This is a genomic window from Nocardioides sp. Kera G14, assembly GCF_020715565.1.
Classification (GTDB): Bacteria; Actinomycetota; Actinomycetes; order Propionibacteriales; family Nocardioidaceae; genus Nocardioides.
The window spans coordinates 1,637,458-1,865,983 of the sequence record NZ_CP085839.1 but is presented as its reverse complement, the minus strand read 5'-3'; the positions used below and the strand labels follow the sequence as shown (position 1 = coordinate 1,865,983).

The 228,526-nt window shown below is 69.5% G+C and carries 218 protein-coding genes, 5 tRNA genes, 3 rRNA genes and 2 riboswitches (2 of these 228 running past the window's edge); of the genes, 180 read left to right on the top strand and 46 right to left on the bottom strand.

Annotated elements, in window-relative coordinates; genetic code table 11:
- Both LH076_RS09205 and LH076_RS09200 read right to left on the bottom strand, forming a co-directional pair.
- Window positions 1-408: the 5' portion of a CoA transferase subunit A gene (locus LH076_RS09205; RefSeq protein WP_227780394.1), read on the bottom strand. It extends 489 nt beyond the left edge of the window; 408 of the gene's 897 nt are visible here — the first part of the coding sequence; the start codon lies at window positions 406-408; its stop codon lies off the left edge, out of view.
- A complete protein-coding gene (locus LH076_RS09200) occupies window positions 405-1,166 on the bottom strand; it encodes an enoyl-CoA hydratase family protein (protein ID WP_227780393.1) in 762 nt (253 codons plus the stop codon). Before LH076_RS09200 ends, LH076_RS09205 begins: the two co-directional genes overlap by 4 nt.
- 60 nt (window positions 1,167-1,226) lie before the next feature.
- Here LH076_RS09200 and LH076_RS09195 point away from each other — a divergent pair, with 60 nt between their 5' ends.
- Both LH076_RS09195 and LH076_RS09190 read left to right on the top strand, forming a co-directional pair.
- Window positions 1,227-2,006 (top strand): SDR family oxidoreductase, encoded by a 780-nt coding sequence (locus LH076_RS09195; RefSeq protein ID WP_227780392.1) that lies wholly within the window; start codon window positions 1,227-1,229, stop codon window positions 2,004-2,006.
- Window positions 1,996-2,898 (top strand): SDR family oxidoreductase, encoded by a 903-nt coding sequence (locus LH076_RS09190; protein WP_227780391.1) that lies wholly within the window; start codon window positions 1,996-1,998, stop codon window positions 2,896-2,898. The genes LH076_RS09195 and LH076_RS09190 overlap by 11 nt, the downstream gene beginning before the upstream one ends.
- A 3-nt stretch (window positions 2,899-2,901) precedes the next feature.
- Here the strand turns inward: LH076_RS09190 and LH076_RS09185 are convergent, their stop codons facing one another.
- Genes LH076_RS09185 through LH076_RS09160 form a run of 6 tightly spaced genes read right to left on the bottom strand, consistent with a single transcriptional unit; the run spans window position 2,902 to window position 8,857 of the window.
- Window positions 2,902-4,350: an LVIVD repeat-containing protein gene (locus LH076_RS09185; RefSeq protein WP_227780390.1), complete on the bottom strand. Its 1,449-nt coding sequence runs from the start codon at window positions 4,348-4,350 to the stop codon at window positions 2,902-2,904.
- A 29-nt stretch (window positions 4,351-4,379) separates the two neighbouring features.
- Window positions 4,380-5,273, bottom strand: coding sequence for an SDR family NAD(P)-dependent oxidoreductase (locus LH076_RS09180; protein WP_227780389.1), 894 nt, complete (start codon window positions 5,271-5,273; stop codon window positions 4,380-4,382).
- Window positions 5,270-6,166: an alpha/beta fold hydrolase gene (locus LH076_RS09175; RefSeq protein WP_227780388.1), complete on the bottom strand. Its 897-nt coding sequence runs from the start codon at window positions 6,164-6,166 to the stop codon at window positions 5,270-5,272. The genes LH076_RS09180 and LH076_RS09175 overlap by 4 nt, the downstream gene beginning before the upstream one ends.
- 10 nt (window positions 6,167-6,176) lie before the next feature.
- The gene (locus tag LH076_RS09170) at window positions 6,177-6,914 is read right to left on the bottom strand and encodes an SDR family oxidoreductase (RefSeq protein WP_227780387.1); all 738 of its coding nucleotides are present in this window, start codon (window positions 6,912-6,914) and stop codon (window positions 6,177-6,179) included.
- Window positions 6,901-8,004, bottom strand: a complete 1,104-nt coding sequence (locus LH076_RS09165) for a diacylglycerol kinase (RefSeq protein ID WP_227780386.1) — start codon at window positions 8,002-8,004, stop codon at window positions 6,901-6,903. The genes LH076_RS09170 and LH076_RS09165 overlap by 14 nt, the downstream gene beginning before the upstream one ends.
- A gap of 16 nt (window positions 8,005-8,020) precedes the next feature.
- Entirely contained in the window at window positions 8,021-8,857 is an 837-nt protein-coding gene (locus LH076_RS09160) for an LLM class F420-dependent oxidoreductase (RefSeq protein ID WP_227780385.1), read from the bottom strand.
- A 35-nt stretch (window positions 8,858-8,892) separates the two neighbouring features.
- Here LH076_RS09160 and LH076_RS09155 point away from each other — a divergent pair, with 35 nt between their 5' ends.
- Window positions 8,893-10,515: a GMC family oxidoreductase gene (locus LH076_RS09155; protein ID WP_227780384.1), complete on the top strand. Its 1,623-nt coding sequence runs from the start codon at window positions 8,893-8,895 to the stop codon at window positions 10,513-10,515.
- Window positions 10,516-10,565: 50 nt separating this feature from the next.
- On the opposite strand, the gene LH076_RS09150 is transcribed toward LH076_RS09155, so the two are convergent.
- Both LH076_RS09150 and LH076_RS09145 read right to left on the bottom strand, forming a co-directional pair.
- Window positions 10,566-11,498, bottom strand: coding sequence for a DUF3068 domain-containing protein (locus LH076_RS09150; protein ID WP_227780383.1), 933 nt, complete (start codon window positions 11,496-11,498; stop codon window positions 10,566-10,568).
- Between the two features lie 92 nt (window positions 11,499-11,590).
- Entirely contained in the window at window positions 11,591-13,186 is a 1,596-nt protein-coding gene (locus tag LH076_RS09145; RefSeq protein ID WP_227780382.1) for an AMP-binding protein, read from the bottom strand.
- Between the two features lie 89 nt (window positions 13,187-13,275).
- Here LH076_RS09145 and LH076_RS09140 point away from each other — a divergent pair, with 89 nt between their 5' ends.
- The 20 genes from LH076_RS09140 (at window position 13,276) to LH076_RS09045 (ending at window position 33,001) form a co-directional block, all read left to right on the top strand.
- A complete protein-coding gene (locus LH076_RS09140) occupies window positions 13,276-14,067 on the top strand; it encodes an enoyl-CoA hydratase/isomerase family protein (protein ID WP_227780381.1) in 792 nt (263 codons plus the stop codon).
- A 24-nt stretch (window positions 14,068-14,091) separates the two neighbouring features.
- On the top strand, window positions 14,092-15,111 hold the full coding sequence (locus tag LH076_RS09135) for a Rieske 2Fe-2S domain-containing protein (RefSeq protein WP_227780380.1): 1,020 nt from the start codon (window positions 14,092-14,094) through the stop codon (window positions 15,109-15,111).
- Complete coding sequence (locus LH076_RS09130; RefSeq protein WP_227780379.1) at window positions 15,108-16,187, top strand: hypothetical protein; 1,080 nt, start codon at window positions 15,108-15,110, stop codon at window positions 16,185-16,187. Before LH076_RS09135 ends, LH076_RS09130 begins: the two co-directional genes overlap by 4 nt.
- 104 nt (window positions 16,188-16,291) lie before the next feature.
- A complete protein-coding gene (locus tag LH076_RS09125; protein WP_227780378.1) occupies window positions 16,292-17,779 on the top strand; it encodes an ABC transporter substrate-binding protein in 1,488 nt (495 codons plus the stop codon).
- 4 nt (window positions 17,780-17,783) lie between these two features.
- Window positions 17,784-19,709: an ABC transporter permease gene (locus tag LH076_RS09120; RefSeq protein WP_227780377.1), complete on the top strand. Its 1,926-nt coding sequence runs from the start codon at window positions 17,784-17,786 to the stop codon at window positions 19,707-19,709.
- Window positions 19,687-20,424, top strand: coding sequence for an ABC transporter ATP-binding protein (locus LH076_RS09115; protein ID WP_227780376.1), 738 nt, complete (start codon window positions 19,687-19,689; stop codon window positions 20,422-20,424). The genes LH076_RS09120 and LH076_RS09115 overlap by 23 nt, the downstream gene beginning before the upstream one ends.
- On the top strand, window positions 20,421-21,128 hold the full coding sequence (locus tag LH076_RS09110) for an ABC transporter ATP-binding protein (protein WP_227780375.1): 708 nt from the start codon (window positions 20,421-20,423) through the stop codon (window positions 21,126-21,128). Before LH076_RS09115 ends, LH076_RS09110 begins: the two co-directional genes overlap by 4 nt.
- On the top strand, window positions 21,125-22,753 hold the full coding sequence (locus LH076_RS09105) for a hypothetical protein (protein WP_227780374.1): 1,629 nt from the start codon (window positions 21,125-21,127) through the stop codon (window positions 22,751-22,753). Before LH076_RS09110 ends, LH076_RS09105 begins: the two co-directional genes overlap by 4 nt.
- Complete coding sequence (locus LH076_RS09100) at window positions 22,753-23,352, top strand: hypothetical protein (RefSeq protein ID WP_227780373.1); 600 nt, start codon at window positions 22,753-22,755, stop codon at window positions 23,350-23,352. Before LH076_RS09105 ends, LH076_RS09100 begins: the two co-directional genes overlap by 1 nt.
- 40 nt (window positions 23,353-23,392) lie before the next feature.
- The gene (locus tag LH076_RS09095) at window positions 23,393-23,983 is read left to right on the top strand and encodes a TetR/AcrR family transcriptional regulator (RefSeq protein ID WP_227780372.1); all 591 of its coding nucleotides are present in this window, start codon (window positions 23,393-23,395) and stop codon (window positions 23,981-23,983) included.
- The gene (locus LH076_RS09090; RefSeq protein ID WP_227780371.1) at window positions 23,980-25,227 is read left to right on the top strand and encodes a cytochrome P450; all 1,248 of its coding nucleotides are present in this window, start codon (window positions 23,980-23,982) and stop codon (window positions 25,225-25,227) included. The genes LH076_RS09095 and LH076_RS09090 overlap by 4 nt, the downstream gene beginning before the upstream one ends.
- On the top strand, window positions 25,227-26,012 hold the full coding sequence (locus tag LH076_RS09085) for an SDR family oxidoreductase (RefSeq protein WP_227780370.1): 786 nt from the start codon (window positions 25,227-25,229) through the stop codon (window positions 26,010-26,012). The genes LH076_RS09090 and LH076_RS09085 overlap by 1 nt, the downstream gene beginning before the upstream one ends.
- On the top strand, window positions 26,009-27,379 hold the full coding sequence (locus LH076_RS09080; RefSeq protein ID WP_227780369.1) for a cytochrome P450: 1,371 nt from the start codon (window positions 26,009-26,011) through the stop codon (window positions 27,377-27,379). The genes LH076_RS09085 and LH076_RS09080 overlap by 4 nt, the downstream gene beginning before the upstream one ends.
- The gene (locus LH076_RS09075; protein WP_227780368.1) at window positions 27,379-27,576 is read left to right on the top strand and encodes a ferredoxin; all 198 of its coding nucleotides are present in this window, start codon (window positions 27,379-27,381) and stop codon (window positions 27,574-27,576) included. The genes LH076_RS09080 and LH076_RS09075 overlap by 1 nt, the downstream gene beginning before the upstream one ends.
- A 5-nt stretch (window positions 27,577-27,581) precedes the next feature.
- Window positions 27,582-28,244 carry a hypothetical protein gene (locus LH076_RS09070; protein WP_227780367.1) on the top strand — a complete coding sequence of 221 codons (663 nt, stop codon included), beginning with the start codon at window positions 27,582-27,584 and terminating at the stop codon, window positions 28,242-28,244.
- Entirely contained in the window at window positions 28,241-29,725 is a 1,485-nt protein-coding gene (locus tag LH076_RS09065) for an aldehyde dehydrogenase (RefSeq protein WP_227780366.1), read from the top strand. The genes LH076_RS09070 and LH076_RS09065 overlap by 4 nt, the downstream gene beginning before the upstream one ends.
- 17 nt (window positions 29,726-29,742) lie before the next feature.
- A complete protein-coding gene (locus tag LH076_RS09060; RefSeq protein ID WP_227780365.1) occupies window positions 29,743-30,492 on the top strand; it encodes an SDR family oxidoreductase in 750 nt (249 codons plus the stop codon).
- A gap of 1 nt (window position 30,493) precedes the next feature.
- Entirely contained in the window at window positions 30,494-31,369 is an 876-nt protein-coding gene (locus LH076_RS09055; protein ID WP_227780364.1) for an NAD(P)-dependent oxidoreductase, read from the top strand.
- Window positions 31,362-31,769 carry a carboxymuconolactone decarboxylase family protein gene (locus LH076_RS09050; protein ID WP_227780363.1) on the top strand — a complete coding sequence of 136 codons (408 nt, stop codon included), beginning with the start codon at window positions 31,362-31,364 and terminating at the stop codon, window positions 31,767-31,769. The genes LH076_RS09055 and LH076_RS09050 overlap by 8 nt, the downstream gene beginning before the upstream one ends.
- On the top strand, window positions 31,766-33,001 hold the full coding sequence (locus LH076_RS09045) for a hypothetical protein (RefSeq protein ID WP_227780362.1): 1,236 nt from the start codon (window positions 31,766-31,768) through the stop codon (window positions 32,999-33,001). Before LH076_RS09050 ends, LH076_RS09045 begins: the two co-directional genes overlap by 4 nt.
- A 22-nt stretch (window positions 33,002-33,023) precedes the next feature.
- Here the strand turns inward: LH076_RS09045 and LH076_RS09040 are convergent, their stop codons facing one another.
- The 3 genes from LH076_RS09040 to LH076_RS09030 are packed head-to-tail and all read right to left on the bottom strand — an operon-like array spanning window position 33,024 to window position 37,434.
- Complete coding sequence (locus tag LH076_RS09040; RefSeq protein WP_227780361.1) at window positions 33,024-34,607, bottom strand: succinic semialdehyde dehydrogenase; 1,584 nt, start codon at window positions 34,605-34,607, stop codon at window positions 33,024-33,026.
- A gap of 11 nt (window positions 34,608-34,618) precedes the next feature.
- Window positions 34,619-36,271 carry a GMC family oxidoreductase gene (locus tag LH076_RS09035; RefSeq protein ID WP_227780360.1) on the bottom strand — a complete coding sequence of 551 codons (1,653 nt, stop codon included), beginning with the start codon at window positions 36,269-36,271 and terminating at the stop codon, window positions 34,619-34,621.
- Window positions 36,271-37,434, bottom strand: coding sequence for a steroid 3-ketoacyl-CoA thiolase (locus LH076_RS09030; protein WP_227780359.1), 1,164 nt, complete (start codon window positions 37,432-37,434; stop codon window positions 36,271-36,273). The genes LH076_RS09035 and LH076_RS09030 overlap by 1 nt, the downstream gene beginning before the upstream one ends.
- Before the next feature lie 86 nt (window positions 37,435-37,520).
- Here LH076_RS09030 and LH076_RS09025 point away from each other — a divergent pair, with 86 nt between their 5' ends.
- Window positions 37,521-38,759, top strand: coding sequence for a cytochrome P450 (locus tag LH076_RS09025; protein ID WP_227780358.1), 1,239 nt, complete (start codon window positions 37,521-37,523; stop codon window positions 38,757-38,759).
- Between the two features lie 72 nt (window positions 38,760-38,831).
- On the opposite strand, the gene LH076_RS09020 is transcribed toward LH076_RS09025, so the two are convergent.
- The 6 genes from LH076_RS09020 to LH076_RS08995 form a co-directional block, all read right to left on the bottom strand.
- Window positions 38,832-39,869, bottom strand: coding sequence for a hypothetical protein (locus LH076_RS09020; protein WP_227780357.1), 1,038 nt, complete (start codon window positions 39,867-39,869; stop codon window positions 38,832-38,834).
- Between the two features lie 125 nt (window positions 39,870-39,994).
- The gene (locus LH076_RS09015; RefSeq protein WP_227780356.1) at window positions 39,995-40,648 is read right to left on the bottom strand and encodes a hypothetical protein; all 654 of its coding nucleotides are present in this window, start codon (window positions 40,646-40,648) and stop codon (window positions 39,995-39,997) included.
- A 10-nt stretch (window positions 40,649-40,658) separates the two neighbouring features.
- On the bottom strand, window positions 40,659-41,480 hold the full coding sequence (locus LH076_RS09010; protein WP_227780355.1) for an enoyl-CoA hydratase: 822 nt from the start codon (window positions 41,478-41,480) through the stop codon (window positions 40,659-40,661).
- Window positions 41,480-42,640, bottom strand: coding sequence for a thiolase domain-containing protein (locus LH076_RS09005; RefSeq protein WP_227780354.1), 1,161 nt, complete (start codon window positions 42,638-42,640; stop codon window positions 41,480-41,482). Before LH076_RS09005 ends, LH076_RS09010 begins: the two co-directional genes overlap by 1 nt.
- On the bottom strand, window positions 42,640-43,698 hold the full coding sequence (locus LH076_RS09000) for a thiolase domain-containing protein (RefSeq protein WP_227780353.1): 1,059 nt from the start codon (window positions 43,696-43,698) through the stop codon (window positions 42,640-42,642). Before LH076_RS09000 ends, LH076_RS09005 begins: the two co-directional genes overlap by 1 nt.
- A 22-nt stretch (window positions 43,699-43,720) precedes the next feature.
- On the bottom strand, window positions 43,721-44,668 hold the full coding sequence (locus tag LH076_RS08995; RefSeq protein ID WP_227780352.1) for a Zn-ribbon domain-containing OB-fold protein: 948 nt from the start codon (window positions 44,666-44,668) through the stop codon (window positions 43,721-43,723).
- Window positions 44,669-44,726: 58 nt separating this feature from the next.
- Here LH076_RS08995 and LH076_RS08990 point away from each other — a divergent pair, with 58 nt between their 5' ends.
- From LH076_RS08990 to fadD8, 5 genes are read left to right on the top strand one after another with little or no spacing between them, the layout of a single operon-like run.
- Window positions 44,727-45,776 (top strand): LLM class F420-dependent oxidoreductase, encoded by a 1,050-nt coding sequence (locus LH076_RS08990; protein WP_227780351.1) that lies wholly within the window; start codon window positions 44,727-44,729, stop codon window positions 45,774-45,776.
- On the top strand, window positions 45,773-46,621 hold the full coding sequence (locus tag LH076_RS08985; protein ID WP_227780350.1) for an SDR family oxidoreductase: 849 nt from the start codon (window positions 45,773-45,775) through the stop codon (window positions 46,619-46,621). Before LH076_RS08990 ends, LH076_RS08985 begins: the two co-directional genes overlap by 4 nt.
- Window positions 46,618-47,862, top strand: a complete 1,245-nt coding sequence (locus tag LH076_RS08980) for an NADH:flavin oxidoreductase (protein WP_227780349.1) — start codon at window positions 46,618-46,620, stop codon at window positions 47,860-47,862. Before LH076_RS08985 ends, LH076_RS08980 begins: the two co-directional genes overlap by 4 nt.
- Window positions 47,862-48,593: a PaaI family thioesterase gene (locus tag LH076_RS08975; RefSeq protein ID WP_227780348.1), complete on the top strand. Its 732-nt coding sequence runs from the start codon at window positions 47,862-47,864 to the stop codon at window positions 48,591-48,593. Before LH076_RS08980 ends, LH076_RS08975 begins: the two co-directional genes overlap by 1 nt.
- Entirely contained in the window at window positions 48,590-50,146 is a 1,557-nt protein-coding gene (gene fadD8, locus LH076_RS08970; RefSeq protein ID WP_227780347.1) for a fatty-acid--CoA ligase FadD8, read from the top strand. Before LH076_RS08975 ends, fadD8 begins: the two co-directional genes overlap by 4 nt.
- Here the strand turns inward: fadD8 and LH076_RS08965 are convergent.
- Complete coding sequence (locus tag LH076_RS08965; protein ID WP_227780346.1) at window positions 50,143-50,910, bottom strand: crotonase/enoyl-CoA hydratase family protein; 768 nt, start codon at window positions 50,908-50,910, stop codon at window positions 50,143-50,145. The genes fadD8 and LH076_RS08965 overlap by 4 nt on opposite strands.
- Window positions 50,911-50,957: 47 nt before the next feature.
- Here LH076_RS08965 and LH076_RS08960 point away from each other — a divergent pair, with 47 nt between their 5' ends.
- Together LH076_RS08960 and LH076_RS08955 are read left to right on the top strand one after the other, a co-directional pair.
- Window positions 50,958-52,595 (top strand): acyl-CoA synthetase, encoded by a 1,638-nt coding sequence (locus tag LH076_RS08960; RefSeq protein WP_227780345.1) that lies wholly within the window; start codon window positions 50,958-50,960, stop codon window positions 52,593-52,595.
- Window positions 52,595-53,692 carry an NAD(P)H-dependent flavin oxidoreductase gene (locus LH076_RS08955; RefSeq protein WP_227780344.1) on the top strand — a complete coding sequence of 366 codons (1,098 nt, stop codon included), beginning with the start codon at window positions 52,595-52,597 and terminating at the stop codon, window positions 53,690-53,692. The genes LH076_RS08960 and LH076_RS08955 overlap by 1 nt, the downstream gene beginning before the upstream one ends.
- Window positions 53,693-53,935: 243 nt before the next feature.
- On the opposite strand, the gene LH076_RS08950 is transcribed toward LH076_RS08955, so the two are convergent.
- From LH076_RS08950 to LH076_RS08935, 4 genes are read right to left on the bottom strand one after another with little or no spacing between them, the layout of a single operon-like run.
- Window positions 53,936-54,910 (bottom strand): NAD-dependent epimerase/dehydratase family protein, encoded by a 975-nt coding sequence (locus LH076_RS08950; RefSeq protein ID WP_227780343.1) that lies wholly within the window; start codon window positions 54,908-54,910, stop codon window positions 53,936-53,938.
- Entirely contained in the window at window positions 54,907-55,998 is a 1,092-nt protein-coding gene (locus tag LH076_RS08945; protein ID WP_227780342.1) for an NAD(P)-dependent alcohol dehydrogenase, read from the bottom strand. The genes LH076_RS08950 and LH076_RS08945 overlap by 4 nt, the downstream gene beginning before the upstream one ends.
- The gene (locus tag LH076_RS08940) at window positions 55,995-57,116 is read right to left on the bottom strand and encodes an acyl-CoA dehydrogenase family protein (protein WP_227780341.1); all 1,122 of its coding nucleotides are present in this window, start codon (window positions 57,114-57,116) and stop codon (window positions 55,995-55,997) included. Before LH076_RS08940 ends, LH076_RS08945 begins: the two co-directional genes overlap by 4 nt.
- Before the next feature lie 14 nt (window positions 57,117-57,130).
- Window positions 57,131-58,315 carry an acyl-CoA dehydrogenase family protein gene (locus tag LH076_RS08935; RefSeq protein ID WP_227780340.1) on the bottom strand — a complete coding sequence of 395 codons (1,185 nt, stop codon included), beginning with the start codon at window positions 58,313-58,315 and terminating at the stop codon, window positions 57,131-57,133.
- 16 nt (window positions 58,316-58,331) lie between these two features.
- Here LH076_RS08935 and LH076_RS08930 point away from each other — a divergent pair, with 16 nt between their 5' ends.
- The 4 genes from LH076_RS08930 to LH076_RS08915 are packed head-to-tail and all read left to right on the top strand — an operon-like array spanning window position 58,332 to window position 61,599.
- Window positions 58,332-59,477 carry a Rieske 2Fe-2S domain-containing protein gene (locus LH076_RS08930; protein ID WP_227780339.1) on the top strand — a complete coding sequence of 382 codons (1,146 nt, stop codon included), beginning with the start codon at window positions 58,332-58,334 and terminating at the stop codon, window positions 59,475-59,477.
- A complete protein-coding gene (locus LH076_RS08925; RefSeq protein WP_227780338.1) occupies window positions 59,477-59,776 on the top strand; it encodes a hypothetical protein in 300 nt (99 codons plus the stop codon). Before LH076_RS08930 ends, LH076_RS08925 begins: the two co-directional genes overlap by 1 nt.
- Window positions 59,776-60,840, top strand: coding sequence for a ferredoxin--NADP reductase (locus tag LH076_RS08920; RefSeq protein WP_227780337.1), 1,065 nt, complete (start codon window positions 59,776-59,778; stop codon window positions 60,838-60,840). The genes LH076_RS08925 and LH076_RS08920 overlap by 1 nt, the downstream gene beginning before the upstream one ends.
- A 3-nt stretch (window positions 60,841-60,843) precedes the next feature.
- Window positions 60,844-61,599 (top strand): class I SAM-dependent methyltransferase, encoded by a 756-nt coding sequence (locus tag LH076_RS08915; protein WP_227780336.1) that lies wholly within the window; start codon window positions 60,844-60,846, stop codon window positions 61,597-61,599.
- Here LH076_RS08915 and LH076_RS08910 read toward each other — a convergent pair whose 3' ends face one another.
- Window positions 61,600-62,028, bottom strand: a complete 429-nt coding sequence (locus LH076_RS08910; RefSeq protein WP_227780335.1) for a nuclear transport factor 2 family protein — start codon at window positions 62,026-62,028, stop codon at window positions 61,600-61,602.
- Between the two features lie 16 nt (window positions 62,029-62,044).
- Window positions 62,045-62,530 (bottom strand): nitroreductase family deazaflavin-dependent oxidoreductase, encoded by a 486-nt coding sequence (locus LH076_RS08905; RefSeq protein WP_227780334.1) that lies wholly within the window; start codon window positions 62,528-62,530, stop codon window positions 62,045-62,047.
- A 46-nt stretch (window positions 62,531-62,576) separates the two neighbouring features.
- Between LH076_RS08905 and LH076_RS08900 the strand changes: the two genes are divergently transcribed.
- Genes LH076_RS08900 through LH076_RS08885 form a run of 4 tightly spaced genes read left to right on the top strand, consistent with a single transcriptional unit; the run spans window position 62,577 to window position 66,523 of the window.
- Window positions 62,577-63,452: a TIGR03619 family F420-dependent LLM class oxidoreductase gene (locus LH076_RS08900; protein ID WP_227780333.1), complete on the top strand. Its 876-nt coding sequence runs from the start codon at window positions 62,577-62,579 to the stop codon at window positions 63,450-63,452.
- Entirely contained in the window at window positions 63,452-64,609 is a 1,158-nt protein-coding gene (locus LH076_RS08895; RefSeq protein ID WP_227780332.1) for a hypothetical protein, read from the top strand. Before LH076_RS08900 ends, LH076_RS08895 begins: the two co-directional genes overlap by 1 nt.
- Window positions 64,606-65,391 carry an SDR family oxidoreductase gene (locus tag LH076_RS08890; RefSeq protein ID WP_227780331.1) on the top strand — a complete coding sequence of 262 codons (786 nt, stop codon included), beginning with the start codon at window positions 64,606-64,608 and terminating at the stop codon, window positions 65,389-65,391. The genes LH076_RS08895 and LH076_RS08890 overlap by 4 nt, the downstream gene beginning before the upstream one ends.
- Window positions 65,381-66,523, top strand: coding sequence for a sulfotransferase family protein (locus tag LH076_RS08885; protein WP_227780330.1), 1,143 nt, complete (start codon window positions 65,381-65,383; stop codon window positions 66,521-66,523). The genes LH076_RS08890 and LH076_RS08885 overlap by 11 nt, the downstream gene beginning before the upstream one ends.
- Here LH076_RS08885 and LH076_RS08880 read toward each other — a convergent pair.
- Window positions 66,511-68,166: an FAD-dependent oxidoreductase gene (locus LH076_RS08880; protein WP_227780329.1), complete on the bottom strand. Its 1,656-nt coding sequence runs from the start codon at window positions 68,164-68,166 to the stop codon at window positions 66,511-66,513. The two genes, LH076_RS08885 and LH076_RS08880, sit on opposite strands and share 13 nt — an antisense overlap.
- 58 nt (window positions 68,167-68,224) lie before the next feature.
- On the opposite strand from LH076_RS08880, the gene LH076_RS08875 reads away from it, so the two are divergent.
- Window positions 68,225-69,088, top strand: coding sequence for an acyl-CoA thioesterase domain-containing protein (locus LH076_RS08875; protein WP_227780328.1), 864 nt, complete (start codon window positions 68,225-68,227; stop codon window positions 69,086-69,088).
- On the opposite strand, the gene LH076_RS08870 is transcribed toward LH076_RS08875, so the two are convergent.
- From LH076_RS08870 to LH076_RS08860, 3 genes are all read right to left on the bottom strand, one after another.
- Window positions 69,070-70,536, bottom strand: a complete 1,467-nt coding sequence (locus tag LH076_RS08870) for an ABC transporter ATP-binding protein (RefSeq protein WP_227780327.1) — start codon at window positions 70,534-70,536, stop codon at window positions 69,070-69,072. The genes LH076_RS08875 and LH076_RS08870 overlap by 19 nt on opposite strands.
- Window positions 70,533-73,262: a hypothetical protein gene (locus LH076_RS08865; RefSeq protein WP_227780326.1), complete on the bottom strand. Its 2,730-nt coding sequence runs from the start codon at window positions 73,260-73,262 to the stop codon at window positions 70,533-70,535. The genes LH076_RS08870 and LH076_RS08865 overlap by 4 nt, the downstream gene beginning before the upstream one ends.
- Before the next feature lie 47 nt (window positions 73,263-73,309).
- Window positions 73,310-73,381 (bottom strand) — tRNA-Val (locus LH076_RS08860).
- A 151-nt stretch (window positions 73,382-73,532) separates the two neighbouring features.
- Between LH076_RS08860 and LH076_RS08855 the strand changes: the two genes are divergently transcribed.
- From LH076_RS08855 to LH076_RS08750, 22 genes are all read left to right on the top strand, one after another.
- Window positions 73,533-73,982, top strand: a complete 450-nt coding sequence (locus tag LH076_RS08855) for an SsgA family sporulation/cell division regulator (RefSeq protein WP_227780325.1) — start codon at window positions 73,533-73,535, stop codon at window positions 73,980-73,982.
- 82 nt (window positions 73,983-74,064) lie between these two features.
- A tRNA-Gly gene (locus tag LH076_RS08850) sits at window positions 74,065-74,137 on the top strand.
- A 20-nt stretch (window positions 74,138-74,157) separates the two neighbouring features.
- Window positions 74,158-74,228: transfer RNA gene (locus LH076_RS08845), tRNA-Cys, on the top strand.
- Window positions 74,229-74,263: 35 nt separating this feature from the next.
- A tRNA-Val gene (locus LH076_RS08840) sits at window positions 74,264-74,338 on the top strand.
- Between the two features lie 144 nt (window positions 74,339-74,482).
- Window positions 74,483-76,426, top strand: a complete 1,944-nt coding sequence (thrS, locus tag LH076_RS08835) for a threonine--tRNA ligase (RefSeq protein ID WP_227780324.1) — start codon at window positions 74,483-74,485, stop codon at window positions 76,424-76,426.
- 115 nt (window positions 76,427-76,541) lie between these two features.
- Entirely contained in the window at window positions 76,542-77,531 is a 990-nt protein-coding gene (locus tag LH076_RS08830; protein ID WP_227780323.1) for an AurF N-oxygenase family protein, read from the top strand.
- 57 nt (window positions 77,532-77,588) lie between these two features.
- A complete protein-coding gene (locus LH076_RS08825) occupies window positions 77,589-79,352 on the top strand; it encodes an FAD-dependent oxidoreductase (RefSeq protein ID WP_227780322.1) in 1,764 nt (587 codons plus the stop codon).
- Window positions 79,353-79,367: 15 nt separating this feature from the next.
- Window positions 79,368-80,093, top strand: a complete 726-nt coding sequence (locus LH076_RS08820; protein WP_227780321.1) for a TetR/AcrR family transcriptional regulator — start codon at window positions 79,368-79,370, stop codon at window positions 80,091-80,093.
- Window positions 80,090-80,644 (top strand): HIT family protein, encoded by a 555-nt coding sequence (locus tag LH076_RS08815; protein ID WP_227780320.1) that lies wholly within the window; start codon window positions 80,090-80,092, stop codon window positions 80,642-80,644. The genes LH076_RS08820 and LH076_RS08815 overlap by 4 nt, the downstream gene beginning before the upstream one ends.
- Complete coding sequence (locus LH076_RS08810) at window positions 80,637-81,401, top strand: inositol monophosphatase family protein (protein WP_227780319.1); 765 nt, start codon at window positions 80,637-80,639, stop codon at window positions 81,399-81,401. Before LH076_RS08815 ends, LH076_RS08810 begins: the two co-directional genes overlap by 8 nt.
- A 12-nt stretch (window positions 81,402-81,413) precedes the next feature.
- Window positions 81,414-82,055 carry a phosphatidylinositol phosphate synthase gene (gene pgsA, locus LH076_RS08805; RefSeq protein ID WP_227780318.1) on the top strand — a complete coding sequence of 214 codons (642 nt, stop codon included), beginning with the start codon at window positions 81,414-81,416 and terminating at the stop codon, window positions 82,053-82,055.
- A gap of 54 nt (window positions 82,056-82,109) precedes the next feature.
- On the top strand, window positions 82,110-83,012 hold the full coding sequence (gene pdxS / locus LH076_RS08800) for a pyridoxal 5'-phosphate synthase lyase subunit PdxS (RefSeq protein ID WP_227780317.1): 903 nt from the start codon (window positions 82,110-82,112) through the stop codon (window positions 83,010-83,012).
- The gene (gene pdxT, locus LH076_RS08795; RefSeq protein WP_227780316.1) at window positions 83,009-83,602 is read left to right on the top strand and encodes a pyridoxal 5'-phosphate synthase glutaminase subunit PdxT; all 594 of its coding nucleotides are present in this window, start codon (window positions 83,009-83,011) and stop codon (window positions 83,600-83,602) included. Before pdxS ends, pdxT begins: the two co-directional genes overlap by 4 nt.
- A 38-nt stretch (window positions 83,603-83,640) precedes the next feature.
- Window positions 83,641-84,405: a YebC/PmpR family DNA-binding transcriptional regulator gene (locus LH076_RS08790; protein ID WP_227780315.1), complete on the top strand. Its 765-nt coding sequence runs from the start codon at window positions 83,641-83,643 to the stop codon at window positions 84,403-84,405.
- Between the two features lie 44 nt (window positions 84,406-84,449).
- Complete coding sequence (gene ruvC, locus LH076_RS08785; protein WP_227780314.1) at window positions 84,450-84,965, top strand: crossover junction endodeoxyribonuclease RuvC; 516 nt, start codon at window positions 84,450-84,452, stop codon at window positions 84,963-84,965.
- Window positions 84,966-84,970: 5 nt separating this feature from the next.
- Window positions 84,971-85,579, top strand: coding sequence for a Holliday junction branch migration protein RuvA (ruvA, locus tag LH076_RS08780; protein ID WP_227780313.1), 609 nt, complete (start codon window positions 84,971-84,973; stop codon window positions 85,577-85,579).
- 4 nt (window positions 85,580-85,583) lie between these two features.
- Window positions 85,584-86,651 (top strand): Holliday junction branch migration DNA helicase RuvB, encoded by a 1,068-nt coding sequence (ruvB, locus tag LH076_RS08775; RefSeq protein ID WP_227780312.1) that lies wholly within the window; start codon window positions 85,584-85,586, stop codon window positions 86,649-86,651.
- A gap of 106 nt (window positions 86,652-86,757) precedes the next feature.
- Window positions 86,758-87,096: a preprotein translocase subunit YajC gene (yajC, locus tag LH076_RS08770; protein WP_227780311.1), complete on the top strand. Its 339-nt coding sequence runs from the start codon at window positions 86,758-86,760 to the stop codon at window positions 87,094-87,096.
- Window positions 87,097-87,101: 5 nt separating this feature from the next.
- Window positions 87,102-88,811: a protein translocase subunit SecD gene (secD, locus tag LH076_RS08765; protein WP_227780310.1), complete on the top strand. Its 1,710-nt coding sequence runs from the start codon at window positions 87,102-87,104 to the stop codon at window positions 88,809-88,811.
- Complete coding sequence (secF, locus tag LH076_RS08760; RefSeq protein ID WP_227780309.1) at window positions 88,811-90,013, top strand: protein translocase subunit SecF; 1,203 nt, start codon at window positions 88,811-88,813, stop codon at window positions 90,011-90,013. The genes secD and secF overlap by 1 nt, the downstream gene beginning before the upstream one ends.
- Before the next feature lie 5 nt (window positions 90,014-90,018).
- Window positions 90,019-90,558, top strand: a complete 540-nt coding sequence (locus LH076_RS08755) for an adenine phosphoribosyltransferase (RefSeq protein WP_321573693.1) — start codon at window positions 90,019-90,021, stop codon at window positions 90,556-90,558.
- A gap of 34 nt (window positions 90,559-90,592) precedes the next feature.
- Window positions 90,593-92,944 (top strand): RelA/SpoT family protein, encoded by a 2,352-nt coding sequence (locus tag LH076_RS08750; protein WP_415753124.1) that lies wholly within the window; start codon window positions 90,593-90,595, stop codon window positions 92,942-92,944.
- A gap of 61 nt (window positions 92,945-93,005) precedes the next feature.
- On the opposite strand, the gene LH076_RS08745 is transcribed toward LH076_RS08750, so the two are convergent.
- Both LH076_RS08745 and LH076_RS08740 read right to left on the bottom strand, forming a co-directional pair.
- On the bottom strand, window positions 93,006-93,920 hold the full coding sequence (locus LH076_RS08745; RefSeq protein ID WP_227780308.1) for a type IV toxin-antitoxin system AbiEi family antitoxin domain-containing protein: 915 nt from the start codon (window positions 93,918-93,920) through the stop codon (window positions 93,006-93,008).
- 215 nt (window positions 93,921-94,135) lie between these two features.
- Window positions 94,136-95,371, bottom strand: coding sequence for a DUF349 domain-containing protein (locus tag LH076_RS08740; protein ID WP_321573692.1), 1,236 nt, complete (start codon window positions 95,369-95,371; stop codon window positions 94,136-94,138).
- 52 nt (window positions 95,372-95,423) lie between these two features.
- Here LH076_RS08740 and LH076_RS08735 point away from each other — a divergent pair, with 52 nt between their 5' ends.
- The 28 genes from LH076_RS08735 to LH076_RS08600 all read left to right on the top strand — a co-directional run bounded on the left by LH076_RS08735 (window position 95,424) and on the right by LH076_RS08600 (window position 123,892).
- Window positions 95,424-96,098: an MBL fold metallo-hydrolase gene (locus tag LH076_RS08735; RefSeq protein WP_227780306.1), complete on the top strand. Its 675-nt coding sequence runs from the start codon at window positions 95,424-95,426 to the stop codon at window positions 96,096-96,098.
- Window positions 96,099-96,103: 5 nt separating this feature from the next.
- On the top strand, window positions 96,104-97,462 hold the full coding sequence (gene hisS, locus LH076_RS08730; RefSeq protein WP_227780305.1) for a histidine--tRNA ligase: 1,359 nt from the start codon (window positions 96,104-96,106) through the stop codon (window positions 97,460-97,462).
- Window positions 97,459-99,237, top strand: a complete 1,779-nt coding sequence (aspS, locus tag LH076_RS08725; RefSeq protein WP_227783611.1) for an aspartate--tRNA ligase — start codon at window positions 97,459-97,461, stop codon at window positions 99,235-99,237. The genes hisS and aspS overlap by 4 nt, the downstream gene beginning before the upstream one ends.
- Before the next feature lie 77 nt (window positions 99,238-99,314).
- Window positions 99,315-100,286, top strand: a complete 972-nt coding sequence (locus LH076_RS08720) for an ABC transporter permease (protein ID WP_227780304.1) — start codon at window positions 99,315-99,317, stop codon at window positions 100,284-100,286.
- A 74-nt stretch (window positions 100,287-100,360) separates the two neighbouring features.
- Entirely contained in the window at window positions 100,361-102,115 is a 1,755-nt protein-coding gene (locus LH076_RS08715; protein WP_227780303.1) for an ABC transporter substrate-binding protein, read from the top strand.
- A 99-nt stretch (window positions 102,116-102,214) separates the two neighbouring features.
- Entirely contained in the window at window positions 102,215-103,261 is a 1,047-nt protein-coding gene (locus LH076_RS08710; protein WP_227780302.1) for an ABC transporter permease, read from the top strand.
- A gap of 20 nt (window positions 103,262-103,281) precedes the next feature.
- Window positions 103,282-104,304 carry an ABC transporter ATP-binding protein gene (locus LH076_RS08705; RefSeq protein WP_227780301.1) on the top strand — a complete coding sequence of 341 codons (1,023 nt, stop codon included), beginning with the start codon at window positions 103,282-103,284 and terminating at the stop codon, window positions 104,302-104,304.
- Window positions 104,301-105,458, top strand: a complete 1,158-nt coding sequence (locus LH076_RS08700) for an ABC transporter ATP-binding protein (RefSeq protein ID WP_227780300.1) — start codon at window positions 104,301-104,303, stop codon at window positions 105,456-105,458. Before LH076_RS08705 ends, LH076_RS08700 begins: the two co-directional genes overlap by 4 nt.
- A gap of 22 nt (window positions 105,459-105,480) precedes the next feature.
- Window positions 105,481-106,830, top strand: coding sequence for a replication-associated recombination protein A (locus tag LH076_RS08695; protein ID WP_415753123.1), 1,350 nt, complete (start codon window positions 105,481-105,483; stop codon window positions 106,828-106,830).
- Window positions 106,831-106,852: 22 nt separating this feature from the next.
- On the top strand, window positions 106,853-107,221 hold the full coding sequence (locus LH076_RS08690) for a hypothetical protein (RefSeq protein WP_227780299.1): 369 nt from the start codon (window positions 106,853-106,855) through the stop codon (window positions 107,219-107,221).
- A gap of 32 nt (window positions 107,222-107,253) precedes the next feature.
- On the top strand, window positions 107,254-109,944 hold the full coding sequence (alaS, locus tag LH076_RS08685; RefSeq protein WP_227783609.1) for an alanine--tRNA ligase: 2,691 nt from the start codon (window positions 107,254-107,256) through the stop codon (window positions 109,942-109,944).
- Between the two features lie 9 nt (window positions 109,945-109,953).
- Window positions 109,954-110,430 (top strand): Holliday junction resolvase RuvX, encoded by a 477-nt coding sequence (gene ruvX / locus LH076_RS08680; RefSeq protein ID WP_227780298.1) that lies wholly within the window; start codon window positions 109,954-109,956, stop codon window positions 110,428-110,430.
- Window positions 110,427-111,656, top strand: coding sequence for an endolytic transglycosylase MltG (gene mltG / locus LH076_RS08675; protein WP_227780297.1), 1,230 nt, complete (start codon window positions 110,427-110,429; stop codon window positions 111,654-111,656). Before ruvX ends, mltG begins: the two co-directional genes overlap by 4 nt.
- A gap of 1 nt (window position 111,657) precedes the next feature.
- The gene (locus tag LH076_RS08670; RefSeq protein ID WP_227780296.1) at window positions 111,658-112,470 is read left to right on the top strand and encodes a shikimate dehydrogenase; all 813 of its coding nucleotides are present in this window, start codon (window positions 111,658-111,660) and stop codon (window positions 112,468-112,470) included.
- A 9-nt stretch (window positions 112,471-112,479) separates the two neighbouring features.
- Window positions 112,480-113,208 (top strand): A24 family peptidase, encoded by a 729-nt coding sequence (locus tag LH076_RS08665; protein WP_227780295.1) that lies wholly within the window; start codon window positions 112,480-112,482, stop codon window positions 113,206-113,208.
- A 5-nt stretch (window positions 113,209-113,213) separates the two neighbouring features.
- Window positions 113,214-114,392, top strand: a complete 1,179-nt coding sequence (gene aroC, locus LH076_RS08660; protein WP_227780294.1) for a chorismate synthase — start codon at window positions 113,214-113,216, stop codon at window positions 114,390-114,392.
- The gene (locus LH076_RS08655) at window positions 114,389-114,901 is read left to right on the top strand and encodes a shikimate kinase (protein ID WP_227780293.1); all 513 of its coding nucleotides are present in this window, start codon (window positions 114,389-114,391) and stop codon (window positions 114,899-114,901) included. The genes aroC and LH076_RS08655 overlap by 4 nt, the downstream gene beginning before the upstream one ends.
- On the top strand, window positions 114,898-116,001 hold the full coding sequence (gene aroB, locus LH076_RS08650) for a 3-dehydroquinate synthase (protein WP_227780292.1): 1,104 nt from the start codon (window positions 114,898-114,900) through the stop codon (window positions 115,999-116,001). Before LH076_RS08655 ends, aroB begins: the two co-directional genes overlap by 4 nt.
- Window positions 115,998-116,450 carry a type II 3-dehydroquinate dehydratase gene (locus tag LH076_RS08645; protein WP_227780291.1) on the top strand — a complete coding sequence of 151 codons (453 nt, stop codon included), beginning with the start codon at window positions 115,998-116,000 and terminating at the stop codon, window positions 116,448-116,450. Before aroB ends, LH076_RS08645 begins: the two co-directional genes overlap by 4 nt.
- Before the next feature lie 11 nt (window positions 116,451-116,461).
- Entirely contained in the window at window positions 116,462-117,028 is a 567-nt protein-coding gene (efp, locus tag LH076_RS08640) for an elongation factor P (protein WP_227780290.1), read from the top strand.
- Window positions 117,029-117,033: 5 nt separating this feature from the next.
- Window positions 117,034-117,462 (top strand): transcription antitermination factor NusB, encoded by a 429-nt coding sequence (gene nusB, locus LH076_RS08635; RefSeq protein WP_227780289.1) that lies wholly within the window; start codon window positions 117,034-117,036, stop codon window positions 117,460-117,462.
- 27 nt (window positions 117,463-117,489) lie between these two features.
- A complete protein-coding gene (locus LH076_RS08630) occupies window positions 117,490-118,857 on the top strand; it encodes a dihydrolipoyl dehydrogenase family protein (protein WP_227780288.1) in 1,368 nt (455 codons plus the stop codon).
- Between the two features lie 74 nt (window positions 118,858-118,931).
- Window positions 118,932-119,102 (top strand): CsbD family protein, encoded by a 171-nt coding sequence (locus tag LH076_RS08625; protein WP_227780287.1) that lies wholly within the window; start codon window positions 118,932-118,934, stop codon window positions 119,100-119,102.
- Window positions 119,103-119,168: 66 nt separating this feature from the next.
- On the top strand, window positions 119,169-119,708 hold the full coding sequence (gene pyrR / locus LH076_RS08620) for a bifunctional pyr operon transcriptional regulator/uracil phosphoribosyltransferase PyrR (RefSeq protein WP_227780286.1): 540 nt from the start codon (window positions 119,169-119,171) through the stop codon (window positions 119,706-119,708).
- On the top strand, window positions 119,705-120,637 hold the full coding sequence (locus tag LH076_RS08615; RefSeq protein WP_227780285.1) for an aspartate carbamoyltransferase catalytic subunit: 933 nt from the start codon (window positions 119,705-119,707) through the stop codon (window positions 120,635-120,637). The genes pyrR and LH076_RS08615 overlap by 4 nt, the downstream gene beginning before the upstream one ends.
- Window positions 120,634-121,896 (top strand): dihydroorotase, encoded by a 1,263-nt coding sequence (locus LH076_RS08610; RefSeq protein WP_227780284.1) that lies wholly within the window; start codon window positions 120,634-120,636, stop codon window positions 121,894-121,896. Before LH076_RS08615 ends, LH076_RS08610 begins: the two co-directional genes overlap by 4 nt.
- Window positions 121,886-122,890, top strand: a complete 1,005-nt coding sequence (locus LH076_RS08605; protein WP_227780283.1) for a GNAT family N-acetyltransferase — start codon at window positions 121,886-121,888, stop codon at window positions 122,888-122,890. Before LH076_RS08610 ends, LH076_RS08605 begins: the two co-directional genes overlap by 11 nt.
- A gap of 225 nt (window positions 122,891-123,115) precedes the next feature.
- Complete coding sequence (locus tag LH076_RS08600) at window positions 123,116-123,892, top strand: class I SAM-dependent methyltransferase (protein WP_227780282.1); 777 nt, start codon at window positions 123,116-123,118, stop codon at window positions 123,890-123,892.
- 2 nt (window positions 123,893-123,894) lie between these two features.
- Here the strand turns inward: LH076_RS08600 and LH076_RS08595 are convergent, their stop codons facing one another.
- Both LH076_RS08595 and LH076_RS08590 read right to left on the bottom strand, forming a co-directional pair.
- Window positions 123,895-124,278, bottom strand: a complete 384-nt coding sequence (locus tag LH076_RS08595; RefSeq protein WP_227780281.1) for a DUF1304 domain-containing protein — start codon at window positions 124,276-124,278, stop codon at window positions 123,895-123,897.
- 4 nt (window positions 124,279-124,282) lie between these two features.
- Entirely contained in the window at window positions 124,283-124,822 is a 540-nt protein-coding gene (locus LH076_RS08590; RefSeq protein ID WP_227780280.1) for a DUF1697 domain-containing protein, read from the bottom strand.
- A gap of 45 nt (window positions 124,823-124,867) precedes the next feature.
- On the opposite strand from LH076_RS08590, the gene carA reads away from it, so the two are divergent.
- The 17 genes from carA to LH076_RS08505 are packed head-to-tail and all read left to right on the top strand — an operon-like array spanning window position 124,868 to window position 143,238.
- Complete coding sequence (carA, locus tag LH076_RS08585; protein ID WP_415753122.1) at window positions 124,868-126,028, top strand: glutamine-hydrolyzing carbamoyl-phosphate synthase small subunit; 1,161 nt, start codon at window positions 124,868-124,870, stop codon at window positions 126,026-126,028.
- 1 nt (window position 126,029) lies between these two features.
- Window positions 126,030-129,344, top strand: a complete 3,315-nt coding sequence (carB, locus tag LH076_RS08580; protein WP_227780279.1) for a carbamoyl-phosphate synthase large subunit — start codon at window positions 126,030-126,032, stop codon at window positions 129,342-129,344.
- On the top strand, window positions 129,344-130,384 hold the full coding sequence (locus LH076_RS08575) for a quinone-dependent dihydroorotate dehydrogenase (protein WP_227780278.1): 1,041 nt from the start codon (window positions 129,344-129,346) through the stop codon (window positions 130,382-130,384). The genes carB and LH076_RS08575 overlap by 1 nt, the downstream gene beginning before the upstream one ends.
- Window positions 130,384-131,199 carry an orotidine-5'-phosphate decarboxylase gene (gene pyrF / locus LH076_RS08570; RefSeq protein ID WP_227780277.1) on the top strand — a complete coding sequence of 272 codons (816 nt, stop codon included), beginning with the start codon at window positions 130,384-130,386 and terminating at the stop codon, window positions 131,197-131,199. Before LH076_RS08575 ends, pyrF begins: the two co-directional genes overlap by 1 nt.
- Window positions 131,196-131,588 carry a hypothetical protein gene (locus LH076_RS08565; protein WP_227783554.1) on the top strand — a complete coding sequence of 131 codons (393 nt, stop codon included), beginning with the start codon at window positions 131,196-131,198 and terminating at the stop codon, window positions 131,586-131,588. Before pyrF ends, LH076_RS08565 begins: the two co-directional genes overlap by 4 nt.
- 9 nt (window positions 131,589-131,597) lie before the next feature.
- Window positions 131,598-131,930 (top strand): integration host factor, actinobacterial type, encoded by a 333-nt coding sequence (gene mihF, locus LH076_RS08560; RefSeq protein WP_227783553.1) that lies wholly within the window; start codon window positions 131,598-131,600, stop codon window positions 131,928-131,930.
- Window positions 131,931-131,932: 2 nt separating this feature from the next.
- The gene (gene gmk / locus LH076_RS08555) at window positions 131,933-132,526 is read left to right on the top strand and encodes a guanylate kinase (protein WP_227783552.1); all 594 of its coding nucleotides are present in this window, start codon (window positions 131,933-131,935) and stop codon (window positions 132,524-132,526) included.
- 5 nt (window positions 132,527-132,531) lie between these two features.
- Entirely contained in the window at window positions 132,532-132,864 is a 333-nt protein-coding gene (gene rpoZ, locus LH076_RS08550; protein ID WP_321573739.1) for a DNA-directed RNA polymerase subunit omega, read from the top strand.
- Between the two features lie 55 nt (window positions 132,865-132,919).
- A complete protein-coding gene (coaBC, locus tag LH076_RS08545) occupies window positions 132,920-134,146 on the top strand; it encodes a bifunctional phosphopantothenoylcysteine decarboxylase/phosphopantothenate--cysteine ligase CoaBC (RefSeq protein ID WP_227783551.1) in 1,227 nt (408 codons plus the stop codon).
- 4 nt (window positions 134,147-134,150) lie between these two features.
- Window positions 134,151-135,350, top strand: coding sequence for a methionine adenosyltransferase (gene metK / locus LH076_RS08540; RefSeq protein ID WP_227783550.1), 1,200 nt, complete (start codon window positions 134,151-134,153; stop codon window positions 135,348-135,350).
- Between the two features lies 1 nt (window position 135,351).
- Window positions 135,352-137,400, top strand: coding sequence for a primosomal protein N' (locus tag LH076_RS08535; RefSeq protein ID WP_227783549.1), 2,049 nt, complete (start codon window positions 135,352-135,354; stop codon window positions 137,398-137,400).
- A gap of 10 nt (window positions 137,401-137,410) precedes the next feature.
- On the top strand, window positions 137,411-137,956 hold the full coding sequence (gene def / locus LH076_RS08530) for a peptide deformylase (protein WP_227783548.1): 546 nt from the start codon (window positions 137,411-137,413) through the stop codon (window positions 137,954-137,956).
- A gap of 4 nt (window positions 137,957-137,960) precedes the next feature.
- Window positions 137,961-138,896, top strand: coding sequence for a methionyl-tRNA formyltransferase (fmt, locus tag LH076_RS08525; RefSeq protein ID WP_227783547.1), 936 nt, complete (start codon window positions 137,961-137,963; stop codon window positions 138,894-138,896).
- Window positions 138,883-140,274 (top strand): RsmB/NOP family class I SAM-dependent RNA methyltransferase, encoded by a 1,392-nt coding sequence (locus tag LH076_RS08520; RefSeq protein WP_227783546.1) that lies wholly within the window; start codon window positions 138,883-138,885, stop codon window positions 140,272-140,274. The genes fmt and LH076_RS08520 overlap by 14 nt, the downstream gene beginning before the upstream one ends.
- Entirely contained in the window at window positions 140,271-141,050 is a 780-nt protein-coding gene (locus LH076_RS08515; RefSeq protein ID WP_227783545.1) for an LLM class F420-dependent oxidoreductase, read from the top strand. The genes LH076_RS08520 and LH076_RS08515 overlap by 4 nt, the downstream gene beginning before the upstream one ends.
- Before the next feature lie 9 nt (window positions 141,051-141,059).
- Window positions 141,060-141,641, top strand: coding sequence for an FMN-binding negative transcriptional regulator (locus LH076_RS08510; protein WP_227783544.1), 582 nt, complete (start codon window positions 141,060-141,062; stop codon window positions 141,639-141,641).
- A gap of 10 nt (window positions 141,642-141,651) precedes the next feature.
- Window positions 141,652-143,238 carry a RecQ family ATP-dependent DNA helicase gene (locus LH076_RS08505; protein ID WP_227783543.1) on the top strand — a complete coding sequence of 529 codons (1,587 nt, stop codon included), beginning with the start codon at window positions 141,652-141,654 and terminating at the stop codon, window positions 143,236-143,238.
- Window position 143,239: 1 nt separating this feature from the next.
- Here LH076_RS08505 and LH076_RS08500 read toward each other — a convergent pair whose 3' ends face one another.
- Window positions 143,240-144,502, bottom strand: a complete 1,263-nt coding sequence (locus tag LH076_RS08500) for an HNH endonuclease signature motif containing protein (RefSeq protein WP_227783542.1) — start codon at window positions 144,500-144,502, stop codon at window positions 143,240-143,242.
- Between the two features lie 152 nt (window positions 144,503-144,654).
- Between LH076_RS08500 and rpe the strand changes: the two genes are divergently transcribed.
- The 9 genes from rpe (at window position 144,655) to LH076_RS08455 (ending at window position 151,705) form a co-directional block, all read left to right on the top strand.
- Window positions 144,655-145,326 carry a ribulose-phosphate 3-epimerase gene (gene rpe / locus LH076_RS08495; RefSeq protein WP_227783541.1) on the top strand — a complete coding sequence of 224 codons (672 nt, stop codon included), beginning with the start codon at window positions 144,655-144,657 and terminating at the stop codon, window positions 145,324-145,326.
- 15 nt (window positions 145,327-145,341) lie between these two features.
- Window positions 145,342-145,499: riboswitch (FMN riboswitch) on the top strand.
- Between the two features lie 67 nt (window positions 145,500-145,566).
- Window positions 145,567-146,607, top strand: a complete 1,041-nt coding sequence (ribD, locus tag LH076_RS08490) for a bifunctional diaminohydroxyphosphoribosylaminopyrimidine deaminase/5-amino-6-(5-phosphoribosylamino)uracil reductase RibD (protein WP_227783540.1) — start codon at window positions 145,567-145,569, stop codon at window positions 146,605-146,607.
- Window positions 146,607-147,200, top strand: coding sequence for a riboflavin synthase (locus tag LH076_RS08485; protein ID WP_227783539.1), 594 nt, complete (start codon window positions 146,607-146,609; stop codon window positions 147,198-147,200). The genes ribD and LH076_RS08485 overlap by 1 nt, the downstream gene beginning before the upstream one ends.
- Window positions 147,197-148,438, top strand: a complete 1,242-nt coding sequence (locus LH076_RS08480) for a bifunctional 3,4-dihydroxy-2-butanone-4-phosphate synthase/GTP cyclohydrolase II (RefSeq protein WP_227783538.1) — start codon at window positions 147,197-147,199, stop codon at window positions 148,436-148,438. The genes LH076_RS08485 and LH076_RS08480 overlap by 4 nt, the downstream gene beginning before the upstream one ends.
- Before the next feature lies 1 nt (window position 148,439).
- Window positions 148,440-148,922, top strand: coding sequence for a 6,7-dimethyl-8-ribityllumazine synthase (gene ribH, locus LH076_RS08475; RefSeq protein ID WP_227783537.1), 483 nt, complete (start codon window positions 148,440-148,442; stop codon window positions 148,920-148,922).
- 11 nt (window positions 148,923-148,933) lie between these two features.
- Window positions 148,934-149,197: a phosphoribosyl-ATP diphosphatase gene (locus LH076_RS08470; protein ID WP_227783536.1), complete on the top strand. Its 264-nt coding sequence runs from the start codon at window positions 148,934-148,936 to the stop codon at window positions 149,195-149,197.
- 10 nt (window positions 149,198-149,207) lie between these two features.
- Window positions 149,208-150,062, top strand: coding sequence for an ATP phosphoribosyltransferase (hisG, locus tag LH076_RS08465; protein ID WP_227783535.1), 855 nt, complete (start codon window positions 149,208-149,210; stop codon window positions 150,060-150,062).
- Complete coding sequence (locus LH076_RS08460) at window positions 150,046-150,522, top strand: PH domain-containing protein (protein WP_227783534.1); 477 nt, start codon at window positions 150,046-150,048, stop codon at window positions 150,520-150,522. Before hisG ends, LH076_RS08460 begins: the two co-directional genes overlap by 17 nt.
- A gap of 10 nt (window positions 150,523-150,532) precedes the next feature.
- Window positions 150,533-151,705 carry a glycoside hydrolase family 6 protein gene (locus tag LH076_RS08455; RefSeq protein WP_227783533.1) on the top strand — a complete coding sequence of 391 codons (1,173 nt, stop codon included), beginning with the start codon at window positions 150,533-150,535 and terminating at the stop codon, window positions 151,703-151,705.
- On the opposite strand, the gene LH076_RS08450 is transcribed toward LH076_RS08455, so the two are convergent.
- Both LH076_RS08450 and LH076_RS08445 read right to left on the bottom strand, forming a co-directional pair.
- Window positions 151,689-152,195, bottom strand: coding sequence for a 4-amino-4-deoxy-L-arabinose transferase (locus tag LH076_RS08450; protein ID WP_227783532.1), 507 nt, complete (start codon window positions 152,193-152,195; stop codon window positions 151,689-151,691). The two genes, LH076_RS08455 and LH076_RS08450, sit on opposite strands and share 17 nt — an antisense overlap.
- On the bottom strand, window positions 152,179-153,408 hold the full coding sequence (locus tag LH076_RS08445; RefSeq protein ID WP_227783531.1) for an amino acid deaminase/aldolase: 1,230 nt from the start codon (window positions 153,406-153,408) through the stop codon (window positions 152,179-152,181). The genes LH076_RS08450 and LH076_RS08445 overlap by 17 nt, the downstream gene beginning before the upstream one ends.
- A gap of 39 nt (window positions 153,409-153,447) precedes the next feature.
- Between LH076_RS08445 and LH076_RS08440 the strand changes: the two genes are divergently transcribed.
- From LH076_RS08440 to LH076_RS08400, 9 genes are all read left to right on the top strand, one after another.
- Complete coding sequence (locus tag LH076_RS08440) at window positions 153,448-153,951, top strand: SseB family protein (RefSeq protein ID WP_227783530.1); 504 nt, start codon at window positions 153,448-153,450, stop codon at window positions 153,949-153,951.
- A 195-nt stretch (window positions 153,952-154,146) separates the two neighbouring features.
- Complete coding sequence (gene infC, locus LH076_RS08435) at window positions 154,147-154,833, top strand: translation initiation factor IF-3 (RefSeq protein WP_227783606.1); 687 nt, start codon at window positions 154,147-154,149, stop codon at window positions 154,831-154,833.
- 43 nt (window positions 154,834-154,876) lie between these two features.
- Window positions 154,877-155,071, top strand: a complete 195-nt coding sequence (rpmI, locus tag LH076_RS08430) for a 50S ribosomal protein L35 (RefSeq protein WP_227783529.1) — start codon at window positions 154,877-154,879, stop codon at window positions 155,069-155,071.
- A gap of 47 nt (window positions 155,072-155,118) precedes the next feature.
- Complete coding sequence (rplT, locus tag LH076_RS08425) at window positions 155,119-155,502, top strand: 50S ribosomal protein L20 (RefSeq protein WP_227783528.1); 384 nt, start codon at window positions 155,119-155,121, stop codon at window positions 155,500-155,502.
- A 2-nt stretch (window positions 155,503-155,504) separates the two neighbouring features.
- Window positions 155,505-156,296 (top strand): TrmH family RNA methyltransferase, encoded by a 792-nt coding sequence (locus LH076_RS08420; RefSeq protein ID WP_227783527.1) that lies wholly within the window; start codon window positions 155,505-155,507, stop codon window positions 156,294-156,296.
- A gap of 9 nt (window positions 156,297-156,305) precedes the next feature.
- The gene (locus LH076_RS08415; protein ID WP_227783526.1) at window positions 156,306-156,986 is read left to right on the top strand and encodes a sensor histidine kinase; all 681 of its coding nucleotides are present in this window, start codon (window positions 156,306-156,308) and stop codon (window positions 156,984-156,986) included.
- A gap of 10 nt (window positions 156,987-156,996) precedes the next feature.
- Window positions 156,997-158,103 carry a phenylalanine--tRNA ligase subunit alpha gene (gene pheS, locus LH076_RS08410; RefSeq protein WP_227783525.1) on the top strand — a complete coding sequence of 369 codons (1,107 nt, stop codon included), beginning with the start codon at window positions 156,997-156,999 and terminating at the stop codon, window positions 158,101-158,103.
- Window positions 158,104-160,596, top strand: coding sequence for a phenylalanine--tRNA ligase subunit beta (gene pheT / locus LH076_RS08405; RefSeq protein WP_227783524.1), 2,493 nt, complete (start codon window positions 158,104-158,106; stop codon window positions 160,594-160,596).
- A gap of 9 nt (window positions 160,597-160,605) precedes the next feature.
- Window positions 160,606-163,542 (top strand): ATP-binding protein, encoded by a 2,937-nt coding sequence (locus LH076_RS08400; protein WP_227783523.1) that lies wholly within the window; start codon window positions 160,606-160,608, stop codon window positions 163,540-163,542.
- 19 nt (window positions 163,543-163,561) lie between these two features.
- Here the strand turns inward: LH076_RS08400 and LH076_RS08395 are convergent, their stop codons facing one another.
- Together LH076_RS08395 and LH076_RS08390 are read right to left on the bottom strand one after the other, a co-directional pair.
- A complete protein-coding gene (locus LH076_RS08395) occupies window positions 163,562-164,383 on the bottom strand; it encodes an ABC transporter permease (RefSeq protein ID WP_227783522.1) in 822 nt (273 codons plus the stop codon).
- Window positions 164,380-165,348, bottom strand: coding sequence for an ATP-binding cassette domain-containing protein (locus LH076_RS08390; protein ID WP_227783521.1), 969 nt, complete (start codon window positions 165,346-165,348; stop codon window positions 164,380-164,382). Before LH076_RS08390 ends, LH076_RS08395 begins: the two co-directional genes overlap by 4 nt.
- Window positions 165,349-165,440: 92 nt before the next feature.
- Between LH076_RS08390 and argC the strand changes: the two genes are divergently transcribed.
- From argC to LH076_RS08325, 13 genes are all read left to right on the top strand, one after another.
- Window positions 165,441-166,487, top strand: coding sequence for an N-acetyl-gamma-glutamyl-phosphate reductase (gene argC, locus LH076_RS08385; RefSeq protein ID WP_227783520.1), 1,047 nt, complete (start codon window positions 165,441-165,443; stop codon window positions 166,485-166,487).
- Complete coding sequence (gene argJ / locus LH076_RS08380; RefSeq protein ID WP_227783519.1) at window positions 166,487-167,644, top strand: bifunctional glutamate N-acetyltransferase/amino-acid acetyltransferase ArgJ; 1,158 nt, start codon at window positions 166,487-166,489, stop codon at window positions 167,642-167,644. Before argC ends, argJ begins: the two co-directional genes overlap by 1 nt.
- Entirely contained in the window at window positions 167,641-168,546 is a 906-nt protein-coding gene (gene argB, locus LH076_RS08375; protein WP_227783518.1) for an acetylglutamate kinase, read from the top strand. The genes argJ and argB overlap by 4 nt, the downstream gene beginning before the upstream one ends.
- A complete protein-coding gene (locus LH076_RS08370) occupies window positions 168,543-169,742 on the top strand; it encodes an acetylornithine transaminase (RefSeq protein ID WP_227783517.1) in 1,200 nt (399 codons plus the stop codon). Before argB ends, LH076_RS08370 begins: the two co-directional genes overlap by 4 nt.
- Entirely contained in the window at window positions 169,739-170,674 is a 936-nt protein-coding gene (gene argF / locus LH076_RS08365) for an ornithine carbamoyltransferase (RefSeq protein WP_227783516.1), read from the top strand. The genes LH076_RS08370 and argF overlap by 4 nt, the downstream gene beginning before the upstream one ends.
- A gap of 7 nt (window positions 170,675-170,681) precedes the next feature.
- Window positions 170,682-171,203, top strand: coding sequence for an arginine repressor (locus LH076_RS08360; protein WP_227783515.1), 522 nt, complete (start codon window positions 170,682-170,684; stop codon window positions 171,201-171,203).
- Window positions 171,200-172,630, top strand: coding sequence for an argininosuccinate synthase (argG, locus tag LH076_RS08355; RefSeq protein ID WP_227783514.1), 1,431 nt, complete (start codon window positions 171,200-171,202; stop codon window positions 172,628-172,630). Before LH076_RS08360 ends, argG begins: the two co-directional genes overlap by 4 nt.
- A complete protein-coding gene (gene argH / locus LH076_RS08350) occupies window positions 172,630-174,063 on the top strand; it encodes an argininosuccinate lyase (RefSeq protein ID WP_227783513.1) in 1,434 nt (477 codons plus the stop codon). The genes argG and argH overlap by 1 nt, the downstream gene beginning before the upstream one ends.
- Window positions 174,064-174,070: 7 nt before the next feature.
- Window positions 174,071-174,661, top strand: a complete 591-nt coding sequence (locus tag LH076_RS08345; protein ID WP_227783512.1) for a DNA-3-methyladenine glycosylase — start codon at window positions 174,071-174,073, stop codon at window positions 174,659-174,661.
- A gap of 404 nt (window positions 174,662-175,065) precedes the next feature.
- Window positions 175,066-176,586, top strand: a 16S ribosomal RNA gene (locus tag LH076_RS08340).
- Window positions 176,587-177,040: 454 nt separating this feature from the next.
- A 23S ribosomal RNA gene (locus LH076_RS08335) occupies window positions 177,041-180,148 on the top strand.
- A gap of 150 nt (window positions 180,149-180,298) precedes the next feature.
- Window positions 180,299-180,415, top strand: a 5S ribosomal RNA gene (gene rrf / locus LH076_RS08330).
- The 16S, 23S and 5S rRNA genes sit together here, the layout of an rRNA operon.
- 194 nt (window positions 180,416-180,609) lie before the next feature.
- Window positions 180,610-180,972, top strand: coding sequence for a single-stranded DNA-binding protein (locus LH076_RS08325; RefSeq protein WP_227783511.1), 363 nt, complete (start codon window positions 180,610-180,612; stop codon window positions 180,970-180,972).
- Here the strand turns inward: LH076_RS08325 and LH076_RS08320 are convergent.
- On the bottom strand, window positions 180,947-182,065 hold the full coding sequence (locus tag LH076_RS08320; protein ID WP_227783510.1) for a DUF1015 family protein: 1,119 nt from the start codon (window positions 182,063-182,065) through the stop codon (window positions 180,947-180,949). The two genes, LH076_RS08325 and LH076_RS08320, sit on opposite strands and share 26 nt — an antisense overlap.
- Before the next feature lie 23 nt (window positions 182,066-182,088).
- Between LH076_RS08320 and LH076_RS08315 the strand changes: the two genes are divergently transcribed.
- The 37 genes from LH076_RS08315 to gcvP all read left to right on the top strand — a co-directional run bounded on the left by LH076_RS08315 (window position 182,089) and on the right by gcvP (window position 216,942).
- A complete protein-coding gene (locus LH076_RS08315; RefSeq protein WP_227783509.1) occupies window positions 182,089-183,093 on the top strand; it encodes an HAD-IIA family hydrolase in 1,005 nt (334 codons plus the stop codon).
- 9 nt (window positions 183,094-183,102) lie between these two features.
- Complete coding sequence (locus LH076_RS08310) at window positions 183,103-183,306, top strand: hypothetical protein (protein WP_227783508.1); 204 nt, start codon at window positions 183,103-183,105, stop codon at window positions 183,304-183,306.
- Window positions 183,307-183,308: 2 nt separating this feature from the next.
- Window positions 183,309-184,169, top strand: coding sequence for a TlyA family RNA methyltransferase (locus tag LH076_RS08305; protein ID WP_227783507.1), 861 nt, complete (start codon window positions 183,309-183,311; stop codon window positions 184,167-184,169).
- Window positions 184,166-185,083 (top strand): NAD kinase, encoded by a 918-nt coding sequence (locus tag LH076_RS08300; protein ID WP_227783506.1) that lies wholly within the window; start codon window positions 184,166-184,168, stop codon window positions 185,081-185,083. Before LH076_RS08305 ends, LH076_RS08300 begins: the two co-directional genes overlap by 4 nt.
- The gene (gene recN, locus LH076_RS08295; RefSeq protein WP_227783505.1) at window positions 185,076-186,815 is read left to right on the top strand and encodes a DNA repair protein RecN; all 1,740 of its coding nucleotides are present in this window, start codon (window positions 185,076-185,078) and stop codon (window positions 186,813-186,815) included. Before LH076_RS08300 ends, recN begins: the two co-directional genes overlap by 8 nt.
- Before the next feature lie 38 nt (window positions 186,816-186,853).
- A complete protein-coding gene (steA, locus tag LH076_RS08290) occupies window positions 186,854-187,993 on the top strand; it encodes a putative cytokinetic ring protein SteA (RefSeq protein ID WP_227783504.1) in 1,140 nt (379 codons plus the stop codon).
- Complete coding sequence (locus LH076_RS08285) at window positions 187,993-188,844, top strand: copper transporter (RefSeq protein ID WP_227783503.1); 852 nt, start codon at window positions 187,993-187,995, stop codon at window positions 188,842-188,844. The genes steA and LH076_RS08285 overlap by 1 nt, the downstream gene beginning before the upstream one ends.
- Window positions 188,845-188,855: 11 nt before the next feature.
- Entirely contained in the window at window positions 188,856-190,568 is a 1,713-nt protein-coding gene (locus LH076_RS08280) for a CTP synthase (protein ID WP_227783502.1), read from the top strand.
- On the top strand, window positions 190,568-191,146 hold the full coding sequence (locus tag LH076_RS08275; RefSeq protein ID WP_227783501.1) for an NUDIX domain-containing protein: 579 nt from the start codon (window positions 190,568-190,570) through the stop codon (window positions 191,144-191,146). Before LH076_RS08280 ends, LH076_RS08275 begins: the two co-directional genes overlap by 1 nt.
- Before the next feature lie 7 nt (window positions 191,147-191,153).
- Window positions 191,154-192,080: a site-specific tyrosine recombinase XerD gene (xerD, locus tag LH076_RS08270; RefSeq protein ID WP_227783500.1), complete on the top strand. Its 927-nt coding sequence runs from the start codon at window positions 191,154-191,156 to the stop codon at window positions 192,078-192,080.
- Window positions 192,080-194,680, top strand: a complete 2,601-nt coding sequence (locus LH076_RS08265) for a DEAD/DEAH box helicase (protein ID WP_227783499.1) — start codon at window positions 192,080-192,082, stop codon at window positions 194,678-194,680. Before xerD ends, LH076_RS08265 begins: the two co-directional genes overlap by 1 nt.
- A gap of 72 nt (window positions 194,681-194,752) precedes the next feature.
- Entirely contained in the window at window positions 194,753-195,601 is an 849-nt protein-coding gene (locus LH076_RS08260; protein WP_415753288.1) for a ParA family protein, read from the top strand.
- On the top strand, window positions 195,583-195,897 hold the full coding sequence (locus LH076_RS08255; protein ID WP_227783498.1) for a hypothetical protein: 315 nt from the start codon (window positions 195,583-195,585) through the stop codon (window positions 195,895-195,897). The genes LH076_RS08260 and LH076_RS08255 overlap by 19 nt, the downstream gene beginning before the upstream one ends.
- Window positions 195,894-196,793 carry a segregation and condensation protein A gene (locus LH076_RS08250; protein ID WP_227783497.1) on the top strand — a complete coding sequence of 300 codons (900 nt, stop codon included), beginning with the start codon at window positions 195,894-195,896 and terminating at the stop codon, window positions 196,791-196,793. The genes LH076_RS08255 and LH076_RS08250 overlap by 4 nt, the downstream gene beginning before the upstream one ends.
- Window positions 196,786-197,409, top strand: a complete 624-nt coding sequence (gene scpB, locus LH076_RS08245) for an SMC-Scp complex subunit ScpB (protein WP_227783496.1) — start codon at window positions 196,786-196,788, stop codon at window positions 197,407-197,409. Before LH076_RS08250 ends, scpB begins: the two co-directional genes overlap by 8 nt.
- The gene (locus tag LH076_RS08240) at window positions 197,402-198,151 is read left to right on the top strand and encodes a pseudouridine synthase (protein ID WP_227783495.1); all 750 of its coding nucleotides are present in this window, start codon (window positions 197,402-197,404) and stop codon (window positions 198,149-198,151) included. The genes scpB and LH076_RS08240 overlap by 8 nt, the downstream gene beginning before the upstream one ends.
- A gap of 25 nt (window positions 198,152-198,176) precedes the next feature.
- A complete protein-coding gene (aroH, locus tag LH076_RS08235; protein WP_227783494.1) occupies window positions 198,177-198,545 on the top strand; it encodes a chorismate mutase in 369 nt (122 codons plus the stop codon).
- Window positions 198,542-199,603 carry a prephenate dehydrogenase gene (locus LH076_RS08230; protein ID WP_227783493.1) on the top strand — a complete coding sequence of 354 codons (1,062 nt, stop codon included), beginning with the start codon at window positions 198,542-198,544 and terminating at the stop codon, window positions 199,601-199,603. Before aroH ends, LH076_RS08230 begins: the two co-directional genes overlap by 4 nt.
- A 20-nt stretch (window positions 199,604-199,623) precedes the next feature.
- Window positions 199,624-200,313: a (d)CMP kinase gene (gene cmk / locus LH076_RS08225; protein ID WP_227783492.1), complete on the top strand. Its 690-nt coding sequence runs from the start codon at window positions 199,624-199,626 to the stop codon at window positions 200,311-200,313.
- Window positions 200,310-200,999, top strand: coding sequence for a lysophospholipid acyltransferase family protein (locus tag LH076_RS08220; RefSeq protein ID WP_227783491.1), 690 nt, complete (start codon window positions 200,310-200,312; stop codon window positions 200,997-200,999). Before cmk ends, LH076_RS08220 begins: the two co-directional genes overlap by 4 nt.
- The gene (der, locus tag LH076_RS08215; protein ID WP_227783490.1) at window positions 200,999-202,390 is read left to right on the top strand and encodes a ribosome biogenesis GTPase Der; all 1,392 of its coding nucleotides are present in this window, start codon (window positions 200,999-201,001) and stop codon (window positions 202,388-202,390) included. Before LH076_RS08220 ends, der begins: the two co-directional genes overlap by 1 nt.
- Window positions 202,391-202,458: 68 nt before the next feature.
- Window positions 202,459-202,532 (top strand) — tRNA-Pro (locus LH076_RS08210).
- 48 nt (window positions 202,533-202,580) lie between these two features.
- On the top strand, window positions 202,581-203,345 hold the full coding sequence (locus tag LH076_RS08205) for a group I intron-associated PD-(D/E)XK endonuclease (RefSeq protein ID WP_227783489.1): 765 nt from the start codon (window positions 202,581-202,583) through the stop codon (window positions 203,343-203,345).
- Between the two features lie 86 nt (window positions 203,346-203,431).
- Window positions 203,432-204,898 (top strand): tyrosine-protein phosphatase, encoded by a 1,467-nt coding sequence (locus LH076_RS08200; protein WP_227783488.1) that lies wholly within the window; start codon window positions 203,432-203,434, stop codon window positions 204,896-204,898.
- A 97-nt stretch (window positions 204,899-204,995) separates the two neighbouring features.
- Complete coding sequence (locus LH076_RS08195) at window positions 204,996-206,147, top strand: phospholipase D-like domain-containing protein (protein ID WP_227783487.1); 1,152 nt, start codon at window positions 204,996-204,998, stop codon at window positions 206,145-206,147.
- A gap of 48 nt (window positions 206,148-206,195) precedes the next feature.
- Window positions 206,196-207,530, top strand: a complete 1,335-nt coding sequence (locus LH076_RS08190; protein ID WP_227783486.1) for a hemolysin family protein — start codon at window positions 206,196-206,198, stop codon at window positions 207,528-207,530.
- Window positions 207,527-208,579: a hemolysin family protein gene (locus tag LH076_RS08185; protein ID WP_227783485.1), complete on the top strand. Its 1,053-nt coding sequence runs from the start codon at window positions 207,527-207,529 to the stop codon at window positions 208,577-208,579. The genes LH076_RS08190 and LH076_RS08185 overlap by 4 nt, the downstream gene beginning before the upstream one ends.
- On the top strand, window positions 208,576-208,971 hold the full coding sequence (locus tag LH076_RS08180) for a CDP-alcohol phosphatidyltransferase family protein (protein WP_227783484.1): 396 nt from the start codon (window positions 208,576-208,578) through the stop codon (window positions 208,969-208,971). Before LH076_RS08185 ends, LH076_RS08180 begins: the two co-directional genes overlap by 4 nt.
- Entirely contained in the window at window positions 208,968-209,840 is an 873-nt protein-coding gene (locus LH076_RS08175) for a DUF881 domain-containing protein (protein WP_227783483.1), read from the top strand. Before LH076_RS08180 ends, LH076_RS08175 begins: the two co-directional genes overlap by 4 nt.
- Window positions 209,837-210,169 (top strand): small basic family protein, encoded by a 333-nt coding sequence (locus LH076_RS08170; RefSeq protein ID WP_227783482.1) that lies wholly within the window; start codon window positions 209,837-209,839, stop codon window positions 210,167-210,169. Before LH076_RS08175 ends, LH076_RS08170 begins: the two co-directional genes overlap by 4 nt.
- 31 nt (window positions 210,170-210,200) lie before the next feature.
- Window positions 210,201-210,902, top strand: coding sequence for a DUF881 domain-containing protein (locus LH076_RS08165; protein ID WP_227783481.1), 702 nt, complete (start codon window positions 210,201-210,203; stop codon window positions 210,900-210,902).
- A gap of 10 nt (window positions 210,903-210,912) precedes the next feature.
- Window positions 210,913-211,302 carry a glycine cleavage system protein GcvH gene (gene gcvH, locus LH076_RS08160; RefSeq protein WP_227783480.1) on the top strand — a complete coding sequence of 130 codons (390 nt, stop codon included), beginning with the start codon at window positions 210,913-210,915 and terminating at the stop codon, window positions 211,300-211,302.
- A 62-nt stretch (window positions 211,303-211,364) separates the two neighbouring features.
- On the top strand, window positions 211,365-211,850 hold the full coding sequence (locus LH076_RS08155; protein WP_227783479.1) for an FHA domain-containing protein: 486 nt from the start codon (window positions 211,365-211,367) through the stop codon (window positions 211,848-211,850).
- Entirely contained in the window at window positions 211,850-212,566 is a 717-nt protein-coding gene (locus LH076_RS08150) for a MerR family transcriptional regulator (protein WP_227783478.1), read from the top strand. The genes LH076_RS08155 and LH076_RS08150 overlap by 1 nt, the downstream gene beginning before the upstream one ends.
- 42 nt (window positions 212,567-212,608) lie before the next feature.
- On the top strand, window positions 212,609-213,067 hold the full coding sequence (locus LH076_RS08145; protein ID WP_415753334.1) for a bifunctional nuclease family protein: 459 nt from the start codon (window positions 212,609-212,611) through the stop codon (window positions 213,065-213,067).
- Window positions 213,068-213,257: 190 nt separating this feature from the next.
- Window positions 213,258-213,863 (top strand): MerR family transcriptional regulator, encoded by a 606-nt coding sequence (locus tag LH076_RS08140; RefSeq protein WP_321573738.1) that lies wholly within the window; start codon window positions 213,258-213,260, stop codon window positions 213,861-213,863.
- Window positions 213,864-213,890: 27 nt separating this feature from the next.
- A riboswitch (glycine riboswitch) is annotated at window positions 213,891-213,982 on the top strand.
- Window positions 213,983-214,059: 77 nt separating this feature from the next.
- Complete coding sequence (gene gcvP, locus LH076_RS08135) at window positions 214,060-216,942, top strand: aminomethyl-transferring glycine dehydrogenase (RefSeq protein WP_227783476.1); 2,883 nt, start codon at window positions 214,060-214,062, stop codon at window positions 216,940-216,942.
- Window positions 216,943-217,048: 106 nt separating this feature from the next.
- On the opposite strand, the gene rmuC is transcribed toward gcvP, so the two are convergent.
- Both rmuC and pepN read right to left on the bottom strand, forming a co-directional pair.
- Window positions 217,049-218,530 carry a DNA recombination protein RmuC gene (gene rmuC / locus LH076_RS08130; RefSeq protein WP_227783475.1) on the bottom strand — a complete coding sequence of 494 codons (1,482 nt, stop codon included), beginning with the start codon at window positions 218,528-218,530 and terminating at the stop codon, window positions 217,049-217,051.
- Between the two features lie 81 nt (window positions 218,531-218,611).
- On the bottom strand, window positions 218,612-221,059 hold the full coding sequence (gene pepN, locus LH076_RS08125) for an aminopeptidase N (protein WP_227783474.1): 2,448 nt from the start codon (window positions 221,057-221,059) through the stop codon (window positions 218,612-218,614).
- Window positions 221,060-221,082: 23 nt separating this feature from the next.
- Here pepN and LH076_RS08120 point away from each other — a divergent pair, with 23 nt between their 5' ends.
- A complete protein-coding gene (locus LH076_RS08120) occupies window positions 221,083-221,499 on the top strand; it encodes an OsmC family protein (protein WP_227783473.1) in 417 nt (138 codons plus the stop codon).
- Here the strand turns inward: LH076_RS08120 and LH076_RS08115 are convergent.
- The gene (locus LH076_RS08115) at window positions 221,482-222,168 is read right to left on the bottom strand and encodes a peptidylprolyl isomerase (RefSeq protein ID WP_227783472.1); all 687 of its coding nucleotides are present in this window, start codon (window positions 222,166-222,168) and stop codon (window positions 221,482-221,484) included. The two genes, LH076_RS08120 and LH076_RS08115, sit on opposite strands and share 18 nt — an antisense overlap.
- An 18-nt stretch (window positions 222,169-222,186) precedes the next feature.
- Here LH076_RS08115 and LH076_RS08110 point away from each other — a divergent pair, with 18 nt between their 5' ends.
- From LH076_RS08110 to LH076_RS08095, 4 genes are read left to right on the top strand one after another with little or no spacing between them, the layout of a single operon-like run.
- The gene (locus tag LH076_RS08110; RefSeq protein ID WP_227783471.1) at window positions 222,187-223,065 is read left to right on the top strand and encodes an LLM class F420-dependent oxidoreductase; all 879 of its coding nucleotides are present in this window, start codon (window positions 222,187-222,189) and stop codon (window positions 223,063-223,065) included.
- A 44-nt stretch (window positions 223,066-223,109) separates the two neighbouring features.
- Window positions 223,110-223,775: a sortase domain-bontaining protein gene (locus LH076_RS08105; RefSeq protein WP_227783470.1), complete on the top strand. Its 666-nt coding sequence runs from the start codon at window positions 223,110-223,112 to the stop codon at window positions 223,773-223,775.
- Window positions 223,772-224,347, top strand: a complete 576-nt coding sequence (locus LH076_RS08100; protein ID WP_227783469.1) for a DNA-3-methyladenine glycosylase I — start codon at window positions 223,772-223,774, stop codon at window positions 224,345-224,347. The genes LH076_RS08105 and LH076_RS08100 overlap by 4 nt, the downstream gene beginning before the upstream one ends.
- A gap of 52 nt (window positions 224,348-224,399) precedes the next feature.
- The gene (locus tag LH076_RS08095) at window positions 224,400-226,436 is read left to right on the top strand and encodes a putative bifunctional diguanylate cyclase/phosphodiesterase (protein WP_227783468.1); all 2,037 of its coding nucleotides are present in this window, start codon (window positions 224,400-224,402) and stop codon (window positions 226,434-226,436) included.
- Between the two features lie 24 nt (window positions 226,437-226,460).
- On the opposite strand, the gene LH076_RS08090 is transcribed toward LH076_RS08095, so the two are convergent.
- The 3 genes in view from LH076_RS08090 to LH076_RS08080 are tightly spaced (each overlapping or abutting the next) and all read right to left on the bottom strand, a layout consistent with a single transcriptional unit that may run on beyond the window.
- Window positions 226,461-226,835 carry an ATP-binding protein gene (locus tag LH076_RS08090; RefSeq protein ID WP_227783467.1) on the bottom strand — a complete coding sequence of 125 codons (375 nt, stop codon included), beginning with the start codon at window positions 226,833-226,835 and terminating at the stop codon, window positions 226,461-226,463.
- Complete coding sequence (locus LH076_RS08085; protein WP_227783466.1) at window positions 226,832-227,173, bottom strand: STAS domain-containing protein; 342 nt, start codon at window positions 227,171-227,173, stop codon at window positions 226,832-226,834. Before LH076_RS08085 ends, LH076_RS08090 begins: the two co-directional genes overlap by 4 nt.
- Window positions 227,149-228,526, bottom strand: partial view of a PP2C family protein-serine/threonine phosphatase gene (locus LH076_RS08080; RefSeq protein ID WP_227783465.1) — the 3' portion only. The gene runs 170 nt beyond the window's last position; 1,378 of the gene's 1,548 nt are visible here — the last part of the coding sequence; its start codon lies off the right edge, out of view — the gene reads right to left on this strand; it ends in the stop codon at window positions 227,149-227,151. The genes LH076_RS08085 and LH076_RS08080 overlap by 25 nt, the downstream gene beginning before the upstream one ends.

Sequence of the window (228,526 nt, the reverse complement as noted above, 5' to 3'; positions counted from 1 at the left end):
GTTGACCAGCACGTCGGACCCGAGGCCCGCACGCATCGGGAGGAACGGCACCCGCTCGGCTGCGGCCCGCAGGCCGGTGTAGAACATGCCCTCGTCGAGCTCGACGACCTCGGGGATCGCCTTGTTCTGCCGGGCCCGCTGGAAGTTGGGCTCCAGGGGTATGGAGTCGAGCGAGACGAAGGCATAGACGAGGCGGCGGATCTTCTCCGCACGCGCGAGCAGGCCGACGTCGGCGCCGCCCCAGCTCACGATGGTCAGGTCCTTGAGGTTGCTGCGGTAGAGCGCGCGCACCAGGGCCATCGGCTTGCGCCGCGGTCCCCAGCCCCCGATCCCGATCGTCATGCCGTCCTCGAGGGAGTCGATGATCGCCTCGATGGTGGTCGTCTTGTCGCGGGGCTTCGTGCTCAACCCTTCACCGCCTTGTTCGTCCCGGCGAACCCGTCGCGCAGCTCGTCCGAGACGCCCGCGAGGTTGAGCTCGAAGGTGAAGCCCTGCTCGAACCGGTAGGACTTGTTGACGTCGATCGGGTCGATGCCGTTGAGGGCTGCCTTGGCGGCACGGATGACGCGGGGATCCTTCTCGGCGACCTCGCCCGCCAGCTCGAGGGCAGCGTCGTCCAGCTCGGCGCGCGGCACTACCCGGTAGACCGAGCCGTGAGTGACGAGGTCGGCCGCGGGGATGGTGCGCGCGGTGAAGTAGAGGGTGCGCATCAGGTGCTGCGGCACGAGTCGCGCCATGTGCGTCGCCGCGCCGAGCGCCCCCTGCTTCACCTCGGGCACCCCGAAGTAGGCGTCGTCGGAGGCGATCACGATGTCGGCGTTTCCGACCAGGCCGACCCCACCGCCCACGCAGAATCCGTTGACGGCGGCGATCACCGGCACCTCGCACTCATAGACCGCCTTGAAGGCCGCGAAGCAGCCCTTGTTGGCGCCGAGCAGGGCGTCGAAGCCGTCGGTGTGCTGCATCTCCTTGATGTCGACGCCGGCGTTGAAGCCCTTGCCGACGGCACGAAGGACGACGACCCGAGTCGTGGCCTCGCGGCCGGCCGCGGTGACCGCGTCAGCCAGGTCGAACCACCCCTGGACGGTCAGTGCGTTGACGGGGGGAGCGTCGACCGTGACGACGGTGATGCCGTCGTCGCGCTGCTCCGTGCTGATCGCGGACATGCACTCTCCAAAACTAGAACGTGTTTCAAATCTAGTGGTTTCTCGGCTAGCGTGTCCACCATGCCGCTGGACCTCGACCTCACTGGAAAGGTCGCCCTCGTGACCGGTGGCGCCCGCGGAATTGGTCTAGGCATCAGCGAGGTACTGGTAGCGGCTGGGGCCTTGGTTGTGACATGCTCCCGCACCGAATCGGAACCTGTTGCAGGCAGCGGAGGTCATCGCGTGTGCGATGTGCGCGACGCCGACGCCGTGACAGGGTTGGTGGACGGGATCGTCGAGGAGTTCGGGCGCCTCGACATCCTCGTCAACAACGCCGGCGGCGCCCCGCCCGCCCCGGCGGCCACGGCCAGCCCACGGCTGCACGCCAAGGTCGTCGAGCTCAACCTGCTCGCACCGCTGTTGATCAGCCAGGCCGCCAACCGGGTGATGCAGGGCCAGGAGTACGGCGGCGCCATCGTCAACATCTCCAGCGTCAGCGCCCTTCGGCCGAGTCCGGGCACCGCCGCCTACGGTGCCGCGAAGGCCGGCCTCGACTCTCTCACCCGAAGCCTCGCGGTGGAGTGGGCGCCGCGGGTGCGGGTCAATGCGATCAACGTCGGCATGGTGGCTCCGGCCGACGACGAGGACTCCGGCCACTACGGCGGCCCCGAGGGCCTGGCGCGCATCGCCGGCACCGTGCCGCTCGGCCGGCTCGCAACACCGGCGGATGTCGGCGGGACGGTCGCCTTCCTGGCCAGTCCGCTGTCGGCGTACGTCACCGGCTCGACCATCGAACTCCATGGCGGCGGTGAGGCTCCCGCCTTCCTCGCCGCTGCAGAAGGGACACCCCATGACCAGTGACTCCAGGCTCCTCGAGGGGCGCGTCGCGATCGTGACCGGCGCCGGTCGCGGCATCGGCCGAGCCCACGCGCTCGAGCTGGCGCGCCACGGCGCGAAGGTGATCGTCAACGACTACGGCGTGAGCAACAACGGCGAGGTCGAGGACGCCGGACAGTCACCAGCAGACGAGGTCGTCGCCGAGATCCGCGCCGCCGGGGGAGAGGCCGAGACCAACGGCGCCGACGTCGCCGACTGGGCACAGGCCGAGGCCATGGTGGCGCAGGCCATCGAGACGTACGGCGGCCTCGACATCCTCGTCAACAACGCAGGCTTCGTGCGGGACCGGATGCTGGTCAACACCGCCGAGGAGGAGTGGGACGCGGTGATCCGCGTGCACCTCAAGGGCCACTTCGCGCCGCTGCGGCACGCCGCGAGCTACTGGCGTGATGAGTCCAAGGCGGGCCGGCAACGCGCCGCGCGGGTCATCAACACGAGCTCGGGTGCGGGGTTGCAGGGCTCGATCGGCCAGACCACCTACTCCTCCGCCAAGGCCGGGATCGCCGGGATGACGCTCGTCGCGGCGGCCGAGCTCGGCCGCTACGGCGTCACGGTCAACGCGATCGCCCCCGTCGCCCGCACCCGCATGACGGAGGGCGCCTTCGACACGAGCGCGATGGCCCTCCCGGAGGACAACAGTCCGATCGTCGCGTGGCTCGCCAGCGAGGCGGCAGCGACCGTGACGGGCCGTGTGATCGAGATCGACGGGAGCCGGATCACCGTCGAGAACGGCTGGACCCACGGCGAGAGCCAGGACCTCGGCCGCCGCTGGACCGCCGACGAGGTCGGCCCGGCCCTCACCGACCTGCTCGCCAAGGCGTCAGCGCCCGAGCCGGTCTACGGCAGTCAGGGCTGACGGTCAGTCCAGCAGATCCGCTGCGCCATTGGTGAGACGGAGGGCGAAGAAACCCTCCTCGGCGTCCGAGTACCAGACTTCGCCGCGCTGGAGGTCCCAGGCGGGCTGCGAGAGCGCCTCACCACCGTCGGTCCCCGGCATGTTGAAGTACGCCGCCTCCCGCGGATGCGCCAGGTCGCTGATGTCGAAGAGGCGCAGCCCGGAGGCGATCATCGAGCAGCCGACGACGCGCGGGTTGTCCCGGGTCGGCACGCCGCAGTAGTGCGCGGCATAGGCCTTGAGGACCTCGTTGCCGCCGGGATCGGCGAGCACGTCCGACGTCCGCTTCGCCGGGTCGTGCACCTCCAGCCGCAGGCGCGAGACGAGGAACGGTGCGCGCGGGTCGGTGACGTCGATGATCCGTGCGGCGCCCACCTGGTTGCCGAAGAAGTCGACCTTCCAGTTGTCGCCGAACCAGTCGGTGAACTCGTCGTTCTCGAGCACGTACTGGCGGCCGTCCCGGGTGAAGGGCTCGGCGACCTGGGGGATCGAGGCTTCGGGCCACGTGAGCTCGCCCAAGGTCCTCACACTGGGCTTCGGCCTCCGATCCTGGACCTCGGAGACGTCGAGGATGCGCAGGCCAGGGCGGTCGAGCGTGCTCTTGGCGTCCGGCGTGCCCATGTTGGCGACGTAGAGCGTGCGGCCGTCGTCGGAGAGCCGGAGCCCGTGGTAGACGACGCCGGTCTGGGTGAAGATGTTCTTCGGCCGTGCCGGGTCGGTCAGGTCGATCGCCGTGAGGGTGAATCCGGCGGCTCCGGCGGACCAGAAGGTCCGGCCATCGGGAGCAAAGCCACTCTCGTGACCGGTGAGGTTGGCGACCGAGGTCGACCTCAGGACCGGGTGCCGGCAGTCCTTGCTGACGTCGTAGACGTCCATCATCCCGGGTGCGGTGGCGAGGCTGCCGAGGGTGGCGACCAGCAGCCCGCGAGCCTGGTTGACCAGGAGCGACTCATGGGGTTGGAGCATCGCCGGCGTCAGCAGGGTGGCCGTGCGCACGGGCTTCGAGGAGTTGGACATGTCGAGGACGGCGACACCGGGATGGACGCCCTTCGTGAGGTTCGGGAGCGTGAGGCCGAGCATGGTGGCGGTGTCGTAGTACGCGCAGACGTGACCTGCCGGGTCGACGTACCGCTGGACCTTGAAGCCGCCCGAGGTGCCGGTGTGTCCCACCACGGCCACGTTGCACCAGTAACCTTGGGCGGCCCGCCCTGACGTGTCGTCCGCCTTCGGGACCTGCCCCTGGAGTCCGGTCTCCGGACTCGAGCCCGGCCCGCACGTCGCCCGAGGTACGCCGGCGAGCGAGTCGGCCGCATGGCTGGTGCTCCTCGACGTCACCGCGGCCGCGCCGACCAGGGCTGCGGCCAGGGCGAAGACGGCGATCAGTCGGACCGGATGACGGCGAGCGGGGGTCATGTCGGACCAACTGACGAGTGTGACTCAGGTCACGCCCGTGCGGAGTCGGTCTTCGGCGAGATGAGTCCGGCGAGGTCGTCGAGCGACCACGGCGGCTCGGTGGCGTGGTCGCGCCAGGTCAGGAACGTCTCGGTCGGCCGCTCCCAGCGGCCGACGTAGCCTCCCGACCCGGAGAAGACCTCGCCCGTGATCGGGGCCGAGAGGTCGCTGGCCAGGAAGGCGTAGAGGCTGGCGACATACTCCGGTGGCGCAGGAGCGAGGGCACCCTCGCGCATCAGGTCGTCGAGGAGGCCGCGACGGTTGAGCTCGCCGATCGTCTGCTCGTAGTCCTCGCCGGTGGAGAGCCGTGTGCGCGCACCCGGCGTCACGGCGTTGACGCGGATCCCGTGCTCGCGGAGCTCGGCGGCCAAGGCGTAGGTGAGGCTGTTGACGCCACCTTTGCCGGCGGCGTACCCGGTGCCACCGAAGGCGCCGGTGAAGGCGTGGGAGCTGGTGGTCACGATCGTGCCGCGGCGCCGCTCGACCATGCCCGGCACGACGGCTCGGCAGGCGATGAAGGTGGAGTCGAGGTGGGCCTCGATCAGGTCGCGCCACTCGTCCGGCGTGATCGAGAGGATCGAGGAGCCGGGCGGTTCGGCCGTGCCGGCGCAGGTGACCAGGAGGTCCGGCTCGCCTGCGGACTCGACCATCGCCGCGAGGACGTCGGCGTCGGAGGCCGAGCCGGCGATCCCCGAGACCTGCTGCTCGGAAGTGGCGATGGCACGCAGGGCGGCGACGGCCTCGTCCAGTGCCTCGGGGTCGCGGCCGTTCACCACCACCACACCCGTGCCCTCGGCCACGAGGCGATGGGCGACGGCGAGACCGATGCCGCGGCTGGCTCCGGTGACGAGCGCCCTCCTACCGGTCAGCGGTCCGGCGCTCATCGGCCGACCGCCGCGTCCGGCCGGCCGAGCTCGGCGAGCATCTCGGTGAGGACGACCTCGGGGCGGTCGAGGTGCGGGAAGTGGCCGGCGCCCTCGACCAGCACGGCGCGCGAGGGCGGTGCCAGCTGCGGAGCGACCACCTCGAAGAAGCGCGGGTCGAGCGCGGTGTCGTGGTCACCCTGCAGGAAGAGCACAGGGTGCACAGGCTCCGCTGACAGCGCGGACATACGGGAGCCGAGTGCCGTGCGGTAGTAGGAGATCACCGCCCGGGCGTGGGTGACGTCGGGCACCGCCTCAGCGAGGTGGGCCAGGTCCTCGGTGGCGTCGTAGCCGGGTGCCCAGGAGGCCCACAGCCGGCGGGCGAGCCAGTCGAAGCGACGCTCGGCGAGGCCGCGGAGCTGGTTGAAGGCGATGTACCAGGAGTGCGCCGGTTGCCGGATGACCGCGGCGGTCCAGGGCCGGAGCGTCCCGCGTCGTGGGTTGAGGTGGGCCAGGGGAGGGATGGCGACGAGCACGTAGCGGCTGAACGGTGACTCCGCGCGACCGGCCAGCAGGCTCGCCGCGATCGCGCCCCAGTCATGGCCGACCAGGACGGACCGCTCGTCGGCGCCGAGCCGGTCGGCCAGCTCCACGAGGTCCTCGGCGACCGCATAGATCGAGAGGTCGCCGTCGGCCGGCAGCGTCGACGGCGCATAGCCCCGCAGCGCCGGTGCGACCACCCGCCAGCCCGCGGCCGCGAGACCTGGCGCCACGCGGCGCCAGGTCCACGCCGTGTCGGGGAACCCGTGGGCGGCCAGCAGCAGCGGGCCGCCCGGCGGGCCCCACTCGAGCAGGCCGAGGCCGAGCCCCGTGAGCTCGATCGAGGAGGCTCGCGGCTCCGCGAGCTGGTCCACGAGCCGCAGCTCAGATCTTGGTCGGGATGGCGGTCACGGTGCCGCCGTCCATGACGAACTCCGCGCCGGTGACGAAGGAGGACTCGTTGCTGGTCAGGAAGACCACGAAGGAGGCGACCTCGTCAGGCTGGCCGGGGCGGCCGAGCGGGATCGGGATCAGGTCCTCGGGCATGGCGTCCGTGGCAGGCGTGCTGATCCGTCCGGGGTGCAGTGAGTTGACCCGGACGCCTTGGGGCGCGAGCTCCATGGCTGCGGACTTCGTCAGTCCGCGGAGTCCCCACTTGGAGGCGACGTACCCGTGCGCCCAGGGGGTGCCGCGCAGGCCCTCGATCGACGAGGTGTTGATGATCGACCCGCCCCCGGCGGCGATGATCGCGTCGGCCGAGGCCTTCATGCCGAGGAAGGCGCCGGTGAGATTGACCTCGAGCATCTGGTTCCACTGCTCGCGCTTGTAGCGCTGCAGCTGGCCGCCGTTGAAGATCCCGGCGTTGTTGAAGAGCGTGGTGAGCGTCCCGAACTCGTCGAGCGTGTGGGCGACCGCGGCCGCCCAGTCCTCCTCGGAGGTCACGTCGAGGTGCACGTAACGCGCCGCATCGCCGAGCTCGTCGGCGAGTGCCTTGCCCTCGTCGTCGAGGAGGTCGCCGATGACCACCTTGGCGCCCTCGGCGACGAGCATCCGGGCGCTGGCGCCGCCGATGTTGCGGGCGCCGCCGCTGATGAGGACGACCTTGTCGTCAACGCGTCCCATGGGTTTCCTTTCCGAAGGTCGTTGCGAAGGCGCCACGACCGGTGTTGAAGGGCAGATCGAAGAAGGTGCGCAGGCCGGGCTCGGCCGCCACCACGTCGGGGATCGCGTTGACGAGGCGGCCGGCCGCGGTCGCGATGGCGACGTAGTTGTGGTCGCCGATCTCGCTCGTGGGGCAGACGTCGACGCGGTACGACGGCTCGCCGGTGATCTCCACGCGGTAGGAGCCGCCGTCCTGCGCGGGCTGTGGCCAGTCGGGACGCAGGTCCGGGCGCAGCCGGGTGGTGTGGTCGATGACGAGCTTCTCCTCGCCGTCCACCACCCCGATGATCTTGAACCGCAGCGCGGCCACGCCGCCGGCAGGGATGTGACCGGCGGTGATGTCGAAGGCCTCGGGTGCGGGCTCCTGCTCGACGGACTCGCGGATCTCGTCGAGCTCGATGCCGAACCCGGTCGCCAGCTGGCGCAGCGTCACACCCCAGGCAGCGGTGAGCATCCCGGGCTTGAAGAGCATCGGCAGATCGCCGACCTCGCGCCCGAAGCCCATCACGTCGAACATCACCGGCGCGCCGTCGTACGTCGCGTAGTCCGCGATCTCCGAGCAGACCACCCGGTCGATCCGCTGGCACGTGCTCGCGATGGCGAACGGGAGCAGGTCGTTGGCCCAGCCGGGATCGACGCCGGTCGCGAAGACGCTGACGCCGCCCTTCCGGGCGGCCTCGTCGATGGGATCGATCATGGAGTCGGGCAGCGTGCCCCACGGCCAGATCAGCGTGACCGGTGACGTCGCGGCGACGTTGATGCCCGCCTCGGCGAGCTTCTGCACGTCGGCGAGCGCCTCGAAGAACCGGGTCTCGCCGATCGCGCAGTACGTCGCGACGTCCGGGCCGAGCGCGATGCCGGCGTCCAGCGAGTCGATCGCCCTGATCCCGGTGGTCGTGCCCGTGCCGGCGAGCTCACCGGCGTCCCGGCCGACCTTCTCCGGAGTCGAGACGACGACGCCCACGACCTCGAAGCGCGGGTCGGTGAGCAGGTGGCGCAGGACGATGGTGCCGACGTTGCCGGTGGCGACGTGGAGGACCTTGAGCGGCATGACGCGGCCCGTCAGCTCAGGCCAGGCCGAGGCGGCCGGCGAGCTTGTCGAGGTAGGGGAGCACCACATCCGGCTCGGCGTCGGGGACACCCCAGATCAGCTCGTCGGCGACCGACCACTCGGCCAGATCCTCCGGCGTCGGACGCTTGGCGACGAGGATCCGGACCTCGGGCTTGCCGTCGCGGCCGGCGGCCTCCCACTCGACCTGGAGCTGCTTGATCTTCTCGCCGACGCCGGACGAGCGCGGTGTGCTCATCCAGCCGTCGGCGTGGCGGGCGATCCAGCGGGCCGTCTGGGGGCCGAGCTCAGCGCCGACCACCACCGGGATCGATCCCGTCGGCTTGGGGTAGGCCCAGCTCGGTCCGAAGGAGACGAACTCGCCGTCGTACGACGCCTCCTCCTCGGTCCAGATCGACCGCATCGCCTCGAGGTACTCCTTGAGCACGGTGCGACGGCGATCCGCCGGCACGTGGTGGTCGGCGAGCTCATCGGTGTTCCAGCCGAAGCCGACACCCAGCGAGACGCGGCCGCCCGACAGGAAGTCCAGCGAGGCGATCGTCTTGGCCAGGGTGATCGGGTCCGACTCGACGGGCAGCGCCACCGCGGTGGAGAGCCCGATCCGGGAGGTCACCGCCGCGCAGCCGCCCAGCACGACCCACGGGTCGAGGGTCCGCAGATAGCGGTCGTCGGGCAGCTCCTCGCCACCCGTCGGATGCAGCGCCTCGCGCTTGACCGGGATGTGGGTGTGCTCGGGCACGTAGAAGGTGTCGAAGCCCCGCTCCTCCGCAGCCTTGGCGAGTTCGGCAGGGCGGATGCCGCGGTCGGAGGTGAAGAGGACGATCCCGTTTCGCATAGACAGGAGACTAGAACACGTTCTAGATTTCGGGAATGGTCTCCGCTGATTACGTCATCGTCGGTGCCGGTAGCGCAGGGTGTGTGATCGCCCGCCGCCTGGCCGAGTCGGGTGCAAGTGTCATCCTCATCGAGGCCGGGGGTCCCGACACCAAACTCGGCATCCGCAACCTCCTCGAACTTCCAGGCGCCGTCGCGGTCATGCTCGCGACGCCGCAGCTGAAGAAGTACGTCGACTGGGGCTTCAAGTCCGTCCCCCAGACCGCCGCCCTCGACCGCGTCATCCCGATGACGCGCGGCAAGGTGCTCGGCGGCTCCAGCTCGATCAACGGCATGCTCTGGGTCCGTGGCAACCAGCAGAACTTCGACGACTGGGCCGCCGACGGTGCCACGGGGTGGGCGTGGGACGACGTCCGCGACTCCTTCAAGGCCATCGAGGACTGGGAGGACGGCGAGTCCGACCTCCGCGGTGCCGGCGGCCCGATCAAGGTACGCCGACAGGTCAACCTGACCGGCGCCGCGCAGTCGTTCCTCGAGCACGCCCCCGGCCGGCTCGGCGTCGACCTGATCGACGACTACAACGGCAAGGAGCAGGAGGGCGTCTCGATCATGCAGCTCAGTGCTGCCGACGGGATGCGCTACTCCACGGCCAAGGCCTACCTCCGTGACGACAAGGCGAAGACCTACGAGAACCTCGTGATCCTCACCGAGGCGACGGCACTTCGCGTCGTCCTCGACGGTGAGCGCGCCACCGGTGTCGAGGTCCGGGACAAGAAGGGGGAGAAGCAGGTCATCTCCGCAAGCCGCGAGGTGATCGTCTCCGCCGGTGTCTTCGGCTCCGCCCAGCTCCTGATGCTCAGTGGGATCGGCCCGTCCGACCACCTCAGCGAGGTGGGCGTCCACACCCGTGCGGACCTGCCGGTCGGTGACAACCTGCACGACCACCTCTTCGTGCCGGTCTCCTTCCGGATGGATTCGGCCGAGCGACGGCCCACTCCGCTCTACTTCCTCAAGGGCCTCGCGCAGGCGCGGCTCAACCGGAGCGGCTGGGCCGCAGGCTCCCAGTTCGAGGCCTTCGCGTTCGTGAAGTCCCAGTTCGCGCAGTCGATCCCGGACCTGCAGATGCACGTCCTCTACTGGGTCTACCCGTTCCCGAACCAGGACGGTGACAAGCCGGTCCGTCCGGCGACCACCAAGCCGGGCCTGTGCATCCTGCCGACGCTGATCTATCCCGAGAGCCGTGGCACGGTCCGGCTGCGCAGCTCGGACCCGGCCGACAAGCCACTGATCGACCCGGCCTACCTCACCGTGGGCCGCGATGCCGAGGTGCTCCTCGACGGCATCGCCAAGATGCGCGAGGTCATGGCCGGGCTGGGTGACAGCCAGGGCGAGATCACCCCCGGCCCGGAGTACAGCAGCCCGCAGGCGATCCGGGAGGTCCTGCCCAACATCGTGCACAGCGTCTACCACGCCGTCGGGACCTGCCGGATGGGCCAGGACTCCGACCCGCGCGCCGTCGTCACACCGGACCTCAGGGTCAAGGGCATCGACGCCCTGCGTGTCGCCGACGCGTCGGTGATGCCGACCATCACCGGCGGCAACACCAACGCGCCGTCGATCATGATCGGCCACCGCGCGGCCGACTTCCTACTGGCCTGAGCAGGGCATGACTGAGCCCCGGGCGCATGCGCCCGGGGCTCAGTCATGCATTACGCGTGTGCGCCGCGGAGCGGCATCTGCGGCACCGATGCCTCCCGGTCGACCGGCCGCTGGCGCCGCGCTGAGCGCACCGCCAGCACGAGCCCGCCGGCCAGGAGCAACGCGCCGAGCGCGTAGAGGACGAACGGGGCGACGTCGAGCATCAGCACGAGCAGGCGTCGGTTGTCCTTCGCCTCGCTGACGCTGGTCGCGATCTGCTTGTCGGTGAACGCGGCCTTCACCGCCAGGGCCACCGTGCCGTCCGACAGCGTCGTGCTGGTGTCGGCGACCTGGTTGACGACCGCGCCGGTGAGCGGCTCGACGTAGATCTGCATCGTGTTGCGGTAGGTGCCCTGCACCCCGTCGGAGATCTCGGCCACCGTGTCGGGGATGGAGAGCTCGTAGACGTAGGTGGTCAGGCCGTCCAGCTTCTCGGTGCGCTGGTAGGCCGCGGGCACTGCCTTCTGCAGGGTCGAGTCCCAGTAGGGGTAGGTCGTCTTCTTGGAGTTGAACGGGAACTTGTTGACCAGCCCCGTCGCGCTCTTGACCCCGGCCGGAAGGGAATGCGTGTCGGAGACCGCAAGACCGGAGGTCCGCGAGGCGAGGTACGTGTCGGACGAGGCGTTGACGAGCTTGTACGTCGGGTCGTCGGCCTGCACACAGTCGGGCGCACCCGGGGCGGCGATCACGACGCACTTCCAGGTGCCCCAGGCCACGTTGGAGTCGTCGGAGAGCCCGGCGACGGCCGTGGTCTGGTTGAAGATGTTGACCTTCTGGCTTCCGGAGAAGAGCAGCCCGGATTCCGCGGTCCCCGTCATGTGGATCTTGGAGTCGACGTCGAGCGGCGTCTTGAGGACCTGGCCCGGAAGCCAGGCCTGGACGAGCACGCCGGCGGTGACGAGGAACCCGCCGACGATGAGGCAGACGAACTTGATGATGCGCACATTCCCTCCCAAGGATGTGTCCATGTGACTCACGTCACGTCGAAACCATGCGCCCGCGCGGGGGCAATTGCAACCGGTTTGAGGAAATCGGTCTACGGCGTGTCGAGGAGCCCGGTGGCCAGCGCGCGGCTGGCCGGGTAGTCGACCTTCGACACCGGCGTGCGGGGCACGCGGTCGACGAAGATGATTTCCTTGGGCACCTTGTAGTTCGCGATCAGCGCGCGGCAGTGCGCACGCACGTCGTCGGCGGTCAGGTCGTGACCCTCGCGTGCCTGGACGAGGGCGACCACCTGCTGCCCCCACCGCGGGTGCGGTACGCCGACGGCGACGGCGTCGAAGATGTCGTCGTGCCGCAGCAGGGCGGCCTCGACCTCCTCGGGGTGCACCTTCTCCCCGCCGGTGTTGATGCAGACCGAGCCGCGGCCGAGCAGCGAGATCGAGCCGTCGGCCTCCAGGCGCGCAGCATCGCCGGGGATGGTCCAGCGCTTGCCGTCGTACTCCTTGAAGGTCGCTGCCGTCTTCTCGGGGTCCTTGTAGTAGCCGAGGGGGAGCGGGCCCGTGCGCGCGAGCAGGCCCTCCTCGCCGACCTCGGCGAGGGTGCCGTCGGCGCGCAGGACGGCGGCATCGGGGTCGGGATCGAAGCGGGGCGCTCCGGCACCGGCGTCCTGGCCGTCGTCGATCCGCTTGGCCGTCGCACCGGACTCCGAGGCGCCGACCGTGTCGAGGATGAAGCGACCGGGGAGGACCTTCCGCAACTGTGCCCGCACCCCGTCGGAGAGCGGCGCGGACCCGTTGGACATCGCGACGAGCTTCGAGAGGTCCCACCGGTCGGGCTCGGCCTCGAGGGCGTCGGCGACCGGCCGGCCCATCGCGTCACCGAGGAAGGTGAGGGAGACGACCCCGGCCGCCTGGACGAGGTCGAGCAGGGTCTCGGCGGAGAAGGACGGCTCGGTGTAGAGGGCGACGGTGTGACCGCCGAGGTGGCCGTTGCCGAGGATCCACTGCGAGCCGCCGTGCATCATCGGGCCGCAGGCCAGGATGGTCATCGGCGTCTCGAGGGCGATCGCCTCCTCGGCGAGCTTCTCGACCGACTCGATCGGCGCCTTGAAGCGCACCTCGTTCATCGCCGCCGGAATGATGTCCTCGTTGCGCCATACGACGCCCTTGGGACGACCGGTCGTGCCGCCGGTGAAGAGCACGTAATGGTCGTCGCCGGTGCGTCCGGCCGCGCGGCCCCCGAGCTCACGATCGGTGGAGGCTGCCGCCATGGCCGCCTCGTACTCCTCGCCCATGACGAGCACATGCCGCAGGCCCGGCACGACGAGCCCCTTGACGGCCTCGACGTGCTCGGGCGCGACGATCGTCGCCACGATGTCGGCGTTGTCGTAGAGGTAGGTCAGCTCGTCGTGGAGGTACTTGAAGTTGATGTTGATCGGCACCGCGCGCGCCTTGAAGCAGCCGTAGTAGGCCTCGACCCACTCGATCCGGTTGCGGGAGTGGACGGCCACGTGCTCACCGGGCTGGATGCCCTCCGAGACCAGGTGGTTGGCGAAGCGCGTCGCGCGCTCGTCGAGCTCGGCGAAGGTGTAGGGGCGGGCCATGGTGAACACGGCGGTGCGGTCGGGTACGGCGTCGGCCATCGCTTCGAGCACGTCGGCGAGGTTCAAGGGGCGGGTGTCCTGGGTCACACTGCGAGGGTCTCAACCGACTGGACACCTGTCCAGAGTTTGTGCTGAAAATCTTGTAACACGTTCTAGTTCCGTGGTTGAGTGCGCGTGTGAGTGACCTGCTGCTGATCAAGGACCGCGACCGGGTCCGCACGATCACGCTCAATCGTCCCGAGGCCCTCAACGCCTTCAACGAGGCGCTCTACGACGCGTTGACGGAGGCGCTGTTCGAGGCCGATCAGGCCCCGGATGTCGCGGTCGTCCTCCTCACCGGCGCCGGGCGGGCCTTCAGTGCCGGCACCGACCTGATGGAGATGGGGGAGCGGATCTCCAATCCGGACTTCGTCCCCGGAGTGCATGGCTTCGTCGGCCTGATCGATGCCCTCGAGGCGTTCGGCAAGCCGCTGGTGCTGGCGATCAACGGGCTCGGCCTCGGCATCGGGCTCACGATCGTCGGCTTCGCGGACCTCGTCTTCATGTCGACCGAGGCGCGCCTCAAGGCGCCCTTCACCTCCCTCGGCGTGGCTCCCGAAGCCGCCTCGAGTGAACTGCTTCCGCGACTCGTCGGGCGGCAGAACGCGGCGTGGATCCTGCTCTCCGCCGAGTGGATCGGTGCCGTCGAGGCGAAGGAGATGGGCCTGGTCTGGCGACTCTGTGCGCCGGAGGAGCTGGTCTCCGAGGCGTGGCGACACGCGGCGGTCCTCGCCGCTCGGCCGATCTCGAGCCTGCGTGAGGTGAAGGCCGACATCGTGGCGCCGCTGCGCGAGGCGGTCGCCGCGGCCCGGGAACGGGAGAACGACGGCTTCGTCCGGCTCATGGGCGGCCCGGCCAACATGGAGGCGCTCACCGCCTTCGCCGAGGGCCGTCCCGCCGACTTCACCGCACTTCCACCCGGTTGGTGACCCCGCTGTCATGAGGAGAGTCCGATGGTCAAGCCCACACTGAACATGCGCCCTACGGGGTGGTTCCAGGTCGCCTGGTCCGAGGAGGTCCCGGTCGGCGGCGTCCATCGGATGACCTACTTCGGTCATGACCTCATCGCCTGGCGCGGCGTCTCCGGACGGGTCACGATCATGGAGGCCTACTGCGAGCACCTCGGCGCCCACCTCGGCTACGGCGGGACCGTGGTCGAGCGCGACGGTGAGGACGCGATCCAGTGCCCGTTCCACGGCTGGCAGTGGAATGCGGCGGGGCGCAACGTCTGCATCCCGTACGAGGACCGGCCCAACATCGGCAAGAAGATCCGCACCTACCCGGTGCGTGAGGTGAACGAGTCGATCTACCTGTGGCACGACGCGTCGGGGGAGCATCGCGAGCCCTACTTCGACGTGCCGGAGATCTTCACCGCTTGGGACGACGGCCGGTCGGCGGACGACTACCACCGCAGCTATCCCGGCAACGTCCTCTTCGATCCCGCGCAGGAGCTCCATCCCCAGTACGTCCTGGAGAACGGCGTCGACTTCGCCCACTTCAAGTACGTGCACCAGGTCCCGATCATCCCGCAGTTCACCCGTCAGGACTTCGACCAGCCCCTCTCCTACGTCGACTTCACCGTCGCCTTCGAGGGCGAGCCGGGCAGCATCGAGGAGATCGACTCCGGCGTCGAGGCGATCAACGTCGGCCTCGGGTTCGCGATCACCAAGAGTCACGGCATGGTCGACAACCGCACGATGCTCGCCGTCACGCCGGTCGACGACGCGACCTGTGACGTCCGCTTCTCGGTCTGGATCGGCAACGACCCGTCCGGCGGCGGCGAGGCGGACGTCGAGGCGGCCGCCAAGGCCGCCCGGTTCGTGATCGAGCAGGTCGAGGCCGACCTCGTGATCTGGTCCCACCAGAAGTACGCCGACCCGGCGGCCCTGTCGCGCGGCGAGTACCCCGGCTTCACCGCACTCCGCGCGTGGGCCCAGCAGTTCTACCCCAGCAACGAGCAGGAGAAGTCATGAGCCAGTCGATCCGCGTCTTCCAGGTCGCGACCGGCAACGTCGGCAGCGAGATGATCAAGAGGATCGGCCGGCACCGCGACCTCGAGCTGATCGGCGTCCACGTCTACACCCCCGACAAGGTGGGACGCGACGTCGGCGAGCTCGCCGGCCTCGACCCCGTCGGGATCCGCGCCACCGGCACGGTGGAGGAGATCATCGAGGCGAAGCCCGACGTCGTGACCTTCCACGGCGTCTTCCCCGACGAGGACCTCTACATCCGGGTGCTCGAGGCCGGGATCAACATCGTCACCACGGCCGACTGGATCACCGGCCATCACCGCAACGCCAACCATCCGTCCGAGACGGGCCGGCCCTGGACCGAGATCCTCGACGAGGCGGCCAAGCGCGGCGGCGTCACCTTCTACGGAACGGGGATGAACCCGGGCCTCAACCAGATCCTCGGTGTCGTCAGCTCCGCCGACGTCGCTGAGATCGAGCACATCACGACCATCGAGTCGGTGGACGTCTCCTGCCACCACTCCTCGGCGACCTGGCGCGAGGTCGGCTACGGCCGTCCTGTCGACGACCCGGAGTTGCCCTCGATGCTGCGCAAGTACACCGAGGTCTTCGCCGACTCCGTCTGGATGATGGCCGACGCCTTCGACCTCGAGCTCGACGACGTCCGGTTCGAGTACGAGCTCGGCGCCTGCACGAAGGACGTCGACCTCGGCTGGTACCAGCTGCCCGAGGGCTCCCTCGGGGGCAGCTACGTGAAGTACGTCGGCACCGTCGACGGCGTGCCGCGCATCGAGACGCACATCGAGTGGCAGATGACGCCACACACCAGCCCGAGCTGGGACATCAAGGGCTGCTACATCACGCAGATCATCGGCGACCCGCAGATCTACAACAAGCACATGATCTTCCCTGCGCCCGGCGTCGACCTCTCCCGTGCCGAGGACTTCGCGTCGATCGGCATGACGGTCACCGGCCTTCCGGCGCTCAACTCCATCCGCGCGGTGGTCGCGGCGGCGCCCGGCGTCCTCACCAGTGCGGACCTGCCGCTCCGCGGTTTCGCCGGGCGCTTCAAGAAGTAGAACAAGTTGCACTTTCGGCGTAACCCTCCCGCCGTTCCGCGGTTATGTGATGTAGGTCATAAGGACTGTCCGGTCTTGAAGGGATACGCCACGAGATGCGACCGATGCTCCGCTACCTCCGGGTCGCTCTGCTGCTACTGATCCTGTTCGTCCCGGCCGCCTGCGGCGGCTCCCAGATGAGTCCCCAGGCCGTGCGCGCGGCGAACGACGCGGTCGCCGGTGGCACGGCCGGCGGAGCCGCCGTCGCCGACGCTGCGGGCGGCACGACCACGGACGGAACCGCGGCGGGCGGCGTCACGGATCCCACGGCCGGGTCCGGCGCCGCCGCGGCCTCCGGTGGCGGAGCCGCAGCTCCCGCCGCCTCCGGAGGAGGAGCGGCAGCGGCAGCCGGGGGGACCGGCGGCGCCAAGGCAGGCGCAGCGGCACCGGGGAAGGCCGGCGGGGCGGCCGCAGGCGCCGTGGGGTCATGCGCCGGGTTCGCGAACGGCCCCGGGATCACGAGCTCGACGATCACGCTCGGCAACGCCTCCGACATCAGCGGCCCGGTGCCGGGCCTCTTCACCGCCGCGCAGCAGGCGGTGAAGGCGTACATCGCCTACTTCAACTCGACCTCGAGCATCTGCGGCCGCAAGCTCGCGCTGGAGGCCCAGGACACCCGCACCGACGGTGGCGGCGACCAGCAGGCCTACCAGACCCTGTGCTCGAAGTCCTTCGCCGCGATCGGCTCGATGTCGGCCTTCGACTCCGGCGGTGCCGCCACAGCCCAGAGCTGCGGCCTTCCGGACCTGCGCGCGGGCTCGACGACCAACGAGCGTGCGGCCTGCACCACCTGCTACGCCTCGATGGGCAGCAACGCGGCGTACTTCGAGAACGCCCCGATGACCCACTTCATCAAGACGAACAAGGCGGCCACCCAGGCTGCGGCGATGGTCTACCTCGACGCTGGCGGTGCCGCGCAGAACGCCCAGACCGTCGTGAAGGTCGGGACCAAGCTCGGCATGAAGTGGGTCTACAACGCCGGCATCGGCGTCACGGAGTTCAACTACGGCCCCTACGTGCAGGCGATGAAGAGCAAGGGCGTGAAGTACGTCTGGTTCTTCGGTGCCTACCAGAACACGGTGCGGCTGCAGCAGGCCATGCAGCAGGCGGACTTCAAGCCGGAGATCTTCATCCAGGACCCCACGATCTATGACCCGTCCTACGTCTCGCAGGCCGGCGCGGCCGGTGAGGGCACCTACGTCTACATGAACTTCGTGCCGTTCTCCCAGGCGTCCTCGAACCCGGAGATGAGCACGTACCTGAAGTGGTTGCAGCAGGTGGCGCCGGGGGCGAATCCCACCTTCTACGGCGTGATGGCGTGGTCGGCGGCGGCGCTCTTCGTCAAGCAGGCGCAGGCGCTCGGCGGCAAGCTCACCCGGGCGAGCTTCCTCAACTCCCTCAAGAGCGTCACCAACTGGACGGCCGGAGGGATGACCGCCCCGCAGAACGTCGGCGGCAAGATGAACGGCTCCTGTTGGCGCTTCATCCAGCTCAAGGGCGGCAAGTGGAATTCGCTGGGCGGCTATGAGTGCGACGGCGTGACGAAGGGCTGACGTGATGGGCGCCTTCCTCTCCTACACCGTCATCGGCCTCTTCACGGGGGCGGCCTACGCCATCGCGGCGAGCGGGCTGGTGCTCACCTACAACACGACCCGGGTCTTCAACGTCGCCCACGGCGCGTTCGGGATGGTCTTCGCCTTCGTCTACTGGGACTTCAGCCAGCGACAGGGCCTTCCCGGCTGGCTCGCGCTTGCCCTGGTCCTGCTCGTCGTCGCACCGATCGCGGGCATCGTGGTCGAGCGCTTCGTCGCCCGCGGCCTCGGCTCCGCCCCGGTCGGGGTCTCACTCGTGGTCACGGTCGGACTGCTGGTCGGCCTGATCGGCCTGGCCACCCAGGTCTGGAAGCCGGCGGCCCGCAACGTCCCCCAGTTCTTCGACGGTCACCTGATCCATCTCGGCAGCGTCCTGATCACCTGGCACGAGGTGATCACCATCGTCCTCTCCGGCGTGGTCGCAGGCGGGCTCTACCTGTTGCTGAACCGCACCCGGATCGGCACCGCCATGCGGGCCAGCGTCGACAACCCCGACCTCCTGCGGCTGTACGGCGGTCGACCGCAGGTCGTGGCGGCCCTCGCGTGGGCCGTCGGGATGTCCCTCGCCGCCCTCGCCGGCATCATGCTCACCCCGGTGATCGGCCTGCAGTACTACGACCTCACCCTCCTGGTCATCAGCGCCTATGCGGCCGCCATGCTCGGCCGGCTGCGCAGCCTCCCGCTCACCTACGCCGGCGCCATGGCGCTCGGGCTCCTGCAGTCCTACGCGGTGGGCTACCTGCCCGGCACCGGCGACCTGAGCGGGCTGCGGGCCGTGATGCCGACCCTCTTCCTCTTCGCCGTGATCCTCCTGGTGCCCCAGGCCTCGCTGCGGATCGGCCAGGTCCGCGGGCTCCTCGCCGCCCCGGTTCCCAGTGCTCGGAAGAGCCTCGCCTGGGCCGCAGGCACGATCGGGTTCTCGCTCCTCCTCGTCGCCTTCCTCTCCGACGTCAGCCTCCTACGGTGGGGCACGGCGGCGGCGTACGCCATCGTGATGCTCTCGATGGTCCTGCTGACCGGGTACGGCGGCCACGTCTCCCTCGCCCAGCTGTCGTTCGCCGGGGTCGGTGCCCTCACCTACGCCAAGATCGATCAGCCGAACCTGCTCGGAGTGCTCATCGCGGCGCTGGTCGCCGCCCTGGCCGGTGGCCTGGTCGCGCTGCCGACCCTCCGGCTGACCGGCCTCTACCTCGCCCTCAGCACGCTCGCGTTTGCGCAGTTGATGGACAAGCTCATCTTCGCGGCCTCGTGGGCCTTCAAGCCGGGCGGCACGCTGGCGGCCGAGCGACTCTCCGTCTTCGGCATCCGGTTCTCCGACCTCGGGGCGTACGTCGGCGTGATGATGCTCGCGTTCGTACTCGTCGGCCTCGGGGTCCTCGCGCTGCGCCGCGGGCCGCTGGGCCGGGTCCTGATCGCCAGCCGCGACAGCCAGGCCGCGTGCGGCACCCTCGGGCTCGACCTGCGTTGGTTCCGCGTCGGACTCTTCGCCGCGTCGGCCGGGATCGCAGGGCTGGGCGGCGCGCTCTTCGCCGGACTGCGGGGCACCATCGGGGCGGGCGACTTCCAGTTCTTCAACAGCCTGCTGCTCCTCCTGGCCGCCGTCGTCTTCGGTGCCACGTCGGTGACCGGAGCGCTCCTGGGCGGGCTCTTCCTGATGTACCTGCCGGTCGCCCAGTCCGACCACCCGGCGATCGCCGGGCTCTGCTTCGTCGTGCTCGGCTTCGGCGCCGTGGCACTCGGCCGCGACCCGAACGGCCTGGCCAACCGGCTCTTCGGCCTCCGACCGGTCATCTCGAACCGGCTCGTGCCGTTCTTCAACAGGCAGTTCCCCCAGTTGAGTGCGCACTTCCCGACGAAGGAGGAGCGCGATGTCGCTGTTGTCGGTCGATGACGTCACGGTGCAGTTCGGCGGCGTGACGGCCGTGAACCACGCGAACTTCGCGGTGGACGCGGGCACCGTGACCGGCCTGATCGGCCCCAACGGTGCCGGCAAGACCACCTGCTTCAACGTCATCACGGGCCTGCAGACGCCCACGTCCGGGCGGGTGTTCCTCGACGGCCACGACGTCACGCGCGCCGCCGTCAGTCGTCGCGCACGACGGGGGATCGGCCGGACGTTCCAGCGGCTCGAGGCCTTCGGCTCGCTCACCGTGCGGGAGAACGTCCGGGCGGCGCTCGACATCCACCACGGCATGCTCGGCTGGCGGCGCTCCACCGACACCGCCGCCGACCGGCTCCTCGAGCGGGTCGGCATCGCCGCGCACGCCGACCAGCGTGCCGACGCGATCCCGACCGGCACGGCCCGCCTCCTGGAGCTGGCCCGGGCCCTCGCGTGTGACCCGCGCCTCCTGCTCCTCGACGAGCCGTCCTCGGGTCTCGACGAGCAGGAGACGAAGGAGTTCGGGCACCTGCTGCTCGAGCTCGCGGACGAGGGGCGCACCGTCCTCATGGTCGAGCACGACATGGATCTCGTGATGTCGGTCTGCAGCACGCTGCACGTCCTCGACTTCGGCTCGATCATCGCCTCCGGTCCGCCGGCCGAGATCCGCACCGACCCCAAGGTCCAGCAGGCCTACCTCGGTTATGTCGAAGGAGCTGCGTCATGAGCGTGCCCATCCTGGAGGCCGTCGGAGTCCGCGCGGCCTACGGCCGGATCGAAGTGCTCCGCGGTGTCGACCTCCGCGTTCCCAAGGGCGCCGTCGTGGCGCTACTCGGCCCGAACGGCGCCGGCAAGTCCACGCTCCTCAAGGTGATCAGCGGGCAGATGCGCCAGACGGCCGGTGACATCCACATGGCCGGGGTGAGCGTCCGCGACGCCCAGCCGGAGGAGCTCGCGCGCGCCGGCCTCACCACGGTGCCCGAGGGCCGCAGTGTCTTCCCGAACCTCACCGTCGAGGAGAACCTCCGGCTCATGTCGTACGCCGGCGTCCCGGCCGCCCAGGTCCTCGACACCGCCTTCACCTACTTCCCACGGCTCCATGAGCGGCGGCTCCAGATGGCCGGCACCATGTCGGGCGGCGAGCAGCAGATGCTCGCCCTCGCCCGGGCGCTGACGTCGGACCCGGCGCTGCTCCTGCTCGACGAGCTCTCCATGGGGCTCGCCCCGCTGATCGTCGAGGAGCTCTACGAGACGGTCGGCAGGATCGCCCGCTCCGGCGTCTCGGTCCTGGTCGTCGAGCAGTTCGCCCGGACGGCGCTGCGCATCTCCGACCACGCCGCTGTCATGGTCGGCGGCCGCGTCGTCGCCTCCGGAGGGCCCGAGGAGATCCAGTCGATCATGACCGAGGTCATGCTGGGAGGTGCCGCATGAGGATCACCACGCCGATCCGCCGGACGGCTGCCGCGCTCGCCTGCGCCGGCCTGGTCTGGCCGGCCGCGGCCCTGCCCGCGTTCGCGGACGACACCGCCCCGGCGCCGTCGTACGGCGGCTTCGCCGCCTCTGCGACGTCGACGCCGTTCCGGATCGAGGTCTACGAGCCCGCGATCCCGATCCCGGCCTCGCCGCAGGCCGAGCTCAACTTCTCCTACACCCACGTCGAGGGGGCCTCCGGCCCGACGTCCTCGGCCCGGGCCTCGTCGCTCTGGCCCGGTGCGGCCGTCGGTGAGGGCCTGACCACGATCATCAGCCAGGCGGGCCTGCCTCCACAGCTGGCGCCGGCCAACGGCTATCCGGCCCAGGTCAACGCCGCCTTCCCCGGTGACGCCAGCTCGAGCTCCCAAGAGTTCTTCCCCGGCATGGTCGGCCGGGTCAGCGCGAGCGAGACGGGAGCGGTGGCGCGGGCCGGCTACTCGCCCTCGGGCACGGTGGCAGGCGACGAGACCGGCAGCACGCCGTCTGCGAGCGCCAGCCCGAGCACCTCGGCCGGCACCTCCAACCCGCTCGGTTCACTCGGTGACGGCCTCGCTGCGCTGGGCAACGCCCTGAGCGGCAAGACGAACGGTCCTGCGCCGACCGATTCGAGCAACCCGCTCGGCGCCCTCAGCATCCTCGTCGACGTGGGCGGCATGAGCGGCAGTTCGCGGGCGACGTACGCCGCCGACAGCGTCACGGCGACCGCCGTCGGCCAGATCGGCCAGGTGACCCTGCTCGGCGGGCTGGTGAAGCTGGAGGGCCTGACCGTGTCGTCGACGACCGTCGGCAAGGTGGGGGCGGCCACCACGACGCCCACGTCCACCTATGGCCGGATGACGATCCTCGGGACACCGTTCGAGTTCACCTCCGACGGCATCGTGGCCGCCGGTTCCACGACTGCCATCCCGGGCCTCTCCGACAACCCGTTGTCGGCGCTCAAGCAGCTCGGCATCAGCCTCGAGCTGCCCAAGCCCACGAGGAGCGTGGACGGGTCGACGGCCTCCTCGTCCGCGGCCGGGCCGACGCTCACGCTCGACAGCGAGCCGGTGGTGAGCCTGCTCTCCTTGAACAAGCTTCCGCTCGCCGACCTGGTCAACCAGCTGCCCGATTCGGCCGGGCAGGCCAAGGGCCTCCTGCTGGCGGCGCTCGAGGCGCATCCCAAGCTCGTGGTGAAGCTCGGCGAGGTCTCGTCCAAGGTGCAGATCGCGGCGCCGTTCACCGCCGACGGCGCCGGGGCGTCGACGGCCGCACCGGCAGCCCCTGCGCCGGTGGCCGCAGGAGCCGCGGCCGCCGGGCCCGCCTCCGCGAGCGGTCCCGTCGACACGGGTGTGGCCGCGGTGCCGGACAGCTCCGCCGTGGATGGTGCTGCGCCTGTCGGCGCCACCACGCTCACGCCCGTCAGTGCGGCGCCCGGGCTTCCCGCCCTGGGCAGTGTGCCCGGAGCGTTGCTGCTGGGCGGACTCGCCCTGGCGGCCGGCGCGGCCTGGTGGTTGCGCAAGGGGTTCGGTGCCGTCTTCGGCGGTGCCGGTGCGTGTAGTCACGGGCTCAGATCGGGCCTGCCGGACCTCCGAAAGGTGTCGTGATGACGACGGATCAGACAAGGTCGCTGCTCGCGGTGCCGAGCCATGCAGGGCCGGCGCAGCCGCCGCCGACGTATGCCCTCCCGCGGGCCGGGAGTGGGAGCGGCGTCGCCCCGCTCCGGGGCAACAACGCGCAGCTCCTCCACCAGGCGCTGTTCGTCGGGGGCGCGTTGTTGCTGCCGCTGGGCCTCATCGTCATCGGCCTGGGGTGGTACGGGATCGCCCACACGCCGTACGAGTACGACCAGCTCTCCTATCTGGTGTCGGGTGGCATCCTGGGCCTCGGCCTCACCCTGTGTGGCGGGTTCCTGTACTTCGGTGCCTGGATGGCCCGCGTGGCAGCGGACCAGAAGGAGGCCTCGAAGCGACTGGCCGACACCCTCCTCGTGCTCGCCGACGCCGTGGCACGGACGAGCGCGGCGCCTGCGGCGACTCCGGCGGCCCAGGTCGATCCGGGCTCGGTCCTCGTCGTCGCCGGTGCCGGCACGACGCTCCACCGTGCCGACTGTGACCTGCTGGCGGGTCGTGACGACCTGAGCCCTGCCGGCCCGAACCGCGGCGGGCTCGCGCCCTGCCGACTCTGCCTGCCCAACGGTGAATGAGGGTCTGGACACGCACCTCTGGCTGGTCTAAGTTGGACATATGTCCAGTCAGGTGTCTGAGATCCCGCGGCAGGGCCTGAACGCCCGCCAGGCCGAGACCGTCGACCGACTGCTCACGGCGGGCCTGGCCGAGCTCCGCGTGACGGGCCACGAGGCCCTCACGATCCGGAACGTCGCCCAGCGGGCGGGGGTCTCGCCGGCCACGGCGTACACCTACCTCGCCTCGAAGAACCACCTCTTCGCCGAGCTCTTCTCGCGCAAGCTCGCCGCCCGGCCGTCCACGGCCGCCGCTGCCGACGCCACCGTGACGGCCCGGGTCCAGCACGCCGTGCGCGAGCTCACCGAGCAGATCACCGACGAGCCGGCCCTGGCTGCAGCGGTGACGCCGGCGCTGTTGAGCACCGACCCCGACGTGGACCGGCTGCGACTCAAGATCGGTGCCGAGCTGCTCGGCCGGATCCGGGCGGCGCTGGCCACCGACGACCACGAGCCCGACCCGGCGGTGCTCGAGACCCTGCTGCTCGCCTTCTCGGGCGGACTGCTCCAGGCGGGCATGGGGCTGATGACCTACGACGAGATGGCCTCGCGGCTGGAAGCGTCGATCGCCGTGATCCTCAGGGGGAACTCATGACCGCAACCGTGCCGCACGCAGGCGACCTGGTCTTCGACCCGTACGACTACGACTTCCACGAGGACCCGTACCCGACGTACGCCCGCCTGCGTGCAGAGGCGCCGCTCTACCACTCCGAGGCCGATGGCTTCTGGGCGCTGAGCAGGCACGCCGACATCCTCGCCGCGCTCAAGGACGACGTCCGCTTCTCCAACCGGATGGGTGTCTCCCTCGACGCGAGCGCGTGGAACGAGCATGCCCACACCGTGATGAGCTTCCTCGCCCTGGACGGCGACGCCCAGACCCGGCTGCGCCGGCTGGTGTCGGCGGGCTTCACGCCGCGGCGCGTGCTCGCCCTCACGCCCCAGATCCAGGAGCTCACCGACCACTACCTCGACCTGATGCTCGCCCGCGCGAGCAAGGGGGAGGAGGTCGACTGGATCGCCGAGTTCGCCGGCAAGCTCCCGATGGACGTCATCTCCGAGATGATGGGCGTCCCGTCCGCCGATCGCGACGAGGTGCGCCGCCTGGCCGACCTCGTGGTGCACCGGGAGGACGGTGTTCGTGACGTGCCCGCGACCGGGGTAGAGGCCGCGTTCGAGCTGATCGCCTACTACCAGGCGATGGTCCACCAGAGGCGCGAGCAGCCCAGCGAGGACCTCACCTCCGCGTTGATCGAGGCCGAGGTGGCCGGGGACCACCTCACCGACGAGGAGATCATCGGCTTCCTCTTCCTCATGGTCGTCGCCGGCAACGAGACGACCACGAAGCTGCTCGGCAACGCGCTCTTCCACCTGTCCGCCCACCCGGACCAGCTGGCGCGCGTCTTCGCCGATCCGGAGCAGGCCGAGGAGGCGGTGCGCCCGTGGATCGAGGAGACCCTGCGGCACGACACCTCGAGCCAGATGCTCGCCCGGTACGTCGCCGAGGACGTCGAACTCCACGGCCAGACCGTCCCCGCCGGATCCAAGCTGCTGCTCCTGCTGGGGTCGGCGAATCGGGACGAGTCCCTCTTCACCGAGCCGACGACCTTCGACCTCTCCCGCGACGAGGAGGAGCTCTCGCAGATCCTCAGCTTCGGCAACGGCCGCCACTTCTGCCTCGGCGCCAACCTGGCGCGGCTGGAGGCGCGGATCGTCCTCGCCGAGCTCGTCCGGCGGGTGGCCTCCTTCGAGGTCGACGCCGAGCGCGCCGTCCGCGTGCACTCCACCAGCGTGCGGGGCTTCGCCGCCCTGCCGACCACGTTCACCGTCAGGGAGGCGTGATGGCCAGGCTCACCCACCCCGACCGCCGTCCCGCTGTCGTCACCGGAGCCTCGTCGGGCATCGGCACCGAGACCGCCCGCGCCCTCGCCGCTGCGGGCCTGCCCGTCGCCCTCGGAGCACGACGGATCGACGCCTGCGCCGAGGTCGCCGCCGAGATCCGGGCCGCCGGGGGAGAGGCGTTCGCCCACCCGCTCGACGTCACCTCCGACGATTCCGTCGCGGAGTTCGCGGACAAGGTGGCGGCCGAGCTCGGTGAGGTGGAGGTCGTCGTGAGCAACGCCGGCGTCGTGGCGCCCGGCACCCTGGTCGAGATCACCTCCGAGCGCTTCGGCGGCGAGCTCGACGTCAACCTCGTCGGCGCCCACCGCGTCGTCCGCGCCTTCGCCCCGGGCATGGTCGCCCGCCAGCGTGGCGACCTCGTCTTCGTCTCCTCCGACGTCGCCGTGCGGCCCCGGCCCTTCATGGCGGCGTACTCGGCCAGCAAGTGGGGCCTGGAGGGCCTGGTCGGTGCGCTGCAGATGGAGCTCGAGGGCACCGGCGTGCGGGCCTCCGTCATCCGCCCGGGGCCGACCTGGAGCGGGATGGGCTCGGACTGGGACGCCGACGAGGGCAGCTTCGTCCTCAACCAGTGGATCCGGTTCGGACTCGCCCGACACCCGCACTTCCTCAAGGCCTCGGCCCACGCCGAGGCCATCACCACCATCGTCACGGCGCCCCGCGGCGTCCATCTCAGTCTCATCGACGTCAACCCCGAAGCACCCATCCAGAGCACGGAGGAAGCATGAGCCTCGCCGACATCCCTGAGGTCAGCCTGGTCGTCGACGACCAGGCCGAGGACCTCGAGCCGCTGCTCAAGGGCACCGGCCACCTGCCCGAGATGCGGATCGACCCGATCGGCCTCTTCACCCGCGTCCGCGAGGAGTGCGGCGACCTCGGCCGGTTCCGGATCGCCGACAAGGACGTCGTCCTCGTCTCCGGCGCGGAGGCCAACGAGGAGTTCTTCCGGGCCCCCGACGACGTACTCGACCAGGCGGCGGCCTATCCGTTCATGACGCCGGTCTTCGGCAAGGGCGTGGTCTTCGACGCCTCGCCGCACGAGCGGCAGCAGATGCTCAAGTCCCAGGCCCTGCGCGGCGACATGATGCGCGGTCACGCCCAGACCATCGAGGCCGAGATCCGGCGCCTCGTCGCCGGCTGGGGTGACGAGGGCGAGATCGACCTGCTCGACTTCTTCGCCGAGCTCACCATCTACACGACCTCGAGCTGCCTGATCGGCAAGGGCTTCCGTGAGGAGCTCGACGTCTCCTTCGCCCAGATCTTCCACCGTCTCGAGCACGGCACCGACGCGATCGCCTACGTCGACCCGTACGCCGACATCGAGTCCTTCCGGATGCGCGACGAGGCCCGCGAGGAGCTCGTCGCGAAGGTGAAGGCGATCATCGACCGGCGCATCGCCAAGGGCGAGATCCCCAAGGAGGAGCGCGACCTGCTCGACGTGCTGATCGCGGTCGGCTACGAGCCCGACATGGTCACCGGCATCTTCATCTCGCTGATGTTCGCCGGTCACCACACGTCGTCGGGCACGGCCAGCTGGGCGATGATCGAGCTGCTCCGCAACCCGGACGTCATGTCCGACGTCGTCGCGGAGCTCGACGAGCTCTACAAGGACGGGTCGGAGGTCTCCTTCCAGGCCCTCCGCGAGATCCCCGTCCTCGAGTCGGCCCTGAAGGAGACGCTGCGGCTGCACCCGCCGCTGATCATCCTGATGCGGCTCGTCCAGGAGGAGTTCCAGATCCTCGGGCGCGACATCCCGCCGGGCACCGTCATCGCCGCCTCGCCGCGGGTCTCGAACCGGATCGAGGAGGACTTCCCGAAGGCGGACGAGTTCCACCCCGAGCGCTACATCGACCCGCGCCAGGAGGACCTGCAGAACCGCTGGACGTGGATCCCCTTCGGCGCCGGCCGGCACCGCTGCGTCGGCAATGCCTTCGCCCTCATGCAGATGAAGGCGATCTTCTCGGTGATCCTGCGCGACTTCGAGTTCGAGGCGGCCCAGCCGCTCGACTCCTACGACGACGACTTCACCAAGATGGTGATCCAGCTCAAGCAGCCCTGCCGCGCGAAGTACCGGCGGCGGGTGAAGGAGGCCTGATGAAGGTCATCGCCGACCTCGACCTCTGCCAGGGCCACCAGCTCTGCCAGGGCGAGGCCCCCGACGTCTTCGACTTCGACGACGACGCCGACAAGGTCGTCCTCCTCGAGGACCACCCGGACGAATCCCGTCGCGCCGACGTGACGCGCGCCGTGAAGTACTGCCCCGCATTCGCACTCTCAGTCGAGGAGGACTGACCCGCATGAGCGAGAGCACCACCCTGACCAGGGCCGAGATCGAAGAGTTCTGGGAGACCTGGCTCGACATCAACCGCCAGGTCGAGATCACCGGCGACTGGCGGCCGATGGCCGAGTGGTACGCCGAGGACGCGACGTACGGCTGGATGTACTCGCCCGACGAGCACTTCATGGCCGTCGGCCGCGACCAGATCCGCGACTGGGCCATCGGCATCGAGATGGACGGCCTCGACGGCTGGCACTACGACTACGTCTGCTCCGTCATCGACGAGCAGAAGGCGATGGTCATCGGCTTCTGGAAGCAGCGCTCCGGGATCATCAATGAGGAGACCGGTCAGGAGTACGAGATCGTCGGCCTCGGCGGCTCGTGGTTCGGCGTCAAGCGCGTCACCTCCGGTGCCGACGAGGGCACGATCAAGATCGACTGGCAGCGCGACTGGTTCGACATGCCTTCCACCGCCAAGACCTTCATGGACATCCTCAGCGCCGGCAAGGCGCCCGACACCCTGCTCAAGCGGATGTCCGTCACCGGTCACGAGGTGCCCGGCCACTACCACCTCGCCGACCTGCCCAGCACGGTCTGGCCCCCGCCCGTCGAGCGCGGCGACTACATCACCCAGGCCGCGCCGTCGGTTGAGGCTGTCGAAACCCAAGGAGCCAGCGCATGAGCGCCCGCCAGCCCTCGAACCCGCCCGCCCAGCAGTACGTCGACGGCAAGCTCGGCCCTGCCAGCGACGGGGCGACGTACCCGATCCTCAATCCCGCCACGGGACAGGTGATCGGCCAGGCGCCCGACTCCACCGCCGCCGACGTCGACGCGGCCATCGCCGCAGCCCGTCGCGCCTTCGACGAGACCGACTGGTCGACCGACGTCGAGCTCCGCATCCGGGTGCTGCGCCAGCTCCACCAGGCGCTCGTCGACCACGCGCCGGAGCTGCGCGACCTCACCACGGCGGAGGTCGGCGCGCCGGCGTTCCTCGTGGCCGGCCCGCAGTTCGACACCCCCGTCGAGACGCTCAAGTGGACGATCGACATGGCCGAGGGCTACCAGTGGGAGACCGACCTCGGCCTCGGCGTCACGATGGGCATCACGTCCCGTCGCACCGTCCGCCGCGAGGCCGTCGGGGTCGTCGCGGCGATCACGCCGTGGAACTTCCCCAACCAGATCAACCTCGCCAAGGTCGGTCCCGCGCTCGCCGCCGGCAACACGGTCGTGCTCAAGCCGGCTCCCGACACCCCGTGGCTGGCCGCGGAGCTGGGCCGCCTGGTGGCCGAGCACACCGACATGCCGGCCGGCGTCTTCAACGTCGTCACCCCGCAGAACAACGAGGTCGCCGCGCAGCTGACCAGCGACCCGCGGGTCGACCTGGTCTCGTTCACCGGCTCCACCAACACCGGGCGGGCCATCATGGCCGCCGCCGCGCCCACGCTGAAGAAGGTCTTCCTCGAGCTCGGCGGCAAGTCCGCCTCGATCGTGCTCGACGACGCCGACGTCGCGTCCGCTGCCGCCACGACGGCGTTCGCGGTCGCAGTGCACGCCGGCCAGGGCTGCGCCCTCACCACTCGCCTCGTCGTACCTCGGGACAGGTACGACGAGGCCGTGACCTCCGCCGCCTCGACCTTCGAGGCCCTGGGTGCGAAGGACCCTGCCGACCCCGGCACGATCTGCGGACCGGTGATCTCCCTCCGGCAGCGTGACCGGGTGAAGTCCTACCTCGACCTCGCGATCGAGGAGGGCGGCACCTTCGCCACCGGTGGCGACCTCGCCACCCAGGAGGGTGAGCTGGCCGACGGCTACTGGATCCAGCCGACCGTCGTGGCGGGCCTGGACAACACCGCGCGGGTGGCGCAGGAAGAGATCTTCGGCCCCGTGCTGGTCGTCATCGCCCATGACGGCGACGACGACGCCGTGCGGATCGCCAACGAGTCGCCGTACGGCCTCTCCGGCGCCGTCGAGTCCGGCTCGCTGGAGCGGGCCAAGGCCGTCGCGAACCGGATCCGGACCGGCACCATCGGCGTCAACGGCGGCCAGTGGTTCGCTGCCGACGCACCCTTCGGCGGTTACAAGCAGTCGGGGCTGGGACGCGAGATGGGCGTCGCCGGCTTCGAGGAGTACCTCGAGACCAAGCTCGTCGCAGAGCCGGCGTGAGAAGAGAGAGCACAGACATGGGACGTCTTCAGGACAAGGTCATCGTCGTCACCGGCGCCGCGCAGGGCATCGGTGAGGCCTACGCCAAGGGCTTCGCCGCCCAGGGCGCCAAGGTGGTCGTCGCCGACCTCAACACCGAGAAGGGCGAGTTGGTCGCCAAGCAGATCGAGGCCGACGGCGGGAGCGCACTCTTCGTCTCCGTCGACGTCTCGAGTGCCGAGTCCGCGGCCGCGCTCGTCGAGCAGGTGGTGGCGACGTACGGCGGCATCGACGGCCTCGTCAACAACGCGGCCATCTACGGCGCGATGCAGTTCGACCTGCTCATCACCGTCGACTGGGACTACTACAAGAAGTTCATGTCCGTGAACTTCGACGGCGCGCTCGTCATGACCCGCGCCGTCTACCCCGAGATCGCCAAGCGGGGCGGCGGCTCGATCGTCAACCAGTCCTCGACCGCGGCCTACCTCTACTCCGGCTTCTACGGCCTGGCCAAGAGCGGGATCAACGGCCTCACGCAGCAGCTCGCCCACGAGCTCGGTGGCCAGCGGATCCGGGTCAACGCCATCGCTCCTGGTCCCACCGACACCGAGGCGACCCGCACCCAGGCGGGCGACGCCTCGAAGGAGCTGGTCAAGAACCTCGCGATCAAGCGGATGGGCAAGCCCGAGGACATGGTCGGTGCTGCCACCTTCCTGCTCTCCGACGAGTCGTCGTGGGTGACCGGCCAGATCGTGGCGGTCGACGGCGGCCAGACCTTCAGGCCCTGACATGGCAGGGACGACACGGGTCGGCTTCGTCGGGCTCGGCAACATCGGCAAGCCGATGGCGCTGCGGCTGGCGCAGGCCGACGGCATCGACCTGCGCGTCTTCGACGTGGCGGAACAGCCGCTCACGGAGCTGGAGGCGGCCGGCGCCACCATCGCAGCGAACGTCGCCGAGCTCGGCAACTGGGCCGACGTCATCTGCGTGATGGTGCGCGACGACGCCCAGGTCCGCTCGGTGCTCGGCGAGGTCCTCGCCGAGCTCAAGCCGCGCGAGGACATGGTGCCGGTCTCCTTCGTGGTGCACTCGACGGTCTCGCCGTCGACGCCGGCCGAGCTGCAGGCGGAGGTGACGAAGGTCTGCGGGTTCGCCATCGAGGTCGTCGACGCCCCGGTCTCCGGTGGTCCGATGGGCGCGGCCGACGGCTCGCTCGCGATCATGGTCGGCGCCTCCGACGGCGCCTTCAAGGCGGTCGAGCCCGTGCTGTCGCGGATGGGCACGAAGGTCATCCACGCCGGCGAGCCCGGCAAGGGCACGGAGTTCAAGCTCGCCCGCAACTTGCTCCACTTCGTCTCCTTCACGGCCGCCACCGAGGCCGCGCGACTTGCCGAGGCCGCCGGCCTCGACCTCCGCTCACTCGGCGACGTGGTGCGTCACACCGACGCCATCACGGGCGGCCCCGGCGCGATCCTCCATCGTGAGACCACCGCACCGATCGCCGCCGACGACTTCTGGCACGGCGTCTTCAGCCACGTCGTCGCGTTGGGGGAGAAGGACCTCACCTTCGCGGTCGCGCTGGCGGACCAGCTGGGGGTCGACGTACCTCTGGCTCGGCTGGCACTGGACCGGCTCGCGCCGGGACTGGGGCTGCCGCGTGAGTGACAAGTTCGAAGACCTGCCGGAGCTGCGCGCCCAAGGGCTGCGCACGATGGAGAAGGTCTACGGCTTCGAGATGAGCGACGGTGAGGGCGACTTCTTCCGCTACACCGCCGATCACCTCTTCGGCGACATCTGGAACCGACCCGGCCTCTCCGACCGTGACCGACGGCTGCTGCTGATCGGCCTCCTCACCGCCAAGGGGTACGCCGACGTGCTCGGCATCCAGGTCCCCGCGGCCCATGCCAACGGGGAGCTCTCCGATGCCGAGTTGCGGGAGGTCGTCGTCTTCCTGACCCACTACGCGGGCTGGCCGGACGGTGCCAAGCTCAACAGCGTCGTCGAGGAGACCATCGGCAAGGCGGCCCGCGCGGCCAAGAAGGCAGCCCAGGAGGCCGCACAGTGAGCAACTACGCCACCCTGACCCGCGAGCAGCTCGCCGCGCTCGTGCCGGAGCTGCTGCTCGTGGGACAGATGATCGACCGCTCCGGCATGGCCTGGTGCATCAGCGAGTTCGGCCGCGAGGAGATGCTCCAGATCGCGATCGAGGAGTGGGCCGCTGCCAGCCCGATCTACACCCGCCGGATGCAGGCCGCGCTCGCCTACGAGCCCGCCGAGCCCGGCAAGGGCGACATCGTCACCATCTTCAAGGGACTCCAGCTCGACATCGGTGCGCCGCCGCAGTTCCTCGACTTCCGCTTCACCGTCGACGACCCCTGGCACGGCGGCTTCAGCCTGCCGTTCTGCGGCGCGCTGGCTGACGTCGAGGGCATGGGCGACGCCTACGTCAAGGGCATGTGCCACACGATCGAGGACCCCACCTTCGACGCGACCGCGGTCGCGACGAACCCCAAGGCGCAGGTCCGCCCGGTCCACCGCCCGCCCCGTGTGCCGGCAGGACGTGTTCCGGTCTGCTCCTGGACGGTGATCATCGACGAGAGCTACCCCGACGCGGTCGGTATCCCCGCGCTCGCCGTCAACGAGCGCTCCCGGGCCGCGACGCTCGAGCTCGAGCCGATCGACGCGACCGACGAGGGTGTCTCCGACTACCGCGGTCCGCTGCTCGCCGATCTCGACTTCGCCGCGTTCTCCCACTCGGCGCTCGTCCGGATCGCCGACGAGGTCTGCCTCCAGATGGCGCTGCTCGACCGTGCCTTCGTCCTCGCCCTGAAGGCCCGCGCGGACACCGAGCAGTTGCTCCGGCTCCGGCGCAAGCAGCTCACCGGTTTCGCGGGCATCGCGGCGATGCGTGTCGCCAGGGCGCTCGATCTCCCGGCCACCCCGGAGGGTGCGCTCGAACTGCTCCGGCTGCACCCGATGCTCAACCCGGCGGCGTACGTCCGCACGAGGGGCGAGGCAGGCACCCTCGCCGTCTCACCCGGTCCGGCTCACGAGGACGCCGCCTGGGTCAGCCTGATCGGCCCCGACTGGGCCGTCCCGCTCGCCGCAGCGGTGCGTGAGCTCGACCCGCACTTCGACGTCACCGTCACCGGTGCCGACGACGAGTGGGTCGCCCGGGTCGTCGTACGCGACGAGGAGACCAAGGAGACGGACGAGGTGGCGGTCACCAAGATCAGTCTCGGCGCGGGCTTCGCCTTCGAGAAGCGCCGGTCGCTCCCACTGTTGGTCAACGGCTGACAGCGGGAGCGCCCCGGCGCGCTCAGCGCAGACGGAGCCGGCGCATCCAGCGCAGCGAGCTCTGCATCTGCTTGGCGTACTGCTCGTACGTCTGCTTGCCCTGAGGGCCCATGACCTGCTTCTTGAGTACGGCGACGTTCTGCGTCTCGGTGTACTTCAGCAGCCCCTGGTCGCCGTGACGTGCGCCGACGCCGGACTGCTTCATCCCGCCCGACGGCGTTCCCTTCGAGGAGTACGCCGTCGCCAGGCCGTCGTTGATGTTGACGTTGCCGGACTCGATCCGGCGCGCGATGTTCTCGGCCCGCTTGAAGTTGGTGGTCCAGATGGAGGCGTTGAGGCCGTAGTCGGTGTCGTTGGCCAGGGCGATCGCCTCCTCGACCGATCCGTAGCGGTGCAGCGAGACGACCGGACCGAAGGTCTCGATGGTGCCGTGCAGCATGTCGGAGGTGGTGCCCTCGAGGATCGTCGGCTCGAAGAAGGTCGGGCCGAGGTCGGGCCGGGCCTTGCCGCCGAGCAGCACGCGGGCGCCCTTGGCCACGGCGTCCTCCACATGGGAGCGGACCCGCTCCAGGTGGTCGGCGGAGATGAGTGCACCCAGCTCGGGACCGAAGTCGTAGGAGGCGTACTGCTTCATCGCGCCGGCGGCGGCGACGAACTTGTCGCGGAAGGCCTCGTACTGGGAGTCGTGGATGTAGATCCGCTCGATGTGCATGCAGATCTGCCCGGTGTTGCCGAAGACCGCGAAGAGCGTGCCCTGCACGGTCTCGTCGAGATCGGCGTCGTCGAGCACGATCATCGGGTTCTTGCCGCCGAGCTCCAGGCAGGCGCCGATCAGGTTGCGACCGGCCTGCTCGCCGAGCCGCCGGCCCGTCGCGGTGGAGCCGGTGAACATCAGGTAGTCGATGTGGTCGAGCATCGTCGGCCCGACGTCGGGGCCCTCACCGCAGATGACCTGGAAGAGGCCCTGGGGCAGCCCCGCCTGCTCGAGCAGGCTGACGCCGTACAGGGGCGAGAGCGCGGTCTTGTTGTCCGGCTTGAGCAGGACGGCGTTGCCCGCCATCAGGGCGGGGATGGCGTCGGAGAGGCCGGTCGCGAAGGGGAAGTTCCACGGCGCGATGATCCCGACGAGGCCGCGTGGAGGGTGGACCTCCTTCGAGTACGAGACGACCGGCACCGGGCCGGCGTGCTTGCGGTCGCGGAGCAGCTTGGGGGCGCGCCTGAGGTAGTGGCTGATCACCATGACGGGGTCGCACGCCTCCTCGAAGGCGATGCGGCGCGCCTTGCCGGACTCGGCCTGGATCAGGTCGGCGATCTGGTGCTGGTGGCTGAGGATCAGCTCGTGGGCCCGCGCGAAGACCGCGAGCCGCTCCTTGAGCGGTGTGGCGGCCCACTGCTTCTGGGCGGCGCGTGCCTTGCCCGCGGCGGCGATGACGTCGTCGGGCGTGGTCTGCGGGAGCTCGACCAGGACCTCGCCCGTGTAGACCTCGGTGAGCTTCCAGGTGCCGCCTGCGGTGGAGGGGACACGTGCCACCAGCTGCCGCAGCAGGGAGTCGGAGAGCGTGCCGGGCCGCGTGGGCCGGGCCGGGGGTGCGGGCGTCATGGTCATGGTCGGTCTCCTCAGGTTCCGAGGATGAACTCGGCGACGCGGTCGCCGATCATCACGGAGGGTGCATTGGTGTTGCCGCCGATGATCGACGGCATGATGGAGGCGTCGGCGACCCGAAGGCCGTCGACTCCGTGGACGGTGAGATCGGGCCCGACGACTGCCCGGTCGTCCACGCCCATCCGGCACGAGCCGACGGCGTGGTAGATCGAGGTGGCGCGGTTGCGCACCTCGGACTTCATCTGGTCGGCGCTGATCGCCGTCCCGGGATGGAGCTCACCGGTGACCTTGGCCTTGATCAGCGGGTTCTCCATGATGTCGCGGATCATCTGCACCCCCTCGAGGAGCACCGTGTGGTCATCGGGCTCACTCAAGTAGTTGAAGTCGATCAACGGGGCCGCGAACGGGTCGGCGGACCTGAGCCGGAGGGTGCCGCGGGACTTCGGGTAGATCAGCGAGCTCATCACCGTCAGCGCCGAGCGCTTGTCGACCTCGTGCCGGATCGGGGCGTCCTGGTTGGGCGACGGGTAGGCCCACGGAAGCACGTGCAGTTGCAGGTCGGGCACGTCGGTCGCGAGCGACGTACGAACGAATCCGACCGTCTCGAAGACGGTGTTCTCCAGGAAGGAGCCACCGCGCGTGACCTCCTTGGCGAAGCCGCGAGCGAAGTACGGCGCCGTGCCGTGGTGCAGCGCCGTCGGCATCAGCCACGTGGTCGGTACGAACATGTGGTCGTGCAGGTTGTCGCCCACCGGCAGGTCGGCGACGACCTCGATGCCGAGCTTGGTCAGCTCGTCGGGGTGGCCGACACCGGAGAGTTGGAGCAGCTGGGGCGACCCGAAGGCGCCGGCGCTCAGGATCACCTCGGCCGTCGCCCGGATGACGTGCCGGGTGCCCTTGGCGTCGATCACCTCGACGCCGGTGGCCCTGTCGTTCTCGATGACGACGCGGGCGGCGTGGAGGTTGACCAGGACGGAGAGGGTCGGCAGGTCCTGGTTGTGGAGGTAGCCGCGGGCGGCCGAGTAGCGAAGGCCCGCCGACGCGCTCTGCTGGAAGACCGAGAGGCCCTCCTGCTCCTCGGCGTTGTAGTCCGCGAGGACCTTGACGTTGAGCGTCTGTGCGGCCGCCTCCTTGAAGGCCCGGCCCGCCTCGGTCGGCTGGGTGTGGCGGGTGACCTTGATCGGCCCGCCCGCGCCGCGGTAGTCGGTGGCCCCGTCCTCGAAGTCCTCGATCCGCTTGTACGCCGTGTTGACGCTGTCCGCGGACCAGGCGTTGCCCGCGTCACCCATCTCGTGGGCCCACGAGTCGTAGTTCGCCCGGTTGCCGCGCACCCACAGGACACCATTGATCGCGCTCGAACCACCCAGGATCCTGCCTCGGGGCTGCGGCAACTCGCGCTCGAGCGCATGGCGCTGGGGCACGGTGTGGAATCCCCAGTCCACGAGCCGCTTGAGCCTCGGCTCGGCGTGCATCGGCCCGATCATCCCGGGGATGTTGACCATGAGGTTCTTGGCGTCGCTCTTGCCCGCCTCGATGAGGAGGACGGACTTCCCGGCGGCGGCCAGGCGCCCCGCCGCGGCACAGCCCGCGGAGCCACCGCCGACGACGACGTACTCGGCCTCGGTGACCACGGCACCGGAGCGCACGGTGGCGCGGGACCGGGGCATCAGATCCGCTCGATGATCGTTCCGGAGGCCTGTGCGCCGCCGGCGCACATCGAGATGAGGGCGAACTGGCCGTCACGGCGCTCGAGCTCGTGGAGGGCGGTGGTCAGGAGCCGGGTGCCGGTGGAGCCGACGGGGTGGCCCAGCGCGATGGCACCGCCGTTGACGTTGATCTTCTCCTCGGGGACCTTGTGCACCTTCGCCCAGGACATCACCACGCCCGCGAAGGCCTCGTTGACCTCGGCGATGTCGATGTCACTGATGCTCATGCCGGTGTCCTTGAACAGCTTCTCGGTCGCCTGCACGGGTCCGTCGAGGTGGTAGTAGGGGTCGGCTCCGACGAGGCAGCTCGAGACGATCCGCGCGCGGGGCGTAAGGCCGAGGTCACGTGCGACCGCCTCGTCCATGAGGAGGAGCGCGCTGGCGCCGTCACTGATCTGGGACGACGTACCTGCGGTGTGGGTGCCGCCCTCGCGGACGGGGGAGAGGGCGGCGAGCTTCTCGAGCGAGGTCTCGCGGATGCCGCCGTCCTGGCTGACGTTCTGGGTCTCGCCCGTCGGCTTCCCCTCCTCGTCGAGGACGGGAGCTTCGAGGGAGAAGATCTCACGGGTGAAGTGGCCGGCGTCCTGGGCGGCACGGGCCTTCTGCTGCGACCAGAGACCGAAGGCGTCGACCTCGGCACGACTGAAGCCGCGGTCGTGGACGATCCGGTCCGCACCCCCGAACTGGTCGGGCAGGTCGATGCTCCAGTCGCTCGGCCGCGGGTCGCCGGCGCCCTTCGGCACGTTGGCGCCGAGGGGGATGCGCGACATCGACTCGATGCCGCAGGCGACACCGACCTTGATCTGGTCGGCGGCGATCATGGCGTTGATCAGCGCGGTCGCCTGCTGTGCACTGGAGCACTGGGCGTCGATCACCGTCGAGGCGGTGTGGTTCGGCAGGCCGGCATGCATCCACGCGCGGCGCACCATGTTGTTGGACTGCTCGCCGGCCTGCGTGACGCAGCCGCCGATGACCTGGTCGACGAGCTCCGGGTCGAGACCGGATCGCTTGAGCACCTCGACCTGCGTGGCCCCGAGGAGGACGGCGGGATGCACGCCTGCGAGGGCACCCCGGCGCTTTCCGATCGGGGTGCGGACTGCTTCGACGATGACAGGGTTGCCCATGGCCAAAAACTAGAACGTGTTCTTGATTTGTGCAAGAGTGGTGGGGCAGCATGGACGGAGTGCTTGCCCGACCTGAAGGAGCCGCAGTGACCGCGCTTGACTTGGATCTTCCCACCGGATTCGACCCGACGGACCCCGGGCTCCGGCAGATTGGCATCACGCTCAAGGAGTTCGCCCAGCTGCGGAAGACGGCGCCGGTGTGGTGGGTGGCCCAGACGCCCGATGCCGCGGCCGGCTTCGAGGACGAGGGGTACTGGGCGGTCACGCGACACGCCGACATCGCGGCCGTCTCCAAGAACGCTGCCGAGTTCTCCAACAGCGAGGACGGCGTGATCATCCGGTTCGCGCCGGACATGACGCGCGACCAGGTGGAGCTCCAGCGGGTCATGATGGTCAACCAGGACGCCCCCGACCACACCAAGCTGCGCCAGATCATCAGCCGCGGCTTCACGCCCCGCGCGATCGGTGCCCTTGCGGAGTCGCTGCGCGAGCGTGCCGACAGGATCGTCTCCGACGCCCTCGCGAAGGGTTCGGGCGACTTCGTCCACGACATCGCGGCCGAGCTGCCGCTCCAGGCCATCGCCGAGCTCCTCGGCGTGCCGCAGGAGGACCGGGGCAAGCTCTTCGACTGGTCCAACCAGATGCTCTCCTACGACGACCCCGACGTCCCCGGCGACCCCGAGACGGCGGCCGCCGAGATCCTCGGATATGCGATGGGTCTCGCCGCCGAGCGCAAGGAGAACCCGGGCGACGACATCATCTCCAAGCTGGTGACGGCAGACCTCGACGGCCACGGCAGCCTCACCGACGACGAGTTCGGCTACTTCGTCATCCTGCTCGCCGTCGCCGGTAACGAGACCACCCGCAACGCGACGACCCACGCGATGATGGCCTTCTTCGACAACCCGGACCAGTGGGACCTCTGGGTCAAGGAGCGCCCCGACACGATGATCGACGAGGCGATCCGCTGGGCCACCCCCGTCTCCGTCTTCCAGCGCACCGCGAAGAACGACCTCGAGCTCGGCGGCCAGCAGATCAAGGCGGGCGATCGTGTCGCCCTCTTCTACGCCTCGGGCAACAACGACGAAGAGGTCTTCGAGAACCCGCGTCAGTTCAACATCCTGCGCGACCCGAACCCGCACCTCGCCTTCGGCGGTCACGGCGCCCACTACTGCATCGGCGCCAACCTCGCCCGCCTCGAGATCAAGATCATCTTCGACGCCATCGCGGACAAGGTCCCGAACATCAAGCAGGCCGGCGAGGCCAGCCGCCTCCGCCACTCGTGGATCAACGGCATCAAGGAACTCCCGGTCACCTACGCCTGACGGCCCTTCGCCCAGACCGACCAGACGGCCCTTCCGGGCACTCCGGAAGGGCCGTCTCATCGTTCTGGCGACTCAGGCCGCTTGCCATCGCAGGAGGCGCTCACGTTGGCGGGTGGTCAGGGCCCTGCGACGGTCGACGGTCGTGGTGTCGGTCCACCACGGCGGCGGTGTCAGGGTCCAGCGCGGTTCCGGGGATGGACCCCGTTCCGTCCGGGTCAGCGCGTCCTTGGTCCGGCGGAGGAAGTCCGACGGATTGCGACGATCGGCGGCCACCATCTCGACGTACTCCAGACCGACGCGGCGGAAGGCGCCCTCCCGACGGATGTCCTTCGCCCGCTGTCCGCCCGTCAGGTGGTCAGCGCCGTCATACTCGCCGACGAGCCCCGACGCCGGATGGAAGAGATCCGGCGTGCCGAGGTGTCGTCCGTCGGGGTCGAAGATCGGCGTGTTGCAGACGACCTCCGTGAGACCGATGGTCCGCCACAGGAGCCGCATCTGCGTCTCCATGGGCGACCAGCTGTTCTCCGAGGCGAGCGCGATGGCGTCGCGCACCTGACGGATCCCTGGTCTCCCGGCCCGCTCCAGGGCATGACCCGCAAGCTCGTCGAGGGAGATGAGGTCTGCTGCGGCTGCGCGATCGATGGCGTTGACGGCGCTGCCGAGGCCAGCGGCGTGGGCTGCTGCGAACAGCGCGGCATGGACGGCACTGACGAGCGGAATGCCGTCGACCTCCTCGATGGCAGAGTCGGGTAGTTGCTCTGCCGTGACCCGGAGTGTCGAGGTCGGGCGAACGACGCCGCGGGGAACGACGACGGAGACCCTCCGGCCATCGAGGAACTTGGCGCCGCGCCACCGCAGAGCCGCCCATCCTGTGACCGCCCCTTTGTCAACGACCTGGTGAGCTGCGATGGCGATTCTCTGTTCGACAGCCAGGTTCTCCGGCAGGTCGGTCGGCACGTAGTAGCCGTAGGAGGCCCGTCGCCAGCGGGGCCCTCGTGCCTGCTTCGGTGTCGGGCCAAGCACGCCGTCGGGGTCGATCGGGCTGGGCCACACGAGACCCGGGCGGTTCTGATGGACGGGGAAGGGTTCAGCATGGGGTGAGCGAGCCATAGGTCGAGCGTGGCCCACCAAGATGGATCACGTCGGTGGCTCTCCACAGCCCCTTGCAGGACCGACCAGACGGCCCTTCCGGACACTCCGGAAGGGCCGTCTCGTCGTTCTGGGCAGCTCCGGGGTCAGGGGCGTCGGAGGGGTGAGGCCACGAGCCGGGCCGCCAGGGTGGCGCGGGCGGTGATCCTGGCCATCGCCTCGAGGTCGAACTCCGGGGAGGCGGTGAGGCCGTAGCGGCCGCGTTCCTCGCGCCAGACCTCGTTCACCAGCAGGTGGCGCCGTACGTTGGCGATGAAGGGGTCCTGGTCCTCCTCGGCGTCGAGGTCGACGAGGCCGTCGAGCTCCTCGAGCGAGACGGTCCAGGTCGAGCCACGGCGATCCTCGCCGAAGCAGGTGATCCAGACATGGCTCGCGACGGTGGCGGCGACCATCGGCGGTGCGGTGCCCGGCACCAGCGGCTCCCACAGCCCGGGACCACCGGCGAGGATGTCACGCGCAGCAGGGCAGTCGACATCCGCGAGGGTGAGGTCCAGCAGGGGTTCGACCTCAGGCGCCGCGGGCGCTGCCTGGGTGGATCCCTCCGCAGCCTCGGCCGGCTCCGGCGGATGCTCGGGATGCCAGCGGAGCACCAGGGCGCAGAGCGACACCGCCGTGACGCCGGTCAGGAGGATGCCGAGCAGCATCACCAACGATGACCCGTTGAGGAGGCCTTGCGAGAAGATGTACGCCCCGAGGAGAAGCCCGGCCACGAGGGCCACCGGGTGCCCGACCCACTTCATGACCGGGACCTTAGTCCCGGAAGACCGCCGGCCGCTTCTCCTTGCGCGCGGTGACCGCCTCCTCGAAGTTCTGGGTGAGGAGGCGGACGAGGAGCTGGCCGAGGCCCTCGCCGTGCATGTGGGACTCGACGGAGCCGGCGGACTGCGCGTCGATGAGGGTGCGCTTGGTCAGCTCGATGCCGGGGCGGCTCCATCCGATGATCGCGTCAGCGGTTTCGAGACACGACTCGAGCAACTGCGAGTCGGGCACCACCCGCGAGACCAGGCCGGTGCTCGCCGCCTCGGCGGCCTCGATGTCGCGGCCGGTCAACATCCACTCGGCCGCCCGGGAGGACCCGACAGCACGAGGGAGCAGTGCGGAGAGGCCGAGTTCGGAGGCGGTGAGGCCGTTGTTGATCCCGGCCGCACGGAAGTACGCCGACTCGCCGGCGATCCGGATGTCGCAGGCCAGCGAGAGGCAGAGCCCGCCCCCGATGGCCGCGCCGTTCACCGCGGCGATCACCGGCTGATGCATCGATCGGAGCGTCGTGATGATCTCCTCGAGCAGCTCCATCAGTCGCAGCGCGACGCCGATCCGGGTGAGTCCGGCGAGGTTGTCCAGCTGCGGACGGTCACCGCTCTGGTCGGCGCCGGAGCAGAAGCCACGACCGGCGCCGGTGAGCACGACGACCCGCACGGAGTTGTCGTCCGACAGTTCCCGCAGGAGATCACGCAGCGGCTCCATGACGTCGAACGCCATCGAGTTCATCCGCTCGGGACGGTTGAGCGTGACGACGGCGACCTCGGGGCGAGGCCGCTCGACGAGCACGAAGTCGCGCGGGTCGGCGCCCATCAGTTGAGGGGTGCCGAGCCGACGACCCACATGGCGAAGAACTGCGAGCCGCCGCCGTACGCATGCCCGAGGGCGCGGCGTGCGCCGTCGACCTGGTGGTCGCCGGCCAGGCCGCGGACCTGGAGGGCGGCTTCGGCGAAGCGGAGCATGCCGGAGGCACCGATGGGGTTCGAGGAGAGCACGCCGCCGGACATGTTGACCGGGAGGTCTCCGTCCAGCGCGGTGACGCCGGCCTCGGTGAGCTTCCACCCCTCGCCCTCGCCGGCGAAGCCGAGGTTCTCCAGCCACATCGGCTCGAACCACGCGAACGGCACGTAGATCTCCGCGCAGTCGATCTCCTTGCGCGGGTCGGTGATGCCGGCCTGCTTGAAGACGGCGGCGGCGGCCTGGCGACCCGCGTGCGGGTTGACCTGGTCGCGCTCGGCGGCCGAGGTCGGCTCGGAGCGCATCGCGGTCCCGTGGATCCACGCGGGGTTCGTGAACGCCTTCGCCGTATCGGCGTCGGCGATGACCATCGCACAGGCGCCATCGGAGGACGGGCAGGTCTCGTCGTAGTGGATCGGGTCCCAGAGCATCTGCGAGGCGAGCACCGACTCGACGGTCGTGCCCTCGTTGTGGAGGTGCGCGTAGGGGTTCTTGAGTGCGTTGTTGCGGTCCTTGGCCGCGACGATCGCTCCGATGTGCGACGGCGCCTCGGCCCGGCGGATGTAGGAGCGGACGTGCGGGGCGAAGTAGCCGCCGGCTCCGGCGTGGACCGGCATCACGAACGGCACCGGCACCGAGAGCGCCCACATCGCGTTGGACTCCGACTGCTTCTCGAAGGCGACGGTCAGTACTCGGCGGTGGACGCCGGACTGGACGAGCGAGGCCGCGACGATCGCGGTCGAGCCTCCGACGGAGCCGGCGGTGTGGACGCGCAGCAGCGGCTTGCCGACCGCACCGAGCGACTCGGCGAGGAAGAGCTCGGGCATCATCACGCCCTCGAAGAGGTCGGGGGCCTTGCCGATCACGATCGCGTCGATGTCGTCGAGCGTCATGTCGGCGTCCGCGAGGGCGCGGTCCATCGCCTCGCGGCAGAGGCCCGCCATCGAGACGTCCTTGCGCGCGGCGCGGTGGTGGGTCTGTCCGATGCCGACGACGGCGGCGGGGGCCTTGCTCATCAGTTGAGGTTTCCTTCCAGGACGCACACGAGGTTCTGCTGCAGGGCCGGTCCGCTGGTGGCGTGGCCGAGGGCGACGTCGGAGGAGCCGTCCCAGACACGGCGCGCCGCCTCACCGATGCGGATCGCACCGCCGGCGAACATCGGGTTGCCGGAGAGCGCCCCACCGGAGGGGTTCAGTCGTACGTCGTCGCGCAGCCCCAGCGACGAGCGGAGGATCAGCTCCTGGTGCGAGAAGGGTGCGTGCAGCTCCGCCAGGTCGACGCGGGACAGGTCTCCTGCGGCCGAGGCGGCCCGCGAGGCCGACGGCGACGTCGTCAGGTCGCGCAGTCCGAGCTGGAGTCCGTCGGTGTTGTGTGCCAGGCCGGTGATCCACGCGGGCCGCTCCCGCACCTCGCGGGCGCGGTCGTCTGCCGCGAGCACCAGCGCCACGGCACCGTCGGTCACCGGCGCGCAGTCGTGCTTGCGCAGCGGGTCGGCGAACATCGGCCGCGCGAGCAGGTCGGCCACCGAGGAGCCACCGGCCCGGACGGCGTACTCGTTCTTCTCGGCATCCGTCATCGACCGGTCGACGACCTCCGCCATGGCGGTCTCGTCCCAGAGGCCGGCGTCCAGGCCGGCGCGGGCCTGCAGGGCGGCGAGGGACACGGTGTCCGGCCACAGCGGCGTCATCGTGTACGGGTCGAGCTGGAGGGTCAGCGTCCGACGAAGGACGCCGGCCGAGGACTTGCCGAAGGCGAAGGCGATGGCCGTGTCGACCTCGCCGGTCTGGATCTTCAGCCACGCCTCATAGAGCGCCCAGGCGGCGTCCATCTCCACGTGCGACTCGTTGATCGGCGGCAGCACGCCGATCGCGTCGATCGCTGACACGAAGGAGAACGAGCGGCCGGCGAGGTAGTCCGAGGAGCCGGAGCACCAGAAGCCGACGTCCTTCTTCGTCCAACCGGTCTGCTCGTAACACTCCCCGATGATCGGCACGAGCATCTCGGCCATCGTGGGGGAGCCGTCATAGTCCTGCATCTGTCGCTGGGCGAAGCCTACGACTGCCACGTCACGCATCGTCGCGTCGTCCTTCCGGGGATCAGAGGTGGTGCTTGTAGCTGTCGAAGTCCGCGTCCGGCTCGTCGGTCGGCGCGAAGTGGCTGATGTTCTCGATGGTCGTGCCCCACTCCTCGCGTGGTTTCCAGACCGCCTTCACCCGCATGCCCATCCGGACCTCCTCGGCCGGGATGTCGAGGATGAGGTGCTGCAATGCGATGTCCGCGCCATCGAGGAGGACGTACGCCGACACGTAGGGTGGCGTGATCTTCTGGCCGAGGAACGGCACGTTGACGATGCAGAACGTCGTGACCGTGCCGACGTCGGAGAGCTCGACCTCCTCGGCCGTCGGGACGCCGTCGACGGGGCAGGCCGGCCGCGGGGGCACGTAGACCTTGCCGCACTTGGGGCAGCGCTGCCCGACGAGGCGACCTTCCGCGAGGCCGCGGTAGAAGGCCGACTCCTCGGGACTGGCGGCGTACTGGTAGTTCACCGACGTCGGCGTCACGATGCCGGTCACGGGCTCGCTGTCACCGAGCAGCTGACCACCGGGCTCGGGCTCACCGGGCTCGAAGACGAGGTCGGTCACCGAGCCGGTGCGCTCGTCCGCCCACCGGGCTCGGACCCGCATGCCGGTCGACATCCCCTCCGGAGAGGCGACGTCGACCGCGTGCAGCAACGCGGTGTCGGCACCGTCGATCTGGATCAGTGCGAACGCGAAGGGGCGGTCGAACGGCTGTCCCTCGACCGGCTCACTCACCCAGGTCCACGAGGCGACCGTGCCACCGTCGGAAAGCTCGACGAACTCGGTGACGGCCGCGTGCGTCGCGGGGTCGAACTCCGGCGGGGGTACGGCGACCCGGCCGTCGCTCAACCGGGCGCCGACCAGGACGCCATCGCGGAGGCCGGTGAGGAATCGGCCGAGCACCGGGCCGACCGAACGGGTGTAGTCGAAGGCGACCGTGACCGGTGCCGAGAGAGTGCGGGCCATGACAGGAAGTAGAACATGTTCTAGTCTTGCCGACAACCACCGTGACAAGGGAGTGCGCGTGAAGCTGGGTCTGCAACTGGGCTACTGGGGTGCCCAACCCCCGAGCGGCATCGACGAGCTGGTCGCGGCGGCCGAGGAGTCCGGCTTCGACGCGATCTTCACGGCCGAGGCCTGGGGGAGCGACGCCTTCACCCCGTTGGCCTGGTGGGGCCGCGAGACCTCCCGCGTCCGGCTGGGCACGAGCATCGTCCAGATGTCAGGTCGTACGCCGACCTCCATCGCCATGCACGCGCTGACCCTCGACCACCTCTCGGGCGGACGGATGATCCTTGGCATGGGCGTCAGCGGACCGCAGGTCGTCGAAGGCTGGTACGGCCAGCCCTTCGCCCGCCCGCTGGCCCGCACCCGCGAGATCGTCTCGATCGTCCGGCAGGTCCTTGCCCGGGAGGGGGCGGTCACCAACGACGGCCCGCACCATCCGTTGCCCCTGCCCGCCGATGCGGCCGGTGCGACCGGCCTCGGCAAGCCGCTCAAGTCGATCGTGCATCCGCTGCGTGCCGACCTCCCGATCTGGCTCGGCGCCGAGGGGCCGAAGAACGTCGCCCAGACCGCCGAGATCGCCGACGGGTGGATCCCGATCTTCTACACGCCCAACACCGCGGCCATGTACCAGCCCTGGCTCGACGAGGGCTTCGCCCGGCCCGGCGCCCGGCAGACGCGTAAGACCTTCGAGATCGCCGCCACCTGTCACCTGCAGATCGTCCGCGACGCCGCCGAGAAGCAGCAGGTCGTCGACACCATGAAGCACCATGTCGCGCTCTACATGGGGGGCATGGGCGCGAAGGACGCGAACTTCCACAAGGAGGTCTTCACGCGGATGGGTCACGGCGCGCTGGCGGACAAGGTCCAGGAGCTCTACCTGTCCGGACGCAAGGAGGACGCGGTGGCACTCATCCCGAACGAGCTCGTCGATGACATGCACATCATCGGCACCCTTGCCGAGGTGAAGGAGAAGGTCGCCCAATGGGAGGCCACCGGTGTCACCACGCTCCTGCTCAGCCTCCGCAGTGCCGATGAGGTGCGCACGATCGCCGAGGCCCTCGCATGAGCCTCTATGTCGTCACCGGCTCCGCGAGCGGCATGGGGTCCGCCGTCGTCGAGCGCCTGAAGGGGAGCGGGCACGACGTCCTCACGGTCGACCAGCATGACGCCGACGTCGTCGCGGACCTCTCCACCGCCGAAGGGCGTGCCCGGGCCGGCCGCGAGGTGCTCAAGCTCTCCGAGGGACGACTCGACGGCGCCGTACTCGCCGCCGGTCTCGGCCCCGCGCTCGTCCCCGGCCGCGCGAAGCTCGTGCTCGAGGTCAACTACAACGGGGTCGTCGAGCTGCTCGAGGCCTGGCGGCCGGCGCTCGCCGCCGGCGGCAACGCCAAGGTCGTCGCCTTCGGCTCCAACTCCTCGACGACGGTCCCGCTCGTCCCCGCACCGGCGATCAGCGCCCTCCTGCGAGGGCGCAGTGACCGGGCCCTCTGGGTCCTCAACCTCGCCGGCAGGCAGGCGCCGACCTTCGCCTACGCAGCCTCCAAGATCGCGCTCGCCCGCTGGATCCGCCGCAACGCGACGGCACCGGAGTGGATCGGTGCCGGCATCCGGCTCAACGCCCTCGCGCCCGGCGCGATCATGACGCCGCTCCTGGAGCGCCAGCTCGCCACGCCCGCCGAGGCGAAGCTGATCCGGCAGTTCCCCATCCCCGCCGGTGGTTTCGGCGACCCCGGCCAGCTCGCCGACTGGGTCGTCTTCATGCTCGGCCCGGCGGCCGACTTCCTCGTCGGCAGCGTCGTCTTCGTCGACGGCGGCTCCGACGCGTGGTTCCGCGCCGACGACTGGCCGCGCGGGGTCCCGGCACGGCGGCTGCGCGGTTATCTCAAGCGGATGAAGGAGTTCAGGCGATGACGGACCCGGCTCCCGACGTACTGGCGCCAGCGACGCTGGGTCCGGTCCAGCTGCGCAACCGCGTGATCAAGTCGGCGACCTTCGAGGGTGCGAGCCCCGAGGCGCTGGTGAGCGACCGGCTGATCGACTACCACCTCGCGGTCGCCGAGGGAGGCGTCGGCATGACGACCGTCGCCTACCTGGCGGTGAGCCCGGAGGGGCGCACCCATGCCGAGCAGATCTGGTGGCGGCCCGAGGCCCTCTACGGCCTGCGTCGCCTGACCGAGGCGGTGCACGCGACCGGTGCCAAGGTCAGTGCCCAGATCGGTCATGCGGGGCCGGTCGCCAACGGCCAGTACGGCCATCCGAGCCTCGCGCCCAGCCGGAGCTTCAACCCGCTCGCCATGCGGTTCCACCGTGCGCCGACGGAGACGGACATCGACCGCATCGTGGCCGACCACGGCGAGGCGACACGGATGGCCATCGAGGCGGGTTTCGACGCCGTCGAGGTGCACCTGGGCCACAACTATCTCGCGAGCGCCTTCCTCTCGCCGAAGCTCAACCGGCGCAAGGACGCCTTCGGCGGCTCGCTCGTGAACCGGGCCGAGTTCCCGCGGCGGATCCTTGCCGCCGTACGCCGTGCGGCCGGTGACCAGATCGCGGTGACCGCCAAGCTCAACATGAAGGACGGCTACCGCGGTGGCTTCGACATCCCCGACTCGATCCCGTTCGCCCGGATGCTCGAGGCCGACGGGCATCTCGACGCGCTGGAGCTGACCGGCGGCTCCAGCCTGATGAACCCGATGTACCTCTTCCGGGGCGGCGCGCCCGTCAAGGAGATGGCGACCAACATGCCGATGCCGGCGCTGCTGCGGCTGGGCATCCGGGCCGTCGGCAAGGGCTTCTTCAAGGAGTATCCGTGGGAGCCGCTCTACTTCCTCGAGTACGCGAAGAAGTTCCGGACCGCGCTGTCCATGCCGATCATCCTGCTCGGGGGCATCACGGACCGCGCGGCGATGGACACCGCGATGGCGGAGGGTTTCGACTTCGTGGCGATGGGGCGTGCGCTGCTGCGCGAGCCCGACCTGATCAACCGGATCGCCGCGACCGTTGACTCCGGGGCTCCTGTCGTCTCGAAGTGCATCCACTGCAACCTGTGCATGTCCACGATCTATCCGGGCACGCACTGCCATCTCGACGACGAGCACGTCTACGGCACACCCCTCCCGATCCATGACCCCCTTCTGAAGGCAGGCGCCTGATGTCCGTCGACTCCCGTGACTATGCCTCGATCCGCACCGGATTCGTCGAGAACGACCTGACCCCCGAGGAGGTCGAGCGGACGGCGGCGGCCGTCGAGCCGCTCGTCGACTCGGTGCGCGAGCTCCTCGATGCGCTCATCCGCTCCGAGGTCGACGCCGGCGAGCTCGATTCGATCCGGTCCGAGGTCGACGCGCTGGTTGCGCGCCTGCGCACCAAGCAGATCCCCGGTGCGTACGGCGTCCGCGCGGACACCTCGGGGCGCCACCGTGCCTGGGGCAACCCGGTCGTCGGTCTGCGCAACGCCATGTCCCCGCCGCTGGAGATTCAGCACGACGAGTCCGACGGCTCGGCCTGGGCCGAGACCGTCCTGGGCGCCCGCTTCGAGGGCCCTCCCGGCATGGTGCACGGCGGCATCAGCGCGCTGCTGCTCGACCAGATCGTCGGGCACGCGGCGTCGGCCGCGGGGAAGCCCGGCATGACGGGCACGCTCAAGCTGCGCTACGTCGCGCCCACCCCGCTCGGTCCGATCCGGCTCGAGGCCCGGACGGAGAAGGTGGACGGGATCAAGGCGATCGTCCGCGCCGGGAGCTACGTCGACGATCCGGCCAACCCCGGCGAGCGTCGGCTCTGCGTCGAGGCCGAGGCAATCATGATCCTGCCCCGCTGGGCGAGGGAGTTGGAAGAGACGTCCAGGTCCATGGGACCGATCGGAGATGAAGGAGCACGATGAACGACACGCTGCGCTGGGGCACCCACAACGGCCACCTGATGGCCGCCGCCCTCAAGCGACACAAGGACCGACCGATCATCCACCTGGGCGACGTCACCCTCACCGGTGCCCAGGTCGAGGAGCGGATGAGCCAGTACATCCAGGCCTTCGAGGCGTTGGGCGTCGGAGAGGGGTCGGCCTCCGCGCTGCTCGCTCCGAACCGCCCCGAGGTGCTCTTCATCCAGGGCGCAGGCCAGACCCAAGGCTTCCAGCGCAGCGCGCTGCACCCGATGGGCTCGGTCGATGACCACGCCTACGTCATCAACGACTCCGGCATCACCGCCCTGATCGTCGACCCCGTCTTCGCCCAGCGCGCCATCGACCTCCTCGACCGGTGCCCCGGCCTCAAGCAGATCCTCACCATCGGCCCGGTCCCGGCCGGTCTGGAGGCTGTCGGCATCGACCTCATCGAGGCGGCGGCGGCGTACGAGCCGAAGCCGGTCGAGGCGCGCCTGCTGCCGCCCGACCACATCATCTCGATCGCCTACACCGGCGGCACCACCGGCAAGCCGAAGGGCGTCATCGGGACGGCGCAGACGATGGCGACGATGGCGCAGATCCAGCTCGCCGAGTGGGAGTGGCCGGAAACGCCGCGGTTCCTGATGTGCACGCCGCTGTCACACGCCGGCGCGGCCTTCTTCGTGCCCGTCGTGCTCAAGGGCGGCACCCTCTTCGTGCAGTCGACGTTCGACCCCGCCGGAGTCCTCCGCATGATCGAGGAGGAGCGGATCAACTCGCTCATGGTCGTCCCGACGATGCTCTACATGCTGCTCGACCACCCGGACTCCCACACCCGCGACCTCTCGAGCCTCGAGACCGTCTACTACGGCGCCGCCGCGATGAACCCGGTCCGGCTGGCGGAGGCGATCGAGCGCTTCGGCCCCATCTTCGCCCAGTACTACGGCCAGTCCGAGGCGCCGATGGTGATCAGCTATCTCGCCAAGGCCGACCACACCCCGGAGCGACTCACCTCGTGCGGGCGACCGTCGGCCTTCCTCCGTACGGCGTTGCTCGACTCCTCCGGCGACCCCGTCGCACCGGGCGAGCCCGGCGAGATCTGCGTCGCCGGCCCGCTCCTGTCGGGCGGCTACTGGAACCTGCCTGAGGTCACCGCCGAGACGTTCAAGGACGGCTGGCTGCACACGGGCGACGTCGCCCGCGCGGACGACGACGGCTACTGGTACATCGTCGACCGGACCAAGGACATGATCGTCACCGGTGGCTTCAACGTGTATCCGCGCGAGGTCGAGGACGTGGTCGCGACGCACGCCGCCGTCGGCCAGGTGGCCGTCATCGGCACCCCCGACGAGCGCTGGGGCGAGACCGTCACCGCCGTCGTCGTACTCCGTGACGGCGCGTCGCTCACCGACGACCTGATCGCCGAGCTTCAGGCGCTGGTGAAGGAGAAGAAGGGCTCGGTCCAGGTCCCCAAGCGGATCATCGCCGCCGATGCCATCCCCATGACCGCCCTCGGCAAGCCCGACAAGAAGGCCCTCCGCGCTCGGTCCGCCTAGGACCCGGTGAAGGAGGGCGCCCGCTTCTCGAGGAAGGCGCGGGGGCCCTCCTTGGCGTCCTGGGAGGCGAAGACCCCGAGGCCGACGGCAGCGTCGGCCTTCCAGCACTCGTCCTCGTGCTTGCCCTCGGAGTCGCGCATCGTCTTGAGGATCGCCTGCACGGCGAGGGGGCCGTTGGCGGCGACCATGTCGGCGAGCTCGTGCGCCTTCTCGAGGGCCTGGCCGTCGGGGACGACGTGGCCGATGAGGCCCAGCTCCTTGGCCTCGGGAGCCTTCAGCGTACGTCCGGTGAGCAGCAGTTCGGCCGCGACGGTGTAGGGGATCTGGCGGGGGAGCCGGACCGCCGAACCGCCCAGCGGATAGAGCGACCAGCGCGCCTCGGCGACACCGAACCTCGCAGACTCCCCGGCGACCCGGATGTCGGTGCCCTGCAGGATCTCGGTGCCGCCCGCGATCGCCGGTCCCTCGACGGCCGCGATGAGCGGCTTCGTCAGCCGGAAGCCCTTCAGCAGCGCCTTGATGACCGAGGCGTCGTAGTCGTCACCGACCCCGTTGGAGTCGAGGCTCTGCAGGTCCATGCCGGCGCAGAAGGCTCCGCCGGCCCCGGTCAGGATGCAGACCCTGATCTCCGGATCGTCGTTGACGCGATCCCAGGCAGACTCCATGATCCGGAGCATCTCCTGCGAGAGCGCGTTGCGGCGCTCGGGACGGTTCATCGTGACGACGAGCTTGTGCCCGTCCTGCTCCACCAGTGCATCGGCCATGATTCGGACGGTAGCGAAAAACTGGAACGTGTTCTAGTCTCGGGCGCATGGCTCTGAATATCGCCGACCTCTTCGAGCACGCGGTCGATGCCGCGCCGGACAAGCCCGCACTGCAGGTGGGTGATCGCCAGGTGACCTTCGCCGAGCTGGAGGCCGAGTCGAACCGGCTGGCCCACTTCCTCGCCTCCCGCGGTGTCGGCGAGGGCGACCATGTCGGGCTGTACTCCAAGAACTCCGCCGAGCACGTCATCGGACTGCTCGCGATCTTCAAGATCCGTGCGGTGGCGATCAACATCAACTACCGCTACGTCGCCGGCGAGCTGGAGTACCTCATCGGCAACGCCGAGCTCGTCGGTCTCATCCACGACGAGGTGTACGCGCCACTGGTCGCGGAGGTGGCCCCGAAGTTCCCGAAGCTGGAGACGATCGTCGCCGTCCCGAACCCGATGGACGACATCAGTGAGGACGAGCTGACCCTGATCAAGGGGTACGGCGGCGTACTGCTCTCCGACGCCGTCGCCGGTCAGTCCGACGCCCGCGACTTCGGGCCCCGGAGCGGCGATGACGTCCACATCATCTACACCGGCGGCACGACCGGGTTCCCCAAGGGCGTGATGTGGCGCCACGAGGACTTCTGGCGGGTTCTCGGTGGGGGCATCGACTTCATGACGGGTGAGTACCTCGAGGAGTTCGACCAGGCCGAGAAAGCGAAGCAGCCCGGCCTCGTCACGCTGCCGCTGAGCCCGCTGATGCATGGCGGTGCTCAGGCCGCGCTGCTCATGCACCTCTTCGCCGGCACCATCACGATCCTCGAGCCGAAGTTCGACCCGGTGAAGACCTGGGAGATCATCGATCGCGAGGGCGTCCACATGCTCTTCATGACCGGTGACGCGATGGCCCGTCCGCTGATCGACGCCTATGAAGAAGGTGGCTTCAGTGGCCAGACCCTCTTCGCGATCGCGTCGAGCGCGGCGATCTTCTCCAAGCCGGTGAAGGAGCGCTGGATGAAGCACTTCCCCAACGCCGTCTTCACCGACTCCGTCGGTTCCACCGAGACCGGTTTCCAGGGCACGGGTCTCCAGGACGCCAGCGCGCTCTCGACCGATGGCCCTGTGGTCACGGCCGGCGCCCACACCGCCGTGCTCGATGACGACGGTCACACCATCGACATCCACGACCCCGCCAATGTCGGCAAGGTCGGCCGCACCGCCCGCAAGGGCCATGTGCCGATCGGTTACTACGGCGATCCGGAGAAGTCCGCCAGGACGTTCGTCGAGATCGACGGTGAGCGCTATGCCATCCCGGGTGACATGGCGCGGATCGAGGGCGAGGGGCGGCTCACGCTCCTCGGTCGCGGTTCCAACTGCATCAACACCGGTGGCGAGAAGGTCTTCCCGGAAGAGGTCGAGGCCGCGATCAAGTTCCACCCCGACGTCTACGACACCCTCGTCGTCGGCCTCCCGGACGAGAAGTACGGCCAGACGGTCGCTGCCGTCGTACAGCCGAAGGAGGGGGCGCTGATCGACCTCGAAGAGCTGCGCACCTTCCTCCGTGCGCACCTCTCGGGCTACAAGCTGCCGCGCTACCTCACGCTCGTCGACGAGATCCCGCGCAATGCCGCGGGCAAGGCGCAATATCCGCGGGCGAAGGAGATCGCCATGGCCTCGATGGGAGCGGGCGTCTGATGCGCACCGACATCTGCGAGCTCTTCGGGATCGACTACCCGATCTTCGCGTTCACGCCGTCCGAGCAGGTTGCGGCCGCCGTCTCCCGGATGGGCGGCCTCGGCGTCCTCGGTGCCGTCCGGTTCAACGACGCCTCCGAGCTCGACGAGACGCTGACGTGGCTGGACGACAACACCGACGGGAAGCCGTACGGCGTCGACGTCGTCATGCCGATGAAGATCCCGACCGAGGGGACGTCCACCGACCTGTCGTCGTACATCCCCGAGGAGCACCGGAAGTTCGTCGACGAGACCCTGCTCAAGCTCGGCGTCCCGCCGCTGCCCGAGGGCGAGGGGCGCGAGGGTGTCCTCGGCTGGCTGCACTCGACCGCGCGCTCACACGTCGACGTGGCGCTGCAGCACCGACCGGTCCTCATCGCGAACGCACTCGGCACGCCGCCACAGGACGTGATCGAGCTGGCCCACGAGCACGGCGTGAAGGTGGCCGCCCTCGCCGGCGCCGCGAAGCACGCCGCGTCCCACGTCGCCAACGGTGTCGACATCATCGTCGCCCAGGGGTACGAGGCTGGTGGTCACACGGGCGAGGTTGCGACCATGGTGCTCGTCCCCGACATCGTCGACGCGGTCGGACCCGGCGTGCCGGTACTCGCGGCCGGCGGCATCGGCTCGGGCCGTCAGCTCGCCGCGGCCCTGGCGCTGGGCGCGCAGGGTGCGTGGACGGGCTCGATCTGGCTCGGCACCGAGGAGTACCGCACCCTCAACAGCCACGCCGGCTGGGAGCCCGCCTTCACCCGCGCCACATCGTCTGACACGGTCCGGGCAAAGATCTACACCGGAAAGCCCGCCCGGCTGCTCAAGTCGAAGTGGACCGAAGCCTGGGCTGAGGAAGGCGCCCCGTCGCCGCTGCCGATGCCGCTGCAGAACCTGCTCGTCTCCGACGCCCACAACCGGATCAACGCAGCCGGCGCCCCCGACGTCGTCGCCATGCCGGTCGGTCAGATCGTCGGCCGGATGAACGAGGTCAAGCCGGTCGAGCAGGTCATGCGCGACCTGATCGCCGAGTACGAGGCGACGGTCAAGCGGCTCAACGCGCTCTGAGCCCGCCGGTTGGGGTGCGAGCGAAGCGAGCCTCGAGACCGAAACCTCTACGGCAATCCCACTACGCGTATTGGACCACCCTGTTGGACCAGGCAATTGGACCGCTAGAGGCCGCTGGATCCTGCTTCTGGTTGTGGACCAACAGGGTGGTCCAACAGGGTGGTCCAACAGGCGTAGTCGGGCGGGCAGCACAGCGCCTTGGTGTGGTGCCTCGGATCTGAAACCGGCCCTACCGGCCTGCCCTCAGCCGTGGCTCCGTCTCCGTGCCCTCGCGAGGAACCACTCCGTGCCCGCGGCGATGGCATCCCGAGTAGGGCGCGGCTGCCAGTGGAGGTCGGCGAGAGCGGAGGTGTTGTCGACGGGATCCATCACATGCATCAGGCGGGCACTGACGCGGGTGAGGCGCAGGTCCTTGCGGAGTACGGCGGCAGCGCCCTCGCCCGCTAGTCCGGCTGCAGCCATCACGGCTGGCGGAACGGCGAGACGCGGAGGAGCGACACCTCCGACTGCCGCCCCGATACCGAGCACCTCCTGCATCGACATCCGCGACTCGGAGATCGCGTAGCGCTCGCCGACCCGGCCGTGCTCGGCGGCAAGCACCATCGCGACGGCGGCGTCGTCGATCCCGACGACGTCGGAGCTGGCGCCCCTGACGTAGAAGGGCATCCGGCCAAGGGCGGCGGCGTAGACCAGGCCGCCGTGCGGCGTCGGCAGGTGGTCGCCGGGACCGTAGGTGTTGGCCACGCACATCGCCACCGCGGGCAGGCCCTCCCGATGTGCCCACTGCAGCACCAACGCCTCCGCCTGGAGCCGTGAGGCGACGTACGCACCGCCCTCCTCGCCCTTCCATGGATGCAGCGTCGCGATCGAGCTGGTGAAGACGAAGCGTCGTACGCCGGCGTCGAGCGCCGCCCGCATGACGCCCGGCAGAGCACCGACGTTGGTCGCGAACATCGGCGCAGGGTCCCGCAGCCACGGGCGCGCATCCACGACGCAGTGGTGGACGACGTCGCAGCCCTCCATCGCGGCACGGACGGAGTCGGGATCGTGGACGTCGCCGTAGCTGACGACGACGGCGCCCGTGTCGATGAGGTCGGCGAGCGCGCGCAGGTTGCTCGTCGGCCGGGCCAGCACCCGCACCCGCTCGCCGCGCCCGGCGAGCTCGCGTGCGACGTGGGAACCGAGGAAGCCGCTGGCTCCCAGGACGAGCTGCGTCACCAGACGAGGACGGGCTTGACGACCTTGCCGGCGAGTGCGTCTGCGACCGCGTCGTTGATCCGCTCCACGGGGTAGGTGGCGATCAGGTGCTGGACCTCGAACTGTCCCTGCTCGGTGAGCGAGATCAGGTGCGGCACCATCTGCAGCGGGTCGGAGTCACCCTCGATCGAGGCCATCACCTTCTTGCCACCTTGGAGCAGGTCGACGGCGTCGATCGTGTACGTCTCGGCGCCGAGGCCGAGCACCACCAGGGTGCCGCCGCCGGCGAGGGCGCGCTGCGCCTGAAGGACGACGTCGGGGATGGCGGTGGTGTCGATGGTGTACGTCGACCCCGACCCTCCCGTGAGCTCCTTGATCCGTGCGACGGGATCCTCGGCGGTCGGGTCGATGCCGACCGCGCCGTAGCGCGAGGCGAGCTCCAACCGCGCCGGGTTCGGGTCGACCGCGATGATCGTGCCCGCGCCGGCGGTCTGGGCCGCAGCAAGGGCAGCCAATCCCACCGCGCCGGCGCCGAAGACCGCGATCGAGTCCTCGGCGGTCGGCTTCAGGACGTTGAAGACGGTGCCGGCTCCGGTCTGGAAACCACAGCCGTAGGGCGCCAGCCTGGTCAGGTCGGCGGCGGGGTCGACGACGACGCAGTTGTCGGCGTAGGCGTAGCTGTACTGGGAGAGCGAGGACTGGCCGAAGAAGCTTCCGAAGACCGGCGACCCGTCGCGCGAGAAGGTCGTGGAGCCGTCCATCCGCATGCCCATGTAGTTGAGCATCAGCGTCGACTCGCACAGCCCGACCTCGCCGGAGCGACACTTGGCGCAGGTCCGGCAGGAGCGGAAGCTGAGCACGACATGGTCACCGGGCCTGATCCCCGTGACCTCCTCGCCGACGGCCTCCACGATGCCGGCGCCCTCGTGACCGAAGACGTTCGGGAACATCTCCGCGGGCAGGAAGCCCTTGAGTGTGATGTCGGTGTGGCAGATCCCGGTGGCCACCATCCTGACGAGGACCTCGTCGGCTCGGGGCTCGTCGAGCTCGATCTGCTGCAGTGTGAAGTCGGCGCCGGGGGAGTCGACGACGGCTGCGCGCGTCCTCATGCCGTCACCGCCAGGGTCGCGCCGATCTCCAGGGCTTGTGAGGTGGCGCCGCCGACGGCGAACTCCAGCCGCTTGGCGGCGGTGAAGTAGCGGTGCGCGGTGCCGTCGAGGTCGATGCCGTTGCCGCCGTGCACGTGGACGGTCGTGTGGGCCAGACGGTGGCCGGCGTCGGCGGCCCAGAGCTTGGCCGTCGCCACCTCGACGTCGGCCGGCAGTCCTTCGGAGAGTCGCCAGAGTGCCTGCCAGAGCGTCATCCGTTGGCCGAGCGTGTCGATGAAGCCGTCGGCCAGCCGCTGTGCGACTGCCTGGAAGGAGCCGATCGGCCGCCCGAACTGCTCCCGCTCCTTGGCGTAGCTCGAGGTGAGCGCGAGGGCGCCCTCGGTCACGCCGAGCTGCTCGGCGCAGGTGAGCACGTCGTGGACCTGCGTGAGCCGCTTGGCGGTGCTGCCGTCGGCGGACCCGATCAGGCGGTCGCCGGGGACGCGGGTGTCGGACAGGGTCAGTACGCCGGCACGGTCGCCGTCCATCAGCAGCTGTTCCGTCACCGTCACGCCGGGGTCGTCGTCGCAGACGAGGAAGACCCCCACGCCGGTGTCGGTCGAGGCGGTGACGAGCCAGCCGTGGGCGACCGTGCCCCCACGGACGACGGACTTGGTCCCGGTGAGCCCCCAGTCGTCCCCGTCTCGGGACGCCGTCACGTCGGGATGGGTCGGCGCGAGCTCGTGCTCCTCGCCCGTCGCCACCGCGACGATGGCCCGGCCGGCGACCGCCTCCGGCAGCACCGCGTCGAGCAACGACGCGGCGCCGCTCTCGGCGAGCACCGTGAGCGCGGCCACGTGGGGAGTGGCAGGCACAGGAGAGACGGCACGCCCGACCTCGGTGAGGACGCGACCCGCCTCGATCAGGCCGAGCCCGGCACCGCCGTACGACTCGGGCACGGTGAGCGAGACGAGCCCGGCCTCGGTGAGCTTCCCCCACAGGGCGGTGTCGAACCTCGCGCCGCCCTCCGCCGCGGCCACGTCGACCGCCTTGAGCCGCGCCGGCGTCACCTCGGCCGCCACGATCCTGGCGGCAAGCTCCGCCGCGTCGTCCGCCTCGGTGCTGAAGATGAAGTCCACTGGTACCTCTCCTCTCAGCGGCGGGTCGCCGCAGGCAGGCCGAGACCGACCATGCCGATGATGTCGCGCTGGATCTCGTTGGTGCCGCCGCCGAAGGTCATGACCAGCGACGAGCGGGCGTAGCGCTGGAGCCGCCCGGCGAGGACCGCGCCGGGACCGTCCGCGACCACAGCATGCGGGCCGACGATCTCCATCAGCGTCCGATAGACCTCCGTGTTGAGCTCGGAGCCGTAGACCTTCGTCGCCGACGCCTCGGCGGGGGAGAGGGTGTCGATCTCGCAGGCGAGCTTCCAGTTGATCAGGCTGAGCGCCTCGACCCTGGCGTGCGCCCGGCCGAGGAGCACCTGCACCCACTCGGCGTCGATCACCCGTGAGCCGTCAGCGCGCTTCGTCGAGGCCGCCCACTCGCGCACGAGGTTGAGCGAGTGCACCGTGGCGGCCGAGGAGGTCAGCGCGACCCGCTCGCGGTTGAGCTGGTTGGTGACGAGCCGCCAGCCGCCGCCGCGCTCGCCCACGAGGTTGGAGGTGGGCACCCGGACGTCGGAGTAGTACGTCGCCGACGTGCCGACGCCGGCGACGGTGTGCACCGGCGTGTAGGACACACCGGGTGCCTGCGCCGGCACGAGGATGAGCGAGATGCCCTTGTGACGCGGCGCGGCCTCCGAGTCCTCGGTGCGGCAGGCCAGCCAGATCCAGTCGGCGTACTGGATGAGCGAGGTCCACATCTTCTGGCCGTTGATCACCCACTGGTCCCCGTCCAGCACGGCGCCCGTCTGCAGCGATGCCAGGTCGGTGCCGGACGAGGGCTCCGAGTAGCCGACGGAGAAGTGCAGCTCGCCCTTGAGGATGCGGGGGAGGAAGTAGTCCTTCTGCTCATCCGTCCCGTACTGCATGATCGTCGGCCCGATGGTGTTGAGCGTCAGGTAGGGGATCGGGACCCCGTGGACCGCGGCGACGTCGGTGAAGATCAGCTGCTCCACCATGGAGCGGTCCTGGCCGCCGTACTCCTTCGGCCAGCCGATCCCCAGCCAGCCGTCCTCGCCAATCTGGCGGATCACGTCGCGATAGACACCCGCCTCGCCGAACTCGCCCGTGGCCGACGACAGCGAGGCCCGTCGCTCGGGCGTCACGAGCTCGGTGAAGTAGCCGTCGAGCTCGCGGCTAAGTTGCTCCTGGTCTGGTGTCAGCGCTACCCGCATGTGATAAAACTAGAACATGTTGCAGTTTGAGTCACGCAGTCTCGACAAGGGGACCACGCCGGAGCGTTATGCGCGCGGTTGGCACTGCATCGGGCTGCTCTCCGACTTCGCCGACGGCAAGCCCCACGCGGTGCCCGCGTTCGGCGGCAAGCTCGTCGTCTGGGCCGACTCGAAGGGCGAGGTCCACGTGCTCGACGGCTTCTGCCGGCACATGGGCGGCGACCTGACGCAGGGCACGGTCAAGGGCGACAACATCGCGTGTCCGTTCCACGACTGGCGCTGGGGTGGCGACGGGAAGTGCAAGGAGATTCCCTACGCGCGCCGGGTCCCGCTCCGGGCCCGCACGCAGCGCTACGAGACGGTCGTCCGCAACGGCCAGATCCTCTTCTGGCACGACCCCGAGGGGTCGGCCGCCGACCACGACATCCTGCCGCCGGAGCTGCCCGGCCTGGCCGACGGCGAGTACACGCCGTTCAACTGGAACGTCGTCGAGATCAACGGCTCCCACTGCCGCGAGCTCGTCGACAACGTCGTGGACATGGCGCACTTCTACTACGTGCACTTCGCCTTCCCGACCGACTTCCGCAACGTCTTCGAGGGCACCCAGGCCACGCAGTACATGAAGTCCGTCGGCCGGCCCGACAAGGCCGCCGAGCAGGGCGGGTACGCCGGCGAGGACCTCTTCCTCTCCTCGGAGGCGACCTACTACGGCCCGGCGTACATGATCAACTGGCTGGAGACCGACTACAAGGGCTTCAAGACCGAGGTCATCCTGATCAACTGCCACATCCCGACCGGCCCGACCTCCTTCTCGCTCCACTACGGGCTCTCGGTCCGCAAGCCGGAGGGGCTCGACGACGCCACGGCGGACTACATCGCGAAGAAGTACACCGACATGTTCGGCTCGGGCTTCCTCCAGGACGTCCACATCTGGGAGAACAAGGCCCCCGTGCAGAACCCGCTGCTCTGCGAGGAGGACGGACCCGTCTACCAGCTCCGCCGCTGGTACGAGCAGTTCTACGTCGACGTCGCCGACATCGAGCCCGACATGACCGCGCGCTTCGAGTTCGAGGTCGACACCACCAAGGCCAACGAGTACTGGCACGCCGAGGTCGCCGAGAACCTGAAGGCCAAGGCAGAGCTCGAGGGCACGGCTCACTGATGGTCTCCTTCGCCCCGACCAGCGCCGAGACGCTGGCCGACCGCGAGCGCTACACCGCCGCCGGACTCACGGAGGTCGCGTGCCTCGACTGCCTTGCCCGCGTCGGCGTGAGGAAGAACAGTGAGCACATGACCTCCATCCAGTGGACCGCTGAGGCCGAGGCACAGTGCCCGGATCTCACCCGACGCATTCCCGAGGGGCCGCGCCGGTCGATCCAGGGCGGTTGCCCGCGGATGGCCGCCTCCATCGAGGCTGCGGTCGCCGACGGCTCGCTGCCGGTCGGGCTCGGTGTCGACTGATGGCCGGGTCACAGGAGGAGTCCTTCCACCTCAAGGTCCTCGACGTCATCGAGGAGACCGACGACGCCCGCACGGTCGTGCTCGACCCGGGCGAGCACACGGAGCTGTTCCGGTATCGCGCCGGCCAGTTCATCACCGTCGCGATCCCGAGTGAGCGGACCGGGCTCGTCGCCCGGTGCTACTCCCTCTCCTCCTCGCCGCACCTCGAGGGGCCGCTCGCCATCACGGTCAAGCGCACGCTCGACGGTTATGCCTCGCAGTGGATCTGCAGCGAGCTCAAGCCCGGTGACAGCCTGCAGGTGCTGGTGCCGAGCGGCATCTTCACCCCGGCCGACCTCGACCAGGACCTGCTCCTCTTCGCCGGTGGTTCGGGCGTCACGCCGATCATCTCGATCGTGCGGAATGCGCTCGCCGAGGGCTCGGGGCGGATCGTCGTCTTCTACGCCAACCGGGACGAGCGCTCCGTGATCTTCGCGCGCGAGTGGGCCGAGCTGGCGGCGGAGAATCCCGAGCGCCTGCTGGTGATCCACTGGCTCGAGTCCGTCCAGGGACTGCCCACGCAGGAGCAGCTCAAGGCCTTCGCCAGCGCCTACACGACCTACGACGCCTTCGTCTGCGGCCCCGCGCCCTTCATGAAGGCGACGACGAACGCCCTCAAGGAGCTCGGCTTCCCCCGCGAGCGCCGCCACCAGGAGAAGTTCGTGTCTCTTGGAGGAAACCCCTTCGGCGAGATCCGGGAGACCGCCCCGCCAGATCCGGCTTCTGACCCCTCGACATCCGGCGCGGCGCCCGCCCACCTCGAGTACGAACTCGACGGCGAGAGCGGGACGTACGACGACTGGGAAGCCTCCACCACCCTGCTCTCCTTCCTCGAGTCCAAGGGCGTCAAGGCCCCCTACTCCTGCCGCGAGGGTGAGTGTTCCGCCTGCGCCTTCCGCCTCCTCAAGGGCGATGTCAAGATGCTCAAGAACGACGTGCTCGACGACGAGGACATCGCCGACGGCATCCGCCTCGGCTGCCAGTCGCTCCCGACCACCGACTCGGTGAAGATCACCTACAGCTGAGCGATGAGCTTCGACGTGCCCGGCGAGGCCTATGCGCAGTTCATGGGCCGCTACTCCGAGCCCCTCGCCGCGCCTTTCCTCGACGTCGCGGGCGAGACGGAGGGGCGAGCGGTCCTCGACGTCGGTTGCGGGCCGGGTGCCCTGAGCGCCCACCTCCTCGAGCATGCGCCGCCCTCGCGCCTCGCCGCGGTCGACCCGTCGGAGCAGTTCGTCGCGGCCGCGACTGCGCGCTGTCCGGGCGTCGAGGTGCGGCTCGGCGCCGCCGAGCATCTCCCGTACGCCGACGGCGAGTTCGACCTCGCCCTCGCTGAACTCGTCGTCCACTTCATGGCCGACCCGGTGGCCGGTCTGCGCGAGATGGGTCGCGTCTGCGTGCCCGGCGGCACCGTGGCCGCGTGCGTGTGGGACTGGAGGACCGGGGCGGTCGGGCCGTTCTGGGACGCCGTTCATGAGATCGACCCGGCGGCCGAGGCCGAGGAGAACTACGCCGGCGCTCGCGAGGGTCATCTGGCCGAGCTCTTCGCCGCTGCGGGGCTGAGCGACATCGTGTCGATGCCGATCTCCGTCACCGTCGAGCACTCGAGCTTCGACGACTGGTGGCAGCCCTACACCTTGGGCGTCGGGCCAGCGGGCGACTACGTCGCGGCCTTGGACCCCGTCGGCCGCCGACGGCTGGAGGACGTCGCCCGAGCGCGCTTCCCCGACGGACCGTTCACGCTCACGCTCAGCGCATGGGCCGCGCGCGGCACCGTCGGCTGATCAGAAGCCCCTCGACCAGACGAGCTCCTCGTGCAGCTTGTTGGAGCGCCAGCCGGTCGACGTACGCACGAAGTGGTGGTGGTAGAGGCCGCCCACTTCGACGACACGCTCACCACCGGCGCCGTCGCTGATGACCATCGGGTTGTGGAAGTACGCCGTCACCTGGGCCGAGTCGCCGGGCCAGCTGTCGAACTCGACGGCGATCTGGCCGAGCATGTGGAGCCGCTTCGCGGAGAAGGCGGGGAGGTTCTCGGCGAGCCACGGCTTGGCCTCGGCGATGCTGCCGACGATGCCGCCGGACTCCGAGTAGTCGATCGCGGCGTCGGGAGTGAAGACGGTGTCGAGCAGGTCCCAGTCGCCGCGGTCGACGGCGAGGGTGTAGCGGGTCAGTGCATCGACGATCTCGGCGCGGGCGTCGAGCTGGGTCATCGGGGCTCCTTGGTGATCAGCGTGGCTCGAGGATGAGGATCTTGATCTGTCGGTCGGTCGCCCACGCCTGGTAGGTGTCGAAGTCGGCGTACAGCTCCGTCATCCGCGGCCAGAGCTCGGCACGCTCCTCGGCGGTGGCGACGCGTGCTCGGACGGTCCGCCGGTCGCCGCCGATCTGGACGGTCGTGTCGGGCTGCGCCATGAGGTTGTGCACCCATTGCGGGTCGCCCGGCATACCGCCCTGCGAGGCGACGACGATCAGTCGATCGTCGTCCTCGAGATAGACGAGGGGTGCGGTGAAGCTCTTCCCGCTCTTCCGCCCGACATGGTCGAGCAGGAGGATCGGCACCGGCTTCTTCCAGCCCGACATGATCCGCCACGAGCCGCCCAGTCGCCCACGGGTGAGGCGGTAGATCGCGGTGTTCGCCATGGCGCCGTACTTGATCAGGCGCGTCGCCCAGGGAGAGTCGAGCCCGGGCGGGCGCTCCGTGGAGAGGGGCATGTGTGAACCCTTTCACATTTCTAGAACACGTTCTAGTGTGGCGGGCATGCGGTTCACGTACGCCGAGGCCATGACGCAGGCGGCCTATTACGTCCCCTTGGCCCAAGCAGCCGAGGCGGCCGGCTACACGTCGATGACGGTGGCCGACTCGATCCTCTATCCCGAGGAGTCGGACTCGACCTATCCCTACACCGAGACCGGTGACCGCGAGTTCCTGCAGGGCAAGGAGTTCATCGAGGCGACCGTGCTGTGCGCCCAGCTCTTCGCCGTCACCGCGACGCTCCGGCTCACGCCCTTCGTCGTCAAGCTGCCCGTCCGGCAGCCGGTGCTCTTCGCGAAGCAGGTGTCGTCCCTCGCGGTGATCAGCGACAACCGACTCGGCCTCGGTGTGGGACTGAGTCCGTGGCCCGACGACTTCCTCGCCCTCGGCGTGCCGTGGGAACGCCGCGGCAAGCGGATGGACGAGTGCATGGACATCCTGCGCGGCCTCACGTCGGGTGAGTTCTTCGGCTACTCCGGCGAGTTCTACGACTTCCCGCCGATCCAGCAGTGCCCGGCGCCGACCAAGCCGGTGCCGCTGCTCGTCGGCGGTCACTCCGACGCGGCGCTCAAGCGCGCCGTGCTCAAGGGCGACGGCTGGATGCACGCCGGCGGCGACGGTGAGGAGCTCGATCGCCTCCTGGCGCGGCTCGCCGAGATACGGAAGGCCGAGGGCGACACCCGAGACGACTTCGAGGTGCACGTGATCTCCTACGACGCCTACACGCCCGACGGCGTGAAGGCGTTGGAGGAGAAGGGCGTCACCGACTGCATCGTCGGCTTCCGCGTGCCCTACATCGTCGGCCCCGACACCGAGCCCCTCGAGACCAAGGTCAAGCACCTCAACAACTACGCCGAGCACGTGATCTCGAAGGTCGGATGATGAGCGAGGCGTTCGGCTACACAAAGCCGCTCCAGGACGCGATCGCCGAGGCCGAGGAGCTGATCGCCAACGCGCCCTTCATCCGCACCGAGGCGATGAGGCTCGAGGGCTACGACTACCTCGCCGGCCGCATCCGGATGGCGATGCAGAACGCCTTCGACTACGACCTCGAGCAGCCGCTCTTCGTCAACCCGACCCACCAGTTCTCCCGCCAGGGGCTCGACAACCCGGACGCGATCTACCTCAACGCCTATCTCCGTGAGGGCGTGGAGTACGTCGTCCGCGGCCGTCGCGGCACCAGTGCCGATCTGAGCTTCCAGGTGATGGGAGGCGCCTACTCCGCCGACAGCGTGGCGACGAGCTTCATGGCCTTCGACGACCGTGAGCTCTCTGTCGCGCAGGACGGCTCCTTCCAGCTCCGCTATGTCGCCGAGCCGGGCGCGAAGACGCTGATCGTGCGGGAGGTCTTCAACGACTGGGACACCGAGACCCGCGGGACCCTCACCATCGAGCGCCCCGACATGATCGGCCGGCCGCGCCGCCCCTATGCGCGCGAGACGCTGCAGAAGAAGTACGACGTCGCCGCCCGCACTCTGGTCTCGAGCATCCAGACGTGGTTCGCCTTCCCCCAGTTCTTCCAGTACAAGGAGCCGGTCAACACCCTCACGGTCCCGGCCTCCACGCCGGGTGGGCTCTCGAGCCAGTTCTCCTCGATCGGGCACTACGAGATCGCTGAGGACGAGGCGCTGATCGTCGAGGTGCCCCGCTGTGATGACGCTGCGTATCAGGGATTCCAGATCGGCTCGGACTGGTACGCCTCCACCGACTACGAGACCCACCAGACCTCGCTCACGAAGGCGCAGGCCGTCACCGATGCCGACGGTGTGATGCGGTTCGTCATCTCGGAGCGGCCCCCGCTCGACGGCCGACCGATCGCCAACTGGCTCGAGACCACCGGTCACCTGACCGGTTCGATCATGCTGCGCTGGCAGCACCTGACCCGCGACCTGACCGCCGTCGACGGACCGACGATCCGGCACGTGAAGCTCGCCGACGTCCCGGCTGAACTGCCTGACGCCGTACCTCTCTCGGACTCCGACTATGCCACCCGTATCGCCGCCCGACAGCGGGCCGTCGCCCGAAGGATGATCAGTTGATTCCATTGCTGCAGGACAAGGTCATCGTGCTCTCCGGCGTCGGCCCGGGGCTCGGGCGGGCACTGGGGGAGCAGGCCTCGCTCATGGGCGCCGACCTGGTGCTGGTGAGCCGCACCGAGAGCCGGCTGGAGAAGATGGCCGCGACGGTGCGCGAGCACGGGCGTCGCGCCCTCGTCGTGCCCACCGACATCCAGGACGAGGCCGCACGTGAGCGGCTCGTCGAGGCGGCGCTGGCGGAGTTCGGACGTGTCGACTGCCTGATTAACAACGCCTTCGGAATTCCGCCGATGGATCCCCTCACGACACTCAGCCTCGACTCCCTGCGCCTCGCCCAGGAGACGAACGTCTTCGCACCGCTGCGGCTCAGTGCACTCTTCGCCGACGCCCTCGCGGCTTCACAGGGCTCGATCCTGATGCTCAACTCGTGCGTCCTCTACTCGAGCCAGCCGGAGTACGCCGGCTACAAGCTCTCCAAGGGCGCGCTCGCACACCTCGCGAGCAGCCTCGCCACGGAGCTCGGCCCGCGGGGCATCCGGGTGAACTCCGTCGCGCCGTCCTACATCTACGAGGACGTCAACAAGGCCTACTTCGACTGGATCGCCAGCGAGACCGGCCGGACGCATGCGGAGGTCTACGCCGAGAAGGCCGCGCCGACCGACCTCAAGCGGCTCGCCACCCCCGACGAGGTCGCCCGCGCCGCGCTCTTCCTTGCCAGTGACCTCGCCAGCGCCGTGACCGGCACCGTCCTCAACGTCGACTGCGGAGAGTTCCATGACAACTGAGCGCCAACGCCCCGACGTCGGCACGTTCGAGGACATCCAGGCCGCCGCGATGCGGACCACCGGGCTCGACGACTTCGGCGACCCGGGCTACGAGGAGGGCTTCCGGATCCTCGTCGACGACCTGGCCTCGCCGGAGGCCGGCCTCACGCCGGTCGGCAACTACTTCCACCGCGCCCAGGTGAAGAGCGCTCTGGTCGGGCGCCTCATGACCCAGGCGCGCTTCGCGGAGTTCCCGCAGCACGCCGAGGTGCCGATCGAGCGCCCGATCTTCGTGACCGGCCTCCCGCGCACGGGTACGACGGCGCTGCACCGGCTTCTCTGCGCCGACCCCGCCCACCAGGGGCTCGAGGCCTGGCTGACCGAGTTCCCCCAGCCGCGCCCTCCGCGGGAGACGTGGGAGGCCGACCCGATCTTCAACGCCCTCCAGGCGGCGTACTCCCAGCACCACGTCGAGAACCCGGAGTTCATGGGCATCCACTACATGGATGCGACGAGCGTCGAGGAGTGCTGGCGGGTGCTGCGGCAGACCGGCAAGTCGATCGGTTTCGAGTCGCTGGCCAACGTTCCGCGCTACTCGGCGTGGCTCGCGGGTCAGGACTGGACCGACGCCTACGAGCGGCACCGGGCCAACCTGCAGCTGGTCGGCCTCAACGACCAGGACCGGCGCTGGGTGCTGAAGAACCCGAGTCACCTCGTCGCGCTGGACGCCCTCATGACGGTCTATCCCGATGCGCTCGTCGTGGTCTGCCACCGCGACCCCGTCACGTCGATCGCCTCGGCGTGCTCGCTGAGCGCCGAGGCCACGGCGGGCATGTCGACGACCTTCGTCGGCGAGACGATCGGCGTCACGCAGCTCGAGATGCTCGCGCGCTCGTGGCGCACCTTCACCGAACTGCGGCCGCGCTACGACCAGAGCCAGTTCGTCGACGTCGACTACCGCGCCTTCGTCTCAGATCCCATCGGCACCGTGGCCGGGATCTATGACGCCTTCGGCATCCAGTGGAGCGCCGAGGCGCAGGCTGCGGTCAAGGAGATCGACGCCGAATCCCGCACCGGGCGCGCCAAGCCGGCGCACCAGTACACGCTCTCCGACTACGGCCTCACCGAGGACGAGGTCCGTCAGGCCTTCTGAGCCGCGCCGGCGATCTTCAGCTGCTCGATCGGGTCGGTGATCTTGACCCTCGGACGACCGGCCGCGGTGCCGGCCGCAACCTCGGCGTTGTCGATGAGCTTCCAGCCGGAGTGGTCCACGACCGAGACGCCCCGCGAGGCGAGCAGGCTCTCGAACTCGCCGGCCCGCTCGGGCGTGGCGAGGCGCCCGGCGACGTAGTCGTCGAGGACGGCGCGGGCGGTCTCGGCGGCGCAGGATCGGTTGGTGCCGATCACGCCCGACGGTCCCCGCTTCGCCCAGCCCGACACGTAGGTGCCGGGGACGATGTTGTCGTCGGCCGGGTCGAGGATGCGGCCACCCTCGTGGTGGAAGGTGCCGCGCTCCTCGTCGAAGGGCACGCCGTCGACCGCGGTCGAGCGATACCCGGTCGCACGTACGACGAGTCCCGCCTCGATGACCTCGGACTCACCGCCCGACGTGGGCACGACCCGGAGTCCGGTCACGGCGGTGTCGCCGAGGATCGCCTCGGGCGTCAGGCCGAACCGCAGGACCAGCCGCTTCCGGTCGGGAGCCGACTCGGTGGCGGCAGCCTCCAGCAGCAGCGTCGCCTTCTCCTTGGCGGCGAAGGTGGCCGGGTTCCGCTCGTCGGGGTCGAGGAGCGCCTCGAGCCCCTCGACCTCGGAGGGCGAGACGACGACGTCGAAGTCGGGGTGCTCGATGAGGGCACGCAGCTCGGGCGAGGTGAAGGCCGCATCCGCGGGTCCTCGGCGTGCGACCACCACGACCTCCTCGACCGAGGAGCCGTCGAGGAGCTCGAGGGCCTCGGCGGTCACGTCCGACGCCTCCAGCGCCTCGCGGGAGGAGAGCAGGAGTCGGGCGACATCGAGGCCGACGTTGCCGTTGCCGATCACGACGGCCCGTGGGGACGACAGCCCGGGACCGAGCGAGGCGAGGTCCGGGTGGCCGGCGTACCAGCCCACGAGGTCAGCGGCGGCGACCGAACCCGGCAGCGTCTCACCGGCCAGACCGAGCGAGCGGCCCGCGGAGGCTCCGGTGGCGTAGACGACGGCGTGGAAGCAGGAGAGCAGCTCGGCGTGGGAGATGTCGGTACCGACGGAGACGCCGAAGGCGGTCCGGGTCCGGCGGTGCGCGGCGATCTTGTCGAAGGTGCCGGTCACACCCTTGGTGTCCAGGTGGTCGGGGGCCACCCCGAACCGCACCAGGCCGCCCGGCGTGAGGAGGCGGTCGACCACGGTCACCTCGGTCTCGGCGCGGCGGTTGCTGGACAGCTCGTCGGCGACGTACCACCCGGCGGGGCCCGACCCGATGACGGCCACCCGCAGCGGCTCGGTCTGCTCCGTGGCGCGCGGTCCGGCGGCCGGCGGGTAGCCCGGGGCGGGCGGGTCGCCGGTGAAGTCGAAGTAGTCGGCGTTGACGGCGAGGTACGACGCGAGGTGCGCAGGGACCTCGTGGCCGGGGTATACGGCGCCCGCGGGGCAGGCGTCCACGCATGAGCCGCAGTCGATGCACTCGTCGGGGTGGATGTAGAGCATCTCCGCCTCGGCGAAGCCGGGCTCGTCCGGCGTGGGGTGGATGCAGTCCACGGGACAGACCTCGACACAGGAGGCGTCATTGCAGCAGGATCGCGTGATGACGAACGTCATGCCACCCATCCTAACCGCCAAACTGAAACAGGTTCTATATTTCGGCTAGAGTGCGGACATGACGACCCCGGCCTACTTCACCCGCACGGGCGAGACCTTCACCCCCCTCCCCATCGCGGCGAGTCTGTGGAGCGCCGACCAGATGCATGGCGTCGCCGTCAGCGGGCTGCTCGCCAAGGGGATCGAGTCGGCCCTCGAGGGGCTCGGCCGCGAGGGGATGGTCCCGGCGCGCTACCGGATCGACCTCTTCCGGGCCGCCCGCATGCTTCCCACCCACATCGTCACCACGGTGGTGCGTGAGGGACCGCGGCTGGTGCTCATCGACGGCGAGGTACGCCAGGGCGACACGGTCGTGGCCCGCGGCAGCGCGACGTTCCTCGCGACGGGGGAGCAGCCCGCCGGCGTCGCCTGGGAGAGCACGGAGCGCTCCGCACCGCCGCCACTCGACCTCGTGCCGGTCAGCGACGAGATGCGCACGCCCTACTTCGAGAGCCTGAAGCCGTGGTCGACGGACTTCGCCGAGCACACGAACGGGGGCCGTCATGCGACGTGGCAGTCGCCGGTGCCCACGGTCGCCGGAGAGTCGATGAGCCCGTTCGTCATGGTGGCCGCGGTCGCCGACACGACGAGCATGATCACCAACTGGAGCGACGCCGGCATCGAGTGGATCAACGCCGACGTGTCCGTGGCGATCAGTCGCCTTCCCGTGAGCCTCGAGGTCGGCATCCGCGCGACGGACCACGTCTCCAGCGAGGGCATCGCCGCCGGCACGGCCGAGCTGTTCGACCGTGCCGGGACCTTCGGCACCTCCACCGTCACGGCGCTCGCGAACGCACGCCGCACTGTGAAGTTCGAGGAGCAGCCGCACCATGTCGCCGACGCCGGTTTCGGCGACGACGCGACTCAGAGCTCGATCGCCTGATCGGCCGCCTGCGCCAGCACCGGGTCGTGGGTCGCGCACAGGACGGTCCGGCCCGCGTGCGCCGCCTCCCTGAGTACGCCGGCCACCTGCTCGGCATGCGCCTCGTCCTGTGCCGAGGTCGGCTCGTCGAGCACCACGAGCGGCCGTCCTGAGTCCAGCGCCCGCGCGATCGCGAGCCGCTGTCGCTCACCTCCGGAGAGGTGGCGCGCCGGCCGACCGACGAGCCGGGCGAGGTCGAGGCCGTCGAGCCACGGATCGCGCTCGGGGGCTCCGCGGGCCGCACGGGCGAGCGCGAGGTTGCCGACCACGTCGAGGTTCTCGACCAGCGCCGCGTCCTTGAGCGAGGTTGCGACCCAGCGGTGCCGGAGCGCCGCGCGGCCCTGCCGGTCGAGCGTGGAGAGGTCGACGCCGGCGAGCAGGACCGATCCCTCCTCCGGATCGCAGAGTCCCAGGAGGACCGAGAGCAGCGTCGACTTGCCCGAGCCCGAGGGACCGCGGACCGCGGTCAGACCGGGGGAGGCGGGAGACAGGGAGAGGCCGTCGTGCACGCGACGTCCGCCGCGTTCCGTCACGATGCCCGTCGCGACGACCAGGTCGTCGGCGTACGGCTGGAGGAGGGGAGGAACCTCGACCGGAGCCGGGGGCGACGCGGCCGTCGCAGAGCCGGTCAGGCGGATGGACTCGCCGTCCCGCAGGGCGTCCCAGGTCGGCGCGAAGCCGTGCCGGAGTTCCTCGGGAAGTCTGATCCAGCCACGGTCGTCGGCGACCAGCTGCTCGGCCGACCCCGGTGTCCAGGACTCCGACAGCCGGCCGTCGCGGATCCGCACGACCCGGTCGGCGATCCGCGCCGCCTGCCGGTCGTGGGTGACGAGCAGCAGCGAGGCTCCGGTGGCCCGGGCTGCCTCGCGCAGCAGGTCGAGGACTGCGTCGGTCGCATCCTGGTCGAGCTCGCCGGTGGGCTCGTCGGCGAGCAGCACGGGCGGCCGGTGGGCGATGGCGGCAGCGACCGCCACCCGTTGCGCCTCCCCCGCCGACAGCCCGATCGGAGTTCGCGACGCGAGCGACTCGAGCCCGAGTGCGCCCAGCGCCTCATGGGCACGGGCGTGCGCCTCACCGCGCCGCATCCCGGTCAGCTGGAGCTGGAGGCCGACGTTGTCGAGCACGGTCAGCTCGGGGCGGAGCGTCCGTGCCGCGTGCTGGTCGACGATCCCGAGGGCCCGGCGCCGCACGACCGCATTCGGCTCCACGCCGGCGAGCTGCACCATGCCCGCGCTCACCGCGGCCTCCCCGGTCAGCACCCGCAGGAGGGTGGTCTTGCCCGACCCGTTCGGGCCGTGGACGACGACGATCTCACCCGGCGCGACCGACAGGGACAGGCCACGCAGTGCCGCCACGGTGCCTGCGCCGGGCAGGGGATAGAGGCAGAAGACGTCACGCAGCTCGATCATCGGAGGTCCACCTCCTGCGGCACCGGCCACCGCTCCCGCAGCATCCGGCCCGCGAGGACCGCCACCACCGCCAGCGCCAGGACGAGCCCGGCCAGTGCCGTGGCCCAGCCCCACCCGGCGACACCGTGCGGCGTCGGATGTACGTCGACACCCCAGGCTCCCGCCGCGATCGACCCGGCGGTCGTCCGCACCAGCAGCAGCCCTGCCACCAGCCCGATCGGCGCCGCGACCGCGACCACCGCGACCACCCGCAGCAGCAGAGCGCTGCGCAGGAGCCGCGGCGAGAGCCCGTCGGCCTCCCAGGCGAAGAGCTCACCGGCCGCGTCCCGGCGCTCACCGACGAGGAAGAGGACAAGCGCGACCAGCAACAGGGCCAGGGCGAGGGCCAGCAGCACCATCAGGAGGTCGATGGTGCCGGCGACGATCGGGTCGTATCGCTGTTGGTCGGCGACGGCGGCCTGGGACACGGTGGTCAGCCCCGGCGCCTCGGTGGCCTGCGTCGTCCAGAACTCCGTCACGTTCTGTCCGGGCGCCACGGCGTCGAGATGGGAGAGCAGTGCGTCCCGGTCGGCGACGATGAATCGCCCGACCACGCTGGGGAATCCCGGCAGCACGGCGACCACACGCCCGACGATCCCGCCGGCACTGCTGAGCCGCAGGCGACCGTCCTGGGCAAGCCGTGCGGTCGCGCGGTCGACGGCGATCGGCAGTGGGTCCGAGGTGGCGGCCGTGGGGACGAGCCGGGGGCCGCCGTCCAGGCGGTAGTCGACGACGCCTGCCGGGATGCCCAGACCGTTGTCTCCAACCGTCACCGACCCTGCGGGTGGTGCGACGTCCGCGGTCCCTTCGCCGGTCGCATGGAGGCGGTGCTGCTGATGGGCGGCGGTCTCGGCGATCTGCAGCTCGGTCACATGGAGACCCGGCCAACGGGGCGGCACCGTGCCCGTCAGCTCGTCCCCGCGACGTACGAGTGGGACGGAGAGCGGCCGGCCGTCGGAGCTGCGCAGCCACAGGCTGAACTCCACGTCGGGCGCCGCTCCGCTCACGGGCAGCGAGACCGCGCCACTGACGACGGGGGAGGACGCGAGATCGACCTGCAGCCGTCGGGACACCGTCGATGCCGACAGTGAGGAGCCGCTCGTCGCCTCCCACCGTGCCGCCCGCGTGAGGGCCGCCGGCGGGACGCCCAGCAAAGAGGCGGTCACGTGGATCCCGGGCGCGGGCGTCAGCGTCGCCTTCGTCCGGACCACGGGCAGCACGCCCGGGCCCGGCTCGACGAGGACGGAGGCGGTCGGGTGCGCGATGCTCGCCGACACGACCGAGGCGAGGGGAGAGGTCCACGCAGCCTGGTCGCGCGCGCTCGTGTCGATGGTCGCCCGGTATCCGCCGACGAAGGTCACGGCGGCGAGCGCCGCCGCCACGAGCGCTCCCGTGGCCACCGGCGCGAGCGCCGTGCGCCCGGCCAGTGCGATGCGTGCCGTCACCGGCAACCGCCAGCGCTCGAGTCCCGCCACCGCAGGCACGAGGCGGGCAGCCACGAGGCCGGCGACGAGGCAGGCGAGCGGTGGCACCAGCCAGCGCCCGTCACGCTCGCCCGAGGCGATCGCGGCGACGAGCCCGGCCACGGCGAGGAGCTCGAGTCCCGCCCGGATCCGCAACGCGACGGAGGCACGGAGGACGAGCGTCGCCTCGGCCAGCACGAGCGTCGCGATCGCGAAGGCCATCGCGGAACGGATGCCCGCAGCGGTCTGCGCGACCACTGCCGCCACACCGATCCCGACCACCGCCGCGGCCAGGGTCACGAGGCCGAGCGCGAGGGTGACGACGGCCAGCGACTGCGCCGGCCTCGCCCCTCGTCGCCGCAGCACCGCGGCCAGGGCATCGCCCTCGCGCCGCAACGCCGCGGCCGCGAGCACCACGAAACCTGCCAGCAGCGCCGCGAAGAGCGCGTCCAGCACGACGAAGCGCGAGCCCGCCTTCGCGCCTCGCGCGTCAGCGGCGCGCAGCGCGTCGGTCGGCGCCACCAGTTGGGACGGCTGCACGGCCTCGCCGACGCGTCCCACTGTCCGCACGTACGCTGGCACGCCCACGTCACGCACATGCGCGGCGTCGAGCGAGGTGACCTGGTCGACGTGCCGGGAGAAGCCGCTCAGCGAGGCCAGCCGCCCCATCGCAGTCACATCCGAGCCCAGCACGATCCGGTGATCGCCGGGATCGAACTCGCCACCGAGCAGCAGGGGGTCGGTGCGCTCGACCGATCCGGTGATGACGACGCCGAGATCGGCGAGCGCCTGCCGCACGGCCGGGGAGTCGCCATTGCCGAGCACGACGGCCTCACACCGGGTGGGGGTGCAGGACGACGGCCACGCCCCGGCCGTCAGCCGTGTCTGCGTCCGCAGCGCGTCGGCCGCCCCGAGGAAGAACTCCTCCCCGCGACTCGTCAGCTCTCGGAACGCCATCTGCCGCCGCACTGGGGCCGAGGTGAGCCGCGCGAGTTGGTGTGTCACGTCAGGAGCGTCCGACGAGGGCGAGGTCACCGCGATCATCCGGTCCGGCACCGCCAGCGACGCGGCCGCATGGGTGATCTCGTCGCGCCGTGCGTCCGCCGCCGAGCCCGCCGTCAGGACAGGGACCGCGACCACCAGCGCTACCCCGGCGGCGTACAGCAGCCACCGCCGAAGATGGTGCCTGACCTGCGCAAAGGCGAGGCGGACGAGAAATGACACGAGGGCCACCCTAGGGGCGGCCCTCGTCGTATTCGGCTGTCGTGAGGTGGGTGATACTGGGTTCGAACCAGTGACCCCTTCGGTGTGAACGAAGTGCGCTACCGCTGCGCCAATCACCCTCAGAGCACCAGGCGGTGCGATCCAGAACCCTAGCGCACGAAAAATTCTGAGGAAAATTCGGGACTTACGTCACGGATCGAAAGTGAATGCGTCTCGTTGTCAGGGAAACAACACGACCCAAGCAGCGAAAACGACCCGGGGGGACCGGACATGACGCACCAGCCGACCGACAAGACCACGACCGCCGCCAGCACCGTCGCGCACGACATCGCACTCGCCTGCGTCGACCCGTGGGGCCGTACCGTCGAGGTGGCCACCACGATGTCCTACTGCTCCCAGGACCCGTACGCCGTCTCGCTGGTCTTCCACTCCGCCGCCGGTGACGTCGAGTGGGTCGTGGCCCGCACCCTGCTCCTCCAGGGCCTCGCGGCTCCGTCGGGCGAGGGTGACGTCAAGGTCTACCCGAGCATCGACGAGGACGCCCGCTCCGTGGCGGTCCTGGACTTCAGCTCGCCCGACGGCCGGCTGATCGCCCAGGCCGACTCACACGAGATCCAGCTCTTCCTCGCCCGGACCTTCGCGCTCGTGCCGGTCGGCACGGAGAGCCGTCACATCGACATGGATGTGCTCATCTCCCAGCTCCTCGCCGCTGCCGAGTGACCCGATTTGGTGCGGATGTGGCGATCCGCTAATGTTCTCGACGCGCCGCCGGCCAGGGTGAAAGCCCAGCAGGCGTTGCAATGCGGACGTAGCTCAGTTGGTAGAGCACAACCTTGCCAAGGTTGGGGTCGCGAGTTCGAGTCTCGTCGTCCGCTCTGAGGTTTTCAGCCTCCACGGTGGGTTGGCCGAGAGGCGAGGCAACGGACTGCAAATCCGTGTACACGGGTTCAAATCCCGTACCCACCTCGCACCTCGGTTCACCACCACAACTCAACAATCACGGACGATTGGCGCAGCGGTAGCGCGCTTCCTTGACACGGAAGAGGTCACTGGTTCAAACCCAGTATCGTCCACCAGTGAAAAAGGCCCCTGCCCTGCGGAGACGTAGATCAGGGGTCTTCTTCGTGCCGCCGTGATGTCCTCGGGCCTGTCCGCGAGGTCCGCTACTCCCGAGGAGTACCGCTTGGGGAACTCGAGGCCTTCCTCGGTAACCTTCCCGGGTGAGCAAGGCATGGGAGCTTTTCGCCGACAACCCCGACGTCATTGCTGCCCGGGTCAACGGGCAGCTGAAGGACCTCTCCTACGAGATCGCCGAGGGTGACGAGGTCGAGCCGGTCGCGATCTCCTCGCCCGACGGGCGCGACATCCTGCGCCACTCCACCGCCCACGTGATGGCCCAGGCCGTCCAGCAGCTCTTCCCCGAGGCCAAGCTCGGGATCGGCCCGCCGGTCCAGGACGGCTTCTACTACGACTTCGACGTCGAGACCCCCTTCGTACCGGAGGACCTTGCGAAGATCGAGTCGGCGATGAAGAAGATCATCAAGGCCAACCAGAAGTTCTCCCGCCGCGTCACCACCGACGAGGACGCCCGCGTCGAACTGGCCGGTGAGCCCTACAAGCTCGAGCTGATCGGCCTCAAGGGCGGCTCCAGCACCGACGAGCTCGAAGACGCTGAGGACATCGCCGAGGGCGCCGACGTCGAGGTCGGCGCGGGAGAGCTCACCATCTACGACAACCTCGACCGCAACGGCGAGGTCGCGTGGAAGGACCTCTGCCGTGGCCCGCACCTCCCGACGACCAGGCGGATCCCCGCCTTCAAGCTGATGCGCACCGCGGCGGCGTACTGGCGCGGTGACGAGAAGAACAAGCAGCTCCAGCGCATCTACGGCACCGCGTGGGAGAGCCAGGAGGCGCTCGAGGAGCACCTCCATCGGATCGAGGAGGCGGAGCGCCGCGACCACCGCAAGCTCGGCCGCGAGCTCGACCTCTTCTCCTTCCCGGACGAGATCGGCTCCGGCCTGCCCGTCTTCCACCCCAAGGGCGGAGTGATCAAGCGGGAGATGGAGGACTACGTCCGCCGTCGCCACATCGAGGAGGGCTTCTCCTACGTCGGCACGCCGCATATCACCAAGGACGGCGTCTTCCACACCTCGGGCCACCTGCCGTACTACGCCGACACGATGTTCCCGCCGATGGAGTTCGAGGGCGCGAACTACCAGCTCAAGGCGATGAACTGCCCGATGCACAACCTGATCTACCGCTCGCGGCAGCGCTCCTACCGCGAGCTCCCGCTGCGCCTCTTCGAGTTCGGCTCGGTCTACCGCTACGAGAAGTCCGGCGTCATCCACGGCCTCACCCGTGTCCGCGGCTTCGCCCAGGACGACAGCCACTCGTACGTCACGAAGGAGCAGGCGCCCGACGAGGTCAAGCACCTGCTCAACTTCATGCTGAGCGTGCTGCGCGACTTCGGCCTCGACGACTTCTACCTTGAGCTCTCCACGCGCGATGACCGGAAGAAGGACAAGTTCGTCGGCTCCGACGACGACTGGGCCACCGCCACCGCCGTGCTGGAGCAGGTCGCGACCGAGACCGGCCTCGAGCTCGTCCCCGACCCCGGCGGCGCCGCGTTCTACGGGCCGAAGATCTCCGTCCAGGCCAAGGACGCGATCGGCCGCACATGGCAGATGGGCACCGTCCAGTACGACTTCAACCAGCCCGCCGGCTTCGGCCTGGAGTACGTCGCCCCCGACGGCACCAAGCAGCAGCCGGTGATGATCCACAGCGCCAAGTTCGGCTCGATCGAGCGCTTCCTGGGCGTCCTCGTCGAGCACTACGCCGGTGCCATGCCGCCGTGGCTCGCCCCCGTCCAGGTGCTGGGCATCCCGGTGGCCGACCAGTTCGCCGACCACCTCTACGACGTCGCGAAGCTGCTGAAAGCTCAGGGCGTCCGGGTCGAGGTCGATGAGTCCGACGACCGCTTCCAGAAGAAGATCCGCAACGCCCAGCTGCAGAAGGTCCCCTTCATGCTGATCGCCGGCGCCGAGGACGTCGAGAACGGCGCGGTCAGCTTCCGCTACCGCGACGGGCGCCAGGAGAACGGCATCCCCGTCGCCGACGCGGTCGCACGGATCCTCGACGCCATCGCCTCGCACGCCCAGGTCTGAGCGAGGCGTCACCAATTGATGTGACGCCATGTCGCGCTAACACTTGTTTCGGTGACGTACGTCGCACTAAAGTGGAGACGTCCTCGTAACTGATCAACGTCGAGAGGTGAGCGACATGACCGCAGTGCAGTCGGAGAAGAAGACCGGACACAAGATCCAAGGCCGGCAGGAGTACCTCGAGACCCTGCGGACCCTCTCCCAGGCGTCCGTCGACCAGCACTTCGACGCGTTCAAGGACATCGACTGGGAGGCTCTCTCCCTCGAGCCGCACGACGAGCGCTGGATCCTCACCGACGCCGACGAGATCGGTCATCACCCCTGGTACAAGACGCTGCCCAAGCAGCGCCAGATCGAGATCGGGATGTACCGCTGGGCGCAGGTCGCCAAGGTCGGCCTGCAGTTCGAGCAGCTGCTCATCGGTGGCGTGGTCAACCATCTGATGTGGGCGAAGAACGGCAACCCTGAGTTCCGCTACGCCACCCACGAGATCACCGAGGAGTGTCACCACACCCAGATGTTCCAGGAGTTCGTCAACCGGGTGAACCCGGACGTCTCCGGTGCCCCGACGCTGTTCAAGATGCTCGTCCCGCTGTTGGCCTCGGCCGGCGCATGGTTCCCCGAGGCCTTCTTCGTCGGCATCCTCGCCGGCGAGGAGCCGATCGACCACCTGCAGAAGGGCGCGATGCGCGCCGGCGGCAGCCACCCGATGGCGAACCGGATCATGCAGATCCACATCGCCGAGGAGGCGCGCCACATCGGCTTCGCCCACCAGTACCTCGAGCAGCACATCCCCGAGCTCGACCCGGTCCGCAAGCAGGTCCTCGCGGCGCTGTTCCCGATCATCATGGGCCTGCTCTGCGACGTCATCATGGTGCCGAGCAGGCGTGCGCGCCACGACATGGGCATCCCCGACGAGGTCGCCAAGGAGATCTGGTGGGACTCCGCCGAGTCCAGCAAGCTCCGCCGTGACATGTTCAGCGACGTGCGCATGCTTGCCGACGAGCTCGGCCTGCGTCACGCCGTCACCAAGCCGCTGTGGCGCCTCATGGGCATCGACGGCAAGCCGGCCCGCTTCCGTGGGGAGCCCGCGTCCGCGACGCACTGACCGCTCGCCGTCCCGTTCCGCCCCGGCGACCGCCGGCCTTCACTAGATTGAGTCTCCGTGCCGCACGTCGTCATCCAGTCCTGCTGTTCGGACGGTTCCTGCACCCTCGCCTGTCCCGTCAACTGCATCCACCCGGCCCCCGGTGAGCCCGGCTTCGCCGAGGCCGAGATGCTGTACGTCGACGCCGCCACCTGCGTCGACTGCGGTGCCTGCACGACCGCATGCCCCGCCGATGCGATCGTGCCGCACACCACGCTGACCGTGGAGCAGCAGCCCTTCCTGTCGCTCAACGCCGAGTACTTCGACGTCTTCCCGCACGCCGACCGCACCCCGCTCGCGCTCGTTCCGCCGCAGCGTCGCCTCGAGGCCGACGGCCCGTTCCGGGTGGCGATCGTCGGCGCCGGCCCGGCCGGTCTCTACGCCGCCGACGAGCTGCTCAAGCACCCCGAGATCACGGTCGACGTCTACGACCGGCTGCCCACGCCCTACGGCCTGGTCCGCTTCGGCGTCGCCCCTGACCACCAGCACACGAAGCAGGTGCAGAAGCTCTTCAAGAAGATCGAGCGCCAGCCCGGCTTCCGGTACTTCCTCAACGTCGAGGTCGGCTCCGCCGTCAGTCACGAGGAGCTCGCGAGCCACTACCACGCCGTCCTCTACACGGTCGGCGCCGCGGCTGACCGGCCGCTCGGCGTACCGGGGGACGACCTGCGCGGCTCGCTCTCGGCCACCGACTTCGTCGCCTGGTACAACGGCCACCCCGACAAGCAGGACCTTGCTGTCGACCTCTCCTGCGAGCGGGTCGTGGTCGTCGGCAACGGCAACGTCGCCCTCGATGTCGCCCGCGTGCTGACCGAGGACGTCGAGGTGCTCGAGACCACCGACATCGCCGCCCTGCCGCTCGACCAGCTGCGTCGCAGCACGGTGCGTGAGGTCGTCGTCCTCGGCCGTCGCGGCCCGGCCGAGGCTGCCTTCACGGTCCCCGAGCTCGTCGGCCTGCACGGGTTGGAGTCGCTCAACGTCGTCGTCGACGCCGGCGGCATCGAGATCCTGGGCACCGACACGAAGTCGACGCTGCTCCGCGATTTCCTGGACCGTCCGTTCGACCCGGCCAAGCGCACGATCGTGCTCAAGTTCCTCAGTTCGCCCGTCGAGGTGACCGGGACCGACCGTGTCACGGGCGTCGTCGTGGGCCGCAACCGTCTCGACCTCGACGCGAACGGCAACATCGTCGCGGTGCCGACGGGGGAGACGGAGACGATCGAGGCGGGCCTGCTGCTCCGCGCCGTCGGCTACAAGGGCCTTCCCGTCGCCGGCCTGCCCTACGAGGAGCGCACCGGCACCGTCCCGAACGAGAAGGGGCGTGTGACGCCCGGCGTCTACGTCTCCGGCTGGGTGAAGCGCGGCCCGAACGGCTTCATCGGGACCAACAAGACCGACTCCGAGGAGACCGTCGACACGATCCTCGACGACCTCGACGCGGGCCTGGTCCCGCAGCCGGCCGGCAATGCCGCCACCGTCGCCGCGAGCGTACGCCGACACCAGCCCGACTACGTCGACCTGGCCGGCTGGCAGGCGATCGAGCGTGAGGAGCGCCGTCGCGGCGCCGCCGAGGGCCGTGTCCGCGTGAAGATCGTCGACGTCGACGAGGCACTCCGGATCGTCCGCGACGACAAGCGTGCGCCGATCGTCGCCGCCACCCGACTGGTACGGAATCCGAGGAAATTCGTCCGGGGGGCGATGGCCGGAGGAGTCGGGGTCGCTACGATCGCCCGTGATGCCGTCACCACCGTCGGCAGCGCGGTCGCACCGACCCGGGACTGACTGACAGGACTGACCATGCCCCCCTCCGCCGACAGCCCGCGCGACGGTCGTCAGACCCGCTGGGACGGTCACAAGGAGGAGCGCCGGCGCCACATCATCGCGGCGGCGATCGACATCGCCCAGCGAAGCGAGCCGGGCACCGAGATCCACATCCAGGAGATCGCCGAGCACGCGGGCCTGTCGCGCACGGTGGTCTACCGCCACTTCGCCGACCGTGCCGACCTCGACCGTGCCGTCCAGGCCACGATCCTCGAGGGGGTCTGGGCGCTCCTGCTCCCCGAGGTGCGGGTCGAGGGCACCGTCCCGGAGATCATCGGCCGGATCATCAGCGCCTATGTCACCTGGGCCGTCGACCACCCGGCGCTGCACCGGCTCGCCGACCACGACACGTCACACGACCACGGTCCGCTCGAGGAGGGCTTGGATCGGCTCGCCGAGCAGATCACCGAACTGGTCCTCGTCGCACTGCCCGTGACCAAGCTCGAGAACCCCGACGAGTTCATCGCCCTGGTCGATCCCATGGTCTACGGGATCGTCGGAGCCGCGTTCTCCGCGGTGCGCCGATGGATCTCGCGCCCCGAGCAGGTGCTACCCGCCGAGGGCGTCGCGCACCTGGTGACCGAGTCGATCTGGTTCGTGATCCAGGGCCACGCGGCGAACTTCGGCGTCGAGCTCACCCGCGACCTTCGGATGGAGGACCTGCTCGCCTCGGCGCTGGCGACCGATAGCCTTCCCACGTGAGTGAGCACAGCGACGAGTCGCCGCTGCGACAGGACGGCATCGGGGAGCCCGACCAGCTCGAGCGGCTGTGGACGCCGTACCGGATGGCCTATATCCGCGGCGAGAACCGGCCCGACCACCACGGCGAGGAGGAGTGCCCCTTCTGCCGGATCCCGGCACTCCCGGACGAGGACGGCCTGATCGTCCACCGCGGCACGACGGCGTACGTCGTCCTCAACCTCTACCCGTACTCGCCCGGCCACCTCATGGTCTGCCCCTACCGCCACATCCCGGGGTACGTCGACACCACGGAGGAGGAGTCGACCGAGATCGCCGCGCTGACCAAGCAGGCCGTGCGCGTCATCTCCGAGGTGTCGAAGGCGCCCGGATTCAACATCGGCATGAACCAGGGCGCCGCCGGCGGCGCCGGCATCGCGGCCCACCTGCACCAGCACGTCGTCCCGCGGTGGGTCGGCGACCAGAACTTCATGCCGATCATCGGCCGCACCAAGACGCTGCCCGAGCTGCTCGGAGACACCCGCAACCTCCTCGGCGAGGCCTGGCGTGCCTGATCGGAGCGACGTCGCCCTGGCGGGAGAGCTCGTCAGGGAGGCCGGTCGCCTCGCCGCCTCCATGCGCGCGAAGGGCGTCGCGGTGAGCTCCAAGACGTCGATCTCGGACGTCGTCACCGAGGCCGACCACGCCGCCGAGGCCCTGATCGTCGATCGCCTCGCCACCGAGCGCCCGGACGACGGCGTACTCGGTGAGGAGGGTGCCGCGAGCGAGGGCACCAGCGGCCGCCGCTGGATCATCGACCCTGTCGACGGCACCTACAACTTCGTCAGCGGGCTGACCTGGTGGTGCTCGGCCCTCGCCCTCGTGGACGGTGACGAGCTCGTGCTCGGCGCGATCTACCACCCCTACGAGGACGTGCTCTACCTCGGCGGTCCCGACCTCCCGTCGACGCGCAACGGCGAGCCGATCCCGCCGATCGCGGACCGCCCGCTCTCCACGTCCTGTGTCACCACCTACCTCCACCCGCCCTGGTACGGCGGCGAGGTCGGTGTCGCCCACCAGCGGGTGGTCACCCGCGCCGCGACCCAGCGGATGCTCGGCAGTGGCTCGATGGACATGGCCGCGGTCGCCCAAGGGCAGCTGCACCTCTTCTGCCAGCACACCGTGCCGCTGTGGGACCGGCTCCCGGGCGAGGCTCTGATCCTCGGCGCCGGGGGAGTGGCGCGACAGGTCGAGGCGGCCGGGAAGCTCTGGTCCGTGATCGGCGCGCCGACGGCTGTCGCCGAAGCGCTCGCGGCCCTCGAAGACCGTTAGCCTGAGCGCACCATGTTGGACAGGTTCAAGGCGTTCTGGCAGGGCGTCGTCCTCGCCCCGATCATCAACCTCCTCATCGCGCTCAAGGTCAGCCCGGACACGGTGACACTCGTCGGCACCCTCGGTGTCGCCGGTGGTGCGCTCGGGTTCTATCCGCGCGGCGAGCTCTTCTGGGGCACGGTCGTCATCACCTGCTTCGTCTTCAGTGACCTCGTCGACGGCGCGATGGCCCGCAAGGTCGGCCGTACGCCGGGCGCGTCGACCTTCGGCTCCTTCTGGGACTCCACCCTGGACCGGATCGGTGACGGCGCGATCTTCGGTGCTCTCGTCCTCTACTACGCCGGCCCCGGTGACGACGGCCTCTACCTGGGCCTGTCGCTGTGGTGCGTCGTGATGGGCTCGGTGACGTCGTACGCCCGCGCCAAGGCCGAGAGCATCGGCCTCGACGCGCACGTCGGCATCGCCGAGCGGGCCGACCGCCTGGTCGCGATCCTCGTGATGACCGGCCTCAGCGGCCTCTTCACCGACTGGGGCTGGTCGTGGGGCCACTGGCTCATGGAGATCACGCTCTGGGCGCTCGCGATCGCCAGCACGATCACGGTCGTCCAGCGGGTCTGGGTCGTGCGCCGGCAGGCCCTCGCCCTCGACGCGTGAGGCCGCGCGGACCCGAGGGAAGTAAAGGGTCCCTACGGACCTAGACTTCGCCCTATGGCTGAAAGCACCACGGACACCGTTGTCGGCACCTCCCGCGTCAAGCGCGGCATGGCGGAGATGCTCAAGGGAGGCGTCATCATGGACGTCGTCACCCCGGAGCAGGCGAAGATCGCCGAGGACGCCGGCGCGGTCGCCGTGATGGCGCTCGAGCGCGTTCCGGCCGACATCCGTGCCCAGGGCGGCGTCTCGCGCATGTCCGACCCTGACATGATCGACGGCATCATCGAGGCCGTCTCGATCCCCGTGATGGCCAAGGCCCGCATCGGCCACTTCGCCGAGGCCCAGGTGCTGCAGTCGCTCGGCGTCGACTACATCGACGAGTCCGAGGTCCTGACCCCGGCCGACTATGAGAACCACATCGACAAGTGGACCTTCACGGCCCCCTTCGTCTGCGGTGCCACCAACCTCGGTGAGGCCCTGCGCCGTATCACCGAGGGTGCTGCGATGATCCGCTCCAAGGGCGAGGCCGGCACGGGCGACGTCTCCAACGCCGTCACCCACATGCGCACCATCCGCAAGCAGATCCGTCACCTCGCCGCGCTGAGCGAGGACGAGCTGTACGTCGCCGCCAAGGAGCTCCAGGCTCCCTACGAGCTCGTCACCGAGGTCGCCCGGGCCGGCAAGCTGCCGGTGGTCCTCTTCACCGCCGGTGGCATCGCCACGCCTGCCGACGCCGCGATGATGATGCAGCTCGGCGCCGAGGGCGTCTTCGTCGGCTCCGGCATCTTCAAGTCCGGCAATCCCGCCGAGCGTGCCGAGGCGATCGTGAAGGCGACGACCTTCTACGACGACCCCGACGTGGTCGCCAAGGTCTCCCGCGGCCTGGGTGAGGCCATGGTCGGCATCAACGTCGACGAGCCCGCTCGCTCCATCCAGTTCGCCGAACGCGGCTGGTGACGCACCGTCCCACCGTCGGCGTGCTGGCCCTGCAGGGAGACGTGCGGGAGCACCTCGCGACCCTCGACTCCCTCGGCGTCGACACCGTCGCGGTACGCCGGCCGAGCGAGCTGGCGCAGCTCGACGGAATCGTGCTGCCGGGCGGTGAGTCGACGACGATCTCCAAGCTGGCAAGGACGTTCGAGCTCCTCGACCCGCTCCGCGAGCGGATCAGGGACGGCCTGCCGGCCTTCGGGACCTGCGCGGGGATGATCCTCCTCGCCGACCGCATCCTCGACGGCACCGCCGATCAGGAGACGATCGGCGGCCTCGACCTCACCGTCCGGCGGAACGCCTTCGGGCGGCAGGTCGACTCCTTCGAGGAGGACCTCGACGTCACCGGAATCGACACCCCCGTGCACGCGGTCTTCATCCGAGCTCCCTGGGTGGAGGAGGTGGGGGAGGGCGTGGAGGTCCTCGCCCGTGCGGGCGAGCACCCCGTCGCCGTACGGCAGGGGCACCTGATGGCGACGTCGTTCCACCCCGAGGTCGGACCCGAGGCCGGACAGGGGCGGCTGCACCGGCTCTTCCTGCAGATGATCCCGACCTGATTCAGTAACACGAGCGTCACTCACTAGACTTCGTGCTCATGTCAGGTCACTCCAAGTGGGCAACCACGAAGCACAAGAAGGCCGCGATCGACGCCAAGCGCGGCAAGCTCTTCGCGAAGCTGATCAAGGTCATCGAGATCGCGGCGAAGCAGGGTGGCCCTGACCCGTCCGGCAACCCGGCCCTCTTCGACGCCATCCAGAAGGCGAAGAAGCAGTCCGTCCCCAACGACAACATCGACCGCGCGGTCAAGCGCGGTGGTGGCCTCTCCGGTGACGCCGTCGACTACACGACGATCATGTACGAGGTCTACGGCCCCGCCGGCGTCGCGCTGCTGGTCGAGTGTCTGACCGACAACAAGAACCGCGCCGCGATGGAGGTCCGCACCGCGGTCACCCGCAACGGTGGCACCATGGCCGACCCGGGCTCGGTCTCGCGCCTCTTCGGTCGCAAGGGCATCGTCGTCCTCGCGAAGGACCAGGAGGGCCGAGAGGTCGACGAGGACACCGTGCTCGAGGCGACCCTCGATGCTGGTGCCGAGGAGGTCAACGACCTCGACGAGCAGTGGCAGGTGATCTCCGACCCGAGCGATGTCGTCGCGGTCCGCACGGCGATCCAGGAGGCGGGCCTCGACTACGAGTCGGCCGACGTCGAGTTCGTCGCCTCGATGGACATCCCCGTCGCCGACGCCGAGACTGCCGCCAAGGTGATTCGTCTCGTCGACGTCATCGACGACCTGGACGACGTGCAGAACGTCTTCTCCAACGCCGACATCCCGGCGGAGGTGCTCGAAGAGCTCGAGTGATCGGGCTACTGTCCTCCTAGAACAACTGTTCGACAGGAGACAGCATGCGCGTGCTCGGGATCGATCCCGGCCTCACCCGGTGCGGCACGGGCGTCGTCGACGGCAGCGTCGGCCGGCCGCTGACGCTCATCGACGTCAGCGTCGTGCGTACGACGTCGACCCTGCCCGTCTGGGAGCGACTGGCCCAGCTCGAGCAGGGGATCGAGGCACGCCTCGACGAGTACCGACCTGACGCCGTGGCCATCGAGCGGGTCTTCGCGCGCTCGGACGTCTCGACCATCATGGGCACCGCGCAGGCGAGCGGCGTCGCGATGGTCTGTGCGGCACGCCGGGGAATCCCGGTCGCGCTCCACACGCCGAGTGAGGTCAAGGCCGCGGTCTCCGGCAACGGCCGCGCCGACAAGGCGCAGGTCGGGGCGATGGTGACACGCATCCTCCGACTCGACGCGATGCCGAAGCCCGCCGACGCGGCCGACGCGCTCGCACTGGCCATCACCCACATCTGGCGCGGAGGCGCCCAGTCCCGACTCGAGGCAGCCATCGCTGCGCAGAGGAGTTGATCGACGTGATCTCACATGTCCGCGGCACGGTCGCCGCCGTCACGCTCTCCAGTGCCGTGATCGAGGTCGGGGGAGCGCAAGGAGGAGTTGGTCTCGAGCTGCTCTGCACCCCGTCGACCCTCGCGGGCCTGCGCACCGGCACCCAGGCCGCGCTGCCCAGCGCATTGATCGTGCGTGAGGACTCGCTCACCCTCTTCGGCTTCGCCAACGAGGAGGAGAAGTCGATCTTCGAGATCGTCCAGACCGTGCAGGGCGTCGGACCGAAGCTCGCCCAGGCCATCGTCGCCGTCCTCGAGCCGGACACGCTCCGCATGGCGGTCGCCTCCGACGACGCCAAGACCCTGACCAAGGTGCCGGGCGTCGGTCTCAAGGGCGCGCAGCGGATGATCCTCGAGCTCAAGGACCGGCTCGGTGCCCCGACCGGCACCAGCGGCAGCACCTCGTCGATCGCGAGTGCGGCGCCGTGGCGGACGCAGGTCGCCGAGGCACTCACCGGCCTCGGTTACAACGCCAAGGACGCCGACCGTGCGGTCCAGGCGGTCGAGGACCCGGCCGGAGCGCCCAACGTGAGCCAGCTGCTCAAGGCGGCCCTGCAAATCCTGAGCAAGGCGTAGAGCGATGCCGTTCCATGAGGAGGAGCTGGACGAGGCCGAGGGCGACTACCTCCAGCGCCTCGTCGCCGCCGAGGCCGAGGGCGACGAGCGAGCGATCGAGGCCGCACTCCGGCCGCGCACGCTCGACGAGGTCGTCGGCCAGGCCCGGGTGCGCGAGCAGCTCGGGCTCGTCCTCGAGGCAGCCCGCCAGCGCGGCCGCACGCCCGACCATGTCCTTCTCTCCGGGCCTCCCGGTCTCGGCAAGACCACGCTGGCCATGATCATCGCCGCCGAGATGAGCAGCCCGCTGCGCCTCACCAGCGGCCCCGCCATCACGCATGCCGGCGACCTGGCCTCCATCCTCAGCGGTCTCAACGAGGGCGACATCCTCTTCGTCGACGAGATCCACCGCATGTCGCGGCCCGCCGAGGAGATGCTCTACATGGCGATGGAGGACTTCCGGGTCGACGTCGTCATCGGCAAGGGCCCGGGCGCCACCAGCATCCCGCTCGAGATCCCGCCCTTCACCCTGGTGGGCGCCACCACTCGCGCCGGCCTTCTGCCCGGTCCTCTCCGCGACCGGTTCGGCTTCACCGGCCACCTCGAGTTCTACGAGCCCGCCGAGCTGGAGCTGATCGTCCGACGCAGCGCCGGCCTGCTCGACGTGCACTTCACCGACGAGGGCGCCGCCCAGATCGCCTCGCGCTCACGTGGCACACCGCGCATCGCCAACCGCCTGCTCCGTCGCGTGCGCGACTTCGCCCAGGTCCGCGCCGACGGCGTCGTCACCCTCGACGTGGCCGAGGCCGCGTTGGAGCTCTACGAGGTCGACCCGTTGGGCCTGGACCGCCTCGACCGAGCCGTGCTCGACGTACTCTGCCGGCGCTTCGGCGGAGGCCCCGTCGGCGTCTCGACGCTGGCCGTCGCGGTCGGTGAGGAGCGCGAGACGGTGGAGGAGGTGGCGGAGCCGTTCCTGGTCCGCAACGGCTTCCTCGCCCGTACGCCGCGGGGCCGGGTCGCCACTCCGGCCGCGTGGTCCCACCTGGGCCTGACCGCCCCTGCGGTCACGCAGGAGACGCTGTTCGGTGAATAGTCGGTGATCGAGCCCGGAATGGCCGGATCACACCGCGACCGTGGCTAGACTGGCGCGTCGGCCCCTCCGGGGGCCTGCTTCCTGATGTCTGCCTGAAAGTTCTCCCATGTCTCAGATCGGCGAGTTCCTGCCGTTCATCGTGATCCTGCTGGTCTTCTGGCTCCTGATCATCCGGCCCCAGCGCAGGCGACAGGCCGAGGCCCGGGCACTGCAGGAGGCCGCCGGGCCCGGCGCCCACGTGGTGCTGACCTCGGGCATCTTCGGCACCATCGTCGAGCGCACGGACGACTTCGTCGTCGTCCAGATCGCCGACGGCGTCCACATCAAGGTGGCCAAGGCCGCGATCGGCCACATCCTGCCGGCCGAGACCGCCCGTGACGATGCCTCCGAGATCCCCGAGGCCGGTGCGACGCACGACGGCGTCGACCTCGACAAGGAGAACTGACCCGCATGGCACGCAAGACCTCCAAGCCGGGCCGGACCCTCACGGTCTTCTTCCTGGCCCTCGCCGTCGCCTACGGCCTCGTGGTCATCGGCAACACCTGGAAGCCCGAGCTCGGTCTCGACCTCCAGGGCGGCACCCGGATCACGCTGATCGCCGACGGCAACCCGTCGACGGACAACCTCAAGGAGGCGCGCGGCATCATCGACCAGCGCGTCAACGGCTCGGGTGTCTCCGAGGCCGAGGTGACCACGCAGGGCAACCGCTTCATCACCGTCGAGATCCCCGGGAAGAACCGCCAGGACCTGGTCGACACCGTCAAGCGCCAGGCGCAGCTCCGCTTCCGTCTGGTCGCGTGTGACTCCTCCACGTCGACCACCTGCGGTACGGCCGCGGCGTCGACGGACACCACCGGCGGCATCACCTCCGGCACCGGCGCCCAGCGCGCCCCGCTCGGGTTCGGTGTGAAGAAGGGCGCGAAGACCGCGACCGCCACCCCGACGCCCACGCCGTCCGCCACGGCCAGCGCGCCGGCGGCGACGACCACGGGCTCGCCCTCCGCCACCGCCTCCTCGTCGGCCCCCGCGTCGAAGGATGATGCGACGTTCGACGCGGCCGTCTCGTTCATGAACACCCCGCCGGACGACTGGGCGACGAAGTTCACCTCCTTCACCTGCCCCGACACGACGGCCGAGGTCAAGGACGACCCCACCCAGCCGCTGCTCACCTGCGACCCCGACGGCCAGGTGAAGTACCTGCTGAGCCCGGCGATCATCGAGGGCACCGACCTGACCGACGCGAGCTTCGGCATCCCGCAGCAGCAGGTCAACTACGTCGTCACGCTCGACTTCAACGGCCACGGCCGCAAGATCTTCGCCGACGCGACCGGCACCATCGCCAACACCGGCCAGCAGTTCGCCATCGTCCTCGACGGCCAGGTGATCTCCGCGCCGACGGCGTCGTCCCGGATCAGCAGCGGCGCCCAGATCGAGGGCAACTTCACCCAGGCCGAGGCCCAGAGCCTGTCGACCAGCCTCAAGTACGGCGCCCTCCCGATCGCCTTCAAGAAGGACGTCACGGTCGAGGTCGTCGGGCCGACCCTCGCCGGCAACCAGCTCCAGGCGGGCTTCATCGCCGGCGGCATCGGCCTCCTCCTCGTGGCGCTGTGGTGCCTCGGTTACTACCGCGGCCTCGGCCTGGTCGTGCTCTCCTCGCTCGTCGTGGCTGCGGCCTGGACCTACGCCCTGGTGCTCCTGCTGAGCAAGACGGCCGGCTTCACGCTGACCCTCCCGGGCATCGCGGGCCTGATCATCGCGGTCGGCATCACGGCCGACTCGTTCATCATCTTCTTCGAGCGCATCCGTGACGAGATGCGTGACGGGAAGTCGATGCGCGTCGCGGTCGAGTCCGGCTGGGTCCGTGCTCGCCAGACCCGAATGGCTGCCAACGTCGTGCAGCTGCTCAGTGCCGCGGTGCTCTACATCTTCGCCACCGGCGTCGTGAAGGGCTTCGGTTTCGCGCTCGGCCTCTCCACGCTGCTCGACCTCGCGGTGCTCTTCTGGTTCACCAAGCCGATGGTCACGTGGCTGGCCCGGTTCAAGTTCTTCAACGGCGGCGGTGCGTGGTCCGGCTTGAGCGTGCACGCGCTCGGTGTGGATCCGCGTGAGGCCCGCAGGGCCCGCGTCGCCCGCACCAGCAACGTCGGAGGCAAGGCCTGATGTTCAACTTCGCAAAGCTCGGGCACGACCTCTACACCGGTGAGAAGTCGTTCGACTTCATCGGTCGTCGGCCTCTCTGGTACACGATCTCCGGCGGCATCGTCCTGGCCGCCCTCCTCATCGTCCTCTTCCGCGGATTCTCCTTCGGTGTGGAGTTCACCGGCGGCACGGAGATCCAGGTCAGCGGCCTGAGCTCCTCCCAGGCCACCCAGAAGACCGTCGACGAGCTCCGGACCAAGATCGCCGACGCCGGTATCCCCGGTGCCGAGGAGCCGACGGTCTCCACCTCCGGCAACGACGGCATCACCGTCCAGGTCGAGGAGCTCTCCCAGGCCAACGACGCCAAGATCATCGACGTGATCACCTCGGTCGTCCACGTCGATGACGAGACCAAGCAGATCTCGCCGACGGAGATCGGCGGCAGCTGGGGCAAGGAGGTCGCCCAGCGGGCGATCACCGGCGTGATCCTCTTCGTGCTGCTCGCGATGCTCTTCATCGGCGCCTACTTCCGCGAGTGGAAGATGTCGGTCGCCGCCTTCGTCGCACTCTTCCACGACGTCGTCATCACGATGGGCGTCTACTCGCTCTCCGGCTTCCGCGTGACGCCTGCGGCTGTCACCGGTCTGCTCGCGATCCTCGGCTTCTCGCTCTACGACACCGTCGTCGTCTTCGACAAGATCCGCGAGAACACCAAGAACCTCCGGGGCAGCAGGCTCGGGTACGCCGGCGAGGCCAACCTCGCCGTCAACCAGACGCTCGTCCGGTCGATCAACACGTCCATCGTCGCGCTGATCCCGATCGGGTCGATCCTCTTCACCAGCGCGATCCTGCTCGGCTCCAGCTCGCTGAAGGACCTGGCGCTGTCGCAGTTCGTCGGCATGGCCGCCGGCGTCTTCTCGTCGGTGTGGGTGGCGCCGCGCATCCTCGTGCACCTCAAGTCCACCGAGGACGAGGTCAAGCTGCAGGAGCGCCGCGCCAAGGCCCGCGCCCGCGCCGCCGCCGACAAGTACGCCGCCGTCCCGACCTTCCGCGAGGGCATGCCGGTCTCCGAGTCGGCCCCCGAGCTGGAGGACCTCGAGTTCGAGCTCGAGACCGGCGACGCGGTCATCCGCAAGCCGGCCCGCGGCCCGATCAGGGACAGCGGTGCGGCCGGCCGTTCGCAGCCGACCCGCAAGCCGCGGTCGCAGCGCGGGAAGAAGTAGCACGGATGACGCAGGACGAGCTGGATCTGTCGGCGTACATCCTCGACGTCCCGGACTATCCCGAGCCGGGCGTGATGTTCAAGGACATCTCCCCGCTGCTGGCCGACCACGGGGCGTTCGCCTCCACGGTGACGCGGCTCAGTCTCGCCGGCTGTGACGACGCCGGCGAGCCCGTCGTCGACCTCGTCCTCGGCACCGAGGCGCGAGGCTTCATCCTCGCTGCGCCAGTCGCACTCGAGCTCGGCGTCGGTTTCGTGCCGGTCCGCAAGGCCGGCAAGCTTCCGCGTGAGGTCGTGGGTGAGTCCTATGCGCTGGAGTACGGCGAGGCCACCCTCGAGATTCACAGCGACGCGGTGAAGCCCGGCGACCGGGTGCTCCTCATCGATGACGTCCTCGCCACCGGGGGCACGCTCGATGCCACCCGCAAGCTCGTCGAGCGCTGTGGCGGCGTCATCGTCGGTGTTGCGGTGCTGATGGAGCTCAGCTTCCTGCCCGGGCGTCAGACCCTGGGCGACCTCCGGGTCACCGCACTTGTCACCGTCTGACCCGACGGTCACGTCTCGTAGATAGACTCGGAGGATGACCGAGGATCGCACCGTCGCGCCCGCTCGCGAGAGCGCTGTCCAGGTCAGCAAGGCCCCGTCACGGGAGGCGGCCGTGCCCTCGACGGGCGCCACCTCCGGGCGCAGCATGCGCGCCCGCCTGGCCCGGATGGGCACCAAGAGCGGTGCAGGCAATCCTGTCCTCGAGCCGCTCTTCCGTGCCGTCCGCGCCAACCACCCCAAGGCCGATCTGGCGTTGCTCGAGCGGGCCTACGTCACCGCCGAGAAGCACCACCGCGGGCAGATGCGCAAGAGCGGTGACCCCTACATCACGCATCCGCTCGCCGTGACGACGATCCTCGCCGAGCTCGGCATGACCGAGCCCACGCTCGTCGCCGCGCTGCTCCACGACACCGTCGAGGACACGCCGTACACCCTCGAGCAGCTGAGCAAGGACTTCGGCGCCGAGGTCGCCCAGCTCGTCGACGGCGTCACCAAGCTCGACAAGGTGCAGTACGGCGACTCCGCGCAGTCGGAGACCATCCGCAAGATGGTCGTGGCGATGTCCAAGGACATCCGGGTGCTCGTCATCAAGCTCGCCGACCGGCTGCACAACATGCGCACGCTGCGCTACGTGCCACTGAAGTCGCAGGAGCGCAGCGCCAACGAGACGCTCGACATCTACGCGCCGCTGGCACACCGGCTCGGCATGAACACGATCAAGTGGGAGCTCGAGGACCTCTCCTTCGCGACGCTGCACCCGAAGATCTATGACGAGATCGTCCGCCTCGTCGCCGAGCGGGCGCCCTCGCGTGACCAGTTCCTCGCGCAGGTGATCAGCCAGGTCGAGAACGACCTCAAGGAGTCCAAGATCAAGGCCACCGTCACCGGCCGGCCGAAGCACTACTACTCGATCTACCAGAAGATGATCGTCGGGGGTAAGGAGTTCTCCGACATCTACGACCTGGTCGGCATCCGCATCCTCGTCGACGACGACCGTGACTGCTACAGCGTCCTCGGCGTCCTGCACTCGCGCTGGAACCCGGTCCTCGGCCGGTTCAAGGACTACGTCGCGATGCCGAAGTTCAACCTCTACCAGTCGCTGCACACGACGGTCATCGGTCCGCAGGGCAAGCCCGTCGAGATGCAGATCCGGACCTTCGCGATGCACCGGCGCGCCGAGTACGGTGTCGCCGCCCACTGGAAGTACAAGGAGGCCGGCCGCGCGGGTGTGGACACCGACCGGCCCCTCAACCCCACCGGCGGCCCCGACATGAGCTGGGTCAAGACGCTCGTCGACTGGCAGTCCGAGGTCGAGGATCCGGGGGAGTTCCTGGAGTCGCTGCGCTTCGAGATGAACCGCACCGAGGTCTACGTCTTCACCCCGAAGGGCGACGTGATCGCGCTGCCCGCCGACGCGACTCCTGTCGACTTCGCGTACGCCGTCCACACCGAGGTCGGCCACCACACCATCGGCGCCCGCGTCAACGGTCGCCTCGTTCCGCTCGAGTCGACCCTGCAGAACGGTGACACCGTCGAGGTCTTCACCTCGAAGTCGCCGACTGCCGGGCCGTCGCAGGACTGGCTGGGCTTCGTGAAGTCCAACCGTGCGCGCTCGAAGATCCGTGCCTGGTTCACCCGTGAGCGCCGGGACGAGGCGATCGAGAAGGGCCAAGAGCAGATCGCCAAGCTCATGCGCAAGGAGGGCCTTCCCCTCAAGCGCCTGATGTCGCATGAGTCGCTGACCTTGGCCGCGCGGCACTTCAACATCCACGACGTCGAGGCGCTCTATGCCGCCGTCGGTGAGGGCAACCTGTCCCCCCAGGCGGTCGTACGTCGTGTGGTCGACGAGCACGGCGGGAGCGAGGCCGCCCAGGAGGACCTGGCCGAGGCCGTCACCATCAACCGCCGCTCGTCACGGTCGCAGAACACGAGCGCGACCGATGTCGGCGTACTCGTCAAGGGTCAGCCGGACGTGTGGACCAAGCTCGCCAAGTGCTGCACGCCGGTGCCGGGCGACCCGATCATCGGCTTCGTGACCAAGGTCGGCGGCGTCTCGGTCCACCGCGACAACTGCACCAACGCCGCCTCGCTGAAGGCCAACCCCGAGCGGATGATCGACGTCGAGTGGGGCGCCTCGGCCAACGCCGTCTTCCTGGTCAACATCCAGGTCGAGGCGCTCGACCGCGCCCGCCTCCTCTCCGACATCACCATGGCGCTCTCCGACAGCCACGTGAACATCCTCAGCGCCAACCTTTCGACCGGACGCGACCGCGTCGCCAAGAGCCGCTTCACCTTCGAGATGGCCGACGCCAAGCACCTCGACACGGTCCTCAAGTCGGTCCGATCCGTCCCGGGTGTCTTCGACGCCTACCGCGTCACCAGCTAGCCGACCTCCGGGTTCTCGCCCCGCCACCTCCGGGTTCTAGCCCCGCCACCTCCGGCTTCCGTCACCAGCGTCGGGAGGTGTACGTCGGGCGAAGCGCGGTCCTCAGCTCGCCGAGCCACCGGTCGAGCTCGCGACCGGTGAAGTCGCCCTTGCGGACCACGATGACAGTCCAGCCATGAGCGGTGAGCCACGCCCGACGCTCCGCGTCGTGTACCCGCTGCTCCGGCGTCGAGTGATCCGCCTCCCCGTCGTACTCGACAGCCACGCGCTGGCGCGGATAGGCGAGGTCGAGCCGGTACGTCGGCACTCCGTCGATCTCGATCCAGAACTGCAGAATCGGCGCCATCACCCCTGCGTCGAGGATCGCCAGGAGGGTCCATGCCTCACGGTGTGACTCCACCGCTCCAGTGACGTGACCAAGGAGCCCGCGCAACTGGATGACGCCGCGACGCCCTCGGAACCTCGCAACCTCTCTCACAAGGTGCGACGGTTGGACGCCCTGCTCCCTCGCGAACGCACAGAGTGCTGCGTACGCCTCTCGGCGCCTCAGGTGGCAGCCAAGGTCGAGGGCGGTTCGCAACGGCGTCGTCACGCGCACATTGCCAAGCCTCATGATGTCGCGGTCGGCGAGATCACGACGGCCGCCCTTGGTCCCGGATCGCTGGGTGGCGTGTCGCGCCGGCAGGGTGCAGATCTCCAGTGGAGGCGTTGCGCCCTCCCCATAGGCGAAGGTGTCGATCCCGTGGAGCCAGGCCGCGGACCGGTCGACGACCACATGGTTCTCGTCGACGACCCGGGCCAGCGCCCGGGCACGGAGTTCGAGTGTGTCGTCCAGTGTTGCGTCGACGTACACACCGCGGAGGACCCGACGGACAGAGCCGGCCTCGTGGAGCGCACGGAGCCGCTTGGGTGAGAGACCCAGGGTGGTCAGCTCGGCGACGGTGAAGGGTTCAGGTCCGAGAGTGATCGTGGTCATGGCGGTGACCATCGTCGGGACTGATGCTGCGGCTCATTTGCCGCTCTCCGGGCTGTGGATCAGCGTGCCGGCGACTGAGGTCCGGGACGGGCGCCGGCCCGCATTGGGGCTGGAGTGATGGTGCGTCGTGGCGACTTCCCGGATTTCGCGGGGCAACAACCCGGATTTCGCGGGGCAACAACCCGGATCTCGCGGGGCGATGAGCCGGATCTCGGTCAGGAGAAGTCGGCGGCGGCGCGACGGGCCATGTCGAGGAACGCCTTGCGTCCCTCGAGGTTCTCCTGGAGCGACTTCACCTTCTTGGCGTCGCCGGCCGTCTCGGCCTTGGCGATGTCGCCCTCGATCTTGGCGATCGCGTCCTCGAGCTTGGTGATCATGTCGTCGGCACGGGCCGACTTCTCGGGGTCGGTCTTGCGCCACTGCTCGTCCTCGACGCCCTTGATCGCCTGCTCGACCTTCCGCATCCGACCCTCGAGGTCCTTGATCCGGTCGCGCGGCACCTTGCCGGCGGCGTCCCAGCGGTCGGCCAGGTCGCGGAAGGCGGCCTTGGCGGCATTGAGGTCGGTGACGGGCAGGAGCGCCTCGGCCTCGACCAGGATCGCCTCCTTGACCTCCGCATTGGCGGCGAACTCCGCATCGATCTGCGCATTGGCCGCGTCGCGGTTGCCGAAGAAGGTGTCCTGGGCACCCCGGAAGCGCTTCCAGAGCGCGTCGTCGATCTCCTTGGGCGCCGGCCCGGCCGCCTTCCAGCGCGACATCAGGTCGCGGTAGCGGCCTGCGGTCAGGCCCCACTCCTCCGACGTCGAGAGTGCCTCCGCCTCGACGACGAGCTGCTCCTTGATCGCCTGGGCGCCGGCGCGCTTCTCGTTGAGCTCGGCGAAGTGCGACTTCCGGCGACGCGTGTAGGCGGTGCGGGCGCTGGAGAAGCGCTTCCACAGCTCCTCGTCGCCGGCTCGGTCGAGCCGGGGGAGGACCTTCCACGACTCCAGGAGTTCGCGGAGGCGGTTGGCGCCGTTCCTCCAGTCGTTGCCGGTGGCCAGCTTCTCGGCCTCGGCGACGATCTGCTCCTTGGCGGCGCGGGTCTCCTGCGCCTTCGCGGCACGCTCGGCCTTGCGGGCCTCGCGCTGCGCGGCGACGACGGGAAGGAGTGCGTCCAGCTTCGCCGTGAGTGCGGCGAGGTCTCCGACCACGGCGGCGTCGGCCACCTTGGCCTTGACGGTCCTGACCGACTCAGCAGCCTCGTCGGCGGTGACCTTGCCGGCGTTCACACGCGTGACCAGCTGGTCGACCTCGAAGGCGAGCTGGTCGTAGCGGTCGGTGTAGAACGCCAGGGCCTCCTCGACGGTACCGTCGAGGAACTGCCCGACAAGACGCTCGCCGTCGCCCACGCGCACATAGACATTGCGCTCGTCGTCGACGCGGCCCCATTCGTTGCTGGTCACGGCCGACATACTACGCAGACTCGATGAGGCTCGTGTGACCGATGATCGGTAGGGTTGCCGGGTGCTGATCGCAGGCTTCCCCGCAGGCGCGTGGGGCACCAACTGCTACGTGGCCGCGACGGGTCCGGGCACCGAGTGCGTCATCGTCGACCCCGGCCAGGACGCCGCGAGCGGCATCGCGGAGGTCGTCCGGGAGCACCGGCTCAAGCCGGTCGCGGTCCTCCTCACGCACGGTCACATCGACCACATGTTCTCCGTGACCCCGGTCTCCGGCACGTACGACGCCACCGCCTGGATCCACCCCGCGGACCGCCACCTCCTGGCCGACCCCATGGCCGGCATCAGCCCGGAGTCGGCCCGCATGCTGCTGGGCGGGGACCACACCTTCACCGAGCCCGACAATGTGGTGGAGCTCGCCGACGGCCAGACGCTCGAGCTCGCCGGCCTCTCCTTCGTCGTCGACCACACGCCCGGGCACACCGAGGGGTCGGTCGCGTTCCGGACGCCGTGGACGGTCAACGAGGACATCTCCGAGGTGATGTTCGCGGGCGACCTGCTCTTCGCCGGTTCGATCGGCCGGACCGATCTCCCCGGTGGTGACCACGCCACCATGCTCCGCACCCTTCGCGACAAGGTGCTCCCGCTGGCCGACGACATCGTCGTCCTGCCAGGGCACGGCGAGCAGACCTCGATCGGGCGCGAGCGCGCCACCAACCCCTTCCTGCAGGACCTCTGAGAGACATGCCCAAGCCCACCGCCCTCTCCGGTTTCCCGGAGCTCCTCCCCGCCGAGCGTTTCGTCGAGCAGCAGGTGCTCGCGACGCTTGCGCGCACCTTCGAGCTGCACGGCTTCGCCAACCTCGAGACGCGCGCCGTCGAGCCCATGGACCAGCTGCTGTCCAAGGGCGAGACCTCCAAGGAGGTCTACGTGCTCAAGCGCCTGCAGGACGAGGGCACCGGGGATGCAGGCATGGGCCTGCACTTCGACCTCACCGTCCCGTTCGCGCGGTTCGTCCTCGAGAACAGCGGCAAGCTCGACTTCCCGTTCCGGCGCTACCAGATCCAGAAGGTCTGGCGCGGCGAGCGCCCACAGGCGGGCCGCTTCCGGGAGTTCACGCAGGCCGACATCGACGTCGTCGGCCGCGACAGCCTGGGCTTCCACCACGACATCGAGGTCGCCCGCGTGATGGCGGAGGCTCTCTCGAAGCTCGAGTTCCTGCCCGGTTTCCGGATCCAGGTCAACAACCGAAAGCTGATCCAGGGCTTCTACGCCGGTCTCGGTGCCTCGGACCCACTCACGGTGATGCAGCTCGTCGACAAGCTGGACAAGCTGCCCGCCGAGAAGGTCGGCGAGCTGCTCCAGTCCGACGCCGGCCTCACCGCCGAGCAGGCCGAGCAGACCCTCGCGTTGGCCCAGATCTCCAGTGCAGACGCGGGTTTCGTCGACCAGGTGCGCGCGCTCGGCGTCAGCGATCCACTTCTCGACGAGGGTCTCGCCGAGCTCGCCGCGGTCATCGAGGGCTGCGCGGGCATCGTGAATGAGCGCGTGCGCGTGGTCGCCGACCTCTCGATCGCCCGCGGCCTCGACTACTACACCGGCACCGTCTTCGAGACCCGCCTCGACGGCTTCGAGTCGCTCGGTTCGATCTGCTCCGGCGGTCGCTACGACTCCCTCGCGAGCGACGGCCGCAGCACCTACCCGGGCGTCGGCATCTCCTTCGGCGTGAGTCGCACGCTCGTCCCGCTGCTGGGCACCGGCGTCGTCGCGGCCAGCCGCAGCGTGCCCAGTGCCGTCCTCGTGGCACTCACCGACGAGGAGTCGCGCTCCGAGGCCGACCGGCTGGCCACGGGGCTGCGAGCCAACGAGATCCCGACCGAGGTCGCTCCGAAGGCGGACAAGTTCGGCAAGCAGATCAAGTACGCCGAGAAGCGCGGCATCCCCTATGTGCTCTTCATGACCGAGAACGGTCCGGAGATCAAGGACATCAGGTCCGGTGACCAGGCGCCGATCGATCCGGCGACGTGGACACCGCCGGCCGGCGACGTACGCCCCACCATCACGAGCACCAGCACCACCACCAGCCAGGAGACGACGAAGTGATCCGCACCCACGAAGCAGGCACCCTCACCGCAGGGAACGTCGGCGAGACCGTCACCCTCGCAGGTTGGGTCGCTCGCCGCCGCGATCACGGCGGTGTCGCCTTCATCGACCTCCGCGACGCGAGCGGCATCGTCCAGGTCGTCATCCGTGACGAGGCCGTCGCGCACCCGCTGCGCAACGAGTTCGTGCTGAAGGTGACCGGCGAGGTCGTCGCGCGCACCGAGGGCAACGTCAACCCCAACCTGGCGACCGGTGAGATCGAGGTCGTCGCCGGTGAGGGGGGTGTTGAGGTGCTCAACACCGCCGCCGCGCTGCCGTTCCAGATCGATGACCATGTCGAGGTCGGCGAGGAGGCGCGCCTCAAGTATCGCTACCTCGACCTGCGCCGCAGCGGCCCCGCGGCCGCGATCCGCCTGCGCAGCAAGGTCTACAAGGCCGTCCGCGACGTCCTCGCGGCGCGTGACTTCGTCGAAGTCGAGACGCCCACGCTCACCCGGAGCACCCCCGAGGGCGCCCGTGACTTCCTCGTGCCCGCGCGCCTGTCGCCCGGCTCCTGGTACGCCCTGCCGCAGAGCCCCCAGCTCTTCAAGCAGCTCCTCATGGTCGGTGGGCTGGAGAAGTACTTCCAGATCGCCCGTTGTTACCGCGACGAGGACTTCCGAGCCGACCGCCAGCCGGAGTTCACCCAGCTGGACATCGAGATGAGCTTCGTCGACCAGGACGATGTCATCGAGATGATGGAGGACGTCGTCAAGGCCATGTGGGCCACGATCGACGTCGACGTACCGACCCCGATCCGCCGCATGACGTACGCCGACGCCATGCGGCTCTACGGCTCCGACAAGCCGGACCTCCGCTTCGGCCTCGAGCTCGTCGAGGCGACCGACTACTTCAAGGACACGCCCTTCCGCGTCTTCCAGGCCGAGTACGTCGGCGCCGTGCTCATGCCCGGCGGGGCCAGTCAGCCGCGCAAGCAGCTCGACGCCTGGCAGGACTGGGCCAAGCAGCGCGGCGCACGCGGCCTCGCCTACGTGCTCTTCAACGAGGACGGCTCGCTCGGCGGTCCTGTCGCCAAGAACCTGTCGGAGTCCGAGCAGGCCGGCCTGGCCGAGCTCGTCGGTGCGAAGCGGGGCGACTGTGCGTTCTTCGCCGCCGGCGCGACCAAGCCCAGCCGCGCCCTGCTCGGTGCCGCCCGGCTCGAGATCGGTCGTCGCGCCGGCCTCCTGGACCCCGACCACTTCGAGTTCGTCTGGGTCGTCGACGCACCGATGTTCGAGCCCGCCGGCGATGCCGTCGCGAGTGGTGACGTCGCCGTCGGCGCGGGGGAGTGGACCGCGGTCCACCACGCCTTCACCGGCCCCAAGCCCGAGTACGCCGACACCTTCGACACCGACCCCGGCTCGGCGCTCGCCTACGCCTACGACATCGTCTGCAACGGCTCCGAGCTCGGTGGCGGCTCGATCCGTATCCACCGCGAGGACGTGCAGAAGCGGGTCTTCAACGTGATGGGCATCGGCGACGAGGAGGCGCAGGAGAAGTTCGGCTTCCTGCTCGACGCGTTCAAGTTCGGCGCCCCGCCGCACGGCGGCATCGCGCTGGGCATGGACCGGGTCATCCAGCACCTCGCCAAGGTCGACTCGATCCGCGAGGTCATCGCCTTCCCGAAGTCCGGTGGCGGCTACGACCCGCTGACCGAGGCGCCCGCTCCCATCACCGAGCAGCAGCGCAAGGAGGCCGGCGTGGACGCCAAGCCGGAGGTCGTGACCGAGTCGTGACCGAACCGGCCCGTCGTGGCCGGATCGTTACTCCTGGGTGACCGGCTGGGGACGTCAGCTCCTCTAGGGTCGCTGGCGTGACAATCTCGGAGGCGGCCACGCCTACCCAGGCGACGGCGGTCGTGAGCAAGTCGCCGATGCGACTCGCGATGGAGCGGTTCCGGTCCGACCGACGGACGATGATCTCCTTCTGGGTGATCGTCGTCTTCGCAGTGCTGACGATCCTCGCGCCGATCGTGAACCACACGGGTCTCATCGACGTCTACCACTTCCACCAGGACCTGCTGGAGCCTGACACGCTGCCCAAGGGTGCGCTGAGCGGCGTCTCCTGGAAGCACCCGCTCGGTGTCGAGCCCGGCAGCGGTCGCGACCTCCTCGCGCGGGTCTGGGTCGGTCTCGCCGTCTCGGTCTTCATCGCGCTGGCCGCCAGCCTGTTGTCGATGATCATCGGCACCTCGCTCGGCATCTGGGCCGGCATGCGAGGCGGCTTCGTCGACGGTTTCGTCGGGCGGCTCGCCGACCTGATCCTGTCGTTTCCGCAGCAGCTGATGCTGCTCGCCATGTCGGGGATGGCCCTGGTCTTCATCCGCGACCAGTTGCACATCAAGGCCGCCGACGCCGGAGCCGCCTTCTACGTCATCGTCGTGATGGCGATCTTCGGCTGGCCCGGCGTCGCCCGTCTCGTCCGCGGTCAGGTCCTCTCGATCCGTGAGCGCGAGTTCGTCGATGCGGCGGTCGTCCTGGGTGCGTCCCGGCGACGGATCTACTTCAAGGAGGTCCTGCCCAACCTCTGGACGCTCCTCCTCGTGCAGTTCACGCTCATCCTGCCGGCGTACATCTCGACCGAGGCCGCGCTGTCCTTCATGGGAGTCTCCGTGAAGCCGCCGACGCCGACGCTGGGCAACGTCCTCAACGACACGCTCAACTACTCCTCGGTGGACTTCTTCTACTTCCTGGTCCCCGGGGCCACCATCGCCATCCTCGTCATCTGCTTCAACCTCCTGGGCGACGGGCTGCGTGACGCCCTCGACCCCAAGAACAACCGCTGACCCCCAGTTTTCGACGGCAGGGCGCCGTCGATCAGTGGCGCCGTCCAGGCGCGTCACACATCCAAGGAGAAGTAATGGCCAACAACACGAAGCGGTTCCTCGCGGGTACCGCCGCGGCCGCTCTCGCCTTCTCGCTGGCCGCGTGCGGCAGCAGCAGCGATGACAACGAGAGCACCGGCAGTTCGTCCGGCGAGGCGACCAAGGGCGGAACCCTCACCTACTACCTGAGTGCGCCCCTGGGTCACACCGACCCCCAGCGGACCTACACCGGCCGCGACGTCGCGAACTTCCGCCGCACGGTCTACCGCTCACTCGTCGCCTTCCCGATCGCGGATGACGCCAAGACGGCCAACACGCCGGTCCCCGACCTCGCGACCGACACCGGTACCGCGACGGACAACAGCAAGACCTGGTCCTTCACCCTCAAGGACGGCGTGAAGTGGCAGGACGGCTCCGACGTCACGTGTGAGGACTTCAAGTACGGCGCCAGCCGTGTCTTCGCCACGGACGTGATCACCGGCGGCCCGAACTACCTCCTGTCCTACCTCGATGTCCCGAAGGACCCGTCCACCGGTCTCCCGTCCTACACCGGCCCGTACAAGAGCACCCCCGAGGGCCAGGCCGCCTTCGACAAGGCGATCACCTGCGACGGCAAGACGATCACGTACCACTTCAACAAGCCGTGGCCGGACTTCCCGCTCGCCGTCGCCTCGCTCGAGATGATGGACCCGTACAAGAAGGACCAGGACAAGGGCGACCTGTCCAACTACTCCATCTTCTCCAACGGTCCGTACATGATCGACGGCGGCACGACCGCATGGGACAAGGACAAGGGCGCGACGCTCGTCCGCAACCCGAACTACGACGCGGCCACCGACTCGACCGACATCCGCAAGGCCCTTCCGGACAAGATCACCTTCGACGTCGGCAAGACCCCCGAGACCGTCTACGGCCTCATGATCAACAACAGCCCGGAGGCCCAGGCGGCGGTTGCGGGCTCGCGCCTCACCCCGGCCCTGATCCCGCAGATCACCGACAAGTCGCTCTACGCCAACGTCGACTCGCCGTACACGGACTACCTCGTCCCGAACACGAAGCGCCTCTCGCTTCCCGTCCGCCAGGCACTCGCCACGGCGACCAACAAGAAGGCCTGGATCACCGCGGGCGGCGGCGACAAGTTCTACAAGCCGGCCGACTCCATCGTGAACACCGCGGTCACCGGTTACCAGCCGAACCCGGCCTTCAAGGACATCCCGCTCGAGGGTGACCCGGCTGCGGCGAAGAAGATCCTCCAGGACGCCGGCGTGCAGATGCCGTACCCGATCAAGTTCACCTTCGACAACTCCAGCGGCTCCGACGTTCCCGGCAAGCAGGCCGCGGCGCTCAAGGAGACGTGGGACCAGGCCGGCTTCAAGGTCACCCTGGACCCGCAGACGGACGCCTACTACCCCGCGATCCAGAAGCCGAACGGCGACTCGGACATCACGTGGGCCGGTTGGGGCGCCGACTGGCCGTCCGCCATCACGGTGACGGCTCCGCTCTTCGACAGCCGCATCAACCTGACCAAGAACTCCAACGGTCAGGACTACGGCAACTACAAGAGCGACGCCTTCAACGCCCTCGTCGACAAGGCGCAGAACGCCACGTCGATCGACGAGCAGACGAAGGCGCTGCAGGATGCCGACATCCAGCTCGGCAAGGACTACGCCTACATCCCGCTCGAGCAGTCGCTGTTCAACTGGGCCTGGGGCTCCAAGGTCGCGAACTTCACGGCCGACGCGTCGTCGAACATGTACCCCGACCTGGGTGCGATCGGTGTCAAGCAGTGAGTCTCTGACTCGCTGTAGCACCACCTAGCTGTACCTCCGGGGGCGGGCCCACGCGGCACGCCCCCGGAGACCTGCCGGAGAGAAGAACTGAGGAATTACATGCTCGCCTACGTCGTACGCCGCGTCTTCGTCGGTGTCGTCATGCTGCTCGTGATGAGTCTGGTGACGTTCGTGCTCTTCTTCGCCTCCCCGGTGGACCCCGCCCGCTTCTCGGCCGGGAAGAACCCTTCCGAGGAGCTCCTGAGCCAGGTGCGGAAGTCTCTCGGTTATCCGGAGAAGAACCAGGGCCCGCTCAAGGACTACCTCATCAACCCGGCCAAGACCTGGGGTGACTTCGTGAAGGGCGTCGCCGTCGGACGTGACTACCCCGACGACCCCGAGCTGCGCCGCGCCCATCCCGAGCAGGTCGTCCACTGCGCGGCGCCATGCTTCGGTTACTCCAAGATCAACAACAAGACCGTCAACGAGGAGATCTCGAAGGCGTTGCCGGTGACCGTCTCCCTCTCGCTCGCCGCGGTGATCTTCTGGATCATCGGCGGCCTCGGGATCGGCATCATCGCCGCCATCCGTAAGGGCACCTGGCTCGACCGGGGCATCGTCGCGGCGTCGCTGCTGGTCTACGCATTCCCCGTCTTCTTCACTGGCACCTTCCTCCTGCGCTACGTCTCCATCAAGTGGGGTCTGTGGCCGGTGCCGGCGTTCGTGCCCTTCACGGAGAACCCGGTGAACTGGGCGATCAACCTCGTCCTCCCGGGCCTCACCCTGGCCGGCCTGGTGATGGCCGCCTATGTCCGCGTGACCCGCTCGTTCGTGCTCGAGTCACTGTCGGAGGACTACGTCCGGACGGCGCGTGCGAAGGGTCTCAAGACCACTCCCGTCATCTTCAAGCACGCCCTCCGCGCCGCCCTCACGCCGCTGGTGACGATGTTCGGCCTCGACCTCGCGACGATGCTGGTCGGCGCGATCATCACCGAGCGCGTCTTCAACTACCAGGGCCTCGGGTACATCTCCCTGCTGGCAGCCCAGACCTTCGATCTTCCGACCCTGATCGGCATGGTCGTCTTCGCCGGCAGTGTCTTCATCCTCGCCAACCTGATCGTCGACATCCTCTACTCGGTGATCGACCCCCGCGTGCGGGTCTCCTGAGACAGACGGGAATCACACTCATGACCACACCACTGCTCGAGGTCCGCGACCTCAAGGTCCACTTCCCGACCCAGGACGGCCTGGTGAAGGCCACCGACGGCCTCTCCTTCTCCGTCGAGAGGGGCAAGACGCTCGGCATCGTCGGCGAGTCCGGCTCCGGCAAGTCCGTGTCGACCTCGACGATCCTCGGGCTGCACCGTGGCACGCGCGCGCAGATCAGCGGCGAGATCCTCCTCGACGGCGTCGACCTGCTGAAGCTCTCCGACGAGGAGATGCGCCGCCGACGCGGACACGACGTCGCGATGATCTTCCAGGACCCGCTCTCGGCGATGCACCCGTATTACACGGTCGGCAACCAGCTGATCGAGGCCTACCGCGTGCACAACGACGTCACCAAGAAGGTCGCCCGCACCCGTGCCATCGAGATGCTCGAGCGCGTCGGAATCCCGCAGCCCGACCGCCGCGTGGACGACTACCCGCACCAGTTCTCCGGCGGCATGCGCCAGCGCGCGATGATCGCCATGGGCCTGATCAACAACCCCGGCCTGCTCATCGCCGACGAGCCGACCACGGCCCTCGACGTCACCGTCCAGGCGCAGATCCTCGACCTGCTCCAGGACCTCCAGCGCGAGTTCAACTCGGCGATCCTGATCATCACCCACGACCTCGGCGTCGTGGCGGAGATGGCCGACGACGTCCTCGTGATGTACGCCGGCAAGGCGGTCGAGTACGGCACGACGAAGGACCTGCTCACCCACCCGGAGATGCCCTACACGCTCGGCCTGCTGAACAGCGTCCCGGACGTGAGCGATGACCCGGACCAGCCCCTCATCCCGATCCCCGGCAACCCGCCGAGCCTGCTCAACCCTCCGTCGGGTTGTGCCTTCCACCCGCGCTGCCCGTTCAAGGAGTACGTTCCCGACGACCTCTGCTACACCACGCAGCCCGACCTCGTGCCGATCTCGGCCGGTGACCCGCACCTGAAGAGGTGTCATCTCATCGACCCGGCCGCTGTCTTCGCCCAGAAGGGGTTCCTCTCGTGAGCACCGCCACCAACGCGGCCCCGATCCTCGAGGTCGAGGACCTCACGATGCACTTCCCGGTGAAGAGCTCCGGGATCCTCCGTCGCACCGTCGGCGCCGTCCAGGCCGTCGACGGCATCTCCTTCGCGCTGGAGGCCGGCTCCTCGCTGGGGCTCGTCGGTGAATCGGGCTGCGGCAAGTCGACGACCGGACGCCTCATCACGCGGCTCTACAAGCCCACCGCCGGCTCGATCCGCTTCGAGGGCAAGGACATCGCGAAGACGGGGGAGAAGGAGCTGCTCCCGCTCCGCCGCGACATCCAGATGATCTTCCAGGACCCGTACACGTCGCTGAACCCGAGGCACACGGTCGGCTCGATCATCGGAGCACCGCTGGAGATCCACAACCTGCTGCCGAAGGAGAAGATCCTGCCGCGGGTCCAAGAGCTCCTCGAGATCGTCGGCCTCAACCCCGAGCACTACAACCGCTACCCACACGAGTTCTCCGGCGGCCAGCGCCAGCGCATCGGCATCGCCCGCGCCCTGACGCTGCAGCCGAAGCTCCTCGTGGCCGACGAGCCGGTCTCGGCGCTCGACGTCTCCATCCAGGCCCAGGTGATCAACCTCCTGCAGGACCTGCAGAAGGAGTTCGGGATCGCCTTCCTCTTCATCGCGCACGACCTCGCGATCGTCCGGCACTTCTCCCCGCAGATCGCGGTCATGTACCTCGGCAAGATCGTCGAGATCGGTGACCGGGACACCATCTACAACCGCCCGCACCACCCCTACACGCAGGCCCTGCTCTCGGCTGCGCCGGACATCAAGCAGGCCGAGGTCGGAGGCCGCCGCGAGCGGATCCGCCTCACCGGCGACGTACCGTCCCCGATCAACCCGCCGTCGGGCTGCCGCTTCCGCACCCGCTGCCCGCTCGCACAGGAGATCTGCGCGAAGGTCGAGCCGCCCCTGCTGCAGATCGGCAAGGAGCACAAGGTCGCGTGTCACTTCCCGGGCGAGCTCGGTCAGCACCCGACGAAGCCGATCACCAACCGGATCCTCGGCGTCAACGACTTCGGCGACGCCGACCCCGGTCAGGGCCCGGCCATCACGATCCCGACCACGCCCGGCTTCGCCGACACGTGGTTCGACCTCGAGAACAACCAGATGGGTCGCGCCTGAGTGCCCTGACTAGGCTGGTGTGGTGAGCGACGGCCTGTTCGAGATGGGGAGTACGTCGACAGGCGGCTCCCTCAGCTCAGCCGATCATGCCCACGCACCGCTGGCGGTGCGGATGCGGCCGCGGACACTCGACGAGCTCGTCGGGCAGCCGCAGCTGCGGGCGGCGGGCTCGCCGTTGCAGCAGGTGATCGAGGCGGAGAAGTCGCTCTCGCTGCTGCTCTGGGGTCCGCCGGGGACCGGCAAGACGACGATCGCGTCGATCGTGTCCGGGCAGACCAACCGGAGCTTCGTCGAGGTCTCCGCGGTGAGTGCCGGGGTCAAGGAGGTGCGAGCGGCGATCGACGCCGCCCGCGCCCAGCTGGTCGCGACCGGCAAGGAGACCGTCCTCTTCGTCGATGAGGTGCATCGCTTCTCCAAGGCCCAGCAGGACGCACTGCTGCCGGGCGTGGAGAACCGCTGGGTCACGCTGATCGCCGCCACGACGGAGAACCCCTCCTTCTCCGTGGTCAGCCCGCTGCTCAGTCGGAGTCTGCTCCTGCGCCTGCAGAGCCTGACCGACGACGACATCCGCGACGTCCTCCTCCGGGCCCTGAAGGACGAGCGTGGGCTGGGCGGTGCCTACGAGATCGACGACGATGCCCTCGACCACCTCGTCCGGCTGGCCGGGGGAGACGCGCGCCGTTCGCTGACCTACCTCGAGGCGGCAGCAGGCGCAGCGGGCGCGAAGACCACGATCGACCTGAAGACCGCCGAGACCGCCGCCGACGTCGCGGCGGTCCGCTACGACCGTGACGGCGACCAGCACTACGACGTGATCAGCGCCTTCATCAAGTCGATCCGGGGCTCCGACGCCGACGCCGCGCTCCACTACCTCGCCCGGATGCTCGAGGCCGGGGAGGACCCGCGGTTCATCGCCCGGCGGCTGATGATCTCGGCGAGTGAGGACATCGGCCTGGCCGACCCGACCGCACTGACCACGGCGGTCGCCGCCGCCCAGACCGTGCAGCTGATCGGCCTGCCCGAGGCCCAGCTCACCCTCGCCCACGCGACGATCGCGCTGGCGGTCGCCCCGAAGTCGAACGCGGTCACGACCGCCATCGGAGCGGCGCTGGGCGACGTACGGGCGGGAAGGATCGGGCAGGTGCCGTCGCACCTGCGCGACGCGCACTACGCCGGCGCGAAGAAGCTCGGGCACGGTGTCAACTACCGCTACGCCCACGACCATCCCTTCGGCATCGCGGAGCAGCAGTACCTGCCCGACGAGCTCGTCGACACGACCTACTACGAGCCCAAGGAGATCGGCGCGGAGGCGCAGATCAAGGAGCGGTGGGAACGGGTCCGCAACATCATCCGGGGCATCAGCCCGAGGTAGCTGCCCGGTAGGCTGGCGACCCATGAGCCCCGGTGACCGTCTCCGCGAGGCCGTCATCAAGGCGGCGTCACGCTGGCATGGCCTGCGCTCCGTGCTCGACCACGAGACCCGTCTGGCGGCCGAGTCGGCCGCCTGGGTCGAATGGCGCCGCCGGCGGCGCGAGCGCAAGGCCGTCGTGAAGGCCGCGCTCCGGGCCCATCGCGCGCAGGCGGGCGGTGTCCGCCGTGAGGCACTCCGTGCGGGAGCGCTGGTCGTCCGTCAGCAGATGGCGCAGGCGCAGGTCGACAAGGAGCTCGAGCTCCGCGAGCGCTTCAGCGCGAAGGCGCTTCCCGCTCCACAGAACCCCACGAACCCCCAGCACCACATCGAAGAACTGGAAATCGAAACGTGAACGACAACGCGTCGTCCTTGCCCGACACGTGGCTGAGCACGGCGGAGATCCGCCGTCGCTTCACCTCCCACTTCGCCGACAACCCGACCCTGCCGCACGAGAACGTGCGCTCTGCGTCGCTGCTGCTCGACGACCCCAACCTGCTGTTCGTCAACGCCGGCATGGTCCCGTTCAAGCCCTACTTCCTGGGCCAGGCCACGCCGCCGTACCCGCGCGCGACCAGTGTGCAGAAGTGCATCCGCACCCCCGACATCGAAGAGGTCGGCAAGACCACACGGCACGGCACGTTCTTCGAGATGTGCGGCAACTTCTCCTTCGGTGACTACTTCAAGGAGGGCGCGATCACGCTCGCCTGGGACCTGGTCACGAAGCCCATCGCCGACGGCGGCTTCGGCTTCGACGAGTCCGTGCTCTACCCGAGCGTCCTCGACGGCGACGACGAGGCCGTGGCGCTGTGGAAGAGGATCTCCGGCCTGCCCGACGACCGCATCGTCCGGCTTCCCCCGAGCGAGAACTACTGGTCGATGGGCGTCCCCGGCCCGGGCGGCCCGTGCTCGGAGATCCTGATCGACCGCGGCCCGGAGTTCGGTGCCGACCGCGACTGGGACGCCGGCGACCGTTACCTCGAGTTCTGGAACCTCGTCTTCATGCAGGACGACATCTCGGCCGCCCGCTCGAAGTACGACGTCGACATCTCCGGTGCGCTGCCGCAGAAGTCGATCGACACCGGCCTGGGTCTCGAGCGCGTCGCCTACCTGCTCCAGGGCAAGAGCAACATGTACGAGACCGACGTCGTCTTCCCGGTCATCGAGAAGGCCGAGGAGCTCACCGGCAAGAAGTACGGCGCGAGCGACAGTGTCGAATCGTGGGAGGACGACGTCCGCTTCCGCGTGGTCGCCGACCACATCCGCTCCTCGATGATGCTCATCGGCGACGGCGTCACGCCGGGCAACGAGGGGCGTGGCTACGTGCTGCGACGTCTGCTCCGGCGGGCGATCCGCAACGTCCGCCTCCTCGGGTACGCCGACCCCGCGCTGCCCGAGCTGATGCCGGTGTCCCGCGACAGGATGGGCGAGACCTACACCGAGCTGCACTCGGACTGGGACCGCATCATCCGCGTGGCCAACGCCGAGGAGGAGACGTTCCGCAAGACGCTCACCTCCGGCACCCAGATCTTCGACCTCGCCGCCGGCGAGGTGAGGAAGGGTGGCGGTACCGTGCTGAGCGGTGCTGAGGCGTTCCAGCTGCACGACACCTACGGCTTCCCGATCGACCTCACCCTCGAGATGGCCTCCGAGGCGGGCCTCACCGTCGACGAGGCGGGCTTCCGTGGCCTGATGGCCGAGCAGCGCGAACGCGCCAAGGCCGACGCCAAGGCGAAGAAGGGCGGCCACGCCGACCTCACCGTCTACCGCGAGATCCTCGACGCCAACGGCCCGACCGAGTGGCTCGCCTACGAGACGCTGACCACCGAGTCAGCTCCGCTCGCCCTGCTCCAGGAGGGCAGGGCCGTCAACGCGCTCGGCAACGGCGAGGTCGGCGAGCTCGTCCTCAACCGCACGCCGTTCTACGCCGAGTCCGGTGGCCAGGTCGCCGACGCCGGCATCATCGAGTTCGACGGCGGTCGCTTCGAGGTGCTCGACGTCCAGCGACCCGTCAAGGGTCTTGTGGTCCACCAGGTCCGTGTCGTCGACGGCGAGTACACGGGCGCGAAGGGGGACCTGCACGCACAGGTCGACCCCGACTGGCGGCTCGGCGCCCGGCAGGCCCACTCCGGCACCCACGTCGTCCACGCCGCGCTCCGTGAGGTGCTCGGCCCGACCGCGCTGCAGTCCGGCTCCTACAACCGTCCCGGCTACCTGCGTCTCGACTTCGGCTGGACGACCGGTCTCAGTGCCGGTCAGCTCCAGGAGCTCGAGGAGGTCTCCAACAACGCGCTGCGCGCCGACCTGCCCGTCTCCTGGGACTACATGACCCTGAGCCAGGCCAAGGAGTGGGGCGCGATCGCGCTCTTCGGTGAGACCTACGACGACTCCAAGGTCCGCGTCGTCGAGATCGGTGGCCCCTGGAGCCGTGAGCTCTGTGGTGGCACGCACGTCTCGCACAGCTCCCAGATCGGCAGCATCGTCATCAACGGCGAGTCCTCGGTCGGCTCGGGCAACCGCCGCATCGAGGCATTCACCGGCATCGAGGGCTTCCGCTACCTCGCCCGTGAGCGCGACATCGTCGGCCAGCTCACCGACGTCCTCAAGGCCACCCAGCCCAGCGAACTGGTCCCGCGTGTCACCGACCTGCTCGAGCGGCTCAAGTCCGCCGAGAAGGAGATCGAGAAGGTCCGCGTCGCCCAGCTGCTCGCCTCGGCCGGGTCGATCGCCGACAGCGCGGTGGACGTCGATGGCGTCGCCGTGGTCGCGGCCCGTGCCGCGGGTGCGGGCGGTGGCGACGTACGGACGCTGGTGACGGACGTGCGCGCCCGCTTCGGCGACCGCCCGGCGGTCGTCGTGGTCATCGGGGACGCCGACGGCAAGGTCTCGATCGTCACCGCCACCAACGACGGCGCGCGCGCCAAGGGCCTGTCGGCCAACGACCTGCTCCGCGGCCTGAGCCCGGTGCTCGGTGGCAAGGGCGGCGGCAAGGACGACCTCGCCCAGGGTGGCGGCACCGAGATAGCAGCGGTCGACGAGGCGCTCGCGCTCGTGCCGAAGCTCGTCGCCGGCGCCTGAGGGGCTCGCGTGCGGCACGGGGTTCGACTGGGTCTCGACCCGGGTGACGCCAGGATCGGCGTCGCACGCAGCGACCCGACGGGCTTCCTCGCCACCCCGGTCGAGACCGTGAAGCGCGGGCGAGGCGATCTCCAGCGGATCAAGCAGATCCTTCGCGAGATCGAGGAGGAGTCGACGCTCCTGGAGGTCGTCGTCGGCCTGCCGCGCTCACTCAAGGGCGGCGAGAACCCGGCGACGGCCAAGGTCCGTGAGTTCGCCGCCCAGCTCGGCCGGCGGGTCGCGCCCGTCCCCGTCCGGCTCGTCGACGAGCGGCTCACCACCGTCTCGGCCGAGTCGATGCTGCGCGAGCAGGGCCGTAAGGGGCAGGATCGTCGCTCGGTGGTCGATCAGGCTGCCGCCGTACTCATCCTGCAGCATGCACTGGACACCGAGCGCGGTTCGGGGACACCCCCCGGCGAGCTCGTGCAGACGGAAGGAAACCCATGACTGAGTCGCCAGAGGAGATCCCCGGCGCCGATCAGCCCTTCGTACCCGGACTCGACGACACCGCCGAGCGGCCCGCGGTCAGGCCAGACCCGGAGCCCGAGCCCGAGGCGGAGAAGCAGGAGTACGTCAGCACGGCCGGTCGTCGGCGTGCGGAGCGGACCTCGTCCCGCCTGCCCGGCTGCCTGGCCGTCCTCGTGGCGCTGGTGATCGTCGCCGGCGGCGCCTGGTTCGCGTGGGGGAAGATCTCCGACAAGCTCGACGGCCTCGGCGGCAGCAGTGACTACTCGGCCGGCTCGACCGGCGCCGACGTGACCTTCCAGGTCAACAAGGGCGACACCGTCGCCGCGATCGGCCGCAACCTCAAGGCCGCCGGCGTGATCAAGTCCGTCGACTCCTTCATCAGCGCCGCCCAGGCCAACCCGGACTCGTCGGGCATCCAGGTCGGCTACTACACGCTGCAGAAGCAGATGCCGGCCGCCGACGCCCTCGAGGTGCTCGTCGACCCGAAGAACATCGTCACCACCACCGTGACGATCCGCGAGGGCCTGCGGCTCGACGACATCGTCGCCACGCTGGTCAAGAAGACCGGCGTGAAGAAGGCCGACTTCACCGCCGCGCTCAAGGATCCGTCGGCGATCGGACTGCCCGACTCCGCCGACGGCAACGCCGAGGGCTACCTCTTCCCGGCGACCTACGCCTTCGGGCCCAAGGACACGGCAGTCGACATGCTGTCCGCGATGGTCGCCAAGGGGGTCTCGGAGTTCAAGGAGCTCGACATCGATGGGGGAGCGAAGAAGCTCGGCTTCACCGTCGACCAGATCGTCACCGTCGCCAGCATCCTCGAGTACGAGGCGAACCGCGACGAGGACTACCCGAAGGTCGCGCGCGCCATCTACAACCGCCTCGACCAGGACATGCCGCTGCAGTCGGACGCGACGGTCGCCTACGCCAACGGCCTCAGCGGCGAAGTGTGGACGACCGCGGAACAGCGCGCGATCGACTCGCCGTACAACACCTACACCCACCAGGGCCTCCCGCCCGGTCCCATCGGGGCGCCCGGCGAGGCGACGTTGAAGGCGGCGCTCAACCCGGCGGAGGGGGACTGGCTGTACTGGGTCGTCATCAACCTCAAGACGGGCGAGACGGTCTTCTCCGACAACCTCGCCGACCACAACGCGGCCGTGGCGAAGTTCCGCGAGTACTGCACGACCTCGGACGCCTGCTGAGATGCCACGTTGTGCGGTGATCGGTGACCCCGTCGAGCACTCGCTCTCCCCGGTGATCCATCAGGCGGCGTACGACGCCGTCGGACTCTCCGACTGGAGCTACTCGGCCATCCGCGTGGATGCCGGGGCGGTCGGTGAGTTCCTGTCGTCGCTCGCCGGCGACGTCGTCGGGCTGTCGGTCACCGCACCGCACAAGCGGGAGGCGCTCGCCCGCGCTGCGACCGTCACCGACCGGGCCTCGTTGGCCGGGGGAGCGAACACGCTCGTCCGGCGGGGCGAGGGCTGGGCTGCCGACAACACGGACCTGCCCGGCGCCGTCGCCGCGATCGGCGAGCGCTTCGACGGGGCGCTGCACCACGCGGTGATCCTCGGCGGCGGAGCGACGGCCGCCTCCGTCGGACTGGCGCTGGCCGAGCTCGGCGTGACCGCCATCGAGGTCGCCGTCCGCGAGGCGGCACGCGCGGCCGAGACGGTGACGGCGATCGCCGCCCATCCGTCCGCGCCGGAGGTCCGTGCCGTCGACCTCCTCGACCACCGCAGCGAACCCGACATCGTCGTCGCCACGATCCCCGTCGCCGCCCAGCTGCCGGCGCTCGTCGAGGAGTGGTCGGACGCGCCGGTGCTCTTCGAGGTGACCTACAACGAGTGGCCCACGCCCCTCGTCGCTGCGGCGGCCGGCGTGGTCGTCTCCGGCCTCGACCTGCTCGTCCACCAGGCCGCGCTGCAGTTCGAGCTCTTCACCGGGCAGGCGGCGCCACTCGACGCCATGCGTGGCGCCGGCGAGGACGCGCTCGCCCGTCGCTCGCGTCGCTAGGGTGCGGCCATGCATGTCGTGCCTGCGCTGATCTGCCTCGTCCTCGGAGCGATCGCCGGGCTGATCGCTCCGCGGCTGATCGCGGCGACACCCGACATCGAGCCCGACGCGACGGAGAACCCCGAGGACTTCCCGGACCCCGTGGCGTTCGCCGAGCTCGGTGCGCGGCCGGGGCTCCGGATCGGCACCGCGGTTGCTGGAGCGGTCGCCGGCGGCGTACTCGGGCTGGTGTTCGGGCTCGTCTGGGGTGTTGCGATCCTCCTGGTGGCGTTCCCGTTCGCGATCGCACTGGCGGTGATCGACTTCGTGACCTGGTTCCTGCCCGACCGGCTGATCCTCCCGGCAGCGATCGTGGTAGTGGTCGCCGACGTGGCGGCCGCGATCGGGCTCACAGCGCCGGAGCTCCTGCTGCACGCGCTCCTCGGCGGCGTCGGCCTCCTCGCCTGGTACGGCGTCATCTGGTTCATCAGCCCGCGCGCGATGGCCTTCGGCGACGTCAAGCTGGCCGGCGTGATCGGCCTCGCGCTCGGCCCGTGGGGGCTCACCGCGACGGTCGTCTCGGTCTTCCTCGCCGCCGTGCTCAGCATGCTGGCCCTCCTCCCGATGCGGCTCCTGGGCCGGACCATCAACCAGGGCGGGACGACGAGCGCCCTGCGCGCCCACATTCCCTACGGCCCGTCCATGCTGGTCGGAGCGTGGGCGGCCGTCCTCGCCGCCCGGGCGCTCATGGGAGGATGAGGCCCATGTTGCGCTGGCTGACCGCGGGTGAATCACACGGCCCGTCCCTCGTCGCCATCCTCGAGGGCCTCCCGGCCCACGTGAAGATCACGTCGCAGGATGTCGCCGACTCCCTTGCCCGTCGTCGCCTCGGCTACGGCCGTGGTGCCCGGATGAAGTTCGAGCAGGACGTCGTCACGTTCACCGGCGGCGTTCGCCACGGTGAGAGCCAGGGCGGCCCGGTCGCGCTGACCGTCGGCAACAGCGAGTGGCCCAAGTGGGAGACCGTGATGTCGGCGGATCCGGTGCCCGCCGAGGCTCTTGAGGGCCAGGCCCGCAACGCCGCCCTCACCCGTCCGCGTCCCGGCCACGCCGATCTCGTCGGCATGCAGAAGTACGGTTTCGACGACGCCCGCCCGATCCTCGAGCGCGCCTCGGCACGTGAGACCGCCGCCCGGGTCGCGCTCGGCCGGGTCGCCTCCAACTTCCTCGAGCAGGCCATCGGCGCTCGCATCGTCTCCCACGTCCTCGAGATCGGCGGCGTCCGCACGCCGGGCACCGAGCTGCCGACGTACGACGACGTCGCCCGTCTCGACGCCGATCCGGTCCGCGTGCTCGACCCCGATGGCTCCAAGCTGATGGTCGAGCGCATCGACGAGGCGCACAAGGAGGGCGACACCCTGGGTGGCGTCGTCGAGGTCGTCGTCTACGGCCTGCCGCCGGGCCTGGGCTCGCACGTGCACTGGGACCGCCGCCTCGACGCCCGTCTGGCCGGTGCGCTCATGGGTATCCAGGCGATCAAGGGCGTGGAGGTCGGTGACGGCTTCGAGCTCGCGGCGACTCCGGGGTCGAAGGCCCACGACGAGATCGTCAACACGCCGGAGGGCATCCGGCGTACGTCGGGCCGCAGTGGTGGCACGGAGGGTGGCATGTCCACCGGTGAAGTCCTCCGGGTCCGTGCCGCGATGAAACCGATCGCGACCGTGCCCCGGGCGCTGCGCACGATCGACACCGCCACGGGTCAGGAGGCGGTGGCGCACCACCAGCGTTCCGACGTCTGCGCCGTCCCGGCCGCGGGCGTCGTGGCGGAGGCCATGGTGGCGCTCGTGATCGCCGATGCCGTGCTGGAGAAGTTCGGGGGCGACTCGGTGGCCGAGGTCGCGCGCAACCACGCGTCCTACCTCGAGACGCTCAACTACAGGTGAGCGGACCCAAGGTCGTCCTGATCGGCCCCATGGGGTCCGGCAAGACGACCGTCGCCACGCTGCTCGGGGAGCGTTGGGGGCTGCCCGTGCGGGACACCGACGCCGACATCGTCTCGACGGCCGGCAAGCCGGTCAGCGAGATCTTCGTCGACGACGGCGAGGCCGCTTTCCGCGCGCTGGAGCGGGAGGCGGTGGCGACCGCGGTGCGGGAGCACACCGGTGTGCTCGCGCTGGGCGGGGGAGCGGTGCTCGCCCCCGAGACGCGTGCGGTGCTCGAGGGACTACCTGTGGTCTACCTGCGGGTCGGGCTCGCGGACGCCGTGAAGCGTGTCGGGCTCGGGGCCGGCAGGCCGCTGCTGCTCGGTGGCGACGGCGGTCTGCGCGCCCGCATCCGGAAGCTGCTCGAGGACAGGGCGCCGATCTACGAGGCGGCCGCCACGCTGGTCGTGGACACTGACGGGAAGACGCCGGCCGAGGTGGCCGACGAGATTGTTGAGGAGCTCGCGTGACGAAGACCCTGCACGTCGGTGGGGCGTCGCCGTACGACGTCCTGATCGGCCGCGACCTGGCGGGCTCCCTCGCCGGGATCCTCGGCGAGAAGGTGGAGCGGGTCGCCCTGCTCTACGCCGGTGAGCTGGGTGAGCAGGCCGACCGTGTCGCCGAGGCACTCGCGAAGGACTATGACGTGCACGCCTTCGGGCTGCCGTCGGGCGAGGCCGCGAAGACCTACGACATCGCCGTGCAGTGCTGGGAGGCGCTCGGTGAGCTCGGCTTCACGCGCTCCGATGCCGTCGTCACGTTCGGCGGGGGAGCGACCACCGACCTGGGTGGCTTCGTGGCCGCGACCTGGCTGCGTGGCGTGCGGGTCGTCCACATCCCGACGACGCTGCTCGCCATGGTCGACGCCGCCGTCGGTGGCAAGACCGGCATCAACACCGGCGCCGGCAAGAACCTCGTGGGCGCGTTCCACGAGCCTGCCGGCGTGCTGGTCGACCTGGACACGCTCGAGACGCTGCCGCGCGACGAGTTCGTCGCAGGCCTCGGTGAGGTCGTGAAGTGCGGCTTCATCGCCGACCCCGAGATCCTGCGGCTCATCGAGACGACGGACGCGGAGTCGCTGACTCCGGACTCACCGGTGACCGAGGAGCTGATCGAGCGCGCCATCCGGGTCAAGATCGAGGTCGTCGTCGCCGACCTGCGCGAGACCGGCGGGACCGACGGTCACCCCGGCCGCGAGGCGCTCAACTACGGCCACACCCTGGCCCACGCGATCGAGAAACACACGGGCTACGCGATCCGCCACGGTGAGGCCGTGGCGATCGGTTGCATCTACGTCGCCGAGCTGGCACGCCTCGCCGGTCGCCTCGACGACGAGACCGCGGCACGGCATGCCGCGGTCTTCGCCAGGGCCGGGCTGCCGACCGGCTTCGGCGGCGCCTCCTTCGACGACCTGATCGGTGCCATGCGGGTCGACAAGAAGGCGCGTGGCTCGCAGTTGCGCTTCCTCGTTCTCGACGGGCTGGCGAAGCCGTCGATCCTCGCCGGGCCGTCCGAGGACCTGCTGCGGGAGGCGTTCAAGGCCGTGGACCGGAACGAGGCCCCCGCATGACCGACGTGCTGGTGTTGAACGGCCCCAACCTCGGTCGCCTCGGGCGTCGACAGCCTGAGATCTACGGGACGACGACGTACGACGAGCTCGCGGCCCTCTGCGTCCAGTGGGGCGTCGAGCTCGGACTCGAGGTCGACGTGCGGCAGACCAACTGGGAGGGCGCGCTGATCGACTGGCTCAACGCCGCCGCCGACTCCGTCACGCCCGTCGTCCTCAACGCCGCCGCCTGGACGCACTACTCCTACGCCCTCTACGACGCCTGCGCCCAGCTGACCGCGCCGCTGGTGGAGGTGCACCTCAGTGCGCCCTCCAAGCGCCCCGAGGAGTTCCGCCACACCTCCGTCGTCGCGCCCCACGCGGCGCTCACCATCGAGGGCGAGGGCATCGACGGCTATCGCCAGGCCCTCGCCTTCCTCGCGAGTTCGGATTCTGCGGCTGAGTCTCGGTAGAGTCGTCCCTCGTGGCTACTACGAACGACCTCAAGAACGGCATGGTTCTCAACATCGAAGGCGGCCTGTGGCAGGTCGTCGAGTTCCAGCACGTGAAGCCCGGCAAGGGTCCGGCCTTCGTCCGCACGAAGCTGAAGAACGTCGAGTCGGGCAAGAACGTCGACAAGACCTTCAACGCCGGCACCAAGGTCGAGACCGCCACGGTCGACCGTCGGTCGTTCACCTACCTCTACAACGACGGTCAGTCGTTCGTCTTCATGGACGTCGAGTCCTACGACCAGGTCGAGGTCGCGCCCGAGATCGTCGGTGACGTCGCGAACTTCCTGCTCGAGAACCAGAACGTCAACATCGCGACCAACGACGGTCGCGTCCTCTTCGTCGAGCTCCCGGCCTCGGTCGAGCTGATCGTCAGCTACACCGAGCCCGGCGTCGTCGGCGACTCCGCCACCGGTCGCACCAAGCCGGCCACCCTCGAGACCGGCGCCGAGATCCAGGTGCCGCTCTTCATCGAGCAGGGCGAGAAGATCAAGGTCGACACCCGCGAGGGCGGCTCCTACCTCTCCCGCGTCAAGGGCTGAATCCCTTGTCCGCTCCCTCCGGTCAGCCGACGGCCCGCTCCAAGGCGCGCAAGCGGGCCCTCGACATCCTCTTCGCCGCCGACGCGCGGGGCGCCAGCGCCTCCGAGCTGCTCGACGAGGCGATCAGGGACGGCGAGGGGCCGGGCAACGCCTACACCGCGACGCTCGTGCGTGGCGTCACGGCCGAGCTGCCTCGCATCGACGAGCTGCTGACGACGTACTCCACCGACTGGAGCCTGGAGCGGATGCCCGCCGTCGACCGTAACGTCCTGCGCCTGGGCGTGTGGGAGCTGCTCTACGCGACCGACGTGCCCAGCCATGTCGCGATCAGTGAGGCAATGCAGCTCGTCCGGGACCTGTCGACCGACGAGTCGCCGGTGTTCGTCAACGGCGTCCTCGGCGCCATCGAGCGGGACCGCGCCTCTCTCGTCTGACAACCGGCCGGGGTGCATGCTGGCCTCATGACTGAGGTCGATCTGGTCGTCATCGGAACAGGCCCCGGGGGCGAGTCCCTCGCCACGAAGGCCGCCACTTCGGGTCTGAGGGTGGTCGCCGTCGAGAAGCATCTCGTCGGTGGTGAGTGTCCCTACTACGCCTGCATCCCGACCAAGGTGATGGTGCGCGGCTCGGACGCGATCGCGGAGGCGCGCCGGCTGCCGGCGATCGGCGGCGCGGCCACGGTCGAGCCCTCGTGGAGCGTCGTCGCCAGGCGGATCGCCGAGGACGCGACCGACCACTGGGACGACCGCGCCGCCGTCGAGCGGCTCGAGAAGGCCGGCGCGACCGTCCACCACGGCACCGGCCGACTGACCGGTCTCCGCCAGGTCGCCGTCACGCTCGCCGACGGGTCCGTCGTGGAGTACGACGCAGCAGTCGGTGTCGTGCTCAACATCGGCACCCGTCCCTCGCTGCCACCGGCCGAGGGCCTGGCCGACACGCCTTACTGGACCAACCGCGACATCGTGAAGGTCGACTCCGTCCCCGGCAGCCTGGTCGTGCTCGGCGGAGGTCCGATCGGCTGTGAGCTCGCCCAGGTCTTCGCCCGCTTCGGTGCCCGCGTCACCGTCCTCCAGTACGCCGACCGGCTGCTCGACCACGACGAGCCGGAGGCCTCGCAGGCACTCCATGACGCCTTCGTCCACGAGGGCATCCGCGTGTTGACCGGGACCTCGGCGACCCGCGTCGACCACACCGACGGCACCTTCACGATCACCACGGACGCGGAGGAGACCCTCACCGCCGAGAAGCTGCTGGTCGCAGCCGGTCGCACGCCCAACCTCGACGACCTCGGCCTGGAGACGGTCGGTCTCGATCCGAAGGGCGTCGAGGTCGATGAGCACCTGCGGGCCGGCGACGGGCTCTGGCTGATCGGGGACGCCGCAGGCCAGGGAGCCTTCACCCACGTCTCGATGTACCAGGCCGACGTTGCACTGCGGGACATCCTCGGCGAGCAGGGGGAGCCGGCGAGCTATCACGCCATCCCGCACGTGACCTTCACCGATCCCGAGGTCGCCGGTGTCGGACTCACCGAGGCGGCCGCCCGGGAGAAGGGCATCACCGTGAAGGTCGGCACCACGGATCTCGCCGAGTCCTCGCGCGGCTTCCTGCACGGGCCGGGTGCCGCCGGCAACGTGAAGGTCGTCGCAGATGCGGACCGGGAGATCCTCGTCGGGGCCTCCGTCACCGGCCCCGCGGCCGGCGAGATCATCGGCCTGTTGGTGCTCGCGGTCCATGCCCGGATCCCGATCGCGCAGCTGCGCTCGATGATCTACGCCTACCCGACCTTCCATCGCGCGATCGAGTCGGCACTGGTGGATCTTTCCCACTGAGCACCCGCATGGGGCCACCGGTGACGGGTACGCGACCTGTGTCAGCGAAACCCTTACGACAAAGGAGTCCCGCCATGGGTGACAAGGACAAGCTCGACAACTTCGCCGAGGAGAAGTTCGGCGAGGCGAAGGAAGCCGTCGGCAAGGCCTCGGACGACGAGGACCTGGAGGCCGAGGGCCAGACGGACCAGATGAAGGGCAGCCTCAAGCAGGCTGGCGAGAAGGTGAAGGACGCCTTCAAGTAGCAGTAGGCTGCCGCCGTACACCTTCCTTTAACCCGCGTCCTGTGAGGCGCAGAAGGAGGTCCGGCGGTGGCTACCACCCCTGACGAGCCCCGCGTGGTGCTTGACGCCGATGACGTCGCCCGCGCGTTGACCCGCATCTCCCACGAGATCCTCGAGCGCAACAAGGGCGCCGAGGGTCTCGTCCTGTTGGGACTGCATACCCGAGGCGTGCCGCTCGCACGCCGGATCGCGTCCGGGATCGAGGCCGTCGAGGGGACGCGCGTCCCGGTCGGATCGCTCGACGTGACGATGTACCGCGACGACCTCCGCGCCCATCCGACCCGCACGCCGCACAAGACCGACGTTCCCGGCTCGATCGACGGAGCGACCGTCGTCCTCGTCGACGACGTGCTCTACAGCGGCCGCACCATCCGCGCCGCCCTCGACGCGCTCTCCGATCTCGGCCGGCCCGCCGCAGTGCGTCTCGCGGTCCTCGTCGACCGCGGCCACCGCGAGCTGCCGATCCGCGCCGACCACGTCGGCAAGAACCTCCCGACCGCCCGCACCGAGCACGTCGGCGTGCGCCTGGCCGAGACCGACGGCATCGACGAGGTGGAGATCCGATGAGAAACCTGCTCTCGATCGACGACCTCACCGTCGCCGACATCCACGCCCTCTTCGAGACCGCCGGCGAGATGCACGACGTGCAGCGACGTGAGGTCAAGAAGCTCCCGGCGCTCCGTGGCCGCACGGTGATCAACCTCTTCTTCGAGGACTCCACCCGCACCCGCTCGTCCTTCGAGATCGCGGGGAAGTGGCTGTCGGCTGACGTGATCAACCTGTCGGCCAAGGGCTCCTCGACCTCCAAGGGCGAGTCGCTGCGCGACACCGTCATGACCGTCACCGCCATGGGGATCGACGGCCTCGTGATGCGGCACTCAGCCTCGGGCGCGGCGCACCAGGTGGCCGGGTGGCTGGACATCCCCGTGATCAATGCCGGTGACGGCACGCACGAGCACCCCACGCAGGCACTGCTCGACGGCTACACGCTCGCCCGCTGCTTCGGCTCGACGGACGCCCTGGCCGGCAAGCACATCGCGATCGTCGGCGACCTCACGCACTCGCGCGTCTTCCGGTCCAACGTGAAGTCGCTGACCAAGCTGGGCGCGCGGGTCACCGCCGTCGCACCGCCGACGCTGATGCCCACAGCGCCCGACCTGTGGGCGGAGGAGTTCGCGACGTCGTACTCCGTGGACGACGTGCTGCCCGAGGCCGACGCCGTGATGATGCTGCGCGTCCAGAAGGAGCGGATGAGCGGCGGCTACTTCCCCTCGGCCCGCGAGTACACCGTCGGCTACGGCCTGACCCGTTCGCGGCTCGAGGCGCTCAAGCCCGGAACGCCGATCCTGCACCCCGGCCCGATGAACCGCGGGCTCGAGATCTCGCCTGAGGCCGCCGACGCCGCGTCCTCGGCCGTGCTCGACCAGGTCTCCGCGGGCGTCGCGGTCCGCATGGCCGTGCTCTATCACCTGCTTGCCGGAGAGGACCAGAAGTGAACACGCAGTCGACCCAGAAGCTGCTGATCGAGGGTGCCGCCCTGCTCGGTGGGGACGCCGTCGACGTGTACGTCGAGGACGGGGTGATCACCGCCCTCGAGCCGTCCTCGTCGGAGTCGGGGCTCGTCCTCCTGCCCGGCCTCGTCGACCTGCACACGCACCTGCGCGAGCCCGGCCGCGAGGACGCGGAGACCGTGCTCTCGGGTTCGCGCGCTGCTGTGGCCGGTGGCTTCACCGCGGTCCTGGCCATGGCCAACACGTCGCCGGTGACCGACACGGCCGAGGCGGCCGAGCGGGTCTTCGACCTCGGTGTGGCCGCAGGACTGGTCGACGTGCAGCCGGTCGGCGCCGTGACCAAGGGGCTGGCCGGCGAGGAACTCGCCGAGATGGGCCTGATGGCGCGCTCCCGTGCCGGCGTTCGGGTCTTCTCCGACGACGGTCGCTGTGTCGGCGATGCGCGCGTGATGCGTCGTGCGCTGGAGTACGTGAAGGCCTTCGGGGGAGTCGTCTCCCAGCACAGCCAGGACCCGTCGCTCGCGCCGCACAGCGCCTGCTGCCACGAGGGCCCGGTCTCGGCACAGCTCGGGCTGCCCGGCTGGCCGGGCGTCGCCGAGGACGTCGTCGTCGCCCGCGACGTGATGCTCGCCCGCCACACCGGCTCGCGCCTGCACGTCGCGCATGTCTCCACCGCCGGCTCGGTCGAGGTGATCCGCTGGGCCAAAGCGCAGGGGATCTCGGTGACCGCGGAGGTCACGCCTCATCACCTGCTGCTGTCGACCGACCTGTTGACCAGCTATGACCCGACGTACAAGGTGAACCCGCCACTGCGTCCTGTCGAGGACATCGAGGCGGTCCGCGCGGGACTCGTCGACGGCACCATCGACGCGGTCGCCACCGACCACGCGCCACACGCTCGACACGACAAGGAGCACGCCTTCGTCGACGCGGCCTTCGGCATGCTCGGCCTGGAGACCGCACTGCCGGTCGTCTGGACGGTGCTCGGCGAGCAGCTCGGCTGGGACGGTGTCGCGCGCGTCATGTCCGCCAACCCGGCCCGCATCGCCGGTCTCTCCGGTCATGGTCACGCGATCGAGGTCGGCGCGCCGGCCAACCTCACGCTCGTCGACCCGGACGTGGAGTGGACGGTGGATCGTGACGCCTCCCTGTCCCTGAGTCGTAACAACCCGTGGCACGGCCGCAGTCTGCGATCGGCCGTCGTGTCGACGTACCTGCGTGGAAAGCAGACCTTTGCTTCCTGAGGTCATCAGCACCGACCGATTGACGCTGCCGCTGTGGGACGCCCGGGACGTCGCCGCCATCCGAGGCGAGATTCCGCGCAGCCCGCACTGGCACCCGGACTTCCCACGCCAGGACGACGCCGACGCCGCGACCATGTGGCACGAAGGCGACATGTGGGGCCCGCGCTCGATCGTCCGAGGGCAGACGGTGCTGGGCTCGATCGGGTTCTTCGGGCCGCCTACAGCGGCGGTCGACGGCGTGCAGGAGACCGAGGTCGGATTCGGCCTGGTCGAGGAGGCGCGCGGTTGGGGCTTCGCCACGGAGGCGCTGTGTGCGTGTGTCACTGCCGCCGAGGCGCAGGGTGTCCGGCTGCGGGCGTCGGTCGAGCCCACCAACAAGGAGTCTCTCCGTGTCCTCGCGAAGGCCGGTCTCACCACGCTCCGCGGCGCGAATGACGACGGCCACCTCGTCTTCGCCCGGCCTTTCCAGCAGGCGGCCCGCCGGCTGGAGTTCGCGATCCGGCCCACGACGGAGGCCGACTGGGAGCGCGTCCGCGCCTTCCGGATCGAGAACGCCGAGGAGCACCCGATCTCCTACGGCGCCACCGTCGAGGCCGTCCGCGAGTTCGACGAGGAGGCCTGGCGGATGCGCGCCCGCCGCGGCGAGCAGCCAGACTCCGTCTCGATCGTCGCCGTCGAGTCGGGCACCGGTCGCTGGATCGGCATGATGCATGGTCTGGCCGAGGACGAGGACGGTTCTACCCCCGTGCTGGCAGGCGTCTATGTCTCCAAGCTCTTCCGCGGTCGTGGGTACGGCGTCGCCGACGCCCTCCTGGCACCGGTCCTGGACTGGGCCACCGGACGCGCGTCGGAGATCCGGCTCTGGGTCTTCGAGGGCAGCCAGCCCGCGCGCCGCTTCTACGGGCGCCACGGCTTCGTCGACACCGGCCGCACCAAGCCCCTCACCCTCGACCCCTCGCTCGGGAACCTCCGTGAGATGCGCCGTCGTTTCTGACATCAGACGGGCTCCCCGCGATGGTGCTCGACCTCAGTGGCGGCGCGACCGACGCCGGTGACACACCTCCGATCGTCACGGCCCTGCTCCGTCCTCGACTACGCCTGTTGGACCACCCAATGGGACCGGCCTATTGGACCGCGAGATGCGCCGAGTCGTGGACCAATTGGCTGGTCCAACAGCGCGGTCCAACAGACGTAGTCTCTGTTCTGGTCTGATGGTCAGGTGACCGAGCTCTTCGCTGACACGCTCGCCACATGGCGCGCATACACCGAGACGCCGTGGGCCAGGATCAGGTACGCCGTCGCGGCCGACGTCCTCGCGCGACAGGCGCAGGCCCTCATGGATACGAAGGGCCGCCAGAAATTGCGCGTGCTCGACGTCGGTGGCGGTGATGGCATGGACGCCTTGCCGTTGGCGCTTGCTGGCCACGAGGTCACGATTGTCGATCCCACGGTCGCCTGGCTCGAGGAGGCAAAGGTCCGCGCCGCTTCAGCCGGGACAACGATCAGGACCGATGAAGGCGGACTCGACGACCTTCCGGAGGACCGCTTTGATCTCGTCCTCTGCCATTTCGTGCTCCGGTATCGGCCGGCAAGTGCGGGAGATCTCGCAGCCCTTGCGAAGGTCGTGGCGCCGGGCGGCCGGTTGTCGGTGATGGACGTCAATCCTGATGGCCGGGTTCTCCGGGCATTGATCAACTCGGGGCCCGAGGCGGCACTCACTGAACTGCATAGCGACATGGCAAAGGTCGTCACGTTCGACGCGGAGGTCCGAAAGGTTGGATGGGCAGCTGTGGAAGCGGCGCTGGTGGAGAACTCTCTTCGCAGCATCGGTCTCTTTGGGAATCGCATCGCCAACGACCTGGTCGTGGACGACACCGCCAAGCAGAACCCGGCGTACTTCGAACAGCTCCTTGCGCTCGAGCTGCAGCTCAGCGGCCGCGAGCCCTTCAATCGGATCGGCTTCGCCTGGCAGCTGATCGCCGAGCGGCCGGCCTGAGGTCAGGACGCAAGAGCGATCGCGAGCAGGATCACGCCGATCAGCGGGATGGCCGCCTGCTTCAGCGCCGCCGAGCGTTTATCGGGCGACGACACGAAGAGAACCGTCCCGGCGGCGACCATCGAGCCGGCTCCGGCGAAGACGAGGGCAGCGCCCGCGGCGTGCTGGTCGGCGACGTACAGCACGGTGCCGACGGCGATGAGGATCGCGAGGAAGAGGTTGTAGAAGCCTTGGTTGAACGCAAGCTCCTTCGTCGCCTCCGCCTCCTCGCGGGAGATCCCGAAGACCCCGCGCGCCGCGCCGGTCCAGGCGAACGACTCCAGCCAGAAGATGTAGACGTGGAGCAGCGCGGCGACGCCCGTGAGGACGAGCCCGGCGACGACCACGGCGTCAGCCCTCCATCTTCTTGAGGATGCGCGCGAGGGTGAGGGGAGTGCGGGAGGTCGTCTGCTTCTTGAACGTCTTGTCGAGCCACTTCATGACCTCCGGCCCGCCGGTGGAGGTGGTGTCGACCTGGTTGCACAGCGCGCCGTCGACGATGCGGTTGACCGCGACAGGGAAGTCGGCGGGCGGCTCAGGCGGCGCGGCGAGTGGTTGCTTGAAGAACGTCACGAACTGGTACGACGCCTTCCCGTGCTCCACGTCCCCGAACGGCCTCTGCTCCAGCAGGTGCGCGATCTGCTCGGCCGAGCGCACGACGGTGAGAGCGGTGAAGCCACGCAGCTCCGGCCAGGCCGCCTCGATCCGGTTGCCCAGCGCATCCACGTCCGAGTCATTGTCGGAGTCGGATTCGAAGATGACGTTGCCGCTCGAGATGACCGACTTCACACCCGTGAAGCCCAGCTCCTCGAGCACGCCGCGGAGCGACTCGTTGGACTTGCGCGGATCACCCGGACCGATGCCCCGGATGAGCGCCACGAATGCCGTCATGGCGACAACCTACTGGTAGGTTTACCGGCGACCCGACATCCTTTAATGAGCCGTCCAGAGAGGCGGAGAAGGAGGTACGGCGTGGCCTTGCGCGCCCCCGCGATCATGGTCCTTGAGGACGGTCGCACGTTCCGTGGTGAGTCATTCGGTGCCGAGGGTGAGACCTTCGGCGAAGCGGTCTTCTCGACCGGCATGACCGGATACCAGGAGACTCTCACCGACCCGTCCTACCACCGTCAGGTCGTCATCATGACGGCCCCGCACGTCGGCAACACCGGCGTCAACGACGAGGACATGGAGTCCAAGAAGATCTGGGTCGCCGGGTACGTCGTCCGCGACCCTGCCCGCGTCCCGTCGAGCTGGCGCTCGCGCCGCACGCTCGACGACGAGCTCCGTGAGCAGGGCGTCGTCGGCATCAGCGGTGTCGACACCCGGGCGCTGACCCGCCACCTGCGTGAGGCCGGTGCCATGCGCGTCGGCATCTCGACCACGACGCTCGACCCCGAGGAGCTCCTCGCCAAGGTGAAGGACGCCGCCGAGATGGCCGGCTCCGAGCTCGCCGACGAGGTCACCACGAGCGAGGCCTACGTCGTCCCGGCCCAGGGGGAGAAGCGCTTCACCGTCGCAGCCCTCGACCTCGGCATCAAGGAGATGACCCCCGAGCGGATGGCCGAGCGCGGCATCGAGGTCCACGTCCTGCCCGCCACGTCGACGATCGACGACGTTCGCGCCGTGAACCCGGACGGCCTCTTCTACTCCAACGGCCCCGGTGACCCCGCGGCCACCACGCACCAGATCGAACTGCTGCAGGAGGCCCTCGGCGAGGGCATCCCGTACTTCGGGATCTGCTTCGGCAACCAGCTCTTCGGTCGCGCCCTCGGCTTCGGCACCTACAAGCTGAAGTACGGCCACCGCGGCATCAACCAGCCCGTGCAGGACCGCACCACCGGCAAGGTCGAGGTCACGGCCCACAACCACGGCTTCGCCGTCGACGCACCGCTGGACCGCGACACCGAGACGCCGTACGGCACGGCCAGCGTCAGCCACATCAACCTCAACGACGACTGCGTCGAGGGACTCGAGCTCAAGAAGGAGGGGAAGCTCAAGGGCTTCTCCGTCCAGTACCACCCGGAGGCCGCGGCCGGCCCGCACGATGCCGCCTACCTCTTCGACCGTTTCGTGAACCTGCTGGAAGGGTCGATCTGACATGCCGAAGCGTGAAGACCTCAAGAGCGTCCTCGTCATCGGCTCCGGCCCGATCGTCATCGGCCAGGCCTGCGAGTTCGACTACTCCGGCACCCAGGCCTGCCGCATCCTCAAGGCCGAGGGCCTGCGCGTCATCCTCGTGAACTCCAACCCGGCCACGATCATGACCGACCCCGAGTTCGCCGACGCCACCTACGTCGAGCCGATCACGCCCGAGTTCGTCGAGAAGGTCATCGCCAAGGAGCGGCCCGACGCGATCCTCCCGACCCTCGGCGGCCAGACCGCGCTCAACACCGCCACGGCGCTCCACGAGAACGGCGTGCTGGAGAAGTACGGCGTCGAGATGATCGGCGCGAGCTTCGACGCGATCCACCGCGGCGAGAACCGCGAGCTCTTCAACGACATCGTCCGCAAGGTCGGTGGCGAGGTCGCCCGCTCCTTCGTCTGTCACACGATGGACGACGTCGAGAAGGCCACCGAGGAGCTCGGTTACCCCGTCGTCGTACGGCCCTCCTTCACCATGGGCGGCCTCGGCTCCGGCATCGCCTACGACGAGACCGACCTGGCCCGCATCGCCGGCGCCGGCCTGTCGGCCAGCCCTACGACCGAGGTCCTCATCGAGGAGTCGATCATCGGTTGGAAGGAGTACGAGCTGGAGGTGATGCGCGACAAGGCCGACAACGTCGTCATCATCTGCTCGATCGAGAACTTCGACCCCATGGGCGTCCACACCGGTGACTCGATCACCGTGGCGCCGGCCATGACGCTGACCGACCGCGAGTACCAGCACCTGCGCGACCTCGCGATCAACATCATCCGCGAGGTCGGCGTCGACACCGGTGGTTGCAACATCCAGTACGCCGTCAACCCGGCCGACGGTCGCGTCATCGTCATCGAGATGAACCCGCGCGTCTCGCGCTCCAGCGCCCTGGCCTCCAAGGCGACCGGTTACCCGATCGCGAAGATCGCCGCCAAGGTCGCCGTCGGCTACACCCTCGACGAGATCGCCAACGACATCACCGAGGTCACCGCGGCGAGCTTCGAGCCGACGCTCGACTACGTCGTCGTGAAGGTGCCGCGGTTCGCGTTCGAGAAGTTCCCGACCGCCGACACCACGCTGACCACGCACATGAAGTCGGTCGGCGAGGCCATGGCCATCGGCCGCAACTTCACCGAGGCCTTCAACAAGGCGCTCCGCTCGATGGAGAACAAGAACGCCCCCTTCGACTTCGCTCCGCTGGTCGAGGAGGACGAAGCCCTTCTCGAAACCAAGGAGCGTCTCCTCGAGGAGATCAAGCGCCCGCACGACGGCCGCGTGCAGAAGGTCATGCAGGCCATCCGCGCCGGAGCGACGCCCGAGGAGATCTTCGAGTCGACCCGCATCGACCCGTGGTACGTCGACCAGCTCTTCCTGATCCACGAGGTGGCCACGGCAGTCGGTGAGGCCGAGACCCTCGATGCTCAGGCATTGCGGCTTGCCAAGCGCCACGGCCTCTCCGACGCCCAGATCGCAGACATCCGCAGTCTGAGCGAGGCCGAGGTCCGCGCTGCACGGTGGGCCACAGGCGTCCGCCCGGTCTACAAGACCGTCGACACCTGCGCCGCCGAGTTCGAGGCCAAGACGCCGTACCACTACTCCTCCTACGACGAGGAGACCGAGGTCTCGCCGCGCACCAAGCCGGCCGTGCTCATCCTCGGCTCGGGCCCGAACCGCATCGGCCAGGGCATCGAGTTCGACTACTCGTGCGTCCACGCCAGCCTCGAGCTGTCCAAGGCCGGCTACGAGACGATCATGGTCAACTGCAACCCCGAGACCGTCTCCACCGACTACGACACCTCCGACCGGCTCTACTTCGAGCCGCTCACCCTCGAGGACGTCCTCGAGATCTACGAGGCGGAGAAGGCGGCCGGCCCGATCGCCGGCGTCATCGCCACGCTCGGCGGCCAGACCCCGCTCGGTCTCGCGCAGGGCCTGCAGGACGCCGGCGTTCCGATCGTCGGCACGAGCCCCGAGGCGATCGAGCTCGCCGAGGAGCGCGGTGCCTTCGGCAAGGTCCTCGCCGACGCGGGCCTGGTCTCGCCGAAGCACGGCACCGCCGTCTCCTTCGAGGACGCCCGCGACATCGCCCACGAGATCGGCTACCCGGTCCTGGTGCGCCCGTCGTACGTCCTCGGTGGCCGCGGCATGCAGATCGTCTACGCCGACGACGCGCTCGAGACCTACCTCGAGGCCGCGACCGAGCTGATCAGCGAGGACCGCCCGGTCCTCATCGACCGGTTCATCGACGACGCGGTCGAGATCGACGTGGACGCCCTGTACGACGGCACCGAGCTCTTCCTCGGCGGCGTGATGGAGCACATCGAGGAGGCCGGCATCCACTCCGGTGACTCGTCCTGCGCACTGCCGCCGATCACGCTGGGCCGCGCCGAGATCGACCGCATCCGCGTCGCGACCGAGGCGATCGCGAAGGGCGTGGGCGTGCGCGGCCTGATCAACATCCAGTTCGCGCTGGGCGCCGACGTGCTCTACGTCATCGAGGCCAACCCCCGTGCCTCACGGACGGTGCCGTTCGTCTCCAAGGCGACCGGCACCTCGCTCGCCAAGGCCGCCAGCCGGGTCATGCTCGGTGAGTCGATCGCCGACCTTCGTGCCGCCGGCCTGCTCCCCCGGGAGGGCGACGGCGGCCTGCTGCCGGCCGACGCGCCGATCGCGGTCAAGGAGGCGGTGCTCCCGTTCAACCGGTTCCGCACCAAGGAGGGCCAGTTCGTCGACACCGTCCTCGGCCCGGAGATGAAGTCCACCGGTGAGGTGATGGGCTTCGACGACGACTTCGGGCGTGCGTTCGCCAAGGCGCAGGCCGGCTCGTTCGGGCCGCTCCCGACCGAGGGCCGGGTCTTCATCTCGATCGCCAACCGGGACAAGCGGACGATGATCTTCCCCGCGCGCGTCCTGGCCGACTACGGCTTCGAACTGCTCGCGACCGAAGGCACCGCCGAGGTCCTGCGCCGCAACGGCATCCCGTCGACGATCGTGCGCAAGGCGTCCGACGGCGTCGGTCCCGACGGTGAGCGCACCATCGTCGGCATGATCCAGGACGGCGAGATCGACCTGATCGTCAACACGCCCAACGGCTCTGCCACCGGTGCCCGTCACGACGGCTACGACATCCGGGCCGCCGCCGTGCTCACCGGGACGCCGTGCATCACGACCGTCCAGGGCGCGGCCGCCGCGGTGCAGGGCATCGCCGCGCTGCGTCAGGGTGACATCGACGTGAGGTCGCTGCAGGACTGGGCCGCCGACACCAAGGCACAGTGATGGGTCGCCCCTACCGGATCCTCTTCGACCACTACCTGGTCAACCAGGACCCGGAGGAGGCGCACTACGCCGCCTTCCGTGCGATCCGGGCCGCGCGCCCCGTGCTGTCGCGAGTGCCGGCACCCGGCACGCCGGTCGAGGCGATGGGGATCACGTTCCCCAACCGCCTCGGCCTCGCGGCCGGCTTCGACAAGAACGGCGTCGGCATCGATTCCCTGGCAGGGCTGGGATTCGGGCACATCGAGATCGGCACCGTCACCGGACAGCCGCAGCCGGGCAACCCGAAGCCTCGGCTCTTCCGCCTCACCGCAGACCGCGCGGTCGTCAACCGGATGGGCTTCAACAACGACGGCGCCGAGGCCGTCGCCGCACGGCTCAAGGCCCGCCTCGACGCGCGCCCCTCCGGCGACACCGGGCCCGTGCTGGGCATCAACATCGGCAAGACGAAGCTCGTGCCGGAGAACGACCAGCGAGCCGTCGAGGACGACTACGCCCTGTCGACGCGGCTGCTGTCGCCGTACGCCGACTACCTGGTCGTCAACGTGAGCTCACCCAACACGCCCGGACTTCGGAGCCTGCAGGCGATCGACAAGCTGCAGCCGCTGCTCGAGCACGTGCGCCGCACGGCCGACCAGGCGACCGACCGACGCGTTCCCCTGCTGGTCAAGATCGCTCCGGATCTGGCCGACGACGACGTGCGTGACGTCGCGGACATGGCGGTGACGATCGGCCTCGACGGAATCATCGCCACCAACACCACGATCAGCCGCGACGGCCTGCGCTCGCACCCGAGCCAGCTCGAGGAGGTCGGCGCCGGCGGCCTGTCGGGTCGCCCGCTCAAGGAGCGCAGCCTCGAGGTGCTCTCGCTGCTCAGGAACCGGGTGGGCACAGCCCTCACGCTCATCGGCGTCGGGGGCGTCACCACCGCCGCCGACGCACAGGCGAAGCTCGACGGGGGTGCCACGCTCGTCCAGGGGTACACCGCCTTCATCTACGAGGGTCCGCTCTGGCCCCGCACCGTCGCGAAGGGACTGCGCTGATGGGTCTGTCGTTCGGAGCCCGGCTCCACGCCGCGATCGAGCAGCGCGGGCCGCTGTGTGCCGGCATCGACCCGCACGCGAGCCTGCTGGCCGAGTGGGAGCTGCCCGACACCGTCGAGGGGCTGGAGCGGTTCGCGCTGACGGCCGTCGAGGGCCTCGCTCCGCACGTCAGCGTGATCAAGCCGCAGAGCGCCTTCTACGAGCGCTTCGGCTCGCGCGGCATCGCCGTCCTCGAGCGCGTCATCGCCGAGTCGCGGTCGGCCGGCGCCCTCGTCCTCCTTGACGTCAAGCGTGGCGACATCGGCTCCACGTCGCAGGCGTACGCCGACGCCTACCTCGATCCCGCCAGCCCGCTCGCCTCCGACGCCATCACCCTGAGCCCCTACCTCGGGTTCGGCTCCCTCGACCCGTTCGTCGACACGGCGCGCCGGTTCGACGCCGGCCTCTTCGTCCTCGGGCTGACCTCCAACAAGGAGGGCCCGGAGGTCCAGCGCTCGACGACCGACACGGGGGAGTCCGTGGCAGCGCGGATCTTCGGCCACCTTGCCGCGCTCAACGCGGGCGAGACGCCCTTGGGGTCGTTCGGCGCCGTGGTCGGCGCGACCGTGGGGGACGCGGGCACGGACCTCGACTTCAACGGCCCGATCCTCGCGCCCGGCTTCGGCGAGCAGGGCGGCACCGTGGCGGACATCCGCCGGATCTTCGGCGACCTGACGGTCCTTCCGAGCTCGTCGCGCGGCCTGCTACGCGAGGGGCCCGCCGCAACACGTCTCGCCGAGGCGGCACGACGCACCAATGAGGCGCTGACGGCATGATCCGCGCGGCCTCCGGTGCGCTGAGCCTCGTCCTCCTGGCCGCAGGAGCGGTCAGCGCCGGCTGCGGCGACCAGGTGTCGGCGTACTGCAAGGAGGTGAGCAGCCGCCAGAAGCATCTCAGTGGCGTCGTCGACAGTGGCGACAAGGACGCGCTCATCGAGGCGCTGCCCGACCTGCGTGCCCTGCAGGGCAAGGCACCGACGGACATCACGCCCGACTGGGACACGGTGATCAAGGCCGTGGGCACACTCGAGCGGGCCGTCGAGGAGAAGGACGAGGCGAAGATCAAGGCCGCCGCGACCGCACTCCAGTCGGAGAAGGTGACCACGGCGCTGGCCAACGTCCAGCAGGAGGTCCGCGACGTGTGCCACACCCCCCTCACGCTCTAGGGTGGCGCCGTGGCTCTACCCCCGTTGACCCCCGAACAGCGTCAGGCGGCTCTCGCGAAGGCCGCGGCCTCGCGCCGTGAGCGCGCCGAGATCAAGAACCGGCTCAAGAACTCGGGCGCCTCGATCATCTCCGTGATCGAGCAGGGCCAGGGTGACGACGAGCTCGGCCGCGTGATCGGCAAGATGAAGGTCCTCGACCTGCTCCAGGCGATGCCGGGTGTCGGCAAGGTCCGTGCCAAGGCGCTGATGGAGCGCCTCGAGATCGCGGAGAGCCGCCGCGTCCGCGGCCTCGGCGTCAACCAGATCGCCGCACTCACGCGTGAGTTCGGAGCGCGTGGTTGAGCGTGGCTGAGCAGTCCCGCCTCGTCGTTCTCGCCGGGCCGACCGCGGTCGGCAAGGGGACCGTCGCCGCCGCCATCCGCGACGAGCACCCCGACGTCTGGTACTCCGTCTCCGCCACGACCCGCCCGCCACGCCCGGGGGAGGTCGACGGCGTCCACTACCACTTCGTCTCCGACGAGGAGTTCGACCGGATGGTCGCCGAGGGCGAGCTGCTCGAGTGGGCGACGGTCCACAGGGTCGCCCGGTACGGCACGCCGCGCAAACCCGTCGAGGCTGCGCTCGCAGCCGGACGTCCGGCGCTGCTCGAGATCGACCTGCAGGGCGCTCGTCAGGTGCGCGAGACCCTGAACCGTGACGGAGGCCCCGAGGCGCTCTTCGTCTTCCTCGCCCCGCCGTCGTGGGAGGAGCTGGTGCGTCGGCTCGTCGGCCGCGGCACTGAGAGCGAGGAGGAGCGCGAGCGTCGCCTCGAGACCGCGCGAGTCGAGCTCGCCGCGGAGGCGGAGTTCGACGTGACCATCGTCAACCGTGAAGTTCACGATGCTGCCGCGCAGTTGGTAGCCTTGATGACTGCACCATCCACCGACAGTGAGGCGTGAGCCACGTGGCTTCTCCCGAGATCGACGCGCAGGGCGTGACGAATCCGTCCATCGACGACCTGCTGAGCAAGACCGACAGCAAGTACCGCCTGGTCCTCTACGGAGCCAAGCGCGCCCGTCAGATCAACGCCTACTACTCCCAGCTCGGCGAGGGCCTGCTCGAGTACGTCGGCCCGCTGGTCGAGACGCACGTGCAGGAGAAGCCGCTGTCGATCGCGCTCCGCGAGATCAACGACGACCTCCTGACCTGCGAAGAGGTGGACCCGGCCGAGCTGGCCGCCGAGGAGGCTGCCGCCAAGGCCGCCACCACCGCGGACCCGTTCGCCGCCGCAGAGTGAGCATCCGCTGACGACAACGTCACTCACAGAAGCCGCGCCCAAGGCGCGGCTTTCTGTGGTTCTAGGGGTGACGGGCGGGATCGCCGCCTACAAGGCCGCCGACCTGCTGCGCAAACTCACCGAGTCGGGCCTCGACGTCACCGTCGTGCCGACCCGTGAGGCCCTTCGATTCGTCGGCGCGCCGACGTGGGAGGCGCTCTCCGGGAAGCCGGTGAGCACCGAGGTCTTCGAGAACATCACCGATGTTCCGCACGTCCGGATCGGCCAGACCGCCGACCTCGTCGTCGTCGCCCCTGCCACGGCCAACACGATGGCGCGTGCTGCCCATGGCATGGCCGACGACCTGCTCACCAACGTGCTGCTCACCGCCCGCTGTCCGGTGGTCTTCGCCCCGGCGATGCACACCGAGATGTGGGAGCACGCGGCGACGCAGGCCAACGTCGCGACACTGCGTGAGCGCGGTGCGCTGGTCATCGAGCCGGCCGAGGGACGTCTCACCGGTAAGGACACCGGCAAGGGTCGCCTGCCCGAGCCGGCGGAGATCGCGGAGCTCTGCGCGGAGATCCTCGCCCGCGGGCGGGCCGAGCTCGACCTCACCGGGCGCCATGTCGTCGTCAGTGCCGGCGGCACCCGGGAGTATCTCGACCCGGTCCGGTTCCTCGGCAACCGTTCCAGCGGCCTGCAGGGCTACGCGCTCGCCCGGGCCGCAGCAGCCCGCGGCGCCAGCGTCACGCTCGTCGCCGCCAACGTGACCCTGTCCGACCCGGCCGGCGTCAAGGTCGTCCGCGTGGAGTCCACGAGCGAGCTCCGCGACGCCGTGCTCGCCGAGTCCCGGGCGGCGGACGCGATCGTCATGGCTGCCGCGCCGGCGGACTTCCGACCGACCTCCTTCAGCGACTCGAAGATCAAGAAGGCCGGCGACGGCTCCGCTCCGTCGATCGAGCTGGAGCAGAACCCCGACATCCTTGCCACGATCAGCCACGAGCGGTCCCACCCGGGCCAGATCGTGGTCGGTTTCGCAGCCGAGACGGGTGACGCCACGGGCTCGGTCCTCGAGCTGGGCCGCGCCAAGCTCGCCCGCAAGGGGTGCGACCTCCTGGTCGTCAACGACGTCAGCGGCGGCAAGGTCTTCGGACACGCCGACAACGAAGCTGTCATCCTGTCCGCAGACGGGTCGTCGGTCGACGTACCCAGCGGATCCAAGGCTGTTTTGAGCCACGTCATTTGGGACCAGGTGACTGGACTATTCTCAGCCCAGCCCACTACAGATCTTCAGGAGTAAAAACGTGACTGGACGCCTGTTCACCTCCGAGTCGGTGACTGAGGGTCACCCGGACAAGATCGCTGACCAGATCAGCGACACCGTCCTCGACTACCTGCTCGAGCACGACCCCAAGAGCCGTGTCGCGGTCGAGACGCTCCTGACCACCGGCCTCGTGGTCGTGGCCGGCGAGGTCACCACCAAGGCGTACGCGCCGGTCGCGCAGCTCGTGCGCCAGAAGATCCTCGAGATCGGCTACGACTCCTCCACCAAGGGCTTCGACGGCAACTCGTGTGGCGTCCAGGTCGCGATCGGTGCCCAGTCGCCCGACATCGCGCAGGGCGTCGACACCGCCGAGGACGTCCGCCTCGGCGGCTCCTCGGACGAGCTCGACAAGCAGGGCGCCGGCGACCAGGGGCTGATGTTCGGCTACGCCTGCGACGACACGCCGGAGCTCTTCCCCCTCCCGATCAAGATCGCCCAGACCCTCGCGGAGAAGCTCACCGAGGTCCGCAAGGACGGCACGCTCGCGTACCTCCGTCCCGACGGCAAGACCCAGGTCACCATCGAGTACGACGACGACAACCGCGCCGTCCGCGTCGACACCGTGGTGCTGTCGACGCAGCACTCCGAGGACGTCACGCAGGAGCAGCTGAAGGCGGACATCCAGGCAAAGGTCATCGAGCCCGTCCTCGAGCAGTTCAAGACGAGCGTCCCGTTCGACGGCTACAAGCTGCACATCAACCCCACCGGCAAGTTCGTCGTCGGTGGCCCGATGGGTGACGCCGGCCTGACCGGCCGCAAGATCATCGTCGACACCTACGGCGGCATGGCCCGTCACGGTGGTGGTGCCTTCTCCGGCAAGGACCCGTCGAAGGTCGACCGCTCGGCCGCCTACGCCATGCGCTGGGTCGCCAAGAACATCGTCGCCGCGGGCCTCGCCCGCCGCGCCGAGGTCCAGGTCGCCTACGCCATCGGTGTCGCCAAGCCCGTCGGTGTCTTCGTCGAGACGTTCGGCACCGAGACCGTCCCGGTTGAGAAGATCCAGGCCGCGGTGCTCGAGGTCTTCGACCTGCGTCCCGGCGCGATCCTGCGCGACCTCGACCTGCTGCGTCCGATCTACGCGAAGACGGCCGCCTACGGCCACTTCGGTCGCGAGCTCCCCGAGTTCACGTGGGAGAAGACCGACCGTGCCGACGCCCTGAAGGCCGCCGCCGGCGTCTGACATGACCAGCTCCAACGAGCCCGGGGAGCTGGAACTCCCCGGGCTCGTTCGCGATCGGGCCAAGGAGGGCGCGCGCAAGGCGCAGGCCACGCGGGCCCGCAAGCAGGCCGAGGCGGAGATCTCTCCGATCCTGCCGGTCGCGCACGTCCTGCTCGACCTGCCGGGTGCACATCTCGACCGGGTCTTCGACTACGCCGTGCCCGTGTCGATGGCGGAGGCGGCCGAGCCCGGCGTACGGGTCAAGGCGAAGTTCGGCACCCAGGACGCCGACGGTTTCCTGATCGCCCGCAGCGACCGCTCCGAGCACACCGAGGCCGGCGGCCGGCTCGCACCGCTGCGTCGCGTCGTCGGGACAGAGCCCGTCCTGACCGAGGAGATCGCCGCCCTCGCCGCGGCCGTCGCCGAGCACTACGCCGGCACCCGTTCCGACGTGCTGCGACTGGCCATCCCGCCACGGCATGCCGCGACCGAGCGTCTCGTCTCCCGGCCCACCGCTCCGCCGGTGGTCGACCCGCAGGCCGCCCTGGCGGCGTGGGCCGGGCATGAGCCGGCAGGGGCCTTCCTCAGGCACCTGGCCACCGGGGGCGGACCCCGTGCGGTCTGGCACGCCGCGCCGGGCACCGACTGGGCGACGCTGATCGCACATGCCGTCGCTGCCGCGCTCTCGGCCGGGCGTGGTGCCGTCGTGTGCGTGCCGGAGCACAAGGACATCGCCGGACTCTCGGCTGCGCTCGACGCGGTGCTGGGGGAGGGTCAGCACGTCGTGCTCACCGCGGACCAGGGCCCGGCCCCTCGCTACAGCGCCTTCCTCGCCCTGCGCCGCGGCGCGGTGAAGGTGGCGATCGGCACACGCGCCGCGATCTGGGCGCCGGTCGCCGACCTCGGGATCATCGCCGTCTGGGACGAGGGAGACGAGCTGCTGTCCGAGCCGCGGTCGCCGTACCCCCAGGTGCGGGAGGTCGCCCGACTCCGCGCCGAGCTGGCCGGCGCCGGCTTCCTCGTCGGTGGCTTCGCGCGCTCGGCAGAGGCCCAGGCGCTGGTGCAGTCCGGCTGGGCCCACGACATCGCGCCGACCCGCGCCCTGTCGCGGAGCCGCCTCACCGTCTCGGTGCCCGGCGCGAGCGACATCTCGCTCGACCGTGATCCGCTGGCGCGCGCGACCCGCCTGCCCACGGAGGCGCACGACCTCATCCGCAGCGCCGCCGAGACTGGGCCCGTCCTCGTCCAGGTCCCACGACGTGGCTATGCCGCAGCACTCGCCTGCGACAGCTGCCGTACGCCGGCGCGCTGCTCGGTCTGCACCGGACCGCTCCACCAGTCTGCGCCCGCGACTCCTCCCGCCTGCCGGTGGTGCGGCACCGTGGTCGACGCCTGGCAGTGCGCCCACTGCGGCGGCCATGGGCTGCGCGCCCCCGTCGTCGGTGACGCGCGGACCGCTGAAGAGCTCGGGCGGTCCTTCCCGGGTCTGCGGGTCGTTTCGTCGAGCGGTGAGCGGATCCTGCCGACCGTCTCCCGGGGGCGCACGATCGTGGTGGCCACGCCGGGAGCGGAGCCTGCCGCCGAGGGCGGCTACGCCGCCGTCGTCCTGCTCGACACCTGGCTCGCGCTGGGCTGGCCGGGGCTGCGCGCGGATGAGGACGTCCTCCGGCGCTACTCCAACGCCCTCGGCCTCGCCGGGCCGGGCGGCCGTGGCATGGTCATCGGTGATCCGGCCCATCCCGTCGTCCAGGCGCTCGTCCGGTGGGACCAGTCCGGCTACGTCGCCCGGGAGATGGCCGAGCGGGCCAGCGCTCATCTGCCGCCGGCCGCGAGGCTGGCCACGATCACCGGCGACGCGGGCGCCGTCGACGACGCGCTCACGATCCTCGCGCTCCCTCCGGCGGGCGAAGTGCTGGGGCCGGTGCCGGACGGGGAGCAGTGGCGTGCCGTCGTACGCACGCCGGTGGCCGAGGGGGCGGCACTCGCTGTTGCGCTGGCCGAACTCGCCCGCGTGCGGGCGGCCCGCCGGCTCGACCCCGTCCGAATTCAGCTCGACCCGCCCAGCATCTAACCTCTCCTGTATGGCAGTTCAGCCCATCCGCCTCTTCGGCGACCCCGTCCTGCGCCGTCGCGCGACCGAGGTCGTCGACTTCGACCGCGAGCTCCGCACGCTGGTCCAGGACCTCACCGACACCATGCTCGACGCCCCGGGTGCCGGCCTCGCCGCCCCGCAGATCGGCGTCGGCCTGCGCGTCTTCACCTGGTACGTCGACGGCGAGGTCGGCCACCTGATCAACCCCGAGCTCACGCTCTCCGAGGAGATCCAGGAGGGGGACGAGGGCTGTCTCTCGCTGCCGGGACTGACCTATGACTGCCGACGCGCGCTCTACGTGGCAGCGAAGGGCTTCAACATGCACGGGGAGCCGGTCGTCATCGAGGGCTCTGAGCTGCTGGCCCGCGCGATCCAGCACGAGACCGATCACCTCGACGGGATCCTCTTCATCGACAAGCTGGACGACGCCTCCCGCAAGGCCGCGATGAAGCAGATCCGCGAGTCCGAGTGGTTCGGCCTCGAGCAGCCGACGATCAAGGTGAGCCCGCACGCCACCAACGGCTTCGGCTTCTGACCTGATGCGAGTCGTCTTCGCCGGCACGCCCGAGGTGGCGCTGCCCTCGCTCGACGCGATCCACGCGTCGCCGCACGAGGTCGTCGCGGTGGTCACGCGTCCCGACGCACCCGCCGGTCGCGGCCGTCGCCTCGTCGCCTCACCGGTCGCTCAGCGTGCCGAGGAGCTGGGCATCCCGGTGCTCAAGCCGTCGCATCCGCGCGATCCGGACTTCCAGGAGACCCTCCGCGGACTGGAGCCGGACACCTGCCCCGTCGTCGCCTATGGAGCGCTTCTTCCCCAGTCGGCACTGGACATTCCGACCCACGGCTGGATCAACCTGCACTTCTCGCTGCTGCCCGCCTGGCGCGGCGCTGCACCGGTCCAGCACTCGGTGTGGGCGGGCGACGAGTTCACCGGCGCGACGACGTTCCGGATCGTGCCCGAGCTCGATGCCGGCCCCACCTTCGGTGTCATGACCGAGCGGATCCGGCCGACCGACACTTCCGGCGACCTCCTGGACCGCCTCGCCCAAGGCGGCGCGTCGCTCCTGGTCGCCACGCTCGACGGCATCGAGCTCGGCCAGATCGAGGCCCGGCCGCAGCCGCTCGACGGCGTCACGCTCGCGCCGAAGATCTCGGTCGACGACGCCCGCATCGTCTGGTCCGAGCCCGCGGTCGGCGTCGACCGTCGCATCCGCGCCTGTACGCCGGCGCCCGGCGCCTGGACGTCCCTGCCCGGTCTGGGCGAGGAGGGGTCGCGGGTGAAGCTCGGCCCGGTCACCGTGACCTCCGAGTCGCTTCCGGCGGGGCACGTCGAGATCTCGAAGAACGAGGTCCTCGTCGGCACCGCCTCGACGGCCGTCCGGCTGGGCCTGGTCAAGGCCTTCGGGAAGAAGGAGACGCCGGCGGCCGACTGGGCACGGGGATTGAGGGTCGAGGGCGACCTTGTCGCGGAATGACCGCCGGGTCGACCCCGCTCGCCTGGCCGCCTTCGAGGTCCTGAAGGCGGTCCGCGTCGACGACGCCTACGCCAATCTCGTGCTGCCGCACGCCCTTGCCACGCATGGGCTCTCCGGCCGCGACGCCGCCTTCGCCACCGAGCTCGCCTCCGGGACCCTGCGCCAGCAGGGCACGTACGACGCCGTCCTGGCCGCCTGCATCGACCGACCGCTCAGCAAGGTCGAGGCCAAGGTGCGCGACGCGCTGCGACTCGGCTGCCACCAGCTGCTCTCGATGCGGGTGCCCGACCATGCGGCGATCAACTCCACGGTCGAGCTCGTGAAGTCCAAGGTCGGCCCCGGCGCCGCCTCCTTCACCAACGCCGTGCTCCGCAAGGTGGCCACCCGCTCGCTGGAGGAGTGGGTCGACGAACTCGCGCCCGCTCCTGGGGTCGCCCGCGACGCCCTCGAGTTCTCCCATCCCGCCTGGATCGTCGACCTGCTCGCTGCGTCCCTCCGAGTGGGCCCTCCGTCACCACCGAATGGGGCCGAACTCCGCCGCCTTCTCGCGGCCGACAACGCCGCCCCGCGAGTCACCCTCGTCGCCCGCCCCGGCCGCGCGACTGTCGCGGAGCTTGTCGACCTTGGCGCCGAGCCGACGATGCTGTCCCCCTACGGCGCAATGGCCCCGGCAGGCAGCCTCGCCGACCTCGCGCCGGTCCGCGAACGCCGCGCCGGCGTGCAGGACGAGGGTTCGCAGCTCGTCGCCCTCGCCGCGGCGGATGCCCCGGTCGACGGCCCCGACGAGCGCTGGCTCGACCTCTGCGCCGGCCCTGGCGGGAAGTCGGCCCTTCTCGCCGCGCTCGCCGCGCAGCGCGGAGCCACGCTCCTCGCCAACGAGGCACAGTTCCACCGCGCTCGGCTCGTCGCCCAGAACCTCACCGGCGCCGAAGGTGTCGCAGGGGTGGTCACGGGTGACGGCGCCCGGCCTCCGTACCGCAGTGGTTCGTTCGACCGTGTCCTCGTCGACGCTCCCTGCTCGGGTCTCGGTGCTCTGCGGCGTCGCCCGGAGTCGCGGTGGCGACGTACGGCCACGGACATCGACGAGCTCGTGCCCCTCCAGGTGGCGCTGCTCTCCTCGGCCCTCGACCTCGTCCGGCCGGGAGGAGCGGTCCTCTACGCGACCTGCAGCCCGGTGCTCGCGGAGACGTCCGAGGTCGTCGACGCAGTCTTCGCCGCCCGCACCGATGTCACCCTCGAGCCGCTCGGCGGCCTCGTCGGCGACATCGCCGAGAGCGCCGGCCCTGTGGACGGCACCGTCCAGCTCTGGCCGCATCGCCATCAGACCGACGCCATGTTCATGGCGCTGTTACGTCGTCTCCCTACGATGAGCTCATGACCTCGCGACCTGTCCGCATCGGTGTCCAGCTCCAGCCGCAGCACAGCGACTACGGGCCCTACCGCGACGCGGTGGCGCGGGCCGAGGAGCTCGGCGTCGACGTCATCTTCAACTGGGACCACTTCTACCCGCTGTACGGCGAGCCCGAGGGCAAGCACTTCGAGGCGTGGACGACGCTGGCCGCATGGGCGGAGCAGACCGAGCGTGCTGAGATCGGCTGCCTCGTGACCTGCAACTCCTACCGCAACCCGGAGCTGCTCGCCGACATGGCCCGCACCGTCGACCACATCAGCGGCGGGCGGCTCATCTTCGGCATCGGGTCGGGTTGGTTCGAGAAGGACTACGACGAGTACGGCTACGAGTTCGGCACCGCCGGCGGTCGCCTCGACGCCCTCGGTGAGGCGCTCCCGCGGATCGAGTCCCGGTGGGCCACGCTCAACCCCGCCCCCACGCGCGACATCCCGGTCCTCATCGGCGGCGGAGGCGAGAAGAAGACGCTCAAGTACGTCGCCGCGCACGCCGACATCTGGCACACCTTCGTCACGGGCGACGATCTCAGGCACAAGCTCGGCGTGCTCGGCGGTCACTGCGAGGCCATCGGCCGCGACGTCGACGAGATCGAGGTCTCCGTCGGGATCCAGGGCGGCGACCTCGAGACCGCGCGCTCGTCGTACGACCTCGGCGCCCGCCTCTTCACGTACGGCGTCGGCGGCCCTGACTTCGACCTCGAGCCGCTCCGTGCGCTGCTCGCCTGGCGTGACGAGCTCAACGGCTGATCGGCTCTGATGTACACGCCGGTCTTCAACCGCTGGGAGGACGAGGCCGCGCTCCGCGCATTTGTCGCGGAAGTCGGGTCGGCCTGGTTCGTCACGTCGGGCCCCGACGGCGTGCCGCAGGCGACGCTGCTGCCGATCATCTGGCGCGACGAGGTCGTCGTCGCACACATCGCCAAGGCCAACCCGCACTGGCGCGAGATCGTCGATGGTTCGCCCGCGCTGCTCATCGTCGGCGGCCCCGAGGCGTACATCTCGCCGTCGCTGTACGCCGCCAAGGCAGAGCACGGCAAGGTCGTGCCGACCTGGAACTACACCGCGGTCCACATCGCCGGCGCGGTCACGGTCAGGCCGGACGCGGGGTGGTTGCGCTCGGTTGTCACTGAGCTCACGGACCGCCATGAAGGAAATCGGACCGAGCCTTGGCAGGTCGCCGATGCGCCGGAGGACTACATCGACGGCATGCTCAAGGCGATCGTCGGCCTCGAGATCCGGGTGACCTCGGTGGAGGGCAAGGCGAAGCTCAGCCAGAACCGTCCGGCCGCGGACCAGGCCGCTGCCGCCGCGGTGATGGCAGTTGGGAGACACCCCTAGGGTCGAGCGGGTGAGCACGACAACCGCGAAGGTCCGACGGACAGCCCAGGAGCGGTTCGGCCACGACCGGCTCCACCCCGGCCAGGCGGAGGCGACCGCGGCGCTGCTCGACGGGCACGACGTGCTGCTCGTGGCACCGACCGGGGCAGGCAAGTCGCTCGTCTACCAGCTCGCCGGCCTGCTGATCGACGGGCCGACCGTCGTGGTCTCGCCGCTGCTCGCACTCCAGCAGGACCAGATCCTCGGTATCGAGGAGTCGGGTGCCGGCGTACACGCTGTCCGTCTCAGCTCGGCCGAGACCGAGCATGAGCGCGAGGAGGCGCTCGAGCGGCTTGCTGCGGGTGATGCCGAGTTCGTCTTCCTGGCGCCTGAGCAGCTGGCCAACCCGGAGGTCCGCGATCGGGTAGCGGCCTTGGGCCCGAAGCTCGTCGCGGTCGACGAGGCGCACTGTGTCTCGGCGTGGGGACACGACTTCCGGCCCGACTACTTCCGCCTCGGTGAACTGCTGGAGGAGCTCGGCGAGCCGCGGATCGTCGCCATGACCGCCACCGCGGCGCCGCCGATCCGGGAGGACATCGTCGAACGGCTCCGGATGCGCGAGCCGCGGACCATCGTCACCGGTTTCGCCCGCGAGAACCTCGCCCTGGGTGTGCGCAGGGTGGCTGACCAGGACGAGCAGCGTCGCGCCGTGATCGAGAGCGTCAATAACTCACGTGGCACCGGCATCGTCTACTGCCGCACCCGCCCTGCCACCGAGGAGTACGCCGCGCTGCTGGCCGGGCAGGGCCGCCGCACCGCCGCCTATCACGGTGGGCTCGGCCATCGCCGCCGCGAGGCGGTGCAGCAGGCGTTCATGGATGACGAGATCGACACCATCGTGGCCACGTCCGCGTTCGGCATGGGCATCGACAAGCCGGACATCCGCTTCGTGGTGCACGCCCAGATCCCCGAGTCACCGGACACCTACTACCAGGAGGTGGGGCGTGCCGGTCGCGACGGTGAGCCCGCCGAGGTGTTGCTCGTCTACCGTCCGGAGGACCTCGCCCTCGGCCGCTTCTTCTCCGCCGCCGTCCCCAAGAGCGGCGACATCGAGCGAGTACTCGCGGTCCGGGAGGCACTGGGCAATGACCCGGCGGCCGTCGCCGACAAGGCACGCATGGGGCGCCGCAAGGCCGGCCGCATCCTCAACCTGGCCGAGCTCGCAGACCACACCACAGGCCGGGTACGGCCCGCCGCGGTCCGGGACATCGCCGAGGCGCAGCAGCAGCTCGAACACTCCCGTGTCGACATGATGCGCGGGTACGCCGAGACCGACCGATGCCGTGCCGTCTTCCTCGTCGCCTACTTCGGCCAGCAGCTGGACGCCCGGTGTGGCGTGTGCGACAACTGCCGGTCCGGCACCGCGCCCGACCCCGTGGCCGGCGCGGACGGGCCGTACGCCGTCCAGAGCAGAGTGCGACACGACGAGTTCGGGGAGGGTGTCGTCACCGACGTCGAGGAGGACCGGATCACCGTGCTCTTCGACGAGGTGGGCTACCGCACCCTCGCGCTCGAGGTGATCGACGAGCAGGAGCTCTTGGAGCCAGTGCGGGCGTGAGTCAGGTCAGCTTGATGGTGCCGGCGGGTGTGCGGAGGTGGTGCTTCCCGGCGGGTGAGCGCCAGAGGTAGTAGCCGGGTTCGAGTTTGGTGTAGGTCCAGTGGGTGAAGGTCTTCATCCGGTGGTGGTACCGGCACAGGCAGGCGAGGTTCTCGGACGAGGTGGGTCCGCCCCGGCTGGGGTGGTCTTTGTCGTAGGGCTCGATGTGGTCGAGGTCGGCGGTTCGGGCGTTGCGTTCGCAGTTCGGTGCGACGCAGGTCTTGTCGGTCAGGACGGCTTGTTCCCGCATCTCGACTGAGGGGACGTAGCCGGTGCGGTGGAGCCGCTGGTTGAGGTCGATGACCGGGCGGAGGATGAACTTGGTGTTCGAGGTCTGGCACCACTCGCGGAGCTGGGTGAGGGTGGTGACGCCGGTGCCGCCTTCGGTGGTGAACTGCCCCTCGCTGTCGGCGTGGACGTAGAGGTTCACCACGCGCGTGACGGCACCGGCCGACGTACCGGCGAGGTAGTGGCGGGCGATGACGCCGAGTGCCTGTGACCGACGGACGTCGAGGGATTCTTCTGAGCCTTGCTCCTTGAGGTCGGCCGCGGCTTGTTGGAGCGCTGTTTCGAGGTCGAGGCCGTCGGCGTGGTCGACCTTGCCGTAGAGGTCGTCGGTGCCGTCGTCTTGGTGGCGGAGGTCGACCTTGCGGGCCTCGGCCGCTGCTTCAGCACGCCGTGCTGCCTCTGCCGGGTCGAACCTGTCGATGGCGTGGGCGATGAACCGCTTCAACGCGGTGGGGCCGATCTTCTCGAACCGCATGTGCAGTTCTTTGTCGAGCCACGCGGCGCCCTCGGGGGTGAGAACTCGGCTCGCCTGGGCGACGAGGCGTGCTTTCCAGACGGGGAGTTGTTCGTCGTAGAGCCGGAAGAAGAGTTTCGGCAACCGGTGGTGGAGTTCGAGGGCGTCGCCGACCCAGGAGCGTGCCTGGTGGTCGTTCATGCCGGTCTCGGTGGCGAGTTCCATGAGGGCGGATTCGTCGATCCAGGGTGTGCCGTCGCCGGCCAGGGGGATGTCGTGGACCTTGTCGCCGGAGGCTGCGTGTGCCGGGTCGTTGGTCTGGTGCTGCTGGGTCCAGTCGAGGGTGTGGAGCAGCGAGGCGATTTCGGCCATGTTCGCGGAGTGTTTGGTGAGGGCGATCATGGCGAGTGGGTTGTCGATGGGCATGCCGCTGCTGGGGCCGAGGATGTTCTCGGTGGATCCGGCGTCTACAGCTTGCGACATGCGCCGATCCTATCTGTTCGAGCAATCGAACGCAAGGGTTTGGTGCGGGAATGTGGGTGGATCTCAGCCGAGGCGAGCGGCGATGACACCCCCGCTCCACGTCGGCACCCTGCCGGCCCTTGTCGGCGTACTGGCGGCCCTAAGATTCCCGCGTGAGCAACCACATCCAGATCACGCCATCGATCCTCAACGCGGACTTCGCCAACCTGCAGAGCGAGATCGCGAGGATCGGGAACAGTGACTGGATCCACGTGGATGTCATGGACAACCACTTCGTCCCGAACCTCACCTTCGGCCCGAGCATGGTGGAGGCGCTGAGCAGGGCGACGGAGATCCCGCTGGATGCGCACCTGATGATCGCGGACGCAGATCGGCATGCGCCGGCGTACGTCGAGGCGGGCGCGAAGTCCGTCACGTTCCACGTCGAGGCGAGCAGCGCCCCGATCCGCACGGCGCGCGAGATCCGCAGCAAGGGTGCACGGGCATCCATGGCGCTCCGTCCGGCAACGCCGATCGAGCCGTACGAGGAGCTCATCCCCGAGCTCGACATGGTGCTCATCATGACCGTCGAGCCCGGCTTCGGTGGCCAGAAGTTCCTCGACCTCTGCCTCCCGAAGATCAGGACGGCGCGCAGCTACATCGAGAAGCACGGTGGCGAGTGCTGGCTCCAGGTCGACGGCGGTGTGAGTCTCGAGACGATCGAGCGCTGCGCGGAGGCGGGGGCCGACGTCTTCGTCGCCGGAAGCGCCGTGTACAGCGTCGAGGACCCTGACCAGATGGTGAACGACCTTCGCGCCGCGGCCGCGGCCGTGTCACACTCGTAGGAACGAGCGACAAGCTCGCGTGCACTGGGGGCGGTGAAATTCCGCACCGGCGGTGACTGACGCAGTCGAAGTGAGGCTGTTCAGAAGTCCGCGACCCGCTCGCAGCCAGCGAGCGGTTGACCAGGTGAGATTCCTGGACCGACGGTCAGAGTCCGGATGGAAAGCGCACGCAACGACGTAGGCAGAGCCCTATCTCGTTGAGGCACCCCTGACGCATCAGCGATCAGGAGCGGGGCCGGAATGACCATCACAGCAGCCGAGCAGGCCGCGATGTCGCGCGCCCTGACTCTGGCCGCGACGCCGGACCTCTCTACGCTGCCGAACCCGCGGGTGGGCTGCGTCCTGCTCGCCGACGACGGCACCACCGTCGCCGAGGGGTTCCACCGCGGCGCCGGCACGCCGCACGCCGAGGTCGACGCGTTGAGCCGCGCGGGAGGAAGGGCCCGGGGCGCGACCGCGGTCGTGACGCTCGAGCCCTGCAACCACACCGGTCGCACAGGTGCCTGTTCCGCTGCGCTCATCGAGGCCGGCGTACGTCGTGTGGTCCATGCCCAGAGCGACCCCAACCCGATCGCAGCGGGAGGCGCAGCGTCCCTCACGGCGGCCGGCATCGAGGTGGTCGGTGGCGTGAGGGCGGAGGAGGCACGCGCACTCAACCGTCGGTGGAGCATCGCCGTCGAGCGCCAGCGGCCGTTCGTCACCTGGAAACTCGCCACGACCCTCGACGGTCGCAGTGCCGCGGCCGATGGCACGAGCAGGTGGATCACCTCGCCCGAGGCACGGCATGACACGCATCGACTCCGGGCCGAGGCGGACACGATGCTGGTCGGCACCCGGACGGTCGAGGTCGACGACCCGGAGCTCACGGTGCGCGATGAGGGGGGCGAGCACGCCGTCGTCCAGCCGCTGCGCGCCGTGATGGGCCTCCGCGACCTGCCTCCGGAGGCCCGCGTCCTCAACCACTGCGCGGAGACGGTGCACCTGCGCACCCGCGATCCACGCGAGGCCCTCGACCAGCTCTGGGCCCTGGAGCGCTGCCACGTCCTTCTCGAGGGAGGCCCGACCCTCGCCGCCGCCTTCCTCAGCGCCGGCCTCGTCGACGAGATCGTCGCCTACGTGGCGCCGGTGCTCCTCGGCGCAGGCAGCCCGTCGGTCGCCGATCTCGGCATCCACACCATCACCGACGCCGAACGGCCACACGTCACCGACATCACCGTCATCCCGGGCGACGTACCGAACGTGCGCCTGACGCTCACACCCCAGCAGAACAAGGAGATCTGATGTTCACCGGAATCATCGAGGAGCTCGGCAGCGTCGCCGGCATCGAAGACCAGGGCGACGCGATCCGCCTCACCATCGCCGCCACCACGGTCCTGGAGGAGGTCGCCCTCGGCGACTCGATCGCCGTCAACGGATGCTGCCTCACCGTCACGCGTTTCGACGACACGACCTGGACGGCCGACGTCATGCAGGAGACCCTCGACAAGACCTCGTTGGCCGGAAGCGTGGTCGGCACCCAGGTCAACCTCGAGCGGGCCGTCACCCCGCAGACCCGACTCGGCGGCCACATCGTGCAGGGCCATGTCGACGGCGTCGGCACGATCCTCAGGCGAGCACCGAGTGAGCACTGGGAGGCTGTGGAGATCAGCCTGCCGGCCGACCTCGGGCGTTACCTGGTGGACAAGGGGTCGATCGCCGTGGACGGCGTCAGCCTGACCGTCGTCGACGCGGGGGAGGAGAGCTTCACGGTGAGCCTCATCCCCGAGACCCTCGCCCGCACCACCCTGGGGACCAAGCAGGCAGGTGCCACGGTGAACCTCGAGGTCGACGTGATCGCCAAGCATGTCGAGAAGCTGCTGGGAGCGACGCGATGAGTACCCAGCACGGAGGCGTCCGCCTCGACAGCGTCGATCGCGCCATCGCCGACATCGCCGCGGGAAGGGCGGTCGTCGTCGTCGACGACGAGGGCCGGGAGAACGAGGGCGACATCATCTTCGCGGCCCAGCACGCGACGCCCGAGTTGATGGCGTTCACGATCCGCCACAGCAGCGGGGTGATCTGCGCACCGCTCGCCCCCGACGAGGTCGACAGGCTCGACCTGCCGCTGATGGTCCCTGACAACCAGGACCCGTTCCGGACGGCCTTCACCGTGAGCGTCGATGCCCGCGCCGGTGTCACGACCGGCATCAGTGCCGCCGACCGGGCGTGGACCGCTCGACTCCTCGCCGAACCCGCGACGACACGGGCAGAGCTCGCCAGTCCGGGCCACGTCTTCCCGCTGCGCGCCCGCCCCGGTGGCGTCCTTGAGAGAAGGGGCCACACCGAGGCTGCCGTCGACCTCGCCCGCCTCGCCGGCCTGCGCCCGGCAGGCGTCCTGGTCGAGATCGTCAACGACGACGGCACGATGAAACGGGCACCGCAGCTCCGCGAGTTCGCCGACGAGCACGGCCTGGTGATGATCTCGATCGAGGACCTCGTCCGGCATCGCCAGCAGCACGAGTCCCTGGTCGAGCGCGTCGTCGAGACCCGCCTCCCGACGTCGTACGGCGACTTCACGGCGTACGGCTTCAGGTCGGTGCCGGATGGGGCGGAGCACGTGGCCCTCGTCCTCGGGGACGTGCAGACAGGGGAGCCGGTCCTGACCCGGGTCCATTCGGAGTGCCTCACCGGGGACGTCCTCGGCAGCAGGCGCTGCGACTGCGGCCCCCAGCTCGACGAGAGCCTCCGCCGGATAGCTGCCGCGCGGAGGGGAGTCCTCGTCTACCTGCGAGGCCACGAGGGACGTGGCATCGGGCTGCTCTCGAAGCTGCAGGCCTACGCCCTCCAAGACCTCGGCCGTGACACCGTGGACGCCAACCTCGACCTCGGGCTCCCGATCGACGCCCGCGACTACGTGGCCGCCGCCCAGATCCTGCGTGACCTCGGCGTCGCGCGGATCGACCTCCTCACCAACAACCCGGAGAAGGTGAGTGAGCTCGAGGGCCTCGGGATCACCGTCGAGGAGCGCATCCCGCTCGCCACCCCGGCCAACCCGGACAACATCGCCTACCTCACCACCAAGCGCGACCGGATGGGCCACGTCCTGCCCGGCCTCGAGATCCAAGGAGCCTGACATGAGTGGAGCGGGAGCCCCCACCCTCGCCGCGATCGACGCGAGCGGTCTCACGGTCGCCATCGTGGCCGCCAGCTGGCACGAGCAGGTCATGGACGGCCTGATCGCCGGCGCCCGACGCGCCTGCGACGAGCACCACGTCACGGCGACGATCGAGCGCGTTCCCGGCACCTTCGAGCTCGCGGTCGTCGCCGACGGCCTGGCCCGGGCGGGCTACGACGCCGTGATTGCCCTCGGCGTCGTGATCCGCGGCGGCACGCCCCACTTCGAGTACGTCTGCTCCGCCGCGACCGACGGCCTCAACCGCGTCGCCCTCGACCATGGCGTCGCGATCGGCTTCGGCGTCCTCACCTGCGACGACGACCAGCAGGCCCTCGACCGGGCCGGCCTGGACGGATCGAAGGAGGACAAGGGCCATGAGGCCGCGACCGCCGCGCTGTCCACCGCAGCAACCCTGCGACGGCTCAAGGAGGCCGCGGTCTAGGCTTGAGCCCCGTGAAGACGTTCGACGAGCTGTGGGCCGAGCTCAATGAGAAGGCCCGCACCCGCCCCGCAGGATCCGGCACCGTCGCGGAGCTCGACGCCGGCGTCCATGCGATCGGCAAGAAGCTGGTCGAGGAGGCCGCCGAGTCGTGGATGGCGGCTGAGCATGAGGGCAAGGAGGCCGCCGCCCTCGAGATCAGCCAGTTGATCTATCACGCACAGGTCCTCATGATCGCGACCGGTCTGACCCTCGACGACGTCTACTCCCACCTCTGAGGCCTGAAACATGTCTGATCTCCTGCGCATCGCGATCCCCAACAAGGGCGCCCTCTCCGAGTCTGCTGCGACGCTGCTCCGTGAGGCGGGCTACCGCCAGCGGGACGATGCCAAGCGCCTCACCCTCATCGACGAGGAGAACGGGGTCGAGTTCTTCTACCTCCGGCCGCGCGACATCGCGCTGTACGTCGGCGAGGGCACGCTCGACATCGGCATCACCGGCCGCGACCTGCTCCACGACTCCGGCGCCAAGGCCGACGAGGTCATGCAGCTCGGCTTCGGCCGCAGCCGCTTCCGCTTCGCCGGCCCGGCGGGCAGCTACTCCTCCCTCGACGACCTGGTCGGCAAGCGCATCGCCACGTCGTACGCCGGCGTGGTCGGTGCCTTCCTGACCGAGCGCGGCATCCAGGCGTCGGTGACGAGGCTCGACGGCGCGGTCGAGAGCAGCATCCAGCTCGGCGTCGCCGACGTCATCGCCGACGTCGTCGAGACCGGCACGAGCCTGCGCAACGCCGGCCTCGAGGTCTTCGGCGAGCCGATCCTCGAGTCCGAGGCGGTCGTCATCACCCGGGCGGGCGCCGAGCTGTCGGCGGCGTACGACACCTTCCGTCGCCGCATCGAGGGCGTCATGGTCGCCCGCTCGTACGTGATGATGGACTACGACATCCGTGCCGAGGCGATCCAGGCCGCGACCGAGCTGGCGCCCGGGCTCGAGGGACCGACCGTCAGCCCGCTGCACCGCGAGGGCTGGGTCGCCGTCCGCGTGATGGTCCCGCGGCTCAACTCGCAGAAGCTGATGGACGACCTCTGGTCGCTCGGCGCGCGCGCCATCCTCCTCACCGACATCCATGCCTGCCGCCTCTGAGGCCTCCGCGGCCCAGAAGCTGCCGCGGACCTGGCGCCCGGTCGGCCCCCGCATCGTCGCCGTCGTGCTGGTGATCGGGCTCGCCGTGGTCTGTGCCGCGTCCTGGATCGCGCTCGGCCCGGAGGAGCAGGCGAAGTTCACGACCTTCGAGCTGCTGACGCTGGCCTTCATCGGCCTGCTGATCCTCACCTGCGTGCACGCATTGACCCGCAGCCGGGTGACCGCCACTCGCGACGGCCTGGTGGTGGTCAACGGCTATCGCCGCCGGCAGTTGGAGTGGGCGCAGATCGTCGCCATCCGGTTGCCCAACGGTGCGCCATGGGTGCGCCTCGACCTCTCCGACGGCGAGGAGATCTCCGCGATGGGGATCCAGGCCTCCGACGGCGGCCGCTCGCGGGACGCCGTGCGATTTCTCCGGACCTTGTCCGAAGAACTGAGCGATCCAGGCCGATCGACGTAGGGTGCACCGCGTGTTGAAGTCCGTCCTCGCCGCCCTGGTCCTGACGACGGCGATCGTCGGCGGAGGGTTCCAGGCCGCCTACGGCGTCGCCGCCTCGACCGACCCGCAGCCGGTCCTCCCCGGCCACCGGTTCACGCTCAAGGAGTCGGTGCTGGCCGAGCGCGCCGAGCGCGCAGCCGCTGCCCAGAACCCACTCGCGGGCGGCCCCTGGGGTGTCTACCGGGGCCCGTGGAACGGCATCTATCCCGCGTACCAGCGCGCCAAGGGCACCAACAAGGCGCTCCTGGGGAAGATCGCGTTGCGTCCGCGCGTGGTCTGGTTCACCGGCAACTTCTCGACGAAGGCCATCGGCCCTGCCATCGCCAACACCATCAAGGCTCAGCAGGCCGAGTACGGCCCGAACACTCTGGTCCAGCTCGCGCTCTTCCGGATGTGGGTCGGCGGCGAGAACGCCCGGGGCCGCGCCCTGACCGCGGCGCAGCAGACGGCCTACCGGCAGTGGATCGACGCGGCTGTCGCGGCGATCGGCACCGCTCGCACCGCGATCGTGCTCGAGCCGGACCTCGGCCTCGCCGCCATCCCGAACAACGCCTGGGAGAAGCGGACCAAGGACGCCGCCGTCCGACTCGGCCTCGTCCGCTACGCCGCCCAGCGGCTCGCCACGCTCCCGCGCACGAGCGTCTACCTCGACGCCTCGGACTCCGACTGGCTCTCCCTGCAGAAGGTCGTGCCGCTGCTCGTCTCCGCCGGCATCCAGTACACCCGCGGCTTCGCCCTCGGCGCGACGCACTACACCTCCGTGCAGGCCAACCTCGCCTACGGCAAGGCGATCTCCGACAAGCTCGCCGCCTCCGGCCTCGCGGACAAGCACTTCGTGATCGACACGGCCGACAACGGCAAGCCGTTCACCTGGGCGCAGAACCGCGCCGGCAAACCGAGCGGCAACTTCGACAACGCCGCCACCTGCAAGAGCCGGACCGAGGTCCGCTGCGACACCCTCGGCATCCCTCCGACCGCCAACGTGGTCGACGCCCGCCTGCACCTCACCGCGTCGCAGGCGCAGATCGCCCAGCAGTACGCCGACGGCTATCTCTGGTTCGGACGCCCGTGGTTGGTCAACCAGGCCTCGCCGTTCTCACTCAAGCGCTCCCTCGCGGTGGCGCGGACTACTCCGTTCGAATGATGAGATCGGCGCGTTCGCGCGTCTGAGCCCGCGCGAAGTGCGCCGCCTCGAGCGCAGCCCACTGGTCCCAGTGTTGGTCGGACGGGTCGCCGAAGTCGCCGCGCGCCACCGCCCGCTCCCGCCGTACGTCGACGGGCGCATCGAGCCACACCACGCAGTCCGCCCGCATCGACCCACCACCTGAGCCGACGCCCTCGATGATCACGAGCGACGACTCGGGCACGACGACCGTCTCGCCGTAGGCACCGAGGGCCCAGTCGTAGCGCCGGTATCGGGCGACCGCGCCGGCCCGCAGTGCGCCGATGATCTCGTCGACCTGTGCGACGCCGGCCTCGAGCCCGTCCCAGCCCGCGTAGAGGTCGTCCATGTGGATCACGACACTCGGCTGCAGCAGCCGCATCGCCGTGGCGAGCGTGGTCTTGCCCGCACCGGCCGGCCCGTCGATGGCAAGGACGAGCGCACGCGCGGACGCGTCAGAAGGCGAGGCCACAGCCGCGGTACGTCGGCACCGAGTCGATGAGGGAGGACCCGGCCAGGAGGTGGGCCGTGGCGGTGTGCTCGAAGAGCTCGCCGGACTTCGCATGCCGGAACCACACGAGGTCACCGATCCGCAGGTTCTCGGCGGCCGGGCCGGTCAGCGGGGTCTGCACCTCCCCGGCACCTTCGAGCCCCGTCAGCGACAGTCCGGCCGGTGCCCAGGGGAGCGGCGCGCGGGACGACTCGGTCGGTCCGGAGGCGATCAACCCGCCTCCGTGCACAGTGGCGGTCCTCGCGTCCGGCCGCCGGGTCACCGGGAGCCCGAAGAAGGCCGCAGGGCGGGGAGTGAACGACCGGTAGTGGTCGAAGAGACCCGGCACCAGCAGGCCCGATCCAGCCGTCACCTCGGTCACGATCGGGTCCGACGCCGAGCTCTCGATCGACCCGGAGCCACCGGCGTTCCAGAACTCCAGTTCGGTGAGGTTCCTCAGCGCCGCCGCCACGTCGGCCCGCCGCGAGAGGAGCTGCTCGATGGAGCGGTCCTTGAGTCGGCGTACGACCGCCGACTTCAGCCGCTGGCCGGGCACGTCGTCGGCGACGCCGGCGACCTGGCCCTCGTAGGTCATGACACCGACGAGCCGGAAGCCCGGCCGGGAGACGACGGCCTCGGCCAGGGCGACCGCCGCAGCAGCGGACGTCACGGGGGAGCGACGCGGACCTACGCGGGTCACCCGCAGGTCGAGGCCCGCATCGAGGTCGATCGCCACCCTCACCGGCACCGCCCGCGAGGAGCGGACGGAGTCGATCACCTCGAGATGCTCGACGGAGTCGACCATCAGGGTGATGTGCGCCGCGGCCGAGGGCGAGACCACCAGCTGGGCGAGCGCCGCACGATCGACGGTGGGGTAGGCCAGCACGATGTCGTCGCTTATCCCCTCCCCGTCGAGCCACAGCGCCTCGGCGAGCGTGTAGCCGAGCACGCCCGCGAACCCGGGGTGCGCCAACGCACGGCTGATCAGCGCCGGGACGCGCAGCGACTTCGAGGCGACCCGGATCGGCGTCCCTGCAGCCCGGCGGCAGAGATCCGCGGCGTTGGCAGTGAAGGCGTCGAGATCGACGACCATCGTGGGGGTCGCCAGTGGGCCGTCGTGCTGTGCCACCGCGGTCGAGAGCCGCGTCCAGAGCCGGTTCCGCTCGACCGCGCTCGCCCCCACACCTGTGCCCACGAATCCGCATCCTTCCACGCCTGCTGAGAGAATCGGCCCATGCGTGACCGCGACATCCTCGCCCCGGCCTTCCCGGACGACACCGGTGCCGCCGACTCCGGTCTTGCGCACGCCCTCTCCGCGCTGAGGGACGGCACGGGGACGGCGTACGACGTCATGGCGGCGCTCACCCGGGCACGGCTCCTGGTGCCGGTCGTCGCCGTCCTCGGCGAGATGGAGCTCGACGAGCACGGTCGTGCCCACGACAAGAGCGCCGACATGGCCACCGTCCTCATCACCGGTGCCGACGGCCGCCAGGCGCTCCTCGCGTTCACGTCGCTCGAGACCCTCCAGTCGTGGCAGGCCGACGCTCGCCCGGTGCCCGTCAGTGCCCGCGACGCCGCGAGGGCGGCACTGCAGGACGGAGCCTCGGCGATCGTGCTCGACCTGGCCGGCCCGGTGCCGTTCCCCCTCGAGGGCGATGACCTCGTGGCCGTGGCCTCCGGCTGGGAGCTGGCGCGGGTCGGCGGCGGTTCCGCGTGGATTCGGCCCGCGGCGGAGTGATCAGCTAATCTCGTCCAGTACTCAAGCGGAGGTCTCGAACCTCCCACCCGCATCGACCGCCAGCGTCACAGGTCGTCGGGTCAGGATTGCCCCGGAATATTCAGGGGCCGGCTTCTGCTTGCGTGCATGCAGGAGCCTTTTTCAATTTCATCAGGTTCATCTCGTCGTCCCATTCCCTAGTCCCCTGGAGGACACATCAGTACTGAGCTTCGTATCAACGACCGGATCCGGGTTCCCGAGGTCCGCCTCGTCGGTCCCAACGGTGAGACCGTCGGCATCGTGCCGACGGGCGATGCGCTGCGCCTTGCGCAGGAGGCCGACCTCGACCTCGTCGAGATCGCACCCCAGGGCAAGCCCCCGGTCTGCAAGCTCATGGACTACGGGAAGTTCAAGTACGAGAACGCCCAGAAGGCCCGTGACGCGCGCCGCAACCAGACGAACGTGATCATCAAGGAGATGAAGCTTCGTCCCAAGATCGACCAGCACGACTACGACACCAAGAAGGGTCACGTCGTGCGGTTCCTCAACGCGGGGGACAAGGTCAAGATCACGATCATGTTCCGTGGTCGCGAGCAGCACCGTCCTGAGCTCGGCTTCCGCCTGCTGCAGAAGCTGGCCGAGGACGTCGCCGACATCGGCTTCGTGGAGTCCTCCCCGAAGCAGGACGGCCGCAACATGGTGATGGTGCTCGGCCCGACGAAGAAGAAGGCCGACGCCAAGGTCGAGCACATCGCCGCCAAGGAGGAGAAGGCCGCTGAGCGTGCGGCCGACGCCGCCGCAGAGCAGGCCGTCCGCACCGCGCAGGCCGGCGACAGGCCGGTCGCGCAGAAGAAGGAGAAGCGCCGCAACGAGGCGCTCGACCCCGACATCGACCTCCCCTGACCACCCCGATTTCCAAGCGTCCGTACGAAAGAGAGACCTAGAGATGCCGAAGAACAAGAGCCACTCCGGTGCTGGCAAGCGCTTCCGCGTGACCGGCTCCGGCAAGATCCTTCGCGAGAAGGCCGGCAAGCGCCACAACCTCGAGAAGAAGGCCTCCAAGGTCACCCGTCGCCTCACCGGCACCGTCGAGGTTGCGAAGAACGACGTCCCCCGCGCCAAGAAGCTTCTCGGCCGCTGAATCCCGGGCCATCCGGCCTTCCCATCTTTTCCTGAAGGAGTAACACCATGGCTCGCGTCAAGCGCGCAGTGAACGCTGCCAAGAAGCGTCGTACCACCCTCGAGCGGGCTGAGGGCTACCGCGGCCAGCGCTCGCGCCTCTACCGCAAGGCGAAGGAGCAGGTCACCCACTCGCTCGTCTACGCCTACAACGACCGCCGCAAGAACAAGGGCAACTTCCGGAAGCTCTGGATCCAGCGCATCAACGCCGCCGCGCGTGCGCAGGGCATGACCTACAACCGCTTCATCCAGGGCCTCGGCCTGGCGGGCATCGAGGTCGACCGCAAGATCCTCGCCGAGCTCGCCGTCAACGACATCGCCGCGTTCAACGCGCTCGTCGAGGCTGCCAAGGCCGCCCTCCCCGAGGACGTCAACGCTCCGGCTGCTGTCTGAGAATGACGCCTGCTCCTCTTTCACCGAGCAACGCTCGACTGAAGGAGCTGAGGAAGCTCAGCCGCCGCTCCGTGCGAACGGAGCGGCGGCTTTTCCTTGCCGACGGCCCGAAGGCCGTCGAGGGAGCCCTCGCCGCCGGGTGTGTCGAGGAGCTCTTCGTCGTCCCCGCCCTCGCGGGGGAGTACGCCGACGCCACGCTGGTCAGCCCCGAGGCCATGCAGGGCCTCTCCGACTCGGTGAGCCCCGCCGGCGTCGTCGCCCTCTGCCGGTTCATCGACCTCCCCGTTTCGGCCCTCCGAGATCCGGCCTCTGGCCCTCCGACATCTGGGTTGTGGGCCATCTGCGCCGACGTACGGGATCCGGGGAACGCCGGGACGGTGATCCGCTGTGCTGACGCTGCCGGTGCGGCGGCCGTGATCCTCGCCGGTGACTCGGTGGACCTCTACAACCCCAAGACGATCCGCGCGAGCGTCGGCAGCGCCTTCCACCTCCCGATCGCGATCGAGCGCGACCCGCTGGCCGCGATCGCCGCCGCGAAGCAGGCGGGGCTGACCGTCCTCGCCGCCGACATGAACGGCGACGCCGACCTCTTCACCGCCGATGAGCTTCTCGCCAGGCCCACCGCCTGGCTGATGGGCAACGAGGCCTGGGGGATCCCCGAGGAGCTCAAGGCCGCAGCCGACTCGATCGTGTCGATCCCGATCTTCGGGAAGGCCGAGAGCCTCAACCTCTCCACCGCCGCGGCGCTGTGCCTCTACGCCAGTGCGCGCGCACACCGCAGGAGTGGGACCTAGAGTGCCCGTATGGCCGACAACGACTGGGAGCTTGAACGGAGCGACCTGGTCGCCACCCTCGCCCACGAGCTGCGCAGCCCCCTGACCGGTGTGAAGGGCTTCGTGCAGGCGGTGCTCAACCGTTGGGACAAGCTCACCGACGAGCAGAAGAAGTTCATGCTCACGACTGCGCTCGTCGACGCCGACCGGCTCTCGCGCCTGATCACCGAGATGCTCGACGTCGCCCGTCTCGACACCGGCCGGCTGCAGCTCCACCGACGGCCCACCGATCCGGGGCCGATCGTCCAGCGCGTGGTCGACAACGTGCGGATGTCGACGTCGCGCACCATCTCGCTCGACGTGGCCGGCGACCTGCCGCAGATCGATGCCGACCCGGACAAGCTCGCGCAGGTCCTCACCAACCTCGTCGACAACGGCGTGCGCCACGGCGACGGCGACGTGGTGGTCACCGTCGCCCCGCTCGACGACGCCGTCCGCTATCGGATCGAGGACGAGGGCGACGGCATCCCCGAGCAGGTCCGGGAGAACGTCTTCACCAAGTGGTGGAAGGGCGACCGCTCCATGGGCACCGGTCTCGGCCTGTACGTCGTCGGCGGACTCGTCAACGCGCACGGCGGCAGCATCACCATCGGCGACCGCCCGGGCGGCGGCGCCCGAATCGATGTGAGCTGGCCGGTCTCGCCCCACTAGGATCGGGCGAGTGTCTGGACCGAACTCTGACTACGACCCCGTTGAGGTCACTCCGTTGAAGGCTGAGGAGGTCGAGGCCGCGCGCGACGCCGCATTGACGGCCATCGCCGCCGCTGCCGATCTCGAGGCGCTCAAGCAGGTCCGGATCGACCACACCGGTGACCGCTCGCCCCTGGCACTGGCCAACCGCGAGATCGGTGCGCTGCCGCCGGCGGCCCGCAGGGAGGCCGGTGCGCGGGTCGGCAAGGCGCGCGGCCAGGTCAACCAGGCGCTCGCCGCCCGCACCGACGTCCTGCAGGCCGAGCACGAGGCCCGAATGCTCGTCGAGGAGACCGTCGACGTCACCCTGCCGACCGACCGCTTCCCCGTGGGAGCGCGTCACCCACTCACCACCGGCGCCGAGCTGATCGCCGACATCTTCGTCGGCATGGGCTGGGAGGTCGCCGAGGGACCGGTCATCGAGGCCGAGTGGCTCAACTTCGACGCCCTCAACCTCGGCCCGGACCACCCTGCCCGCACGATGCAGGACACGTTCTGGACCGACCCGGCCGAGAACCACGTCGTCCTCCGTACCCACACCAGCCCGGTGCAGGCGCGGACGATGCTGACCCGGACCCCTCCGATCTACATCGTCTGCCCGGGGCGGGTCTTCCGCACCGACGAGTACGACGCCACCCACAGCCCGATGTTCCACCAGGTCGAGGGCCTCGCCATCGACGAGGGCATCTCGATGGCGCATCTCAAGGGCACGCTCGACCACTTCGCCACGCAGATGTTCGGTGAGGGCATCGTGACGCGGTTCCGGCCGTCGTACTTCCCCTTCACCGAGCCCAGCGCCGAGGTCGACCTGACCTGCTTCGTCTGCCGTGGCGCTCAGGTGATCGACGGCAGCCCCTGCCGCACCTGCAAGGGCGAGGGCTGGATCGAGTGGGGTGGCTGCGGCATCGTCAACCCGCGTGTCCTCCAAGCCTGCGGTGTCGACTCCACCCGCTACAGCGGCTTCGCCTTCGGCATGGGCATCGACCGCACGCTGATGTTCCGCACCGGTCTCTCCGACCTCCGTACGCTCTTCGAGGGCGACGTCCGTTTCACCACAGCCTTTGGAAGTGAGCTCTAGATGAAGGCCCCCGTCTCCTGGATCCACGAGTTGCTCGGCTCGTCTCTTCCAGCCGATCTCAGCACCGAGGAGCTCACCGCCCGCCTCACCGCGCTCGGCCTCAAGCTCGAGGCGATCGAGACCTCCGGCGCCGGCATCGAGGGACCGCTCGTGATCGGCCAGGTGCTCACCATGGAGCCCGAGCCGCAGAAGAACGGCAAGACGATCAACTGGTGCACCGTCGACGTCGGTGACGCCAACGGCTCGGGCGAGCCGCAGGGCATCGTCTGCGGTGCCCACAACTTCAGGCCGGGCGACAAGGTCGTCGTCGTCCTGCCCGGTGGCGTGCTGCCGGGCAATTTCCAGATCTCCGAGCGCAAGACCTACGGCCACCTCTCCGCCGGCATGATCTGCTCCGCCCGCGAGCTGGGCCTGGGAGACGACCACGACGGCATCATCGTGCTCCCGGCCGACGCGGGAGAGCCGGGTGATGACGTACGCGAGGTCCTCGGCCTCGGCCAGGAGGTCATCGAGTTCGAGATCAACCCCGACCGTGCCTATGCCCTGAGCCTGCGCGGCGTCGCCCGCGAGGCCGCGCTCGGGTTCGATCTTCCGTTCACCGACCCCGGCCTCCGCGACCTGCCGGCCGCCGACGACGCCGCCTGGCCGGTCGACGTCCAGGACTCCGAGGGCTGTCCGGTCTTCGCCGCCCGGCTCGTCTCTGGTTTCGACGCGACGGCGCCCACGCCCGACTGGATGCGCACCCGTCTCGAGCAGTGCGGCATGCGTTCGATCTCGCTCGCCGTCGACATCACCAACTACGTGATGCTCGAGCTCGGCATGCCGATCCACGGCTACGACGCCGACAAGGTGAGCGGCGGCCTGGTCGTGCGTCGCGCGACGGCGGGGGAGAAGCTCACCACTCTCGACGGGACGGACAGGTCCCTCGACGCTGGGCCTGAGGGGGACCTCGTCATCGCCGACGAGTCCGGCCCGATCGGCCTCGCCGGTGTCATGGGTGGGGCCTCGACGGAGATCAGCGAAACCACCACGCGCGTGCTCGTCGAGGCCGCGCACTGGAACGCCACCGCGATGTTCCGCACGGGCAAGCGGCACAAGATCAGCTCCGAGGCAGGCAAGCGCAACGAGCGCGGCACCGACCCGCTGCTGCCGGGTGTCTCCGCCGACCGGGTCGTCGAGCTCCTCGTCGAGCTCGGCGGCGCCACCGCCGAGCCGGGCTTCACCCTCGTCGGTACGCCGCCGGCGCCGGCGACCATCACCGCGCCCGTGTCGCAGGCCGCTGCCCTGAGCGGCATCGACGTCTCGGCCGACGACACGGTCCGCCACCTGCGCGCCGTGGGCTGCGACGTCTCCGTCGACGGTGACACGCTGACCGCAGTCGTCCCGACCTGGCGCCCCGACGTCACCGACCCCTACGACCTCGTCGAGGAGGTCGTCCGGATCGTCGGCTACGACCAGGTCCCGAGCGTCCTGCCGCGCCGCGCGACCGGTCGCGGCCTGACCCGCGAGCAGCGCCTCCGCCGTCGGATCGGTCGCACCCTCGCGGGCGCCGGCCTCACCGAGGTCGTCAGCTTCCCGTTCGTGGGTGAGGCGACGTTCGACCAGCTCGGGCTCGACGCAGACGATCCGCTGCGCAGGACCGTCGGCCTCGCGAACCCGATCTCCTCCGAGGAGCCGTCGTACACGACGACCGCGCTTCCCGGCCTGCTCAAGGCCGCGGCCCGCAACGTCGGTCGCGGTGCCCCCGGTGTCGCCCTCTTCGAGACCATGACGGTCGCCTTCCCGGCCGAGGGTGCGGCGCCGATCTACGGCGTCGACCGCCGTCCGACCGACGCCGAGCTCGACACGCTGCTCGCAGCCATCCCCGTCCAGCCGCTCCACCTCGCCGTCGTCCTCGCCGGCGAGCGCGAGCGCCCGGGCTGGTGGGGCCAGGGCACCCAGGCCGGCTGGCAGGACGCGCTCGCCGTCGTACGCCGACTGGGCGATGAGCTCGGCGTCCACATCGACCTCGCCAACTCCACGCGTGCCCCGTGGCACCCCGGCCGCTGTGCGGTCGTCAGCGTGGATGGGGAGGAGATCGGGCACGCCGGCGAGCTGCACCCGGCCGTCTGCAAGGCCTTCGGCCTGCCGGAGCGGAGCGCGGCGCTCGAGCTCGAACTCGACGCGCTGATGCGTCTGGCGCCCGATCGCCCGCTCGCGCCGCAGTTCTCGGCCTTCCCGGTCGCCAAGGAGGACGTCGCCCTCGTCGTCGACGCCGAGGTTCCCGTCGCGGCCGTCGAGGAGGCGCTGCGCGAGGGTGCGGGCGACCTGCTCGAGTCGGTGCGGCTCTTCGACCTCTACACCGGCGACCAGGTGGGAGCGGGCAGGAAGTCGCTGGCCTTCGCGCTGCGCTTCCGCGCACCCGATCGCACGCTGGCCGAGGGTGAGGCCACCGCTGCACGTGAGGCTGCCGTCGCCCGCGCCGCCGAGCTGACCGGCGCCGTCCAGCGCTGACGCCCGCCCATGATCCGGCTCGGCGTGTTCGACGGCGTGACGTGGGAGGGTCGCGCGGTGCCGGGCGAGCGGAACCAGGCGTTGTTCCGCGCCCTGGTCGAGGCGGGGGCGCGCGGGCTCTCGACCGAGGCGCTCGCCGACGAACTGTGGCCCGACGAGCAGCCCGTGGACCCGCACAAGGCGCTGCAGGTGGTCGTGTCCCGCGCTCGATCGGCGACCAGCGCCGGGGTGATCGAGCGGACTGCGACCGGCTACCGGCTCGGTCTGGAGCAGTCCGAGGTCGACGTGTGGGCTGCCCGCCCGGAGGGCCTGCGGCTCGCCGCCGAGGGCAAGTACGCCGACGCGCTGGTGCACCTCGCGCGGGCCGGCTCGGACGACGAGGTCATGCTCGCCCGCCTGCGTGCGATCGCCGAGACCCGCGGCGTGCCTGCCGCGCTGGAGGCGTACGACGCGTACCGCGAGGAGCTGGCCGACAGGCTCGGCGTCGACCCGGCGCCGGCGCTCCAGCAGCTCCACGCCGAGCTCCTCCAGCGCGACCGTCCGGTCCGCACCGGCGTCGGTTTCGACCCCGACCCGCTGATCGGTCGGACCGACGACATCGCAGCGCTCCAAACCCTCGTCCGGACGGCCCGGGTCGTCTCGATCGTGGGTGCCGGCGGACTGGGCAAGACCCGCCTGGCACATCTGCTCGGCCGCACCGCGGAGCAGCCGGTGGTGCACTTCGTCGCGCTGGCCTCCGTCACCTCCGGTGACGGAGTCGCCGTGGAGGTCGCCGACGCGATCGGCGTGCAGGGCTCGCTGACCGCCCATCTCGTCGGTCCGGCGCGCACGGCCGACGTCATCGACCGCACGGTCGAGGCCCTCGGCAGCGTGCCGAGCCTGCTGATCCTCGACAACTGCGAGCAGGTCGTGGACGCGGTCGCCGACCTGGTCTCGGTCCTGATCCGACGTACCCCCCACCTCACCGTGCTGACGACGACGCGGGCCCCACTGGGCCTGAGCGCCGAGCGGGTCTACCTCCTGCCTGAGCTGTCGCTGCAGGACGGCCTCGCCCTCTTCCGCGAACGTGCCGCGGCCGCACGCCCCGGCGTCGTGCTGGAGGACGACCGGATCGCCGCCCTGGTCCAACGACTCGACGGCCTCCCGCTCGCGGTCGAGCTCGCCGCGGCCAAGGTCCGCGCCATGAGCGTCGACGAGATCGAGCGCCGGCTCGACAACCGGTTCAGCCTGCTCCGCGGCGGCAGCCGCGATGCGCCCGAGCGGCACCAGACGCTGCTCGCCGTCATCGACTGGAGCTGGAACCTGCTCGACGAGCGGGAGCGACGCGCCCTGCGCCGGCTCTCGGTCTTCCGTGCCGGCTTCGCGCTCTCGGGCGCCGAGGCCGTCGTCGGTCCTGAGGCCCTGGAGAGGATCGAGGAGCTCGCGGCGCAGTCCCTCGTCGTGGTCACGGAGAGCGTCGCCGGGATCCGCTACCGCCTGCTCGAGACCGTCCGCGAGTTCGGCCGGATGCAGCTCGTCGACGCGGGCGACGACGCTGACGCCGATGCGGCCATGTCGGCGTGGGCCACCTCGGTCGCCGCCGAGGCGATCGAACATTTCTACTCGCCCGACCAGATCGCGGAGGTCGACCGCGTCCGGGCCGAGGAGGGCAACCTCGTCGAGGTCCTGCGCCGCGCGCTTGACGGGGAGGACGCCGGCCAGGTGGCGCTGCTCTTCGGGGCGCTGTCGATCTTCTGGTCGATCGAGGGATCCCACCTCAAGATCATCAATGTCGCCGACCAGATCAGTGAGCACCTCAGCACCCACGCGATCCCCGAGCAGGCCACGGACGCCGCCCGGCTCTCCCTCGTCGCCGCGATCTCCCACGGCATGATCTTCACGGGCACCGCGATCCCGGCCGCGTCGGCCCAGCTCGAGGCGCTCGGTCCGGGCGAGGGGCGCCCGATCGTCCGCGCCAACGTCACGGTCGTGCTCGCGCTCGCAGGCGCCGACCGCGCGGACCAGATCCGGGCCATCGAGACGCTGCTCGACGACGCCGATCCGGAGATCGCAGGCGTCGCCGGCTTCTGGGCCAGCCAGGCCTTCGAGAACGCCGGCGACATCGAGCGCTCCCGGCAGGCCGCCGAGCGCGCGCTCTCCCTCGTCGACCCGGCCGACGGTCCGTGGATGCCGGCGATGCTCACGGCCCACCTGGCCGGAATCGCCCTGCAGTACGGCGACTGGGCCGATGCCCGGCGCTACGTCGAGGAGGCGCACCCGACCCTCGTGGCCGTCGGCGCGGCCGAGGACGCCGCGCAACTCCGCTCCGTGCTCGCATTGGTCGCGCTGCGCGAGGGCGATCTCGACGACGCGGACCGGATCCTCGACGAGCTCGCCGCCGAGGAGGGTTCGACCTCCGTCTTCGGCGCCGGCATCGCGGTGCTGTGCGGCCGGGCCGAGGTGCTGCTGGCCCGCGGCGACGTGGACGGCGGGATGTCGGCGTACGACCGGGCGGTGAGGGTGCTCGGTGCCCCGACGACTCTGTCGAGCCTCGTCGATCAGGACGGCTTCGAGCCCTGGGTGATCTTCCCTCGCGCGGCCGCCCTGGCGGCCCGCGTCCGACACGGCCGGTTCGACGGCAGCGCGGCCGAGCGTGACGAACTGTTGGCCAAGGTGCGCCACCTCGTCGCGGACGACGACCCCTTCATGGACCGGCCGATCCTCGGCAGCAGCATCGCAGCCCTCGGCGCCTGGGAGGCGGCCGCCGGCAACACCGCCGTCGGCGCCTGCCTGATCGCGTACGCCGAGGCCTTCTCACTCAACCGGATGTTGCCCAGCCTCGACCCGGCGTGGGGCGTGCCGATGGTCGACCCCGCGGCCCTGACGGAGGCCCGTGCCGCCGTCGGTGGGCGGAATGCCGACGAGCTCCGCGACGCAGTGATCACTGCGCTCGCGGAGCTCGCCTGAGGGCGCCACCGAGCAGACGTCACACCTTGCGGCTGTAGCTCCGCACGGCTAGCGGGCCGAAGACCGCGACGATCACGGCGCAGCCCAGCACGGCCCAGCCGACATTGGCCGTGAAGGAGCCATCGTTCAGCAGGTCGCGAACGGCGTGGATCACCAGCGTCACCGGGTTGACGTTCACGAAGTGCTGCAGCCAGTTGGGCATCGTGTTCGTCGGCGTGAACGCGTCGGAGAGGAACGTCAAGGGGAACATGATCATCATGCCGATGCCCTGCACCGCCTGGGCGGAGCGGGCGATCGTGCCGAGCCAGGCGAAGATCCAGGACAGCGACCAGCCGGCGAAGACGACGAGGAGCCAGCCGAGGACGAGCCCACCCGCGTTGTGTGCGCGGTAGCCCATCGCGAAGCCGGTCGCGAGCGTCAGGGTCGCGGCGATCGAGTACCGCAGCACGTCGGCCAGCATCGGCCCGGCAAGCGGCGCGATCCGCGCCATCGGCAGGGAGCGGAAACGGTCGAAGACGCCCTTCTCCATGTCCTCGCGCATCTGGGTGCCGGTCGCCATGCAGGCCGTGAGGCTGGTCTGGGCGAGGACGCCCGGGATGATGATCGGCAGGTAGTCCTTGACCGACCCCGAGACCGCCCCGCCGAAGATGTAGGCGAACATCGCGGTGAAGAGCAGCGGCTGGATGATCACGTCGAAGAACTGCTCGGGGTTGCGCTGCATCTTCTTCAGCGAACGCCACGCCATGGTGAGCGTCTGCGACAGGGTGTCGTGCACGGTCGGGCGCGGGGTGAGAGTGGCCTTGGCGGCAGCGATGCTGCGCTCGGCGGTCAGTGCGCTCATGCGGAGACCTCCTCGTTCGTCTCGGTGGTGTGGCCGGTGATCGCGAGGAAGACCTCGTCGAGCGTCGGCTGCTGTACGGCGGCCGACGTGATCGAGACACCCGCCTCGCGCAGGGCGATCAGGACGTCGGCGGCCTTGTTGGCGTCGGGCAGCGGGACGTTGAGTCCGGCCGCCTCGGGGGTGAGGACCGGTGCGACGCCGGCGACCTTCTCGACCAGTCGCGCGGCCTCCTCGACCAGTCCCTTGTCGCTCAGGCGCAGCTGCAGGCTCGACTCGCCGACGCTCGTCTTGAGCTCGGACGGCGTGCCCTCGGCGACCTTGAGGCCGCGGTCGATGACTGCGATCCGGTCGGCGAGTTGATCGGCCTCGTCGAGGTACTGCGTGGTCAACAGGATCGTCGACCCGTTCGCGACGAGCTCGCGGATCGTGTCCCACATCTGGCCGCGGGTGCGTGGGTCGAGGCCGGTGGTCGGCTCGTCGAGGAAGATCAGCGGCGGACTGGAGATCAGCGAGGCCGCGAGGTCGAGCCGCCGGCGCATGCCGCCGGAGTAGTCCTTGATCTGCTTGCCCGCAGCCTCGGAGAGACCGAAGCGCTCGAGCAGGTCGGCGGAGAGGGCGCGGGCCTGCTTGGTGCTGCGGCCGTGCAGGCGGCTGAAGAGCCAGAGGTTCTCGGCGCCGGTGAGGTTCTCGTCGACGGAGGCGTACTGGCCCGTCACGCCGACGAGCTGGCGGATCTTGTGCGGTTCGGCGGCGACGTCGACGCCGAAGATGCTCGCGCGGCCGCCGTCGATCGGAAGGAGCGTCGCGAGCATGGAGAGGGTGGTGGTCTTGCCGGCGCCGTTCGGTCCGAGCACGCCGAAGACCTCACCCGGCTGGACGGCCAGGTCGACGCCACCCACAGCCGTGAAGTCACCGAAGCGCTTCACCAGGCCGGTGGCGTGGACTGCCAGGTCGGAATTTGTCATGGGACTAGGTTGGAGCACGCCGGTTTCACGCCGCTTTCACCCCCCGGAAAGCGGTTTCACATTGCCATGCAGGGTCATGTATAGTCATGCATATGACAACGAAGGTCGCCGTCGCCGGTGCGAGCGGTTACGCCGGGGGAGAGCTCCTCAGGCTGCTGCTCACCCACCCCGAGGTCGAGATCGGTGCCCTCACCGGCGCCTCGAACGCCGGACAGCTCCTCGGCACGCTCCAGCCGCACCTCCTCCCGCTCGCCGACCGCGTGCTGGTCGAGACCTCCGTCGACACCCTCGGCGGGCACGACGTCGTCTTCCTCGCGCTGCCCCACGGGCAGTCCGGCGAGATCGCCAAGGCGCTGCAGTCGAAGAAGCCCGACGTCGTCGTCATCGACTGCGGCGCGGACTTCCGGCTCCAGGACGCCGCGGAGTGGGAGAAGTTCTACGGCACTGACAACGGGGGGCACGCCGGCACCTGGCCCTACGGCCTCCCCGAGATCCCGGGCAACAGGGAGAAGCTCGTGGGCGCCAAGAACATCGCGGTCCCCGGCTGCTACCCGACCATCTCGTCGCTGTCGCTCGCGCCCGCCGTCGCAGCAGGCCTGATCGAGCCGGACGTCGTCGTCGTCGCGGCCAGTGGCACCAGCGGAGCAGGCAGGTCCGCCAAGACACACCTCCTCGGCTCCGAGGTCATGGGCAATGCGTCGGCGTACGGCGTCGGGGGAGTGCACCGCCACACGCCCGAGATCACCCAGAACCTCTCGCAGTTGACCGACGGGACGGTCACGGTCAGCTTCACGCCGCTCCTCGTCCCGATGCCGCGCGGCATCCTCGCGACCTGCACGGCCAAGCTCCTCCCCGGCGTCACCGCCGCCGACGTCCGCGCCGCCTACGAGCAGGCGTACGCCGACGAGCAGTTCGTCCACCTCCTGCCGGAGGGCATCTGGCCGCAGACCCAGGCCGTGGCAGGCTCCAACGCCGTGCACCTGCAGGTCACCACTGATGATTCGTCGAACCGCCTCATTGCCGTCGGTGCCATCGACAATCTCGCGAAGGGCACTGCCGGCGCTGCCGTCCAGTGCATGAACCTCGCCCTGGGCCTCGACGAGGCCACCGGGCTCAGCACGATCGGAATGGCACCCTGATGAGCACCGGCGTCACACATCCATCCGGCTTCCGGGCTGCCGGCGTCACCGCGGGCCTCAAGGCCTCCGGCACGCCCGACATGGCACTCGTCGTCAACGACGGCCCCTCCTTCGCGAGCGCGAGCGTCTTCACCTCCAACCGCTGCCAGGCCAACCCGGTGCTGTGGAGCAAGGAGGTCGTCAAGGACGGTGTGGTCAAGGCCGTCGTGCTCAACTCGGGCGGCGCCAACTGCTACACCGGCGCAGCGGGCTTCCAGAACACCCACGCCACGGCCGAGCGCGTCGCGGAGAGGCTGGAGATCGGCGCCGGGGACGTCGTCGTCTGCTCCACCGGCCTGATCGGCCTGCTCAACGACCAGGCGATGCTCCTCACCGGTGTCGACCTCGCTGCCGCCGCGCTCGCTGCCGACGGCGGCGACGCGGCAGCGCAGGCGATCATGACCACCGATACGGTCTCCAAGCAGGCTGTCGTCTCGGGCGACGGTTGGAGCATCGGCGGCATGGCCAAGGGTGCGGGCATGCTCGCGCCGGCCCTGGCCACGATGCTCGTCGTCATCACGACCGACGCCGACCTGCCCGCCGCCGAGCTCGACCTGGCGCTGCGCGCCGCCACCCGCGTCAGCTTCGACCGGCTCGACTCCGACGGCTGCCAGTCCACCAACGACACCGTCACGTTGCTGGCGTCAGGTGCCAGCGGCGTCACCCCAAGCATCGATGACTTCACCGCGAAGCTCACCGAGCTGACGAGCGACCTCGCAATGCAGCTCCTCGCGGATGCCGAGGGTGCGGACCACTCGATCGCGATCACGACGATCAACGCCGCCACCGAGGACGACGCCGTCGAGGTCTCGCGCTCGGTCGCCCGCAACAACCTCTTCAAGGCCGCGATCTTCGGGAAGGACCCCAACTGGGGCCGCATCCTCGCCGGTGTCGGCACGACGCGGGCCGCCTTCGACCCTGCCGACCTCGACGTCGCCCTCAACGGCGTCTGGGTCTGCAGGCAGTCGACCCCGGCCGACGACCCGAGCCAGATCAACCTCGACGAGCGCGACGTCACCGTGACGATCGACCTCAAGTCCGGCACCTCGCAGGCCACGGTGTGGACCAACGACCTCACCCACGCCTACGTCCACGAGAACAGCGCCTACAGCTCATGACACCGTCGAAACCCCGCACGAACGCGGCGATCCTCGCCAACGCGCTTCCCTGGCTGAAGCGTTACAACGGCAAGATCATCGTCATCAAGTACGGCGGCAACGCCATGATCGACGACGACCTCAAGGTCAGGTTCGCCGAGGACATCGCGTTCCTCCGGCTGGCCGGCTTCAAGCCCGTCGTCGTCCACGGCGGCGGCCCGCAGATCTCCACGATGCTCGACCGGCTCGGCATCAAGAGCGAGTTCAAGGGCGGCCTGCGAGTCACCACCCCCGAGGCGATGGACGTCGTCCGGATGGTGCTCGTCGGCCAGGTCCAGCGCGAGCTCGTCGGCCTGCTCAACCAGCACGGCCCGCTGGCTGTCGGCCTCTCCGGTGAGGACGCCGGCCTCTTCACCGCCAAGCGCACCAACACGATCGTCGACGGCGAGGAGGTCGACCTCGGCCTCGTCGGCGAGGTGACCTCAGTCCGGCCCGAGGCGGTCCTCGATGTCATCGAGGCCGGCCGGATCCCGGTCATCTCCAGCGTGGCCCCCGACCTCTTGGGCCAGGTGCACAACGTCAACGCCGACACCGCCGCCGCCGCCCTCGCGGTGGCCCTCAAGGCCGAGAAGCTGCTCGTCCTCACCGACGTCGAGGGCCTGTACGTCGACTACGGCAACTCCGACGACGTCATCCAGGAGATCAGCCCCGAGTCCCTCGAGAAGCTCATGCCCGACCTCGCCAGCGGCATGGTCCCCAAGATGGGCGCCTGCCTCCAGGCGGTCCGCGGCGGTGTGCCGCGCGCGACCGTCGTCGACGGGCGCGAGCCCCATGCCGTGCTCCTCGAGATCTTCACCGACGAGGGCATCGGCACCCAGGTCCTCCCCGGTGTGGACACCAAGATCCGGAAGGCAGTCCAGTGAGCTATGCAGAGCGGTACCAGCAGGCCGTGATGAACACCTTCGGCCCGCCGAAGCTCGTCCTCGTCCGCGGCGAGGGCAGCCACGTGTGGGACGAGGACGGCAAGGAGTACATCGACTTCCTCGGCGGCATCGCGGTCAACGCGCTCGGCCACGCCCATCCGGCCCTCGTCGAAGCGGTCAGCGGCCAGCTCCACACCCTCGGCCACATCTCGAACTTCTTCGCATCCGCCCCGCAGATCGGCCTGGCCGAGAAGCTGCTCGACCTCGTGGACGGCGTCCTGGACGGCCGGCGTCCCGAGGGCCGCGTCTTCTTCACGAACTCCGGCACCGAGGCCAACGAGGCCGCGTTCAAGCTCACCCGCCGCACCGGGCGGAGCCACATCGTCGCCATGGAGGGCTCCTTCCACGGCCGCACGATGGGTTCGCTCGCGATCACGTCGAAGGAGGCTTACCGCGCCCCGTTCGAGCCGCTCCCCGGAAACGTCACCTTCGTCCCGTACGGCGACTCCGACGCCCTCGCCGCCGCGGTGACGCTCGACACCGCCGCCATCGTGCTCGAGCCGATCCAGGGCGAGGCCGGTGTCGTGGTCCCGCCGGAGGGCTTCCTGGCCGCGGCGCGCGAGACCGCCGACCGGAACGGCGCCCTCCTCTGGTTCGACGAGGTGCAGTCCGGCATGGGGCGCACCGGTGACTGGCTCGCCTCGGGCCGCAGTGGCGTGGTGCCCGACATCATCACCCTGGCCAAGGGCCTCGGTGGTGGCTTCCCGATCGGTGCCTGCATCGGCCTCGGCGTGGCGGCGCAGCTCCTTGAGCCGGGCAACCACGGGACCACGTTCGGCGGCAACCCGGTCGCCTGCGCGGCCGCGCTCGCCGTCATCCGCACCATCGAGGGCGAGAACCTGCTCGACCACGTCACGATCCTCGGGCAGAAGCTCCGTGACGGGCTGGCGGCCGATCCGCGCGTCGCAGAGACCACGGGGGAGGGCCTCCTCATCGGGGTCGTCCTGACCGAGGAGAAGGCGGCCGCCGTGGCCGCAGCCGCGCTCGAGGCGGGCTTCATCCTCAACAACGCCACACCCGGCCGGTTGCGGCTCGCCCCGGCACTCAACCTCAAGGAGGACGACGCCGAGGCGCTGCTCAACGCCTGGCCGTCGATCCTCGACGCCGCCTTCAGCGAGGCGGAGGTCGAGGCATGAATGACCGCTCATGCCGTTCATTCCTTGCCGACGACGATCTGACTCCCGAGGAGCAGACCCGCGTCCTCGAGCTCGCCGCGACCCTGAAGGCGGCGCCGTACGACGCCAAGCCGCTGGCCGGTCCGAAGAGCGTCGCGACCATCTACGACAAGCCGACCCTGCGGACCCAGTCGTCCTTCGCCGCGGGCATCGCCGAGCTCGGCGGCAACCCGATGCTCGTCGACGGTGCGCTCGCCGGGATCGGCAAGCGCGAGTCCATCGCCGACGTCGCGCGCATCCTCGGCCGCCAGGCGAGCGTCATCGTGTGGCGGACCTTCGCCCAGAGTGCGCTCGAGGAGATGGCCACCTACGCCGGCGTGCCCGTCGTCAACGCCCTCACCGACGAGTTCCACCCCTGCCAGCTCCTCGCCGACCTGCTCACCATCCGCGAGCACAAGGGCGAGCTGGCCGGCCTGCGTGCCGCCTTCATCGGCGACGGCGCCTGCAACATGGGCAACTCCTGGATCCTCGCCGGCGTCACCGCAGGCATGCACATCACCATCGGTGCGCCCGAGGGCTTCGCCCCGAGCCAGGAGATGTTCGACCGCGCCAACGCGATCGGCGCCACGACCGGTGGCAGCGCGACCTGGGAGACCGACCCCGCGACGGCGGTCGCCGGAGCTGACGTGGTCATCACGGACACATGGATCTCGATGGGCAAGGAGGACGAGTCCGCCGAGCGGATCGCCACCTTCACGCCGTACGCCGTCACCACCGACCTCGTCGCCAAGGCCAGGCCCGACGCGATCGTCATGCACTGCCTGCCCGCCTACCGCGGCAAGGAGATCGCGGCTGAGGTGCTCGACGGCCCGCAGAGCGTCATCTGGGACGAGGCCGAGAACCGTCGCCACGCCCAGAAGGCGATCATCGCCTTCCTCGTCGAGCAGGCTTGATCCGCCCATGACCGAAAGTGCCCTGCGCCCCGCCACCAAGGCCGCCCGTCACCAGCTCATCGTCGAGTTGGTCGCGGGCCACGAGGTTCGCTCGCAGGGCGAGCTGGCGGACCTGCTCGCCGAGCAGGGCGTCCAGGTCACGCAGGCGACGCTCTCGCGGGACCTCGTCGAACTCGACGCGGTGAAGGTGCGCGCCGCCAGCGGAGCGCTCGTCTACGCCGTGCCCAACGAGGGTGGCGATCGCCGCCCGCTCGCACCGGGGGAGTCGCCCGCCTCACAGGCACGGCTCGCCCGGCTCTGCAGCGAGCTCCTCATGTCCGCCGAGGCCAGCGCCAACCTCGTCATCCTCCGCACCCCGCCGGGTGCGGCCCAGTTCCTGGCGAGCGCGGTGGACAAGGCAGAGTTCTCTGCGATCCTCGGCACGATCGCCGGCGACGACACCGTCCTCGTCATCGGTCGCGACCCCCTCGGGGGAGACGACCTCGTCCGTACCTTCATGGCTCTAGCACAGGAGAACAAGCAGCAGTGAGCAAGGTCCTCACCTCCCTTCCCGTCGGCGAGCGCGTCGGCATCGCCTTCTCGGGCGGCCTCGACACGTCGGTGGCCGTCGCGTGGATGCGCTCCAAGGGTGCGGTGCCGTGCACCTACACCGCTGATATCGGGCAGTACGACGAGCCGGACATCTCCGGCGTCCCCGGGCGTGCGAAGGCGTACGGCGCCGAGATCGCCCGCGCCGTCGACATCAAACCCCAGCTGGTCGAGGAGGGCCTCGCGGCCCTGGCCTGCGGTGCCTTCCACATCCGCTCCGGCGCGAAGGTCTACTTCAACACCACGCCGCTCGGCCGCGCCGTCACCGGCACGATGCTGGTCCGCGCCATGCAGTCCGACGACGTCAACATCTGGGGCGACGGGTCGACGTACAAGGGCAACGACATCGAGCGGTTCTACCGATACGGCCTGATGGCCAATCCCGAGCTGCGGATCTACAAGCCCTGGCTCGACGCGGACTTCGTGACCGAGCTCGGCGGCCGCCACGAGATGAGCGAGTGGCTCGTCGCCCACGGCCTGCCCTACCGCGACTCGACGGAGAAGGCGTACTCCACCGACGCCAACATCTGGGGCGCCACCCACGAGGCCAAGACGCTCGAGCACCTCGACGTCTCGCTCGAGACCGTCGAGCCGATCATGGGTGTGAAGTTCTGGGATGTCACACAGCGGATTGAGACCGAGGACGTCGCGATCTCCTTCGAGGCCGGCCGCCCCGTCGCCCTCAACGGGAAGCGGTACGACGACGCCGTCGCCCTCGTGATGGAGGCGAACGCCATCGGTGGCCGCCACGGCCTCGGCATGTCCGACCAGATCGAGAACCGCATCATCGAGGCCAAGTCCCGCGGCATCTACGAGGCGCCCGGCATGGCCCTGCTCTTCGCGGCCTACGAGCGTCTGCTCAACGCGATCCACAACGAGGACACGCTGGCGAACTACCACAACGAGGGCCGCAAGCTCGGTCGGCTGCTCTACGAGGGCCGCTGGCTCGACCCGCAGTCGCTGATGCTGCGTGAGTCGATCCAGCGTTGGATCGCCTCGCTGGCGACCGGCACCGTCACGCTGCGTCTGCGCCGCGGCGACGACTACACGATCCTGGCGACCGAGGGCCTGAACTTCTCCTACCACCCGGAGAAGCTCTCGATGGAGCGCGTCGAGAACGCCGCCTTCGGCCCGACCGACCGGATCGGCCAGCTCACGATGCGCAACCTCGACATCGCCGACTCCCGGTCCAAGCTCGAGGCGTACGCCGCCCAGCCCCTGGACCAGGGCAACGTGCTCGTCGAGCACGGCACCCTCTTCGGTGAGCTGCCGCCGGGCGGTTTCGAGCAGATCGCCGCGCCGGCCGAGCTCGACGCTGACGCCGAGGCTGTCATCGACGAGGTCGCCATGGAGTCGGGCACCGACTGATGGCATCGGAGCACACCACCCCCGTACACACGACGGGAGAGGGCAAGCTCTGGGGCGGCCGCTTCGAGGGCGGTCCGTCCCCGGAACTCGAGCGGCTCTCCCGGTCGACGCACTTCGACTGGCGCCTCGGTCTCTACGACCTGGCCGGCTCCCACGCTCACGCGAAGGCGCTGGGCGCCGCGGGCCTGCTGACTGCCGAGGAGGAGCTCGAACTCCACCGCGGCCTGGACGTGCTCGCGCAGAAGTGGACGTCGGGTGACCTGCAGCCGGCGGCGTCCGACGAGGACGTGCACGGTGCGCTCGAACGGCTCCTCATCGAGGAGGTCGGTCCCGACGTCGGCGGCAAGCTCCGCGCCGGTCGTTCGCGCAACGACCAGATCGCCACGCTCTTCCGCTCCTACCTCCTCGACCACGGACGCGCCGTCGGCGGCCTCGTGCTCGACCTCGTCGAGGCGATCGCCGACCAGGCCGAGACGCACCTCGGCGCGATCATGCCGGGGCGCACGCACCTGCAGCATGCCCAGCCGGTGTTGCTCTCCCACCACCTGCTGGCCCATGCCTGGGCGCTGCTCCGTGACGTCGACCGCATCGCCGACTGGCGGGTACGGGTCGAGTCGGACTCGCCGTACGGCTCGGGCGCCCTGGCCGGGCAGAGTCTCGGCCTCGACCCAGAGCTGGTCGCACGCGAGCTCGGCTTCACCGGTTCGACGGCCAACTCCATCGACGGGACCGCGTCGCGCGACTTCGTCGCCGAATTCGCCTTCGTGTGCGCACAGATCGGCGTCGACGTCTCCCGGATGGCCGAGGAGATCATCCTGTGGGCCACGAAGGAGTTCGACTTCGTCACGCTGCACGACTCCTGGTCGACCGGATCGTCGATCATGCCGCAGAAGAAGAACCCGGACATCTCCGAGCTGGCCCGCGGCAAGGCAGGTCGCCTCATCGGCAACCTCACCGGACTGCTCGCCACGCTCAAGGCGCTGCCGCTCGCCTACAACCGCGACCTGCAGGAGGACAAGGAGCCGGTCTTCGACTCCGTCGACACCCTCGAAGTCCTGCTACCGGCCTTCACCGGCCAGGTCGCGACGCTGGTCTACAACACCGATCGGATGGCCGAGCTCGCGCCGCAGGGGTTCTCACTCGCGACCGACATCGCCGAGTGGCTGGTCCGCGAGGGCACGCCGTTCCGCATCGCCCACGAGCTGGCCGGCGCCTGCGTCCGCGCAGCCGAGGCCAAGGGCACCGAGCTCGACGGCCTCACCGACGAGGAGTTCGCGGCGATCTCGCCCGCGCTCACGTCGCAGGTGCGGCTCGTCCTCACGGCCGAAGGCTCGGTCGCCTCACGCGACGGCCGTGGTGGCACCGCCCCCGAGCGTGTCCGCGAACAGCTCGCCGAGCTCCGCTCCCGCGTCGCGTCGGCACGCACCGCCTGATCCACCCATGAGCGCCGAACTGCTGGAGGGTCGACCCGACGAGGTCGCCCCACGGCTGCTCGGCGCTCTTGTGTCCCACGCCGGCGTCACCCTCCGCCTCACCGAGGTCGAGGCGTACGGCGGCCCCGAGCCCGAGGGCGACCCGGGCTCCCATGCCTTCCGCGGGAAGACCGCTCGCAATGCGGTGATGTTCGGCGGCCGGCCCGCGCTCTACGTGTACTTCACCTACGGGATGCACCACTGCGCGAACCTCGTCGTGACCGAGGGGCCCGGCGGCGTACTCATGCGGGCGGGAGAGGTGGTGGACGGGATCGACGTCGCTCGTACCCGCCGTCCCCGGAGCAGTGACCGCGACCTGGCCCGCGGCCCGGCCCGCCTGGCGCAGGCGCTGGCGTTCGACCTGTCCCACAACGGACTGCCCGTGCCAGGTCCTGAGATCGGTCTGGTGGCGCCGGCCGAGCCCAGTACCGGGTTCTGCCAAGGTCCGCGCGTCGGTCTTCGCTTCGCCCCTGACCGTCCGTGGCGCTTCTGGGTGCCGGGCGAGCCGACCGTGTCCACCTACCGTCCAGCTCAGCCCCGGCCACGAAAGGCCGTCTGACCTGCGGAAACGCACAAGATGCCCCCCGGATTTGATGCCCCGGACACCTCTGTGTAATGTTCTTCCTGTCGCCGGGAACGGCGGGAAAAACGAAGGGCCTGACGGCCTGACGAACACCCCCGATCCAGCGGCCACCTGGCTTGCAAGAGCCCGGACAGCGTCAAGTTGACCGGGATGAACGAAGCCAGTAACGTTTTGCAGGTTGCCCCAAGGCCGAACGCGAGAGCGTGCGGCGTGGTGCGCGTGTGATTCTTGAGAACTCAACAGTGTGTTATTGAATAGTCGACGAATTAGTTTGTAACCTCGTCGCCTTTATGGTGGCGAATTTCTTTGACAATGATTCTGACAATGTTCCATGTCTTTGGATGTGGATCGTCAGTGATCTCCTGTCAGAGGTCAAGTTTTCTACGGAGAGTTTGATCCTGGCTCAGGACGAACGCTGGCGGCGTGCTTAACACATGCAAGTCGAGCGGAAAGGCCCTTTCGGGGGTACTCGAGCGGCGAACGGGTGAGTAACACGTGAGTAATCTGCCCTGCACTCTGGGATAGCCTTGGGAAACTGAGATTAATACCGGATATGACACATGCTCGCATGGGTGTGTGTGGAAAGTTTTTTCGGTGCAGGATGTGCTCGCGGCCTATCAGCTTGTTGGTGGGGTAATGGCCTACCAAGGCTTCGACGGGTAGCCGGCCTGAGAGGGTGACCGGCCACACTGGGACTGAGACACGGCCCAGACTCCTACGGGAGGCAGCAGTGGGGAATATTGGACAATGGGCGGAAGCCTGATCCAGCAACGCCGCGTGAGGGATGACGGCCTTCGGGTTGTAAACCTCTTTCAGCACAGACGAAGCGCAAGTGACGGTATGTGCAGAAGAAGGACCGGCCAACTACGTGCCAGCAGCCGCGGTAATACGTAGGGTCCGAGCGTTGTCCGGAATTATTGGGCGTAAAGGGCTCGTAGGCGGTTTGTTGCGTCGGGAGTGAAAACCCAGGGCTTAACTCTGGGCTTGCTTTCGATACGGGCAGACTTGAGGCATTCAGGGGAGAACGGAATTCCTGGTGTAGCGGTGAAATGCGCAGATATCAGGAGGAACACCGGTGGCGAAGGCGGTTCTCTGGGAATGTTCTGACGCTGAGGAGCGAAAGTGTGGGGAGCGAACAGGATTAGATACCCTGGTAGTCCACACCGTAAACGTTGGGCGCTAGGTGTGGGACACATTCCACGTGTTCCGTGCCGCAGCTAACGCATTAAGCGCCCCGCCTGGGGAGTACGGCCGCAAGGCTAAAACTCAAAGGAATTGACGGGGGCCCGCACAAGCGGCGGAGCATGCGGATTAATTCGATGCAACGCGAAGAACCTTACCTGGGTTTGACATATACGGGAAGCCCCCAGAGATGGGGGTCTCTTTGATACTCGTATACAGGTGGTGCATGGCTGTCGTCAGCTCGTGTCGTGAGATGTTGGGTTAAGTCCCGCAACGAGCGCAACCCTCGTCCTATGTTGCCAGCACGTGATGGTGGGGACTCATAGGAGACTGCCGGGGTCAACTCGGAGGAAGGTGGGGATGACGTCAAGTCATCATGCCCCTTATGTCCAGGGCTTCACGCATGCTACAATGGCCGGTACAAACCGCTGCGATCCCGTGAGGGGGAGCGAATCGGAAAAAGCCGGTCTCAGTTCGGATTGGGGTCTGCAACTCGACCCCATGAAGTCGGAGTCGCTAGTAATCGCAGATCAGCAACGCTGCGGTGAATACGTTCCCGGGCCTTGTACACACCGCCCGTCACGTCACGAAAGTCGGCAACACCCGAAGCCGGTGGCCTAACCCCTTGTGGGAGGGAGCCGTCGAAGGTGGGGTTGGCGATTGGGACGAAGTCGTAACAAGGTAGCCGTACCGGAAGGTGCGGCTGGATCACCTCCTTTCTAAGGAGCACACACCCACAGGTATCCGGCACAACGTCGGTGCATCGGTGGTGTTCACTAGTGGAATCGTCGACGAAGTGCCCTTCTGGGTTGCTGTCATCCTCAGTACAACCGGTGTCTCTTCGGGGGCGCTGGAGTGGAACCTGGGTGGTGGTGATGAGGTGGGGTTTTCGGTAACACACTGTTGGGGTTCTGAGGAATCACGCGTCCAGCGGTTGCTGGTGTGCCTCGGTGCCTGAGTGCGCTTGATCCCGCGGAGGTGGGTGAGGGGGTGTTCTGGGTGTGGTGTTTGGTTGTTTTGAATAGTGGACGCGAGCATCTTGTAAGCAATTTTGAAGACACGCTGTGCAGTTGTGCTGTACGTGTGTCTGGTCTTTTGTAGTTGAGTTGTTTGATCATTGCTCGACGAAGACGATGGCCGAGTGTGGTTTGTTGTTTTTGTTGAGTGTTTGTGCGACAAGCTATGAAGGGCACATGGTGGATGCCTTGGCATCAAGAGCCGATGAAGGACGTACGAGCCTGCGATAAGCCCTGGGGAGTTGGCAACGAAGCGTTGATCCGGGGGTGTCCGAATGGGGGAACCCACCACGAGTCATGTCGTGGTACCCGCGCCTGAATATATAGGGCGTGTGGAGGGAACGTGGGGAAGTGAAACATCTCAGTACCCACAGGAAGAGAAAACAAGAGTGATTCCGAGAGTAGTGGCGAGCGAAATCGGATCAGGCTAAACCGTATGCGTGTGATACCCGGCAGGGGTTGCGTAGGCGGGGTCGTGGGACCTTTCAGAACTATCTGCCGGTGGTTCAGACAGTAAGAAATGCATGATGAGGGTGAACCAGTTGGAGAGCTGGACCGTAGTGGGTGATAGTCCCGTAGCCGTAAGTTGTGCACTGTCGAGAGGTATCCCAAGTAACACGCCACTCCTGGAATGGTGTGTGAATCTGGCAGGACCACCTGTTAAGCCTAAATACTCCTTGATGACCGATAGCGGACCAGTACCGTGAGGGAAAGGTGAAAAGTACCCCTGGCGGGGAGTGAAATAGTACCTGAAACCGTGTGCCTACAATCCGTTAGAGCTGAGTCTTCGGACGAGGTGATAGCGTGCCTTTTGAAGAATGAGCCTGCGAGTTAGCGGTGTGTGGCGAGGTTAACCCGTGTGGGGTAGCCGTAGCGAAAGCGAATCCGAATAGGGTGAATTAGTCGCACGCTCTAGACCCGAAGCGGAGTGATCTACCCATGGGCAGGTTGAAGCGACGGTAAGACGTCGTGGAGGACCGAACCCACTTCAGTTGAAAATGGAGGGGATGACCTGTGGGTAGGGGTGAAAGGCCAATCAAACTCCGTGATAGCTGGTTCTCCCCGAAATGCATTTAGGTGCAGCGTTGCGTGTTTCTTGCCGGAGGTAGAGCACTGGATAGCCGATGGGCCCTACCAGGTTACTGACGTTAGCCAAACTCCGAATGCCGGTAAGTGAGAGCGCAGCAGTGAGACTGCGGGGGATAAGCTCCGTAGTCGAGAGGGAAACAGCCCAGACCATCAGCTAAGGTCCCTAAGCGATAACTAAGTGGAAAAGGATGTGGAGTCGCAGTGACAACCAGGAGGTTGGCTTGGAAGCAGCCACCCTTGAAAGAGTGCGTAATAGCTCACTGGTCAAGTGATTCCGCGCCGACAATGTAGCGGGGCTCAAGTTATCCACCGAAGCTATGGCATTCACATAAGCCCACTCGTATGAGTCAGGTGTGTGGATGGGTAGGGGAGCGTCGTGTGGCGGGTGAAGCGGCGGAGTGATCCAGTCGTGGATGCCACACGAGTGAGAATGCAGGCATGAGTAGCGAATGATGAGTGAGAAACTCATCCGCCGATTGATCAAGGGTTCCAGGGTCAAGCTAATCTGCCCTGGGTAAGTCGGGACCTAAGGCGAGGCCGACAGGCGTAGTCGATGGACAACCGGTTGATATTCCGGTACCGGCAAAATAGCGCCCATGCTGACCCCAGTGATGCTAAGTGCCCGAAACACCGCGACCGATCCTTCGGGAGAGGCGTGTGTGCGTAGCGCATGACCCGAGCTGGTAGTAGGCAAGCGATGGGGTGACGCAGGAAGGTAGTCGATCCGGCGCGATGGTAGTCGCCGGCTAAGGATGTAGGCCGAGGCATAGGTAAATCCGTGTCTCTGACTTTGATGTCGTGGTTGAGATCTGATGGGGACCCGTTTGGGGAAGTCGATGATCCTATGCTGTCGAGAAAAACCTCTAGCGAGCTATGCGCCGCCCGTACCCCAAACCGACTCAGGTGATCAGGTAGAGAATACCGAGGCGATCGAGTGAACCATGGTTAAGGAACTCGGCAAAATGCCCCCGTAACTTCGGGAGAAGGGGGGCCCGGATCGTGAACCGTCTTGCACGGGGAGCGTGAAGGGCCGCAGAGACCAGGCCCAAGCGACTGTTTACTAAAAACACAGGTCCGTGCTAAGTCGTAAGACGATGTATACGGACTGACTCCTGCCCGGTGCTGGAAGGTTAAGAGGACGGGTTAGACGCAAGTCGAAGCTCAGAATTTAAGCCCCAGTAAACGGCGGTGGTAACTATAACCATCCTAAGGTAGCGAAATTCCTTGTCGGGTAAGTTCCGACCTGCACGAATGGAGTAACGACTTGGGCGCTGTCTCAACCGTGGACTCGGCGAAATTGCACTACGAGTAAAGATGCTCGTTACGCGCGGCAGGACGGAAAGACCCCGGGACCTTTACTATAGTTTGGTATTGGTGTTTGGTTCGGCTTGTGTAGGATAGGTGGGAGACTGTGAAGCGGCCACGCCAGTGGTTGTGGAGTCATCGTTGAAATACCACTCTGGTCGTACTAGATGTCTAACCTAGGACCGTGATCCGGTTCAGGGACAGTGCCTGATGGGTAGTTTAACTGGGGCGGTTGCCTCCTAAAATGTAACGGAGGCGCTCAAAGGTTCCCTCAGCCTGGTTGGCAATCAGGTGTTGAGTGTAAGTGCACAAGGGAGCTTGACTGTGAGACAGACATGTCGAGCAGGGACGAAAGTCGGAACTAGTGATCCGGCGTCGGCAAGTGGAAGCGACGTCGCTCAACGGATAAAAGGTACCCCGGGGATAACAGGCTGATCTTCCCCAAGAGTCCATATCGACGGGATGGTTTGGCACCTCGATGTCGGCTCGTCGCATCCTGGGGCTGGAGTAGGTCCCAAGGGTTGGGCTGTTCGCCCATTAAAGCGGCACGCGAGCTGGGTTTAGAACGTCGTGAGACAGTTCGGTCCCTATCCGCCGCGCGCGTAGGAAACTTGAGAGAGGCTGTCCCTAGTACGAGAGGACCGGGATGGACGAACCTCTGGTGTGCCAGTTGTACCGCCAGGTGCATGGCTGGTTGGCTACGTTCGGAAGTGATAACCGCTGAACGCATCTAAGCGGGAAGCACGTCTCAAGATGAGGTTTCCCACCCGTTATGGGTTAAGGCCCCCTATAGACCATGGGGTTGATAGGCCGGAGGTGTACAGCAGTAATGCCCAGCCGACCGGTACTAATAGGCCGAGGGCTTGTCACACAAGCACTCAACAAAACCAACAAACGATCCGTTTGCTACACGTATGTCTCGCGTCCACGAGAAACAACGACACCACGAGAGTGTGTCAATTGAATAGTTGGCTTCAACGCCCACTCGAAGCATCTGCTTCGTGGGTGGTTGAGAAAGAGTTACGGCGGCCATAGCGAGAGGGAAACACCCGGTCCCATCCCGAACCCGGAAGTTAAGCCTCTCAGCGCCGATGGTACTGCGACCGCGAGGTCGTGGGAGAGTAGGACGCCGCCGGACATAATTTGCGCAGGGCCACCCTTTCGAGGGTGGCCCTGCTGCCATTTCCGAGCATTTCTGTCCCGGCGCTCGCGCACCAGAGACCACCGGTCGTCCCTGCTTTCGCGCTCAGTCCACTGTTTCCACAGCCCCGTTCTCCGGCCGCGGCTGAGGTCGATGGCTCCTCGGAGAGTGTCGCGTGGAGGTGATGCGTGATGACAACGCAGAACGAGACACCCGCCGCTACGGATGCGGTGAACGAAGTACGGCTGGTCGGCCGCTTGAGTGTGGCGGCCGAGCGGCGTGAGCTCCCCAGTGGCGATGCGATCATGGTCTTCCGCGTGGTCGTGCAGCGCCCGGAGGTCGCCCGGCGCGGGACCCAGACCGTCGACGTGGTCGAGTGCACTGCTTGGCGCCCCGGTCTCATGCGGACAGTCGGGGGTTGGTGTGCCGGCGACCTCGTGGCGATCCGGGGCGCGTTCCGGCGGCGGTTCTACCAGGCGGGCGGCAGGACGCTGTCGCGCGCCGAGGTCGAAGTCGAGGGCGGGCGCGTCATTCGGCGCGCAGCACGCGCATGAGTGCACCCAGACTCGGCTTCGGCTGGAAGGAGGTCGCCTTCTCCGGGAGCGTATGTCCGGCTGCAGCGGTGGCGAGAACCTCGTGGAAGGTCGGGGCCGGTACCAGGAGCGCGACGCCGGCGCGGTGCCTCAGTGCCTCGCGGGCGGCCTCGACCGTGTGGTGGTGGTCCACGCCCCACGGGCCGCGGGGCAGAGCGGGGATGAGTCGCTCATGAAGCATCTCCACGACAGTTCGGTCGCCCGGCCGGGGCAGTTTGAGCGTCGCCCACTGGTGGCCATCCGTGGCGACGACCAGCTCGCCGGTCGGCTCAGGGCGTACGCCGGCAGGCCGGTATTCGAGGGCAGTGCCGATCAATCTCGCCGCCGCCGCGACGTCGTCGAGTCGCACTCGGTGAAGGACGCGGTGGATCGCACCCACATGAAGCGGTGTCGTGGCCTGGTCCACCAGCATCGCCAGGCCCGCATCGAAGCCGCCGTGCGGGTCCCGTGCGCGGAGCCGGAGATAGGCGGCGTACCGGTGATGCCCGTCGGCGATCAGGAGCTGTGCGTCCGTGAGGGAGCGCTGGAGGGCCTCCAGGTCCTCGGGCGTGCGGATCGGCCAGATCCGGTGACGCTGATCCGCGTGGTCGGCGTACTGGCGCATCGGCGCGGTGCCGGTGACACGCTCGACGAGGGAGGCGAGCTCCGGGGGAGCGGTGTACACCAGCTGGATCGGTGCGGGCTGGAGGCCCATCTGGGCCATTCGGTCAGCGAGTTCGTCGGACTGTCGAGGATGGATCTCCTCATGCGGCACGACGGCGGCGGCGCCGGGATCCTCGGCACGGTTCGTCACGTCGAGCAGGCCCACGAGCCCGCGGACCGTCCGTCCCTCGGCTGTGTACTCATGGACGTAGACGGCAGGTGAGGCGTCGGTCGTGAGTCGCCGACGCCGCTCCCAGTTCTCGACCCGTCCACCGACGCCGCGCCACGGGCGGGCGAAGAGGCGGCTCGAGGCGGGATCGCCCACGAGGCCGGGTTGGAGCATGGAGGCGCGGAACGGACGCAGCCTGACCGGACCTGCGAGCGAGGGCGGCACCACCGTTCTCGCGTCCATCGGCCCATCGTAGGGTGGCGCGCATGAAGGCGACCGGCGCCCGGCCACTGACGGAGCTGTACGACCTGGTCATGCTGGATCTCGACGGCGTCGTCTACATCAGCGGCGCGGCGGTGCCCGGCGCGCCGGACCACCTGGCTGCCGCACGAGCTGCTGAGACGAAGCTCGCGTTCATCACGAACAACGCGGCCCGCACTCCGGACGCGGTGGCGGACCACCTCCGGGAGCTCGGCATCACGGCTGAGGCCGGAGACGTGGTGACGTCCGCCCAGGCCGCCGCGCGGGTACTGGTCGAGCGCCTCGGCACCGGAACGCCCGTCGCGGCTCTCGGTGCTGAAGGGCTCTTCGAGGCGCTGCGGGCCGAGGGCCTCGTCGCAGTCCCGGTCGATGACGACTCCGCCCAAGCGCTTGTCGACGGATACGGCCCCGATGTCCTCTGGAAGGACGTCATGCGCGCCGCGGTCCGCATCCGCGAGGGCCTGTGGTGGGTGGCGACCAACACCGACATGAGCATCCCGACCGCGTACGGCACGGCACCGGGCAACGGTGTCATCGTCGACATGCTGCGCCGCTTCAGCGGCGTCGAGCCGGAGGTGGCGGGCAAGCCCGACCGTCCTCTGCTCGACGAGACGATCCGACGCGTCGGCGGTGAGAGACCGCTGATGGTCGGCGATCGGCTCGACACCGACATCTTGGGCGGCCACAACGCCGGTGTGGACACACTCCTCGTCATGACGGGTGTGACCGGCCTCGAGGAGCTCGTCGCCGCGGTGCCGGGGGAGCGGCCGACGTACATCTCGAGCGACCTCGCGGGCCTGCTCGAGCCGCACCCGGTCGTACACCTGGACGGGGAGAGCGTGACCTCCGGCGGCTGGAGGGCCCGTATCGCCCCCGACGGCACGGTGGCCGTGGACGGGGCCGGTGACAGCTCGGACTGGTGGCGCGTCGTCGCGGCTGTGGCCTGGGACCGACTCGACCGTACCGGCACGCCCGTCGACGTGAGCGGGCTGAGGGCTCCGGGTCGGTAGCCTTCTCCCATGTCCGAACCGACCCTCGACGCCGTGACGGAGCCCGTGCACACCGGTGTGTCGCTCGTGGACTCGATCCTCGAGTCCGTCGACGCCGCCACCGGCCTGCCACTCGAGGACCAGGTCGGAGTCTTCGAGCGGGCCCACGAGCAGCTTCGGCGGGCGCTGGACGCACCGGACAGCCAGCTCGACGACCAGCCCGAGTCCGACTGACCATGTCCGCCGGCCGTGCCCCACGCCGGCTGCGACTGGACGCCGAGCTCGTCCGTCGCAAGCTGGCCCGCTCCCGTGAACATGCGTCCGAGCTGATCGCCGCTGGACGGGTGACAGTCTCCGGAGCGGTGGCCTCCAAGCCGGCGACCGGAGTGACCACCGACCTCGCGATCGTGGTCCGCGAGGATCCGCTCAGCCCTGATTACGTCTCGCGCGGCGCGCACAAGCTCGTCGGAGCGCTCAACGCCTTCATGCCGCTGGGGCTCCAGGTCGAGGGGCGCCGTGCGCTCGACGCGGGCGCCTCCACCGGTGGCTTCACCGAGGTGCTCCTCCAGCACGGTGCTGCGGAGGTGCTGGCCGTCGATGTCGGCTACGGACAGTTGGCGTGGAAGCTCCAGTCCGACCCGCGGGTCGTGATCCACGACCGCACCAACATCCGCGAGATCACACCGGAGTCGATGGGGGGTCAGGTCGACCTCGTCGTCGGCGATCTCTCCTTCATCTCCCTCGAGCTCGTGCTCGACGCGCTGCTCGGCGTGACCCAGCCCGACGGCGACCTCTCACTCATGGTGAAGCCCCAGTTCGAGGTGGGCAAGGATCGGGTGGGCAAGGGCGGGGTCGTCCGTGACTCAACGCTCCGTGCCGAGGCGGTGCTCGCCGTGGCGCATGCCGCCGCCCGCAGGGGTTGGGGCGCTCGCGCCATCACGACCAGCCCGCTTCCGGGGCCTTCGGGCAACGTCGAGTTCTTCCTGTGGCTCCGCCGTGGTGAGGCCACGGTCGACGACGGGACCATCAGCCAGGCCGTCCACGACAAGGTCGGACTGGCGGATCTGTCCCCGACTGATGAGAGGCTGGAGCCATGAGCACTCCCGCGGACGTGGTGCGCCGCGTGCTCGTGCTGACCCACACCGGTCGGCCCGAGGCGCGTGAGGTCGCCCTCCAGTTCACGAAGGCGCTCGAGACCCACGGCATCATCGTGAGAATGGCCTCCGTCGAGGCCGACGACCTCGGCGTCGGGCGCGACTCCTTCCTGCCGGGCATCGAGCTCAGTGACTCCGCCGAGGACTGTGAGCTCGTGCTGGTGATCGGGGGCGATGGATCGATCCTTCGCGCGGCCGAGATCACCCATGGCAGCGAAACGCCCGTCCTCGGGGTGAACCTCGGTCACGTCGGGTTCCTCGCCGAGGCCGAGGTCGAGCACGTCGAGACCGTGCTGGACGCGATCGTCCACCGGAAGTACGCCATCGAGGACCGCCTCACCCTGGACGTGACGGTGAGCAACGACGGCGTTGAGGTCTTCCGGACCTTCGCGGTCAACGAGGCCAGCGTGGAGAAGGCCGCCCGCGAGCGGATGCTCGAGGTCATCGTCGAGGTCGACGACCGTCCCCTGACCCGGTTCGGTTGCGATGGCGTCGTCTGTGCCACGCCGACCGGTTCCACCGCCTACAACTTCTCCGCCGGCGGCCCGATCGTGTGGCCCTCGGTCGAGGCCCTCCTGATGGTGCCGCTGAGCGCCCACGCCCTCTTCGCGCGGCCGCTCGTCGTCTCGCCTACGTCGACCCTTGCGGTCGAGGTCATCCGCAGCAACAACGGTGCGGGCGTGCTGTGGTGCGACGGCCGACGCGCGGTCGACCTCGCCCCGGGCGCCCGGATCGAGGTGCGTCGCGGTGAGCACCCCGTGCGGCTCGTCCGTCTTCACGAGGCGCCGTTCACCGACCGTCTCGTCGCGAAGTTCCAACTGCCCGTCGACGGGTGGCGCGGGAGCCGGAATGCTTGAGGAGCTCCGGATCACCTCGCTGGGCGTCATCGACTCCTCGGTCCTGGAGCTCGGTCCCGGCCTGACCGTGATCACCGGTGAGACCGGCGCCGGCAAGACGATGATCGTCACCGCGCTCGGTCTGCTGCTCGGTGGCCGGGCCGATGCGGGCGCGGTGCGCACCGGCAGTCGCAGCGCCCGCGTCGAGGGCCTCGTCCGCACCAGCGCACTTCCCTCCGTCGCCGAGGCCGTCGTGGAGGCCGGTGGCGAGGTGGAGGACGACGCGGTCCTGCTCGCCCGCACGGTCGCGACCGAGGGTCGCTCGCGTGCGTTCGTGGGCGGCGCGTCGGTCCCGATCACGACGCTCGGATCGGTGGCCGAGCCACTGGTCGCCGTACACGGTCAGTCCGACCAGCACCGGTTGCTCCAGGGCCGTGCGCAGCGCGACGCCCTCGACCGATTCGGCGGGCCGGAGCTGGCGACCGTCCTCCAGACGTACGCCGACACCTACCGCCAGCTCGCCGACGTGGAGCGTGAGCTTGCCGCGGTGACCGCCTCTGCGCGGGAACGCGCCCGCGAGGCGGACCTGCTCCGCTTCGGGGTCGGCGAGGTCGAGGCCGTCGCCCCTGAGCCCGGGGAGGACGCCCAGCTCGCGGCCGAGGAGACCCGCCTCGGCTTCGCTGACACCCTGCGCACCGCCGCCGAAACGGCACGGGAGGCACTGTCGAGCGAGGACAGCCACCCCGACGCCCTGGCCACCGTGAGTGCCGCCCGCACGGCGCTCGAGGCCGTGCGCGCCCATGACCCCGAAGCCGCGAGCCTGGCCGACCGGCTCTCCGAGCTCACCTACCTGCTCTCCGATCTCGCCGCCGATGTCGCCTCCTACGCTGCCCGGATCGAGACCGATCCGGCACGGCTCGCGGCCGTCTCCGAGCGACGCGCGGCGCTCACGGCCCTCACCCGGAAGTACGGGGAGACGATCGACGACGTGCTCAGCTGGGCCGTGACGTCCTCGGAGCGGCTGCTCGAGCTCGACGGCACCGACGGCAGGATCGAGGAGCTCCGCGCCGAGCGCGCCGAGCTCCGCACCCGGCTCGGAAGCCTGGCCGCCGACCTCAGCGCCCGCCGCAGCGAGGCCGCGATCCGGCTCGCCGCCCAGGTGACCGAGGAGCTCGGCCACCTCGCGATGCCACACGCCCGTCTCACCGTTGCCGTCACCCAGACCGAGGCCGACCCGCAGTCCGGACGGGTTCCGCTCGAGGTCGGCGGTCGACACCTGCGGTTCGGTTCCGGCGGTGTCGACGAGGTCGAGCTCCTCCTTGCCGCCAACACCGGCAGCGAACCGCGTCCGCTCAACAAGGGCGCATCGGGAGGTGAGCTCTCCCGGGTGATGCTCGCGCTCGAGGTGGCGCTTGCCGGGACCAGCCCCGTGCCGACCTTCGTCTTCGACGAGGTCGACGCCGGCGTGGGTGGCGCCGCCGCGGTCGAGGTCGGTCGTCGACTCGCGCAGCTGGCGCGCTCGGCACAGGTGCTGGTCGTCACGCACCTGCCCCAGGTGGCGGCCTATGCGGACCGCCATGTCGTCGTGCAGAAGTCCAGCGATGGCACCATCACGAGCTCGGGACTGACCGTGTTGGACGACGCCGGCCGCGAGCGTGAGCTCTCCCGCATGCTCGCCGGCATGAGCGAGTCCGACACTGCACTGGCGCACGCCCGTGAGTTGCTCGAGGTGGCCCGCGACGCGAGTCGCTGACCCGGTCGCCCATGCTCGGATGCGAGCATGAGGTGGTTATGAAGATCTCTTCCCGGCCTGCCGCCACCCCACTCGGCGTGACCGGTCCCGCTCGTGTCGGGCGCCCCACGAGGGCGCTCCTGCCTCGACTGAGCGAGGGCGACATCGCCGTCATCGACCACTGTGATCTCGACCGTCCCACGGCCGAGGCGCTCGTCCGAGCCGGAGTCGTCTGCGTGGTCAACGCGCAGCCGATGATCTCCGGGCGCTACGCCAACCTCGGGCCACTCGTGCTGGCCGAGGCGGGCATCCCGCTCGTGGAGGGCATCGGCCAGTCGGCGTACGCCCGGCTGGCGGACAACCCCGAGCTGATCCACGTCGAGGGCGGCCGGATCAGCCTCGGTGAGCAGATGGTCGTCGCCGGGCGTGAGGTCGACGCCGACGACGTCCGGGCCGCGATGTCACGGGCCCAGCAGGGACTGGCCGTCCACCTGGAGACGTTCACCCACAACGCCGCCGAGCTGGTACGCCGGGATCTCGACGTCCTGCTCGAGCGCGACGGTCTGCCGCGGCTCTCCACCCGGACGGCAGGGCGGCCGGTGGTCGTGGTCGGGCAGGCACATCCGGCCGAGATGGTGCATCTGCGCTCCTTCATCCGCCAGGAGCGGGCTGCGGTCATCGCGGTCGACGGTGCTTCCGACCGCCTGCGCGCGCACCGCATCGAGCCCGACGTGATCGTCCTGTCGCAGACCACGCGGCTGCCCGCGACCAAGGTGCTGCGCGCCGCGCGCGACGTCGTCTTCGTCACGCGACCGGATACTCCCTCGGAGTCCTTTGAATCGCTGGCGCGCGTGGGCGTCTCGCCCCACGTCGTGAGCACGCACGCGGGCGGCGACGACGTCGCCCTCCTGCTGGCCCACGCAGGCGATGCTCGGTTGATCGTCGGCGCGGGCCTGCCGGCGACGCTCGCCGACTTCCTCGACCAGCAGCGCCCCGGCCTCGCGGGCTCGTTCCTCGCGCGCCTCGTCGCGGGGGAGCGGTACGTCGACGCGGCCTCGGTCGCCCTCCTCCACACCGGTCGGATCCGACCGTGGCATGTCGCCGTCGCCCTGGTGACCGGTCTGGGAGCGGTCGCCATCGCGACGGCTGCGACGCCCATCGGTCAGGCCTGGCTCGACACCGTGCAGGGGTGGTTCTGATGCGGCTACTCCTCGGACTGGTCGCGCTGTTCCTGGCCCTGGCGGTCGGCATCGGCCTGGGTGCCGGGCCGTTGGGCGACAGGATCGACGACCCCGCCTCGGACCACCCGACAGCCTCCGATGCGGCGACGGGCACGACCGACTCGGTGTCCGACCCGGTCGACGCTGCGGTCATCACCGGCTTGGCCCGCACGGCGCTGGCCGGAAAGCTCACCGGTCAGAGCGTCGCGATCGTCACGCTCCCCGGCGCCAGCGGCTCGGCCGTCAAGGCCTTGACGGCCGACATCACCGCCGCCGGTGGCGCGGTGGCCAGCACGACCGCGCTGACCGAGGGGATGACCGCCGTCGACTCCAAGCAGCTGGTCGACTCGCTCGGCAGCCAGTTGGTCGATCAGGTCGGCGGGCCGGCGGTGCAGTCGCTGACGACGTACCCGCGGATGGGGGCGCTGCTGGGCTCGGCCCTCACCACCACGGCCGCTCCGGCCGCCCCGGGCCCGGGGGCGGTGACGATCCGCTCCAGCCTCACGACCGGTGACCTCGTCGCCGCCGAGCCGGCCGGCAACCTCGGCACGCTGACCGTCGTGCTCACGGGGACGAACGTCGAGGACGCCATCCTCACCGGCCTGATCACCGGCCTGGCCGGGCAGGCCCATGGGCTCGTGGTCAGTGGCGACACCAACGACGGTGACGTCGCCGCGGTCCGCGACGCCAAGCTCGCCGTGGGCACCTTCGACGGCAACGAGACGGCGGGCGGCGCTGTCGCCACGACGCTGCTGCTGGCACGTCAGATCACCAGTCCTGGTGGGGCATTCGGCGCGTCCGGTTCGGACGGTCCGGCCCCTCTGGGATAGGATCGAGGTCCATGAGGTCGGCGCCCAACACGAAGCACGTATTCGTCACCGGAGGCGTCGCCTCCTCCCTCGGGAAGGGCCTGACGGCGTCCAGTCTCGGCCGGCTCCTCCGCTCGCGCGGTCTCCGCGTGACGATGCAGAAGCTCGACCCGTACCTCAACGTCGACCCCGGGACAATGAACCCGTTCCAGCACGGTGAGGTGTTCGTCACCAACGACGGCGCCGAGACCGACCTGGACATCGGCCACTACGAGCGCTTCCTCGACGTCGACCTCGTCGGGCATGCCAACGTGACGACCGGTCAGGTCTACTCCAACGTGATCGCCAAGGAGCGCCGCGGCGACTACCTCGGCGAGACGGTGCAGGTGATCCCGCACATCACCAACGAGATCAGCGACCGGATCCTCGCCATGCACGGCCCCGACATCGACGTCTGCATCACCGAGATCGGCGGCACTGTCGGCGACATCGAGTCGCTGCCGTTCCTCGAGTCGGCGCGCCAGGTCCGCCAGAAGCTCGGCCGCGACAACGTCTTCTTCGTCCACGTCTCCCTCGTGCCGTACATCGGCCCGTCCAAGGAGCTCAAGACCAAGCCCACGCAGCACTCGGTGATGGCGCTGCGGCAGATCGGCATCCAGCCCGACGCGATCGTGTGCCGGGCCGACCGCGAGCTGCCCCAGTCGATCAAGTCGAAGATCGCGCTCATGTGCGACGTCGACGACGAGGCCGTCGTCACCGCCGCCGACGCGCCGAGCATCTACGACATCCCGAAGGTCCTGCACCGCGAGGGCCTGGACGCGTACGTCGTCCGCAAGCTCGGCCTCCCCTTCCGTGACGTCGACTGGTCGGTGTGGGATGACCTGCTCCGCAAGGTCCACCACCCCAAGGAGGAGGTCGACGTCGCCCTGGTCGGCAAGTACATCGACCTGCCCGACGCCTACCTGTCGGTGGCTGAGGCGCTCAAGGCCGGCGGGTTCGCCCACGAGGCGAAGGTCAACATCCGCTGGATCCCGTCCGACGAGTGCGCGACGCCCGCCGGTGCTGCCAAGAACCTCGGTGACGTCGACGCGGTCCTGGTGCCCGGTGGCTTCGGCGTCCGCGGCCTCGAGGGCAAGCTCGGCGCGTTGACCTACGCCCGCACCCACGGCATCCCGACGCTCGGCATCTGCCTCGGGCTGCAGTGCATGGTGATCGAGTACTCCCGTGAGGTCCTCGGCCTGGAGAAGGCCGGTTCGACGGAGTTCGACCCGGAGACGCCCGAGCCGGTCATCGCGACGATCGCCGAGCAGCTCGCCTTCGTCGAGGGTGCGGGTGACCTCGGCGGCACGATGCGCCTCGGCGCCTACCCGGCCGCGCTCAAGGAGGGCAGCGTCGTGCGTGCGACGTACGACGGCGAGGCGCTGATCCAGGAGCGGCACCGTCATCGCTACGAGGTCAACAACTCCTACCGTAACCAGCTCGAGGAGGCCGGCCTGGTCTTCTCAGGCACCAGCCCGGACAACAACCTCGTCGAGTTCGTCGAGCTGCCCCGGCAGGTGCACCCCTATTACGTCTCGACCCAGGCCCATCCGGAGCTCAAGTCGCGCCCGACCCGCCCGCACCCGCTCTTCAAGGGATTGGTGGGGGCCGCGATCGCCCGACAGAAGGAGCAGCGCCTCATCGACGACCCGAGTCTCTACCGTGAGCCGGAGGCCGACGAGCCGCTTGAGGCTCCGGTCGCCTGATGGTCAGCGATCGCGACGAGTCCTGGCCGGTGCTCGGCACCACCACGATCCATAAGGACGACTGGGTCGTCGGCGTACGCAAGGACGAGATCACCCGGCCCGAGGGCGGCGACCCGTTCGAGCGCCTGATCGTCACCCACCCCGGCGCCGCGATGGTGCTGGCGGTTGACGATGAGCACCGGGTGCTCGTGATCTCGCAGTACCGCCACGCCGTCGGCAAACGGATGATCCAGCTCCCCGCCGGGGTCATCGACCACGAGGGCGAGGACCCGCTCGACACGGCGAAACGGGAGCTGCAGGAGGAGGCGGAGTACGCCGCCGAGCGCTGGGACCACCTCGTCAGCTACAACACCTCACCGGGGCTCACTGACGAGCGCTTCCACATCTACCTCGCGAGAGGGCTCTCGCCGGCGCCGCGCGGCGACTTCGAGATGCTGCACGAGGAGGCCGACCTCACGACGGAGTGGGTGCAGTTCACCGAACTCCTCGATGACGTCGTCTCGGGGCGGGTGAATGACGGCGCGCTCATCACGGGTGTCCTCGCCTACAACGTGATGTCCAGGCGCGGCGTGGTGTGAGCGTCTGATGGTGCCGTCCAAGGCGGTCCGCGTGTGGCTGGACCACCTCACGGTCGAGCGTGGCCTGTCGGCGAACACGCTGGCGGCATACCGCCGCGATGTCGGCCGCTACCTGGACTTCCTCGCGGGGGCCGGCATCGATGACCTCGACACGATCTCCGAGTCGACCCTCACCGACTACCAGGTGCGGCTGCGCGAGGGCGATGCCGATCACCCGCCGCTCAGCACCACCTCGACCGCGCGAATGATCGTCGCGGTGCGCGGCTTCCACAAGTTCGCGCTGGCCGACGGCCTCGCGACGAGTGACCCCGCCGCCGGCGTACGTCCTCCGCGGCCGGCCAAGCGGTTGCCGAAGGCGCTGCCGCTCTCCGACGTGGAGGCGATCCTCGGGGCGGTGGACGTGGAGACGACGCTCGGACTGCGGGACAAGGCGCTGCTCGAGGTCCTCTACGGCACCGGCGCCCGGATCTCCGAGGCCGTCGGTCTCGATGTGGATGACCTGGATCTCGTCGACGGCACCGTGCTGCTGCGCGGCAAGGGCGGCAAGGAGCGGCTGGTGCCGTTGGGCTCCTTCGCCAGCGCGGCGCTCGATGCCTGGCTCGTACGCGGTCGACCCGAGCTCGCCGCCGGCGCGACGGATCGACGGGGCAGTGGGGGAGCGCTCTTCCTCAACGCCCGCGGCGGTCGGCTCTCGCGCCAGTCCGCGTGGACGGTCCTCACCCGCACGGCCGAACGTGCCGGCGTCACGCGTGACGTCTCGCCGCACACCATGCGGCACTCGTTCGCCACGCACCTGCTCGACGGTGGCGCGGATGTGCGCGTCGTCCAGGAGCTGCTCGGTCACGCGTCGGTGACGACGACCCAGATCTACACGATGGTCACCGTCGACAACCTCCGCGAGGTCTTCGCGACCGCGCACCCGAGGGCACGCTGATGACGCACGCCTGGCCCGCCGCGGGCGCCAGCCCCGAGGCCGTGCTCGACTCCGTCACCGCCTTCGCCTCCGCCCGCGGGCTGAGTCTCTACCCGCACCAGGAGGAGGCCACACTGGCGCTCCTCTCTGGTGACCATGTCATCCTCGCGACGCCGACCGGATCGGGGAAGTCGCTCGTCGCCATCGCGGCCCACGCGGCTGCGCTCGCGACCGATCGGGTCAGCTTCTACACCGCGCCCATCAAGGCGCTTGTCAGTGAGAAGTTCTTCGACCTCTGCGACACCTTCGGAGCCGACAACGTCGGCATGCTGACCGGCGACGCATCGGTCAACGCGGACGCGCCGATCATCTGCTGCACCGCGGAGGTGCTGGCCAACCTCGCCCTCCGCGAGGGTCGTCATGCCGATGTGGGGCTCGTCGTGATGGACGAGTTCCACTACTACGGCGAGCCCGATCGGGGCTGGGCGTGGCAGGTGCCGCTGCTCGAACTGCCGCAGGCGCAGTTCCTGCTCATGTCCGCCACCCTCGGCGACACGTCGGCGATCGCTTCTGATCTGACGGCGCGGACCGGGCGCGACGTCCAACTGGTCGACGACGCTGAGCGTCCGGTGCCGCTGACGTTCTCCTGGTCCCTCGAGCCGCTCGCAGACACGCTTGAGGAGTTGGTCACGACGGGCCAAGGGCCGGTCTACGTCGTCCACTTCACCCAGGCCGCCGCCGTCGAACATGCCACGTCGCTCCTCGGCGCCGCATGGGTGTCGGCCGGCGCGACCGCCGAGCGGATCGCGGAGCTCAAGGCCCGCCTCGTGCCGGTGCACTTCGGTGCCGGCTTCGGGAAGACCCTCTCGAAGCTGCTCCGTGCGGGCATCGGCGTCCACCACGCCGGCATGCTGCCGCGCTATCGCCGGCTGGTCGAGCAGCTCGCACAGGCGGGTCTGCTCCGCGTGGTCTGTGGCACGGACACCCTCGGCGTCGGCATCAACGTCCCGATCCGTACCGTCCTCTTCACCGCCCTCGCCAAGTACGACGGCAGCCGGATGCGCACACTGCGGACCCGTGAGTTCCTCCAGATCGCAGGACGTGCCGGCCGGGCGGGCTTCGACACCGTCGGCTCGGTCGTGGTGCAGGCACCCGAGCACGTCATCGAGAACAAGAAGGCCAAGGCGAAGGCGGCCGCGAAGAACGCCGCCTTGACCGATTCCCAGCGGGCGAGGGGTCGCAGCTCGAAGGCGCACCTCAAGAAGGCACCCGAGGGCTCGGTCGTGTGGACCGAGGCGACCTTCGACAAGCTCGTAGCGGGAGAGCCCGAGCCGCTGGTCAGCCGGATGAAGGTCGACCACGCCATGCTGCTCAACGTCCTCTCCCGGGAGGAGGACGCCTTCGCCGTGATGCGGCGGCTGCTCATGGAGAACCATGAGCCACGCCGGACGCAGCTCCGCCTCGCCCGCCGCGCGCTCCGACTGACCCGCTCGCTGGTGGCCTCCGGCGTGGTGCAGCGGCTCGACGAGCTCGACGAGTTCGGGCGTCGCTACGTCGTCACCGATGCGCTGCCGCCGGACTTCGCGCTCAACCAGCCGTTGTCCCACTTCGCGCTGGAGGTGCTGGAGACGCTGGACCCGGAGGATCCAGCGGTCCCGACGTATCACTTGGATGTGCTGTCCGTGATCGAGGCGACCCTGGAGGGGCCGCGGCAGATCCTCTTCGCGCAGCAGCACGCGGCCCGGGGCGAGCTGATCGCCAACCTCAAGGCCGACGGCGTGGAGTACGAGGAGCGGATGGCGTTGGCCGACCAGGTGACGTGGCCGCGACCGCTCGCCGAGCACCTCGAGCCGCTCTTCGAGCTCTACCGTGCCCCGCATCCCTGGCTGCCCGACGACGCGTTGGAGCCCAAGTCGATCGTGCGGATGATGTGGGAGCAGGGGATGGGGTTCAACGACTTCGTCGCACGCTTCGGTCTCGCTCGCTCCGAGGGCCTGGTGCTCCGCTACCTGACCGATGCCTACAAGGCGCTCGTCCACACCGTCCCGCAGGCACACCACTCCGACCAGCTCGACGAGCTGGTGGAGTGGCTGGGGGAGACGATCCACCAGGTCGACTCCTCACTGCTCGACGAGTGGCAGGCGTTGGCCGATCCCGCCCACGCGCCCGAGGCCGTCGCGCATCACGCCCCACCTCCGCCACCCCGTCCTCTCAGTGCCCAGCCGGCCTTCGCCGTCATGGTGCGCAACGCGCTGTGGCGCCGGGTCGAGCTCGTCGCCTACGACAAGGTCGCCGCCCTGGCCGAGCTCGACGGCGTCGACGCCGTGCGCTTCGACCCTCCGCGTGAGCCTGTCATGACCCACCGCGACTGGGACCGGGCGCTCGAGGCCTACTTCGAGGACCACGACGACGTCATCCTCGACGGCGACGCTCGCGGCCCGCGCTTCCTGACGTGGGAGGACGTCGTCGAGGACGGACAGCGGCTGCGGCGCTTCCGCCAGACCCTCGCCGACCCGGCGGGCCACCACGACTGGGTGATCGACGCGGTCGCCGACCTGGACCTGACCGACGAGCTCGGGGAGCCGGTCCTCACCGTCGAGGCGATGCGCCGTCTCGACTAGTCTTCGTTCACCTCGGGGTTCTAGTCTCGCCCGAGGTCTCCCGCCCACCAGACAAGAGAAGTGAGTGCTGCCTTGACCGAGCTTGGTCCCACCGGACGGCCGATGCCGAACATCCCGGAGCCGACCCCGCTCACCAGTCACGGCCCGGCCCGCGTCGTCGCCATGTGCAACCAGAAGGGCGGCGTCGGCAAGACCACGACGACCATCAACCTCGGTGCCTCGCTCGTCGAGTTCGGTCGCCGCGTCCTCCTGGTCGACCTCGACCCGCAGGGCTCGCTGTCGGTCGGCGTGGGGCTCGATCCGAACGAGATCGAGGTGTCGACGTACGACATGCTGATGGACTCCGACGTGACCTGGAAGGACATCGTCCGCCCCACGTCGATCGACGGGATGGACATCCTCCCCGCGGTGATCGACCTGGCCGGCGCGGAGATCCAGCTCGTCACCGAGGTCGGGCGCGAGCAGGTGCTCAAGGACAAGCTCACCGAGGCACTGCCCGAGTACGACGTCATCCTGATCGACTGCCAGCCCTCGCTCGGCCTCCTCACGGTCAACGCCCTCACCGCGTCGGACTCGGTCATCGTGCCGCTGGAGACCGAGTACTTCGCGCTGCGAGGCGTCGCGCTGCTCACCGACACGATCGAACGGGTGCGTAAGCGGCTCAACCCCAAACTGGTCATCGACGGACTGCTCGGCACCATGTTCGACGGCCGCACCCTGCACAGCCGCGAGGTCATGGCGACGCTCGTCCAGGCGTGGGGCGACACCGTCTTCCACACCGTCATCCGTCGCACCGTGAAGTTCTCCGACGCGACCGTCGCCGGCGAGCCGATCACCGAGTTCGCCTCCGACTCCACCGGTGCCACCGCCTACCGCCAGCTCGCCAAGGAGGTGCTCGCCCGATGGCAGCACGTCGCGTGAGTATGCCGAAGGCCGATGACCTCTTCCGTCCGACCGCCGCGCCTCCTGCCCCGGAGGAGGCTGCTCCCGACGACAGGAAGCCGTCCGGTCGGGTCAAGCACGACGCGAAGATGACCGTCTACATCACCGACGACGAGCTGCTCGAGATCGAGCAGGCCCGGATCGGACTGCGCCGCTCGCAGGGGATCGCCGTCGACCGCGGGAGGCTCGTCCGCGAGGCCGTGTCGATCGTCCTCGCCGAGCTCGCCGCGAAGGGCGACAAGAGCGCCCTCGTGAAGCGCCTGCGCGAGTCGTGACCGTTGACGTGACTGTCGACGCTGCTGAGCCAGGGGCCACCCCCGAGCACGGCTTCGAGGTCCGGCTCTCGAACTTCGAGGGCCCGTTCGACCTGCTGCTCAGCCTGATCTCCAAGCACAAGCTCGACATCACCGAGGTCTCGCTCGCCACGGTCACCGACGAGTTCATCGCCCACGTCAAGGCAGGCGGCTCGGCCGACAACCCGGCCCAGTGGGACCTGGAGAAGACGTCGTCCTTCCTCCTCGTGGCCGCCACCCTGCTCGACCTCAAGGCCGCGCGACTCCTTCCCAGTGGCGACGTGGAGGACGAGGAGGACCTCGCCCTGCTGGAGGCGCGGGACCTACTCTTCGCGCGACTGCTGCAGTACAAGGCCTTCAAGCAGGTGGCGACGGTGCTCGACCAGCGCCTGGCCGCGGAGTCCCGGAGGTTCCCGCGGGCGGTCGGGCTCGAGGAGCGTTTCGCGACCCTGCTGCCCGAGGTGCTCATCGGCATCGGGCTCGAACAGTTCGCCGAGCTGGCGGCCAAGGCCCTCGCGCCCAAGCCCGGTCCGCCCGAGCTGACCCTCCACCACATCCACGCTCCGGCCGTGAGCGTGCGCGAGCAGGCCGGCATCGTCGTGGACCGGCTCCGCCGCTCGGGCACGCTCACCTTCCGTGCGCTCGTCGGCGACTCGCCGGACACGCTCACGACCGTCGCGAGGTTCCTCAGCCTGCTCGAGCTCTTCCGGGAGGGTGTGGTCGGGTTCGACCAGGTGTCCCCACTCGGCGAGCTCACCGTCCGGTGGACCGGGGACGACGAGACTGCTGAGGTCGCCCTCGACGCCGTGGTCATCGACGAGTTCGACGGCGCCCCACCACTGCCCGAGCCGACCACCCACGAGGAGAACGATGACTGACCAGGTGGAAGGGGAGTCCCTCGCCATCCCGCTGGCCGACCTTCGCCCCGCGCTCGAGGCGGTGCTCATGGTCGCCGACCAGCCGCTCGACGTCGCCACGCTCGCCACGGCCGTCGGCCATCCCGCCGACGAGGTCGCCGGCGCGCTCGCCGCCCTCTCGCAGGAGTACGCCGACCAGGGTCGTGGCTTCGACCTGCGCAACGTCGCGGGCGGCTGGCGGTTCTACACCCGCGACGAGTTCGCCCACGTCGTCGAGGGCTTCGTGCTCGAGGGCCAGCAGGCGCGGCTCACGCAGGCCGCGCTCGAGACGCTCGCCGTCGTCGCCTACCGCCAGCCCGTGTCCCGCGCCCGGGTGAGCGCGATCCGAGGCGTCAACGTCGACGGCGTGATGCGCACGCTGCTCACGCGCGGGCTGGTCGAGGAGGCCGGCACCGACAAGGAGACCGGCGCCCACCTCTACCGCACCACGAGCTACTTCCTCGAGCGGATCGGGGTCACCAGCCTCGACGAACTGCCCGAGCTGGCGCCGTACCTGCCCGAGATGGACGACCTCGAGGACGAGCTGGCCCAGATGTCCGCCGGCCCCGCACAGCCCGAGGAGGCTCCCGGTGACTGATCTGCCCCTGGACGACGAGGGCCTGATCCGCCTCCAGAAGTTCCTAGCCCTGTCGGGGGTGGCGTCCCGACGGAAGTGCGAGGAGCTGATGCTCGACGGCGAGGTCGAGGTCAATGGCGAGGTCGTCACCCGCCTCGGGACCAAGATCGACCCGGCCGTGGACAGGATCCGGGTCGCTGGCAAGCGCCTCCCGCCGGTGAGCGGCAAGGTCTACTTCGCCTTCCACAAGCCGCGCGGAGTGACGTCGACGATGAGCGACCCCCATGCCGCCCGCACGCTCGAGGAGTTCGTCCGGGTCCGTCCGGAGCGGCTCTTCAACGTCGGCCGCCTCGACACCGACACCACCGGTCTCCTGCTGCTCACCAACGACGGCGACTTCGCACAGAAGGTCGCGCACCCGTCCTTCGAGGTGGAGAAGACCTACGTGGCACAGGTCGAAGGTCAGCTCTTCCCGCGGATCATCAAGCAGTTGCGTGAGGGCGTCGTCCTCGAGGACGGGCCGGTCGAGGTCCACCGCGCCCGCATCATCGAGGCGACCCCGGCCAAGTCCATCGTCGAGCTGACCATCCACGACGGTCGCAAGCACGTCGTACGCCGACTCCTGGCCGAGACCGGCCATCCCGTGACGCAGCTCAGCCGGATCCAGGTCGGTCCGGTGAAGCTCGGCCGGCTGAAGTCGGGGGAGATGCGCGAGCTCACCCAGGACGAGCTCGGCACGCTGCTGGACAGCGCCGCCCTCTGATCCGCCGCCCGTTAAGGTGAGCGCCGTGTCCGTACGTGCGATCCGTGGTGCCACCCAGCTCGATGTCGACGAGTCGACCCACATGCATGAGCGCGTCGTCGAGCTGCTCAGTGCCGTGATGGAGGCCAACGGGCTCACCAAGGACGACGTGGTCTCGGTCCTCTTCACCGCGACCGCCGACCTGCACTCGGCCTTTCCCGCCGTCGCCGCGCGGTCGTTGGGGTGGACCGACGTACCCCTGATCTGCGCGCGCGAGCTCGAGATCGAGGGCAGCCTGCCCCGAGCCGTGCGACTGATGGCGCACGTCGAGACCGACATGAGCAAGGCCGACGTCACCCACGTCTACCTCCACGGCGCGACCGTGCTGCGTCCCGACCTGACCTCGGCGCAATGAGCCGGTTGGTGGGGCCCGTCGAGATCATCGGCGTCGGGCTCCTCGGCACGTCGGTCGCGCTCGCGTGCCGCCGTGCCGGGATCGACGTGCTCCTCACCGACGTCGACGCCGACCACGTCCGTACGGCGTCGGGCCTCGGGGCCGGCCGCGCCCGCAGCGCCGCCGACCGTCCGCAGCTCGTCGTCGTGGCCGTGCCCCCTGACCACCTGGGCGGCGTGATCGCCTCCGCCCTCGACGGCAGCGACGCCGTCGTCACCGATGTGGGCAGCGTCAAGGCGGCACCGCTCGCCTCCCTCGCGTCCCGCCCCGACGCCGGCCGGTACGTCGGCAGTCACCCGATGGCCGGCAACGAGCGCTCCGGCCCGCTGGCCGCGAGTGACGCGCTCTTCGACGGTCGCCCTTGGGCGATCACCCCGCACGCCGGCTCGGACCCGGCCGCCGTCGCGCTCGTCCGTGAGCTCGCCGAGCTCTGCGGGGGAGTGGTGGTCGAGCTGACGCCCGCCGAGCATGACCGGGCGGTCGCCCGGATCAGCCACGTCCCGCACCTGATGGCCGCACTCACCGCGGGCCGTCTGGCCGAGGCACCGGACGGCCACCTGGCGCTGTCCGGTCAGGGTGTCCGTGATGTCACGCGGGTCGCCGGCGGCGACCCTGCGCTCTACAGCCAGATCGTCGGTGGAAACGCGGACGCGGTCACTGAGCTGCTGACCGAAGTACGCGACCAGCTCGACACCCTCATCGCCGCCGTCACGCGGGGGGATCGTGCCACCCTCCAGAGCATCCTCGCGACCGGCAACGACGGGACCCGCGCGATCCCCGCCAAGCACGGTGGTCCCGCCCGCGCGATGCGCTCACTCTTCGTCGCCGTGCCCGACGAGCCCGGCAGCCTCGCCCGGCTCTTCGCCGACGCCGGCGAGATCGGCGTCAACATCGAGGACGTGCGGATCGACCACGACCCCGGCCGTCCGGTCGGTGTGGTCGAGCTCGTCGTCGACGACGCCCTTGCCGACGACCTCCTGCCCGCACTGGAATCCCGCGGCTGGGTCTCGCACCGCTAGCACCATTAGGCTTGCGGCCCGTGAGTACGCCCCTCGTTGTCGCCGTCGACGGCACGTCCGGATCCGGCAAGTCGAGCACGTCGCGGGGAGTCGCCGACCGCCTCGGCCTGCGCTACCTCGACACCGGCGCACAGTTCCGGGCCATGACCTGGTGGATGCTCAGCAACGACGTCGACGTACACGACGCGGACGCCGTGGCGGCCGCTGCGGACAAGCCCGTCATCATGTCGGGCACCGATCCCAACGGCCCGACGATCACGCTCGACGGCACCGACGTCTCGCGTGAGATCCGGACCGACGAGGTGAACGGCTCGGTCTCTCCCGTCAGCGCCGTGCCCGCCGTACGTGCACGCCTGCTCGAGCTGCAGCGCGGCATCATCCGCGAGGCGCTCACCGGCCCCGGCATCGTGGTCGAGGGCCGCGACATCGGCTCGGTCGTCTGGCCCGAGGCCGACCTCAAGCTCTACGTCTCAGCCGACCCCTCGGCCCGTGCCACGCGCCGCGCCGCCGAAGTCGGCTCATCGGACGACGCCAGCATCGCAGCCACCAAGGCGTCGCTGGAGGCCCGCGACGTCATCGACTCCGGTCGTACGACGGCCCCGCTGGTGCAGGCCGACGGCGCGGTCCACCTCGACACGACCCACATCACGCTGGAGCAGGCGATCGACCAGGTCGTCCAGCTCGCCGTCGAGCTGACCAGCCAGGCGTGAGCGGACGGGTCGCGGGCCCTCCGCGTCGCTATCTGCTCGACTCGCCGCTGCGGCCGTCGGCACGGTCGCTGCTGCGGCACTACTGGGACCTCCACGTCGAGCCGGGCGGATTCCCCGCGACCGGGCCGGTGATCGTGGCGGCCAACCACATCGGGGTGATGGACGGCCCGCTCATGGCGATCATGTCGCCCCGGCCGGTGCATGCGCTGACCAAGGAGGAGATGTTCCACGGCGTCGGTGGTGCGTTCCTGACGCAGACCGGCCAGATCCGCCTGGACCGTTTCCATCCGGACCGCGCTGCCGTACGCGCGAGCCTCGCGACGCTCGAAGCGGGGCGTGCCGTGGGCATCTTCCCCGAGGGCACGCGCGGTGCCGGGGGGCTGACGACCTTCTACAACGGGGCCGCCTACCTCGGCCTCGTGACCGGTGCACCGATCGTGCCGCTGCTCTTCTTCGGGACCCGCGCGCCGGGCAAGGGCAGCAACTGGGTGCCGCCCCGCGGCACGCGGATCGACATGGTCTTCGGGGCGCCGCTCGTCCTCGATCAGGTGAATTGGCCCCGGACGCGGGAGAATGTCCGTGAGGCCACCGATCACGTGCACAAGCACCTGCTGGCCCACCTCGCGGCCACGATGGCCGCCACCGGGCTCACGCTGCCCGGGCCACTGCCTGTTCCGGAGGACTGATGAGCGACGACTACAAGGGCGACTTCACCGACCTGAACGACTTCGGTGACTTCGGCGAGGACGTACCCCGCGGCCCCGTGCCAGTGCTGGCCGTCGTCGGCCGGCCCAACGTCGGCAAGTCCAGCCTCGTCAACCGGATCATCGGCCGACGTGAAGCCGTCGTCGAGGACGTCCCCGGCGTGACCCGCGACCGCGTCTCGTACGACGCCGAGTGGAACGGTCGCGCCTTCACCGTCGTGGACACCGGCGGCTGGGACCTCGACGCCAAGGGCATGGCCGCACGCATCGCGCAGCAGGCCGAGATCGCGATCTCGCTCGCCGACGCCGTCCTCTTCGTCGTCGATGCCAAGGTCGGCATCACGGACGCCGACGAGGGCGTCGTCCGCGTGCTGCGCAAGTCGGGCAAGCCGGTCGTGCTCGCGGCCAACAAGGTCGACGACGAGCGTGGCGAGGCCGAGGCGCTGCTGCTGTGGAACCTCGGCCTGGGTGAGCCGATGCCGATCTCCGCGATGCACGGTCGTGGCACGGGTGACCTGCTCGACGCCGTACTCAAGGCCCTGCCCGAGCCGCCGCCGGTCCTCGAGGGCAACCCACTCGGCGGTCCACGCCGGATCGCCCTCGTCGGCCGGCCCAACGTCGGCAAGTCCTCCCTGCTCAACAAGCTCGCGCGGGAGGAGCGCGTCGTCGTCGACAACGTCGCCGGCACGACCGTCGACCCCGTGGACGAGTTGATCGACTTCGGCGGCCGCACCTGGCGCTTCATCGATACCGCCGGCATCCGCAAGCGAGTCAAGGAGGCCAGCGGCCACGAGTACTACGCCTCGCTGCGCACCACCACGGCCATCGACCGCGCCGAGGTGGCCGTGCTCGTCCTCGACGCCTCCCAGCCGCTCGCCGAGCAGGACGTCCGCATCCTCCAGACCGTCCGCGAGGCCGGTCGTGCGCTCGTCATCGCCTTCAACAAGTGGGACCTCGTCGACGAGGAGCGCCGCCACTTCATCGAGCGCGAGATCGAGCGCGACCTGGTGCAGGTGCAGTGGGCGCCGCGGATCAACATCACCGCGCGCACCGGCTGGCACATCGACCGGCTCGTCCCGGCCCTCGACAAGGCACTCGAGGGGTGGGAGACGCGCGTCGGCACCGGTGCACTCAACACGTTCCTCGGCCGTCTCGTCGCCGAGCACCCGCACCCGGTCCGCAGCGGCAAGCAGCCCAAGGTCCTCTTCGGCACCCAGGTCTCGGCCGCCCCTCCTACCTTCGTGCTCTTCACCTCCGGCAAGCTCGACGCCTCCTACGAGCGGTTCATCGAGCGGCGCCTGCGGGAGACCTTCGGCTTCGTCGGCACGCCGATCGTCCTCGAGCAGCGCGTGCGCGAGAAGCGCAGGCGCTGACCCGATTCGGCGCGCTCGGAAACGGTGCGCTAATGTTCCATCTCGCTCAGACGTACGCGTCTGAACGGCGGGCTGTGGCGCAGTTTGGTAGCGCACTAGACTGGGGGTCTAGGGGCCGCAGGTTCAAATCCTGTCAGCCCGACCGGAATCCGAGCGCAAACGCGCGACATCAAGCGGTAGAATGCCGCAGATGTCGCGCGTTCGCCGTTATACGGACTCCGAGCTCGCTGCTGCCGTCGCAGTTGCCCGGTCGTGGCGCGGCGTTCTTCGGGAGCTCGGCCTGGCCGCCACTTCCGCGGCCCAGATGCGGTCGGTACGCCGGACGGCCGATGAGCTGGGACTGGACTACGACCACTTCACCGGCCAGCGTCGATGGTCCGATGCTCAGCTCCGAGAGGCCGTGGCATCGAGCGGCAACTGGTCGGAGGTCGCCGCGCATCTCGGCCTCGCGGGCGGCTCCAGCACGTCGACGATCAAGGGCCATGCGCTGCGACTCGGCCTCCCGATGGAGCACTTCGGCCGAGTCGCTCCCGACGGTGCCGAACCGTTGGACCTCGTTGCGGACAAGGCGCATCTGTCGCGCTCGGGGCCGATGCTGGCTGCGGCGTGGTTCTCGCTCCGCGGATGTGCGGTCTCGTGGCCGCTCGAGCCGGCGCGGTATGACCTTCTCCTCGGCGTGGGAGAGCGGCTGCTTCGCGTGCAGGTCAAGACGACGACGTACGCCGTCGACGGCTCGTGGGTCGTGCGGCTCTCCACAGCCGAACGTTCGAACCTCACGTACGACCCGGACGAGATCGACCACTTCTTCGTCATCGACGGCGACCTCGGGATGTACCTGATCCCGAGTCGCTCGGTCGGCGGCCTCCAGGAGCTTCGCCTGTCTGCCTACGCAGAATTCCGGGTGGCACGCCTGGCGGAGTTCGTGGGGAGCGCTGCTGCCGAGTCCGCGGGCTGACTTACGGCAGACGTTGCCAGATTGTTCGAGCCGGCCGCGCCGGGCGTTCACCTGCCGTAGGGCGGACCGGTCCAGAGTCGCGCGGCGTGATCATCTCCCCGCCGCGCACGCGCGCACTCCTCGCGTCCCTCGCCACAGCCGCCGTCTTGGCGGCCCCGCTCGCTGCTCCCGCCGATGCCGCGGCGCCTTTCGCAACGAGCGCCGCGAACGCCGGAGTCATTCCCTTCACCGCCGCCGACGTCACCAGGATCGGCGGCTCGGACTGGACGGTCTCCTGGGCCGCCCCTGCAGGTGTCACCTCGGTGCAGGTGTACGTCGGCAGTGCCCCTGACACCTTTCCGGCCCAAGCCACGGTGACGGACAGCCATGCCACCGGCGCGGTGACGATCACGAGCGCCAGCCGCCCCTGGATCAAGCTCGTCCCGTCGTACGGCGCCCCACTCGTGCTGACCGCGCGCAGCCTCGACCTCGCCGAAGACCCCAACCTCCGTGACGCGGGCGGCTACCGCACCGTCACCGGACAGTGGGTCAAGGAGGGCGTCGTCCTGCGAGGCCAGGAGATGTCCACCAGCCTCAGCAGCGCGACGAAGGCGGCATTGGACGGTCTCGGTCTCACGACGGTCTACGACTTCCGCACCACGGCGGAGGTCACCAGTAAGCCCGACTACGTCCCGGCAGGCGCCACGCGGGTGTCGGTCAACGTTCTCGGTGACGGGACGAGCGTCACGACGTCGAACCTGACCTCGCCCGCTGATGCGGTCGAGCTGATGAAGCAGGCGGAGATCATGATGGTCGACGCGCCGTCCGCGGTGACGTCGTACCAGACCCTGTTCCACGGCATCCAGAGCGCAGCGGGGCCGAGCCTCTACCACTGCACCGCCGGCAAGGACCGCACCGGCTGGGCCTCGGCCGCGCTGCTCACGCTGCTGGGAGTTCCCGCCGACACGGTCATGAAGGACTACCTGCTCAGCAACGAGTACTACTTCAAGACCACCGGCACCGCCACCCTCAACTACGTCTGGCAGCAGACCCACGACGGCTACCTCGCCCAGGGTGCGACCGAGGCCGCGGCCACCGCGGCCGCCGACGCCGCCAAGGCCATCTACACCCCGATGATGGAGGTCCGCGCGGAGTACCTCCAGGCCGGACTCGACCGCGTCGCGCAGGAGTACGGCACCATCGAGGGCTACTTCACCAAGGGCCTCGGCTTCACCGCCTCGGACATCGCCGCCCTGCGGGCCAAGCTCCTCACGGGGTCGCCGATCCCGTCCGCCGGCGGGTCGGTCTCGCCGCACCTCGTCGTCGGGGCGCCGAGGATCAAGGGGAAGGGCAAGGTCGGCTCGACGCTCAGCGGCCTGGCCACGCGCCCGGCGGGGGCGACGCTCAGCTACCAGTGGCTCGCCAACGGGCGTGCCATCCGGGGCGCGACCAAGGCGCGCCTCCGGGTCACGAAGTCGCTCAAGGGCAAGAAGGTCGCGCTGCGCATCACCGCGGCCACGGCCGGCGCGGTCTCGGCGAGCGCGACCAGCAGATCGGTCCGGATCGCCCGCTGACCCTCTCCCGCATGTCGGAGTGTTCACCTGACGTCGTACGACGCGTTCCACGCGCCTCACGTACCGGCGGAATGTGAGCCCTAGCGTCACAGACGCCATGCGATTCTCACACCGCATCCTCGGGCTGGCCCTCGTGGTCGGCATGCTGACGACACCTCCCGCACACGCGTACCTGATGAACGACCCGGACAGCCGGGACCATCCGCAGCGGACGGTCGAGCTCCTGACGAGCGATCCGATCCGGGCCCCGCATTGGATCTCCGACCGCCTCGTCGAACTCATCGACGGCACTCCGGAGGGCGAGGAGATCGACGTCGTCACCTACTTCATCGCCAGCTCGCGTGTGGCCGATGCGCTCAGCTACGCCGTACGTCGGGGCGTGCGCGTGCACGTCCTGCTCGCCGGCAACGGTCTCGCGCGGCAGTCGGGCAACGGCCTGATCAGCTTCCTCGAGCACCACGGTGAGGAGGGCAGTTGGGGCCAGCGCTCGGTCGGTGCCGCTCGCGGTGATGCGGGTCTCACGCACCAGAAGACGTGGCGGTTCAGCAGATCGGGTGGACGGCAGTGGGTGATCCTCACCGGCTCCTACAACACCTCCGAGCGCTCGGACCGCTATGCCTACGCGCACATGTGGGAGATCAGCGGGGACGCGGAGCTGTGGAGCGCCTTCAGCACCGTCTTCGCCGCCCAGCATGCGCAACGGACGCCGGTCGAGCCGCTCGTGGAGATGCAGGGTTCGGACTGGGAGGCGTACTTCATGCCGTTCGACAACCCGACCCTCGGGCGCGATCCGGCGATGAAGCGTCTCGCGGCCATCCCCACAGGGCCGTCCACCACGATCTCCATCGAGATGTACTCGATGTGGGGACCGCGCGGCGAATGGATCGCGAGACGCCTCGCCACCATGGCCGCCGCCGGAACTCGGATCACCCTGCTCACCGGCCCCTGGGTCGACCCGCTCATCCAGCCAGCGATGGCGGCCGCCGGCGTCCGGCTGCAGTCGGCCTGCTTCGCCGACCACACCTACACCCACGCCAAGGACATGGCGGCGACGTGGATCGATCACGGTCGGCGTACCTGGTGGACGTGGTTGGGGTCGGACAACTGGACCTCACAGGGGACGACCGACGACGAGGCCGTTCTCGGCCTCGAGGGGGAGTCCCTCTACGACGAGTACCTGACCGCTTTCGAGGAGGTACGTCGACGCCAGGGCCTCCCGACCGCGGAGTGTGACCCGATCCGCGACTGAGCCGGTCGGCGGGCGCGTCGAGCGCCGGGCACTAGAGTGGCCCCACCCATGACCGACGTCCTGCTCCTCCTGCTCGCGCTGGCCCTGATCGCCCTGTGCGGCATCTTCGTGGCGGCCGAGTTCGCACTCGTGACCGTGGACCGCGGAGCGGTCGACGCTGGCGCGGCGTCCGGCGATCGCGGCGCCGCCGGCGTCAAGGTCGCACTCACACGCCTCTCGACCCACCTCTCGGGCGCGCAGCTGGGCATCACGCTCACCAACCTCGGCATCGGCTTCTTGGCCGAACCCGCCGTCGCCGGCTTCATCCCCAACCCGGCCCTCGCGGTGCTCCTCGGCCTCGTCGTGTCGACCGTCCTGACGATGGTCTTCGGCGAACTCGTGCCCAAGAACATCGCCCTCTCGCTCCCGCTGCGCACCGCGACCGCGACCCAGCGGTTCCTGCGGATCTTCACCGCCGTCAACGTCCTGCCGATCCGCCTGCTCAACGGTTCCGCCAACGCCCTCGTACGTCGACTGGGGGTCGAACCGCAGGAGGAGCTGCGATCGGCACGCAGCTCCACCGAGCTTGCGAGCCTGATCCAGCGGAGCGCCGACGAGGGTGTCCTCGACGCCGATGCGGCCGAGCTCATGGAGCGCGCCGTGGAGTTCGGCACCCGCACGGCAGGCGAGATCATGACGCCGCGCATGCGGACGCACAGCCTCGAGGAGGGTGACCGGGCAGAGGCGATCATCGACCTCACGCGCCGCACCGGGCACTCGCGATTCCCGGTGCTCGACGAGCACGACACCGTCGTCGGGACCGTCCACGTCAAGAACGCGGTGGCGCTGCCGGTGCATGAGCGCTCGACGGTCCGGGTCAAGCACCTGATGGCGAAGCCGGTCGTCGTGCCCGACTCGCTCCGGCTCGACCCGCTGCTCGCGCTGCTGCGCAGCGAGGGCTTCCAGCTGGCGGTCGTCCTCGACGAGTACGGCGGCCAGGCCGGGATCGTCACCCTCGAGGACGTGATCGAGGAGATCGTCGGTGACATCGCCGACGAGCACGACTCGATCAGCGCCCAGGCCCGGCTGCGTCGCGATGGCTCCTGGTCGTTGAGCGGCCTCCTCCGTCCCGACGAGGTCGAGGACCTCACAGGTGTCGCACTCCCCGAGGGCGACGACTACGACACGGTGGGTGGTCTGGTCATGCGGATACTCGGCAAGGTCCCGGTCAAGGGTGAGGTCGCCGAGGTGGCGGTCCCGGACCGCTCCGACCCCGACACGCCGCGCGAACGTCTGGCCACCCTCACGGTCGAGCACATGGACGGCCTCCGCGTCGACCGGGTCGCGCTGCGCCTCCCCGTCGCCGAGGAGTCCGACGAGTCCGGCGAGGAGGGGCAGCGATGAGCGCGCCCGTGGGTCTCCTCCTGACCGTCCTGCTCCTGCTCGGCAACGCCTTCTTCGTGGCCACCGAGTTCGCGCTGATCTCCTCGCGCCGCAGCCAGATCGAGCCGCTCGCCCAGGAGGGCTCCGCGCTGGCGAGGCTCACGCTGCAGGCGATGGAGCAGATCTCGTCCATGGTCGCCGGCATCCAGCTCGGAGTGACGGTCTGCTCGGTCCTGCTGGGTGCCGTGGCAGAGCCCTCGGTCTCCAAGCTCGTGGAGCCCGTGCTCGACGCCGTGCATGCACCGCACGGGCTGCTCCACCCGATCTCCTTCGTGGTGGCCCTTGCGGTGGTGGCCTTCTTCCACGTGGTGCTGGGCGAGATGGTCCCGAAGAACGTCACCCTCGCCGGGCCGGAGCGTGCGGTGCTCATCCTCGGCCCGGCGATGCTCCAGATCGTCCGCGTCCTCCGGCCGCTCATCGTGGCGCTCGACGCGATCGCGTCGCTCACGCTCCGGCTCCTGCGCATCGAGCGCAAGGAGGAGTTGGAGTCGACGTACACCCTCGAGCAGGTGGCGGTGCTGGTCGAGGAGTCCCATGGCGAGGGCCTGCTCGAGGCCGACGAGTACGACCGCCTCTCCGGCGCCCTCGGCTTCACCGAGAAGAGCGTGAGCGCGATCGTGCTGCCGATCGACCGGCTGACGACCGTCCCGCGCGGTGCCTCCGGCGCCGAGGTCGAGGAACGCTGCGGCGCGACCGGTTTCAGTCGCTTTCCCGTCCTCGAGGGCGGCGACCTCGTCGGTTACCTGCACATCAAGGACGTGCTCGAGCCCGACGCAGAACGCCGTGCCCGTCCGATCGACCCCAAGTGGATCCGGCCGCTCGCCTCCGTGCACCCCGACGACTCGCTGCACGAGGCCCTCGAGACGCTCCAGCGACGGGGCGCCCACATGGCCCGCGTCGTCGACCACGAGGGCCGCACGCTCGGCGTCGCGACCCTCGAGGACGTCATCGAGGAGCTCGTGGGTGAGATCCGCGACGCAGCGCACGGCGACACTACGCTGACGCCATGACGCGATCGTTGAGCTGGCTCGTGGGCCTTCGTGTCCTGCTGATCCTCGCGGCCGTGATCATGAGCGCGACCGACCGGCTCCCATGGTGGTTCACCGCGCTCATCGTCGCTCGTGATCTCGCCATGGGCGGGGTCATCGCACTCCGCAGGCTGCGCACCGACGAGCCGGTGCGGCACGACCCGGTGGCGCCGGTCGCCGGCGGCCTCCTCCTGGTGGGCCTGGCACTCATCGCCCCCGCCACCGGAGACGGTGCCGTAGCGGTACTGGCCCGGGTCTTCGGCTGGGCCGCCGCGTGGTGGGGACTCGGCCTGTCGTGGGCGAGCCTGGCCGGCCACACCCGCGACCTGCAGCGGTTGATCGCACCCCGTCGGGACCGGGCGGGCGCGGTGTGACCGAGCTGCCCGTGCGGGTCACGACCCCCCTCCTGGCACTGATCACCCAGCAGTCGCTCGACGAGGACTATCAGCTGGTCGCCCGCCAGCGCGCCGAGGGCAGCCGCCCCGTCCACGAGGGGAGTCGCCACCTTGCGACCGGCGCGGCGATCATCGCCTTCGGACTGCTGCTTGCGGTGGCCGCGGTCCAGACCGCCCGCAACGCCGACGTCACCTCAGCCGGTCGCGAGCAGCTGATCTCGCGGATCAACCAGCGCCGGGAAGTCGTCGCAGACCAGCAGGAGCGGATCGCACAGCTCCGCAGCGCCATCGCCGCCGGTGACACCGCGCTACGTGCACTCGGTACCCAGCTGACCCAGGTGCAGGCGCGGCGTGCCCCTCTGGCCGCCTCCGCAGGGTGGTCCCCGGCCACCGGCGCCGGAGTCCGCATCACCGTCAAGTACAACCCGGACGCGGGATCCGGCGGCCTCGTCCGCGACGACGACCTGGCGCTGCTGACGACGGCGTTGTGGCGCGGTGGCGCCACCGCCATCGACGTCAACGGCCAGCGTCTGACCGCCCTGAGCGCCTTCCGCAACTCCGCAGACGTCGTCCGCTTCTACGGTGCCGAGCTGTCCTACGGGGTGTCCCTCTCGCCTCCGTACGTCGTCCAGGCGATCGGCAACGCAGCCACGCTCAGGGCCCGACTCGAGGACTCGACCGCAGGTGCCGCCTTCCAAGCCGTGGTCGGTGGCGTCGGACTCGGCCTGACCGTGCAGAATGTGAGCCGTCTGCGCATTCCCGCTGCCGCAGAATCCCGGCTGGTCGTGCACGACGCCCAGCCGTTGTCCCGCCGGCCCAAGTCGACCGACCCCCAGGAGAACCAGTGATCGCCGCCCTCGGTCTCGTGGCCGGGGTCGTGCTCGGGCTGATCTTCCGGCCCGACGTGCCGGTCGGCCTCGAGCCCTACCTGCCCATCGCGGTCGTTGCCGCGCTCGACGCCGTCTTCGGTGGCCTGCGCGCCTTCCTCGACGGCATCTTCGACGACAAGGTGTTCGTCGTCTCCTTCCTCAGTAACGTCGTCATCGCCGCCGGCATCGTCTTCATGGGCGACAAGCTCGGCGTCGGCGGGCAGCTCTCGACGGGCGTCATCGTCGTGCTCGGCATCCGGATCTTCTCCAACGTCGCGGCCATCCGGCGCCACATCTTCCATGCGTGAGTGCCATGTCTGAGTGCCATGTCTGAGTGCCATGCCTGAGCCCACCCACCGCACCGGTCGCGCCCGGCTGCTGCACGCCCTCCGGGCACCGCGACGGTCCCAGATCGTCGCGGCGATCCTCCTCGCACTCCTCGGCTTCGGCGCGGTCACCCAGGTCCGCACGAGTGACGCCGACAGCTCGTTCTCGGGGTACCGCGAGCAGGACCTGATCGACGTGCTCAACGGCCTCGCGGGCACCAGCCAGCGTGCGCAGTCCGAGATCACCCGCCTGGAGAAGTCCCGCGACGACCTCCGTGACACGACCTCGCGGCGGCAGACCGCCCTCGACGAGGCCAAGGGCCAGGTCCAGACCCTCAGCATCCTCGCCGGCACCGTGCCCGTCACCGGCCCCGGGATCCGCCTGACCATCACCGAAGAGGTGGGCGAGGTCAGCGTCGACAGCTTCCTCGACCTGGTCCAGGAGCTGCGCTCGGTGGGCGCGGAGGCGATCGAGATCAACGACAAGGTCCGGCTGGTGGCCCAGTCCTCCTTCGACCAGGCGACCGACGGGCTCGTCGTCGACGGCAAGACCCTCGAGCCGCCGTACGTCGTCGAGGCCATCGGCGAACCGACGAATCTCGTCGGCGCCCTCACCTTCCCCGGCGGCCCGGAGGACGAGTTCGAGGAGGACGGTGCCGAGGTGCACCACACCCAGCTGACCTCTCTTGACATCACCTCCGTGCGGCCCCAGTAGGGTCTGTCCCATGACGACTCCCGCGGACCTTCGCTACACCGTCGAGCACGAATGGGTCCGGACGCCCGGCGAGACCGCGGGCTCCGTCCGGATCGGCATCACCGACTACGCCCAGGACGCGCTCGGCGACATCGTCTACGTCTCACTCCCCGAGGTGGGAGCCACCGTCGCAGCCGGTGCGGCGGTCGGCGAGCTCGAGTCGACGAAGTCGGTCAGCGATGTCTACGCCCCGCTGGCCGGCGAGGTCGTGGCGGTCAACGAGGGCCTCGACGCCGCCCCGGAGCAGGTCAACACCGACCCGTACGGCGCCGGCTGGCTCTTCGAGCTCGTCCCCACCGACGCGGGCCACGTGGACGAGCTTCTCGATGCTGCTGCCTATCAGGCCACGCTCGACGCCTGAGGGCTGGTAGGTTCGTAGTTCAAGCATCAGGGTGAACCTGAGGGTCAGGGAAGGGGTCCACAATGCCGGTCTGCGCGACCTGTGGCACCGAGTACACCGACGGTGCGCGCTTCTGCTCGCAGTGCGGAGCGCGGCTGCCTGAGCCGGTGGACGCCACCACGTCGATCCAGGTCTCCGATGCCCGTGCCGAGACCTCCGACCGGCTCCTTGCGCCGGTCGACGCGGCCGCCGTGGACGCACTTCCGGCCGGCTCCGCCCTGCTCCTCGTCCAGCGCGGGCCGGGCTCGGGAAGCCGCTTCCTCCTCGACAAGCCGACCGTCCAGGCCGGCCGCCATCCCGACAGCGACATCTTCCTCGACGACGTGACGGTCTCGCGGCGTCACGCGGAGTTCGCGCGCGACGGTGAGTCGTGGGGCGTGAAGGACGCGGGCAGCCTCAACGGCACCTACGTCAACCGCGACCGGATCGACCACGTCACCCTCAAGGACGGGGACGAGGTCCAGATCGGCAAGTTCCGGCTCGTCTTCTACGCCGGCCACGCAGGCTGATGGCGGCCACCGCCGCCCACGCCCACGCGGGTGATTCGGGGGAGAGGTTCAACATCGGGCGCGTGCTCGACCTCCTCGCCCCGGAGTTCCCCGGACGCATCAGCATCCCGAAGATCCGTCTCCTCGAGGACGACGGGCTGATCAATCCCGAGCGGACTCCGGCGGGGTACCGCAAGTTCTCCGACGCCGACGTCGAGCGGATCCGCTACATCCTGACGATGCAGCGTGACCACCACCTGCCGAAGAAGGTCATCGCCGAGCACCTCGACGCGATCGACCGCGGGCTGCAGCCGCCCGCGATCATGCCCACGACGCCGACGGTTCCCGACTTCGCACTGGGCGACGAGGGCCTGCCGACCGCGGAGCTCTTCGAGCGACGCGACAACCTGCGGCTCTCCCGCAAGGAGGTCCTCAAGGTGGCCGAGGTGAGTGAGGAGTTCCTCGCCGGACTCGAGGACGCGCGCGTGGTCTCGCCGTCCCGTTCCGGTCACTACACGACCGACGACCTCGCCCTGGTCCGGGCCGCGCAGCAGTTGTCGAACTACGGCTTCCACGCCGCCGCCTTCCGCGTCTTCCGCAACGCCGCCGACCGCGAGGCCGACCTCGTTCGCCAGGCGATGAGTGGGCGCCGCGACGCCGACGAGGTCGAGCCGGGGGTGGCGGCCCTGGCCGCACAGCTGCACGGGCTCCTGCTCAAGTCCTCGCTCCGTGGTTGATCCCGCCGACGTAGGCTGAACGACGTGCGAGAAGTCGACGTGATGGGCGTGCGGGTGGAGGTCCCCTCCAACCAGCCGCTGGTCCTGCTGCGCGAGGTCGACGGGGAGCGCTATCTGACGATCTGGATCGGCGCGGTCGAGGCCACGGCGATCGCGTTCGCGCAGCAGGGCGTGGTCCCACCCCGCCCGCTGACCCACGACCTGCTCAAAGGCGTGGTCGAGGCGCTGGGCGCCGAACTGACCGAGGTCCAGATCACCGAGGTGCGTGATGGCGTCTTCTACGCCTCCCTCGTCTTCGACAACGGCGTGGAGGTGAGCGCACGTCCGTCGGACTCGATCGCGCTCGCACTGCGCACGGGCGCGCGGATCCTCTGCGACGACTCGGTCCTGGCGGAGGCCGGCGTGATCGTCCCCGGCGAGGACGCCGACGCCGCCGAGGAGGTCGAGAAGTTCCGCGAGTTCCTCGACCAGGTCACCCCGGACGACTTCTCGACCGAATGAGCGGTGGTCTCACCCTCAAGATGAGGTTGAGAGTTCCGACACGCCGGGCGGGTCTTTGACCGATGCTCTGCGGCGTCCTACGTTGAACTGTCTCTGTTGTAACTCCAGCCGTGAGATTCGCATCCGAATTCCATGGACTTCCCCAGCTTGGGAGTTACGCTCAACGGAGTAGACCTCACGGAGGACGCACGTGAACGAGCACGAGCAGGAGATCGGCGCGACCGCCGAGGTGCTTGCCGCAGCCGAGCAGGCTGACGAGCAGGGCCTCTTGTTCACCGACGACGTGTCGCCCCTGCCCGACGACCTGGGCTACCGCGGCCCGACGGCCTGCAACGCCGCCGGCATCACGTACCGCCAGCTGGACTACTGGGCCCGCACCGGTCTGATCGAGCCGAGCGTGCGTGGCGCCTCGGGCTCGGGTACCCAGCGGCTCTACTCCTTCCGCGACATCCTGATCCTCAAGATCATCAAGCGACTTCTCGACGCCGGCATCTCACTGCAGCAGATCCGCACGGCGGTCACGCACCTGCGTGAGCGCGGCACCGAGGACCTCACCCGCGTGACGCTGATGAGCGACGGGGCCTCGGTCTACGAGTGCACCAGCAATGACGAGGTCATCGACCTGCTCCAGGGCGGTCAGGGTGTCTTCGGCATCGCGATCGGTGGCGTCTGGCGCGAGATCGAGGGCACACTCTCGGCGCTGCCCAGCGAGCGCACCGCTGATGACGCTGCCGAGGCTGACGGTGTCGCCGGCGACGAGCTGGCCGCGCGCCGTGCCGCGCGCAAGATCGGCTAGACCTCCGGTATCGTTGCGGCCAGCTACCAAGGCCGCGCGGGAGAGTCCCTCCTGATGGCGGGCGCCGAAGGGGCAATTCCTCCCCGGAATCTCTCAGGCACCACGACCGTGCGGGCGCGGCGACTCTGAAGCGGCATCGGCGCGGTGACAGAGGGGGAGGACGTCACGTCCGATCGTTGCCCCCAGGAGTCGCTCCGTGTCCGACCAGCCCACCCTGACCTCGCTCGACGCGGCGGTTCCCTTCGTACGTCGCCACATCGGTCTCGATGCCGCCGCGGAGCGCTCGATGCTCGAGCGCCTGGGCTTCGACTCGCTGGACGCGCTCATGGACGCTGCGGTTCCCGCGGGTATCCGCAGCCACGGGCGGCTCGACCTTCCCTCCGCGATGAGCGAGCGCGAGGTCGCGGACCTGGCTCGCGCCCTCGCCGGGCAGAACAACCCGGGGGAGTCGCTGATCGGCCTCGGCTACCACGCCACGATCACCCCGGCCGTGATCCGGCGCAACGTGCTCGAGGACCCGTCCTGGTACACCGCGTACACGCCGTACCAGCCGGAGATCTCGCAGGGGCGCCTCGAGGCGTTGATCAACTTCCAGACCATGATCGGTGACCTGACCGGCCTGCCGGTCGCCAACTCGTCGCTGCTCGACGAGGGCACCGCCGCCGCCGAGGCCATGACGCTGGTGCGACGCGCCAACCGCAAGGCGGGCATGGGCGCATTCGTCGTCGATGCCGATGCGCTGCCGCAGACGATCGACGTCGTGAAGACGCGTGCCGAGGCGATGGGCATCGAGGTGATCGTCGCTGATCTCTCCGAGCCACTGCCCCAGGGCCAGATCGCCGGCGTGCTCCTCCAGTACCCCGGCGCGAGCGGCCACATCCTCGACCCGCGCCCGATCATCGAGGCGGCGCACGAGCGCGACGCGCTCGTCGTCGTGGCCGCCGACCTGCTCGCGCTCACGCTGCTCGAGGCGCCCGGAGCTCTCGGCGCCGACGTCGTCGTCGGCTCGGCGCAGCGCTTCGGCATCCCGCTCTTCTACGGCGGCCCGCACGCCGGGTACATGGCGGTCCACTCCGGCCTGGAGCGCCACATGCCCGGGCGGCTGGTCGGCGTCTCGATCGATGCCGAGGGGAGGCCGGCGTACCGCCTCGCCCTCCAGACCCGTGAGCAGCACATCCGCCGGGAGAAGGCCACGTCCAACATCTGCACCGCACAGGTGCTGTTGGCCGTCGGGGCCTCGATGTACGCCGTCTACCACGGTCCCGACGGGCTCACCTCCATCGCCACCCGCGCCCACCGGTACGCCGCCGTGCTCGCGTCCGCGCTCCAGCAGGCCGGCTTCGGGCTGGCCAACGAGGCGTTCTTCGACACCCTCACGGTGAGCGCACCCGGTCGCGCCACCGACATCGTCGCCTCCGCACGCGCCGAGGGCTACCACCTGCGTGGGGTCGACGCCGACACCGTCTCCCTCTCGACCTCCGAGGTCACGACGCGGACGACCGTCATCGAGGTGCTGGCCGCCTTCGGCGTCTCACTCGACGAGGCGGGGATCGACGAGCTCGACCGGACCGCCGCCTCGGCCATCCCGGCCGGACTCGCCCGCCGGTCGGAGTTCCTCGCCCACGAGGTCTTCCACGCGCACCGCTCCGAGACGCAGATGCTCCGCTACCTGCGCACGCTGTCGGCCCGCGACTATGCACTCGACCGCGGCATGATCCCGTTGGGTTCCTGCACGATGAAGCTCAACGCGACCACCGAGATGGAGCCGATCTCGCTGCCCGGCTTCGCCGACCTGCACCCCTTCGTCCCCGCCGGGGATGCGACCGGCTATCAGCAGCTGGTCGAGGAGCTCGAGGGCTGGCTCGCCGAGGCGACGGGCTACGACAAGGTCTCCATCCAGCCGAACGCCGGCTCCCAGGGCGAGCTCGCCGGACTGCTCGCGATCCGCGGCTTCCATCGCGCCAACGGCCAGGAGAAGCGCGATGTCTGCCTGCTCCCGTCCTCGGCCCACGGCACCAACGCAGCCTCGGCGATCATGGCCGGGATGCGGGCCGTCGTGGTGAAGTCGGCCGACGACGGCACCGTCGACCTCGACGACCTGCGCGCGAAGTGCGACGAGCACAGTGCTGACCTCGCGGCGATCATGGTCACCTACCCCTCGACGCACGGCGTCTACGAGGAGGGCATCACCGAGCTCTGCGAGATCGTCCACTCCCACGGCGGCCAGGTCTACATCGACGGCGCCAACTTCAACGCCCTGCTGGGGTACGCCAAGCCCGGCCAGTTCGGCGGCGACGTCTCCCATCTCAACCTGCACAAGACCTTCTGCATCCCGCACGGTGGCGGCGGTCCGGGCGTCGGCCCGGTCGCGGTGCGCTCGCACCTGGCCCCCTACCTCCCGTCACACGGATTCCACCCCGAGGAGTCGAAGCAGTCCGGCATCGGGCCGATCTCGGCGGCGCCGTACGGCTCGGCGGGCATCCTGCCGATCTCCTGGGCCTACGTCCGGCTGATGGGCGCCGAGGGCCTCGCGGCCGCCACGGCCTCGGCGGTGCTCTCGGCCAACTACGTCGCCGCGCGGCTCGGCGAGTACTTCCCGGTGCTCTACCGCGGCGACTCCGGCCTCGTCGCCCACGAGTGCATCCTCGACCTTCGCGGCCTCACGGCTGCGACCGGCGTGACGGTGGACGACGTGGCCAAGCGCCTCATCGACTACGGGTTCCACGCCCCGACGATGTCCTTCCCGGTGGCCGGCACGTTGATGGTCGAGCCGACGGAGTCCGAGGACCTCGGCGAGCTCGACCGCTTCATCGAAGCGATGATCGCGATCCGTGGCGAGATCGACCGCGTGGCTGCGGGGGAGTGGACTCCGGAGACCTCTGTGCTCCGCGGGGCGCCGCACACGTCGCGGGCGCTGGTCGGGGAGTGGGACCGTGCCTACTCCCGTGAGCTCGCGGTCTTTCCCACCGGCATCAACCCGGACAAGTACTGGCCGCCCGTCGCCCGCATCGACAACGCGTACGGCGACCGCAATCTCGTTTGCTCCTGCCCGCCCGTCGAGGCCTTCGCCGCCGACTGACACGGAGCGTCCGCGGCGTTGCACGCCGCTCGACGACCCGCTTCGCTCGAAGGTCGCCTTCGCGTCGGCGCCTTGCGGCCGCACGCGTGTCGGTCGGCGGGACTGATCAGACAGCGTCGGCGTCGGGCTCCACGAGCTCGGCGTCGACGACCTGGTCGATCCCGTCCGGGAACTCGGGACGGGCGAGGTCGGCGAAGAGGTCGACCTCGTCGGCCTCCTGCGTGGCCAGCTCGGCCGTGAGGTCACCGGCGGTGAGGGCGCGGACGGGCTCCTCGATCTCCGGAGGTGCGGGGATGAGGGAGGCGCCGTCGACGGCGTTGATCTTGCGGGCGGCCGGGAGGACCTGCCGCTCGAGGGAGCCGACGAACTTGTTGTAGTCCTTGACGCTCGTGGTCAGCGATCGTCCGAGCTTCTCCACGTGGCTCGCCATCGTCGTGATCCGGCGGTAGAGGTCCTGGCCCAGTGTGAAGAGTGCGAGCGCGTCCTCGGTGAGCGCCTCCTGCTTCCAGGTGAACGCGATCGTCTTCAGCATGGAGTAGAGGTTGGTCGGCGTCGCGAGCAGGACGTTCTGCTTGAACGAGTGGTCGAGCAGGCTGGGGTCGATGTCGAGGGCCGCGTTGAGGATCTGGTCGTTCGGGATGAAGGCGACCGTGAACTCCGGACTGACCGCGAGTCCCGTCCAGTAGCCCTTCGCGGCCAGCGTGTCGACGTGGCCGCGCACCTTGGCGGCGTGGTTGCGCAGGTGCTGCTCGCGCGCCTCGGGCGCGAGGCCCTCGCGCTGAGCATCCATGAAGTCGTTGTAGGGCACCTTCGCGTCGATCGCCATCTGCTTGCCGCCGGGCAGGTTCAGCACCATGTCGGGCCGGCGAGCACCGGAGTCGGCGGTCATCGAGTGCTGCAGCTCGAAATCGACGCGGTTGAGCAGCCCGGCCGACTCGACGAGGTTGCGCAGCTGGGTCTCACCCCAAGCGCCGCGGACGGCGTTGTTGTTGCGCAGCACGTTGGCGAGATCGGTGGAGGCGCGACGCGACTCGGCGACGCCGGCCTGGGTGGCTCGGATCTGCTCAGCGAGCTCGCCCTGCTGTTTGGCCGTCTTGGTCTCGAGCGTGAGGAGCTGGTGCTGCATCTTCTCGATCTGGGCGGCGACGGGTGCGATCACCTTGACGACCTGGCTCTCGCGGCCCGCCGCGGCCTCGCGCTCGGCGGCCTGACGCCGGTGCTGCTCGGCGAGGTCGCGCTGGGCACGCCGTGCCTCGTCGAGGGCCTCCTCGAGCGAGGCGACGCGGGCCTTCGCGGCGGCGAGCGCCGCCTCGGTCTCGGCGCGCTGCTCGGCCTCCTGCTGGCGGAGCTGGGCCAGCAGCGTCCCGTGCTCCGCGTGGAGCATCGACTCCATGTGGGCGAGCCGCGACTCCGCGTCCGCACCGGCCTTCGCGACGGCCTCGCGCACCACCGCTTCGGTCTGCTCGCGGGCGCCGGCCAACTCGGCGGCGAGCTCAGCCGCGTGCTGTGTGCGCAGGCGCTGCGTCACGACCGCAGCACCGAGTGCCGCCCCGAGCACGACACCGAGCAGAAGGTAAAGGAACACCATGTGCCGAAGTCTCGCAGCGGCGGCCGACAGAACCGTCGTCCCACGCCGAGGCGGGTCGGTCCGGAGGCGATCAGGAGGCGATCAGTGGGGCCAGCGGGACGTCACGGCGAGCTGCCGGCGGAGGCCGTCGGCCAGGTCGGTCAGCCGTCGTCGCAGGGGACTGGCCAGCTCCGGGTCGCTGATGAGCGCTTCGGCCCTCGCCAGTGTGGTCGACTCGACCGACGTCGCCGGGAAGAACGCCGACGCGGCATCGGCCAGCACCCAGCCGCTGCGGATCGAAGCGGTCCTCGGCAGCGTGTCGAAGTAGGCGTCGACGTACTGCGCGGTGAGGTGCTCCTGGCCGCCGCGCCAGAGTCCGGCGCCGGCCGCCTCGATCTCGTAGTTGGACACGTCCGTCTCGCCGGTGAAGACCGACCAGGCCCAGGCCTTCGCCTCCTCGTCGGGCAGCGAGCAGAGCGCGCGTGTGAGCGAGACGCGCGCATCGCCGGTCGGGTCGGCGTCGAACGCCGCCTGGAGCTCCTGACGCTCGGTGGCGCCCATCTCGGCCAGGCGCGTGAGGATCCGCCACCGCACGGCACGATCGAGCTCGACGCCGTCCGGGACACCGCTGAGGAAGCCCCGCAGCTCATCCGCCGAGTCGGTCGTGGACAGGAGGGTGCGGAAGGCCGAGAGCTGCAGTTCCGAGCCGGGCTCCTGGAGCTCGAGTGCCGAGGCAGCGGTGTCGCGGAGGCGACGCAGCGAGCCGGCCGGCGCGAGCGGCACGACCTTGCCGAGCAGCCAGGCGCGGGTGCGTCGCGGCCCGTCCTCGGCGTCCTCGAGGGGCAGCGACGCGACGGCGATGTCGACGAGGAGGGCCGGGTCGACCGCGGCGTTGTGGAAGCCGTTGCGCAGCGTGTTCCAGATCCCCGCCCGCAGGTGGGCGTCGGTGACCGACGGCAGCAGCGCGGGCAGCGCCGCAACGGTCGACGGGTCCGGGAGGGTGACGGCCCAGGTGTCGTCGTACGGATCGAGGATCACGGCCTCAGCGTCAGGCGCGTACGCCGTCTCGTCACTGTCGACGTTGAGGGAGTCGTCCGACCACGACCCACCGGCAGCCACGGCGACGCGGAACGCGTGCGGGCGTGCGGCGGGCACACCGGCCGGGGGAGTGCGGCGCACGACGCCGGCCTCTCGATCCCAGGTCAGGGCATCCGGGCCGGCCTTGAGCAGCCACTCGTCGGCGAAGCCGGAGAGGTCTCCGGCACCGGCACGGGACCAGGAGTCGAGCAGGTCGTGCAGCGTCGCGTTGCCGAACCGGTGCCGCTCGAAGTGGTCGCGCGCACCGGCGAAGAAGACGTCGTCGCCGTGGGTCGCGGCGAGCTGGCGCAGGATGGCCGAGCCCTTGATGTAGGAGATGCCGTCGAAGTCCTGCAGGGCCGCGACGGCGTCGAGGGCGCCGTTGCCGGCGACGGGGTGGGTCGAGGGTGCCTGGTCGGCGACCAGTCCCCACTGACGGCGCGCGTAGGCGAGGTCGACCATGGTGTCGTCGTACTGCGTCGCATCGGCGGCGACGCGGTTGCCGAGGTACTCGGCGAAGGACTCGTTGAGCCACAGGTCGTCCCACCACTGCGGAGTGACGAGGTTGCCGAACCACTGGTGCGCCATCTCGTGGGCGATCGTCGTCGCCCGTTGGATCAGGGCGCCACGGGTCGCGCGGGAGGTGAAGATGAGCGGGTCGCGGAAGGTGACCAGGCCGGGGTTCTCCATCGCGCCGGCGTTGAACTCGGGCACGAACGCCTGGTCGTACTTGCCGAAGGCGTAGCGGATCCCGAAGAGCCGGTGCAGCTCGTCGAAGCTCTGCTTCGTGACGGTGAGGATGTCGTCGGCCTGCTCCTCGAGTGCGTCGGCAAGGCTCGCGCGGGCGAGCAGGCCCAGCGGGATGCCGTCATGCTCGTCCTCGATGAGGTGGTACGGCCCGGCGATGAGCGTGACGAAGTACGTCGACAGCGGCTCACTCCGCTCGAACTCCCAAACCCCGTGTGCCACGTGGGTCCCCGGTGCATTGGCACGCACGATCCAGTCCGCCGGCGCGGTCACGTTGAAGGTGTAGGGCGCCTTCAGATCGGGCTGGTCGAAGCAGGCGAAGATCGAGGGCGCCGCGTCCATGAAGGACATGCCGTAGATGTACGCGCGGCCGTCGGCCGGGTCGATCGAGCGGTGCAGGCCCTCGCCGTCGTTGCGGAACCGCATGGTGGCCTCGACCGTCAGCTCATGGGCGCCGGAGGAGAGGCTCAGCGGCACCCGGCCCCGGTCGAGGGAGTCGAGGGGGAGGGGCGCGCCGTCCAGCGTCATCGCGTGCACCGCGACGGGCTTGAGGTCGAGGAACGTCTCGCCCGATCCGCTGGTGAACCGGATCGTGGTCACCGAGCGGTACGTCGTCTCGTCGATGCTCAGGTCGAGGGTGATGTCGTACCCATCGACCGACAGCAGTGCCCGTCGGGCCTCCGCCTCGGCTCGCTGGAGGCTCTGGCTCTGACCCGTGAGACTCATGCGCAGACCCTAATCTGTCCCACATGACCACCGTGGAACTGACCCAGATGGGCGAGCACCGCTTCAAGGCGACCAACTCCCGTGGCGGGATCGTCGCTCTCGGCCATGGCGACGACCCGGACTTCACGCCCGTCGAGCTGCTGCTCGCCGCGGTCGCGGGATGCAGCGCACTCGACGTCGACTTCATCACCGGTAAGCGCGCGCCCTTCGAGACCTTTCGGGCGCGTTCGGAAGGCACCAAGCTCCGCGACGAGCAGGGCAACCACCTCGACGGCGTGACCGTCACCTTCGACATCACCTTCCCGGAGGGGGAGGCCGGCGACGCCGCGCGGGCGGTGCTGGAGTCGGCGATCCGGAAGTCGCAGGACCGGCTGTGCACGGTCGGTCGGACCGTCGCGCTCAGCGCGCCGGTGACCTACCGCTCAGGAGAGCTTGACTGAGCTGATCTTCACGCCGTCCTTCGGCGGACCGTCCTGGCTGCCGTCGGCCGTTCCGTCCTTCGCGACCTGCTGCAGGACCGCCAGCCCGGCGCTTCCGACGGTGCCGAAGGCCGTGTAGGCCGGCGGCAGTGAGCTGTCTCCGTAGACGAGGAAGAACTGCGAGCCGTTGGTGTCCGCGCCCGCGTTGGCCATCGCCAGCGTGCCGGCCGGGTAGACGACGGTCTTGGTGCCGTCGGACCAGGTCTCGCCGGGCGCGAACGCCTTGGCGGCTGTGAGCTCGTCGTCGAAGGAGTAGCCCGGACCGCCCTGGCCGGAGCCCGTCGGGTCGCCGCACTGGAGGACGAGGATGCCTGCGGTCGTCAGGCGGTGGCAGGGCGTCCCGTCGAAGTAACCGGCCTTGGCCAGGGCGACGAAGGAGTTGACCGTGCACGGTGCGGCGCCGCCGTGGAGGGTGATCGGCACGGCGCCGACACTGAGCTGGAGGGTCGCCGTCGAGTCGGCGCTGGAGACCGGCGTGGCGGGGGGAGTCGTGGTCGACGTACTGCTGCCGTCGGAGGGGTAGCGGCACTCCGCTCCGCTGTCGGACGCCTTGCCGGAGTCCGAGCCGCACGCCACCAACGAGGAGGCGGCGAGGAGGAGGGCGAGGACGGCAGGCAGACGCTTCAGCACGGGTGGCATCGTAGAAGCATGGATGCCGGACTTCACTACTTCACCTTCACGCACGAGGGCTGGGAGACCAACCTCACCGACCGCCTCACCGAGACCGCGAAGATCGCCGACGAGGGCGGTTTCCGGCTCTTCACGGTGATGGATCACTACTACCAGATGATCCCGGCCGGTGGTCCGTTCGAGCCGATGCTCGAGGGCTACACGACGCTCGGCTACCTCGCAGGCATCACCGAGCAGCTCGAGCTCGGCCTGCTCGTCACCGGCGTGACCTACCGCCACCCGGGGCTGCTCGCGAAGATCGCCACGACCATCGACGTGCTCTCCCGCGGGCGTGCGTGGCTCGGCATCGGAGCTGCTTGGTACGACCGTGAGCACGAGGGCCTCGGCGTCCCGTTCCCCTCGACGTCCGAGCGGTTCGAGCGACTCGAGGAGACGCTGCAGATCGTCAACCAGATGTGGTCCGATGACGACGGTGCCTACGACGGCACGCACTTCCACCTCAAGGAGACGATCAACCTCCCGCAGCCGCCGCGCGGGCGGCTCCCGATCATGATCGGCGGCGGGGGAGAGCGGAAGACCCTCCGCCTCGTCGCGCAGTACGCCGACGCCACCCACCTCTTCGCCCGCGAGGGTGTCGAGGGTGTCAAGCACAAGCTCGACGTCCTGCGCGAGCACTGCGACAAGCTCGGCCGCGACTACGACGCGATCGAGAAGACCATCGGCGGCGGTGGCGGGCTCGACCCCGTGGAGTCGCCCGACGAGTGGCTCGCCGAGATGGAGGAGTACGCCAAGCTCGGCGTCACGCTGGTCACCACCTCGCCGCAGAAGAACGGTGACCCGGCGGCGTGGGCGGAGACGTTCACGACGAACGTGCTGCCGCGGCTCAAGCAGATCTGAGACACCGGCTGCAACAAACCGGCGCGCCGGGGTACAGGCGGCACATGATTCGCCGCATCGCTGCCCTCTCCCTGGCCGCCGGGCTCCTTCCGGGAGCCGCTCTCGTCGACCTCGGCACCGCCCCGTCCGCCTCCGCCGCTGCCTCTCCTTCGCCGTCGAGTGCGAGTGACGGACGGCCGCACAACGCCCGCCTCACCATTCCGCACCTCGGCATCCGACGCCTGAAGGTCGTCGCCTACACCGGGAAGACCGACGACGGACCCGGCACGAAGATCCAGAACCGGGGGATCGCGGCGAGTCCGAACGGACCGCAGGGCGGCGTGGGGCCGGGTGGCATCGGCAACTACCAGGTCACCGGCCACCGCGTCTCTCACGGCGGGGTCTTCCGTCGTGTGCCGAGTCTCCACAAGGGCAGCCGCGTCTTCGTCGACATGGGTGGCTGGCGCTACATCTACAAAATCGTCAAGACCCGCTGGGTCTCCTTCCGTTCGCCGGCCTCGTTGCGGGCCCAACGTGCCGCCGTCCCGGGGAAGCCGGGGGCCACTCCGACGCAGGCCTACATCACCATCTCCACCTGCGCGACGCCCGAGGACCACGCCCGCGGCAACTACTGGACGGACCGCTACGGCAACCCCGAGCACCGGATCGACAAGATCGGCGTCCTCGTCCGGCGCGTGCACGTGCCGCGGAGGTACCGTCACCACTCGTGACCTTCCTCGCTCCCGACGGCGAGTCGCGCTGTGCCTGGGCCGGCTCCGCGCCTGACTACCTCGAGTACCACGACACCGAGTGGGGTTTCCCCGTCCACGACGACACACGGCTCTTCGAGAAACTCTGCCTCGAGGGCTTCCAGTCCGGACTGTCGTGGATCACGATCCTGCGTAAACGGGAGAACTTCCGTGCCGCCTTCGAGCAGTGGGACCTGGAACGTGTCGCCACCTTCGGCGAGCCCGACATCCAGCGTCTGCTGGGCGACGCCGGCATCATCCGCCACCGCGGCAAGATCGAGGCGACGATCAACAACGCCGCTCGCGCACTCGAGCTGATCGACGCCGAGGGCTCGATCAGCGACTATGTGTGGTCGTACGCCGTCGACCCGGCGCCCCCTGTCGTCCGTGCGACCTCGCCGGAGTCGGTGGCCATGAGCAAGGACCTCAAGCGCCGCGGCTGGCGCTTCGTCGGTCCGACGACGTCGTACGCCTTCATGCAGGCGATGGGGCTCGTCAACGACCACGTTGAGACCTGCGTGATCCGGGACCGGGTGACCACCGCGGGCTCGTGAACGGGCTGGTGACAACTGGGTAATCCGCGCAGTGCGCACCTAGTCTGCGGCAGTGACGCACCCCCACGAGCTCTGGCATCACGACCCTGCCCTCCTCGCCCTCTCGGCCCTCCTCTGCGTCGCCGGCGCCTGGGCGACCTCACGCTTCTTCCGGCGCATGACCGAGGTCGACGGCGTCCAGCGACAGGCGTGGCTCTTCCTCACGGCCCTCGCGAGCGGCGTCACGATCTGGTGCACCCACTTCATCGCCATGCTCGGCTTCCACGCCGGGATGGTCGTGGACTTCGACCACCTGCGCACGGCGTCGTCACTGGTCGTGGCGGTGGCCGGAAGCGCGATCGGCTTCTGGGTCGCCGGTCGAGGATCAGGCAGTCGGTGGCAGGCGGTCGCCGGCGGAGTCATCGTCGGCCTCGCCGTCGCGTCGATGCACTACCTCGGCATGGCCGCGCTCGAAATCGACGGCGACATCGCCTGGAGCGCGCCCCTGGTCGCCCTGTCGGTCGCCCTCGCCGTGGTGCTGGCTCCGTTGGCGACGTACGCCGGGCGGATGCCCCAGCGCAGGGGAGCGGACCTGATGTGGGTCCTCTTCGCGCTCTGCGTGCTCTGCCTCCATTTCACGGGCATGGGTGCGATGCGGATGAGCAGTTCGATGCCGGGCATGGACCAGGTCCAGCCCAACTCGCTCAACGTCCTTGCCGTCGCGATCGCGACGCTCTCGTTCGTGACCATCGGCGCGGGCGCAGCCGGCTACCTGATCGACGACCACACGCGAGCGTCCGCGGTGGAGCGCTTCCGGCGACTCGCCATGTACGACGTCCTGACCGGCCTGCCGAACCGCGCGAGCTTCAACGAGCGGCTCGCCGCCGAGATCGCGCACGCCGGCACGCGCGGCACCCGGCTCGCGATGGTCGTGGTCGACGTCGACAACTTCAAGGAGATCAACGACGCGCGCGGGCACAGCGTCGGCGACGGCGTACTCCGTGAGCTCGGCCAACGGATGCACCGTCTTGCGGACGCACACGAGGGCAGCTTCATCGCGCGGATCGGCGGTGACGAGTTCGTCGCGCTCTTCCCGTTGGGGGAGCGTCGGGTGCTCGACGACTTCCTCGCCAGTCTCGCCCACGCGCTCAACGGCCCCCTCGTCGGTCTCGCGCCCGACGTGATCGTGTCGCGCGCCAGCCTCGGAGTTGCGATCTTCCCGGAGGACGCCGCCGACGCCGAGAACCTGGTCACCAACGCGGACCTCGCGATGTATCGCGCGAAGAACGATGCAGTCCAGCAGATGTGCTTCTACGACGTGGCGGTGGACGAGCGGACCCGTCTGCGCCGCGGCCTCTCCGCGTACCTTCGTGAGGCTGTCGCCCGGGACGAACTGTTCCTGCACTACCAGGTGCAGACGTCCGTCTCGACCGGCGGGATCCGCGGTTTCGAGGCGCTGGTGCGCTGGCAGCATCCGCAGCTCGGCGTCGTCTCGCCGGCCGACTTCATCCCGCTCGCCGAGGAGACCGGGTTGATCGTGCAGGTCGGGGAGTGGGTGCTGCGCACCGCCTGCCGGGAGGCCGTGCGCTGGGAGCCGCCGTACCGTGTCGCCGTCAACGTCTCGGCGGTGCAGCTCGCCCAGCCCAACCTCGTGACGACCGTCCGGGAGGCGCTGGCCGACTCCGGTCTGTCACCGGAGCGGCTCGAGCTGGAGCTCACCGAGACGGCCGTCTTCACCGACCGCGAACGCGCGCTGCAGGCCCTGCACGAGATCAAGGAGCTCGGCGTCGGCATCGCGCTCGACGACTTCGGCGTCGGCTACTCGTCGCTCGACGCGCTGCGGTCGTTCCCGTTCGACCGGATCAAGATCGACCGGTCGTTCTTCTCCGGCGCCGGCACGCCGGAGCAGACCGTCGAGCTGGTCCGGACGGTGTTGTCCCTGGGCCGGACCTTCGGCATGTCGGTCCTCGCCGAGGGCATCGAGACCGACGAGCAGCTGGCCCTGATCAGCGCCACCGGCTGCGACGAGGCGCAGGGCTTCCTGTTCGGCCGTCCCACGCCGATCGACGAGCTGATCCGTGCGGGCCAGCTCCGCCAGCTCACCGCCTGAGCGGCTCCGCTGAGGGGCGCGCCGCTACATGAGGTGCGGCGCGAGGGCGAGCACGAACCAGACCGTGGTGCAGTCGTGCCGGATGTCGGTCCCCCAGCGGTCGGCGAAGGCGTTGACGATCATCAGGCCTCGACCTGAGGTCTCGGTCGCTTCACTGCGTCGGGGGACCGGCACTCCACCACGGGTGTCAGAGACCGCGATATGGACCTCGTCCGGAGTCATCGTGGCGGTGACGGTGAACGGACTGTGGGCGTGCCTGATGGCGTTGGTCGCCAACTCGCTGGTCAGCAGCAGCGCGCGTTCGCGGATCTCGTCGGGTACGTGGACCAAGGTGCGGGCGATGAAGGCGCGGGCAGCACCGACGGACGCCGGAGTCTCGGGATAGTGCGCGCTGCTCACGGATCCTCCGGGGGGAGCGTCGCCGCCAGGCCGGTGGCGGCGATGACGCTCCGGAGGAAGTCGTTCGGCTGACGCAGCCGGACGTGGTATCCCCGACGTGTCGCGGTCAGGAACACTGTGATGCCGGAGCTGTCCATGAACCGCAGGTGGGTGACGTCCACAACGACGCGCGGCGCGCCGTTCTCACGCGCGAGAGCTTCGGGCGAGGGGAGTGCCTCGAAGGCCCTGGTCGCGATCGGACTGGTGGTGAGATCCAGCTCGCCGCTCAGCGCCACGACAGGAGTGCCGTCGGGGTCTTGCCCGACGGTCGCGGTCAGGCCGGTGTCTGGGGAGTCCATTGCATCGCCAAGATAGCCGTATCGTCCTTGGAATCGTCCAGCGGGTTGAGCGCGGCCAGGACGATGTCGAGCAGACCTTCCAGCCCGGTGCCGGGCGCGGTCCTCACCTCGCAGAGCTGCGTGATGCCGTCCTCTGCGGCCCGGTCGCGGCGTTCGACGAGCCCGTCGGTGTAGGCGAGAAGAACGGCTCCGCGCGGCAGGCTGAGGGCGGCGGTCTCATAGTCGGAGCCCACGCCGAGCGGTGGCCCGACGGGAGCCGCGACCGGTTCGCCGGCGTCGTGGCCGAGCAGGACCAACGGAGGATGGCCGGCATTGGCGACAGTGACGTCCCCGCTGTGCAGATCCACGATTCCGCACAGGGCCGTGGCGAAGTGCCCGTCGCGAACCACGTCGATCAACCTGCTCACCTTGGCCAGCACGGTTGCCGGGTCGTCACCCTCAACGGCATAGGCGGTGATGCTGTGCCGCAGGCGGGACATCACCGTCGCTGCGCTCAGGCCGCGTCCCGACACGTCGCCGACGGTGAAGAAAAGACGGCTGTCCGGCAGCCTGACCAGGTCATACCAGTCGCCGCCGACGTCGATGCCCTCGGTGCCGGCCAGGTACCGGGTGGCGACAGCCAGTTCCGGCGGCTCGGGCAGGCTGTCGGGCAGCAGGGCCGTCTGGAGTGTTTCGGAGACACCCCGCTGGGTCCGGTAGAGCTCGGCGGTCACGAGGGCGAGCTGTTCGGCCACGGAACGGCGCCGTTGCAGACGATCCGTGAGCAGTGCCATCAGCGCGGTCAGGAGAGTCCCGGCCCCGGCGGTCACCCAGGCGATGGACGCCGCGAAGGTGCCCAGTAGCGGCGAGCGGGGGGTGACGACTGCGCTGAGCACGGCGTCGCCGAACGGGATGGTGGTGCGAGCCACGTCGCCGGTGATCGGAAGGTCAGAGGCGTTGGTCTCCAGCAGTGCACTCGTGTCGTGGGTCTTCCCGTAGTAGATGGCGAAGACCATGTTCGACAGGGGAGACGACGCCGGGATCTCGACGCGTCGGTCGCCCGGAAGCACCTGCTCGGCGTAGGCCACATAGCTCTGCCCGTGTGTGGTGGCCGAGAACGCGTAGCCGCAGCGCTGCGCCGTCGAGGTCGCCAACCAGGTGACCGCGAGGGAGCCGCTGTCCTGCACCGCTCGACGGATCAGATCTGCCGACTCGGGGGACGTCGGAGTCGTCATGCTCGCGCCGCCCAGCGAGTCCACGAGGGTCGGCGTACCGGAGGTCACCTTGAAGAGCCGGACACTGGCGAACGGCGTCGGGAGGGACGGGGTCAGTGCGTCCTCGAACATCTGCACGTCCCCGGTCGCGGAGACAAGG

Excerpts from the sequence above, each read along its gene's own strand:
- LH076_RS09200 (WP_227780393.1), bottom strand. The coding sequence starts at position 1,166 with ATGTCCGCGATCAGCACGGAGCAGCGCGACGACGGCATCACCGTCGTC.
- LH076_RS09195 (WP_227780392.1), top strand. The coding sequence starts at position 1,227 with ATGCCGCTGGACCTCGACCTCACTGGAAAGGTCGCCCTCGTGACCGGT.
- LH076_RS09190 (WP_227780391.1), top strand. The coding sequence starts at position 1,996 with ATGACCAGTGACTCCAGGCTCCTCGAGGGGCGCGTCGCGATCGTGACC.
- LH076_RS09185 (WP_227780390.1), bottom strand. The coding sequence starts at position 4,350 with ATGACCCCCGCTCGCCGTCATCCGGTCCGACTGATCGCCGTCTTCGCC.
- LH076_RS09180 (WP_227780389.1), bottom strand. The coding sequence starts at position 5,273 with ATGAGCGCCGGACCGCTGACCGGTAGGAGGGCGCTCGTCACCGGAGCC.
- LH076_RS09170 (WP_227780387.1), bottom strand. The coding sequence starts at position 6,914 with ATGGGACGCGTTGACGACAAGGTCGTCCTCATCAGCGGCGGCGCCCGC.
- LH076_RS09165 (WP_227780386.1), bottom strand. The coding sequence starts at position 8,004 with ATGCCGCTCAAGGTCCTCCACGTCGCCACCGGCAACGTCGGCACCATC.
- LH076_RS09160 (WP_227780385.1), bottom strand. The coding sequence starts at position 8,857 with ATGCGAAACGGGATCGTCCTCTTCACCTCCGACCGCGGCATCCGCCCT.
- LH076_RS09155 (WP_227780384.1), top strand. The coding sequence starts at position 8,893 with ATGGTCTCCGCTGATTACGTCATCGTCGGTGCCGGTAGCGCAGGGTGT.
- LH076_RS09135 (WP_227780380.1), top strand. The coding sequence starts at position 14,092 with ATGGTCAAGCCCACACTGAACATGCGCCCTACGGGGTGGTTCCAGGTC.
- LH076_RS09130 (WP_227780379.1), top strand. The coding sequence starts at position 15,108 with ATGAGCCAGTCGATCCGCGTCTTCCAGGTCGCGACCGGCAACGTCGGC.
- LH076_RS09125 (WP_227780378.1), top strand. The coding sequence starts at position 16,292 with ATGCTCCGCTACCTCCGGGTCGCTCTGCTGCTACTGATCCTGTTCGTC.
- LH076_RS09120 (WP_227780377.1), top strand. The coding sequence starts at position 17,784 with ATGGGCGCCTTCCTCTCCTACACCGTCATCGGCCTCTTCACGGGGGCG.
- LH076_RS09115 (WP_227780376.1), top strand. The coding sequence starts at position 19,687 with ATGTCGCTGTTGTCGGTCGATGACGTCACGGTGCAGTTCGGCGGCGTG.
- LH076_RS09110 (WP_227780375.1), top strand. The coding sequence starts at position 20,421 with ATGAGCGTGCCCATCCTGGAGGCCGTCGGAGTCCGCGCGGCCTACGGC.
- LH076_RS09105 (WP_227780374.1), top strand. The coding sequence starts at position 21,125 with ATGAGGATCACCACGCCGATCCGCCGGACGGCTGCCGCGCTCGCCTGC.
- LH076_RS09100 (WP_227780373.1), top strand. The coding sequence starts at position 22,753 with ATGACGACGGATCAGACAAGGTCGCTGCTCGCGGTGCCGAGCCATGCA.
- LH076_RS09095 (WP_227780372.1), top strand. The coding sequence starts at position 23,393 with ATGTCCAGTCAGGTGTCTGAGATCCCGCGGCAGGGCCTGAACGCCCGC.
- LH076_RS09090 (WP_227780371.1), top strand. The coding sequence starts at position 23,980 with ATGACCGCAACCGTGCCGCACGCAGGCGACCTGGTCTTCGACCCGTAC.
- LH076_RS09085 (WP_227780370.1), top strand. The coding sequence starts at position 25,227 with ATGGCCAGGCTCACCCACCCCGACCGCCGTCCCGCTGTCGTCACCGGA.
- LH076_RS09080 (WP_227780369.1), top strand. The coding sequence starts at position 26,009 with ATGAGCCTCGCCGACATCCCTGAGGTCAGCCTGGTCGTCGACGACCAG.
- LH076_RS09075 (WP_227780368.1), top strand. The coding sequence starts at position 27,379 with ATGAAGGTCATCGCCGACCTCGACCTCTGCCAGGGCCACCAGCTCTGC.
- LH076_RS09070 (WP_227780367.1), top strand. The coding sequence starts at position 27,582 with ATGAGCGAGAGCACCACCCTGACCAGGGCCGAGATCGAAGAGTTCTGG.
- LH076_RS09065 (WP_227780366.1), top strand. The coding sequence starts at position 28,241 with ATGAGCGCCCGCCAGCCCTCGAACCCGCCCGCCCAGCAGTACGTCGAC.
- LH076_RS09060 (WP_227780365.1), top strand. The coding sequence starts at position 29,743 with ATGGGACGTCTTCAGGACAAGGTCATCGTCGTCACCGGCGCCGCGCAG.
- LH076_RS09055 (WP_227780364.1), top strand. The coding sequence starts at position 30,494 with ATGGCAGGGACGACACGGGTCGGCTTCGTCGGGCTCGGCAACATCGGC.
- LH076_RS09040 (WP_227780361.1), bottom strand. The coding sequence starts at position 34,607 with ATGACCATGACGCCCGCACCCCCGGCCCGGCCCACGCGGCCCGGCACG.
- LH076_RS09035 (WP_227780360.1), bottom strand. The coding sequence starts at position 36,271 with ATGCCCCGGTCCCGCGCCACCGTGCGCTCCGGTGCCGTGGTCACCGAG.
- LH076_RS09030 (WP_227780359.1), bottom strand. The coding sequence starts at position 37,434 with ATGGGCAACCCTGTCATCGTCGAAGCAGTCCGCACCCCGATCGGAAAG.
- LH076_RS09020 (WP_227780357.1), bottom strand. The coding sequence starts at position 39,869 with ATGGCTCGCTCACCCCATGCTGAACCCTTCCCCGTCCATCAGAACCGC.
- LH076_RS09015 (WP_227780356.1), bottom strand. The coding sequence starts at position 40,648 with ATGAAGTGGGTCGGGCACCCGGTGGCCCTCGTGGCCGGGCTTCTCCTC.
- LH076_RS09010 (WP_227780355.1), bottom strand. The coding sequence starts at position 41,480 with ATGGGCGCCGACCCGCGCGACTTCGTGCTCGTCGAGCGGCCTCGCCCC.
- LH076_RS09005 (WP_227780354.1), bottom strand. The coding sequence starts at position 42,640 with ATGAGCAAGGCCCCCGCCGCCGTCGTCGGCATCGGACAGACCCACCAC.
- LH076_RS09000 (WP_227780353.1), bottom strand. The coding sequence starts at position 43,698 with ATGCGTGACGTGGCAGTCGTAGGCTTCGCCCAGCGACAGATGCAGGAC.
- LH076_RS08995 (WP_227780352.1), bottom strand. The coding sequence starts at position 44,668 with ATGGCCCGCACTCTCTCGGCACCGGTCACGGTCGCCTTCGACTACACC.
- LH076_RS08985 (WP_227780350.1), top strand. The coding sequence starts at position 45,773 with ATGAGCCTCTATGTCGTCACCGGCTCCGCGAGCGGCATGGGGTCCGCC.
- LH076_RS08980 (WP_227780349.1), top strand. The coding sequence starts at position 46,618 with ATGACGGACCCGGCTCCCGACGTACTGGCGCCAGCGACGCTGGGTCCG.
- LH076_RS08975 (WP_227780348.1), top strand. The coding sequence starts at position 47,862 with ATGTCCGTCGACTCCCGTGACTATGCCTCGATCCGCACCGGATTCGTC.
- fadD8 (WP_227780347.1), top strand. The coding sequence starts at position 48,590 with ATGAACGACACGCTGCGCTGGGGCACCCACAACGGCCACCTGATGGCC.
- LH076_RS08965 (WP_227780346.1), bottom strand. The coding sequence starts at position 50,910 with ATGGCCGATGCACTGGTGGAGCAGGACGGGCACAAGCTCGTCGTCACG.
- LH076_RS08960 (WP_227780345.1), top strand. The coding sequence starts at position 50,958 with ATGGCTCTGAATATCGCCGACCTCTTCGAGCACGCGGTCGATGCCGCG.
- LH076_RS08955 (WP_227780344.1), top strand. The coding sequence starts at position 52,595 with ATGCGCACCGACATCTGCGAGCTCTTCGGGATCGACTACCCGATCTTC.
- LH076_RS08945 (WP_227780342.1), bottom strand. The coding sequence starts at position 55,998 with ATGAGGACGCGCGCAGCCGTCGTCGACTCCCCCGGCGCCGACTTCACA.
- LH076_RS08935 (WP_227780340.1), bottom strand. The coding sequence starts at position 58,315 with ATGCGGGTAGCGCTGACACCAGACCAGGAGCAACTTAGCCGCGAGCTC.
- LH076_RS08930 (WP_227780339.1), top strand. The coding sequence starts at position 58,332 with ATGTTGCAGTTTGAGTCACGCAGTCTCGACAAGGGGACCACGCCGGAG.
- LH076_RS08925 (WP_227780338.1), top strand. The coding sequence starts at position 59,477 with ATGGTCTCCTTCGCCCCGACCAGCGCCGAGACGCTGGCCGACCGCGAG.
- LH076_RS08920 (WP_227780337.1), top strand. The coding sequence starts at position 59,776 with ATGGCCGGGTCACAGGAGGAGTCCTTCCACCTCAAGGTCCTCGACGTC.
- LH076_RS08915 (WP_227780336.1), top strand. The coding sequence starts at position 60,844 with ATGAGCTTCGACGTGCCCGGCGAGGCCTATGCGCAGTTCATGGGCCGC.
- LH076_RS08910 (WP_227780335.1), bottom strand. The coding sequence starts at position 62,028 with ATGACCCAGCTCGACGCCCGCGCCGAGATCGTCGATGCACTGACCCGC.
- LH076_RS08905 (WP_227780334.1), bottom strand. The coding sequence starts at position 62,530 with ATGCCCCTCTCCACGGAGCGCCCGCCCGGGCTCGACTCTCCCTGGGCG.
- LH076_RS08900 (WP_227780333.1), top strand. The coding sequence starts at position 62,577 with ATGCGGTTCACGTACGCCGAGGCCATGACGCAGGCGGCCTATTACGTC.
- LH076_RS08895 (WP_227780332.1), top strand. The coding sequence starts at position 63,452 with ATGAGCGAGGCGTTCGGCTACACAAAGCCGCTCCAGGACGCGATCGCC.
- LH076_RS08885 (WP_227780330.1), top strand. The coding sequence starts at position 65,381 with ATGACAACTGAGCGCCAACGCCCCGACGTCGGCACGTTCGAGGACATC.
- LH076_RS08880 (WP_227780329.1), bottom strand. The coding sequence starts at position 68,166 with ATGACGTTCGTCATCACGCGATCCTGCTGCAATGACGCCTCCTGTGTC.
- LH076_RS08875 (WP_227780328.1), top strand. The coding sequence starts at position 68,225 with ATGACGACCCCGGCCTACTTCACCCGCACGGGCGAGACCTTCACCCCC.
- LH076_RS08870 (WP_227780327.1), bottom strand. The coding sequence starts at position 70,536 with ATGATCGAGCTGCGTGACGTCTTCTGCCTCTATCCCCTGCCCGGCGCA.
- LH076_RS08855 (WP_227780325.1), top strand. The coding sequence starts at position 73,533 with ATGACGCACCAGCCGACCGACAAGACCACGACCGCCGCCAGCACCGTC.
- LH076_RS08830 (WP_227780323.1), top strand. The coding sequence starts at position 76,542 with ATGACCGCAGTGCAGTCGGAGAAGAAGACCGGACACAAGATCCAAGGC.
- LH076_RS08820 (WP_227780321.1), top strand. The coding sequence starts at position 79,368 with ATGCCCCCCTCCGCCGACAGCCCGCGCGACGGTCGTCAGACCCGCTGG.
- pgsA (WP_227780318.1), top strand. The coding sequence starts at position 81,414 with ATGTTGGACAGGTTCAAGGCGTTCTGGCAGGGCGTCGTCCTCGCCCCG.
- pdxS (WP_227780317.1), top strand. The coding sequence starts at position 82,110 with ATGGCTGAAAGCACCACGGACACCGTTGTCGGCACCTCCCGCGTCAAG.
- LH076_RS08790 (WP_227780315.1), top strand. The coding sequence starts at position 83,641 with ATGTCAGGTCACTCCAAGTGGGCAACCACGAAGCACAAGAAGGCCGCG.
- ruvC (WP_227780314.1), top strand. The coding sequence starts at position 84,450 with ATGCGCGTGCTCGGGATCGATCCCGGCCTCACCCGGTGCGGCACGGGC.
- ruvB (WP_227780312.1), top strand. The coding sequence starts at position 85,584 with ATGCCGTTCCATGAGGAGGAGCTGGACGAGGCCGAGGGCGACTACCTC.
- yajC (WP_227780311.1), top strand. The coding sequence starts at position 86,758 with ATGTCTCAGATCGGCGAGTTCCTGCCGTTCATCGTGATCCTGCTGGTC.
- secD (WP_227780310.1), top strand. The coding sequence starts at position 87,102 with ATGGCACGCAAGACCTCCAAGCCGGGCCGGACCCTCACGGTCTTCTTC.
- secF (WP_227780309.1), top strand. The coding sequence starts at position 88,811 with ATGTTCAACTTCGCAAAGCTCGGGCACGACCTCTACACCGGTGAGAAG.
- LH076_RS08755 (WP_321573693.1), top strand. The coding sequence starts at position 90,019 with ATGACGCAGGACGAGCTGGATCTGTCGGCGTACATCCTCGACGTCCCG.
- LH076_RS08750 (WP_415753124.1), top strand. The coding sequence starts at position 90,593 with ATGACCGAGGATCGCACCGTCGCGCCCGCTCGCGAGAGCGCTGTCCAG.
- LH076_RS08745 (WP_227780308.1), bottom strand. The coding sequence starts at position 93,920 with ATGACCACGATCACTCTCGGACCTGAACCCTTCACCGTCGCCGAGCTG.
- LH076_RS08740 (WP_321573692.1), bottom strand. The coding sequence starts at position 95,371 with ATGTCGGCCGTGACCAGCAACGAATGGGGCCGCGTCGACGACGAGCGC.
- hisS (WP_227780305.1), top strand. The coding sequence starts at position 96,104 with ATGCCCAAGCCCACCGCCCTCTCCGGTTTCCCGGAGCTCCTCCCCGCC.
- LH076_RS08715 (WP_227780303.1), top strand. The coding sequence starts at position 100,361 with ATGGCCAACAACACGAAGCGGTTCCTCGCGGGTACCGCCGCGGCCGCT.
- LH076_RS08710 (WP_227780302.1), top strand. The coding sequence starts at position 102,215 with ATGCTCGCCTACGTCGTACGCCGCGTCTTCGTCGGTGTCGTCATGCTG.
- LH076_RS08705 (WP_227780301.1), top strand. The coding sequence starts at position 103,282 with ATGACCACACCACTGCTCGAGGTCCGCGACCTCAAGGTCCACTTCCCG.
- LH076_RS08690 (WP_227780299.1), top strand. The coding sequence starts at position 106,853 with ATGAGCCCCGGTGACCGTCTCCGCGAGGCCGTCATCAAGGCGGCGTCA.
- mltG (WP_227780297.1), top strand. The coding sequence starts at position 110,427 with ATGACTGAGTCGCCAGAGGAGATCCCCGGCGCCGATCAGCCCTTCGTA.
- LH076_RS08670 (WP_227780296.1), top strand. The coding sequence starts at position 111,658 with ATGCCACGTTGTGCGGTGATCGGTGACCCCGTCGAGCACTCGCTCTCC.
- LH076_RS08665 (WP_227780295.1), top strand. The coding sequence starts at position 112,480 with ATGCATGTCGTGCCTGCGCTGATCTGCCTCGTCCTCGGAGCGATCGCC.
- aroC (WP_227780294.1), top strand. The coding sequence starts at position 113,214 with ATGTTGCGCTGGCTGACCGCGGGTGAATCACACGGCCCGTCCCTCGTC.
- LH076_RS08645 (WP_227780291.1), top strand. The coding sequence starts at position 115,998 with ATGACCGACGTGCTGGTGTTGAACGGCCCCAACCTCGGTCGCCTCGGG.
- LH076_RS08630 (WP_227780288.1), top strand. The coding sequence starts at position 117,490 with ATGACTGAGGTCGATCTGGTCGTCATCGGAACAGGCCCCGGGGGCGAG.
- LH076_RS08625 (WP_227780287.1), top strand. The coding sequence starts at position 118,932 with ATGGGTGACAAGGACAAGCTCGACAACTTCGCCGAGGAGAAGTTCGGC.
- LH076_RS08615 (WP_227780285.1), top strand. The coding sequence starts at position 119,705 with ATGAGAAACCTGCTCTCGATCGACGACCTCACCGTCGCCGACATCCAC.
- LH076_RS08590 (WP_227780280.1), bottom strand. The coding sequence starts at position 124,822 with ATGACGGCATTCGTGGCGCTCATCCGGGGCATCGGTCCGGGTGATCCG.
- carA (WP_415753122.1), top strand. The coding sequence starts at position 124,868 with ATGAGCCGTCCAGAGAGGCGGAGAAGGAGGTACGGCGTGGCCTTGCGC.
- carB (WP_227780279.1), top strand. The coding sequence starts at position 126,030 with ATGCCGAAGCGTGAAGACCTCAAGAGCGTCCTCGTCATCGGCTCCGGC.
- LH076_RS08575 (WP_227780278.1), top strand. The coding sequence starts at position 129,344 with ATGGGTCGCCCCTACCGGATCCTCTTCGACCACTACCTGGTCAACCAG.
- pyrF (WP_227780277.1), top strand. The coding sequence starts at position 130,384 with ATGGGTCTGTCGTTCGGAGCCCGGCTCCACGCCGCGATCGAGCAGCGC.
- LH076_RS08565 (WP_227783554.1), top strand. The coding sequence starts at position 131,196 with ATGATCCGCGCGGCCTCCGGTGCGCTGAGCCTCGTCCTCCTGGCCGCA.
- LH076_RS08535 (WP_227783549.1), top strand. The coding sequence starts at position 135,352 with ATGACCAGCTCCAACGAGCCCGGGGAGCTGGAACTCCCCGGGCTCGTT.
- def (WP_227783548.1), top strand. The coding sequence starts at position 137,411 with ATGGCAGTTCAGCCCATCCGCCTCTTCGGCGACCCCGTCCTGCGCCGT.
- fmt (WP_227783547.1), top strand. The coding sequence starts at position 137,961 with ATGCGAGTCGTCTTCGCCGGCACGCCCGAGGTGGCGCTGCCCTCGCTC.
- LH076_RS08515 (WP_227783545.1), top strand. The coding sequence starts at position 140,271 with ATGACCTCGCGACCTGTCCGCATCGGTGTCCAGCTCCAGCCGCAGCAC.
- LH076_RS08510 (WP_227783544.1), top strand. The coding sequence starts at position 141,060 with ATGTACACGCCGGTCTTCAACCGCTGGGAGGACGAGGCCGCGCTCCGC.
- LH076_RS08500 (WP_227783542.1), bottom strand. The coding sequence starts at position 144,502 with ATGTCGCAAGCTGTAGACGCCGGATCCACCGAGAACATCCTCGGCCCC.
- ribD (WP_227783540.1), top strand. The coding sequence starts at position 145,567 with ATGACCATCACAGCAGCCGAGCAGGCCGCGATGTCGCGCGCCCTGACT.
- LH076_RS08485 (WP_227783539.1), top strand. The coding sequence starts at position 146,607 with ATGTTCACCGGAATCATCGAGGAGCTCGGCAGCGTCGCCGGCATCGAA.
- LH076_RS08480 (WP_227783538.1), top strand. The coding sequence starts at position 147,197 with ATGAGTACCCAGCACGGAGGCGTCCGCCTCGACAGCGTCGATCGCGCC.
- ribH (WP_227783537.1), top strand. The coding sequence starts at position 148,440 with ATGAGTGGAGCGGGAGCCCCCACCCTCGCCGCGATCGACGCGAGCGGT.
- hisG (WP_227783535.1), top strand. The coding sequence starts at position 149,208 with ATGTCTGATCTCCTGCGCATCGCGATCCCCAACAAGGGCGCCCTCTCC.
- LH076_RS08460 (WP_227783534.1), top strand. The coding sequence starts at position 150,046 with ATGCCTGCCGCCTCTGAGGCCTCCGCGGCCCAGAAGCTGCCGCGGACC.
- LH076_RS08440 (WP_227783530.1), top strand. The coding sequence starts at position 153,448 with ATGCGTGACCGCGACATCCTCGCCCCGGCCTTCCCGGACGACACCGGT.
- rpmI (WP_227783529.1), top strand. The coding sequence starts at position 154,877 with ATGCCGAAGAACAAGAGCCACTCCGGTGCTGGCAAGCGCTTCCGCGTG.
- rplT (WP_227783528.1), top strand. The coding sequence starts at position 155,119 with ATGGCTCGCGTCAAGCGCGCAGTGAACGCTGCCAAGAAGCGTCGTACC.
- LH076_RS08420 (WP_227783527.1), top strand. The coding sequence starts at position 155,505 with ATGACGCCTGCTCCTCTTTCACCGAGCAACGCTCGACTGAAGGAGCTG.
- LH076_RS08415 (WP_227783526.1), top strand. The coding sequence starts at position 156,306 with ATGGCCGACAACGACTGGGAGCTTGAACGGAGCGACCTGGTCGCCACC.
- pheT (WP_227783524.1), top strand. The coding sequence starts at position 158,104 with ATGAAGGCCCCCGTCTCCTGGATCCACGAGTTGCTCGGCTCGTCTCTT.
- LH076_RS08400 (WP_227783523.1), top strand. The coding sequence starts at position 160,606 with ATGATCCGGCTCGGCGTGTTCGACGGCGTGACGTGGGAGGGTCGCGCG.
- LH076_RS08395 (WP_227783522.1), bottom strand. The coding sequence starts at position 164,383 with ATGAGCGCACTGACCGCCGAGCGCAGCATCGCTGCCGCCAAGGCCACT.
- LH076_RS08390 (WP_227783521.1), bottom strand. The coding sequence starts at position 165,348 with ATGACAAATTCCGACCTGGCAGTCCACGCCACCGGCCTGGTGAAGCGC.
- argC (WP_227783520.1), top strand. The coding sequence starts at position 165,441 with ATGACAACGAAGGTCGCCGTCGCCGGTGCGAGCGGTTACGCCGGGGGA.
- argJ (WP_227783519.1), top strand. The coding sequence starts at position 166,487 with ATGAGCACCGGCGTCACACATCCATCCGGCTTCCGGGCTGCCGGCGTC.
- argB (WP_227783518.1), top strand. The coding sequence starts at position 167,641 with ATGACACCGTCGAAACCCCGCACGAACGCGGCGATCCTCGCCAACGCG.
- argF (WP_227783516.1), top strand. The coding sequence starts at position 169,739 with ATGAATGACCGCTCATGCCGTTCATTCCTTGCCGACGACGATCTGACT.
- LH076_RS08360 (WP_227783515.1), top strand. The coding sequence starts at position 170,682 with ATGACCGAAAGTGCCCTGCGCCCCGCCACCAAGGCCGCCCGTCACCAG.
- argH (WP_227783513.1), top strand. The coding sequence starts at position 172,630 with ATGGCATCGGAGCACACCACCCCCGTACACACGACGGGAGAGGGCAAG.
- LH076_RS08345 (WP_227783512.1), top strand. The coding sequence starts at position 174,071 with ATGAGCGCCGAACTGCTGGAGGGTCGACCCGACGAGGTCGCCCCACGG.
- LH076_RS08325 (WP_227783511.1), top strand. The coding sequence starts at position 180,610 with ATGACAACGCAGAACGAGACACCCGCCGCTACGGATGCGGTGAACGAA.
- LH076_RS08320 (WP_227783510.1), bottom strand. The coding sequence starts at position 182,065 with ATGGACGCGAGAACGGTGGTGCCGCCCTCGCTCGCAGGTCCGGTCAGG.
- LH076_RS08315 (WP_227783509.1), top strand. The coding sequence starts at position 182,089 with ATGAAGGCGACCGGCGCCCGGCCACTGACGGAGCTGTACGACCTGGTC.
- LH076_RS08310 (WP_227783508.1), top strand. The coding sequence starts at position 183,103 with ATGTCCGAACCGACCCTCGACGCCGTGACGGAGCCCGTGCACACCGGT.
- LH076_RS08305 (WP_227783507.1), top strand. The coding sequence starts at position 183,309 with ATGTCCGCCGGCCGTGCCCCACGCCGGCTGCGACTGGACGCCGAGCTC.
- LH076_RS08300 (WP_227783506.1), top strand. The coding sequence starts at position 184,166 with ATGAGCACTCCCGCGGACGTGGTGCGCCGCGTGCTCGTGCTGACCCAC.
- recN (WP_227783505.1), top strand. The coding sequence starts at position 185,076 with ATGCTTGAGGAGCTCCGGATCACCTCGCTGGGCGTCATCGACTCCTCG.
- steA (WP_227783504.1), top strand. The coding sequence starts at position 186,854 with ATGAAGATCTCTTCCCGGCCTGCCGCCACCCCACTCGGCGTGACCGGT.
- LH076_RS08285 (WP_227783503.1), top strand. The coding sequence starts at position 187,993 with ATGCGGCTACTCCTCGGACTGGTCGCGCTGTTCCTGGCCCTGGCGGTC.
- LH076_RS08280 (WP_227783502.1), top strand. The coding sequence starts at position 188,856 with ATGAGGTCGGCGCCCAACACGAAGCACGTATTCGTCACCGGAGGCGTC.
- LH076_RS08275 (WP_227783501.1), top strand. The coding sequence starts at position 190,568 with ATGGTCAGCGATCGCGACGAGTCCTGGCCGGTGCTCGGCACCACCACG.
- xerD (WP_227783500.1), top strand. The coding sequence starts at position 191,154 with ATGGTGCCGTCCAAGGCGGTCCGCGTGTGGCTGGACCACCTCACGGTC.
- LH076_RS08265 (WP_227783499.1), top strand. The coding sequence starts at position 192,080 with ATGACGCACGCCTGGCCCGCCGCGGGCGCCAGCCCCGAGGCCGTGCTC.
- LH076_RS08255 (WP_227783498.1), top strand. The coding sequence starts at position 195,583 with ATGGCAGCACGTCGCGTGAGTATGCCGAAGGCCGATGACCTCTTCCGT.
- scpB (WP_227783496.1), top strand. The coding sequence starts at position 196,786 with ATGACTGACCAGGTGGAAGGGGAGTCCCTCGCCATCCCGCTGGCCGAC.
- LH076_RS08230 (WP_227783493.1), top strand. The coding sequence starts at position 198,542 with ATGAGCCGGTTGGTGGGGCCCGTCGAGATCATCGGCGTCGGGCTCCTC.
- der (WP_227783490.1), top strand. The coding sequence starts at position 200,999 with ATGAGCGACGACTACAAGGGCGACTTCACCGACCTGAACGACTTCGGT.
- LH076_RS08205 (WP_227783489.1), top strand. The coding sequence starts at position 202,581 with ATGTCGCGCGTTCGCCGTTATACGGACTCCGAGCTCGCTGCTGCCGTC.
- LH076_RS08195 (WP_227783487.1), top strand. The coding sequence starts at position 204,996 with ATGCGATTCTCACACCGCATCCTCGGGCTGGCCCTCGTGGTCGGCATG.
- LH076_RS08190 (WP_227783486.1), top strand. The coding sequence starts at position 206,196 with ATGACCGACGTCCTGCTCCTCCTGCTCGCGCTGGCCCTGATCGCCCTG.
- LH076_RS08185 (WP_227783485.1), top strand. The coding sequence starts at position 207,527 with ATGAGCGCGCCCGTGGGTCTCCTCCTGACCGTCCTGCTCCTGCTCGGC.
- LH076_RS08180 (WP_227783484.1), top strand. The coding sequence starts at position 208,576 with ATGACGCGATCGTTGAGCTGGCTCGTGGGCCTTCGTGTCCTGCTGATC.
- LH076_RS08165 (WP_227783481.1), top strand. The coding sequence starts at position 210,201 with ATGCCTGAGCCCACCCACCGCACCGGTCGCGCCCGGCTGCTGCACGCC.
- gcvH (WP_227783480.1), top strand. The coding sequence starts at position 210,913 with ATGACGACTCCCGCGGACCTTCGCTACACCGTCGAGCACGAATGGGTC.
- LH076_RS08155 (WP_227783479.1), top strand. The coding sequence starts at position 211,365 with ATGCCGGTCTGCGCGACCTGTGGCACCGAGTACACCGACGGTGCGCGC.
- LH076_RS08150 (WP_227783478.1), top strand. The coding sequence starts at position 211,850 with ATGGCGGCCACCGCCGCCCACGCCCACGCGGGTGATTCGGGGGAGAGG.
- LH076_RS08145 (WP_415753334.1), top strand. The coding sequence starts at position 212,609 with ATGGGCGTGCGGGTGGAGGTCCCCTCCAACCAGCCGCTGGTCCTGCTG.
- rmuC (WP_227783475.1), bottom strand. The coding sequence starts at position 218,530 with ATGGTGTTCCTTTACCTTCTGCTCGGTGTCGTGCTCGGGGCGGCACTC.
- pepN (WP_227783474.1), bottom strand. The coding sequence starts at position 221,059 with ATGAGTCTCACGGGTCAGAGCCAGAGCCTCCAGCGAGCCGAGGCGGAG.
- LH076_RS08120 (WP_227783473.1), top strand. The coding sequence starts at position 221,083 with ATGACCACCGTGGAACTGACCCAGATGGGCGAGCACCGCTTCAAGGCG.
- LH076_RS08110 (WP_227783471.1), top strand. The coding sequence starts at position 222,187 with ATGGATGCCGGACTTCACTACTTCACCTTCACGCACGAGGGCTGGGAG.
- LH076_RS08105 (WP_227783470.1), top strand. The coding sequence starts at position 223,110 with ATGATTCGCCGCATCGCTGCCCTCTCCCTGGCCGCCGGGCTCCTTCCG.
- LH076_RS08085 (WP_227783466.1), bottom strand. The coding sequence starts at position 227,173 with ATGGACTCCCCAGACACCGGCCTGACCGCGACCGTCGGGCAAGACCCC.